Annotated in this window: 200 protein-coding genes, 3 tRNA genes, 1 other RNA gene, 1 pseudogene and 1 riboswitch (2 of these 206 only partly in view); of the genes and pseudogenes, 139 read left to right on the top strand and 66 right to left on the bottom strand. The window is 70.4% G+C overall.

Annotated features, from left to right (window positions below; genetic code table 11):
* From yicI to HNR14_RS04025, 6 genes are all read left to right on the top strand, one after another.
* Positions 1-1,067: the end of an alpha-xylosidase gene (gene yicI, locus HNR14_RS04050; RefSeq protein WP_179699991.1), read on the top strand. Its footprint begins 1,177 nt before the window's first position; only the last 1,067 of its 2,244 coding nucleotides appear in the window; its start codon lies beyond the left edge, outside the window; its stop codon occupies positions 1,065-1,067.
* A 16-nt stretch (positions 1,068-1,083) separates the two neighbouring features.
* Positions 1,084-2,298, top strand: coding sequence for an ROK family transcriptional regulator (locus HNR14_RS04045; RefSeq protein WP_179699990.1), 1,215 nt, complete (start codon positions 1,084-1,086; stop codon positions 2,296-2,298).
* A 284-nt stretch (positions 2,299-2,582) separates the two neighbouring features.
* A complete protein-coding gene (locus HNR14_RS04040; RefSeq protein WP_179699989.1) occupies positions 2,583-3,812 on the top strand; it encodes a Bcr/CflA family efflux MFS transporter in 1,230 nt (409 codons plus the stop codon).
* 99 nt (positions 3,813-3,911) lie between these two features.
* Complete coding sequence (locus HNR14_RS04035) at positions 3,912-4,649, top strand: phosphatase PAP2 family protein (RefSeq protein WP_179699988.1); 738 nt, start codon at positions 3,912-3,914, stop codon at positions 4,647-4,649.
* A 99-nt stretch (positions 4,650-4,748) separates the two neighbouring features.
* Positions 4,749-6,020, top strand: a complete 1,272-nt coding sequence (locus HNR14_RS04030) for a saccharopine dehydrogenase family protein (protein ID WP_179699987.1) — start codon at positions 4,749-4,751, stop codon at positions 6,018-6,020.
* A gap of 33 nt (positions 6,021-6,053) precedes the next feature.
* Positions 6,054-7,862 (top strand): helicase HerA-like domain-containing protein, encoded by a 1,809-nt coding sequence (locus HNR14_RS04025; RefSeq protein ID WP_179699986.1) that lies wholly within the window; start codon positions 6,054-6,056, stop codon positions 7,860-7,862.
* Positions 7,863-7,896: 34 nt separating this feature from the next.
* Here the strand turns inward: HNR14_RS04025 and HNR14_RS04020 are convergent, their stop codons facing one another.
* Entirely contained in the window at positions 7,897-8,682 is a 786-nt protein-coding gene (locus HNR14_RS04020) for a DeoR/GlpR family DNA-binding transcription regulator (RefSeq protein WP_179702525.1), read from the bottom strand.
* A gap of 376 nt (positions 8,683-9,058) precedes the next feature.
* Here HNR14_RS04020 and HNR14_RS04015 point away from each other — a divergent pair, with 376 nt between their 5' ends.
* The 3 genes from HNR14_RS04015 to HNR14_RS04005 are packed head-to-tail and all read left to right on the top strand — an operon-like array spanning position 9,059 to position 12,153.
* Positions 9,059-10,300 carry an extracellular solute-binding protein gene (locus tag HNR14_RS04015; RefSeq protein ID WP_179699985.1) on the top strand — a complete coding sequence of 414 codons (1,242 nt, stop codon included), beginning with the start codon at positions 9,059-9,061 and terminating at the stop codon, positions 10,298-10,300.
* 6 nt (positions 10,301-10,306) lie between these two features.
* Positions 10,307-11,260, top strand: a complete 954-nt coding sequence (locus tag HNR14_RS04010) for a carbohydrate ABC transporter permease (RefSeq protein WP_179699984.1) — start codon at positions 10,307-10,309, stop codon at positions 11,258-11,260.
* The gene (locus HNR14_RS04005) at positions 11,257-12,153 is read left to right on the top strand and encodes a carbohydrate ABC transporter permease (RefSeq protein WP_179699983.1); all 897 of its coding nucleotides are present in this window, start codon (positions 11,257-11,259) and stop codon (positions 12,151-12,153) included. The genes HNR14_RS04010 and HNR14_RS04005 overlap by 4 nt, the downstream gene beginning before the upstream one ends.
* Here the strand turns inward: HNR14_RS04005 and HNR14_RS04000 are convergent.
* Both HNR14_RS04000 and HNR14_RS03995 read right to left on the bottom strand, forming a co-directional pair.
* Positions 12,146-12,991 (bottom strand): aminoglycoside phosphotransferase family protein, encoded by an 846-nt coding sequence (locus HNR14_RS04000; RefSeq protein WP_179699982.1) that lies wholly within the window; start codon positions 12,989-12,991, stop codon positions 12,146-12,148. The genes HNR14_RS04005 and HNR14_RS04000 overlap by 8 nt on opposite strands.
* The gene (locus HNR14_RS03995; protein ID WP_179699981.1) at positions 12,988-13,803 is read right to left on the bottom strand and encodes a helix-turn-helix domain-containing protein; all 816 of its coding nucleotides are present in this window, start codon (positions 13,801-13,803) and stop codon (positions 12,988-12,990) included. Before HNR14_RS03995 ends, HNR14_RS04000 begins: the two co-directional genes overlap by 4 nt.
* Positions 13,804-13,820: 17 nt before the next feature.
* Here HNR14_RS03995 and HNR14_RS21285 point away from each other — a divergent pair, with 17 nt between their 5' ends.
* Positions 13,821-14,429 (top strand): GNAT family N-acetyltransferase, encoded by a 609-nt coding sequence (locus HNR14_RS21285; RefSeq protein WP_179699980.1) that lies wholly within the window; start codon positions 13,821-13,823, stop codon positions 14,427-14,429.
* 9 nt (positions 14,430-14,438) lie between these two features.
* Here HNR14_RS21285 and HNR14_RS03985 read toward each other — a convergent pair whose 3' ends face one another.
* Together HNR14_RS03985 and HNR14_RS03980 are read right to left on the bottom strand one after the other, a co-directional pair.
* A complete protein-coding gene (locus HNR14_RS03985; RefSeq protein WP_343064409.1) occupies positions 14,439-14,975 on the bottom strand; it encodes a hypothetical protein in 537 nt (178 codons plus the stop codon).
* 51 nt (positions 14,976-15,026) lie between these two features.
* Entirely contained in the window at positions 15,027-15,254 is a 228-nt protein-coding gene (locus tag HNR14_RS03980; protein ID WP_179699978.1) for a hypothetical protein, read from the bottom strand.
* 84 nt (positions 15,255-15,338) lie between these two features.
* Between HNR14_RS03980 and HNR14_RS03975 the strand changes: the two genes are divergently transcribed.
* The 6 genes from HNR14_RS03975 to arfA all read left to right on the top strand — a co-directional run bounded on the left by HNR14_RS03975 (position 15,339) and on the right by arfA (position 22,495).
* Positions 15,339-16,391 carry a substrate-binding domain-containing protein gene (locus HNR14_RS03975; protein WP_179699977.1) on the top strand — a complete coding sequence of 351 codons (1,053 nt, stop codon included), beginning with the start codon at positions 15,339-15,341 and terminating at the stop codon, positions 16,389-16,391.
* Positions 16,392-16,516: 125 nt separating this feature from the next.
* On the top strand, positions 16,517-17,776 hold the full coding sequence (locus HNR14_RS03970) for an ABC transporter substrate-binding protein (RefSeq protein WP_179699976.1): 1,260 nt from the start codon (positions 16,517-16,519) through the stop codon (positions 17,774-17,776).
* A 63-nt stretch (positions 17,777-17,839) separates the two neighbouring features.
* Positions 17,840-18,787 carry a carbohydrate ABC transporter permease gene (locus HNR14_RS03965; RefSeq protein ID WP_179699975.1) on the top strand — a complete coding sequence of 316 codons (948 nt, stop codon included), beginning with the start codon at positions 17,840-17,842 and terminating at the stop codon, positions 18,785-18,787.
* On the top strand, positions 18,787-19,674 hold the full coding sequence (locus HNR14_RS03960) for a carbohydrate ABC transporter permease (protein ID WP_179699974.1): 888 nt from the start codon (positions 18,787-18,789) through the stop codon (positions 19,672-19,674). Before HNR14_RS03965 ends, HNR14_RS03960 begins: the two co-directional genes overlap by 1 nt.
* Positions 19,674-20,984, top strand: a complete 1,311-nt coding sequence (locus HNR14_RS03955; protein ID WP_179699973.1) for a family 1 glycosylhydrolase — start codon at positions 19,674-19,676, stop codon at positions 20,982-20,984. The genes HNR14_RS03960 and HNR14_RS03955 overlap by 1 nt, the downstream gene beginning before the upstream one ends.
* Complete coding sequence (gene arfA / locus HNR14_RS03950; protein ID WP_179699972.1) at positions 20,981-22,495, top strand: arabinosylfuranosidase ArfA; 1,515 nt, start codon at positions 20,981-20,983, stop codon at positions 22,493-22,495. Before HNR14_RS03955 ends, arfA begins: the two co-directional genes overlap by 4 nt.
* 147 nt (positions 22,496-22,642) lie before the next feature.
* Here the strand turns inward: arfA and HNR14_RS03945 are convergent, their stop codons facing one another.
* Both HNR14_RS03945 and HNR14_RS03940 read right to left on the bottom strand, forming a co-directional pair.
* A complete protein-coding gene (locus tag HNR14_RS03945; protein WP_179699971.1) occupies positions 22,643-24,745 on the bottom strand; it encodes a carboxypeptidase regulatory-like domain-containing protein in 2,103 nt (700 codons plus the stop codon).
* 93 nt (positions 24,746-24,838) lie between these two features.
* On the bottom strand, positions 24,839-25,330 hold the full coding sequence (locus HNR14_RS03940; RefSeq protein WP_179699970.1) for a hypothetical protein: 492 nt from the start codon (positions 25,328-25,330) through the stop codon (positions 24,839-24,841).
* Between the two features lie 149 nt (positions 25,331-25,479).
* Between HNR14_RS03940 and HNR14_RS03935 the strand changes: the two genes are divergently transcribed.
* Positions 25,480-26,439: a GNAT family N-acetyltransferase gene (locus HNR14_RS03935; RefSeq protein WP_179699969.1), complete on the top strand. Its 960-nt coding sequence runs from the start codon at positions 25,480-25,482 to the stop codon at positions 26,437-26,439.
* 119 nt (positions 26,440-26,558) lie between these two features.
* Here the strand turns inward: HNR14_RS03935 and HNR14_RS03930 are convergent.
* A tRNA-Ser gene (locus tag HNR14_RS03930) sits at positions 26,559-26,646 on the bottom strand.
* 100 nt (positions 26,647-26,746) lie between these two features.
* Between HNR14_RS03930 and ffs the strand changes: the two genes are divergently transcribed.
* The 10 genes from ffs to HNR14_RS03880 all read left to right on the top strand — a co-directional run bounded on the left by ffs (position 26,747) and on the right by HNR14_RS03880 (position 39,981).
* An RNA gene (gene ffs / locus HNR14_RS03925) (signal recognition particle sRNA small type) lies at positions 26,747-26,843 on the top strand.
* A gap of 99 nt (positions 26,844-26,942) precedes the next feature.
* Entirely contained in the window at positions 26,943-28,289 is a 1,347-nt protein-coding gene (locus HNR14_RS03920) for a DUF1254 domain-containing protein (RefSeq protein ID WP_343064408.1), read from the top strand.
* 3 nt (positions 28,290-28,292) lie between these two features.
* Positions 28,293-30,416, top strand: coding sequence for a phosphate acetyltransferase (gene pta / locus HNR14_RS03915; protein ID WP_179699968.1), 2,124 nt, complete (start codon positions 28,293-28,295; stop codon positions 30,414-30,416).
* A complete protein-coding gene (locus tag HNR14_RS03910; protein WP_179699967.1) occupies positions 30,413-31,609 on the top strand; it encodes an acetate/propionate family kinase in 1,197 nt (398 codons plus the stop codon). Before pta ends, HNR14_RS03910 begins: the two co-directional genes overlap by 4 nt.
* Positions 31,610-31,712: 103 nt before the next feature.
* Positions 31,713-33,014 carry an acyl-CoA thioesterase/bile acid-CoA:amino acid N-acyltransferase family protein gene (locus HNR14_RS03905; RefSeq protein WP_343064407.1) on the top strand — a complete coding sequence of 434 codons (1,302 nt, stop codon included), beginning with the start codon at positions 31,713-31,715 and terminating at the stop codon, positions 33,012-33,014.
* Entirely contained in the window at positions 33,011-34,255 is a 1,245-nt protein-coding gene (locus tag HNR14_RS03900; protein WP_343064406.1) for an acyl-CoA thioesterase/BAAT N-terminal domain-containing protein, read from the top strand. The genes HNR14_RS03905 and HNR14_RS03900 overlap by 4 nt, the downstream gene beginning before the upstream one ends.
* A 46-nt stretch (positions 34,256-34,301) precedes the next feature.
* The gene (locus tag HNR14_RS03895) at positions 34,302-36,821 is read left to right on the top strand and encodes a DNA polymerase III subunit gamma and tau (RefSeq protein ID WP_179699965.1); all 2,520 of its coding nucleotides are present in this window, start codon (positions 34,302-34,304) and stop codon (positions 36,819-36,821) included.
* A gap of 3 nt (positions 36,822-36,824) precedes the next feature.
* Positions 36,825-37,421: a recombination mediator RecR gene (recR, locus tag HNR14_RS03890; protein ID WP_021759103.1), complete on the top strand. Its 597-nt coding sequence runs from the start codon at positions 36,825-36,827 to the stop codon at positions 37,419-37,421.
* A gap of 106 nt (positions 37,422-37,527) precedes the next feature.
* A complete protein-coding gene (locus HNR14_RS03885; RefSeq protein WP_179699964.1) occupies positions 37,528-38,814 on the top strand; it encodes an aspartate kinase in 1,287 nt (428 codons plus the stop codon).
* A gap of 96 nt (positions 38,815-38,910) precedes the next feature.
* Complete coding sequence (locus tag HNR14_RS03880) at positions 38,911-39,981, top strand: aspartate-semialdehyde dehydrogenase (RefSeq protein WP_179699963.1); 1,071 nt, start codon at positions 38,911-38,913, stop codon at positions 39,979-39,981.
* A 73-nt stretch (positions 39,982-40,054) separates the two neighbouring features.
* Here the strand turns inward: HNR14_RS03880 and HNR14_RS03875 are convergent, their stop codons facing one another.
* A complete protein-coding gene (locus HNR14_RS03875) occupies positions 40,055-40,696 on the bottom strand; it encodes a MerR family transcriptional regulator (RefSeq protein WP_179699962.1) in 642 nt (213 codons plus the stop codon).
* Between the two features lie 86 nt (positions 40,697-40,782).
* On the opposite strand from HNR14_RS03875, the gene HNR14_RS03870 reads away from it, so the two are divergent.
* The 15 genes and pseudogenes from HNR14_RS03870 (at position 40,783) to msuE (ending at position 55,914) form a co-directional block, all read left to right on the top strand.
* Positions 40,783-41,205 (top strand): hypothetical protein, encoded by a 423-nt coding sequence (locus HNR14_RS03870; RefSeq protein WP_179699961.1) that lies wholly within the window; start codon positions 40,783-40,785, stop codon positions 41,203-41,205.
* A gap of 64 nt (positions 41,206-41,269) precedes the next feature.
* Entirely contained in the window at positions 41,270-41,713 is a 444-nt protein-coding gene (locus HNR14_RS03865) for a DUF1801 domain-containing protein (protein ID WP_179699960.1), read from the top strand.
* An 86-nt stretch (positions 41,714-41,799) separates the two neighbouring features.
* Positions 41,800-43,275, top strand: a complete 1,476-nt coding sequence (locus tag HNR14_RS03860; protein WP_021759090.1) for a malate:quinone oxidoreductase — start codon at positions 41,800-41,802, stop codon at positions 43,273-43,275.
* A gap of 300 nt (positions 43,276-43,575) precedes the next feature.
* Positions 43,576-44,052, top strand: a pseudogene (locus HNR14_RS21470) (ATP-binding cassette domain-containing protein); the annotation flags it as partial.
* Between the two features lie 72 nt (positions 44,053-44,124).
* Complete coding sequence (locus HNR14_RS21465) at positions 44,125-45,114, top strand: ATP-binding cassette domain-containing protein (protein ID WP_425485047.1); 990 nt, start codon at positions 44,125-44,127, stop codon at positions 45,112-45,114.
* A gap of 31 nt (positions 45,115-45,145) precedes the next feature.
* The gene (locus HNR14_RS03850) at positions 45,146-46,321 is read left to right on the top strand and encodes an Rv2578c family radical SAM protein (protein WP_179699958.1); all 1,176 of its coding nucleotides are present in this window, start codon (positions 45,146-45,148) and stop codon (positions 46,319-46,321) included.
* 167 nt (positions 46,322-46,488) lie between these two features.
* Positions 46,489-47,700: a sensor histidine kinase gene (locus HNR14_RS03845; RefSeq protein ID WP_246311515.1), complete on the top strand. Its 1,212-nt coding sequence runs from the start codon at positions 46,489-46,491 to the stop codon at positions 47,698-47,700.
* Entirely contained in the window at positions 47,697-48,914 is a 1,218-nt protein-coding gene (locus tag HNR14_RS03840) for a hypothetical protein (RefSeq protein WP_179699957.1), read from the top strand. The genes HNR14_RS03845 and HNR14_RS03840 overlap by 4 nt, the downstream gene beginning before the upstream one ends.
* The gene (locus tag HNR14_RS03835; RefSeq protein ID WP_021765335.1) at positions 48,911-49,585 is read left to right on the top strand and encodes a response regulator transcription factor; all 675 of its coding nucleotides are present in this window, start codon (positions 48,911-48,913) and stop codon (positions 49,583-49,585) included. Before HNR14_RS03840 ends, HNR14_RS03835 begins: the two co-directional genes overlap by 4 nt.
* Positions 49,586-49,614: 29 nt before the next feature.
* Positions 49,615-50,292 carry a thymidine kinase gene (locus HNR14_RS03830; RefSeq protein ID WP_179699956.1) on the top strand — a complete coding sequence of 226 codons (678 nt, stop codon included), beginning with the start codon at positions 49,615-49,617 and terminating at the stop codon, positions 50,290-50,292.
* Positions 50,293-50,320: 28 nt separating this feature from the next.
* The gene (locus tag HNR14_RS03825) at positions 50,321-51,628 is read left to right on the top strand and encodes a UDP-glucose dehydrogenase family protein (protein WP_179699955.1); all 1,308 of its coding nucleotides are present in this window, start codon (positions 50,321-50,323) and stop codon (positions 51,626-51,628) included.
* A gap of 67 nt (positions 51,629-51,695) precedes the next feature.
* On the top strand, positions 51,696-53,552 hold the full coding sequence (locus HNR14_RS03820) for a DUF4012 domain-containing protein (RefSeq protein WP_179699954.1): 1,857 nt from the start codon (positions 51,696-51,698) through the stop codon (positions 53,550-53,552).
* A gap of 49 nt (positions 53,553-53,601) precedes the next feature.
* On the top strand, positions 53,602-54,159 hold the full coding sequence (locus tag HNR14_RS03815; RefSeq protein WP_021765339.1) for an LPXTG cell wall anchor domain-containing protein: 558 nt from the start codon (positions 53,602-53,604) through the stop codon (positions 54,157-54,159).
* A 54-nt stretch (positions 54,160-54,213) separates the two neighbouring features.
* Positions 54,214-55,230 (top strand): LLM class flavin-dependent oxidoreductase, encoded by a 1,017-nt coding sequence (locus tag HNR14_RS03810; RefSeq protein WP_021765340.1) that lies wholly within the window; start codon positions 54,214-54,216, stop codon positions 55,228-55,230.
* 90 nt (positions 55,231-55,320) lie between these two features.
* Positions 55,321-55,914, top strand: a complete 594-nt coding sequence (gene msuE, locus HNR14_RS03805) for an FMN reductase (protein ID WP_179699953.1) — start codon at positions 55,321-55,323, stop codon at positions 55,912-55,914.
* A 10-nt stretch (positions 55,915-55,924) separates the two neighbouring features.
* On the opposite strand, the gene HNR14_RS03800 is transcribed toward msuE, so the two are convergent.
* The 5 genes from HNR14_RS03800 to HNR14_RS03780 form a co-directional block, all read right to left on the bottom strand.
* Positions 55,925-56,176: a hypothetical protein gene (locus HNR14_RS03800; protein WP_179699952.1), complete on the bottom strand. Its 252-nt coding sequence runs from the start codon at positions 56,174-56,176 to the stop codon at positions 55,925-55,927.
* A gap of 9 nt (positions 56,177-56,185) precedes the next feature.
* The gene (locus HNR14_RS03795; protein WP_179699951.1) at positions 56,186-57,835 is read right to left on the bottom strand and encodes an MFS transporter; all 1,650 of its coding nucleotides are present in this window, start codon (positions 57,833-57,835) and stop codon (positions 56,186-56,188) included.
* 371 nt (positions 57,836-58,206) lie between these two features.
* Positions 58,207-58,283: transfer RNA gene (locus HNR14_RS03790), tRNA-Pro, on the bottom strand.
* A gap of 63 nt (positions 58,284-58,346) precedes the next feature.
* Entirely contained in the window at positions 58,347-59,330 is a 984-nt protein-coding gene (locus HNR14_RS03785; RefSeq protein WP_179699950.1) for a metallophosphoesterase, read from the bottom strand.
* On the bottom strand, positions 59,330-61,822 hold the full coding sequence (locus HNR14_RS03780; protein ID WP_246311514.1) for a transglycosylase domain-containing protein: 2,493 nt from the start codon (positions 61,820-61,822) through the stop codon (positions 59,330-59,332). The genes HNR14_RS03785 and HNR14_RS03780 overlap by 1 nt, the downstream gene beginning before the upstream one ends.
* A 112-nt stretch (positions 61,823-61,934) precedes the next feature.
* On the opposite strand from HNR14_RS03780, the gene sp36 reads away from it, so the two are divergent.
* Both sp36 and HNR14_RS03770 read left to right on the top strand, forming a co-directional pair.
* Positions 61,935-62,102, top strand: coding sequence for a Sp36 family protein (gene sp36 / locus HNR14_RS03775; RefSeq protein ID WP_021765346.1), 168 nt, complete (start codon positions 61,935-61,937; stop codon positions 62,100-62,102).
* Positions 62,102-62,572 carry a RidA family protein gene (locus HNR14_RS03770; RefSeq protein ID WP_179699948.1) on the top strand — a complete coding sequence of 157 codons (471 nt, stop codon included), beginning with the start codon at positions 62,102-62,104 and terminating at the stop codon, positions 62,570-62,572. Before sp36 ends, HNR14_RS03770 begins: the two co-directional genes overlap by 1 nt.
* 59 nt (positions 62,573-62,631) lie before the next feature.
* Here HNR14_RS03770 and acs read toward each other — a convergent pair whose 3' ends face one another.
* Positions 62,632-64,581 (bottom strand): acetate--CoA ligase, encoded by a 1,950-nt coding sequence (acs, locus tag HNR14_RS03765; protein WP_179699947.1) that lies wholly within the window; start codon positions 64,579-64,581, stop codon positions 62,632-62,634.
* A 337-nt stretch (positions 64,582-64,918) separates the two neighbouring features.
* On the opposite strand from acs, the gene HNR14_RS03760 reads away from it, so the two are divergent.
* The 5 genes from HNR14_RS03760 (at position 64,919) to HNR14_RS03745 (ending at position 67,893) form a co-directional block, all read left to right on the top strand.
* Complete coding sequence (locus HNR14_RS03760) at positions 64,919-65,923, top strand: TadA family conjugal transfer-associated ATPase (protein WP_179699946.1); 1,005 nt, start codon at positions 64,919-64,921, stop codon at positions 65,921-65,923.
* Positions 65,920-66,840 carry a type II secretion system F family protein gene (locus HNR14_RS03755; protein ID WP_179699945.1) on the top strand — a complete coding sequence of 307 codons (921 nt, stop codon included), beginning with the start codon at positions 65,920-65,922 and terminating at the stop codon, positions 66,838-66,840. Before HNR14_RS03760 ends, HNR14_RS03755 begins: the two co-directional genes overlap by 4 nt.
* Positions 66,841-66,954: 114 nt before the next feature.
* The gene (locus HNR14_RS03750; RefSeq protein WP_051336898.1) at positions 66,955-67,146 is read left to right on the top strand and encodes a DUF4244 domain-containing protein; all 192 of its coding nucleotides are present in this window, start codon (positions 66,955-66,957) and stop codon (positions 67,144-67,146) included.
* Positions 67,088-67,504 (top strand): TadE family type IV pilus minor pilin, encoded by a 417-nt coding sequence (locus HNR14_RS21125; protein ID WP_281371269.1) that lies wholly within the window; start codon positions 67,088-67,090, stop codon positions 67,502-67,504. The genes HNR14_RS03750 and HNR14_RS21125 overlap by 59 nt, the downstream gene beginning before the upstream one ends.
* On the top strand, positions 67,504-67,893 hold the full coding sequence (locus HNR14_RS03745) for an Rv3654c family TadE-like protein (protein WP_179699944.1): 390 nt from the start codon (positions 67,504-67,506) through the stop codon (positions 67,891-67,893). The genes HNR14_RS21125 and HNR14_RS03745 overlap by 1 nt, the downstream gene beginning before the upstream one ends.
* Here HNR14_RS03745 and HNR14_RS03740 read toward each other — a convergent pair.
* A complete protein-coding gene (locus HNR14_RS03740; RefSeq protein ID WP_021758055.1) occupies positions 67,869-68,120 on the bottom strand; it encodes a hypothetical protein in 252 nt (83 codons plus the stop codon). The genes HNR14_RS03745 and HNR14_RS03740 overlap by 25 nt on opposite strands.
* A gap of 246 nt (positions 68,121-68,366) precedes the next feature.
* Between HNR14_RS03740 and topA the strand changes: the two genes are divergently transcribed.
* The 6 genes from topA to HNR14_RS03710 all read left to right on the top strand — a co-directional run bounded on the left by topA (position 68,367) and on the right by HNR14_RS03710 (position 75,477).
* Entirely contained in the window at positions 68,367-71,171 is a 2,805-nt protein-coding gene (gene topA, locus HNR14_RS03735; RefSeq protein ID WP_179699943.1) for a type I DNA topoisomerase, read from the top strand.
* On the top strand, positions 71,168-71,785 hold the full coding sequence (gene tmk, locus HNR14_RS03730; RefSeq protein WP_021758053.1) for a dTMP kinase: 618 nt from the start codon (positions 71,168-71,170) through the stop codon (positions 71,783-71,785). Before topA ends, tmk begins: the two co-directional genes overlap by 4 nt.
* Before the next feature lie 38 nt (positions 71,786-71,823).
* Positions 71,824-72,990 (top strand): DNA polymerase III subunit delta', encoded by a 1,167-nt coding sequence (locus HNR14_RS03725; RefSeq protein WP_179699942.1) that lies wholly within the window; start codon positions 71,824-71,826, stop codon positions 72,988-72,990.
* Entirely contained in the window at positions 72,987-74,546 is a 1,560-nt protein-coding gene (locus tag HNR14_RS03720; protein ID WP_179699941.1) for an alpha/beta fold hydrolase, read from the top strand. The genes HNR14_RS03725 and HNR14_RS03720 overlap by 4 nt, the downstream gene beginning before the upstream one ends.
* Positions 74,547-74,639: 93 nt before the next feature.
* Positions 74,640-75,311 (top strand): TetR family transcriptional regulator, encoded by a 672-nt coding sequence (locus HNR14_RS03715; protein ID WP_343064405.1) that lies wholly within the window; start codon positions 74,640-74,642, stop codon positions 75,309-75,311.
* A 90-nt stretch (positions 75,312-75,401) separates the two neighbouring features.
* Positions 75,402-75,477, top strand: a tRNA-Thr gene (locus HNR14_RS03710).
* 66 nt (positions 75,478-75,543) lie between these two features.
* On the opposite strand, the gene HNR14_RS21280 is transcribed toward HNR14_RS03710, so the two are convergent.
* Complete coding sequence (locus HNR14_RS21280; protein WP_179699940.1) at positions 75,544-76,596, bottom strand: oligopeptide/dipeptide ABC transporter ATP-binding protein; 1,053 nt, start codon at positions 76,594-76,596, stop codon at positions 75,544-75,546.
* Complete coding sequence (locus HNR14_RS03700) at positions 76,583-77,587, bottom strand: oligopeptide/dipeptide ABC transporter ATP-binding protein (RefSeq protein WP_179699939.1); 1,005 nt, start codon at positions 77,585-77,587, stop codon at positions 76,583-76,585. The genes HNR14_RS21280 and HNR14_RS03700 overlap by 14 nt, the downstream gene beginning before the upstream one ends.
* A gap of 167 nt (positions 77,588-77,754) precedes the next feature.
* Here HNR14_RS03700 and HNR14_RS03695 point away from each other — a divergent pair, with 167 nt between their 5' ends.
* From HNR14_RS03695 to HNR14_RS03665, 7 genes are read left to right on the top strand one after another with little or no spacing between them, the layout of a single operon-like run.
* Positions 77,755-78,963 (top strand): dipeptidase, encoded by a 1,209-nt coding sequence (locus HNR14_RS03695; protein ID WP_021759304.1) that lies wholly within the window; start codon positions 77,755-77,757, stop codon positions 78,961-78,963.
* A complete protein-coding gene (locus HNR14_RS03690) occupies positions 78,963-80,579 on the top strand; it encodes an ABC transporter substrate-binding protein (RefSeq protein WP_021759302.1) in 1,617 nt (538 codons plus the stop codon). Before HNR14_RS03695 ends, HNR14_RS03690 begins: the two co-directional genes overlap by 1 nt.
* Positions 80,580-80,599: 20 nt before the next feature.
* Positions 80,600-81,562, top strand: coding sequence for an ABC transporter permease (locus HNR14_RS03685; protein ID WP_021759300.1), 963 nt, complete (start codon positions 80,600-80,602; stop codon positions 81,560-81,562).
* Complete coding sequence (locus tag HNR14_RS03680; protein ID WP_179699938.1) at positions 81,559-82,476, top strand: ABC transporter permease; 918 nt, start codon at positions 81,559-81,561, stop codon at positions 82,474-82,476. Before HNR14_RS03685 ends, HNR14_RS03680 begins: the two co-directional genes overlap by 4 nt.
* Before the next feature lie 35 nt (positions 82,477-82,511).
* Entirely contained in the window at positions 82,512-83,684 is a 1,173-nt protein-coding gene (locus tag HNR14_RS03675; protein WP_179699937.1) for a M24 family metallopeptidase, read from the top strand.
* A gap of 14 nt (positions 83,685-83,698) precedes the next feature.
* Positions 83,699-84,610, top strand: a complete 912-nt coding sequence (locus tag HNR14_RS03670; RefSeq protein WP_343064404.1) for an alpha/beta fold hydrolase — start codon at positions 83,699-83,701, stop codon at positions 84,608-84,610.
* Positions 84,544-85,626, top strand: coding sequence for an Lrp/AsnC family transcriptional regulator (locus HNR14_RS03665; protein ID WP_218874964.1), 1,083 nt, complete (start codon positions 84,544-84,546; stop codon positions 85,624-85,626). The genes HNR14_RS03670 and HNR14_RS03665 overlap by 67 nt, the downstream gene beginning before the upstream one ends.
* Positions 85,627-85,710: 84 nt before the next feature.
* Here HNR14_RS03665 and HNR14_RS03660 read toward each other — a convergent pair whose 3' ends face one another.
* From HNR14_RS03660 to HNR14_RS03650, 3 genes are all read right to left on the bottom strand, one after another.
* Positions 85,711-87,321: a hypothetical protein gene (locus HNR14_RS03660; protein WP_179699936.1), complete on the bottom strand. Its 1,611-nt coding sequence runs from the start codon at positions 87,319-87,321 to the stop codon at positions 85,711-85,713.
* Positions 87,318-87,911: an RNA polymerase sigma factor gene (locus HNR14_RS03655; protein ID WP_021759288.1), complete on the bottom strand. Its 594-nt coding sequence runs from the start codon at positions 87,909-87,911 to the stop codon at positions 87,318-87,320. Before HNR14_RS03655 ends, HNR14_RS03660 begins: the two co-directional genes overlap by 4 nt.
* A 61-nt stretch (positions 87,912-87,972) precedes the next feature.
* The gene (locus tag HNR14_RS03650) at positions 87,973-89,028 is read right to left on the bottom strand and encodes a substrate-binding domain-containing protein (RefSeq protein ID WP_179699935.1); all 1,056 of its coding nucleotides are present in this window, start codon (positions 89,026-89,028) and stop codon (positions 87,973-87,975) included.
* 107 nt (positions 89,029-89,135) lie between these two features.
* Between HNR14_RS03650 and HNR14_RS03645 the strand changes: the two genes are divergently transcribed.
* Entirely contained in the window at positions 89,136-90,308 is a 1,173-nt protein-coding gene (locus HNR14_RS03645; protein WP_179699934.1) for a serine hydrolase domain-containing protein, read from the top strand.
* Positions 90,309-90,373: 65 nt separating this feature from the next.
* On the opposite strand, the gene HNR14_RS03640 is transcribed toward HNR14_RS03645, so the two are convergent.
* Positions 90,374-93,568 (bottom strand): GH92 family glycosyl hydrolase, encoded by a 3,195-nt coding sequence (locus tag HNR14_RS03640; RefSeq protein ID WP_179699933.1) that lies wholly within the window; start codon positions 93,566-93,568, stop codon positions 90,374-90,376.
* Between the two features lie 176 nt (positions 93,569-93,744).
* Here HNR14_RS03640 and HNR14_RS03635 point away from each other — a divergent pair, with 176 nt between their 5' ends.
* The 16 genes from HNR14_RS03635 (at position 93,745) to HNR14_RS03560 (ending at position 112,674) form a co-directional block, all read left to right on the top strand.
* Positions 93,745-95,106 carry an extracellular solute-binding protein gene (locus tag HNR14_RS03635; protein WP_179699932.1) on the top strand — a complete coding sequence of 454 codons (1,362 nt, stop codon included), beginning with the start codon at positions 93,745-93,747 and terminating at the stop codon, positions 95,104-95,106.
* A gap of 94 nt (positions 95,107-95,200) precedes the next feature.
* Positions 95,201-96,175, top strand: coding sequence for a carbohydrate ABC transporter permease (locus tag HNR14_RS03630; protein WP_179699931.1), 975 nt, complete (start codon positions 95,201-95,203; stop codon positions 96,173-96,175).
* On the top strand, positions 96,175-97,104 hold the full coding sequence (locus HNR14_RS03625) for a carbohydrate ABC transporter permease (RefSeq protein ID WP_179699930.1): 930 nt from the start codon (positions 96,175-96,177) through the stop codon (positions 97,102-97,104). The genes HNR14_RS03630 and HNR14_RS03625 overlap by 1 nt, the downstream gene beginning before the upstream one ends.
* 92 nt (positions 97,105-97,196) lie before the next feature.
* On the top strand, positions 97,197-99,215 hold the full coding sequence (locus HNR14_RS03620; protein ID WP_179699929.1) for a right-handed parallel beta-helix repeat-containing protein: 2,019 nt from the start codon (positions 97,197-97,199) through the stop codon (positions 99,213-99,215).
* A gap of 69 nt (positions 99,216-99,284) precedes the next feature.
* Complete coding sequence (locus tag HNR14_RS03615; RefSeq protein WP_179699928.1) at positions 99,285-100,493, top strand: GDSL-type esterase/lipase family protein; 1,209 nt, start codon at positions 99,285-99,287, stop codon at positions 100,491-100,493.
* Positions 100,494-100,501: 8 nt separating this feature from the next.
* A complete protein-coding gene (locus tag HNR14_RS03610; protein ID WP_179699927.1) occupies positions 100,502-101,242 on the top strand; it encodes a TIM barrel protein in 741 nt (246 codons plus the stop codon).
* Positions 101,239-102,348, top strand: a complete 1,110-nt coding sequence (locus HNR14_RS03605) for a Gfo/Idh/MocA family protein (RefSeq protein WP_179699926.1) — start codon at positions 101,239-101,241, stop codon at positions 102,346-102,348. Before HNR14_RS03610 ends, HNR14_RS03605 begins: the two co-directional genes overlap by 4 nt.
* Positions 102,349-102,448: 100 nt before the next feature.
* Entirely contained in the window at positions 102,449-104,134 is a 1,686-nt protein-coding gene (locus HNR14_RS03600) for a D-alanyl-D-alanine carboxypeptidase/D-alanyl-D-alanine-endopeptidase (RefSeq protein ID WP_179699925.1), read from the top strand.
* Positions 104,135-104,173: 39 nt separating this feature from the next.
* Positions 104,174-104,755: an isochorismatase family protein gene (locus tag HNR14_RS03595; RefSeq protein ID WP_179699924.1), complete on the top strand. Its 582-nt coding sequence runs from the start codon at positions 104,174-104,176 to the stop codon at positions 104,753-104,755.
* 101 nt (positions 104,756-104,856) lie between these two features.
* Positions 104,857-107,058 (top strand): MMPL family transporter, encoded by a 2,202-nt coding sequence (locus tag HNR14_RS03590; protein ID WP_343064403.1) that lies wholly within the window; start codon positions 104,857-104,859, stop codon positions 107,056-107,058.
* A gap of 68 nt (positions 107,059-107,126) precedes the next feature.
* Complete coding sequence (locus HNR14_RS03585; RefSeq protein ID WP_179699923.1) at positions 107,127-107,900, top strand: thiamine pyrophosphate-dependent enzyme; 774 nt, start codon at positions 107,127-107,129, stop codon at positions 107,898-107,900.
* 34 nt (positions 107,901-107,934) lie between these two features.
* On the top strand, positions 107,935-108,687 hold the full coding sequence (locus tag HNR14_RS03580) for an alpha/beta fold hydrolase (protein ID WP_179699922.1): 753 nt from the start codon (positions 107,935-107,937) through the stop codon (positions 108,685-108,687).
* 48 nt (positions 108,688-108,735) lie between these two features.
* The gene (locus HNR14_RS03575) at positions 108,736-109,230 is read left to right on the top strand and encodes an Lrp/AsnC family transcriptional regulator (protein ID WP_179699921.1); all 495 of its coding nucleotides are present in this window, start codon (positions 108,736-108,738) and stop codon (positions 109,228-109,230) included.
* Positions 109,223-110,686, top strand: coding sequence for an NAD-dependent succinate-semialdehyde dehydrogenase (locus tag HNR14_RS03570; protein ID WP_179699920.1), 1,464 nt, complete (start codon positions 109,223-109,225; stop codon positions 110,684-110,686). The genes HNR14_RS03575 and HNR14_RS03570 overlap by 8 nt, the downstream gene beginning before the upstream one ends.
* 1 nt (position 110,687) lies before the next feature.
* Entirely contained in the window at positions 110,688-111,878 is a 1,191-nt protein-coding gene (locus HNR14_RS03565; protein ID WP_179699919.1) for a thiolase family protein, read from the top strand.
* Between the two features lie 22 nt (positions 111,879-111,900).
* Complete coding sequence (locus tag HNR14_RS03560) at positions 111,901-112,674, top strand: 3-hydroxyacyl-CoA dehydrogenase (protein ID WP_179699918.1); 774 nt, start codon at positions 111,901-111,903, stop codon at positions 112,672-112,674.
* A 115-nt stretch (positions 112,675-112,789) separates the two neighbouring features.
* Here the strand turns inward: HNR14_RS03560 and HNR14_RS03555 are convergent, their stop codons facing one another.
* Complete coding sequence (locus tag HNR14_RS03555; protein WP_179699917.1) at positions 112,790-113,581, bottom strand: LysM peptidoglycan-binding domain-containing protein; 792 nt, start codon at positions 113,579-113,581, stop codon at positions 112,790-112,792.
* A gap of 72 nt (positions 113,582-113,653) precedes the next feature.
* Entirely contained in the window at positions 113,654-115,108 is a 1,455-nt protein-coding gene (locus tag HNR14_RS03550) for a helix-turn-helix transcriptional regulator (protein ID WP_179699916.1), read from the bottom strand.
* 116 nt (positions 115,109-115,224) lie between these two features.
* On the opposite strand from HNR14_RS03550, the gene HNR14_RS03545 reads away from it, so the two are divergent.
* Positions 115,225-117,102 carry a phosphoenolpyruvate carboxykinase (GTP) gene (locus HNR14_RS03545; protein ID WP_179699915.1) on the top strand — a complete coding sequence of 626 codons (1,878 nt, stop codon included), beginning with the start codon at positions 115,225-115,227 and terminating at the stop codon, positions 117,100-117,102.
* Between the two features lie 116 nt (positions 117,103-117,218).
* Here the strand turns inward: HNR14_RS03545 and HNR14_RS03540 are convergent, their stop codons facing one another.
* Positions 117,219-119,195: an ABC transporter ATP-binding protein gene (locus HNR14_RS03540; protein WP_179699914.1), complete on the bottom strand. Its 1,977-nt coding sequence runs from the start codon at positions 119,193-119,195 to the stop codon at positions 117,219-117,221.
* Between the two features lie 56 nt (positions 119,196-119,251).
* Entirely contained in the window at positions 119,252-119,467 is a 216-nt protein-coding gene (locus HNR14_RS03535) for a hypothetical protein (protein WP_039923107.1), read from the bottom strand.
* Positions 119,468-119,561: 94 nt separating this feature from the next.
* Between HNR14_RS03535 and HNR14_RS03530 the strand changes: the two genes are divergently transcribed.
* Genes HNR14_RS03530 through HNR14_RS03520 form a run of 3 tightly spaced genes read left to right on the top strand, consistent with a single transcriptional unit; the run spans position 119,562 to position 122,163 of the window.
* Positions 119,562-120,488 (top strand): ABC transporter ATP-binding protein, encoded by a 927-nt coding sequence (locus tag HNR14_RS03530; RefSeq protein ID WP_179699913.1) that lies wholly within the window; start codon positions 119,562-119,564, stop codon positions 120,486-120,488.
* Positions 120,485-121,336, top strand: coding sequence for an ABC transporter permease (locus tag HNR14_RS03525; protein WP_179699912.1), 852 nt, complete (start codon positions 120,485-120,487; stop codon positions 121,334-121,336). Before HNR14_RS03530 ends, HNR14_RS03525 begins: the two co-directional genes overlap by 4 nt.
* A 17-nt stretch (positions 121,337-121,353) precedes the next feature.
* Positions 121,354-122,163 (top strand): ABC transporter permease, encoded by an 810-nt coding sequence (locus HNR14_RS03520; protein ID WP_039923114.1) that lies wholly within the window; start codon positions 121,354-121,356, stop codon positions 122,161-122,163.
* Between the two features lie 28 nt (positions 122,164-122,191).
* Here the strand turns inward: HNR14_RS03520 and HNR14_RS03515 are convergent, their stop codons facing one another.
* The 4 genes from HNR14_RS03515 to HNR14_RS03500 form a co-directional block, all read right to left on the bottom strand.
* Positions 122,192-122,494, bottom strand: coding sequence for a hypothetical protein (locus tag HNR14_RS03515; protein WP_179699911.1), 303 nt, complete (start codon positions 122,492-122,494; stop codon positions 122,192-122,194).
* 9 nt (positions 122,495-122,503) lie between these two features.
* Entirely contained in the window at positions 122,504-122,932 is a 429-nt protein-coding gene (locus tag HNR14_RS03510; RefSeq protein ID WP_179699910.1) for a hypothetical protein, read from the bottom strand.
* Between the two features lie 135 nt (positions 122,933-123,067).
* Positions 123,068-123,499, bottom strand: a complete 432-nt coding sequence (locus HNR14_RS03505) for a hypothetical protein (protein ID WP_179699909.1) — start codon at positions 123,497-123,499, stop codon at positions 123,068-123,070.
* Positions 123,500-123,597: 98 nt separating this feature from the next.
* A complete protein-coding gene (locus HNR14_RS03500; protein ID WP_179699908.1) occupies positions 123,598-125,079 on the bottom strand; it encodes a hypothetical protein in 1,482 nt (493 codons plus the stop codon).
* Positions 125,080-125,417: 338 nt separating this feature from the next.
* On the opposite strand from HNR14_RS03500, the gene HNR14_RS03495 reads away from it, so the two are divergent.
* The 13 genes from HNR14_RS03495 (at position 125,418) to HNR14_RS03435 (ending at position 149,842) form a co-directional block, all read left to right on the top strand.
* On the top strand, positions 125,418-126,668 hold the full coding sequence (locus tag HNR14_RS03495) for a S8 family peptidase (RefSeq protein ID WP_179699907.1): 1,251 nt from the start codon (positions 125,418-125,420) through the stop codon (positions 126,666-126,668).
* A gap of 215 nt (positions 126,669-126,883) precedes the next feature.
* Positions 126,884-127,999, top strand: coding sequence for a hypothetical protein (locus tag HNR14_RS03490; RefSeq protein WP_179699906.1), 1,116 nt, complete (start codon positions 126,884-126,886; stop codon positions 127,997-127,999).
* A 75-nt stretch (positions 128,000-128,074) separates the two neighbouring features.
* Positions 128,075-129,451, top strand: coding sequence for a hypothetical protein (locus tag HNR14_RS03485; RefSeq protein WP_179699905.1), 1,377 nt, complete (start codon positions 128,075-128,077; stop codon positions 129,449-129,451).
* Entirely contained in the window at positions 129,451-130,737 is a 1,287-nt protein-coding gene (locus tag HNR14_RS03480) for an RDD family protein (protein ID WP_179699904.1), read from the top strand. Before HNR14_RS03485 ends, HNR14_RS03480 begins: the two co-directional genes overlap by 1 nt.
* Positions 130,734-134,702, top strand: a complete 3,969-nt coding sequence (gene eccCa, locus HNR14_RS03475; RefSeq protein WP_179699903.1) for a type VII secretion protein EccCa — start codon at positions 130,734-130,736, stop codon at positions 134,700-134,702. The genes HNR14_RS03480 and eccCa overlap by 4 nt, the downstream gene beginning before the upstream one ends.
* Before the next feature lie 136 nt (positions 134,703-134,838).
* On the top strand, positions 134,839-135,975 hold the full coding sequence (locus tag HNR14_RS03470; RefSeq protein WP_179699902.1) for a protein kinase domain-containing protein: 1,137 nt from the start codon (positions 134,839-134,841) through the stop codon (positions 135,973-135,975).
* Complete coding sequence (locus tag HNR14_RS03465; RefSeq protein WP_179699901.1) at positions 135,972-142,007, top strand: Ig-like domain-containing protein; 6,036 nt, start codon at positions 135,972-135,974, stop codon at positions 142,005-142,007. The genes HNR14_RS03470 and HNR14_RS03465 overlap by 4 nt, the downstream gene beginning before the upstream one ends.
* Positions 142,008-142,062: 55 nt before the next feature.
* On the top strand, positions 142,063-143,028 hold the full coding sequence (locus HNR14_RS03460) for an AAA family ATPase (protein ID WP_021764679.1): 966 nt from the start codon (positions 142,063-142,065) through the stop codon (positions 143,026-143,028).
* A 5-nt stretch (positions 143,029-143,033) separates the two neighbouring features.
* Positions 143,034-144,407 carry a DUF58 domain-containing protein gene (locus tag HNR14_RS03455; protein WP_179699900.1) on the top strand — a complete coding sequence of 458 codons (1,374 nt, stop codon included), beginning with the start codon at positions 143,034-143,036 and terminating at the stop codon, positions 144,405-144,407.
* Positions 144,404-146,947: a transglutaminase domain-containing protein gene (locus tag HNR14_RS21275; RefSeq protein WP_179699899.1), complete on the top strand. Its 2,544-nt coding sequence runs from the start codon at positions 144,404-144,406 to the stop codon at positions 146,945-146,947. The genes HNR14_RS03455 and HNR14_RS21275 overlap by 4 nt, the downstream gene beginning before the upstream one ends.
* Positions 146,944-148,056: a DUF5684 domain-containing protein gene (locus HNR14_RS03445; protein ID WP_179699898.1), complete on the top strand. Its 1,113-nt coding sequence runs from the start codon at positions 146,944-146,946 to the stop codon at positions 148,054-148,056. The genes HNR14_RS21275 and HNR14_RS03445 overlap by 4 nt, the downstream gene beginning before the upstream one ends.
* Complete coding sequence (locus HNR14_RS03440; RefSeq protein ID WP_179699897.1) at positions 148,053-148,868, top strand: PP2C family protein-serine/threonine phosphatase; 816 nt, start codon at positions 148,053-148,055, stop codon at positions 148,866-148,868. Before HNR14_RS03445 ends, HNR14_RS03440 begins: the two co-directional genes overlap by 4 nt.
* Positions 148,865-149,842 carry a hypothetical protein gene (locus tag HNR14_RS03435; protein ID WP_179699896.1) on the top strand — a complete coding sequence of 326 codons (978 nt, stop codon included), beginning with the start codon at positions 148,865-148,867 and terminating at the stop codon, positions 149,840-149,842. The genes HNR14_RS03440 and HNR14_RS03435 overlap by 4 nt, the downstream gene beginning before the upstream one ends.
* Here the strand turns inward: HNR14_RS03435 and HNR14_RS03430 are convergent.
* From HNR14_RS03430 to eccD, 3 genes are read right to left on the bottom strand one after another with little or no spacing between them, the layout of a single operon-like run.
* On the bottom strand, positions 149,839-151,152 hold the full coding sequence (locus HNR14_RS03430) for a S8 family serine peptidase (RefSeq protein WP_179699895.1): 1,314 nt from the start codon (positions 151,150-151,152) through the stop codon (positions 149,839-149,841). The two genes, HNR14_RS03435 and HNR14_RS03430, sit on opposite strands and share 4 nt — an antisense overlap.
* Positions 151,149-152,495 carry a type VII secretion protein EccB gene (eccB, locus tag HNR14_RS03425; protein WP_179699894.1) on the bottom strand — a complete coding sequence of 449 codons (1,347 nt, stop codon included), beginning with the start codon at positions 152,493-152,495 and terminating at the stop codon, positions 151,149-151,151. Before eccB ends, HNR14_RS03430 begins: the two co-directional genes overlap by 4 nt.
* A gap of 3 nt (positions 152,496-152,498) precedes the next feature.
* Positions 152,499-153,839 (bottom strand): type VII secretion integral membrane protein EccD, encoded by a 1,341-nt coding sequence (gene eccD / locus HNR14_RS03420; protein ID WP_179699893.1) that lies wholly within the window; start codon positions 153,837-153,839, stop codon positions 152,499-152,501.
* A 245-nt stretch (positions 153,840-154,084) separates the two neighbouring features.
* On the opposite strand from eccD, the gene HNR14_RS03415 reads away from it, so the two are divergent.
* From HNR14_RS03415 to HNR14_RS03405, 3 genes are all read left to right on the top strand, one after another.
* A complete protein-coding gene (locus HNR14_RS03415; protein ID WP_021765177.1) occupies positions 154,085-154,402 on the top strand; it encodes a WXG100 family type VII secretion target in 318 nt (105 codons plus the stop codon).
* A gap of 34 nt (positions 154,403-154,436) precedes the next feature.
* A complete protein-coding gene (locus HNR14_RS03410; RefSeq protein ID WP_021765178.1) occupies positions 154,437-154,727 on the top strand; it encodes a WXG100 family type VII secretion target in 291 nt (96 codons plus the stop codon).
* An 88-nt stretch (positions 154,728-154,815) separates the two neighbouring features.
* Positions 154,816-155,283, top strand: a complete 468-nt coding sequence (locus tag HNR14_RS03405) for a hypothetical protein (RefSeq protein WP_179699892.1) — start codon at positions 154,816-154,818, stop codon at positions 155,281-155,283.
* 74 nt (positions 155,284-155,357) lie between these two features.
* Here the strand turns inward: HNR14_RS03405 and HNR14_RS03400 are convergent, their stop codons facing one another.
* A complete protein-coding gene (locus HNR14_RS03400; protein WP_179699891.1) occupies positions 155,358-156,761 on the bottom strand; it encodes an MFS transporter in 1,404 nt (467 codons plus the stop codon).
* A 179-nt stretch (positions 156,762-156,940) separates the two neighbouring features.
* Here HNR14_RS03400 and HNR14_RS03395 point away from each other — a divergent pair, with 179 nt between their 5' ends.
* Positions 156,941-157,369 (top strand): DUF2269 family protein, encoded by a 429-nt coding sequence (locus tag HNR14_RS03395; RefSeq protein ID WP_179699890.1) that lies wholly within the window; start codon positions 156,941-156,943, stop codon positions 157,367-157,369.
* A 2-nt stretch (positions 157,370-157,371) separates the two neighbouring features.
* On the opposite strand, the gene ribH is transcribed toward HNR14_RS03395, so the two are convergent.
* The 5 genes from ribH to HNR14_RS03370 form a co-directional block, all read right to left on the bottom strand.
* Entirely contained in the window at positions 157,372-157,848 is a 477-nt protein-coding gene (ribH, locus tag HNR14_RS03390; protein WP_021755769.1) for a 6,7-dimethyl-8-ribityllumazine synthase, read from the bottom strand.
* Positions 157,845-159,140 (bottom strand): bifunctional 3,4-dihydroxy-2-butanone-4-phosphate synthase/GTP cyclohydrolase II, encoded by a 1,296-nt coding sequence (locus tag HNR14_RS03385; protein ID WP_021755767.1) that lies wholly within the window; start codon positions 159,138-159,140, stop codon positions 157,845-157,847. Before HNR14_RS03385 ends, ribH begins: the two co-directional genes overlap by 4 nt.
* Positions 159,137-159,763 (bottom strand): riboflavin synthase, encoded by a 627-nt coding sequence (locus HNR14_RS03380; protein ID WP_021755765.1) that lies wholly within the window; start codon positions 159,761-159,763, stop codon positions 159,137-159,139. The genes HNR14_RS03385 and HNR14_RS03380 overlap by 4 nt, the downstream gene beginning before the upstream one ends.
* Before the next feature lies 1 nt (position 159,764).
* Positions 159,765-160,802, bottom strand: coding sequence for a bifunctional diaminohydroxyphosphoribosylaminopyrimidine deaminase/5-amino-6-(5-phosphoribosylamino)uracil reductase RibD (gene ribD, locus HNR14_RS03375; RefSeq protein ID WP_179699889.1), 1,038 nt, complete (start codon positions 160,800-160,802; stop codon positions 159,765-159,767).
* Positions 160,803-160,877: 75 nt separating this feature from the next.
* A riboswitch (FMN riboswitch) is annotated at positions 160,878-161,035 on the bottom strand.
* Between the two features lie 39 nt (positions 161,036-161,074).
* Positions 161,075-162,073: a sugar-binding transcriptional regulator gene (locus tag HNR14_RS03370; protein ID WP_179699888.1), complete on the bottom strand. Its 999-nt coding sequence runs from the start codon at positions 162,071-162,073 to the stop codon at positions 161,075-161,077.
* A 124-nt stretch (positions 162,074-162,197) separates the two neighbouring features.
* On the opposite strand from HNR14_RS03370, the gene HNR14_RS03365 reads away from it, so the two are divergent.
* From HNR14_RS03365 to HNR14_RS03350, 4 genes are all read left to right on the top strand, one after another.
* A complete protein-coding gene (locus tag HNR14_RS03365) occupies positions 162,198-163,937 on the top strand; it encodes an FAD-dependent oxidoreductase (RefSeq protein ID WP_179699887.1) in 1,740 nt (579 codons plus the stop codon).
* A 179-nt stretch (positions 163,938-164,116) separates the two neighbouring features.
* A complete protein-coding gene (locus tag HNR14_RS03360) occupies positions 164,117-164,845 on the top strand; it encodes an MIP/aquaporin family protein (RefSeq protein WP_246311665.1) in 729 nt (242 codons plus the stop codon).
* 77 nt (positions 164,846-164,922) lie between these two features.
* Positions 164,923-166,443, top strand: coding sequence for a glycerol kinase GlpK (glpK, locus tag HNR14_RS03355; RefSeq protein WP_179699885.1), 1,521 nt, complete (start codon positions 164,923-164,925; stop codon positions 166,441-166,443).
* A 138-nt stretch (positions 166,444-166,581) separates the two neighbouring features.
* On the top strand, positions 166,582-167,841 hold the full coding sequence (locus HNR14_RS03350; RefSeq protein ID WP_179699884.1) for an LCP family glycopolymer transferase: 1,260 nt from the start codon (positions 166,582-166,584) through the stop codon (positions 167,839-167,841).
* Positions 167,842-167,865: 24 nt separating this feature from the next.
* Here HNR14_RS03350 and HNR14_RS03345 read toward each other — a convergent pair whose 3' ends face one another.
* From HNR14_RS03345 to HNR14_RS03325, 5 genes are read right to left on the bottom strand one after another with little or no spacing between them, the layout of a single operon-like run.
* Positions 167,866-168,600 (bottom strand): HAD-IA family hydrolase, encoded by a 735-nt coding sequence (locus HNR14_RS03345; RefSeq protein ID WP_179699883.1) that lies wholly within the window; start codon positions 168,598-168,600, stop codon positions 167,866-167,868.
* On the bottom strand, positions 168,597-169,190 hold the full coding sequence (locus HNR14_RS03340) for a GNAT family N-acetyltransferase (RefSeq protein WP_179699882.1): 594 nt from the start codon (positions 169,188-169,190) through the stop codon (positions 168,597-168,599). Before HNR14_RS03340 ends, HNR14_RS03345 begins: the two co-directional genes overlap by 4 nt.
* Positions 169,190-170,200 (bottom strand): tryptophan--tRNA ligase, encoded by a 1,011-nt coding sequence (gene trpS / locus HNR14_RS03335; protein ID WP_179699881.1) that lies wholly within the window; start codon positions 170,198-170,200, stop codon positions 169,190-169,192. The genes HNR14_RS03340 and trpS overlap by 1 nt, the downstream gene beginning before the upstream one ends.
* A gap of 33 nt (positions 170,201-170,233) precedes the next feature.
* Positions 170,234-171,070, bottom strand: coding sequence for an exodeoxyribonuclease III (locus HNR14_RS03330; protein ID WP_021760736.1), 837 nt, complete (start codon positions 171,068-171,070; stop codon positions 170,234-170,236).
* Between the two features lie 9 nt (positions 171,071-171,079).
* The gene (locus tag HNR14_RS03325; RefSeq protein ID WP_179699880.1) at positions 171,080-172,318 is read right to left on the bottom strand and encodes a YhjD/YihY/BrkB family envelope integrity protein; all 1,239 of its coding nucleotides are present in this window, start codon (positions 172,316-172,318) and stop codon (positions 171,080-171,082) included.
* Between the two features lie 33 nt (positions 172,319-172,351).
* Between HNR14_RS03325 and HNR14_RS03320 the strand changes: the two genes are divergently transcribed.
* The gene (locus HNR14_RS03320; protein ID WP_179699879.1) at positions 172,352-173,356 is read left to right on the top strand and encodes an NAD-dependent epimerase/dehydratase family protein; all 1,005 of its coding nucleotides are present in this window, start codon (positions 172,352-172,354) and stop codon (positions 173,354-173,356) included.
* An 81-nt stretch (positions 173,357-173,437) separates the two neighbouring features.
* Here HNR14_RS03320 and HNR14_RS03315 read toward each other — a convergent pair whose 3' ends face one another.
* The 6 genes from HNR14_RS03315 to sdhC form a co-directional block, all read right to left on the bottom strand.
* Positions 173,438-173,755, bottom strand: coding sequence for a DUF4190 domain-containing protein (locus HNR14_RS03315; protein ID WP_179699878.1), 318 nt, complete (start codon positions 173,753-173,755; stop codon positions 173,438-173,440).
* 50 nt (positions 173,756-173,805) lie between these two features.
* On the bottom strand, positions 173,806-174,189 hold the full coding sequence (locus tag HNR14_RS03310; RefSeq protein WP_179699877.1) for a hypothetical protein: 384 nt from the start codon (positions 174,187-174,189) through the stop codon (positions 173,806-173,808).
* A 189-nt stretch (positions 174,190-174,378) separates the two neighbouring features.
* A complete protein-coding gene (locus HNR14_RS03305; protein WP_021760723.1) occupies positions 174,379-175,140 on the bottom strand; it encodes a succinate dehydrogenase iron-sulfur subunit in 762 nt (253 codons plus the stop codon).
* Positions 175,140-176,945: a succinate dehydrogenase flavoprotein subunit gene (gene sdhA, locus HNR14_RS03300; protein WP_179699876.1), complete on the bottom strand. Its 1,806-nt coding sequence runs from the start codon at positions 176,943-176,945 to the stop codon at positions 175,140-175,142. Before sdhA ends, HNR14_RS03305 begins: the two co-directional genes overlap by 1 nt.
* 15 nt (positions 176,946-176,960) lie before the next feature.
* The gene (locus tag HNR14_RS03295; protein WP_179699875.1) at positions 176,961-177,404 is read right to left on the bottom strand and encodes a succinate dehydrogenase hydrophobic membrane anchor subunit; all 444 of its coding nucleotides are present in this window, start codon (positions 177,402-177,404) and stop codon (positions 176,961-176,963) included.
* Position 177,405: 1 nt separating this feature from the next.
* A complete protein-coding gene (sdhC, locus tag HNR14_RS03290) occupies positions 177,406-177,804 on the bottom strand; it encodes a succinate dehydrogenase, cytochrome b556 subunit (RefSeq protein WP_276325275.1) in 399 nt (132 codons plus the stop codon).
* A 180-nt stretch (positions 177,805-177,984) separates the two neighbouring features.
* Between sdhC and HNR14_RS03285 the strand changes: the two genes are divergently transcribed.
* Positions 177,985-178,209 carry a hypothetical protein gene (locus HNR14_RS03285; RefSeq protein WP_021760715.1) on the top strand — a complete coding sequence of 75 codons (225 nt, stop codon included), beginning with the start codon at positions 177,985-177,987 and terminating at the stop codon, positions 178,207-178,209.
* Between the two features lie 18 nt (positions 178,210-178,227).
* On the opposite strand, the gene HNR14_RS03280 is transcribed toward HNR14_RS03285, so the two are convergent.
* Positions 178,228-179,352, bottom strand: coding sequence for a mannose-1-phosphate guanylyltransferase (locus HNR14_RS03280; RefSeq protein ID WP_021760713.1), 1,125 nt, complete (start codon positions 179,350-179,352; stop codon positions 178,228-178,230).
* 86 nt (positions 179,353-179,438) lie between these two features.
* Here HNR14_RS03280 and HNR14_RS03275 point away from each other — a divergent pair, with 86 nt between their 5' ends.
* The 11 genes from HNR14_RS03275 (at position 179,439) to HNR14_RS03225 (ending at position 191,453) form a co-directional block, all read left to right on the top strand.
* Positions 179,439-180,608, top strand: a complete 1,170-nt coding sequence (locus tag HNR14_RS03275) for a glycosyltransferase family 4 protein (protein ID WP_179699874.1) — start codon at positions 179,439-179,441, stop codon at positions 180,606-180,608.
* Positions 180,609-180,660: 52 nt separating this feature from the next.
* Positions 180,661-181,797, top strand: a complete 1,137-nt coding sequence (locus HNR14_RS03270; protein WP_179699873.1) for a magnesium and cobalt transport protein CorA — start codon at positions 180,661-180,663, stop codon at positions 181,795-181,797.
* A gap of 634 nt (positions 181,798-182,431) precedes the next feature.
* A complete protein-coding gene (locus HNR14_RS03265) occupies positions 182,432-183,514 on the top strand; it encodes a BMP family lipoprotein (protein WP_179699872.1) in 1,083 nt (360 codons plus the stop codon).
* A 211-nt stretch (positions 183,515-183,725) separates the two neighbouring features.
* Positions 183,726-185,246, top strand: a complete 1,521-nt coding sequence (locus HNR14_RS03260; protein ID WP_179699871.1) for an ABC transporter ATP-binding protein — start codon at positions 183,726-183,728, stop codon at positions 185,244-185,246.
* Positions 185,243-186,535 (top strand): ABC transporter permease, encoded by a 1,293-nt coding sequence (locus HNR14_RS03255; protein ID WP_179699870.1) that lies wholly within the window; start codon positions 185,243-185,245, stop codon positions 186,533-186,535. The genes HNR14_RS03260 and HNR14_RS03255 overlap by 4 nt, the downstream gene beginning before the upstream one ends.
* Positions 186,532-187,821 (top strand): ABC transporter permease subunit, encoded by a 1,290-nt coding sequence (locus tag HNR14_RS03250; RefSeq protein WP_179699869.1) that lies wholly within the window; start codon positions 186,532-186,534, stop codon positions 187,819-187,821. The genes HNR14_RS03255 and HNR14_RS03250 overlap by 4 nt, the downstream gene beginning before the upstream one ends.
* Positions 187,818-188,231, top strand: a complete 414-nt coding sequence (locus tag HNR14_RS03245; RefSeq protein ID WP_021758352.1) for a cytidine deaminase — start codon at positions 187,818-187,820, stop codon at positions 188,229-188,231. The genes HNR14_RS03250 and HNR14_RS03245 overlap by 4 nt, the downstream gene beginning before the upstream one ends.
* A gap of 12 nt (positions 188,232-188,243) precedes the next feature.
* Positions 188,244-189,551, top strand: a complete 1,308-nt coding sequence (locus HNR14_RS03240; protein ID WP_021758351.1) for a thymidine phosphorylase — start codon at positions 188,244-188,246, stop codon at positions 189,549-189,551.
* Between the two features lie 31 nt (positions 189,552-189,582).
* Positions 189,583-190,701, top strand: a complete 1,119-nt coding sequence (locus tag HNR14_RS03235; protein ID WP_179699868.1) for an adenosine deaminase — start codon at positions 189,583-189,585, stop codon at positions 190,699-190,701.
* Positions 190,702-190,725: 24 nt separating this feature from the next.
* On the top strand, positions 190,726-191,184 hold the full coding sequence (locus tag HNR14_RS03230; protein WP_021758349.1) for a PTS sugar transporter subunit IIA: 459 nt from the start codon (positions 190,726-190,728) through the stop codon (positions 191,182-191,184).
* On the top strand, positions 191,181-191,453 hold the full coding sequence (locus HNR14_RS03225; RefSeq protein ID WP_021758348.1) for a PTS sugar transporter subunit IIB: 273 nt from the start codon (positions 191,181-191,183) through the stop codon (positions 191,451-191,453). Before HNR14_RS03230 ends, HNR14_RS03225 begins: the two co-directional genes overlap by 4 nt.
* 7 nt (positions 191,454-191,460) lie before the next feature.
* On the opposite strand, the gene HNR14_RS03220 is transcribed toward HNR14_RS03225, so the two are convergent.
* Positions 191,461-191,763 (bottom strand): ArsR/SmtB family transcription factor, encoded by a 303-nt coding sequence (locus tag HNR14_RS03220; RefSeq protein ID WP_021758347.1) that lies wholly within the window; start codon positions 191,761-191,763, stop codon positions 191,461-191,463.
* Positions 191,764-191,814: 51 nt separating this feature from the next.
* Between HNR14_RS03220 and HNR14_RS03215 the strand changes: the two genes are divergently transcribed.
* Complete coding sequence (locus tag HNR14_RS03215) at positions 191,815-193,014, top strand: MFS transporter (protein ID WP_179699867.1); 1,200 nt, start codon at positions 191,815-191,817, stop codon at positions 193,012-193,014.
* Here HNR14_RS03215 and HNR14_RS03210 read toward each other — a convergent pair.
* Both HNR14_RS03210 and HNR14_RS03205 read right to left on the bottom strand, forming a co-directional pair.
* Entirely contained in the window at positions 193,004-194,707 is a 1,704-nt protein-coding gene (locus tag HNR14_RS03210; RefSeq protein WP_179699866.1) for a phosphohexomutase domain-containing protein, read from the bottom strand. The genes HNR14_RS03215 and HNR14_RS03210 overlap by 11 nt on opposite strands.
* Positions 194,704-195,537, bottom strand: a complete 834-nt coding sequence (locus HNR14_RS03205) for a purine-nucleoside phosphorylase (protein WP_179699865.1) — start codon at positions 195,535-195,537, stop codon at positions 194,704-194,706. The genes HNR14_RS03210 and HNR14_RS03205 overlap by 4 nt, the downstream gene beginning before the upstream one ends.
* An 84-nt stretch (positions 195,538-195,621) precedes the next feature.
* Between HNR14_RS03205 and HNR14_RS03200 the strand changes: the two genes are divergently transcribed.
* The 3 genes from HNR14_RS03200 to HNR14_RS03190 all read left to right on the top strand — a co-directional run bounded on the left by HNR14_RS03200 (position 195,622) and on the right by HNR14_RS03190 (position 199,777).
* Complete coding sequence (locus HNR14_RS03200) at positions 195,622-197,058, top strand: NAD(P)H-quinone dehydrogenase (RefSeq protein ID WP_179699864.1); 1,437 nt, start codon at positions 195,622-195,624, stop codon at positions 197,056-197,058.
* 15 nt (positions 197,059-197,073) lie between these two features.
* Positions 197,074-198,741 carry a cation:proton antiporter gene (locus HNR14_RS03195; RefSeq protein ID WP_179699863.1) on the top strand — a complete coding sequence of 556 codons (1,668 nt, stop codon included), beginning with the start codon at positions 197,074-197,076 and terminating at the stop codon, positions 198,739-198,741.
* A 184-nt stretch (positions 198,742-198,925) separates the two neighbouring features.
* A complete protein-coding gene (locus tag HNR14_RS03190) occupies positions 198,926-199,777 on the top strand; it encodes a type IV toxin-antitoxin system AbiEi family antitoxin domain-containing protein (protein WP_179699862.1) in 852 nt (283 codons plus the stop codon).
* A 69-nt stretch (positions 199,778-199,846) separates the two neighbouring features.
* On the opposite strand, the gene HNR14_RS03185 is transcribed toward HNR14_RS03190, so the two are convergent.
* Together HNR14_RS03185 and HNR14_RS03180 are read right to left on the bottom strand one after the other, a co-directional pair.
* On the bottom strand, positions 199,847-201,613 hold the full coding sequence (locus tag HNR14_RS03185) for an acetyl/propionyl/methylcrotonyl-CoA carboxylase subunit alpha (RefSeq protein WP_021765146.1): 1,767 nt from the start codon (positions 201,611-201,613) through the stop codon (positions 199,847-199,849).
* A gap of 79 nt (positions 201,614-201,692) precedes the next feature.
* The gene (locus tag HNR14_RS03180; RefSeq protein ID WP_179699861.1) at positions 201,693-202,328 is read right to left on the bottom strand and encodes a Maf family protein; all 636 of its coding nucleotides are present in this window, start codon (positions 202,326-202,328) and stop codon (positions 201,693-201,695) included.
* 28 nt (positions 202,329-202,356) lie between these two features.
* On the opposite strand from HNR14_RS03180, the gene HNR14_RS03175 reads away from it, so the two are divergent.
* The 4 genes from HNR14_RS03175 to HNR14_RS03160 are packed head-to-tail and all read left to right on the top strand — an operon-like array spanning position 202,357 to position 206,615.
* Positions 202,357-203,649 carry a class I SAM-dependent RNA methyltransferase gene (locus tag HNR14_RS03175; protein WP_179699860.1) on the top strand — a complete coding sequence of 431 codons (1,293 nt, stop codon included), beginning with the start codon at positions 202,357-202,359 and terminating at the stop codon, positions 203,647-203,649.
* Positions 203,650-203,687: 38 nt separating this feature from the next.
* A complete protein-coding gene (locus HNR14_RS03170; protein ID WP_179699859.1) occupies positions 203,688-204,347 on the top strand; it encodes a response regulator transcription factor in 660 nt (219 codons plus the stop codon).
* Complete coding sequence (locus HNR14_RS03165; RefSeq protein WP_179699858.1) at positions 204,334-205,596, top strand: ATP-binding protein; 1,263 nt, start codon at positions 204,334-204,336, stop codon at positions 205,594-205,596. Before HNR14_RS03170 ends, HNR14_RS03165 begins: the two co-directional genes overlap by 14 nt.
* The gene (locus HNR14_RS03160; RefSeq protein WP_021763520.1) at positions 205,593-206,615 is read left to right on the top strand and encodes a hypothetical protein; all 1,023 of its coding nucleotides are present in this window, start codon (positions 205,593-205,595) and stop codon (positions 206,613-206,615) included. The genes HNR14_RS03165 and HNR14_RS03160 overlap by 4 nt, the downstream gene beginning before the upstream one ends.
* Before the next feature lie 372 nt (positions 206,616-206,987).
* Here the strand turns inward: HNR14_RS03160 and HNR14_RS03155 are convergent, their stop codons facing one another.
* Together HNR14_RS03155 and HNR14_RS03150 are read right to left on the bottom strand one after the other, a co-directional pair.
* Entirely contained in the window at positions 206,988-207,215 is a 228-nt protein-coding gene (locus tag HNR14_RS03155; protein WP_179699857.1) for an acyl-CoA carboxylase epsilon subunit, read from the bottom strand.
* Positions 207,212-208,825 (bottom strand): acyl-CoA carboxylase subunit beta, encoded by a 1,614-nt coding sequence (locus tag HNR14_RS03150; protein WP_051336944.1) that lies wholly within the window; start codon positions 208,823-208,825, stop codon positions 207,212-207,214. Before HNR14_RS03150 ends, HNR14_RS03155 begins: the two co-directional genes overlap by 4 nt.
* A gap of 76 nt (positions 208,826-208,901) precedes the next feature.
* On the opposite strand from HNR14_RS03150, the gene HNR14_RS03145 reads away from it, so the two are divergent.
* Both HNR14_RS03145 and HNR14_RS03140 read left to right on the top strand, forming a co-directional pair.
* Positions 208,902-209,681, top strand: a complete 780-nt coding sequence (locus tag HNR14_RS03145) for a biotin--[acetyl-CoA-carboxylase] ligase (RefSeq protein WP_218874962.1) — start codon at positions 208,902-208,904, stop codon at positions 209,679-209,681.
* Positions 209,682-209,689: 8 nt separating this feature from the next.
* Entirely contained in the window at positions 209,690-210,238 is a 549-nt protein-coding gene (locus HNR14_RS03140; protein ID WP_218874961.1) for a PH domain-containing protein, read from the top strand.
* Here HNR14_RS03140 and HNR14_RS03135 read toward each other — a convergent pair.
* Entirely contained in the window at positions 210,200-210,760 is a 561-nt protein-coding gene (locus tag HNR14_RS03135; protein WP_179699856.1) for a GtrA family protein, read from the bottom strand. The genes HNR14_RS03140 and HNR14_RS03135 overlap by 39 nt on opposite strands.
* Before the next feature lie 87 nt (positions 210,761-210,847).
* Between HNR14_RS03135 and HNR14_RS03130 the strand changes: the two genes are divergently transcribed.
* From HNR14_RS03130 to HNR14_RS03115, 4 genes are all read left to right on the top strand, one after another.
* Complete coding sequence (locus HNR14_RS03130; RefSeq protein ID WP_343064402.1) at positions 210,848-212,017, top strand: 5-(carboxyamino)imidazole ribonucleotide synthase; 1,170 nt, start codon at positions 210,848-210,850, stop codon at positions 212,015-212,017.
* A 68-nt stretch (positions 212,018-212,085) separates the two neighbouring features.
* Entirely contained in the window at positions 212,086-212,589 is a 504-nt protein-coding gene (gene purE / locus HNR14_RS03125) for a 5-(carboxyamino)imidazole ribonucleotide mutase (RefSeq protein WP_179699854.1), read from the top strand.
* Positions 212,586-213,944 carry an LCP family protein gene (locus HNR14_RS03120; RefSeq protein ID WP_179699853.1) on the top strand — a complete coding sequence of 453 codons (1,359 nt, stop codon included), beginning with the start codon at positions 212,586-212,588 and terminating at the stop codon, positions 213,942-213,944. Before purE ends, HNR14_RS03120 begins: the two co-directional genes overlap by 4 nt.
* A 94-nt stretch (positions 213,945-214,038) precedes the next feature.
* Positions 214,039-215,280: an acyltransferase family protein gene (locus tag HNR14_RS03115; protein ID WP_343064401.1), complete on the top strand. Its 1,242-nt coding sequence runs from the start codon at positions 214,039-214,041 to the stop codon at positions 215,278-215,280.
* 12 nt (positions 215,281-215,292) lie between these two features.
* Here HNR14_RS03115 and HNR14_RS03110 read toward each other — a convergent pair whose 3' ends face one another.
* Genes HNR14_RS03110 through rfbB form a run of 3 tightly spaced genes read right to left on the bottom strand, consistent with a single transcriptional unit; the run spans position 215,293 to position 218,295 of the window.
* Complete coding sequence (locus HNR14_RS03110) at positions 215,293-216,444, bottom strand: glycosyltransferase family 4 protein (RefSeq protein ID WP_179699852.1); 1,152 nt, start codon at positions 216,442-216,444, stop codon at positions 215,293-215,295.
* A complete protein-coding gene (rfbD, locus tag HNR14_RS03105; RefSeq protein WP_021762650.1) occupies positions 216,416-217,294 on the bottom strand; it encodes a dTDP-4-dehydrorhamnose reductase in 879 nt (292 codons plus the stop codon). The genes HNR14_RS03110 and rfbD overlap by 29 nt, the downstream gene beginning before the upstream one ends.
* A gap of 11 nt (positions 217,295-217,305) precedes the next feature.
* Positions 217,306-218,295, bottom strand: coding sequence for a dTDP-glucose 4,6-dehydratase (rfbB, locus tag HNR14_RS03100; protein WP_179699851.1), 990 nt, complete (start codon positions 218,293-218,295; stop codon positions 217,306-217,308).
* Positions 218,296-218,369: 74 nt separating this feature from the next.
* Between rfbB and HNR14_RS03095 the strand changes: the two genes are divergently transcribed.
* Positions 218,370-218,975: a dTDP-4-dehydrorhamnose 3,5-epimerase family protein gene (locus HNR14_RS03095; protein ID WP_021762648.1), complete on the top strand. Its 606-nt coding sequence runs from the start codon at positions 218,370-218,372 to the stop codon at positions 218,973-218,975.
* A gap of 15 nt (positions 218,976-218,990) precedes the next feature.
* The gene (gene rfbA, locus HNR14_RS03090) at positions 218,991-219,857 is read left to right on the top strand and encodes a glucose-1-phosphate thymidylyltransferase RfbA (RefSeq protein ID WP_179699850.1); all 867 of its coding nucleotides are present in this window, start codon (positions 218,991-218,993) and stop codon (positions 219,855-219,857) included.
* A 7-nt stretch (positions 219,858-219,864) separates the two neighbouring features.
* Here rfbA and HNR14_RS03085 read toward each other — a convergent pair whose 3' ends face one another.
* Positions 219,865-220,719 (bottom strand): glycosyltransferase, encoded by an 855-nt coding sequence (locus HNR14_RS03085; protein WP_179699849.1) that lies wholly within the window; start codon positions 220,717-220,719, stop codon positions 219,865-219,867.
* 117 nt (positions 220,720-220,836) lie between these two features.
* Between HNR14_RS03085 and HNR14_RS03080 the strand changes: the two genes are divergently transcribed.
* Genes HNR14_RS03080 through HNR14_RS03070 form a run of 3 tightly spaced genes read left to right on the top strand, consistent with a single transcriptional unit; the run spans position 220,837 to position 224,043 of the window.
* The gene (locus HNR14_RS03080) at positions 220,837-222,120 is read left to right on the top strand and encodes a rhamnosyltransferase WsaF family glycosyltransferase (RefSeq protein ID WP_248616247.1); all 1,284 of its coding nucleotides are present in this window, start codon (positions 220,837-220,839) and stop codon (positions 222,118-222,120) included.
* Positions 222,113-223,030: an NAD-dependent epimerase/dehydratase family protein gene (locus tag HNR14_RS03075; RefSeq protein ID WP_021762644.1), complete on the top strand. Its 918-nt coding sequence runs from the start codon at positions 222,113-222,115 to the stop codon at positions 223,028-223,030. The genes HNR14_RS03080 and HNR14_RS03075 overlap by 8 nt, the downstream gene beginning before the upstream one ends.
* Before the next feature lie 2 nt (positions 223,031-223,032).
* The gene (locus tag HNR14_RS03070; RefSeq protein ID WP_039921925.1) at positions 223,033-224,043 is read left to right on the top strand and encodes a glycosyltransferase family 2 protein; all 1,011 of its coding nucleotides are present in this window, start codon (positions 223,033-223,035) and stop codon (positions 224,041-224,043) included.
* A 55-nt stretch (positions 224,044-224,098) separates the two neighbouring features.
* Here HNR14_RS03070 and HNR14_RS03065 read toward each other — a convergent pair whose 3' ends face one another.
* Positions 224,099-225,307 carry an ABC transporter ATP-binding protein gene (locus tag HNR14_RS03065; protein ID WP_051336943.1) on the bottom strand — a complete coding sequence of 403 codons (1,209 nt, stop codon included), beginning with the start codon at positions 225,305-225,307 and terminating at the stop codon, positions 224,099-224,101.
* Between the two features lie 4 nt (positions 225,308-225,311).
* The gene (locus HNR14_RS03060; protein WP_039921921.1) at positions 225,312-226,244 is read right to left on the bottom strand and encodes an ABC transporter permease; all 933 of its coding nucleotides are present in this window, start codon (positions 226,242-226,244) and stop codon (positions 225,312-225,314) included.
* A gap of 157 nt (positions 226,245-226,401) precedes the next feature.
* Here HNR14_RS03060 and HNR14_RS03055 point away from each other — a divergent pair, with 157 nt between their 5' ends.
* The 3 genes from HNR14_RS03055 to HNR14_RS03045 all read left to right on the top strand — a co-directional run bounded on the left by HNR14_RS03055 (position 226,402) and on the right by HNR14_RS03045 (position 230,534).
* A complete protein-coding gene (locus HNR14_RS03055; protein WP_179699848.1) occupies positions 226,402-226,863 on the top strand; it encodes a hypothetical protein in 462 nt (153 codons plus the stop codon).
* The gene (locus HNR14_RS03050) at positions 226,860-229,151 is read left to right on the top strand and encodes a hypothetical protein (protein WP_179699847.1); all 2,292 of its coding nucleotides are present in this window, start codon (positions 226,860-226,862) and stop codon (positions 229,149-229,151) included. The genes HNR14_RS03055 and HNR14_RS03050 overlap by 4 nt, the downstream gene beginning before the upstream one ends.
* Positions 229,152-229,244: 93 nt before the next feature.
* A complete protein-coding gene (locus HNR14_RS03045; RefSeq protein ID WP_179699846.1) occupies positions 229,245-230,534 on the top strand; it encodes a nucleotide sugar dehydrogenase in 1,290 nt (429 codons plus the stop codon).
* Positions 230,535-230,584: 50 nt separating this feature from the next.
* Here the strand turns inward: HNR14_RS03045 and HNR14_RS03040 are convergent, their stop codons facing one another.
* A protein-coding gene (locus HNR14_RS03040) for a hypothetical protein (protein WP_179699844.1) crosses the window boundary here: on the bottom strand, positions 230,585-230,686 show its 3' portion. Its footprint extends 1,296 nt past the window's final position; the window shows 102 of its 1,398 coding nt (coding positions 1,297-1,398); its start codon lies beyond the right edge, outside the window; it ends in the stop codon at positions 230,585-230,587.

The raw sequence follows: 230,686 nt of genomic DNA, 5'->3' as shown, positions 1-230,686 counted from the left end.
GCTGGTACCAGGACCACTTGCGTCGCCTGGTCGCGCAGGGCGTCGACTGCTTCAAGACCGACTTCGGGGAGCGCATCCCGGTCGACGTGGCGTACTTCGACGGCTCGTCGCCCGAGCGGATGCACAACCTCTACACCCAGCTGTACAACGAGGCGGTCTTCGAGGTGCTGCAGGAGGCGCGTGGTGCCGGCGACGCCGTGCTGTTCGCGCGCTCGGCGACCGCGGGTGGCCAGGCCATGCCGGTGCACTGGGGCGGCGACAACACCTCGTCGTACGAGTCGATGGCGGAGACCCTCCGCGGCGGCCTCTCCCTCGCGTTCAGCGGGTTCGGCTTCTGGAGCCACGACATCGGGGGCTTCGAGGGGACCCCCGATCCCGGCGTCTTCAAGCGCTGGACCGCGTTCGGGCTGCTGTCGAGCCATTCGCGCCTGCACGGGAGCAACTCGGTGCGCGTCCCGTGGGCGTTCGACGAGGAGGCGGTCGAGGTGACGCGCCGGTTCACGACGCTCAAGCTGCGGCTCATGCCGTACTTGTTCGCCGCGGGCCAGGAGGCCGCGCTGCGAGGCACGCCCGTCATGCGACCGCTCCAGCTCGAGTTCCCCGGCGACCCGGCCGTCGACCACCTCGACCGGCAGTACCTGCTCGGCGGTGACCTCCTCGTCGCCCCGGTGTTCTCACCGGCCGACGTCGAGTTCTACCTGCCGGCCGGGACATGGACCGAGTTCTTCTCGGGCGAGCAGGTGGAGGGCGGCCGCTGGAGGCGTGAGACGCACGGCTTCGACACCCTCCCGCTCTACGTGCGCGAGGGTGCCGTGCTCCCGCTCGGCGCGCGCGACGACCGCCCCGACTACGACTACCGCGAGGGGCTGACGCTGGCCGTCTATCCGGGGCCGGACACGACGCGCATCGTCACGGTGACGACGCCGGAGGGCGAGGTCGCCGAGTACGCGGTCATGCGATCGGGCGACGCGCTGCGGGCATCCGGTCCGGAGGCGCATCCCTTCACGCTGCGGGATGTCGCGACCGGTCGCACCGTCGCGTCCAGCGGAGGTCGCGCCGAGCTGTAATACAGTACTCGGGACCATGAACGGCAACACGACGGCGGGGACGAACCTCGACACGGTGCGACGGCACAACCTCTCCACCGTGCTCGGGATGGTGCACCGCGGCGGTCCCCTGGCGCGCTCGGCGCTCACCCAGGCGACCGGGCTGAACCGGTCGACGACGGGTGCGCTCGTCGCCGAGCTGGTGGAGTACGGCCTCGTGCGGGAGCGCGATCCGGAGACCAGCAACCGCGTCGGGCGCCCGTCGCCGGTCGTCGCCGCGGACGGACGCGTGGTCGCGCTCGCCGTGAATCCCGAGATCGACGCGGTCACCGTCGGCGTCGTCGGGCTGGACGCCACGGTCCACCGCCGGGTGCGGTTCCCCACCGGTGACGTGCCGACCGCGCAGGAGGCCGCCGCCATCGCCGCCGCGGTGATCGACGGGCTGCGGCCCGACCTGGCCGCAGCCCGTCGCGTCGTCGGCATCGGCGTCGCCGTCCCCGGGCTCGTGCGGGAGGAGGACGGCGTCGTGCGCCTCGCCCCGCACCTGGAGTGGGCGGAGGAGCCGTTCGCCGCCGAGCTCGCGGCCGCCACAGGCTACCCGGTGCTCGCGGCGAACGACGCGAGCCTCGGCGCGAACGCCGAACGGCTCTTCGGGGCCGGGCGCGGCGCATCCGACGTGGTCTACCTCAACGGCGGCGCGTCCGGCATCGGCGCGGGCGTCATCGTCCGCGGCGAGCCCCTGACCGGCATCAGCGGGTACGCGGGGGAGCTGGGGCACACCCTTGTGAACTCGGCGGGCATCCGCTGCCACTGCGGCGCGATCGGGTGCCTCGAGACGGAGGTCAGCCAGCGCGCCCTGCTCGGCGTGCTCGGGATGCGTGCCGCCGACGGCGAGGAGCTCTCGCGCGCGCTGACCGCGGCGGTCGCGGCAGGCGACACCGCGGTCACGGCCGAGGTCGACCGGCAGCTCGGCTTCCTCGCCACGGCGCTGCGGAACGCCACGAACGTCTTCGCGCCCGAGCTGATCGTGCTCGGCGGGTTCCTCGGCGCGCTCCACGCGCTGGCGCCCGAGCGCCTGCCGCAGCTCGTCTCGGATCAGGCGCTCGCGGCCAGCGCCGAGCGCCTGCGGATCGTGCGCGCCGAGCTCGGCGGCGACATCCTCATGATCGGCGCGGCGGAGCTGGCCTTCGGCCCCCTCCTCGCCGCCCCTGCGCCTGCCCCCGCCCCAGTTCCCGCCCCTCCCGCCCCCTGAGCCTCGCCGCCATCCGTTCCGGACTTCTGTACGCAACACGCCGTCCGCTAGCGTGCAGAACTCCGGAAACGATGGCCGCCTCCACCCCCGGAATGCGGGGGATGCGCACGGTAACATCGGGCACCCGCCTGCGATAGGATGAATGGTGTCGCCGAGTCGAATCGATTCGATTCCCGGCTTCGACCGACACCGGCACCGCGTGAACGCAGCGCGGTGCTTCTTCGTGCGTCCGCCGCCCGTGCGCCACCTCACCCCGCACCTCCGACCCAGCAAGGACCTTCTTCGTGACCACCGTCGTGCATCCCGGCGACTCCCTCTCCGGCCGTCAGCGCCTGGCGTACATCCTGATCCTCGGCGCACTCACCGCGCTCGGGCCGTTCACGATCGACACCTACCTGCCGGCACTGCCGACGCTGCAGTCCGACTTCGACGTGTCGACCGCGGCGATCCAGCTGACGCTCACCGCGACGACCATCGGGTTCGGTCTCGGGCAGCTCCTGGTCGGTCCCTGGTCCGACAAGATCGGCCGGCGCACCCCGCTGATCGCGTCGACGGCCGTCCACATCCTGGCCTGCCTCGGCGCCGCGGTGGCGCCGAACGTCGAGCTGCTCGGCGTCGCCCGCGCAATGCAGGGGATCGGCGCGGCGGCGGGCGGTGTCGTCGCCATGGCGATGGTCCGCGACCTGTTCGGCGGCCGTCCGCTCGTGCGCATGCTCAGCCGCCTGGCGCTCGTCAACGGGCTCGCCCCGGTGCTCGCCCCCGTCATCGGCTCGTGGCTGCTACTCGTGATGCCGTGGCGCGGCATCTTCGTCGTACTCGCGTTCTACGGGCTCTTCGTCATCGTGTGCGTCTCGCTCTGGATCGTCGAGACCCTCCCGAAGGCGCGTCGCCACGACGCCGGGCACTCGACCGTCCGCCAGCGGTACAAGGCGGTGCTCTCCGACCGGGTCTTCGTCGGCATCGCGATCGTCGGCGCCGCGAACTTCACCGGACTGTTCGCGTACCTGTCGTCGAGCTCGTTCATCTTCCAGGAGATCTACAAGTTCAACGCCCAGGAGTACGGCCTCCTCTTCGCGGTCAACTCCATCGGCATCATCATCGGCGTGCAGTCGTCGGCGCGGCTCACGAAGTACGTCGGCCCGCAGTGGATCCTCGCCGTCTCGACCGTCGTCATGTTCGTCGCGTCCGTCGTGATCGTGGTGCTCGACCAGGCGCACGTCGGCCTCTGGGGCACGGCCATCCCGCTGTGGTTCTTCATCGCGGCCTGCGGATTCGGATTCCCGTGCGTGCAGGTGCTGGCGCTCAACAACCACGGCCACGAAGCCGGCACCGCGGCCAGCCTCCTGGGCGCGCTCAACTTCGGCATCGCGGGCATCGTCTCGCCGATCGTGGGCATCCTGGGCGTCGGCAGCGCCGCGCCGATGGGGTACGTGATGGCGGCCTGCGCCCTGGTGTCCATCGGCGCCCTCTGGCTGATCGTGCGCCCGCGCACGGTCCCCGCCCTCGCGCACTAGCCTCCCCGTTCCGCGAGACGTGAGTGGTTGCGGGTGCGGGGGCGCCCGCACCCGCAACCACTCACCTCTCGTGTCAGGTTTCGCGGGTACGGTGGGGCGATGGATGCGGACGACCAGCCAGACGCCCCGGCCACCCAGCACGAGCAGTTGCGGCAGGCCGCTCGGATCAGTCGCCTCTGGCCCGTGATCTCGGCCTCCGTCGCCGTGCTCCTCGTGCTCGGTCTCGGCGCGATCATCGCATTCCGCCCCACCGAGCCGTTCTCCCTCGACCTCGAGTGGATGCAGGAGATCGTCGAGCACCGCTCGCCCTTCTGGCTCGGGCCGGCTCTCTTCTTCAACTACGCCGGGGGAGGGATCGTCGGCTCGGCGGTGATCCCTGTAGTGATCGTGCTGCTGCTGCTCGCGTTCCGACGGCCGTGGGGAGCGCTGTTCTTCGCGTCGGCCAGCATCCTGTCGGTCGTCCTCGTCCAAGTGCTGAAGCACACGGTCGGGCGAGCGCGGCCGACGGAGATCCTGGTGAACGCCGACGCGGGTTCATTCCCGTCGGGGCATACGGCGAACGCGGCGACGATGGTGGTCGTGCTCGCCATCCTCTTCCCGCGCGTCTGGGTCTGGTGCTTGGGCGTCGCGTGGGCGCTGCTCATGGCGGTCAGCCGCACGTATCTCGGCGCCCACTGGATGAGCGACACGGTCGGCGGGCTGCTGCTCGGTGCCGCCGTCGCCGTCATCGTGTGGGCGCCGCTCGCGTACCGCCTCGCCCGTGAGCGCACCCTTCCGCACCCCTTCCTGCGCTCGCGCGCGCCCGGCACCCCCTCCTCCACCTCCCCGACCCCATAGGCCGAGGTTCACGACGTGGCGCCCATTCGCGCCCGAATGGGCGCCACGTCGTGAACTTCACAGACCCGAGGAGGCGCAGCGGGCAGTACTGTGGCGGCCATGAGGATTCTGCTGGTCGGCGCGGGCGGCGTCGGCGACGCCATCGCCAAGATCGCCGCGCGCCGCACGTTCTACGACACCATCACCGTGAGCGACTACGACGTCGCGCGCGCCGAGCGGACGGTCGGGTGGATCCGCGCCCGGCACGGTGAGGAGGTGGCGTCCCGCTTCCGCACCGCCGCGATCGACGCCTCCGACCCCGACTCGGTGGAGGCCGTGGCGCGCGAGCACCGCGCGACCCACGTCATGAACGCGGTCGAGCCGAAGTTCGTGCCGACCATCTTCGCCGGCGCGTTCGCGGCGGGAGCCGACTACCTCGACATGGCGATGAGCCTGTCGGAGCCGCATCCCACCGACCCCTACGAGAAGACGGGCGTGAAGCTCGGCGACGACCAGTTCGCCCTGCGCGGCGACTGGGAGGCAGCCGGCCGGCTCGCCCTGGTCGGCATGGGGGTCGAGCCCGGCCTTTCGGACGTCTTCGCCCGCTACGCCGCCGACGAGCTGTTCTCATCCATCGGCGAGCTCGGCACCCGCGACGGCGCGAATCTCGTGGTGCGCGACGAGGCCGGCAACGAGATCTTCGCGCCGTCGTTCTCGATCTGGACCACCATCGAGGAGTGCCTGAACCCGCCCGTGGTCTTCGAGAAGGACACGGGATGGTTCACCACCCCGCCCTTCAGCGAGCCGGAGGTCTTCGACTTCCCCGAGGGCATCGGACCGGTGGAGTGCGTGAACGTCGAGCACGAGGAGGTGCTGCTCATGCCGCGCTGGCTCGACGCGAAGCGCGTGACGTTCAAGTACGGGCTGGGGGAGGAGTTCATCGGCGTGCTGAAGACCCTCCACTTGCTGGGCCTCGACTCCACGACGCCGGTCCGCGTGCGCAGCGCCGGCGGCCCGGCGGAGGTCGCGCCGCGTGATGTCGTCGCCGCTGCCCTGCCCGACCCGGCGACGATCGGTCCGCTGATGACGGGGAAGACCTGTGCCGGTGTGAACGTGACCGGCATCGGCGTGGACGGCGCCCCGCGCGAGGTCTATCTGTACCACGTCAGCGACAACGAATGGACGATGCGCGAGTACGACTGCCAGTGCGTCGTCTGGCAGACCGCGCTCAACCCCGTCATCGCGCTCGAGCTGCTGGCGAAGGGGGCCTGGCGCGGAACGGGCGTGCTCGGGCCGGAGGCGTTCCCCGCGCGGCCGTTCCTCGAGCTCATGGAACGGCCCGAGCACGACGGCGGCTACGGGCAGGCGTGGGGGATGCGCGAAGCACGCTAGGCGGCGCACCGGCCCGTCAGTAGGCTGAGCCGCATGAGCGACGCTGAAGCGCTGGCGGAGACCGCCGCGAAGCTGCAGGCCGAGGCGGAGGAAGCGCTGCGCAAGGCGCAGGAGGCGGCGGCTGCGGCCGCTGCCGCGCAGGAGGCGGCGCAGGCGGCACCGGCGGCACCGCCCGCATCCACTGCCTCTGCCGAACCCGCGGCCGGCCCGCTCTCGGCCGACGCCGTCGCCGCGGTCCGTGCCGAGTACGCCTTCGACGCACCCGCGCTCGAGATCGGTGCGCTCGTCAACGGCGACCCGATCGCCGACGTCCCCGTGCGCATCCCGCTCGCCATGACCAACCGGCACGGGCTGGTCGCGGGCGCGACCGGGACAGGCAAGACCAAGACGCTGCAGGTGCTCGCCGAGCAGCTGGCCGCGGCGGGCGTGCCGGTCTTCGCCGCCGACATCAAGGGCGACCTCTCGGGCATCGCGGTCGCCGGCGAGTCCAACGACAAGCTGCTGGAGCGCACCCGCGGCATCGGCCAGGACTGGACCCCGCGCGCGGCCACGACCGAGTTCTTCTCGCTCGGCGGCGTCGGCCGCGGCGTGCCCATCCGGGCGACCGTCGCCGGGTTTGGCCCGCTGCTGCTCTCGAAGGTGCTCGGGCTGAACGACACCCAGGAGTCGAGCCTGGGCCTCGTCTTCCACTACGCCGACCAGGCCGGCCTCCCGCTGCTCGACCTCGCCGACCTCCGCGCCGTGCTCACCTACCTGACGAGCGACGACGGCAAGGCCGAGCTCGCCGGGCTGGGCGGCCTGTCGAGCGCGACCGTGGGCGTCATCCTGCGCGAGCTGATCGCGTTCGCCGACCAGGGCGCCGAGGCGTTCTTCGGCGAGCCCGAGATCGACACCGCCGAGTTCCTGCGGGTCGCGCCGGACGGGACGGGCGTGGTCAGCCTCCTGGAGGTGCCCGGCGTGCAGGACAAGCCCGCCGTGTTCTCGACGTTCCTGATGTGGCTCCTCGCCGACCTGTTCAACGACCTGCCGGAGGTCGGGGATCTGGACAAGCCGAAGCTGGTCTTCTTCTTCGACGAGGCGCACCTGCTGTTCAAGGGAGCCTCCAAGGACTTCATCGCCTCGATCACCCAAACCGTGCGCCTCATCCGGTCGAAGGGCGTCGGCATCTTCTTCGTCACGCAGACGCCGAAGGATGTGCCGAGCGACGTGCTCGCGCAGCTCGGCTCGCGCGTGCAGCACCAGCTGCGCGCCTTCACGCCCGACGACGCGAAGGCGCTCAAGGCGACGGTGTCGACCTACCCGAAGTCGGGCTACGACCTGGCCGAGGTGCTGCAGTCCCTCGGCACGGGGGAGGCCATCGTCACCGTCATGAACGAGAAGGGCGCGCCCAGCCCGGTCGCCTGGACCCGGCTGCGCGCACCGCAGGGATCCATGTCGCCGGCCCCGGAGGCGCAGTTGGAGGCCACGGTCGCCGCCTCCCCGCTGCAGGCGAAATACGGCACTCCCGTCGATCGCGACTCGGCGCGAGAGCAGCTCGCCCGCAAGCTCGACGCCGCCGCGGCCGCCGCCGACGCGGCAGCGCAGGCCCAGGCCCAGGCGGAAGCCGCCGCAGCCGCGGAGAAGGCGGCAGCAGCACAGGCGAAGGCCGACGCGAAGGCACAGGCCGCCGCGCAGAAGGAGTACGAGCGCATCCTCAAGAGCACCTCGCCCACCCGGACCACCCGCCGCACGACCTCCAAGCCGGCCCCCAACGTGCTGGAGCAGGTCCTCGGTTCGAAGGCGACCCGCGACATCCTCACGGGCGTGGTGGAGGGGATCTTCGGTACGCGCAAGCGACGCTAGCCGCGCCGCTCCTCGCAGCCCCCGGGACCTCGTCTCAGACGACGATGATCTCGTACCCGCGTTCGATGAACGCGGCGCGTTGCTCGTCGGTGATGCCGGTGTCGGTGATGAGTGTGGTGAGACTCGTGGGTCCGGTCACAGTGGCGAAGGCTGTCCGGCCCATCTTCGACGAGTCGGCGACGAACACGGCCCGCGTCGCGCGTCGGGCCATGAGGGAGTTGACGCTCGCCTCGCCCTCGTCGTGCACCGTCGGCCCGATGACGGGGTCGATGGCGTCCACGGCGATGAACGCGACGTCCATGGTGATCTTCTCCAGGACCGCGTCGGTGTAAGGGCCGACCAGCTCGTACGAACGCGAGTGGACGACGCCCCCGGTGACGACGATCTTGATCTGCGGGCGGATGACGAGTTGCGCGGCGATGTTGATCGCGTTGGTGACGACGGTGAGGTTCGGGTAGGGCGACGGCTCCAGGAGGTCGGAGCGGGAGGCCAGTGCGGTCGCGATCGCCGTGCTCGTGGTGCCGCCGGAGAGACCGACGACGGCGCCGCGGGGGACGAGGGCGCTCGCCGCCTGCGCGATGCGCATCTTCTGCTCGGCGTGCTGATCGTGCTTGTAGCGGAGTGGGAGGTCGTAGGCCACGGACTGGCCGATCGCCCCACCGCGGGTGCGCGTCAGCATCTGCTGCGAGGCGAGCGCGTCCAGGTCGCGGCGGGCGGTCGCCGCCGAGACGTTGAGCGTCGTGACGATGTCCTCCACCTCGACCTGGCCGGTCTCGGCCAAGAGGTCGAGGACGGCGCCGAGTCGCTGGGCTCTGCTCATCGCCGTGCGTTCGCGGCTCCGCTCGCCCGGCCGCGCCGGGCCGGACAGCGCGAGCGCGCCGTCGTCCTCGTGCGCCCCGGCGGTGGATGAGCGTGTCACGGGCCGCTCCTGTCCTGCGCCGTCGGGCGGTTGCGCGAATGTCTCTGGCAATGATTCCGCATGATCGAAGCCGTTGTCTAGTGATCACATTCGATCATCTCCATTTCGGGCTCGATGCTTGACGTCCTGCCCCCGAAAGGGGCATGATCGCCAGCATCCATTGAGTGAAAGTGCTTGTTTCCCACGGGAACACGTCAATAAACATCAACGGCTCCGCATTGACGCGCAGGCACCTCAGCAGTATCGGCACGTGTTTCTTCGAGAAGTGGGGAAGTCAATGAAGAAGTCACTCCGGTGGGGAGCGGCGGTCGCGACCGTCGCCGTCACCACCATGACACTCGCCTCCTGCGGCTTCAGCGGCGGGTCGGGAGGCTCGTCCGGCGGCGCGCAGACGCTCGACCTGATGGTGGCGAGCTATTCGGACAATACGAAGGCCGAATGGCAGCAGATCATCACGGACTTCGAGGCCAAGAACAGCGACATCAAGGTCAATCTCGACGTGGAGTCCTGGACGGACATCAACAACGTCATCAAGACGCGCATCCAGGCGCAGAAGCAGCCCGACATCCTGAACATCGACGCGTTCGCGGGATTCGCGGCGGACGACCTGCTCTATCCCGCCAAGGACATCGTCTCGGCCTCGACGTTCGACGACTTCCAGGACGCGTTCAAGAAGAACGCGAGCATCGACGGCACGCAGTACGGCCTCCCGTTCATCGCCTCCGCCCGCGCCCTGTTCTACAACAAGGACGACTTCGCGAAGGCCGGCATCTCGGCCCCGCCGAAGACGTGGGCCGAGTTCGAGGAGGACGCGGGCAAGCTCAAGGCCGCCGGGGTCACGGCATACGGGATGCCGCTCGGAAGCGAGGAGGCGCAGGCGGAGACGGCGATCTGGTTCTACGGAGCAGGCGGCGGCTACGGCGACGCCAAGAAGCTCACGATCGACAGCTCGCAGAACGTCGAGGGCGCCACCGAGATGAAGAAGATCATCGACCAGGGCTACACCGAGCCGAACCCGGGCTCGACCAACCGCACGCCGCTGCTCAACGTCTTCATCCAGGGGCAGCTGGGCATGCAGGTCGGCCTCCCGCCGACGGTCGGGCAGATCAAGGACAAGAACCCGTCGCTCAACTACGGTGTCGCGCCCATCCCGACCAAGGACGGCTCCTCCTTCACCCTGGGCGTCGCCGACCACCTGATGGCCTTCAAGAACAAGACCGACAAGAAGGCGGCGATCACGAAGTTCCTCGACTACTTCTACTCGCCCGCCGTCTACACCAAGTGGGTGGGCGCGGAGGGCTTCCTGCCGACGACCAAGTCGGGTGCGAAGGAGATGGCCTCGGACGAGACCATCAAGCCGTTCCTCGACCTGCTGCCGGACGCGAAGTTCTACCCGTCCACCAACCCGGACTGGTCGGCCGCGCAGGGCGCGATCCAGAGCCAGATCGGACAGCTCGGCCAGGGCGCGGTCCCGGCGGATCTGCTGAAGTCCATCCAGGCCAAGGCCGACGGCCAGTAATCCCGGATGACCAGCACCGCTGAGTCGACGCGCGCGGGGGCGGCTTCCGGCCGCCCCCGTCGCGGGTCCCCACCGAGGCGCTCCGGCGCGTCCGACCTGCTCCACGCCGTGCCGTGGACGCTGCCCGCACTCCTCCTGATCTTCGGGATCGTGCTGTTCCCGGCCGGCTACATGATCTTCAACTCGACGCGGAAGATCTCCATCGCCGGCGTCGACCACGGTTCCGTGGGGCTGCAGAACTACCTGACGGTGCTCTCCCGCCCGGAGCTTCCCGGCATCCTGCTGAACACTCTCGTGTGGGTCGTCGCCGTCGTCGCGATCACCGTGGTGATCGGGCTCGCGCTCGCCCAGTTCCTCGACAAGAACTTCCCGGGCCGCCGCTGGGTGCGGATGGCGATCATCGTCCCGTGGGCGGCGAGCGTCGTGATGACGACGACCGTGTTCGTGTACGGTCTCGACCCCTTCTACGGGATCATCAACAAGTTCCTCGTCGACATCCACCTGCTCGCGGAGCCGTTCGGCTTCACGAAGGAGCCGGTGCCGGCGTTCATCTCCTCGATCGGCATCGCGGTGTTCGTGTCGCTGCCGTTCACGACCTACACGATCCTGGCGGGGCTCGCCGGCATCCCGGGCGACATGCTGGAGGCGGCGAAGGTGGATGGGGCGAGCGCCGCCCGCTCCTATTTCGGCGTGACCCTCCCGAACCTGCGGAACGCGATCGCCCTGGCGGCGCTCATCAACATCATCAACGTGTTCAACTCGCTCCCGATCCTCAAGCTGATGACGGGCTCGATCCCCGGCTACAAGGCCGACACGACGACGACCTACGTCTTCAAGCTGCTGCAGAACGAGCAGCGCATCGACCTGTCGAGCGCGCTCAGCGTGATCAACTTCCTGATCGTCCTGGTCGTCGTCGCGCTGTACCTGTGGATCGTGAAGCCGATGAGGGAGGTCGCATGACCGCGCCGGCCCCGACTCTGGTGGCGGGGGCTCCGCCGGTGCGCCGCCGTCGTTCCCGCCTCTCGGGCTCCCCGGGGCGCGTCGTCGGCAAGACGCTCGCCGGGGTGGTCATCGCCCTCGTCTTCATCGCGCCGTACCTGATCATGCTGGTCGGCTCGTTCAAGTCGCGGAACAACATCCTCCAGGTGCCGCCGACCTATCTGCCCGACCAGTGGCATCCCGAGAACTACCTCACGATGTGGTCGACGCCGGAGACGCCGCTCCCGCTCAACCTCATCTCGACCATCGTGATCTCGGTGTTCGCGACACTGCTGGTGCTCGTGGTCTGCGTGCCCGCCGCGTACTACACGGCGCGGTTCCGGTTCCCGGGTCGCGGAGTGTTCCTCTTCCTGGTGATCGTGACGCAGATGCTGCAGCCCACGGTGCTCGCGACGGGCCTGTTCAAGGAGATGGTCGCGCTCGGGATCAACGACACCTGGCTGGCCATGATCCTCATCAACGCGGCGTTCAACCTCGCGTTCGCCATCTGGATCATGCACACCTTCTTCGCCGGAGTGCCCAAGGAGGTGGACGAGGCCGCGCAGCTCGACGGGGCCGGCAAGTGGACGGTGCTCTTCCGCGTCCAGCTCCCGCTGGTGTGGCCCGGCATCGTGACGGCGATCATCTACACCTTCGTCGCCTCGTGGAACGAGTTCGCCGCGAGCCTGGTGATCCTGTCCACGGACGCGAACCAGCCGTTGTCGGTGGCCTTGACCAAGTTCGTCGGTCAGTACGACGCCGCGTGGCAGTACGTGTTCGCGGTCTCGGTCGTGGCCGTGATCCCCGTCGTGGTGCTCTTCGCGCTGATCGAGAAGCGCCTGGTCGGCGGCCTCACCGCCGGCAGCGTCAAGTGAGGGGTCGGACTCCGAGGAGGGTGCGGACGCGCTGACCGACGCCGATCGCGATCGGCGCCTCCTCCCCGCCCCGCTCGCTCCAGGCCGCGGAGAGTCCGGTCCAGGCGAGCGCCCAGCGCAGGAGGGTGGGCTCGTCGAGGCCAGACTCCGCCGCGATCACCCCGGCCGTGCGCTCCAGGCGGCCGGGGCGGAGAGCGATCGCGGCGTCGGGGTTGCACAGGATGTTGAGCAGGTCGAACGCGGGGTCGCCGTGCAGCGGCTTCGGGTCGATCGCGAGCCAGCCGCGCTCGCCGAAGTCGAGCACGTTGCCGTGGTGCAGGTCGCCGTGGAGGACGACGTCGGCGGTGGGATGAGCGAGCAGCGCCCGCGCCTCGGCGGCGGCCGCTGGGTAGAGCCCGTCGTGGTCGTCCGGCCGGTCGGCGGCCTGCTCGAACAGCTCACGGAACCACTCGTCGAGCGGATGCAGCCCCGCCGGCGGGCCGTCGGCACGCGCGGTGTGAAGGCGACGGCCGGCGCGGCACAGGATGCGCGTGGCGTCGTCGTCGCCCGCCGGACCCGAACGCGCCAACTCGATCAGCGACCGCGGTCCCTCCGCGCGCTCCAGCAGCACGGCTCGCCCGTCGTCCCCGAACTCCAGCACCTCCGCCGCGCCCTCACCGGACCACCAGCGCAGCACGTGCGCGCCGGCGGCCTCCTCGTCGACGAGGGCGCACTTGAGGAACGCCGGCCGGCCATCCCGGCGCACCGGCTGCAGGGCGCTCGACGGGGTGACGAACGGGTCGCCGTCCGGGGTCAGCGCCCAGCGCTCGCGCCAGCCGGCGAGCAGCGCGTCGCTCATCGCTCTCCTTCGCGCGCGGCGTACGCGCCCGGCGGTGCACCGATCACGGCCCGGAACTCCCGGCTGAAATGCGCCTGGTCCGCGTATCCGAGGTCGAGCGCGAGTGTGGCGAGCGCGGGAGGTTCGGTCGAGCGCAGAGCGGCCGCGGCCTCCTGCAGCCGGTAGCGCTGGATGAGCCATTTGGGGCCGAAGCCGATGTGCCCGGCGACCAGGCGCTGGAGGTGCCGGACGCCGAGGCCGAAACGCGCGGCGAGGTCCTCCACGCGGCGAAGCTCGCGGTCGTCCTCCACGGTTGCGACGACCTCGTCGACGAGCCGGGCTTCCTCGCCCGGCACCGGGAGGCCGCCCAGCCAGCTCTCGACGGCGGTGACCGCGCTCGCGTCGTCGCCGTCGGCCATCGCGTCGCGGACCACGGGCAGCAGGTCATCCAGCCCGTCGAGGGCGAGTTCTCCCGCGGGCACCGCGGCGGGCAGCGAGCGGAGGGAGGCGCCGGTCCAGCCGCGCGCGACACCCGGGCGCAGCAGCATCCCGAACGCCCATCCCGACCCGCGCAGGGTGCGACCGCTCGCGCCCCGGCTCGCCCGGTGGAGCAGCGCAGAGTCGGGCTCGATCACGAGGTTCGCCGTCGGGTACTCGAGCACCTGCGGGCGCAGGATCCGTCCCTCCGGCAGCGTCCAGCGCGGCAGCCAGTAGTGTCGGACGAACGCGCTCGCCGCGTCGCCGGGGAACACCCGGCCGATCCGCACGGGCTCGTCGCCGGTGCGCGTGAGCAGGCCGTTGCTGCGTGGCACGGCGGCGGTGTGCGGACTCACGCTGCCATACTTTCACGGTGAGCTCGATCCGTCCCTTCCAGCCGGCCGACCGCGACGATGTCTACGCGATCTGCGTCCGGACCGGGGCGAGCGGGCAGGACGCGACCGGTGCGTACTCCAGCGACGACCTGCTGCCCGATGTCTTCGCCGGCCCGTACGTCGCCTACCAGCCCGATCTCGCCTTCGTCGTCGACGCGGGCGACCACGTGGCCGGGTATGTGATCGCCGTCGCCGACAGCCTCGCCTTCGCCGACTGGTACGAGGCCGAGTGGCTCCCGGCGTTCCGCGCGAAGTACCCATTGGAGCGGGCCAGGGACGACGCCGAACGCCAGGCGATCGGCTTCGGACTCGACGTGCGCGAGGCGATCGTGCCCGAGGTCGACCGGTTCCCGGCGCACCTCCACATCGACCTGCTCCCCGAACTGCAGGGCCAGGGCTTCGGGCGCGCGCTCATCCGCACCCTGCTCGCGGCTTTGCGGGAACGCGGCGTGCCCGGGGTCTACCTCACGATGTCGCCCTCGAACCACGGCGCCCGGGCGTTCTACGAGCGGCTCGGCTTCACCGAGCTGCCGTCGAGCACACCGGACGCTCCGGCCCTCGCGATCGCGACCGACGCGACGCTCTGACGCCCGGGGTCAGCGTCCGACGAGCGCCGGGACCCGCTCGAACCAGTAGAGCAGTTCGGGGGAGGTTCGCCGCAGCTGGGCCAGCGTCATCGAGTCCTGCGGGCGCGTCACGGGGATGTCGAGCTCCTCGGCCACGCGCTCCATGTCCTCGAGGGACCAGAACTGCCCGCGCATCCGGATCAGGAGGCGGCCGTCCAGCCCGGTGATGAAGAGCTGGGGCAGGGTGTCGAGCGTGCTGCTCTCGTAGAGCTGCACCAGGAGGACCGACCCGACCTCCGAGGGACGCACGGCGACCACGCGGCCGAAGAAGCCGCGCTCCCGCACCCCGTCGGTGCCGACGGTGATCGTGACGCTCAGGAACGAGTAGACGCAGAGGACGGTGGCCGCCACGACCAGCAGGTGCGCGATCAGCACGAGCGGCCAGCCGCCGGTGGGGATCGACAGCCAGTAGAGCACGGCGAACACGGGGGTCGTCAGCGCCAGGATGGCGATCACGCCGCGCGTGAACAGGTACCGGAAGGGGCGCAGCACTGTTTCGCGCGTCACGCCTGTCTCCCGTCCGAGTTCCCGTTGCTCTGTCATCGAACCGAGCCTGACTTATCGGTCGGTGTCTCCGGTAGCGGCATTTTGGGGGACACGGGCCGCTTTCGCGGCGAGTTCGCGGGCGCGGATGCTGCGCACGCGGAACGCGCTCAGGATGGTCGCGAGCACCCCGACGGCGAAGAGGACGACGGTGCCGACGTCGTGCATCGAGCGCCCGATGAGCAGCGTGATCACCGCGATGACCGCGGTGGCGCACAGCTGGGAGAACATCTTCTTGCTCATCGTCCCCATCTAACAGGAACCGGGTTCGCGGTGCCGACCCGTGAGGTGTGAATAGGATGTCTCCAGATCGAGGAGGGGTGAGAGGTGGCGACGCTCCGGGATGTCGCGGCCTTGGCGGGGGTTTCCGTCAAGACCGTTTCTAACGTTGTGAACGATTTCGAGTTCGTGCGCCCGTCGACCCGTGCGAAGGTCCAGGCCGCGATCGCCGAGCTCGGGTACCAGCCGAACCTCGCCGCCCGCCAGCTGCGCGCCGGCCGCACGGGTGTGATCGGCCTTGCCGTCCCCGAACTCCGCTTCAGCTACTTCGCTGAGCTGGCCGATGCCGTGCTGGAGGCGGCACGCGCCCGCGACTACGTGGTGCTCATCGAGCAGACCGGAGGGGTGCGGGAGGCTGAGATCGCCCTGCTCACCGGCTCGCGGACGGCCATGATGGACGGTCTCCTGTTCTCGCCCCTCGGCCTCTCCATCGATGACGCGGATGTGCTCGACGTCTCCTACCCGCTGGTGCTGCTCGGAGAGCGGATCTTCGACGGCCCCACCGACCACGTCGTCATCCAGAACGTGGAGGGCGCCGCCCTGGCCACCCGCCATCTGCTCGACGGCGGCCGGCGGCGCATCGCGGTGCTCGGCGCGCACGAGGGGGAGCGGGTCGGGTCGGCTGCGCTGCGCCTCCGCGGCCACCGCAACGCCCTCGATCAGGCCGGGATCGCGTTCGACCCGGCGCTCGTGGTCGCGCGGGAGGGGTGGCACCGCCGGGACGGTGCGGAGGCGATGCAGGAGCTGCTGGACAGGGGAGTCCCGTTCGACGCGGTCTTCGCGCTCAACGATGAGCTCGCCCTCGGTGCCCTGCGCACCCTGGCCCAGCACCACGCGGCCGTTCCGGAGGAGGTCGCCGTCATCGGCTACGACAACGTGACGGAGTCGCAGTTCGCGATGCCGAGCCTGTCGACCGTCGACCCGAATCGCGGCCGCGTCGCCGAGATCGCGGTGGAGGCACTGGTCGAGCGGATCGCCGGCCGCGTGCCGGCCGGGACGGGCCCCCGGCTGTTCGACGTGCCCGCGACCCTGGTGAAGCGGGAGTCCGCTCCCGCGCTCGCTGAAGCCGGCGCCGGGACGCCGGTCTCCGCTTCGGTCTGAGGCGTCGGGAAACCGACGTTGACGGAGCCCGGCGACGTTTGTAGAATCGCTTCTACAACGTTGGAATTGCATCGTTGTAAACCCGACCCGATCCACGACGCGATCGGGCACACGAGAGGCATTCAATGAAGAAACTGCTTGCGACGCTCGCCGCCGCGGCCGGCGTCTCCCTGGCGCTCGCGGGCTGCTCCGGCTCGTCGGGCACGGACTCGTCCGGCCCCGTCACGCTCACCTTCTGGCACGGCTACACGGAGGCCGACGGCAAGGTGCTCGACCAGATCGTCGACGACTTCAACAAGTCGCAGGACGAGATCACCATCAAGACGACCACCAAGACCTGGGCCGTCATCGGCGACACCCTCCTCCCGGCGCTGTCGGCCAAGAAGGGGCCGGACATCGTCGCCATGCCGGCGGAGAACCTCCCGGTCTACGCCTCCAAGGGCGCCTTCGCGAAGCTCGACGACTTCTACTCGAGCGACGCGACGAAGAAGGCCTCGCTGAACCCGAGCGCCGTCGAGATGGAGAAGGTCGACGGGTCGTACTACGGCGTCCCGACCGGCTTCGTCCCCCTCTCGGTCATCTACAACAAGACTCTCTTCGACAAGGCCGGGATCAGCAGCTTCCCGACCACGTGGGACGAGTGGGTCGCCGATGCCAAGAAGCTCACGGTCGACGAGGACGGCGACGGCACCCCCGAGCAGTACGGGCTCGCGCTGCCCGACCACGCCACCGTCGGCAACGGCGTGTGGGCGAGCCTCTTCTACGGCAACGGCGGCGAGATCGTCGACGGCTCGACGTCCGCGCTCGACTCGAAGGCCAACACCGAGACGCTGACCTACTGGGCCGACGCCGTGCGCAACGGCAAGATCTCGCCCACCGGCCTCGACGGCGTCGCCTCCGACAAGCTCTTCTCCTCGGGCAAGGCCGCGATGGAGATCGGCGGCCCGTGGATGGCGTCGGTCGCCACCGAGAACAAGATCGACTACGGCATCGCCGGCATCCCCGCCGGGCCGAAGAGCTCCGCCGCCTCGACGATCGGCATCTCGGCCGCGGTGACGGCGCAGGCCGACTCGACCAAGAAGGCCGCCGCCGAGAAGTTCTTCGACTACTTCTTCACCAAGGAGGTCGCCACGAAGTGGTCGCTGGGTTCCGGCTGGCCGCCGCTGCGCACCGACATCCCCTCGTCCGCGGTGGCGTCGAACCCCGTCGTCGCCTCCCTCACCGACCTCGTCGGCGACGCCCGGCCGCTGCTGCCCGGTGTGGCCAACAGCACGGACGTGCTGTCGGCGGTCGATGAGGCCACCCAGAAGGCGCTCACCGGCGGCGACCCCGCCGACCTGCTGAAGTCCGCCTCCTCCCAGGTGCAGCAGGCCCTCGGGAACTGACACACCCGTGATCCACCCGGGCGGCCGTCGCAGTCACGGCGGCCGCCCACCACGAAAGCGACCATGACCTCACTCACCCGCTCCCGTGAGCGCAAGCGCGCGTACCGGCCGCCGGCCCCGCTCGGCGGGCGACCGCGCTCGGGACGCCAGGCGCCGATCGCACTCCTGTTCCTCCTGCCCGCCCTCGTCATCCTGATCGCGTTCGTCGGCTGGCCGATGCTGTCGGCGCTCAGACTCTCCTTCACCAACGCCAGCGGCTTCGGGATCGAGGAGTGGGTCGGTCTCGACAACTACGTGCGCGTCTTCACCGACCCGCGCATCCTGTCGACCCTCGGCAACACCGCGGTCTACACGGTGCTGTTCACCCCGACTGCCCTGATCGCGGCCCTGCTGCTCGCCCTGCTCCTCGGCAACCGCAGGCTCATCGCCCGCGGGTTCTTCCGCACGGCGCTCTTCCTCCCGTTCATCGTCTCCCTCGCCGTCGCCGCGTTCGCCTGGACCTACCTGCTCGACCCGCAGGTCGGCCTCCTCAACTACTGGCTCCGCTCCATCGGCATCCAGCTCGGCAACGTCCTGCAGGATCCCGCGCTCGCGATGCCGACCGTCGTGCTGGTGGCGATCTGGAAGAACTTCGGCTTCTACATGGTGATCTTCATCGCGGGCCTGCAGGAGATCCCGGAATCGCTCTACGAGGCGGCGAAGATCGACGGAGCGGGGGCCTGGCGCCGGTTCATCAGCGTCACGCTGCCCCAGCTGAGCAACACGCTCGCCTTCGTGATCGTGTTCGCGATGATCGCGGCCCTGCAGGCGTTCGACCAGATCTACGTCATGACCGGCGGCGGCCCGTACCGCTCGACCCAGACCGTCGTGATGGAGATCTATCAGGAAGGCTTCAAGAAGCTCGACCTCGGCGTCGCCACCGCGCTCTCCTACGTGCTGCTGGCCGCCACCCTCATCCTCAGCCTGGTGCAGTTCCGGTTCTTCGGACGACGCGAGAAGGACAACGCCTGATGACCGCCGCAACCGCAACCACCCCGGCGCCGGTCCGGACCGGAGCCTCGCGCGGGCGCCGCCGGATCGGCCGCACCACCGAGCGCTGGCTGCTCTTCGCCGCCGTGCTGGCGCTCACCGCGATCGTGCTCCTGCCCGTCGCGATCATCGTGTTCACCGCCTTCAAGCCCGCGGTCGAGGTCAACGCGTTCCCGCCGACCCTCGTGCCGGGCACCTGGACGCTGGACAACTTCACGAAGATCTTCAGCGACCTCCCGTTCGCGCGGCTGTTCCTCAACAGTCTCGTCTTCGCGGGAGGCGTCACGGTCTTCGCGCTGTTCTTCGACTCGCTCGCGGCCTACGCGCTGGCACGGCTCGACTTCCGCGGCAACCGGGTGCTCCTCGTCGTGATCGTCGCCAGCCTGATGATCCCGTTCCAGGCGACGCTCATCCCCGTCTACCAGCTGGTGGCGCAGCTCGGCTGGGTGAACAGCTTCGCCGGGCTGATCATCCCGCGCGCCGCCGACGCGTTCGGCATCTTCTTCCTGCGGCAGTTCTTCCTGTCGCTGCCCCGCGACCTCGACAACGCGGCGCGCATCGACGGGGCGGGGGAGTTCCGCGTCTTCCGGAGCATCGTGCTGCCGAACGCGGTGCCCGCCATGCTGACGCTCGCCATCTTCACGTTCGTGAACAACTGGAACGATCTGCTCTGGCCGCTCGTCTTCACGACGTCGCCTGAGATGGGGACGATCACGTCGGGCCTCACCCTGCTGACCGGCCCGAGCGGCATCATCCCCTACGGCACGATGATGGCCGGCTCCCTGATCGCGGTGCTCCCGCTCGCGGTCATGTTCCTGATCATGCAACGGCGCTTCATCGAGAGCGTCGCGACCACGGGGATCAAGTGATGACGACGACGGACCGCTGGTACCGCGACGGCCGGCTGCACCTCGGGCTCGGCATCGAGGACACCTTCGTGCCCCAGGCGCGGTCCGGCGAGCGCCCGATCGACGAGTACGAGCTGACCGAGCACTACGAGCGGTTCGGCGCCGACTTCGCCCTCGCGGCCGGTGTCGGCGCCGAGCTCCTGCGCTGGGGCGTGCCCTGGTACCGTGTCGCCCCCGAGCCGGGCGTCTGGGATTGGGAGTGGACCGACCGCGCGATCCAGTCGATGCTCGGGCACGGGATCCGGCCGATCGTCGACCTGCTGCACTACGGCACGCCGCTCTGGCTGGACGGGCAGTTCGCGCATGCCGACTACCCGCGCCATGTCGAGGAGTACGCCCGCCGCTTCGCCGAGCGGTACGGCGATCGGGTGACGGACTACACGCCGGTCAACGAGCCCGTCATCCACGCCCTCTTCTCGGGAGAGTACGGCTACTGGCCGCCGTACCTGGAGGGAGCGGACGGCTTCGCCCGCATCGCGGCGAACCTCGCCCGCGGATTCGTGCGCAGCCAGAGGGCGATCGCGTCGGTGATCGGCGACCGTGCGGTGTTCGTGCACGTGGACGCGGCGATGAGCTTCATCGGCGACGACACCGCGCCCGAGCACCGTGAGGAGGCCGAACGGCTGCGCCACCAGGTCCACCTCGTGGAAGACCTCGTCACCGGCCGCGTGGATGCCGCCCACCCGTTGCGCGACCGCCTGGCCTCGGCCGTGCCGGACGACGAGCTGGAGTGGTTCCGCGCCAACGCGGTGCATCCGGACATCATGGGCGTCAACTACTACCCGCGTCATTCCACCGAGCTCTTCGAACCCGGCGTGCGCCACGGGGGCGGCTTCGCCGACCCGCGACCGAGCGTCGACCGCGGCGCGGAGGGACTCCGGGATTCCCTGCTGTCGTTCGCGCGCCGCTACGGCGCTCCCGTGATGGTCACCGAGACCTGCGTGACGGGCACGGTCGACGAGCGACTCGCCTGGCTCGACGACTCGCTCGCCCTCGTCGAGGGGATGCGCGCCGACGGCGCCGACATCGTGGGCTACGTCTGGTGGCCGCTCTTCGACATGTACGAGTGGACCTGGCGGCACACGGATGCGCCCCGGGCGGACCACCTCCTCACGATGGGGCTCCACGACCTGGTCGAGTCGCCCGACGGATTGCTGCGTGTGGCGAACCCCGTCGCCGACCGCTACCGCGAGCACGCACGCCGCCTGGCGGACGCCGCCTCGACCACGACCTCCTCACCGACCGCAGACCACCGACGGAAGAACGAATGAACACTGCACACCTCTCCCTCCGCCCCTCCGCCGTCATCGGTGCGATCAGCCCGAGGATCTACGGCTCGTTCCTCGAGCACCTCGGGCGGGCCGTGTACGACGGCATCTACGAGCCCGGCCACCCGAGCGCGGACGCCGACGGCTTCCGCACCGACGTGATCGAGCTCGTCAAGGAGCTCGGCGTCTCGACCGTGCGCTACCCGGGCGGCAACTTCGTCTCGGGGTTCAAGTGGGAGGACTCCGTCGGCCCGCGCGAGGAGCGGCCCACCCGGCTCGATCTCGCCTGGCACTCGACGGAGAGCAACGAGATCGGCCTGCACGAGTTCCAGGACTGGCTCGACAAGGTCGGCAGCGAGCTCATGCTCGCGGTCAACCTGGGTACCCGCGGCGTCGCAGAGGCGCTCGACCTGCTCGAGTACGCCAACCACCGCGGCGGGACCGCCCTGTCGGAGCAGCGGATCGCCAACGGCCGCACCGACCCGTTCGGCGTCAAGATGTGGTGCCTCGGGAACGAGATGGATGGGCCCTGGCAGGTGGGTCACAGCACCGCCGAGTACTACGGCACGCTCGCGGCGAAGACCGCGCAGGCGATGAAGATGGTCGACCCGGACCTCGAACTCGTCGTCTGCGGCTCCTCGAGCTCGTCGATGCCGACCTTCGGCGAGTGGGAGCGGGTCACGCTCACGCACGCCTACGAGGACGTCGAGTACATCTCCTGCCACGCCTACTACGAGAACACGGGCGACCTCGAAGCCTTCCTCGCCTCGGGCGTCGACATGGACTACTTCATCAACAGCGTCGTCGCGACCGCCGATCACGTGAAGGCCGTCCGCGGCAGCACGAAGACCGTCGACATCTCCTTCGACGAGTGGAACATCTGGTACAACACCCGCTTCGAGACCGTCGACCGCATTGCGGGCGTCGACAACTGGCCGACCGCGCCCCGCCTCCTCGAGGACACCTACACGGTCTCGGACGCTGTCGTCTTCGGCAGCCTCCTGATCACCCTGCTCAAGCACGCCGACCGTGTGACCAGCGCCTCCCTCGCCCAGCTCGTCAACGTGATCGCCCCGATCATGACCGAGCCCGGCGGGCCGGCCTGGCGCCAGACGACGTTCTTCCCGTTCGCCGCCACGTCGGCGAACGGGCGGGGAGTGGCCCTCGACGTCCACGTGACCAGCGGCACGTACCCGACCGAGCGCTTCGGCGAGGTTCCGCTCGTGGATGCCGTCGCCACCCACGACGCCGAGTCCGGCCGGTACGCGATCTACGCGGTCAGCCGCGCGGTCGACGCGCCCACCGAGCTGGTCATCGACCTCGCCGAGCTCGGCGCCGACGCGGCCGGCCTCACCGTGAGCGCCCGTACCCTGAGCGACCCGGACCTCGACGCCGCCAACACGCTCGAGAACCCCGACCGCGTCTCCCTCGCCGAGGCCCCGTTCACGCGCGACGGCTCGACCCTCCGGATCGAGCTCCCCGCCGTCTCGTGGACGGAGATCCTGCTCGGCTGAGCGCTCGGCCCGACCTCGCCCTGAATAGTCACGACACGCCCTTCTCCGCGACGAGACGTCACGGGGGAGGGCGTGTCGTGCCGTCTCGGTGAGCTCCATTTCCGCAAAGCGCTCATCGCCGGTGGCCCCGACGGCTGACCTCCCGGTTCAACCGACCCAGGAGAAGATGTTCCAGCCGACGCCGATCCGCACCGGGGCTCCCCACCGTCCGGGCGTATAGGGATAGACCCACAGCTGACCGGACGCGTCACGACCGACGACGTCCGGTGCACCGTCCCCGGTGTCGTCGCCGGCGATGAGGATCCGGTTCATCACATTCCATCCGGTGCCGATGACGTTGGGTGCTTTCCACCCGGCCGGCGTGTGCGGGTAGACGAGCAGGCGTCCGCTGCTGTCGCGGGCGACGATGTCGGCGAATCCGTCACCCGTGAGATCGGAACCGCCGATGATCGTCGTCATGCCGCTCCACCCGACTCCTACGACCTGCCCACTCGTGGCGAGATCGCCGAAGCCGTTGCTCTCGAAGAGGAGGAGACGGCCGGCAGCGTCACGCGCGAGGAGGTCCGGGCGGCCGTCGCCCACGAAATCGCCCGCCGCCACGACCGCCGTCATGCCGCCCCATCCGGATCCGATGCGCTTCGCGGAGAGCCAGCCGTCGTGCCCGTTGCCCCGATAGAGCATGAGGTCCCCTGCGGCGTTCACGCCGATGACATCCGGGTAGCCGTCGAGGTCCCAATCTCCGGCGGAGACGACGAGTCGCATGGCGCCCCATCCCGAGCCGACCTGCTTCGACGTCGGCGTGCTCCAGCCGAGCCGCCCGTTCGTGCGGTAGCTCAGGAGACGTCCCGTGCCGTCGATGGCAAGCAGGTCGACGGGTCCGTCTCCGGAGTAGTCGTGCAGGGGAACCGGCCGCGGGGCATCGGCGAGGACCGCGTCGATGCCGCTGACGGTCTGGCCCCGCATGAGATCGATCGGCGTCGCCCGTGCAGCCGTGGGCGAGTCGCGCCAGTACTCCGAGACGGCGGGATACAGGAGATCGACACTGACGTTCGGGCTCGACGTGAATTCCACCAGGACCTTCGTGGCAGGCAGCCCCCTCATCCGGTATCGGCCGAGACTGTCCGGCGTGGCCGCACCGACGGTCGCCCGCTGGCCGTCAGCGGTGACAGCGTACGCGAGCACCCCGACGGGCTTCTGACTGAGACCGTGGTACACATAGCTCGTCGTGCCCGTGATCACCGCCTCGTCCGACAGCGTCCCGTCGATCCCCGTGACCTGCTGGTCGGCCGACACATGGACGAGAGCGGCTTGGGTCGGGAAGACGGTGCCGCCGTAGTAGACCGAGTCGAAGCCCGGGCCGGAGAAGTGAACGCGGTAGTCGCCTGGTGGCACCTGGCTGACGGAGTAGCGCCCGGTACTGTCCGCGGTCGCATACAGCGCGACGTCACCGGCCGGCGACTGGAGGAGGATCCGCGTATCCACCAAGCGGTGGGTGGGGTCGCTGCCGTTGTAGTGGACCGTCCCCGACACGCGTGCGCCGGAGGTCGCCTTCATATCGATACCCGTCACCGCCTGTTGCGCAGTGACGGTGATCGGCGTCGCGGTCGCGAGGGAGCCTTTGCCGCTCCAGAATTGGGCGGCGATGCCGTACGCGGGGGAGAACTGCACTCGGTACGTCCCCGGCCACAGGCCGCCGATCGTGTACCGGCCGTCAGCGTCGGTGGTGATCGCGACGATCGGCAATGCGGATCCGGTGCTGTCGTACGGGATCACGGAGGTCGCCTCCACCGGTGCTCCATCGTGGGTCACCCTTCCCGAGATCGTCGCCCCCGCCGGGATGAGGACGGTCGGGACCGTGGCACTCGCGCCGTCCGCGACGACGATGGGCGTCTCCGTCGAGAGCGACGGGGCGCCGCGCCAGTACGGGGTGAGGAGGTTGCCAGGTCTGTTCCATGACTCGAAGCCGAGCCGGTAGGAGCCGGCAGGCAGGTTGTCGAAGACGAAGTGGCCGTCGGCCAGCCCGGCGGCGGTGCTTCTCACGCCGCCGGCATCGTAGAGCGTTACGGACACGGCGCTCAGCGGCGTTCCTGGTGCGGCGGCAGCGGCAACCGTCCCGCTGATGCTCCCGGTGCTCGCCGGTACGGCGGCCTGGGCCGGCGGCGTCACCAGAGCGGCAAGGATCATGGACGCAGCGGCGATGCTGGCCGCACGCGCGAGGCGGGCGCGGAGGATGGGGCGGGGCACGGTCATCGGAGCCTCTTCGGGTCGGGCCAGCAGCGCGCACCGCGCTCGCGAAAAGCTATCACGCGGTATGACCAGATGCCCCGAGACGTTACACGCTGCTTACATTCGTGAGAGGTCGCCCGCAGCCCGATCGTCCGACGCCGGCGGCGGCTTCTGGAAGTACAGCGGCGCCAGCCCCAGGGTGACCCCGCACGCCAGCGCGTTCATCGCGGTCAACATTCCGGAGGCGCCGACGATGAAGCCGAGGAACGCGACCAGCAGGATCGCCAGGACCGCGAACGGCGCGATCTGCTGCGTGCGGTAACGCAGATCGCGCGGGCCTCGCCGATGCCTCTGGTTGCTCTCCGCCCCGAACCTCCTGCTGGCCCAGCCCATCGCCGAGATCGCCACGATGACGATGAGGGCGACCCACGACCAGTGCGCCCCCAGCGGGTCGCTGAGCTGGAGCGAGAGCGCCCACAAGTACACGGCGATGACGGCCACCGGGACCGCGAGGTTCAGATACCCCCACGGCCCGAAGATGATCTGTCCGGTCGCGGTGGGCCGATCGGCCCCCATGGTCGCCCCGCCGACTTCGCGATTCTGCAACATCCACCGACCCTACGCCCCTGCTGAGAGAGCGGTACCGCGAGCGGGCCACGCACATTCGTGCCGAATGTCGACTTACGCGCCGCCAGAGTGCACATTCGGCACGAATGTCGGCGCCGTCGTCGGCCTCTCCTCGGCGCTAGGGTTGCGGCGTGACCGACCTCTCGTGGCGTCCGCTGACCGTCTCCGACAGTGCGGCGATGGCCGACCTCCTGAACGCGATCGACGCGGAGGACCACGTGTGGGGGCAGTACACCGTGGAGGATGCGGCCGAGGAGTTGGAGTCTCCGGTCGACGACCTCCCGACCTCCACCCTGGCCGTGTTCGACGGCGCGACGATGGTCGGCTTCTCGGCGGTGCACTACAAGCCGGCGGCCGAGATCGTCCACCGGGTGCAGGCGGCCGGTGCCGTGCGCCCCACCCATCGCCGCCGGGGACTCGGAACGCGGCTCATGCGCCACGGTGTGGAGACCGCTCAGGAGCTGCACGCACTGCATCACCCCACGCTCCGGCTGGTCGTCGAATCCGTCTACGGCGAGCATGTCGACGGCGCCGTCGCCTTGTACCGTGCGGCGGGCATGACGGCGACGAAATGGAGCCGGCACCTGCGGCATCCACTCGGCGCCGCCATCCCGGACGCCCCGATCCCCGACGGCCTGCGGATCGAGGGCTACACGGTCGAGACCGACGAGGAGTTCCGCGCGGTCCGCAACGAGGTCGCCCTGGCCGAGGGGAGGTCGCAGCTCAGCGCCGAGGAGTGGAACGTCTGGGCGGTGAACTCCAGCTTCCGGCCCGAGTCGAGCTTCCTGCTCCGCGATGTCGAGAGCGGGGCGGCGGCCGGGGTGGTGCTGGTGGTCTCGTGGGAGGCGGAGACTGTGGCGACCGGTGTCCGCGACGCCTACTTCCGGGTCATCGCCTCGCGGCCCGCGTACGAGGATCGCGGCGTCGCGGAGGCCCTGATCTCGCACGCCCTGCGGGACGTGCAGGCCAAGGGCTACGGACGCGCCAGCCTCCGGGCCGATGCCGACCCGTCGAGCGCGGAGCTGCGGCTCTACGAGAGCGCCGGGTTCGTCACCCACGACACCCAGGTGCACTACAGCATCGAGCTCTGAAGCGCCCCAGCGTGCGTGGCCGCGCCGACACATTCGTGCCGAATGTCGGCTTGCGCGGCTCCAAAGTCGACATTCGGCACGAATGTCGCGACCGGCGCGCGGCGAGAGAGAGGGACTACTGGCGGAGAATGGGGGATTCGAACCCCCGAGGGCTTGCACCCAACACGCTTTCCAAGCGTGCGCCATAGGCCACTAGGCGAATTCTCCTTGGGTTGCCACCGCCTTGCGGGCGACGGCTCACAATATCCTAGCGGACGCGAGGAGGGGGTCCGTGCACGAGCCCCCAGATCGACCCGCTAGACTGTTCGACGGCTCCCCACGTGGCGCCATCCAGGCCAACTCCCCCAGGGCGGAAACGCAGCAAGGGTAACCGGGCTCTGGCGGGTGCGTGGGGGGTCTTTTTCATTCCATCGCCGCGGGGCGCCCGCGTAGAGTGAGGGCAGCATCGCCCGCTCTTCTACGTTCTGTAGAATGGGCATCCCGCCGAAGAATGGAATGGTGGAGTGACCGAGCAGATGGCCGAGCTGGCCTCCGAAGCGTATGTCGTGGGCTTCCCCCTGGTGTTCGACCTGGAGCAGGTCGAACGTTTCGTGAGCGCCGGGATCGGCGCCGTCCCTCCCACCCCGTACAACGTGTTCGGCCACGGGCGCACGCTGGCCGGACCGGCCGACACGTTCGTGTCGATCAACAACGACACCGTCTACTCGATGGCCCAGGTCGACCTCAGCGTCGGGCCGGTGCTGCTGAGCGTCCCGGAGGCGGGGGAACGCTACTACGTGCTGCAGTTCGTCTCGGCGTGGACCGAGAACTTCGCCTACATCGGCACCCGCGCGACGGGAGGCGGAGCGGGGGACTTCCTGCTGCTCCCGCCCGACTGGGAGGGACCGGAGGCCGACCCGGACGATCCCGCCGGCGGCCCGACGCGCATCCATTTCCCGACCCGCATCGCCTCCATCGTCGGCCGCTGGGCCGTGGACGGCGAGGAGGACCTCCCTGCCGTGCACGCCCTCCAGGACGCCCTGACGCTGACCCCGCTGCGCCGGTCGCTGACGCCTCCCGACGGCGTGCCCCCGGTGGCGCCCGCGGCGACCGAGGCGCTGACCTTCTTCGAGCGGATGCGGGTGTGGTCGCAGGCGTTCCCGCCGGCCGAGCGCGATCGCGCCGCGCTCGCGACGTACGCCGAGCTCGGCCTCACCGGGGACGTCCCCGTCGAGGCGCTCCCGGCGGAGGTCCAGGCCGCACTCGAGACCGGCTACGCGGTGGGCAAGGAGGCGCTCGAGGCCTCCCTGCGCACCGGAGCGCCGGTCGTCGACCACTGGCAGCTCACCCTGCACTCGTTCGACTACAACCTCGACTTCTTCGAGGTCGGGACGCTCGACGACCCGGCCTGGAAGCTCGACGACCCGCGCACCCGGTACGCCGTCCGCGCCGGCGCGGCCCTCGGCGGGCTGTGGGGCAACCACGGCTACGAGGCCGTGTACTCCGCGACGTACGAGGATGCGGACGGCAACGCGCTCACGGGTGAGCACGTGTACCGCCTGCGCCTCGCGCCGACCCCGCCGGTCGGCGCCTTCTGGTCCCTCACGATGTACGACCTCCCGGGGTACTTCCTCGTCGCGAACGCGGCGGACCGGTACTCCCTGGGCGAACGCACGAGGGGGATCGTGTACGACGACGACGGAGGACTGACGATCACGATGAGCACCACCCGACCGACCGATCCCACCGCGGCCGCCAACTGGCTGCCGACGCCGGAGGGGGAGTTCCGCCCGCTGATGCGCATGTACGCGCCGGGAGCCGCCGTGCTCTCGGGCGAGTACCGTCTGCCGGCCATCGAGCGGATCGGCTGAGACGTGGTCCGTTCGCTGTACATCACCTCCGCCGAGGGCCACACCGGCAAGTCGACGGTCGCGCTCGGCGTCATCGAGGCGCTGCGGCACTCCGTGGGCCGGGTCGGCGTGTTCCGCCCGATCGCCCGCTCGACGGTCGAGCGCGACTACGTGCTCGAGCTGCTGCTGGAACGCGTCACGGCCGACCTCTCGTATGAAGAGGCCATCGGCGTCACCTACGAGGACGTCCACGTCGACGCGGATGCGGCGCTCGCCGAGATCGTGCACCGGTTCCGAGCCGTGGAGTCCCGGTTCGACACGGTGGTCATCCTCGGCTCCGACTACACCGACGTCGGCAGCCCGACGGAGCTCGGCTACAACGCGCGCATCGCCGCGAACCTGGGCGCGCCCGTGCTGCTCGTGCTGGGCGGCCGCGTCGGGCAGGGCTTCGGGGAGCGTCTCGGCCAGGCCGAACCGCGCTCGCCCGAAGATCTGCAGCACCTCGCCGAGCTCGCTCTCGTCGAGATGCGCGCGGAGCATGCCGGTCTGCTCGCCGTGGTCGCCAACCGCGCCGACGGCTCCCGCCTCGACGAGATCGTCGAGGCGATCACCGAGATCGTCCCGGCCGAGCGCGGCGGCGACCGGCCGCCGGTCTGGGCCATCCCGGAGGACGAGTTCCTGGTCGCGCCGAGCATCCGGTCCATCGTCGAGGCGACGGGCGCGACGCTCATCGCGGGCGACGAGACCCTCCTCGGCCGGGAGGCGCTCGACGTCGTCGTCGCCGGCATGTCGATGGACAACGTCCTCCCGCGGCTCGTGGAGGGCGCGGTCGTCGTGGTCCCCGGCGACCGCACCGAGGTGCTGCTTGCCGTCCTGATGGCGAACGCGTCGGGGACCTTCCCGTCGATCGCGGGAATCGTCCTGAACGGAGGGTTCGACCTCCCGGAGCCGATCGAGCGGCTGCTCGCCGGCCTGCGTTCGCCGCTGCCGATCGTCCGCACCGGGCTCGACACCTACGACACCGTGGTGCGGATCACGCACGCGCGCGGCCGCCTGGCCGCCGACTCGCAGCGCAAGTACGACACGGCCCTCGCGCTCTTCGAGCGGCACGTCGACGCGGACGCCCTGCTGGGCCGCCTCGACGTGACGCGGCACGACGTCGTCACGCCGCTGATGTTCGAGTACGACCTGATCGAGCGGGCGCGCGCCGCGAACAAGCACATCGTGCTCCCGGAGGGGGAGGACGACCGCATCCTGCGCGCGGCCGGCACGCTGCTCGCACGTGGCGTCGCCCGTCTCACGATCCTGGGGGAGCCGTTCGAGGTGCGCTCACGCGCCATCGAGCTGGGCCTCGACCTCTCGCGGGCCGAGGTCATCAGCCCGTTCGACGACGTGCTGCGGTTCCGCTTCGCCACGGAGTACGCCAAGCTGCGCGCCCACAAGGGGATCACGGTCGACCAGGCGTCGGACACGGTCACCGACTCCTCGTACTTCGGAACGATGATGGTGCACCTCGGCCTGGCCGACGGGATGGTGTCCGGGGCGGCTCACACGACCGCGCACACCATCCGCCCGGCCTTCGAGATCATCAAGACCACGCCGGGGGTGTTCGTCGTCTCCAGCGTGTTCCTGATGGCGCTCGCCGACCGCGTGCTCGTCTACGGCGACTGCGCGGTCATCCCGGACCCGACCGCCGAGCAGCTGGCCGACATCGCCGTGTCGTCCGCGCGCACGGCCGACCAGTTCGGTATCGCACCGCGTGTGGCCATGCTCTCCTACTCGACCGGCGACTCCGGAGCCGGGGCGGACGTCGACAAGGTGCGCGCCGCGACGGCCCTGGTGCGGGAGCGGGCGCCGCAGCTGGCGGTGGCCGGCCCCATCCAGTACGACGCCGCTGCGGACGCCGCGGTCGGCGCCGCGAAGATGCCGGGCTCCGACGTCGCCGGACGCGCGACCGTCTTCGTGTTCCCCGACCTCAACACCGGCAACAACACCTACAAGGCGGTGCAGCGCAGTGCAGGCGCCGTCGCGATCGGGCCGGTGCTTCAGGGCCTGCGCAAGCCGATCAACGACCTGTCGCGCGGAGCGACCGTGGAGGACATCGTGAACACCGTCGCCATCACCGCGATCCAGGCGGCCCTGGCATGAGCGCCGTCCTCGTGGTGAACAGCGGCTCCTCCTCGCTCAAGTACCAGCTGATCGACGCCGGCACCGAGGAGGCGCTCGCGAGCGGCCTCATCGAGCGGATCGGCGAGGAGTCCGGGCACATCCGCCACCGTGGGCCGGGCGGGACGACCGAGCGCTCGCTCCCCATCCCGGACCACACCGCCGGGTTCCGCGCGATGCTCGACCTCTTCGCGAGCGAGGGGCCGAGTCTCGACGAGAACCCTCTCGTCGCGGTCGGCCACCGGGTCGTCCACGGCGGCAAGCGGTTCTTCGAGCCGACCATCGTGACCCCGCTGGTCGAGATCAACATCGAGGACCTCGCCGACCTCGCGCCGCTGCACAACCCCGCCAACCTGCAGGGCATCCGGGCGGCCGAGAAGGCGTTCCCGGACGTGCCGCACGTGGCCGTCTTCGACACCGCGTTCCACCAGACCCTCCCGCCTGCCGCGTACACGTACGCGATCGACGCGGAGCTGGCCGACAAGTACCGTGTCCGCCGCTACGGATTCCACGGGACGTCGCACAAGTACGTCTCGGAGACCGCCGCGGAGTTCCTCGGGCGCCCGCTCGCGGAGTTGAAGCAGATCGTGCTGCACCTCGGCAACGGCGCCTCGGCCTGTGCGGTCGACGCAGGACGCTCGGTGGAGACGTCGATGGGGCTGACGCCGTTGGAGGGTCTCGTCATGGGCACCCGCTCGGGCGACCTCGACCCGGCGGTGCTGCTCCACCTGGCGCGGCGCGCCCACCTCGACACGGATGCTCTCGACGAGCTGCTCAACCGGCGCAGCGGCCTCTTGGGCCTGGCCGGACGCGGCGACATGCGCGACGTGCGCCACGCGGCCGAAGCCGGCGATGCGTCCGCACGGCTGGCCATCGACACGGTGGTGCACCGGCTGCGGCACTACATCGGCGCGTACACCGCCCTGCTCGGCGGCCTCGACGTGCTCACCTTCACCGCGGGCGTCGGCGAGAACGACGTGCAGCTGCGCGCGGAGACGCTGGCGGGCCTCGAGGTGCTCGGGATCCGGCTGGACCCCGAGCGGAACGCGTCCACGTCGCGCGACGCCCGCGTGATCTCCGCCGACGACTCACCGGTGACCGTGCTGGTCGTGCCGACGAACGAGGAGCTGGAGATCGCCCGGCAATCCCTCCAGGCGGTCTCGGGCGAGGGCTGATCGGACAGGATCCACGATGCGGCGACGGGGCGGCGAGGGAGACGGACGGCGGAAGCCCCCCGCCCGATCCCCGCGGCGCCGCCCCGCCACCATCCTCGGCGGAGTGGTCGCGGCCATCGCCGCGGTCACCCTCGCCCTGGGCGGGTGCGCGACGACGTCCGACGGGGTGACCGGACCGCGCTTCGTCACGCCTCCGCTCATCCACTACACGTCGGTGCTCTGGCCGGTTCCCCTGCAGCTCGTCGGCGCGGAGCCGGGCAGCAGGCTGAGGATCGTCGCCACCCTCGCCAACGACCGGGGCACCTGGCGGTCGTCCGCGACCTACACCGTGCCCGCCGGGGGGATGCTCGACCTCGCCACCTCCCGCCCCCAGCTCGCCCCGTTCGCCGAACCCGATTCGGTCGGCCTGTTCTGGTCGCTCGACGGGCCGGACCTCTCCGGAGCGGCGCTCGCGACGCAGTGGATGCACGACACCCTCCCGGTGACGCTCTCGGCCTTCGACGCGGACCGGCTGGTCGCGTCGCGGACGTTCGAGTTGCAGGGCCTCGCCGACGGGCTGCGGCCGCACACGCTGTACACGCGCGACCTGCAAGGCGCGATCCCGTCGCGGTTCCCTCGGGAGACCCACGAGGACCAGCCCGTCGCGCAGTTCTGGAGTGCGACCACGCAGGAGCGCCCGATCACCCCCGGCGTCCTGATGTTCGACGACCCGGCGCCCGGCGCCTCCTCGGGATTCGCGGCGCCGCTCCTCGCCCGGTTCGGGGCATCCGTGCTGGTGCTCCCGGTGTCGTCGGCACCCGACGGCGTGCACGCCTCCAGCGTCGTCGACAGCACGACCGTCGAGCGCGCCCTCGCGTGGCTCGGTGAGCAGAAGGGCATCGACACCCGCAACCTCTACGTCTACGGCACCGGTGTCTCCGAGCCGCTCGCCCTCTGGGCGGCGACGCGGTTCCCGACGCGAGTGCACGGGGTCTTCGCCGCGGGAGGGGCGCCACAGCTGCTCTGCCTGCCGTCCGGATCGACGGCGCCCGCGTTCGAGGACGGCGCGGGACTGCCGTGCCGCGTCGATCCCGGCCCCGTCTCCGCCGCCTCGGTGATCGCGCTCGGCCGCGTGGACGGCCCGGTGGTCCTCGCCTGCGGCGCCCGGGATACGGTGCTGCCGTCGGCGTGCTCCGGCCAGGCCGCGCTCGCCGTGGCGCGCGGGGTGCGCGCCGGCGACAGCATCCAGAGTGCGCCGCGGGCCGGACACGCCGTGACCGTGCCGCCGGGACTGCCGGTGTCGCTCCCCGAGGGCGGCTCGGAGGCCCCGGCCGGCTCGGGCGCGGACGCGCAGGCGACGGAGCAGGCGCGTGTCGCCTTCTGGAACGCCGTGGCCCAGATCGTCCTGAGAGCGACGCGCTCGTGAGGGTCTCCCGGATCCTCGCGGCCCTCGCGGTCGCCGCCCTCGGCCTCGCGTCGCTGGCCGGCTGCACGACCGCGCGTGCGGGCGGACCGCGCTTCGTCGTCGAGGCGAACCCGACGGGGGTGTGGGAGCCGGCGCGGATCAGCCTCCACGGGCTCCCGCCCGGCGGACGGGTGACGATCACCGCCGTCGCGCAGACGGGCGGCACCTGGTCGTCCCACGCCGTGTACGCCGTGCCTCCGGACGGCGAGGTGGATCTGGCGCGGCAGGCGCCCGTGGAGGCGCCGTTCTCGGGGGCGGATCCGATGGGCCTCTTCTGGACGATGCGGCGCGCGGACGGCGGCGCCGCGACCTCCGATCAGACCTGGGGCGGCGCGACGGTTTCGGTCGGCCTGAGCGCGACCATCGGCGGCCTGCGCGTGGCGTCGACGCACGTGCAGCGGGTGGGACTGACCGCCGCAGCGCCCGCGGCAGCGGTCTTCGACGACGGGCTGAGCGCCGACTACTTCGCGCCCGTGCTGCGCCCGGAGGGCCTCCGCCCCGGGGTACTCGTCCTCGACGGGACCGACCCCGGTACGCCGACCGGGGTGCTCGCCGCCGCGACCCTGTCGGCGATGGGATACCCCGCCCTCGACCTCTCGACGTTCGGCAGCGCCGGGCAGCTCGAGCCGCGCCGCACCGTCCCCGCCGAGCGGCTGCTCGCGGCCGTCGACTGGCTGAAGTCGCAGCCGGGCGTGGACGACGAGCGCATCTTCGTCATGGGCACCTCGCGCGGCGCGCAGCTCGCGCTCTGGCTCGCGGTCGCGCATCCCGGGCTGGTCTACGGCGCGATCGCCCCGGGAGGCACGACCGGTCTGGTGTGCCCGTCCCCGGTCCCGAACCCGGCGATCACCGTGGGCGGCGCGTGGGTCCCCTGCACGACCGGCACGACCGACGTGCGGGCGTCGTCCGTGCTCGATCTCGGACGCATCCGCGGACCGGTCGTCCTCGGCTGCGCGGGGAGCGACGAGCAGCTGACGAACGGATGCACGTGGATGGATGAGGCGGCGCGCCTGTGGCCGGCGCGACCGGGCGACACCTACGTCAGGGCCGCCGGTGCGGAGCACCTCTTCTACACCCCGCCATACACTCCGCTGAACCTCCCGGACGGCGCTGCGGCGCAGGCGACGGAGCGGGGGCGGGAGGCCGTGTGGCGGGCGATCGCGGCGGCCCTGACGGCGCCCTCCACCGTCCCCGGTCACTGACCCGCCCGCCCGCCCGATTGTCAGCGGCGGCAAGTAGCATGTGGGAGTGGTAACCGCTCTCTATCGCCGATATCGGCCCGACACCTTCGCCGACATGATCGGCCAATCGCAGGTGACGGAGCCGCTGATGACGGCGCTGCGCACCAATCGCGTGAACCACGCCTACCTCTTCTCCGGTCCGCGCGGCTGCGGTAAGACGACGTCGGCCCGCATCCTGGCCCGCTGCCTCAACTGTGCGGAGGGTCCCACCGACACCCCATGCGGAAAGTGCGCGAGCTGCGTCGAGCTCAGCCGTGACGGCAGCGGATCCCTCGACGTGGTCGAGATCGACGCCGCCAGCCACAACGGCGTCGACGACGCGCGCGACATCCGCGAGCGCGCGATCTTCGCCCCGGCGCGCGACCGCTACAAGATCTTCATCCTCGACGAGGCGCACATGGTGACGCCGCAGGGCTTCAACGCACTGCTCAAGATCGTCGAGGAGCCGCCGGAGCACGTGAAGTTCATCTTCGCGACGACGGAGCCCGAGAAGGTCATCGGCACCATCCGCTCCCGCACCCACCACTACCCGTTCCGGCTCGTGCCGCCCGCGCAGATGCTCGAGTACGTGCAGAGCCTGTGCGACAGCGAGGGCATGACGGTCGCGCCCGGTGTGCTGCCGCTGGTGGTGCGCGCAGGCGGCGGTTCGCCGCGTGACACGCTCTCGCTGCTCGACCAGCTGATGGCCGGCTCCGAGGGCGAGGCCATCGAGTACGAACGGGCCGTCGCCCTGCTCGGCTACACCCACGCCGCCCTGCTCGACGAGGTCATCGACGCCATCGCGGCGCGGGATGCGGCCGGCGCGTTCGCCGCCGTCGACCGCGTCATCCAGACCGGACAGGACCCGCGCCGGTTCGTCGAGGACCTGCTGGAGCGCCTGCGCGACCTCATCGTCGTCGCCGCGACCAGCGTCGACGGCGCCGCGGCCGTGCTCCGCGGCGTGCCGCAGGACGAGCTGGACCGCATGGGAATGCAGGCCATGAAGTTCGGCGCTGCCGAACTCAGCCGCGCCGCCGACATCGTCAACGCCGCCCTCACCGAGATGACGGGCGCGACCTCGCCCCGACTCCACCTCGAGCTCCTGCTCGCCCGCGTGCTGGTCCCGTCGAGCGACGCCTCCGAGCGCGGTGCGCTCGCCCGCGTCGAGCGCCTGGAACGCCGTGTCGGTGTCAGCGACGGCGACGGGGGAGCGGCTGCGGCAGCCTCCCGGGCCGCCGCGCCCGAGGCTCCGGTGCGCCCGGCCGCCACCCCTGCTGCTCCCGTGCGCGCGTCTGCGGCTCCGCAGCCGGTCGCGGCGTCGGCGCCGGTCTCGAGTCCGAGCGCCGAGGCGGTTCCCGCTGAACCGGCTCCGGCCGCTCCCGCCGTTTCGACTCCGGCCGAGACGGCTCCCGCTGCGGAGAAGCCCGCGCCCACGGCCGAGAAGGCGGCTCCGGCCGCGGAGAAGGCTGCGCCCGCACCCGCTGCGCCCGCGCCCGCATCCGCTGTGACCCCCGCCCCGGTCGGGCCCGTCACCACGCAGCAGGTCAAGGACTCCTGGACGCAGATCCTGGATGCCGTCCAGCGCGCCAAGCGCAGCGCCTGGATGGTCGTCTTCACGGCCCAGGTCCGCGCGCTCGACGGCGACGTGCTCACGCTGTCGTTCCCGAGCGACAACGACGTCCAGAGCTTCCGGCAGTCGCAGGCTCCCGGCACCCCCGGCGTCAGCGAGTACCTCCGGCAGGCGATCGTCGACATCCTCGGCATCCGCGTGAAGTTCATCGCGCGCGCCGACGGTGGTCCCGGCGGCGGTCAGCGCCCCGGTGCCGGCGCCCCCACCGCTCCGGTCGCCGACACGTGGCCGGGCGATGCCAACGCCGCCGGTCAGTCGGCTCCCGCGGCGTCCGCCTCCTCCCCTGCCCCCGCGCCAGCGAATGCTGCCCCTGCCGTTTCCGCTCCGCGGACGGAGCAGGCCGCAGCCCCGAAGGCGCCCGAGGCGTCCGCGCCGACGGGTCCGGTCACCGACTGGGCGATCGTGAGCATCCCCGGTGCCGGTGCGGCTCCCGCCGCCACGGCTGTCGCGACGATGGAGCGCCCCGCGGCTCCGGCCGCCGCCCCCGCGCCGACGCGCCCGGCCGCGACCCCGGCCACCCCGAAGGGGCCCGCGCCGACCGCTCCCGCGGCGGACGAGCCGCCCTTCGACGACGTGCCGCCGGACGAGACCGAGCCGCCCTTCGAGCCGCCCACGCCCGACGAGCCCGCCGGTGACTGGTCGGTCGCCCCTGCCTCCACGGACGGCCCGGCTCCTGCCTCGCCCCCTTCGGCGCCGCCCGCGCGCGCGGCGTCCGTCCCCGCATCCGCGCCCGCCGCTTCCACCACCTCTCCTTCCGCCGCCCCGGCTCCCGCCGCGCAGCGCTCGGCGGCCGCGACCGGTGCCCGCACGCCCACCTTCCAGGAGCCGCAGCGCTACGGCGAGGCCGTCGTGCGCGAGCTGCTCGGCGCGACGTTCATCGAAGAGATCGACGCCCCGCCCACGATGGGGATGAGGTAACCGGTGTACGAAGGCATCGTCCAGGAGCTGATCGACGAGCTCGGCCGCCTGCCGGGCATCGGCCCGAAGTCGGCGCAGCGCATCGCGTTCCACATCCTCCAGACCGAGACGTTCGACGTCACCCGGCTGGCGGAGGTGCTGCTCGAGGTGCGCGACAAGGTCCGGTTCTGCGCGATCTGCGGCAACGTCTCCGAACAGGAGACCTGCACCATCTGCCGCGACCCGCGCCGCTCGCCCGAGCTCATCTGCGTCGTCGAAGAGGCGAAGGACGTCGTCGCGATCGAGCGCACCCGCGAGTTCCGCGGGCTCTACCACGTGCTCGGCGGTGCGATCAGCCCGATCGACGGCATCGGCCCCGATGACCTGCGCATCCGGCAGCTGATGCAGCGCTTGGCCGACGGCACCGTGCAGGAGGTCATCATCGCCACCGACCCCAACCTCGAGGGCGAGGCGACGGCCACCTACCTCAGCCGCCTGCTGACCACACTCGAGATCCGGGTCACCCGGCTGGCCTCCGGCCTCCCCGTCGGCGGCGACCTCGAGTACGCCGACGAGGTCACGCTCGGTCGCGCTTTCGAAGGCCGCCGCCAGGTCTCCTGACCCGCAGCAAGCGGCGCCGAGTCCCTCCCCACGCCGTGTCGTCATATGGGGATCGGGGCATGCACCCGGACGGTAGGATGGGAAACCCGTCAGTCCAGGAGTGTCCGTGGCCCTTATCGTGCAGAAATTCGGCGGTTCGTCCGTCTCCGACGCCGAGAGCATCAAGCGCGTCGCGAAGCGCATCGTCGAGACCCGCAAGGCCGGCAACGAGGTCGTCGTCGCCGTGTCCGCCATGGGCGACACGACGGACGAGCTGGTCGATCTGGCGCACGAGGTCACCCCGATCCCCGCCCCGCGCGAGCTGGACATGCTCCTCACCGCGGGCGAGCGCATTTCGATGGCGCTCCTTGCCATGGCGATCAAGAGCATGGGCTACGACGCCCGCTCCTTCACCGGCAGCCAGGCGGGCATGATCACCGACGCGCAGCACGGCGCCGCGCGCATCGTCGACGTCACGCCCGGCCGCATCCAGGACGCCCTCTCGGAGGGCGCGATCGCGATCGTCGCCGGCTTCCAGGGCTTCAACCGCGACACCCGCGACATCACGACCCTCGGCCGCGGCGGTTCCGACACCACCGCCGTCGCCCTCGCCGCCGCGCTCGGCGCCGAGGTGTGCGAGATCTACACCGACGTGGACGGCGTCTTCACCTCCGACCCCCGTCAGGTGCCCCTGGCGCGCAAGATCGACCGCATCACCAGCGAGGAGATGCTGGAGCTCGCCGCCGCCGGCGCGAAGGTCCTGCACATCCGCGCGGTCGAGTACGCCCGCCGCCACAACGTGACCCTGCACGTGCGCTCCTCGTTCTCGAACAAGGAGGGCACGTACGTCCTCAACGAAGCAGCTGCGGCCGAGGCCGCGAAGAAGGATGGAACCGTGGAAGAGCCGATCATCTCCGGAGTCGCCACCGATCTGAGCGAGGCGAAGATCACCGTCGTCGGGGTTCCCGACGTGCCCGGCAAGGCGGCGCAGATCTTCAAGATCGTCGCGAAGGCCAACGCCAACGTCGACATGATCGTGCAGAACGTGTCCGCCGCCGCGACCAGCCTGACCGACATCTCGTTCACCCTCCCGAAGTCCGAGGGCCAGCGCGTGCTCACCGCCCTCACGGCGGAGCGCGACGAGGTCGGCTACCAGTCGCTGCAGTACGACGACCAGATCGGCAAGCTGGCGCTCGTGGGCGCAGGGATGCGCACCAACACCGGCGTCTCCGCCCGCCTGTTCGAGGCGCTCTACGACGCGGGCATCAACATCGAGATGATCTCCACCAGCGAGATCCGCATCTCGGTCGTCACCCGCGCCGACACGGTCGCCGACGCCGCCCGCGTCATCCACACCGCGTTCGGCCTCGACGGCGACGAGAAGGCCGTCGTCTACGCCGGCACCGGCCGCTAGGGGATCCCGGCCCGCCGCCGGCCGCCCGCGAGGGAATGGCCGCGGCGGACATCACGTTCGACCCTCCAAGACCATCGACCCGAAGGGGCCACCACCATGAGCGAGACCACTGGACTCAACATCGCCGTCGTCGGCGCGACCGGCCAGGTCGGCAGCGTGATGCGCCGGCTGCTGGAGGAGCGCGCCTTCCCGGCCGCGTCCGTCCGCTTCTTCGCATCGTCGCGTTCGGCGGGCACGACGCTCCCCTTCCGCGGCGAGCAGATCACGGTGGAGGACGTCGCCACCGCCGACGTCTCCGGCGTCGACATCGCGCTCTTCTCCGCCGGCGCCACCGGCTCGAAGGCCCACGCGCCGCGCTTCGCCGAGGCCGGTGCCATCGTCATCGACAACTCCAGCGGCTGGCGCATGGACCCGGACGTCCCGCTCGTCGTCTCCGAGGTGAACCCCGAGGCGATCGCCGACGCGCGCAAGGGCATCATCGCCAACCCGAACTGCACCACGATGGCGGCCATGCCGGTGCTGAAGGTCCTGCACGACGAGGCCGGCCTCCAGCGCCTCACCGTGAGCACCTACCAGGCCGTCTCCGGCTCCGGACTCGCCGGTGCCGAGGAGCTCGCGACCCAGGTCCGCACCGCGGTCGCCGACGAGAATCTTCTCCAGCTCGTCCACGACGGCTCGTCCGTCGCCCTGCCCGCGCCGGTCAAGTACGTGCGCCCGATCGCCTTCGACGTCATCCCGCTCGCGGGCTCGATCGTCGACGACGGCCTGAACGAGACCGACGAGGAGAAGAAGCTCCGCAACGAGAGCCGCAAGATCCTCGGCCTGCCCGAGCTGCTCGTCAGCGGCACGTGCGTGCGCGTCCCGGTCTTCACCGGCCACTCGCTGTCGATCAACGCCGAGTTCGCCGAGCCGATCACCCCGGCCCGTGCGGAGGAGCTGCTCGCGTCGGCTCCCGGCGTGGTCCTCACCGACGTCCCGACCCCGCTCGAGGCCGCAGGCAAGGACCCGAGCTTCGTCGGTCGCATCCGTCAGGACGAGGGCGCGCCGGCCGGTCGCGGCCTCGCGCTCTTCATCAGCAACGACAACCTCCGCAAGGGTGCCGCGCTGAACGCGGTGCAGATCGCCGAGCTGGTCGCCGAGCGGCTCTCCACTCCGGTTCAGGCCTGAGCACGCGGCACATTCGTCACGAATGTCGGGAAAGCGCAGCGCTTTCCCGACATTCGTGACGAATGTCGCTGCGTCAGGCGGGGCCCTCGGAGAGCTGACGTGCCGCGATGTCCTGGTGGGCGAGTCGACGTAGGGCGGCGATGACGGGCTCGTAGAGCGCGGTGCCCAGCACGGCGTACCCGAGCTGCTCCTCCCGGCCGCCCTCGGGCATCCGCGCGAGGTCGAACTCCGCCATGGCGCGCACGTGTGCCCCGTAGACGTCGAGACGGTCGGCCGTCATCGGGATGCCCGCGGTCTCGACGGCCGCCAGCGCCCGCTCCAGCTGCGCGACGGCCGCGAAGCGCGGGTCGTACACCTGCCCGAGGGCCGTGATCGCGGCGTGGGCCCGCGGATACTCGGGAGCCGTCGGCTCCTGCTCGCCGTCCGCGACGTCGTCGGCGTATGGGGGCAGGGCCGCGACGGCACTGCCGAGGGACTCGAAGAGCGAGCCGGCGGGGGAGTCGATGAGCCCCAGCACGGTCTTCACCCGCTGCAGCGGCAAGCCGGCGACGTCGGACAGCGCCCGGATCAGCGCAACCCGGCGCACATGCTCCTCGCCGTACTCGGAGCGCGTGGCTGTGAGCGCCGCGCCCGGCATCAGCATCCCCTCGCGCAGGTAGAACTTGAGCGTAGCGAGCGGAACACCCGTCCGCTCGACCAGTTCGGAGATCCGCACGCCGTCGCCGTTCTTTCAGAGACCCTTGACATGGATAGTAGCACTATCTAATCTTTGGATACTTCAACTATCCAAGGAGGCGGATCATGCTGCTCCAACCAGCCAGCGCCATCACCGCGGGCGTCGTCCTGCTCACCGTCATCGGGATCGCCTACGGCGGCGCCTTCATGCTGCGCGTCGTCACGGGCAAGCAGGGGGCGAATGACCTGCAGAAGAGCTTCTTCCGCGCCGGCCATGCCCACGCAGGCGTGCTCGTCATCCTCGGCCTCGTCGTCCTCGTGCTGCTGGACGCGGCCGGAGTCACGGGATGGATGCACCTCGCAGCGATCGGCGTGCTGGCGACGGCCATCCTCATCCCGGGCGGCTTCTTCCTCTCGGTCCTGGGGCGCGACCCGCAGCGGCCCAGCGGCGTGATCGCCCTCGTCTGGGTCGGGTTCGCCGTGCTGACGATCAGCCTGATCGTCGCGGGCGTCGCGCTCATCGTGGCCGGAGCTGGCGCGGTGGGCTGACCGTCCCGCGCGGCAGGGTGACGCACCCCTCCACGGGGCGATCGCCGACGGCTACCCTGATCGCATGCGCGCCGAACCACTGCCCGCCGAGGTCGCCGAGTACCTCGAAGCGCTGCCCCCGAAACGGCGCGAGGTCTTCCAGCCCGTGTTCGACACCGTCGCCGCGGCCATGCCCGACGGCTACCGGCTCGGGGTCCAGTGGCGGATGCCCGGCTGGGTGGTCCCGCTGGAGACGTTCCCCGACACCTACAACCGGCAGCCGCTGGCGTACGTGAGTCTCGCCGCCCAGAAGCACTACACGTCGCTGTACCTGATGGCGCTCTACAGCGACTCGGCCGAGGAGCGCAGCTTCCGAAAGGAGTGGACGCGTGGCGGGAGGAGGCTCGACATGGGCAAGAGCTGCGTGCGGTTCCGCTCGCTCGCCGACGTCGACCTCCCGCTCGTCGCGAAGACCGTGGCCGCCTTCCCGGTCTCCCGGTTCGTCTCGATCTACGAGCGGGTGAACTGAGTCAACCGCCTCCGAATTGTCTCGACATCGAGATACTTTCCCGGGAGAAATCAGGGGATGCGCCGAGGGCACCGTAAGATCGTACGGTGAGCAACTCTCCCATCGACGTGGTCCTCATCGGCGGCGGCATCATGAGCGCGACGCTCGGAGCGCTCCTGCAGCGCGTGCAGCCCGACTGGAGCATCCGCATCTACGAGAACCTGGGCGAAGTCGCCCAGGAGAGCTCGAACCCCTGGAACAACGCCGGCACCGGTCACGCCGCTCTCTGCGAGCTGAACTACATGCCCGAGGCGGCGGACGGTTCCGTGGACCCCGCGAAGGCCATCAGCATCAACGAGCAGTTCCAGCTCAGCCGCCAGTTCTGGGCGAGCCTGGTCGAGGCCGGCGACCTCCCGGCGCCCGAGACGTTCATCAACCCGACCCCGCACATGACCTTCGTGCGCGGCCGTGACAACGTGCGCTACCTGCGCCGCCGCTACGAGTCGCTCAAGGAGCAGCCGCTCTTCTCCGACATGGAGTACTCGGAGGACCCGGCCGTGATCGGCGAGTGGACCCCGCTGCTCACCAAGAAGCGCAGCGCGAAGCAGCGCATCGCGGCGACGCGCTCCACCTCCGGAACCGATGTGGACTTCGGCGCGCTGACCCGCGCCCTCGTGGACAACCTCGTCGCCAACGGCGCCGAGATCGCGCTCAACAACCGCGTGCGCAGCATCAAGCGCACCAAGGACGGCCTCTGGCGCATCAAGGTGCGCCACGAGGTCGGCCACACCCCGCACGAGGTCGAGGCACGGTTCGTGTTCGTCGGCGCGGGCGGTGGAGCGCTGCACCTGCTCCAGAAGTCCGGCATCCCCGAGATCAAGGGCTTCGGCGGATTCCCGATCTCCGGACAGTTCCTGCGTACGAGCGACCCGAAGATCGTCGCCCAGCACCAGGCGAAGGTCTACGGCAAGGCCGCCGTCGGCGCCCCGCCGATGTCGGTGCCCCACCTCGACACCCGCGTCGTCGACGGCCAGGCCTCGCTGCTCTTCGGCCCGTACGCCGGGTTCAGCCCCAAGTTCCTGAAGACCGGCTCGTGGTTCGATCTCCCGGGCTCCGTGCGCGCCGGCAACCTCGGCCCGATGCTCGCGGTCGCCCGCGACAATTTCGACCTGATGAAGTACCTGGCGGGCGAGCTGCTCGCCAACCGCGCCAAGAAGCTGAAGGCGCTGCAGGAGTTCATGCCGACCGCGAAGAGCGAGGACTGGGAGCTCATCACCGCCGGCCAGCGCGTCCAGGTCATGAAGAAGGATGCGAAGAAGGGCGGCGTGCTGCAGTTCGGCACCGAGGTCGTCGCGGCCGAGGACGGGTCGATCGCCGGCCTCCTCGGTGCATCGCCGGGCGCCTCCACGGCTGTGCCGATCATGGTCGACCTCCTGAAGCGCTGCTTCCCGGACCGCTACGACGGCTGGCTGCCGACGATCGAGAAGCTGATCCCGACGGTCGGGACCACGCTCAACGACCGTCCGGACGAGGCCGCGCGCGTGCTGGCGCAGACGGCGGCGACGCTGAATCTCGTCCGGTAGTCCATCCCGGAGGGTGGACAGCGGCGCGGGCGGCCTGTTATGGTCGTCAACGCTATGAAGTGATCACCTCCTCTCGTCCCGCGCCCGAGGCGCCGTCGACCGAGTGGGGTGACCCTTCGATACAGGTCATCGCGTTCATAGCGCTCGCGCGCCGCTCACGACGGACCACGCCCGGCGGGAATCCGGTACACCGGAGCGCTCGGAAGGCGGTCATCCATGCCTGCATCCACCACACTCACTCCGCTTCGCGCGGACGGCGTCTCGCTCAGCTACGGCGCGCGCCGCATCCTCTCCGACGTCTCCCTCACCGTCGGCCCGGGCTCGCGCCTAGGTCTCATCGGTGAGAACGGCGCCGGCAAATCCACCCTGTTGCGCCTGCTCGCGGGCGTCGAGGCTCCCGACGGCGGCACCATCCGTCGCCCGGAGCGTGTCGGCTTCCTCTGGCAGGAGGTCCGGTTCCGGCCCGACGACACGCTCGAGATGCTCATCGAGGACGCCCTCACCGGCGTGCGGGCGATCGAGCGCGAGCTGGAGGCGGCGGCCGCGGCGCTCACCGACGGCGACGCCCGAGCATCCGAACGCTACGACCGGGCGCTGGAGGCCGCCGAGCGGGCCGAGATCTGGACGATCGACGCGCGCCGCGACGAGCTCCTCGCCGGGCTCGGCGTGGGCGGGATCCCGCTGGGCCGGCGCCTCGGGGAGGTCTCGGGGGGCCAGCGGAGCCGGTTCGCCCTCGCGGCGCTCCTGCTCGGCAAGCCGGACGCGCTGCTGCTCGACGAGCCGACGAACCACCTCGACGACGCGGCCGCCGCGTTCCTCGAGCGCCGTCTGCGCGAGTGGCACGGTCCGGTGCTGTTCGCCAGCCACGACCGGGCGTTCCTCGACGGCGTCGCCACCGGCCTGCTCGACATCGATCCGGCGCGCGGCGGCCCCGTCGCGTTCGGCGGGGGCTACAGCGACTACCTCGCCGCGAAGGCGGCGGAGCGGGAACGGTGGGAGAAGCAGTTCGCCGACGAGCAGGACGAGCTGGCTGCGCTGCGTTTCGCCGCCGACGTCACGGCCCGGTCGATCGCGTGGTCGGGCAAGGTGCGCGACAACGACAAGTTCGCCAAGTCGTTCAAGGGCGGCGCGCTGGACAAGCAGATCAGCCGCCGGATCAAGAACGCGACGGGTCGCCGGGAGGATCTCGAACGCACCCAGGTGCGCAAGCCGCCGCCCGTGCTGCGGTTCAGCGGGATCCCGACCGGGTTCCAGCCGCTCGCGGAGGACGGCGGGCTGCTCGTGCACGCGCGCGGTCTCCGCATCCCGGGCCGGCTCGAGGTGCCGTCCTTCGACGTGGCGCCGCAGTCGCGGGTGCTGGTCACCGGCGCGAACGGGGCGGGCAAGTCGACCCTCCTCGCCGCGGTGGCGGGCCGCCTGGAGCCGGCGTCCGGCACCGTCGGGCGCCGACGCGGGTTGCGCGTCGGTCTGCTGGAGCAGGACGTGCGGTTCCCGGACCCCGCTGCCTCGCCGCGCGCCGTCTACGAGGCGGCGCTGGGGGAGCGGCGGGCCGAGAGCGTCCCGCTCGTCGGCCTCGGGCTGATCGCCCCGCGCGATCTGGACCGGCCCGTCGGGGCCCTCTCGGTCGGCCAGCAGCGTCGGCTCGCGCTCGCGCTCATCCTCGCCCGGCCACCGCACCTCTTCCTGCTCGACGAGCCCACGAACCACCTCTCGCTGGCGCTCGCGACGGAGCTGGAGGAGGCGCTCGGCGGGTATCCCGGAGCGGTCGTGGTCGCCAGCCACGACCGCTGGCTCCGCGCGCGGTGGGACGGGGAGGAGATCGCCCTGCGCGCCGCTTGACGATCGTTCGAACATATGTTCGAATGAAGTCATGAGATGGAGCGGGCAGGAACTCACGGCGGAAGCGCCGTCGACGCTGCCCGGGCTCGCGCGGCTCAACAACCTCGTGCGCTCGGTGCGAACGCCCGACTTCGCGGGCATCACCTTCCACGAGGTGCTCGCGAAGTCGGCGCTCAACAAGATCCCGGGCGGCGGCGGTCCGATGCCGTTCGGCTGGACGATCAACCCGTATCGCGGGTGCTCGCACGCGTGCGTCTACTGCTTCGCGCGTCCGACGCACAGCTATCTGGAACTCGATCAGGGCAAAGACTTCGATCAGGAGATCATCGTCAAGGTCAACGTGGCCGAGGTGTTGCGCAAGGAGCTGTCGCGGCCGAGCTGGGGGCGGCATCCCGTCGCGCTCGGCACGAACACCGACCCGTACCAGCGCGCCGAGGGCCGGTACTCGCTCATGCCCGGAATCATCGACGCGCTCGCCGACACGGGTACGCCGTTCAGCATCCTCACCAAGGGATCGCTGATGCGTCGCGACCTCGACCACCTGGCGGCGGCGGCGAAGCGCGTCCCCGTCGACCTCGCGATGTCCATCGCCGTGTACGACGACGAGCTGCAGCAGTCGGTCGAGCCGGGCACGCCCAGCACGAAGGCGCGGCTGGCGACCGTGACCGCGGTGCGCGAGCACGGGCTCGACTGCGCGGTCTTCCTGATGCCGATCCTGCCGTACCTGACCGACACACGGGCCCACCTCGACGAGGCCCTCCGTCAGGCGAAGGAGGCGGGGGCGACCTCCGTCCTGTACACCGCTCTGCACCTCAAGCCGGGAGTGAAGGAGTGGTACTACCTCTGGCTCTCACGCGAGCATCCCGAACTCCTCCCGCGCTATCGGAGCATGTACGGCCGCGGCACGTACGCGCCCGCCGAGTACCGCAAGTGGCTGGCGGCGCGGATCAAGCCGCTCATCCGGGCGCACGGGCTCGAACGCGGCGAGGAGGATCCCATGACGGGCGGGGTGCGGTCGTCCGCCCTCGGGATGCTGCGCGACACCGAGGGCGAACGGCGCGTCGTGAGCGCCGGCACGGGTGCGGGCGCGGGCGGCGCTGGCGCGCGCGCCGGTGAGGGGCCCTCGTCGCACGGTGGGGCGCCGGATGCCGAGTCGCTCGTGGGAGCCTCGCTGCTCGCCGCAGGACTGCAGCCGACGCTGTTCTGAGCGCGAGTCTGAGCGCGACGGCGGGGCGGGCACCGTAATGGGGTACAAGAACGGGGGAGGTGCGGGGTACACGCGGTGCCCGGCGGGTGCCATAATTCCCGAGGGAGCCGGGACGATCCGATCCCTCCGGCTCGTGCCGGATCGCCCGCTCTCGCGAAAGGGGTCGCGTGTCCCTCGGCCTACCCACCCACCTCTCGCGGGCGGCCAACTCGCGAGCTCTCGCGACGGCGGCCCGCTGGGCCGGGCTCGTCTGCCTGGTGGCGGCGCTCGTCAACGCCCTCTTCTCGGGCTTCGGCCAAGGGGTGAACGGCGCTTCGTGGCTGACGCTCGCGATGCTGCTGCCGATGGTCGCGCTGCTGGCCGTGCTGGCGCTGCTCGCTCGCGGGCGCACCGTCGCTCTCACGATCGCGTACCTGGCCGTCGGAACCGTCTGCACCTACTTCTACGTGGTGGCGATCTTCCTCGGCACCCCGGCCTACCGGGACACGAACCTGTTCGTGGTCGCGCTGCCGGTCGTCGCGATGACGCTGGTCGGGGGCACCGGTACGGGCGCCCTCGCCGGGATCCTCTGGGCGTCGCTCGGGTTCGCGCTCGCCGAGGCGGCCGTCCTGCTCGCCGCCGTCACGACGGACCGGGTGTTCACGACCGACGCCATCTCGCTCGGAGCGTACCTGCTCTTGGTGGGGGTGCTGGCCTTCGACGGGCTCACCCGGGGGTCGCGGGGGCGCACGCAATCCGCCATCCACCGTGCCGTCCGAGACGTCCGGCTGGTCGAGCTGCGACGTTCGCTCGTCGCCGACCTCGCCGCCGACACGCACGACACGGTGCTCAGCGAGCTCCTCGCGGTCTCGCGGTCCGAGCCCGGACCGCTGCCCGAGCGCCTTCGGGAGCGCATCGACGCCGACCTGCTGGCCCTCGGGCGCGGCCTCCCCTCGCTGACGCAGGCCCTGGCGGCCGAGGGCATCGACGACGACCCCTGGTACCGCAGCGATCTGCACCGCGCCATCGAGGATGCTCGCGACGAGGGGCTGGCGGTCGACGTCTCCGGCGACCGGGCCTCGATCGCGCGGCTCGACGAGACGACCCTCCGCGCGATCGGACTGGCCGTCCGGCAGTGCCTGGTCAATGTCATCCGACACTCCGGCAGTGCGACGGCGGAGGTCGCGCTCAGCATCTGCGACGACTCCCTCTCGGTGATGGTCGTCGACGGGGGCCGCGGTTTCGCACCCGACTCCACCGCCGGCGACCGGCTCGGCCTGCGACAGTCGGTGCACGACCGCATCTCCCGCGTCGGAGGGACGGTCACCGTCTACTCCAGCGCGGACGTCGGCACCACGGTCATCATGGTCGTCCCGTGCGCTCCGGAGGTCGTCGCATGAGCGCCCCGCGCGGGGTCGCGTCCGCCACGATCGTGCGCCTGCGGTCCGTACCGGTCGAGCGGACGCCGCAGCGGCTCGACCCCCTGGGCGTGCAGTCGGCATGGCTCCTCGTCCCGCTGATCGGCGCGACCGCGATCGGCTACGCCGTCACGTCGACGATCTGGCACCGCGACCAGCTCCGCTCGCCGGCGCTGGCCATCGCCGCGATCGTCGTGCTGGTGCTGGCCGTCGCCGTGGCCGCGGTGCGCACGCACCCCGGTCTGGCCCCGTTCGGCCGCTGGTCGCACGTGGCCGTGATCGGCCTGGCGATCGCCGCAGCCTGTCTCTTCGACGCGTCGGTGTGGGGGCACAACCTCCGAATCCAGGACGACTGGGGGCAGATCGCGATCGCGCTCCTCCTGATCGCGATGCCGCTCTACCGGCCGGTGCTCGAGGTGCTCGCCGCCGCCCTGGCAGGGGCCGTCGTCGTCGGTGCCTTCGCCGCGCTGCAGTCGGGCACCCTCGCGATCCACACGGGCCCGATCGTGTACGCCACCGTCGCCGCGACCCCCGTGCTCGCGCTCGCTCTCGGCGGGGCGGGGTACGCCTGGACGATGACCGGCGAGACGCTCCGCTGGCGGGAGGTCGCCCGCGCGGGCCAGGAGCGCCTCGAAGGCGAGCTGCGCGACACGGCGCAGCGCCAGGTCGCGCAGGAGAGCGCGGCGGCGTTCGAGGAGATCGTCCCCTTCCTCGACGGTGTGCGCGCGCGCGGCGAGATCACCGCGGCCGACCGCGACAGAGCCGGTGAGCTCGCGTCCGGCCTCCGTGCGCTGGCCGTGTCGTCGGTCGAGCGGACCTGGCTCGACGAGACCGTCGAGCTCGCCCTCGCCGGGCGCGCGCCCACGGACGGCACGGCCGCTCCCAGCCGCGTCCACGACCCCGACCGGCTGGACCGCGTCCTCACCGACGAGCAGCGCGCGATCGTGTCCGCGCTCGTCGCCACCGTCTCGGAGCTTCCCGGTCTCGATCCGGCGAGCCTCCGGATCGACGTCGCCGAGCCGGAGCACCCCTCCTTCGAGCTCACCGCGCGCATCGCGCAGCAGCGGCGAGGGGTCCGGCGCGAGCTCGTCCCGTATCTCAGCGCCCTCCGATCCGTCTCGATGGAGACGGGCCTGCGCGTGCGCGCGGGCGAACTGACGCTCCGATTCGCCTATCCTGGAAGCCGCAGACCATGAGCACCACCCCCGCATCCCCCGTCCCCGCGCCAGCACGGCTGGCGATCCTCGACGACCACGAGATCCTCCTCGACAGCCTCGCCACCTGGATCGAGAAGAACGCACCGGAGTTCGATCTCGTTCTGCGTGCCGGCAGCTGGATCGAACTCGTGCACAGCGACGCGTTCCCCACGGACCTGGTGATCATGGACCTCCAGCTGCGGGAGTCCGTGTCGATCGGGGCGCGGGTGCGGACCTGCCGGGCGGCCGGCGCCAAGGTCATCGTCCTCAGCGCGGTCGACACGCAGGAGGACCGCGATGCCGCCCTCGCCGCCGGCGCCCTCGCCTACGTGACCAAGTCCCAGCCGATGAGTGAACTCCTCGACGCTGCGCTCGCGGCGGTCGGTCGCAGCGGCGACCGGGGGAGCCCCGCCCCCGAACTGGTCTGGCGCCCGCGCCCGATCATCCCGGAGGCTGCACGGCCCCGCCTGAGCGATGGCGAGCGGCAGGCCCTCGTGCTCTACGCCGACGGCCGCACGACCTCGGAAGTCGCCAAGGCGATGAACGTGCAGTACGAGACCGCCAAGACCTACCTGCGCCGCGTGCGCGAGAAGTACGGAAAGGCGGGGAGACCCACCAGCTCGCGCGCGGACCTCATCCGCCGCGCCGCCGAAGACGGCTACCTCACCTGACACCCATCGTCGCCGTCTAGGATCGTTGCGTGGCAAAACTGTATTTCCGCTACGGCGCGATGAACAGCGGCAAGAGCACGGCGATGCTGCAGGCGGCCTACAACTACGAGGAACGTGGTCACCGCGTGCTGCTCGCGAAGCCCGCGATCGACACGAAGGGCGACATGGGCATCCTGTCGCGCCTCGGAGTCACCCGCGACGTCGACTTCCTGATCGCTCCCGAGACCGACGCGTACGGCAAGTTCCAGCAGCTCCGCGAGCGCACGATCAAGCGCTACGACACGGATGTGAGCGCGCTCCTCGTCGACGAGGCGCAGTTCCTGACCGAGTCGCAGGTCGACGACTTCCTGCGGATCGCCCTGCTCGAAGGCATCCCGGTGCTCGCCTACGGCATCCGGACCGACTTCCAGACCGTCGCCTTCCCGGGCAGCAGGCGCCTCCTCGAGGTGGCGCACAGCCTGGAGGAGCTGAAGACGATCTGCCGGTGCGGGCGCAAGGCGATCTTCAACGCGCGCACGGTCGACGGCGTCTTCGTCTTCGACGGCGCTCAGGTGGCGATCGACGGGGTGGATGTGGGGTACGAGTCCCTCTGCGGCAACTGTTATCTGCAGGAGAGCCGTGGGGTGCTCAACAACGGTCGGCGGCATTGGCCGGTCGGGGCCGCAGCGACGGCGTACGACAGCGAACCCGACTCCGATTTCACCTGAGCATCGCGGGCGCGCGAGAAGGGGCGACATGCGTATTTCCGTGATCGGTTGCGGCTATCTGGGTGCGGTGCATGCGGCGTCGATGGCCGACCTCGGGCACGAGGTCGTCGGCATCGACGTCGATGAGGTGAGGATCGCCGAGCTGTCGGCCGGGCGCGCGCCCTTCTTCGAGCCGGGGCTGCCCGAGGTGCTCGCCTCGGCGACGGCGAGCGGGCGGCTGCGCTTCACCACGGACCTGGCTGCGGCCGAAGAGGCCGACGTGCACTTCGTCGCCGTCGGGACGCCGCAGAGCGCGGACGGCGACGCCGCCGACCTCCGCTTCGTCGACGCGGCCTTCACCGCGCTGCTCGACCACGTGAAGCCCGGGGATGTGCTCGTCGGCAAGAGCACCGTCCCGGTCGGGACGGCGACGCGGCTCGCGCAGCTCGTCTCCGAACGCGCACCCGAGGTCACCCTGACCTGGAATCCGGAGTTCCTCCGTGAAGGCTTCGCCGTCCAGGACACGGTGAGTCCCGATCGCCTGGTCTACGGCGTCCCGTCCGGGCCGGCCGGCGAGCGGGCTGCCGGCATCCTCGACGAGGTGTACGCGAAGGCCGTCGCAGCGGGAACGCCCGTCATCGTGACGGACTACGCGACCGCCGAGCTCGTGAAGGTCGCGGCCAACGCCTTCCTCGCGACGAAGATCTCGTTCATCAACGCGATGGCGGAGATCGCCGAGGTCACCGGGGCCGACGTCACGCAGCTGGCCGACGCCATCGGACACGACGCGCGCATCGGCCGGCGCTTCCTCAACGCCGGTGTGGGCTTCGGCGGCGGGTGCCTGCCGAAGGACATCCGCGCCTTCACCGCTCGCGCCCGCGAGCTGGGCCGCGGCGACGCGGTGGAGTTCCTCGCCGAGGTCGACAAGATCAACCTCCGACGTCGTGACCGCGTGGTGGAGCTGGTGCGCGAGGAGGCCGGCGAGCTCGCCGGGCTGCGTGTCGCCGTACTGGGACTCGCGTTCAAGCCCCACTCCGACGACATCCGCGACTCGCCGGCACTCGACGTCGCGGAGCGGCTGGCGGATGCGGGAGCGATCGTGACGGCGACGGATCCCGAGGCGATCCCCAATTCGCGTCGCCGCGCGCCGCAGCTCGCCTACGCGGCGACCGCCGAGGAGGCGGCAGCGGGCGCGGACATCGTGGTGCTCATCACCGAGTGGCCGGAGTTCCGGGCGCTCGACCCGGTGGCCTTCGGCGCCATCGTCGCGGAGAAGCGCGTCATCGACGGCCGCAATGTGCTGGACCCGTCGTCGTGGCGTGCGGCGGGCTGGTCCTACCGCGGCCTGGGTCGCTAGCGCGGGCGGGCTCACGGCCCTCGTTTCGGGGGATGCTAAAACATGAGGATTTGTTACATTTGACCTCATGGTGACCGGACTCTCCCATGAGGAGGCGCCGCCCCTCCCGGCGGAGCCGCCTCACCCCGCACGCCGCCGTCGCCGTCGGGTCGCGACCTGGATCGTCGCCGCCGTTCTGCTCGTGATCGTGGGCGTGGCCGCCTGGATCGGGATCCGCGGCTTCCTCGCACGGCAGGAGCTGAACGCGGCCCTGCCGGCGGCACGCAGCATCCAGCACGCCGTCGTGGCCGGGGACCTCGCGGGCGCCCGATCGGCGGCGACCACTCTGGAGAAGCGCGCCTCGTCCGCTGCGTCGCTGACGGGCGACCCGATCTGGCGGACCGTGGAGTTCATCCCGTGGGTCGGACCGAACCTCGTCGCGGTGCGCACGGCCGCCGCCGCCACCGACACGGTCGCGTCGCAGGTCATCCAGCCGCTCGTCGGTGTCGCTGCCTCGGCCGACCCGCGCGCACTCGCGGTCACGCACGGTCGAGTCGACCTCGCGCCTCTCATCGCCGCCCAGCCGGTCGTGGCCAAGGCGCAGGCCGCGTTCCACGGCGCGGAAAAGACCATGGCGGCGGTGGACGCCTCCGCCACCATCCCGCCCGTCGGTTCGGCCGTCGAGCGCCTGCGCACGCTCTTCGCCGAGGCGACGCCCGCGGTGGACGCCGTGGGCAATGGTGCGAAGCTGCTTCCCGCCATGCTCGGCGCGAACGGTCCCCGCAGCTACCTCCTGGTCGCCCAGAATCCGGCTGAGCTGCGCGCAACTGGCGGTCTCATCGGATCCGTCGCGCTCATCCAGGCCGACCATGGAGCGATCTCCTTGACCGCCCAGCAGGCGGGAACATCCATCGGGCCGTGGGACGAACCGGTCGCCTCGATCCCGGAAGGCCCCACCGGGCTCTACGGTCCGCTCGTCGGACGGTTCATCCAGGACGTGAACTTCACCCCGGACTTCCCGCTCGCTGCCTCCACCGCATCCCGGATGTGGACGCTGAAGAACGGTGGGACCGTCGACGGTGTCGTCACGATGGACCCGGTGGTCCTCGCGGCCGTGCTGCGCGCCACCGGGCCGGTCGCCCTCCCGAGCGGTGACACGTTGACATCGGCCAACGCCGTCCACCTCCTGCTGAGCGAGGTGTACCAGCGGTACGTGGACCCGCACCAGCAGGACGCATTCTTCGCTTCGGCGGCCGCGGCGGTGTTCCAGCGCGTCGCCGCAGGCGGCATCGACGGTTCCACCCTGGTCTCGTCGCTCGCCGCCGCCGGCTCGTCGCATCGACTGCTGATCTGGAGTGCGCATCCCGGGGAGCAGGCGGTCCTCGCCTCGACGAGCCTCGCGGGTGGGCTTCCCACATCGACCCCGTCGACCGCGGGCGTCGGCGTGTACTTCAACGACGCGACCGGCTCCAAGATGGACTACTACCTCGACACCTCCATCGCGGCAGGGGCCGCTGTCTGCCGTGCCGACGGCAAGCCGACCACGCGCGTCGCGGTCACGCTGGCCAATCGCGCGCCGGCCGATGCCGCGACGTCGCTACCCGCTTACGTCACCGGCGGCGGGATGTCCGGCGTCGCCCCGGGGCTGATCCAGACGCGGGTGGCCGTGTATGGTCCGTCGGGTGGTCTGCTCGCGGGCACCGCGAACGCTGATGCCACGGTGACGGGGACGGACCGCGGAAGGCCGGTCGCCGTCCTCACGGTCACGCTGGCGCCGGGGGAGCAGAAGACGGTTCAGGTCGACTTCCTCGGGGTGAAGCAGACGGGGACGGGAGTCGCGGTGACCACGACTCCGACGCTCCCGGGCAACGGGACGACCCCCGATGTGGGGACAGAATCCACCATCGGTTCGATTGCCGTCGACTGTGCATCCAGCGTAAAGTGAGGATTAATCAAATTCCCGACGTCGAAGCCGGGCGGCGAAAGGCGTGGTCATGCTCAAGAAGATCCTCGCGGCGGCAGCCGTGACCGTGGCGGTGCTGCTCGCAGCGCCCACTGCGGCGAACGCCGTCGACTACACCCAGGGCTCGCCCTGCCGGTTCGACACCGCCGTCGCACACGCGGGCGACACCGTGCACCTGGTCTGCCAGCCCGGCACCTGGGCCTCCAAGGAGTTCATCGACTGGACGGGCTCCGGGTCGGACGGCGCCAGCATCACCCTCGCCGTGTTCAAAGCCGCCACCAGCAGCGTCCACTTCGCGAAGCAGTCGAACGCCGACGGCAGCGATCTCCTCGCGGTGACCCTTCCGGCCGACGCGACCGGCGTCTACTCGTTCGTCGGCGTGGGGCGCACGAGCAACCACGAGTGCCCGGCCTCCATCACCGTGCTTCCTGCGGACTCCGCCGTCACCGTGTCCGATCCCGGTTCCGGGCTCGCCGACACCGGCTCGACCATGGCGATCTGGGCCATCTGGATCGGGGGTGGCCTCCTGGCCGCCGGGCTCGTGACCGTCTCGGTCGTCTTCTGGGCGCGCAAGGTCCGAGAATCCTGAGCGATCGGGCGTGCGGGATGGAATGACATCCCGCGTCGTCCCGTTGGCCTCAGTGTGACCAATCGCAGCATCCCCCTCTCCGTCCTCGACCTCGCCTCCCGCCCCGCCGACGGTACCAACGCCGACGCGGTCGCCGGCACCGTCCGTCTCGCGCAGGCCGCGGAGGCGCTCGGCTACGACCGGTTCTGGGTGGCCGAGCACCACGGGATGCCGGCCATCGCCTCCAGCGCCCCCGCCGTGCTGATCGCGGGAGTTGCCGCCGCCACCGAGCGCATCCGCGTCGGGTCCGGTGGAGTCATGCTCCCCAATCACGCGCCGCTGGTCGTCGCCGAGCAGTTCGGCACGCTGCGCGCCCTCTACGGGGACCGCATCGACCTCGGGATCGGCCGGGCTCCGGGGACAGACGGGGCGACCGCGATGGCGCTGCGCCGGAGCGAGCAGGGCCTCGGTGTCGACGACTTCCCGCAGCAGCTGCTCGACCTGTTCGGCTTCTTCTACGGCGGCATGAGCGACGCCAACCCGCTCCACACGATCACCGCCGTGCCCGGCCTCGGCGACGCGCCGCAGGTCTGGCTGCTCGGGTCCAGCGGGTTCAGCGCCCAGGTCGCCGCCGCCCTCGGCCTCCCCTTCGCGTTCGCCCATCACTTCGCCGGCGAGAACACCGAGGCGGCGCTCGACCTCTACCGGTCGAAGTTCGAGCCGAGCGACCTGCTCGACGCGCCGCACACGATGATCGCGGTGAACGTCGTGTCGGACGAGGACCCGCAGACGGTCCGTGCGCTGTCGCTGCCGGGTCAGCTGTCGTTCCTCCGCATGCGCCAGGGGCAGAAGCCGCAGCCGGTGAGCGTGGAGGAGGCGCTGGCGTACGACTTCAGCCCGCTCGAGGAGGAGTTCATCGCCGCGCGCAACGCCCGTCAGGCGATCGGCACGCCCGACGAGGTGCGCGGCCGTCTCGACGCGCTCCTGGCCTCCACCGGGGCCGACGAGCTGATGGTGTCGTCGGGGGCTGCGACGGTGGAGGGGCGGATCCGCTCGATCGAGATCGTCTCGGAGCTGTACCCGGCTGCATGACGGTGGATGACGCTCCGGGAGGAGACCGGCGCAGCACGCGAGTAGCGTGAGGGCGTTCCCGAGCCGAAGACACACGAAGGCGGTCCCCGCATGGCACACGTCCCCACGGTCGTCGGAGTGAGCGGCAGCCCCACTCATCCCTCCCGCACCACCGTCCTGGTGGACGAGGTCGCGCGGTCGTTCGCCGAGGCGATCGGCGGCACGCACCGCACGATCGAGCTCGCGCCGCTCCTGGGCCAGCTCGGGGCCGGCCCGTTCCGGTCGCACCTCGGGCCGGAGGTCGTGGAGGCGTTGGAGGCCGTCGAGGCCGCGGACGTCATCGTCGTCGGGTCGCCGGCGTATCGCGCCACCTACACGGGCCTCTTCAAGCTCTTCTTCGACCACATCGGGCAGTACGCCCTCGTCGACAAGCCGATCGTGCTCACGGCGACGGGCGGCAGCGATCGTCACGCGCTCCTCGTCGAGCACCAGATGCGTCCGCTCTTCGGGTTCTTCCAGTCGTTGACGCTGCCTCTCGGTATCTACGCCGCTGAGAGCGACTTCGCGGACTACGCGATCACCTCGGACGATCTCCGGGGTCGCATCGACACCGCGGTCAACCGGACCGTGCCGCTGGTGCGCGCCCACATCGACCCGGACTCCCGCTACGCGAACGCGGAGTTCGCGCGGCCGGACGCTTTCTGACCGGTCCTGTCTACCGGGCCGGGTGCGCCGTCTCGAGGAGGCGGGCGAACGCGTCCAGGCGTTCGGCGTTCTCCCGGTCGTAGAAGAAACTCAGCTTCGGGCCGTGCTCCGGCGTGATCGTCACCAGCTTCGCGCTGCGCCGGAGAACCGGCCGGAAGGCGAGGTGGAAGCGCTGCGCATCGGCGAAGCCGAAGACCTCGAGCACGCGTCCGTCCAGGGTCAGCAGGGTGGTCGGGCTCGCCCAGACCTCGTGCGGTTCCATGGAGGCAGCCTAGCGAGGGCCGGTGTCCACTCGTCGCTCGTCCGCGCGCCCGTTCCGGCGGGTGCGGGCTGTCCGCTCCGGTGGATCGGAGGGGAGCCCGCGCGAGAACACCAGCGAGATCAGCGTGATCGCGGTCAGGCCGAAGAAGGCGATGCGCAACGATGAGACCTGGGCGTCCCGGTAGATGCCGGTGAGGGTCTGAGCGTCCTCGGACGACAACCCGGCCTCCGTCGCGATCTCATCCACGCTCGACGCCGGCACGATCGCGACGCCGCCCTCGGTCCGCTGCTGGATCTCGGACTGCACGGATTGCGGCAGGGAGCTGGCCGCGACGCCGGAGGCGAAGGAGGTGGCGAGGGCGCCGATGAGCACGGAGCCGATCAGGGCGGTCCCGAGGGAGGAACCGAGGTTCTGGAACACACCCTGAAGGCCGCCGACCTCGCTCGTCCGCGTTTCGTCGACGCTCGACATGTTGACGTTCCCGAGCTGGGAGGCGAGCAGTCCGAGCGCGGCCCCGGTGAGGAACATCCCTGCGGCGAAGAGCCCGCTGCGCAGATCCGTCGTCACCGAGCCCAGGAGCAGGAGGGCGCTTCCGACCAGCACCACCTGACCGACGAGCACGATGCGCCGCGGCGACCAGCGGCGGGACAGCGTCGTGCCGACGATCGAGAACAGGATCAGAGCGATCGATAGCGGGAAGACCTTGATCCCCGTCTGCAGAGCATCCAGGCCGAGCGTCATCTGCAGGTAGACGGGCACCATGAAGAACAGGCCGGCGGTCACCGCGTACTGCGCACCGAGCACGGTGAGCCCACTGCGCAGCCGCCGGATCGAGAACACCTCCACGTGGACCAGCGGCGGCCTCCCGGACCGCACCAGCTGCGACTGGCGGCGGACGAAGCCCCAGAGCAGCACCGCGCCCAACAGGATCAGCCAGGCGGTGGGCGAGATCCCCAGGGGAGCGATCGTGACGCCGCCGATCTCCGGAGGCTGCAGCGGGATGATCCATCCCCAGATCTTGCTCTGCAGCATCCCGTACACGACGGAGACGAGTCCCGCTGCGGAGAGCACCACGCTCCAGATGTCGATGCGCGCCGGTTGCCGCCCGATCGGATCCGGGATGGCGCGGGTGAAGACGACGACGACCGCCATGATCACGACTTCTGCCACGAACACGTAGCGCCAGTCGAAGTAGGTGGTCACGAATCCGCCGATCAGCGGACCCGCCGCGACCGCCGCTCCGGAGACCGCGCCGATCACGGCGTAGGCGGTGATGCGATCGCGCCCCCGGTAGCTGCCGGCGATGAGGGCGGCGATCGCCGGGATGACCAGCACCGCACCGAGCCCCTCGACGACGGACCAGCCGAGGAACAGGACCCCGATGTTCGGAGCCAGCGCGGTGGTGAGCGAACCGACGGCATAGACGATCGACCCGATGACGAACGCTCGCCGGCGCCCCCACACATCGCCGAGCTTGGCGCCGACCAGCATGAACGCGGCCATCGTGAGCGTGTAGAACGTGATGGCCGCCTGCATCGCGGTCACCGTCGTGTGCAGGTCCGCCACGACCGTCGAGATGGAGACGTTCATCACGGTGCCGTCGAGAACCATGACGAACTGCGCGCTGCCGAGGATGAGGACGACGGACCACTTGCGCATACCGCCACCGGCTTCCTCACTCAGAGCATCGTGCGGCCAGTATTCACCATCGCGCGCGTGGGATGGCAGAGGGAACGACGAATCGCCCTCGCGGCTTCGCGTTCAACGGCGCCCGGGGCCCCTCGCGGCAGGGGCCGGGAAGACACCAGCGACAGACAGCAAAAGGGAGAAGCCAGTTCGCTGCGCGAACCGACTTCTCCCTTTTGCTGTCTGGTCGGGGTGCACCCTCCCGCTACCCCGAACGCCGCCTCACGCTTCGCGTTCAACGGCGCCCGGGGCCCCTCGCGGCAGGGGCCGGGAAGACACCAGCGACAGACAGCAAAAGGGAGAAGCCAGTTCGCTGCGCGAACCGACTTCTCCCTTTTGCTGTCTGGTCGGGGTGACAGGATTTGAACCTGCGGCCTCTTCGTCCCGAACGAAGCGCGCTACCAAGCTGCGCCACACCCCGATGGCCTTGAAGGCCTCAACTAGGATACACGAGCGCGAGGGGTGCTGATGACCACTCGGGCCCTCAGGCTGCCGCCGTCAGCGTCACCAGCGTCGCCTCAGGACGGCACGCGAAGCGCACCGGCGCATAGATCGACGTGCCGAGGCCGGCCGAGACATTGAGGAAGGCGGAGCGGAAGGCATGACGCCAGATGCTCAGGCCCTTGACCTGCTTGCGCGGAATGTCGCAGTTCGTGACGAGGGCGCCGTAGCCGGGTACGCAGACCTGGCCGCCGTGCGTGTGCCCGGCGAAGATCATCGCCGCACCGTAGGTGACGAACGCGTCCAGCACCCGACGATAAGGCGCGTGCACGACCCCGAGCGTGACCGTCGGTCGCGCCACTGCGGGCGCGTCTTCCGGCCAGGTCGCATCGTCGCTGTACGGATCGTCCTCGCGGAGCTCGTCCAGCGCGCCGGGGATGGCCTCCACGCGGTCATAGCGGATGTGCGGGTCGTTGACGCCGAACAGCTCCAGGTGGGTGCCCCGGATGTCGAGCGCGCCGACGGCGTTGTTGAGGTCGAGCCAGCCGAGGTCGCGCATGTATGCCGTCAACGCTGCGTTGTCGAGCCGCGGCGCGGTCGAGCCGTTCTTCTTCGATGGGCCGGAGAAATACTTGAGCGGGTTCTTCAGCTGGGGACCGAAGTAGTCGTTCGAGCCGTGCACGAACACGCCGGGCGTCCCGCGGAAGGCGTCGAGCGCGGCGCGAACGCCGACCAGGCCGTCCTCGTGGCTCAGATTGTCTCCCGTGTCGACGACGAGATCCGGCTTCAGCGCGGCGAGCGAACGCACCCACTCCTGCTTGTCGCGCTGCCACGGCGCCATGTGCAGATCGGAGAGGTGCAGCACCCGGATCGGCTCCGAGCCGGCCGGCAGCACCGGCACCGAGACCTCACGGAGCGTAAAGGCGCGGCGTTCGATGAGCGAGCCGTAGGCGAACGCGGCCGCTCCCGCCGCACCGAGCACCGCGAGCGCGGTACCCAGCGGGCGGAGGGCGGAGCCGCGTCCCACTAGCCGTTGCCCGGTGTCGGCGCTGTGGCAGGTGCAGCCGCCACGGTCAGGGTGATCTGGGTGCCCTGCTTCGCAGCGGTGTTCGCAGCGGGATCCTGGGACTGCACGATCGCATCCCCTCCGCCGCTGCCGGAGATCTTGACGCTGAAGCCCGCTCCCGTCAACGCCTTCTGAGCGTCGGACGCTTTCTGGCCGACCACGTTCGGGACGATGGCGAGAGAGCCGTTACTGGTGAAGATCGTCACGACGGTGCCCTTGCCGACCGAGCTGCCTCCGGCGGGATCCGTGGCCGAGACGGTGCCGGCAGGCTGTGCGGAGTCCTGGGGGCCGCCGTCCGCACTCTCGAGGCCGAGCCCCTTGAGAACGTTCTTCGCCTCGTCCGGCGACTTGCCCGCGAGGTCGGGCACGGTGATCTGGACACCGCGGACGAGCTTGTCCGGCGCGGCCGGGAAGTCGTCCCCGCCGTATTTTCCGACGGCAGCCGACATCATCGCGCGCTGCACAGCGGTACGGGCGAGCGCAGGAGTGGTCCCGTGCGTCGGGTAGATGCGTCGCATGTCCTGGTGACCGGTGATGTTGCCGACCCAGTACGCACCCGCGACCTTCGTCGTGGCGGCGACGAGCCAGAGCTGCTCGTTGCCGTCGGTCGTACCGGTCTTGCCGAGCATGTCCTTGCCGGTGGTGTTCATCCCGGCAGCGGTTCCGCTTTGGACCGGCCCCTGCAGGGCTTTGGCCATGGTGTTCGCCACGGTCGGGTCGATGGACTGCGTGCACTTGGTCGCGGGAGGCGCGACCTCCTTGCCGCTGCCGTCGATGATCTTGTCGATGGCGACGGGGGTGCACGTGAGGCCGTTGTTTGCGATTCCGGCGAACGCGGTGGCCATGGTCAGCGGTGCGATGTTGTTCGTACCGAGCACCGACGCCGGGTCGGAGTTCAGCTCGGCGTTGGTGGCGGTGTGGACGCCGAACGCCTCGGCGTCGTTCTTGATCTCGCACAGGTCCAGCTGCGACGCCATCGAGACGAATGCTGTGTTGATGGAGTTGGTGGTGGCGTTCTGCGCGCTGCGCTGACCTTCTTCGCCGCCCGAGTCGTTCGTCGGCCGGTAGGTGCCGCTCCAGTCGCCCGTGCACGAGTTCTTGAACTTCGTGTACGTGCGGACGTTCGCGTTCACGGTCTCGTTCAGCGAGTGACCTTGCTTGAGCCACTCGGCCAGCGTGAACACCTTGTACGTCGATCCGACCTGGAAGCCTCCGGAGCCGCCGTAGGCGTAGTCCGTCGCGTAGTTGATCGCGCTGAACCTGGCGTCGCTCGCAGCCTCTTCCCCGTCCTGCGTATAGTCCTTGTTCTGCGCCATGTAGAGCACGCGTCCGGTGCCCGGCTGCACACCCACGAGCACGCCGCCGAGGTCGACCTTGTAGGTCTTCGGGACGTAGGAGTTCAAGGTCTCCTCGGCGACCTGCTGCAGGTCGAGGTCGAGTGAGGTGTAGATCTTGTAGCCGCCGCGGTTGAAGTTCGCCGAGCGGGTGTCGTCGTCCTTGCCGAAGGTCGGGTCGTTGAGGATGATCTTCTGCACGTAGTCGCAGAAGTACGCCGAACCGCCTGCCGTCTGGCAACCGCGGACTGACGGGGTGATGACCGGCTGGATGGGCGTCTTGACCGCTTCGTCATACTGCGCCTTGGTCAGCTTCTTGTACTGGTACATCTTCTGCAGGATGTAGTCGCGGCGCTCTTTGTTCTTGGCGTAGCCGTTGGCGGCGCCGTTCGTCTCGGAGTCCGGATTGTCCAGCTTGAGCGAGGTGGGCTCGTTCACGATGGCGAGGAGGCTGGCCGACTGCGCCGGCGTCAGGGCGGCCGCTGTGGTGTTGAAGTAGTAGCGCGCCGCGGCCTCGATGCCGTACACCGAGCCGCCGAAGCCGGCGATGTTGAGGTACCCGACGAGGATCTGGTCCTTTGTGTACTTCTTCTCGAGCCCGATGGCGTACTTCATCTCCTTGACCTTGCGGTCGGGGGTGACGCCCGTCGAGTCGTCGACGCAGTTCTGGTACGCCTTCTTCTGCTCGTCGGTCTTGACGGGCATCGCCTCGCACTTCTGCAGCAGCACGTTCTTGACGTACTGCTGGGTGATGGACGACCCGCCCTGCACCCCGCCGCCGGACACGGTCGACAGGACGCCGCGCATGGTGCCCTGGATGTCGACGCCGCCGTGGCTGTAGAAGCGGGGGTCCTCACCGGCGATCGCCGCATCCTTGGCGGCCTGGGAGATCTGGCCGAAGGTGACGGGGAGGCGGTTCTGGGAGTAGAAAGTCGCGAGAGCGCGGTCGGAGCCGTCGGAATTCTTCGCGTAGATGGTGGTCGGCTGGGCGAGCGTGCCGATCTCGAGGTACTCGGGAAGGCCCTCGAACACGCCGATGCCGTTGTTGGCGGCCATACCGGTCACGGCGATCGCCGGCGTGACAGCGGCAGTGACCAAGAGCCCAGCGACGGCGCTCATACCGAGGAATCCCCCGAGTGCGCCGAGCATAACTCTAGCCCGTGGTTTTTTCGCAGACATAGGATCAGAGTAGGTGATCAACCTGATAAACGCCCCGAACGCAAGGAGCACGATGCCGCGCTGGGAATACCTCACGACGCCCCTGATGATCCACAACACCGCCGCCATCCTCAACAACTGGGGCTCGGAGGGGTGGGAGTTGGTCCAGGTGGTGACCGGTCCGGAGGGCGGTCTGGTGGCCTACCTCAAGCGTCCGGTGACCGACGGGGCGGACGCCTGATGGGCGCCGTCGAGGCGCGCCTGGTAGAGCTCGGGATCGACATCCCGAGCGTCGTGCCGCCCGTCGCCGCGTACACGCCCGCCGTGATCGACGGCCACCACGTCTACACGTCCGGCCAGCTGCCGATGGTGTCGGGCGCGTTGCCCGCGACCGGCAAGGTCGGTGAGGGGCACGGTCTGATCCCGGCCGCCGATGCCAAGGAGTACGCCCGCACGAGCGCCCTCAACGCCCTCGCAGCGGTCAAGAGCGTCCTCGGCTCCCTCGACCGGGTGACCCGCGTCGTCAAGGTCGTCGGCTTCGTCGCGTCCGACCCGGCGTTCACCGGTCAGCCCGGTGTCATCAACGGCGCCTCCGAGGTGCTCGGCGAGATCTTCGGCGATGCGGGTGTGCACGCCCGGTCGGCGGTCGGCGTCGCGGTGCTCCCACTCGACTCGCCCGTCGAGGTCGAGATCGTCGTCGCGTTCGAGTAGAGCGTCGACAACGCGAAGGGGCGGTGCCGCACGGCACCGCCCCTTCGTCGTCTCTTCGGCTAGGAGAGCTTGCTCTGGATGGAGCTCATCACCGCGGTGTCGGCGAGGGTCGTCGTGTCGCCGACCTCCCGGCCCTCGGCGACGTCCTTGAGCAGGCGGCGCATGATCTTCCCGGAACGCGTCTTGGGCAGCTCGGTGACGACGAAGATGTCGCGCGGGCGGGCGATCGCCCCGATCTGCTCGGCCACGTGCTTGCGAAGCTCGGCCGCCACATCGATCGACTGCGCGGTCTCGAGCTGGTTCTCCTTGATGATGACGAAGGCGACGACGGCCTGGCCGGTCGTCTCGTCCTCCGCTCCGACCACCGCGGCCTCGGCGGTGAGGGGATGGGCGACGAGCGCCGACTCGATCTCCGCCGTGGAGAGACGGTGACCGGAGACGTTCATGACGTCATCGACCCGACCCAGGAGCCAGATCTCGCCGTCCTTGTCGTAGCGCGCACCGTCCCCGGCGAAGTACTTGTCACCGAACTTCGACCAATAGGTCTCGACGAAGCGGTCGGGATCGCCCCAGATGCCGCGCAGCATGCTCGGCCACGGCTCGGTGACCACGAGGAGGCCGCCCTGATCCTTGCCGACCTCGACGCCGGCCTCGTCGAGGATGGCGATCGAGACACCCGGCAGCGGGACCTGCGCGCTTCCCGGCTTGAGGGTGGTGACGCCGGGCAGAGCGGAGATCATGATGGCGCCCGTCTCCGTCTGCCACCAGGTGTCGACGATGGGAGTCCCGCCGCCGCCGATGACATCCCGGTACCACATCCACGCCTCGGGGTTGATGGGCTCGCCCACCGAGCCGAGTACGCGGAGGCTGGACAGGTCGAACCGCTGCGGGTGCTGGCGACCGAGCTTCATGAACGAGCGGATCGCGGTCGGGGCGGTGTAGAAGATCGAGACCTTGTACTTCTCGATGATCTCCCACCAGCGGCCGGGATGCGGGGTCTCCGGGGTGCCCTCGTACAGCACCTGGGTGGCGCCGTTGGCGAGGGGACCGTAGACGACGTAGCTGTGGCCGGTGATCCAGCCGACATCGGCCGAGCACCAGTACACGTCGCTCTCGGCGTGCAGGTCGAAGACGTTCTTGTGGGTGAACGAGGCCTGCGTCAGGTAGCCGCCGGAGGTGTGCAGGATGCCCTTCGGCTTGCCGGTGGTGCCGGAGGTGTAGAGGATGAACAGCGGCTGCTCGGCAGGGAACGCCTTGGCCACGTGATCGGCGTCGACCTGGGCGATCTCGTCCTGCCACCAGAGGTCGCGGCCGTCGGTCCACGCCACCTCGTTGCCGCCGCGCTTGACGACGAGCACGTGCTCCACGCTGCTCTCGGCACCGGTCAGCGCGGCATCCACCGCGTCCTTCAGCGGGAACACGCGGCCCTTGCGCCAACCGCCGTCGGCGGTGATGACGAGCTTCGCCTCGGCATCGTCGATGCGCGAGCGCAGGCTCTCGGCGCTGAAGCCGCCGAAGACGACGGAGTGCACCGCGCCGATGCGCGCCACGGCGAGCATCGCGATGACGGCCTCGGGGATCATCGGCAGGTAGATGGCCACGCGGTCGCCCGCCTGGATGCCGAGGCTGGTCAGCAGGTTGGCGGCCTTCTTCACCTCGGCGGTGAGCTCGGCATAGGTCAGCGAGACCGAGTCGCCCGGCTCGCCCTCCCAGTGGATCGCGACGCGGTCGCCGTTGCCGGCGAGCACGTGACGGTCGAGGCAGTTGTACGCGACATTGAGCTCGCCGTCGTCGAACCACTTCGCGAACGGCGGGTTGGTCCAGTCGAGCGTCCGCGTGAACGGCTTGTGCCAGTGGAGGAGCTCGCGGGACTGGTCGGCCCAGAATCCGAGGCGGTCCTCGGACGCGCGTTCGTAGAGATCGGCGGTCGCCACGGCATTCGCGGCGAACTCCTCGCTCGGCGAGAACCGTCGGGCTTCATGGAGCAGGTTGTCGATTGTGTTGCTCATGGGGAGTCTGTTCGCTCCTTTGCGATGCTGATTGTTCTGTCGTGGCGCGACAATGCCTGACTCTACAACCTCACGAAGACCTCCCTCGCGGAGACTTGCGTTTGCATTGATTCTGCGTAAACTTGGACCCGGCCGAATGTAAATTCGTGCGTGCGGCGCAAACGATTCCCCCCAATCCTGCGCCGCAGTGGCCGCACCTGTTCCCCCCAATAGGTGCGGCCCCCCTTTTTTAACGACCTGTTACATCGCTCGCCTACAACGCTGTGGGGAAACGGGCTTTTCCACAGATCGGCCGATCGAGCGGCCCGGCCCTCTCGGTATCGGATTGTCTCGGGGGATGTTCACCGAATCACGCCGGCCTCCGCCCGCCGAGCCGGGGCTCTGGGAGACCTTCGGCGTCCTCACGCCGTACCTCCTGCGTCCCGGCATCACCGACCTGTTCATCGCCGCGACCGGCGAGCTGTGGAGCGACGGCGGGCCGGGCGGTCTGGAGCGCATCGGCGACTGGCAGGCGGACGAACCGGAGGTGCGGCGCCTCGCGGTGCAGCTCATCGCCCGGGGCGGGCGGCACATCGACGAGGCGACGCCGTTCGTCGACGTGCGTCTCCGCGGCGGAGTGCGCGTCCACGCCGTGCTGCCGCCCGTGTCGACCGGAGGGACGCTGCTCTCCATCCGCATCCCGAGCCCCGAAGTACTGACGCTTCCCGATCTCGTGGCGGCGGGATCGCTCAGCCCGCCTCAGCGCGCGGTGCTCGATCGTGCGGTCGCCGCCCGCACCAACCTCCTCGTGACGGGCGCCGGCGGCGCGGGCAAGACGACGCTCCTGGCGGCCGTTCTCGCCCATGCACCGCCCTCCGAGCGCATCGTGGTGATCGAGGATGTCGCGGAGCTGCGCATTCCGCATCCGCATGTCGTCGGACTCCAGGCGCGGCAGCCGAACCTGGAAGGCGCGGGCGGCGTCGATCTGCGCCGTCTCGTGCGGGAGGCGCTCCGCATGCGCCCGGATCGTCTGGTCCTGGGGGAGTGCAGGGGAGAGGAGATTCGAGATCTCCTGGCTGCGCTCAACACGGGGCACGACGGCGGTGCGGGCACCCTCCACGCGAACTCGCTGCTCGACGTGCCGGCACGCTTGGAGGCGCTCGGTGCGCTCGCAGGTCTGAGCGAGCACGCTCTGGCCCGGCAGGCGGTCAGCGCGATCGGCCTGGTCGTCCACGTCGAGCGCAGCGGGACCAGTCGGCGCGTCGCCGGCTTCGCGCGACTGGCCGTCGGAGCGGACGGACGGCTCGGGGTCCGTGCGCTGACGGTCGCCGAAGACGATGCCCCCGCGGGGAGCGGGGGATGAGCCGGCTGCGCGACAGGGAGGACGAGGCCGACCGGATCGCGTCCGCCGCCGAGGGGCTGGCCGTCCTGCTCGACGCCGGCATCGCGCCGTCGTCGGCGTGGCGACATGTCGGGCGAGCGAGCCCGCACCCGGTCGTCCGGCAGGTGGCGGCCCGCATCGAGGGCGGCTCGACCGTCGAGGATGCACTCGCGGCTGAGGCCGGTGTGTCAGGGAGCGACGGCGGCGTGGCGGCCCTGTCGGCCGTGTGGAGGGTCGCCGTCGCGGCGGGGTCGCCGCTGAGCCCGGCACTCCGTGGAGCAGCGGCGGCCCTTCGCGACAGAGCAGAGGTCGCCCGCGAGGTGGAGGTCGCGCTCAGCGGACCTCGCTCGACGGCCCGGCTGGTGGGGTGGCTCCCCCTCGTCGGCCTCGGGTTCTCCCTCCTCCTGGGCGTCGACGTACTGGGCGTGCTGACCGGCTCGCCCGTCGGGCTGGGGCTGCTCGGGGCGGGAGGGGCGCTGGGCGTCGTGGGCCGGATATGGACGGCGGCCCTCGTGCGGCGAGCGACGCCGCGAGGCGGGGTCCCCGGCCTGGAGGAGGAGCTCATCGTGATCGCGCTGAGCTCGGGGCTCTCGATCGAGCGGTCCCGGCGGCTGGCCGCCGAGGCGTTCGGCATGGCCGAGCTCGGGACGGCCGAGAGCTCCGCGGTCGACGGCGTGCTCGAGCTCGCCGAGCGCGCCGGTGCCCCCGCCGCCGAGCTGCTCGCGTCCGCAGCGGAGCAGCACCGGCGCTCCGCTCGGGCCTCGGGCCGCCGTGCAGCCGCCGACCTCGGCGTCCGGCTCCTTCTACCGCTCGCGCTGTGCGTTCTCCCCTCGTTCCTTCTCCTGGGCGTCGCGCCGATGGTGCTCGGTCTCATCTCCTCCACCGTCGAGGGCTTCTGACATGTTCTCCACCGATTCAGGTTTCCCGGACCACCGGGTCCGCCAGCGTCGAAAGATGGAAACACGCACCGCGACCAACGGAGCGGGCGTCCGAACAGAGGGGGAGCGATCGACATGGACGGATGGGGACGAGGACGAGTGCGGGACGCGCTGCAGGATGAGAAGGGAGCTGCGACGGCGGAGTACGCGATCATCACCGTGGCCGCGGTGGGTATCGCCGGGCTCCTCGCGCTCGTGCTCCGCAGCGATGAGGTGCGCGGACTCCTCACGGACCTGGTGCACCGTGCGCTCACCATCGCCGGCTGAGGGCGACCGCGGGAGTGTGACGGCGGAGTTCGCCGCTGCCCTCCCCGCGGCGCTCGTCTGCCTGGCCGTGGGTGTCGGAGCTGTGCAGGCGGGCGGGCAGCAGCTCCGGTTGATCGATGCGGCCGCCGTCGATGCGCGCATGCTCGGACGCGGAGACGAGCCGAGGGGGCCCGGCGCGGACGCGGTGCCGGGGGCGGAGCGGGTCACGGAGCGGGAGCAGGGGATGGTGTGCGTGACGCTGTCCGCGCCGAGCACGATCCTTGGGCTCGGCGGCGCGGGCCTCCGGGTCAGAGGCCGCGCATGCGCACTGGATGAGTCCGCTCAGGAAGCGGGAGCGCCGCTTGGAGGCGACGAGTGATGGCGGTATCGAACCGACGGTGGCGCCCCACCGGAGAAGAGGGAGGGGCGAGTGTGCTGGTTCTCGCGATCGTCGGGGCGCTCGCCGCGGTGCTCGCGGCGGCCCTCGTCGTGAGCGGCGTCCATGTCGGGCAACGACGGGCGGCCGCGGCTGCCGACCTGGCCGCCCTCGCCGCGGCGGATGCGGCCGTCGGCAGAGTGAGCGGGGAGCCGTGCGTGATCGGGGCCCAGGTGGCGTCAGCGAACGGCGCGGCCCTCGATCAGTGCGTCGCGGACGGCGTCCGCGTGCTCGTCGGCGTCGGTGTCGCGCTGCCCGGGGGCCTGCGCGTCACCGGTCGGGCTCGTGCCGGACCGCCTGGAGCGGATCAGTCGAACAGCGTCTCCCGGTAGCGGTAACCGACCGCGCTCGGCCGGTCGGCGTTCGCATCGGCTGATGCGTACTCGGTGTCCGTACCGGAGACCCGGATATAGAGGTAGCGCTTTCCGCCGCCGGCGGCGGTGATCTCCAGGCGGGGGCGCGGGTCGCCGGAGGGGAGGAACTCGGTGGTGATCGTCTTGCCCTCGAGGGGGCCGTCCGTCAGCTTGGCGGTGTACGTCGTCAGTGATGTCGTTGCCATACTTCCATTGTCCTCAGCCCACCCTCCGCCGCAAGAGATCATCGGCTCCCACGGCCTGCGCCCGGAGCGAACGTCGAGGGCCGGATTAGGCACACCGTCGGGCAAGGTGTGTATGGTTTGCCTGTTGGGCCGTCCGGCCCACGCTCGTCCGGCTTTGCGCCGAGGACCGGGCTCCGCGGGTGAACCGCGGGAGCGTGCTACCGACATCGGTCGGGGCGACATCGTCGTACATATAAGAGGAGTCAGGTGCCTGACACGAAGAAACTCGTCATCGTCGAGTCTCCGAACAAGGTGAAGTCGATCGCCCAGTATCTGGGCGACGGATACGAGGTGATGGCCTCCGTCGGCCACATCCGCGACCTGATCGAGCCCAAGAACCTGCCGCCGGAGCTCAAGAAGGGGTCGCTCGGGAAGTTCTCGGTCGACGTCGAGAAGGACTTCGAGCCGTACTACGTGGTCTCCGACCAGAAGAAGAAGACCGTCGCCGACCTCAAACGCGCGCTCAAGAACGCGGACGAGCTCCTGCTCGCCACTGATGAGGACCGCGAAGGAGAGGCCATCGCCTGGCACCTCATCGAGGTGCTCAAGCCGAAGGTCCCCGTCAAGCGCATGGTCTTCCACGAGATCACCCGCGAGGCCATCGAGAAGGCGCGCGACAACACCCGAGAGATCGACACGGCGCTCGTCGACGCCCAGGAGACCCGCCGCATCCTCGACCGTCTGTACGGCTACGAGGTGTCGCCGGTGCTCTGGCGCAAGGTCGGACCGGGCCTGTCCGCCGGCCGCGTCCAGTCCGCCGCAACGCGTCTCGTCGTGGACCGCGAGCGCGAGCGCCTCGCGTTCGTCCCCGCCTCCTACTGGGGCCTGACCGCTCAGCTCGCGCCGGAAGACGCCTCCTCCTTCCAGGCCCGGCTCGCCCGGGTCGACGGATCCCGCGTGGCGACCGGCCGTGACTTCGACGACCACGGCCGCCTCACCTCCGACGCCCGCACACTCGACGAGGACGCCGCGCAGGCGCTCGCCGCGGCGATCCGCCAGCCGAGCACGGTCGTGGCCGTCTCGAAGGTGGACTCCAAGCCGTACTCGCGCCGACCGGCCGCGCCGTTCACGACCTCGACGATGCAGCAGGAGGCCGCCCGCAAGCTCCGCTTCTCGGCCCGCCAGACGATGAGCGTCGCGCAGACGCTGTACGAGAACGGCTACATCACCTATATGCGCACCGACTCAGCGTCGCTGTCGCAGCAGGCGACGACCGCCGCGCGCAACCAGGCAGCCAAGCTCTACGGCCCGGAGACCGTGCCGGAGAAGCCGCGCACCTATGCGTCGAAGAGCAAGAACGCCCAGGAGGCCCACGAGGCCATCCGCCCCTCCGGCGAGGTGTTCCGCACTCCGGCCGAGCTCGAGAAGGTGCTGCGGGGCAACGAGTTCCGCCTCTACGACCTGATCTGGAAGCGCACAGTCGCCTCGCAGATGGCCGACGCCAAGGGGCAGACGGCCTCCGTCACCGTCGAGGCGAAGATCGCCGAGGGAACGCTCGACGGAACCGTCGCAGAATTCACTGCCAGCGGCACCGTGATCACCTTCCGCGGCTTCCTCAACGCGTACGAGGAGGGCAAGGACGAGGAGCGCAACTCCTCCGACGCGGCGGACGCCAAGCTCCCGCCGCTCGAACCGAAGCAGACGCTCGCCGTCGCCGAGGTGGAGGCCGACGGCCACGAGACCACGCCGCCGCCGCGCTACACCGAGGCGAGCCTGGTCAAGACGCTGGAGGAGCTCGGCATCGGCCGCCCGTCCACGTTCGCCAGCATCATCTCCACCATCATCGACCGCGGCTACGTCACCCAGCGCGGCCAGGCGCTCGTCCCCAGCTGGGTCGCGTTCTCGGTCGTCCGGCTGCTGGAGGAGTACTTCGGCGACCTGGTGCAGTACGACTTCACCGCCGAGATGGAGGACGACCTCGACCGGATCGCCGACGGCGCCGCCGAGCGGGTCGACTGGCTGAACAGCTTCTACTTCGGCAGCGACAAGCACAAGGGCCTGCGTCGGGTGATCGACAACCTCGGCGAGATCGACGCGCGCAGCATCAACTCCATCGCCATCGACGACGGCGTGACGCTGCGCATCGGCAAGTACGGTCCTTACCTCGAGGTGGCGGAGCCCGACGCGGCCGAGGATGCGACTCCCCGGCGCGTGAATCTCCCGCCGGAACTCGCCCCGGACGAGCTCACCCCGGCCAAGGCCCACGAGCTGATCGACGCCCCGGTGCAGACCGACCGTGTGCTCGGCTCCAACCCCGAGACCGGCAAGATCGTGCTCGCGAAGGACGGCCGATTCGGTCCCTACGTGACCGAGGCCGATCCCGAAGAGGACCCGCAGGCCGACGCGACGACCGGTGAGGTCGTCGAGAAGAAGAAGCCGGCGAAGAAAGCATCGGCTCCCAAGCCGCGCACGGCCTCCCTCTTCAAGTCGATGGACATCGCGACCCTCGACCTCGAGACGGCGCTCAAGCTGCTCGACCTCCCGCGGGTGGTCGGGATCGACCCCGACAGCGGCGACGAGATCCAGGCGGCCAACGGCCGCTACGGCCCGTACCTGAAGAAGGGCACCGACACCCGTTCGCTCACCAGCGAGGACGACATCTTCACGATCGACCTCGCCGGCGCTCAGGAGCTCTTCGCACAGCCCAAGTACGGCAACCGCCGGGCGTCCAGCGCTCTCAAGGAGTTCGACGCCGACCCGGTCAGCGGCAAGCCGATCAAGGTCAAGGACGGCCGGTTCGGCCCGTACGTGACGGACGGCGAGACGAACGCGACCATCCCGCGCGGCGAGACGGTCGAGGAAGTCGACTTCGAGCGCGCCGTGCAGCTGCTCGCCGACAAGCGCGCCAAGGGTCCCGCCAAGAAGGCCCCCGCGAAGAAGGCGACGACGCGCAAGGCGCCGGCGAAGACGACAGCAGCGAAGACCACGGCAGCCAAGAAGGCCACGACCACGGCGAAGAAGACCACCACGGCGGCCAAGAAGGCCCCCGCGGCGAAGCCGGCGGCCGAGTGAGCGGGCTCTTCATCACGCTGGAAGGCGGGGACGGGGTCGGCAAGTCCACGCAGGCCGCGCTCCTGACGGAGTGGCTGCAATCGGAGGGGCGAACGGTCGTGCGCACCCGAGAGCCCGGCGGCACGGACGCCGGGGTCGAGATCCGCGAGATCGTGCTCCACCACCGCGGCGACATCGCTCCGCGCGCCGAGGCTCTGCTCTACGCGGCCGACCGCGCGCACCACGTGGCCACGCTGGTCCGTCCCGCCCTCGAGCGGGGCGACGTGGTCGTCCAGGACCGCTACATCGACTCGTCCGTCGCCTACCAGGGCGCGGGGCGCGTCCTCGGCGGCGACGAGGTGCGCGACCTCTCCCTCTGGGCGACCGAAGGTCTGCTGCCGGATCTCACGATCCTGCTCGACCTCGACGAGACGACGGCGCGTGCCCGCCTCGACACCTCCCGCACCCGGTACGACCGGCTGGAGGCCGAACGCTCCGAGTTCCACGCCCGCGTGCGTGCCGCCTTCCTCGAGCTCGCAGCGGCGGAACCGGAGCGGTTCCTCGTCGTGGACGCGTCGCGACCCGTCGACGAGATCGCGGCCGACATCCGTCAGCGTCTCGCCGGCCGGGTCTGACCGGGCGGGTGTCCGCCGTGGACGCTAGCCTGGAACGCATGGCGGTGTGGGATGACCTGACGGGACAGGACGACGCCATCGCGGTCGTCCGCGCCGCGTCCGATGGGGCCGACGCCCGCAGCATGACCCACTCCTGGCTGATCACCGGCCCGCCGGGATCGGGGCGCTCCAATCTGGCCTACGCGTTCGCCACCGCCCTGCTCAGCCCGGGCACGCCCGATGGGGATCTCGCGACGCGGCGCCAGGTCGAAGCGCGGACGCATCCCGACCTCGCAGTGCTCAGCACCGAGCGCGTCATCATCTCCATCGACGAGGTGCGCACGCTGGTGTCGAGCTCCCAGTTCGCACCATCGGTGGGCCGCTACCGGGTGATGGTCATCGAGGACGCCGACCGCATGAGCGAGCGCACCTCCAACGTCCTGCTGAAGGCGCTGGAGGAGCCGCCGGAGCGGACGGTCTGGATCCTCTGCGCGCCGAGCGACGCCGACCTGCTCCCGACCATTCGCTCGCGGGTCCGCACCGTGCGGCTCAAGGTGCCCAGCGTGGCCGACGTCGCCACGCTCATCGAACGCCGTGACGGCGTCGACGCCACGACCGCCGAGCGCGCGGCTCGCCACGCGCAGAGCCACATCGGCATGGCGCACCGCCTCGCGACGAACGAGGAAGCGCGCCGTCGGCGCTCCGAGACGCTCACGCTCGCCCTCGGCATCCGCTCCGTCTCCGGCGCCGTCCTCGCGGCGGCTTCGCTGCTCGAGATCGCCGGCGCCGACGCGAAGGCGATCACCGAGGAGCGCGACGCGGAGGAGCGCGAGCATGCCCTGCGCTCGCTCGGCGTCGAGCCCGGCGGGACGGTGCCGCCCGCCCTCCGCGGCCAGCTGCGTCAGCTGGAGGAGGACCAGAAGCGGCGGGCGACGCGCAGCCTGCGCGACGGGATCGACCGCATCCTCGTCGACCTGCAGTCCCTCTACCGCGACGTGATGATGCTCCAGCTCGGCAGTGCCAGCGAACTCGTGAACCTCGAGCTGCTGGATCGCCTGGAGGCTCTCAGCGCTCATTCGACTCCCGCCGCTACGCTCGCGGCGATGGACGCGGTCCAGACGGCCCGCGAACGGATCGACGGAAACGTCGCACCGGCGCTGGCGCTGGAGGCGATGCTCACCACCATCCTTCGCGGCACCGCCGCGCGAAAGGGGACCGACCTGTGACCACCCGATCGGCCCGTCCCGGCGCCCGGCGACGCACTCTGCGACTGGCGTCCGTCGCGATCGCCGCGATCGCGGCCCTCACGCTGTCCGGCTGCGTGACCTGGTTCATCCCACCGAAGACGGCGGCGACCTCCACCCCGGTCCAGGAGGACGTCTCCGCCGCCCTCAAGCCCTTCTACGGTCAGGTGCTGAAATGGAGCAGCTGCTCCGGCGGCATGCAGTGCACGACCGCGAAGGCGCCGCTGAAGTGGGATGACCCGTCGGCGGGCGAGATCGAGCTCGCCCTCATCCGGCAGAAGGCCAAGGGCACCAAGCAGGGCTCCCTGCTGGTCAACCCCGGCGGCCCCGGTGCCTCCGGCTATGACTTCGTCAAGGACAGCGTCGGCTACGCGACCGACAGCACCCTGCAGGACCACTTCGACGTGGTGGGCTTCGACCCCCGCGGCGTCGGGCACTCGACCGCGGTGAAGTGCTACGACGCGAAGCAGATGGACGGCTACCTCTACGACATCACGCCCGGGGTGCGCGGTTCCGACGAATGGATCGCGGCCAACACGACATCCTCGACCGAGTTCGGCGCGGCGTGCTCCAAGAACACCGGGTCATTGCTCGACGAGGTGGACACAGTGAGCGCCGCCCGCGACCTCGACCTCCTGCGCGCCGTGCTCGGCGACACGAAGCTGAACTACCTGGGCTACTCCTACGGCACCTACCTCGGTGCGGTCTACGCCGACCTGTACCCGGGCAAGACCGGACGGCTGGTGCTCGATGGCGCTCTCGATCCCGCGGCCAGCAACTTCGATGTGACGAAGGTGCAGGCGCAGGGCTTCGAGAGCGCGCTGCGGGCGTACCTGACCGACTGCCTCACCCAGAAGGACTGCCCGTTCGACGGGACCGTGGATCAGGGGATGAAGACCATCGCCGCGCTCCTGGCCTCCGTCGAGAAGAGCCCCATCCGCAACGCGGACGGTCGTGAGCTCGGCGCGAACACGCTCGTGACGGCGATCATCTACCCGCTGTACGACGCGACGGCGTGGTCGTACCTCAGCCAGATGTTCGAGTCGGTCATGCGGGGGAGCGCTTCCGTCGCCTTCACCCTGGCCGACGCGTACAACAGCCGGGACAGCGACGGCACCTATTCGGACAACTCCACCGAGGCCTTCATGGCGATCAACTGCCTGGATTACTCGTACGACGCCGACCCGGCCACGATGCGTGCGCAGGCGGCGGAGCTCGCCAAGGATGCGCCCGTGATCGGCCCGTACATGGCGTACGGCGACATCGGCTGCGCGACCTGGCCGTACAAGACGACCGTGAAGCGCGGCCCGATCGCCGCGGCGGGGTCCGCGCCCATTCTGGTCGTGGGCACCACCAACGACCCCGCGACCCCGTACGTGTGGGCGAAGAACCTCGCGGGCGAGCTGGAGAACGGCCACCTCCTCACCTACAAGGGCGAAGGCCACACGGCGTACAACAAGTCGAACTCGTGCGTGAACTCCACCGTCGACGACTTCCTCGTGAAGGGGACGCTGCCCGCCGACGGCAAGACGTGTTGACCGGTCGGCGCGACGTCACACTCGCTCGGTCGAGTGGTGCAATTTTGCAGAGGATGAAATAATCTGCGTGTGACTGTGGCACCTGATTCAGCGGTGGATACCGAACTCGGCCTGCGCGAGCGAAAGCGGATCGCGACGCGGCGCGCCATCCAGCTCGCCGCGCTCACCCTGACCAGCGAGCGCGGTTTCGACCGGGTCACCATCGATGAGATCAGCCACGCCGCGAACGTCTCGCCGCGCACGTTCTTCAACTACTTCCCCTCCAAGGAGACGGCGATCATCGGGGAGCTTCCCGAGCTCCCGGACGAGGACGACATCGAGCGGTTCATCGCCGCCGGCCCGGAGGAGTCCATCCTGCACGGGATGAGCCTCCTCCTGATCGCGGCGATCGACGGCGGCGACCTCGGTGAGCCCGCCCTCTCCGCTCCCGGCGAGACGGCGGCGAGCCTGCAGGAGATGCACACCCTCCGCCGGGCCCTCCTCAAGGACAACCCCGAACTCTTCGCGCAGCGGATGGCGAGCATGCACAAGTTCGAGGATGCGCTGAGCGCGGTCGTGCAGCGCCGCCTCGCTCACGACGACCCGGCTCTCGCGGAAGACGCGGAGGCGCTGCACCAGCGCGCCCGCCTCGTCACCTACGTCGCGTTCGCCGGCATGCGCCACGCCTGGTCGTGCTGGGCCGACCACGGCGGCGTCGAGCCGCTCGCCGACCGCCTCCGCAGCTCCTTCGACCAGCTGCAGGCACTCGGCTCGCAGGTGCACTGACTCGTCCGTCCGAGCCTCCCGGGTGGTCGTGAACACCCCGCCGCATCGGGTAAGCTATCTGACTGTGCGCCGAGCGGAAGCCCGGCCCACGCCGCCCTAGCTCAGTCGGCAGAGCATCTCACTCGTAATGAGAAGGTCAAGGGTTCGATTCCCTTGGGCGGCTCCACAGAAACACGAACGGCCCGCGGAGATCCGCGGGCCGTTCGGCTTTTTCCTGGTGAGGGATCGAGGGCTACCCCGCCAGCACCGCCTCCTCGGCGTGGTGGCATGCCACGTCGCGCAGGGGGATGCCGGGGCCGGCGAGAGCGTGCAGCGGCGGGACGATCTCGCGGCACTCGTCGGTGGCCATCCAGCAGCGCGGGTTGAAGCGGCAGCCGGCGGGCGGGTCGACCGGTGACGGGGGCTCGCCGCCGAGGATGCGCCGCTGCGACAGGCGGCCGCGCCCCTCCCGCGTCGCCGTCGGGGTCGCCGACAGCAGGGCCTGCGTGTACGGGTGGGAGGGGTGGTCGTAGATCGCGTCGGTGTCGCCGATCTCGGCGATGCGGCCGAGGTACATGACGGCGACGCGGTCGGCGATGTGGCGGACGACCGAGAGGTCGTGGGCGATGAAGACGATCGAGACGCCGAGGCGGCGGCGGATGTCGCCGAGGAGGTTGATGACCTGGGCCTGCACTGAGACGTCGAGGGCGGAGACGGGCTCGTCGCAGACGAGCACATCCGGGTCGAGCGCGAGCGCCCGCGCGATGCCGATGCGCTGCCGCTGGCCGCCGGAGAACTGGTGGGCGAATCGGCCGAGCATGTCCTCGCCCAGGCCGACGAGCTCCAGGAGCTCGACAGCGCGGGCGCGCCGATCGGACCGGTTCATGGCGTGGGCGGCGGCGATGGGCTCGGTGACGATATCGAGCACGGTCATGCGCGGGTCGAGGGAGGCGTACGGGTCCTGGAAGATCATCTGCACGCCCTGACGCAGGTGCTTGCGGTCGCTCAGCCGGCCGCGACCGACGTCGCGACCACGGTAGGTGAGCGTCCCGTCGTCGGGGCGTTCCAGTCCGACGAGCATGCGCGCCAGGGTGGACTTGCCGCACCCGGACTCGCCCACGATGCCGAGCACCTCGCCGGCGTGCAGCTCGAGGCTGACGCCGTCCACGGCGGAGACCGTGGCGGGGCGGAGGCGCGAGCCGGTGGGGAAGCGGCGGGCGAGGCCGGAGGCCCCGAGCACGATCTCGCGGGTGTCGCCCTCCGGGCGGGGGAGCACGGCGGCGGGGCGGGGGTCAGACGAGTTCACCGATGAGCTCCTCGGATCGGAGGCAGGCGGCGCGCCGGCCGATGGCGACCTCGACGAGCGGAGGCCGGGTGGTCGCGCACGCGTCCACCGCGAGGTGGCAGCGCGGGTGGAACGAGCAGCCGCGGGGAACACGCGCGGGGCTGGGCGGGGACCCGGGGATGGTGAGCAGATCGGAGCCGCGCTGGGCGGCCTGCGGCACGGATCGCAGCAGCGCCTCGGTGTAGGGATGGGCGGGGTGTGCGAAGACGGTGTCGGCGCTGCCGCTCTCGACGATCCGCCCCGCGTACATCACGGAGACGTGATCGGCGACCTCCATGACGACACCGAGGTCGTGGGTGATGAGCAGGATGCCCATCCCGAGCTGGTCGCGCAGTGAACCGAGCAGGTCGAGGATCTGCGCCTGCACCGTCACGTCGAGTGCGGTGGTCGGCTCGTCGGCGATCAGAAGCTCGGGGTCGAGCGCGATCGCCATGGCGATCAGGATGCGCTGCCGCATGCCGCCGGAGAACTGGTGCGGGTAGTCGTCGACGCGACGGGAGGGCGCGGGGATGCCGACGAGGCCGAGCAGATCGATCGCGCGGGCGCGAGCCTGCCGGCGACCGGCCCGTCGGTGCACGCGGAACAGCTCGCCGATCTGGTCCCCGATGGTCATCACGGGGTTCAGGGCCGAGAGGGCGTCCTGCAGCACGAGGGCGATGCGCTCGCCGCGGAGCCGCCGCCGGCCCTCCTCGTTCAGGGTGAGGAGGTCGACGTCGCCGAGACGCAGCTCGTCGGCGCTGACGCGGGAGTACTCGTCGCCGAGGCCCATGATCGCGCGGGCGGTCACGGACTTGCCGGAGCCGGACTCGCCGAGCAGCGCGACGAACTCGCCGCGGCCGACGCTGATGTCCACCTCGCGCACGGCCGGGATGTCCGGCCCGGAGCCGGTGAACGCGACGGAGAGGTTGCGTACCCGCAACACCTCGTCGCCGGAGGGATTCGTAGTGTCCACGCTGACATCCTTGCATGTGAGTGATTTCCGGAATGTTTCAATTGGGAAACAGATTTGCCGAATTTTCAAACTCATGTTGACACAGATGCCGGATATCGGCGAGATTGTGTCCTACTGCGCCAGGTGCGCACCGCGACCAACACCTCACCAGGAACGAAGGAGAAAGCGTGCTCGACCCCTCCCCGCGCTACACCGGCTACACGGCCTACGACTACCTCGAGGCCGGCAAGGACTACCGGGAGTTCCGCTACGCCCAGCAGATCGGCCGCGTGCCCGCCTACGCCGGACTCGGCCTCAGCGACGCCCAGGCGGAGCGCACCACGCGCCTGCTGACCGAGTCCACCGTGATCTCGCTGCACGACCACGTACAGGTCTTCCCCGAGGACATGACCCAGCTCCGCGACCACATCCGCCAGGGCCGCGAACCAACCGGCTATGAGGGCCTCAGCCGCTCGGGCATCACGGCCGTCTTCGACAACGGGATGGACGGCACCTGCTGCATCTCGAGCGACGCCGGCTGGAAGTACCAGGACGTGCTGTTCGACCTCGGCGTGCGCATGGCCGACCTCGCGCACCAGGACTTCGTCATCAAGGGCGAGACGATCAAGGACATCGAGTACGCGGCCGCGACCGGCCGCATCGCGCACGTCTTCGCGCTCGAGGCCTCCACGATGATCGAGAACGAGGTCGACCGGCTCGACGTGCTCTACGGCTTCGGCGTGCGCCAGATGGGCATCGCCTACTCGGAGGCCAACACCCTCGGCTCCGGCCTCAAGGAGCGCGGCGACGGCGGCCTCACCTACTTCGGCGAGCGCGCGGTCGAGCGGATGAACAAGCTCGGCATCGCGATCGACGTCTCGCACTCGGGCGACCGCACGGCCGTGGACGCGATCAAGGCCTCCACGAAGCCGACCTTCATCACCCACGCCGGCGCCCGCGGACTCTGGCCGACGAACCGCATGAAGACGGACGAGACGATCATCGAGTGCGCGAAGCGCGGCGGCGTGATCGGCATCGAGGCGGCGCCGCACACCACGCTGTCCCCGTCGCACCCGCGGCACTCGCTGGAGTCGGTGATGGACCACTTCCAGTACTGCGTCGACCTGGTCGGCCTCGAGCACGTCAGCTTCGGCCCCGACACGCTCTTCGGCGACCACGTCGGCCTGCACGACGCCTTCTCGTCCAACCTGTCCCTCGGGCAGGCGCACGGGACGGTCGACTACGAGAAGGTCGAGTACGTCGACGGCCTCGAGAACCCGGCCGAGGAGTTCTACAACATCATCGGCTGGCTGGTGAAGCACGACTACTCCGACGACGAGATCCGCGCCGTCGTGGGTGGCAACACTCTGCGGGTCCTGAAGGAGGTGTGGGTCTGATGCGCCCACGGAAGATCGCACTCGCCGCTGCGGTGCTCGCCGCGTCGGCGCTCGCCCTGAGCGCCTGCGCCCCGAGCGCCCCGCCCGCCGCCTCCACGGCGACGGCCGGATCGCAGACGCTCTCGGTGGCCACCACCACCGACGTCGTGAACTACAACCCGCTCGTCGGCAACAGCCGCAGCGACTACTGGATCACGAACCTCATGTACCCGCACCTCCTGAGCATCGCGAACGACGGCTCGAAGGAGCCGCAGGTCGCGACCAAGTGGGGCTACGTGGACGACACCACCGGCTTCTACGAGATCCGCGACGACCTGAAGTGGAGCGACGGCGAGCCGCTGACCGCCGAGGACGTGGCCTGGACGATGAACGCGGTCAAGAAGGACAAGCCCTCCGGCACCTTCTACGGCCAGCTCACCAACCTCGACACGGCGAAGGCCGTCTCGAAGACGCGGGTCGAGTTCACCCTCACCAAGCCGGACTCGTCGATCGTCGAGGAGATCGGCTTCTGGGGCAACATCGTCCCGAAGCACGTCTTCGAGAAAGCGGAGTCGGTGGCGACGTTCCCGAACGACGGCAGCGACGGCGGCTGGGTCAGCGCCGGACCGTACAAGCTGACCAAGGTGCAGATCGGGCAGAGCTACACGCTGGAGCGCGTGGAGGACTACCCGCTGGTCGAGGGCGGCACCCCGCTCTCCGCCTCGGTCGTCTACCGCGTGTTCCCGGACATCAACACCGAGATCCTCGCGCTGCAGAGCGGCGAGGTCGACGTGATCGCCAACGCCCTCCCGCCGGCGCAGGTCGCCAAGCTGAAGGCGACGAGCGGCATCGCCGTCGAGGAGGCCGTCGGCCTCGGCTACGCGCACATGACCTACAACATGAACAACCCGGACCTGGCCAAGGTCGAGGTGCGGCAGGCGCTCGCGCACGCCGTCGACTACGACGCCATCCGCAAGGTCGTGCTGCAGGGTCAGGCCGTCTCGACCGGCTCCAGCCCGCTGATGCCGGTGCTGAAGGACTACTACGACAAGTCGATCAAGGAGTACGCGTTCGACACCGACGAGTCGCGGAAGCTGATGGAGAAGGCGGGCTACACCGCCGGCTCCGACGGCATGTTCCCGCTGAAGTTCCGTCTCATCTACTCGCTGCAGGACAGCGTCACCAGCCAGTGGGCGACCCTGGTGAAGGACAGCGCGGCGAAGGCGGGCATCGCGATCGAACTGCAGGGCACCGAGCGCAACACGTACCTCGCGATGACCAACAAGGGCGACTTCGACATCTACGCCGGCAACTTCGCCATCATGGACGACCCGGTGACGAACATGACGCTGGCGTACCTGCCCGGCGGCGCCATCAACTACACCTACGTCGACGACGCGAAGCTCAACGACCTGATCGCCCAGGGCACCGCGACGACCGACAAGGACGACAAGGTGAAGCTGATGCGCGAGGCCGCGAAGATCGTGCGGGACAACGTGTACGACAACATCATGTACACGCAGAACCTGTACTTCGCCCACAGCTCGAAGTGGACCGGGTTCGTCTCGAAGCCCAGCGAGCTGCTCTCCATCGTCAACCCGGTGTCGCTGGCCAGCGCGCACCCGGCCGGCAAGTAACCGAAAGCAGGGAGACCCGCGTGTCCCGGTTCCTGTTCCTCCTCCCACGGCTCGGCCGGGGTCTGCTCACGATCTGGTTCGCCGTGACCGTGACGTTCCTCCTGCTGCGCCTGCTGCCCGGAGACCCGGCGCTGGCCGTCGCCAGCCCGAACATGACCGAGGATGCGCGGGCCGCCCTGCTTCAGCAGTACGGCCTCGATCAGCCGATGATCGTGCAGTACGGCATCTACCTGTGGCAGCTCGTCCAGGGCAACCTCGGGGTGTCGTTCACGCAGTCCATCCCGGTGCTGGACGTGCTGATGCAGCGCCTCCCCTGGACGCTGCTGCTCACCGGCACGGCGCTCGTGGCCACGGTGGTGGTCGGCATCCCGCTCGGGGTGCTGGCCGCCTCCCACCGCGGGCGGTTCCTGGACCGGCTCGTGCAGATCGTCGGCGTGACCGGCCAGTCCATCTTCGTCCCGAGTATCGGCGTGCTGCTGCTCTTCGTCTTCGGGCTGATGCTCGGCTGGCTGCCGATCGGCGGGGCGTACGACCAGGACGCCTACGGGCTCGCCTGGTACGGGAGCGTCGCGACGCACCTGATCCTGCCGGCGCTCTCGCTCATGCTCGTGCAGCTCGGCTCGTACGTGCTCACGATGCGCTCGACGCTCATCGACGCACTGGGGGAGGACTACACGACGCTGGCTCGGGCGAACGGCCTGCCTTACCGCCGGGTGCTGTGGAAGCACGCGCTGCGCAACGCGCTGCTGCCGACCACCACGCTCATCGGCCTCCAGCTCGGCTTCCTCGTCGGCGGGGCGGTGCTCACCGAGACCGTGTTCGCCTACCCCGGCATCGGCCGTGGCATCTACGAGGCCGTCACCCAGCTCGACTTCCCCGTCCTCCAGGGCGCGTTCCTGATGCTCGCGATCACGGTCGTGGTCGCGAACATGATCACGGACACCGTCTACGGTTTCCTCGACCCGAGAGTGAAGAAGGCATGACGACCGACGCGACCGTCCAGAACGCGGCGACCGTCACCGAGGAGGCGGTCGGGCTCGAACCCGTCGCCCTCGGCAACGGCCGCGCGAGCGCCCAGACCTGGAAGGCCTTCCGCCGGGAGCCGCTCGGGATGCTGGCCCTCGGCGTGCTCATCCTGCTCACCATCGTCGCGATCGGCGCCCCGCTGATCGCCCCCTACCCGCCGAGCTACGGCGACCCCGTGCTCGCGGCCCCGAGCCTCGCGCACTGGTTCGGCACCGACAGCCTCGGCCGCGACGTGTTCGGCGAGGTGGTCTGGGGCTCGCAGCAGAGCATCCTGGTGGCCGTCGCCGCCTCCGCCATCGCCATCGTGGTCGGCACGCTGATCGCCGTGGTCGGCGCCTACTTCCAGCGGCTGGACGGAATCATCAGCGTGCTGGTCGACCTCACCCTGTCGCTCCCGGTGCTGCCGCTGATGATCCTCATCGCCGCCCTCGTCGGCCCGAGCACGGGCACCATCATCCTCGTGGTCGCCGCCTTCTCGTGGCCCGAGGTCACCCGCCTCGTGCGCTCGCAGGCCCTCACCGTGGTGCGCCTGCCCTACGTCGACGCCGCCCGGCTGATGACGACGTCGCCGCTGTGGATCATCGTCCGGCACGTCGTCCCGGCCGTCACGCCCGTCATCGTCGTCTCGGTCGTGGTCACGGCCTCCCGTGCCGTCCTGTCGGCCGCCGGCCTCGCCTTCCTCGGCCTCGGCGACCCGAACGTGTGGTCGTGGGGCCGCATCCTCTACGAGGCCCAGCAGTCGGGCGCCATGTCGAGCGCCTGGTGGCTGACCCTGTTCCCGTCCATCGCCATCCTGCTCCTGGTGCTCTCCGCGACGCTGCTGTCGATCGCGTACAACGACGCCCGCAACCCGCGGTCGCGTCGCCGCTGACCCGCCGCACCGACCCGACGATCCGAAGGAGGACCGTGTTCACCACCCGCCTGAGCGCCGACGCGCTCGACCGGCTGCAGGAGCGCGTGCGCGAGCGCATGCGCTCCGCCGGACTCGACGCGCTGCTGACCGACGCGCCCGAGGACGTCGCCTACCTCACCGGCTTCTTCCACCACCCCTGCGAGCGGCCCGTGGCCGTGTGGCTCGGCGCCGACGGCGGCGCCGTGCTGCTGGTGCCCGAACTGGAGCGCGAGAACGCCGAGCGGCAGGAGGCCCGCGCCGAGATCGTCTCGTACGCCGAGTTCCCGGGCGTCGTGTCTCCGTTCCGCGCCCTCGCCTCCCGGGTGGGCCGCGCCGGCCGCGTCGGCTATTCGACGGGGATGACCTGGGAGCGCCGGCACGCCGCCTTCGCCGAACTGAGCGTGGGCGAGGCCGTCCCCACCCCGATCGTGACCGTCGCCCGCTACATCAAGCTTCCTGAGGAGGTCGCGCTGCATGCGGAGGCAGCGCGGATCACCGACCTCATGCTCGAAGCGGGCGTCGCCCTGGTGCGCGAGAGCATCACGGCGGGCGCGGCCCTGCCGACGGAGGCCGAACTGGCCTCGCACGTCGGCGGGGTCGGCGTCTCCACGATGTACGCCGAGCACGACGATGTGATCGTCGTCTCGCCGCTTGCGGGCGGTCTGGTCTACGCGGGCGCCAACTCCGCCTACCCGCACGGCCTCCCCTCCGGGTACCGGCTGCAGCGGGGCGACACGTTCATGCTCTCCCTCGGCTGCGCCGTCGGCGGACGCTTCGTGGAAGGCGAGCGCACGTTCGTGCTCGGCGAGCCGAGCGCGGAGCAGCGCCGGTATCACGACGCCGTGCGGCTCGCGCAGGAGGTCGGCGGCCGCGCCATCCGCCCGGGCCGCGAGTGCCGCAACGCCAACCGCAACTGCCTCGACGTGATCCGCGACGCGGGCCTCGGGGAGTACCTGCGGCACCGCCAGGGCCACGGCATCGGCCTCGGGATGCACGAGCCGCCGTGGCTCGAGGACGGCGACGAGACCCCGCTCGAGGCAGGCATGATCGTCTCGAACGAGCCGGGGATCTACATCCCGGGCCACGCCGGCTACCGCATCTCGGACAGCATGCTGGTGACGGCGGACGGCTCGCGCCCGCTCACCGCCTTCCCCCGCGATCTCGATTCCTGCACCATCGCACTCTGAAGAAAGGACCCACCGTGACCGGAAACCAGGACGTCTCCCCGGAGTTCGCCGCCGCGACCACCACCGCCGAGTTCGTGGAGATCAACGGCAACCGCCTCGCCGTGGAGGTGCTCGGCCCGGAGGGCGCGCCGGTGATCATCACGCACCACGGGGCGCCCGGACTCGGCTCGCGGGCCGAGCCGCGCGCCAGCTTCGGCCGCCTCGCCGACGAGTACCGCGTGGTCGTCTTCGACGCACGCGGGTCGGGCGAGAGCGAAGGCGCGGGGGAGTTCAGCCACGAGCAGTGGGCGGCCGACATCGACGGCCTCCGCGAGTGGATCGGCGCCGAGCAGATCATCATGGCCGGCGGCTCCTACGGCGGCTTCATGTCGATGGAGTACGCCATCCGGTACCCGGACCGCGTGCGGGCGCTCGTCCTGCGCGACACCGCGCCGGACAACACCCACTCGGAGCTGTCCCGCGCCAACGCGCTCGCCTCCGACCGCGTCACCGTCGACATGGAGAAGTTCGACCGCATCGACGAGGGCCGGGTGCGCGACGACGCCGACCTGCGCGACTGCTGGCGCGAGATCCTCCCGCTCTACGACTTCGTCTACGACCCTGCGGCGGTCGAGCGCAAGGTCGAGGCGACCCCGTACCGCTACGAGGCGCACAACTACGCGTTCTCCCACAACCTGCCGAACTATGATCTGAAGGGGGCTCTCCCCGGGATCAGCGCTCCGACCCTGGTCACGGTGGGCCGCACGGACTGGATCACCCCGGTCTCGTGCAGCGAGACGATCGTCTCGCTCATCCCGGACGCGCGGCTGGCGATCTTCGAGAAATCGGGGCATTCGCCGCAGATCGAGGAGGCGGAGGAATGGACGGCCACCGTACGCGGCTTCCTGCACCAGGCCGCGCCGCCCCGGTCGGGCACGGACGCGTGAAGGCGCTCGACACCCTCGACGAACTCGACCGCAAGATCATCGTCGCCCTGCAGCACGACGGGCGCGCCAGCTGGACCGCGATCGCCGACATGGTCGGCAGCTCGACCGCGACGGTCGCGCGCCGAGGTCAGCAGCTGGTCGCCGACGGCGTCGTGCGCATCGCGATCGTCCCCGCGCTCGGCAGCTCGGGGCAGGTGGACTCCTTCCTCGTGCGCCTGAACTGCCGGCCGGGCACGCAGCTGGAGGTGGCGGCCGCGCTCGTGGCGCACGAGGACGTCCGCTTCCTCACCCTCGTGACCGGTCAGTACGACATCATGGCCGAGGTCGTCGTGACGGGAGGAGCTGCGCACTATCCGAAGCTCATCCAGTCGCTGCAGTCGATCGCGGGCATCAAGCGCTGGCGCAGCGACATCATCATGCACGTCTACAAGGTGCGGCACGACTGGAGCCGGCAGCTCTACGCCGAGACCATGAAGCTGCCCGCCGAGTCGGAGAAGACGTCCCTCGTCGACCCGGAGTACTGCGAGCCCGCCCACTTCGACGACGCCGACCGCCGCATCCTGACCGAGTTGCGCGAGGACGGCCGGGTGACGTTCCAGTCGATCGGCGACAAGACCGGCATGAACGAATCGAGCGTGCGCCGACGCTTCGACCGCCTGCGCGCGAAGGGCTGCGTCGACATCCTGACCCTCGTCCCGGCCGCCGCGCTCGGGATGGGGGCGGAGACGCTGCTGCTGGTCCGTGTCGCCCCGGCGCGCCTGGAGGCGGTGGCGAACGCGCTCTCGGAGTACCCGGCCGTGCGGTACCTCGCGGCGATCCTGGACGACAACTCGCTCTTCTGCGAGCTGATCACGCCATCGGTCGCCGAGCTGAACGACTTCATCTCGCACACCCTGTCGGCGCTGGAGGGCGTCGAAGGCTGGACGGGAGCGATGGAGCTGCTCTACCTCAAGCGCGGTTTCGTGGAGACCCCGTGGTGGCGCACCCAGGTCGGAGTCGGCGCTCTCGAGGGCTAGCGCGACTGCGGCTCCCCGGGACGTTTGCGTGCCGTCGCGCGGCCGCATTCGTACCGGGGAGCCGCAGTCGCAGCCCGAGCCCGCTCAGCCGATCGACTCCACATGGTTCCCGAACGACCGGACCAGGTACCCTCCTGCGAAGTTCCAGCGCTCGCCCTTCTGCAGCGGGAGCGTCCAGAGGGTCGCGCCGGTCGCTCCGTCGTAGGCCGTGCCGGTGGCGGAGTCGAACGGGTTCACGTAGACGTTCCGCTCCCCGAAGGCGGCGAAATAGTCGTACGGGATGCCCACTGCCGGGAGGAGCTCTCCGGTCTCACGATCGAACGAGCACGAACGATCCTGTGGGAAACGCACGGTGATCGCGTCCCGAGAGGCGTCCTCGTAGGCGCTCGGGACGCCGAGGAAGTCGACCGGGTCGCATCCCGTCAGCGACGTCTCCCACACCGTGTCGCCCGTCAGCTGATCGGTCAGCCGGACGGACGAACGATCGACGATCACGAGCTTGTCCGTCTGCGGAAGGGTGAAGTACTGGTCCCCGGGCCGGGCGCCCGGCGTCGTGACGGGGACCAGGTACGAGCCGGCGGTCGCTGGGAGCGACCATAGCCGGTTGCCCTTGTCGTCCAGCGCGACCGTGCTCGACGAGCCGTCCGGCGCCTGCGCGCGCCAGAGCGTCACCACATCCAGATTCCGGTCGAAGTCGCTCACCCCGGTCACCTTCGTCGGCGTGCCCGTCTCGAGGTCGACCATCGCGACCGATCGGATGGCGGGATCTCCGACCGTGTAGAGGACCGGGAGCGCATTGGGATCGCGCGTCCCCGAGGCGACGGACAGCTCGTCCGCGTCGACCTTGGTGCTCCACCGTGGATGGTCGGGGTCGCGCGGGTCGATGCGTGAGATGGTCCCTGCGTGCTCTGCTCGCGCCCGCATCGGGTCGGTGGCGACGATCAGGTCTCCGGACGGACCGGGGACGGGCACACCGTACGTGAGCGAAGGATCGAACGTCGCGACCGTCTCGCCGGTGGTCAGGTCGATCACGTCGTGCGCGCCGTTCACATCGTCGGCCGTCGTGAGGAGAGCGCGCCCAGACGTTCCGAGCATGCGGAACTGCGTGCCCTGAGAGGCGTTAGCCGGGTCGGAGACGTACTCCCATGTCCGCTGCCAGATGACCTCGCCGTCCGTCGTGTCGACCAGCGTGAGTCCGATCTTCTCGTCACGGCTGCCATCGGCGCAGGGGCCGCCCTCATACTCCTTCGGACGCATCCCGGAGAGGAAGACCGCGAGCCCGTCGTTCAGGTCGTAGGCCTGCGGAGACATCCGGCATCCGTCGTCGAGCCCCGGGAGGTCGAGTGCCCACCGGGTGGCCGGGGCGAGGGTGTCCACGTCGTGCGGGACGACGACGCCCGACTTCACCTCGATGCGCGGAGCCGTCGGCGTCGGGGTCGGCGTGGGTGTCGGCGTGATGCTCGGGGTGGGCGTCGTCGGCACCGGGACGGGCTCCGGTGAACCGAAGTGCAGTGCGCCCGTGAGGGCGAGAGCGGCCGTGCCTCCGGCGAGGAGCACGGCGGCGCCGACGAGTCCGCCGACGAGGGCGAACCGTGTGCGCGAGGGACGCGCGGGAGCGGAGGCGACGGTCTCGTGGAGGATGTCGCGGAGGGCGGCGCTGCGCGCCGGGTCGAAGACGGGGCCGGTGGTGGTCATTCTGCACCTCCTTCGAAGGCGGGGTGGACCGTGTCGGGGATGAGCGCGAGGTCGCCGAGGCGGCGCTTGGCGCGGGAGAGCCGGGACTTGACCGTTCCGACCGGGACGCCGAGCGTCCGTGCGGCTTCGGCGAGCGGCAGCTCTTCCAGCACGCAGAGCGTGATCACGTTCTGGTCGGCCGTGGAGAGGCTGCTGAACGCGTCCCGGACGCGACGGTCGCGCTCCTGATTGTCGAGACCGTCGGCGACGTCGTCGGCGTGGTCGGGCTGGTGCGCTGGTTCGGGCATGCGGGCGAGCGCCTCGCGGTGGCGGCGCTTGCTGCGTTCGAGGTTGTGGACCGTGTTGTTCGCCGTGACCAGCAGCCACGCGATGATCGACCCGTCCACGACGCGCACGGCGTCGCGTCGGCGCCAGGCCTCCAGGAAGACCATGGCGGTGACGTCCTCGGCGTCGTGCGGCTGCCGCACGAGGCGCAGCGCGTGGCCGAAGACGCGGTCGCGATGCGCGTCGAAGAGCGACGTGAACGCGTCCGGATCCCCGTCCCGCGCCCGGGACCAGGCGTCGGCCTCGTCCGTTCCAGCGTTGTTCATATCCCCTAGTGTCCGATCGGCGGAAAAGGTTCCATCCGAGTGTCCGGACCCCGGGATCAGGCTAGGCCAGCAGCTGCTCCAGCACGAGCGAGCGCGGTGTCGGGAGGCCGCCGACGGTCGACCGGCCGGTCACGAGGGTGCACTCGACCGAGGGGACGACGCTGGGGGCGTCCTGGTCGTCGTCGAGCTGCGCGACCAGCCACTCCACGGCGCGCGAGCCGACGGCGGCGAGCTGGGGGTCGATGGAGGTGAGGAAGAGTTCGCGCTCGCCCGCCTGCCCAGCGGTGTTGTCGAAGCCGACGATGGCGACGTCGTCGGGGACGCGCCTCCCGGACGCCTGCAGCTCGGCGGCCAGGCCGACCGCGATGGCGTCGTTGCCGGCGAAGATGCCGTCGAACTCCGCACCGGAGTCGATGAGGCGACGGGCCGAGTAGAAACCGGATTCCCGGGAGAAGGTCCCGTGGATCGGCTCGTGCGCGGGCTGCAGGCCGTGCGCTGCGAGTGCGGACGCGAATCCGCGCGCGCGACCGGCAACGGTGGCGAGCTCGGCTTCGGCGCTGACGTGGACCAGGCGCGTGCGGCCGAGGCCGATGAGGTGCTCGGCGGCGAGCCTGCCCGCCTGTTCGTCGTCGGGCAGGAAGACCGTGTCAGCGGGGTCGCTCGACTTGCCGAAGGCGTACGCGACCGGGCCGGCGAACTCCTGCGAGATCGATTGGCTGACGCCGTCGGCGCCGTCGCCGATCACGACGATGCCGTCGACCTGACGCGCCTGGAGCTCGCGGAAGTGGGAGTGCCGCAGGTCGATGCTGTGCGCGGCGTCGTACAGCACGCTCGCGAGGTTGAAGCGGCTGAGTGTGCGGTTCGTGCCGACGAGGACCGGCATACAGAAGGCGCCGGACGCGTTCTCGGCCAGGATGCCGATGGTGCGGCTGCGCCCGGACGCGGTGGCGCGGGCGAGGGCGTTGGGGCGGTAGTCCAGGCGTTCGGCGGCGGCGAGCACACGCTGACGGGTGGCGTCGGCGATCCGGCCGGAGTTGTTCATCACCTGGGACGCGGTCGCCAGCGAGACGCCGGCCGCCTGGGCGATGTCGACCAGTCTGACCGGTTTGGACTCCACGGATCGGCCCCCTTTCCTGCACTGGATCTCAGCGCATCCTATCCAGGCGCGGGTCGCGCCACCACTCGATGATAAAGCGCTTTGGCGATTTCTTGTAGAGTGACCGCATGGTCGATGGATTCGTGGCGCCCGGGTGGCGCGAAGTGCGGGATGCGTTCGCCGAGGCGATCGGGAGCGAGCCGGATGAGGGCGGGAGCCTGAGCATCCGCCATCACGGCGAGGTCGTCGTCGACCTCTGGGGCGGGGCCGACCCGCTGTCGGGAGCCCCCTGGCAGCGCGACACCGTCACGCTCGGCTTCTCCATCACCAAGGGTGCGGCGACCGTGTGCCTCCTGCAGCTGGTCGACCGCGGGCTCGTGGGCCTCGACGACCGCGTCGCCCAGCATTGGCTGGAGTTCGGCGCAGCCGGTAAGGAGGCGCTGACGGTCCGGGATGTGCTCACCCACCGCGTCGGCCTCCCGTACATCGATCTCGACCCGATCACGCGCGCGACCGACTGGGATGCCGTCACCGCCGCCCTCGCTGCGCAGCCGAGTCAGTACGCGCCGCGCGAGTGGGTGGTCTACCACGCGCTCAGCTTCGGCTTCCTCGTGGGGGAGATCGTCCGCCGGGTTTCCGGCATGCCGGTCGGGGAATACTTCGCGAAGCATGTCGCGGATCCGCTCGGTGTCGACTTCTGGATCGGCCAGCCCGCGTCGGCCGACGAGCACTACCTGCCGAGTCTCACGCGTCTGGTGGAGGCGCCGCCGCGGCCGCCGGAGCCCGTCAGCGACGTGTGCGAGGCCGCGTGGCGGTCCGCCGCCCAGCTGCCGCCGATCTTCGCCCGTGTCGACGACCGGATGGGCACAGAACCGTTCAACCAGCCCGAGTTCCGTCGAGCCGTCATCCCGGCGGGGAACGGCGTCACGAACGGGCGCGGCCTCGCGTCCATGTACGCCGCGTGCATCGGAGAGGTGGAGGGTGTGCGCCTGCTGTCGGACGGCATCGTGCGCGAGGCGTCCGAGAACCAGGCCGCCGACGCGTTGCTGCCCGACTGCACGGGAGGGACGCCCCTCCCCGCGGCCTGGGGCCTCGGTTTCGAGATCAGCAACCCGCTCAACCCGATGATCGGGCCGGGCTCGTTCGGGCACTCGGGCATGGGAGGCCGCCTCGGCTTCGCGCATCCCGATACCGGAGTCGCGTTCGGGTTCGTGAGCCAGCGGATGCTCTACCCCGAGGGCGGCCTCGACCCGCGCTGGATCCCGATCCTCGCCGCCGTCAAGGACGTCGTCGGCCTCTGAGCCGCCACGACATTCGGCACGAATGTCGCGAAAGCCGCCGTCATTCACGACATTCGGCACGAATGTCAGGCGGGGGCGAGGAGCTCCACCTGCTCGAGGGGGAGTGGCGTGAGTGCCGTCAGCCGCCACCAGCGGGCAGGAACGGCCGCCGCGGGCCGCCCGGCGAGGGTGAAGACGCGCAGCTGGTGCTCCCAGACGAACTCCTCGGCGCGCTCGTCGGCGGTGCTCCAGTCCGTGCCCTCGGTGGAACGCTCGAGCCGCCAGGCGTAGCGCCCCGGCTCCGCGAGCGTGAGCGTCGCGAGCTCGGGGACGGCGGCCTCCCGCAGCTCCCAGGTCACGGAGGAACCGGTCTCCAGCACGACGGTCGTCGCTCCGAGGTCGTCGGTGAGGGCGGCGGCATCCGGAGCCGCGCCGGGCGCGAGCCGCGCGCCCCGCAGCGCGTCGTCCAGCAGCGGGAGGTCGAGGTCGCTCAGCGACGCCGGCCGCGCCTCCGGCGACGCACCCCAGGTCGAGGGCTCCGGGCCCATCGTGAAGACCAGGCGCGCATCCCGAGCGATCCGCGAGTGCGGGATCGCCAGCGACTCCCACGGCTCGCCGTCGAGGGTCAGGGACTGCACGTAGACGTTCTCGGGGGACTGGTTCTCCGCAACGATCTCGAGCGTGCCGGCACCCGGGATGTCGACGGTCAGCCGCGGGAACAGCGGCGACCCGACGACGTACTCGCCGGAGCCGGGGGCGAGGGGATAGAGGCCCATCGCCGAGAAGAGCCACCAGGCCGACATCTCGCCGTTGTCCTCGTCGCCCGGGTAGCCCTGGCCGATCTCCGAGCCGGTGAAGAGCCGGGCGAGCGACTCCCTGACGACGGACTGCAGCCGGTGCGGTGCCTCCGCGAAGGCGTACATGTACGGGATGTGGTGGGCCGGCTGGTTCGACAGGCCGAACATCCCCATGCGGATGTCCCGCGCCTCGGTCATCTCGTGGATGACCGACGGGTAGGTGCCGCGCAGCTCCTCCCGTGCCGTCTCGGGGGTCGAGAAGTAGGCGTCGAGCAGGCGGGCGAGACCCTGCGGCCCGCCGTGCAGGCGCGCGAGTCCGGCGCCGTCGTGCGGGGCGCTCACCGCCATGCCCCAGGCGTTCGTCTCGGTGTATCCGCCGCCCCACACCGCGGGGTCGAACGGCTCCTCCCAGCCGCCCTCGGGAGTGCGCGAGCGGAGGAAGCCGGTCGCCGGGTCGAAGAGCCTGCGGTAGGCGAGCGCCCGGGAATGGAAGTAGCGGGCCTCCGCGTCGAGCCGAGCGCGGCGCTCGCCGCCCGCGGGGGCCAGGCGGGCGAGCGTCATGGCCTGCACGTACAGCCCGAAGTCGTTGATCGCCCCCTCGACGGTCCAGGACAGTCCTTCGTCGAGATCGTTCGCGACATAGCCGCGGTACAGCGTGGAACGGAGGCCCTTGCGGCCGGTGAACCGGGTCGGCGGGTGCACGGTCGCGTTGCGCAGAGCGGCGTCGTACGCGGTCGCCGCGTCGAAGCCTGCAGCGTGCTTCGTCACGGCGTCCGCCGAGATCACGTCGAAACTGGTGCCGACCATGGCATCGAGATAACCGGGAGCGCTCCACCGCGCGGTCCAGCCACCGTCGCGGTAGTGCTGGAGGAATCCGTCGAGCAGGTCGCCGACGCGGTCGGGTGCGAACAGCAGGTAGCCCGGCCAGGAGGTGCGATAGGTGTCCCAGAACCCGTTGTTGGCGTACATGCGGCCGGGACGCACGGCGGACCGGCTGCGCTCGGGACCGTCCTCGTCGGCGGCGTCGATGAACGGGCTCGCGTAGCGCTCGTCGGCCCCTGACCCCTCCGTGAGTGCGGTCGGGTAGAGGAAGAGCCGGTAGAGGTTGGAGTACAGCGTGACGAGCTGGTCGTCGGTCGCCCCCTCGACGCGCACGCGCGAGAGCAGCGCGTTCCAGGCTCGCTTGGCGGAGGTCGCGACATCGTCGAGGCTGCGCGAGGGCGGCAGCTCGGACTCGCGGGCGGCGCGGGCCTCCTCCGCTCCGATCCACGAGGTGCCGACGCGCACGGTGACGACGCCGTCTGCGTCGGGACGCACGCGCAGCACGGCGCGATCGGGTGCGCCGTCGATGCCCGCCACTACGACGGCCTCCTCGACGCGCCCCTCCACCACCGCGTCGACGTATAACCGCGGCAGCCGCCCGGTGTGCGGACCGTGGCTGTCGACGTAGCCGCGGACGGCCTGTGGTGCGGCGGGGTCGAGCACGTAGGCACCCCCGGCGAGACCGTCGAGCACCAGCCGTGCCTCGCCGGTGCCGGCGCCCAGGTCGAAGCGGAAGATCGCCCCGTGATCGGTCGCGGCCACCTCGGCCGCGGTGCCGTCGGCGAGCCGCACGCCGTAGCGGTGCGGCCGCGCGCTCTCGTCGTCGTGGTCGAACACGGCGCCGGCCGGATCGGGCTCGCCCGGCCCGCGGGACGCAGAGACGAGCAGGACTCCGCGGTCGCCGACCCAGAGGCTCGGCGTGTGCGAGATGGCGAGGCCGCGCAGCCGCGGCCGCCTCCCCTGCGGGGAGTGCTGGTTCCACGTGTAGTTCCAGTGGAGGTTCGCCGTGTCGGTCATCGGCGTCACGAGGGTGAAGCCGTGCGGGAGGCCGGCGAACGGCATGGTGTTGCCGCGGGAGGCCGTCGGCGAGGACTGCGTGCCGCGCGTGGTGACCACGAGGTCGGCGGGGGAGGCGTCCGCGGGCAGCCGCCGGGCGGGCACGATCGCGGTGCCATCGATCCAGGCGCTGAGCTCGTCGGAGGTGGGTCCGGCCGGCGCCGGAGCATCGACCACGACCTCGACCGCGACGACGCGGCGGCCGGCGTGTGCGGCGAGCGGGAGACGGCGGAGGTTCCACTGGTCCGGCGTGAGCGCGGCCCTCTCGAACGATGCCCGCGCGGAGGCCGGGAGGCCGTACTGGTCGGCCGGTGCAGCGTCGAGCAGGCGCGTGCCGTCGTCGAAGAGCAGGTCGACGGCGACGGCCGACGCGCGGAACGCATCGCCGATCTGCGCGGCGTCGTCGAAGGCGGGGAGGACGACGTAGCGCAACTCGTCGTCCGGTCCGATCACCGTGTCCTCGCCGCGCAGCGCTGCCCGCCCCGGCCCGCTCGCCGTGCCGGGCCAGGAGGCGCGTACCGGGGAGTCCATGAGCAGTCCGGCGCCCGCCGCGGCCGCGGGGGCCCGCTCGGGTCCGGGCGACGGGGAGAGGGTCACACGCGTCATCGTCGGCTGCTCCTTCGGGGCTTTCCGATCCGCCACTTGACACGTCGGGTCGAAATCGTCATGCTTCATCTTGTCGATGATAAAGCGCTTTGGCAAACACGATCTCGAAGTACACAGCAAGAGCACACCCGAAACTCGTGGACTGAACCCCCGAAGACCTATGAAAGGTTTCAATGATGAGACTGACCCGGATCGCCGCGACCGTCGCCGGCATCGCCGCCGTCGCGCTCACCGCCTCCCTCGCCGGCTGCTCCGCCAGCCCGAGCGCTGAGGACAGCGCGGTCGAGCTCGTGATCGGCAACCAGCCCGCCGCGTCGCAGACCGCCGAGCTCGCCCTCTTCAAGGAGCAGGTCGCCGCCTTCACGAAGCTGCACCCGAAGTGGAAGATCAGCACGAGCGAGACCGGCTGGGACTCGCAGACCTTCCAGGCCAAGCTCGCCGGCGGCGACCTCCCCACCGTGATCGGCGTGCCGTTCACCGAGATGGCGGGCCTGATCAAGCGCGGCCAGGCCGCCGACATCACCTCCTCGCTCGACAAGGCCGGCGTCAAGGACGAGCTCAACTCCTCGATGGTCGATCTCGCGAGCAAGAGCGGCAAGACCTACGGCATCCCGACCTCGGCCTACGCCCTCGGCCTCGCCTACAACCGCGATCTCTTCACGCAGGCGGGGCTCGACCCCGACAACCCGCCGACGACCTGGGACGAGGTGCGCGCCGCGGCCAAGACCATCACAGAGAAGACCGGGCAGCCCGGGTTCTCGCAGCTGACCAAGGACAACATGGGCGGCTGGATCCTCACGGCCGAGACCTACACGCGTGGCGGCGCAATGGAGAACGCGGAGGGCACCAAGGCGACCTTCGACGCCGCCCCCACCAAGGACGCCCTCGAGTACCTCAAGGACCTCCGCTGGACCGACGACTCGATGGGTGCGAACGCGCTCGTCGGCATCTCCGACATCGCGCAGGACTTCGCGGCCGGCCACGTCGGCATGTTCGTCATCCAGTCCGACGCGTTCGGCACGCTCACGCAGCAGCTGAAGATGGCCCCCGAGGCCTTCGGCTTCGCGTCGCTTCCCACCGAGAAGGCCTCGGACGACCCGATCACCCTCTCCGGCGGCAACATCGAGATCGTGAACCCGAAGGCGTCCGACGCCCAGAAGGAGGCCGCGGTCGACTGGATCAAGTACGTCTACCTCGACAAATACACCGACAAGGACAACGCGGTGAAGGCCGCCGAGGCCGCCGCCGCGCAGGGCGCGCCCGTCGCCATCCCCGGCCTCTCCGCCGTGAGCGACGCGAAGTACACGCAGTACCTCGACTGGGTGTCGGACGTGAACAACGTCCCCGTCGACAACTTCAAGCCCTACCTCGACCGCGCCGCCAAGCAGACGGTCAAGGCGGAGCCGGTGGCGAACGCGCAGGACGTGTACGCCGCGCTCGACCCGGTCGTCCAGGCCGTGCTCACCGACAAGAACGCCGACATCGACGCCCTCCTGAAGAGCGCCGCGGCCACGGTCCAGGGCAAGCTGGGCCGCTGAGAGACGGGCTCCGGCGGCGGCGCGACCGGGTTCGCCGCCGGAGCCTCCACATCCCCACCCGCCGCGCCGGCGCGGCACGAGAGACGAAGACGACATGGCACGCACGATCGAAGAGCGCCCGCCGCGACAGCGGCCGGTCGCGCCCCCACCCGCCCCGGCGACGGCCGCGCGCGGCGCACGGGCGGGCCGGTTCCGCCGGTGGCGCACCCGCGGTGGACTGAGCACCCTCCTCCTGGCGCTGCCGGTCATCCTGATCTTCTTCTACTTCTCCTGGCTTCCGATCGTGCGCGGCGTGGTCATGAGCTTCCAGCGCAACAACTACGTGGCCGCGCCCGACTGGGTCGGGATCGACAACTTCACCTACGTGCTCCACGACCCGCTGCTGGGCACCGCCATCCTGAACACGCTGTACTTCGCGCTGCTGGCCATCCTGTTCGGGTTCCCGCTCCCGCTGCTGATGGCCGTGATCTTCTCGACCGTGACCATGCGCAGGCGCTGGCTGTACTCGCTGCTGGCCTATGTCCCGGTGATCGTGCCCCCGGTGGTCGCGATCCTGCTCTGGAAGGTCTTCTACGATCCGTCGAGCGGCGGGTTGTTCAACAGCATCCTCGGGATGGTGGGCATCCCGCCTCAGCCCTGGCTCAACGCGGTCTCGTCGGCCATGCCGTCGATCGTGGTGGAGGCCACCTGGGCCGGTGCGGGCACGTCCGTGCTCATCTACCTCGCGGCGATCGCGTCCGTGCGGCCCGAGCTCTACGAGGCGGCGGAGCTCGACGGCGCCGGGATCGGCTCCCGGATCTGGCACATCACCATCCCGTCCATCCGCGGCATCGTCATGATCATGCTGCTGCTGCAGATCATCGGAGCGGCGCAGATCTTCACCGAGCCGTTCCTCTTCACCGGCGGCGGCCCGCAGAACGCGACCACCACGATCCTGCTGCTGCTCTACAAGTACGCGTTCCTCGACGGCGACTACGGAGCCGCGACCGCCCTGAGCGTGATGCTCGCGGTCGTGCTCGGCCTGCTCTCCGTGGGGTACTTCCGACTGACCAGGAGGTGGGCGGACTGATGGCCGTCGTCGAAACCGCACCCGGCACCCGCCGTCGCCGCCGCGAGGCCGTGGCCGAGGGGTCCTTCGTCTCCCGCCACGACATGGGCCGGGCGCGCACGCGCGTCACCGTCCGCGTCGTGCAGGTGCTCGTCTTCGCCGGCGTGCTCGTCGCCGGGGCCGGGCCCCTGCTCTGGCTGCTCTTCGCCTCCCTCAACTCCACCCAGGATGTGCTGCGCGACCCGCTCGGCGTGTGGCTGCACGCCGGCCAGTGGGGCAACTACCTCCAGGCGTGGAACCAGGTGGATGTGAGCCGCTACCTCGGCAACACGGTCGTCGTCGCCGTCGGCGCCTGGATCGCCAACCTGGCGGTCTCGGTGCTCGGCGGGTACGTCATCGCGGTGCTGCGCCCGAAGTGGGGCAGCCTCCTGAGCGGCGCCATCCTCGCCACGCTGTTCCTACCGAGCGTCGTCTCACTCGTCCCGCTCTATCTGACGGTGATCGACCTTCCGCCGTTCGGCATCAGCCTCCAGAACACCTACTGGGCGGTCTGGCTGCCTGCCGCCGCCAACGCGTTCGGCGTCCTGGTCGTCAGCCAGTTCTTCCGCGCTCTGCCGCGCGACCTGATGGAGGCCGCCCAGCTCGACGGCGCCGGGACGCTCCGCGTGCTCTGGTACGTCGTCCTCCCGCTCTCGAAGCCGATCCTCGGCGTCGTCTCGCTGCTCGCGATCGTCGCCGCGTGGAAGGACTACCTCTGGCCCTCCCTGGTCCTGACGGACACGTCGCTCCAGCCGATCTCGGTGGCCCTGCCGATCGTGCAGAAGACCTCGGAGCTCTCCGTCTTCCTGGCGGCGCTCTTCCTCGCCACGATCGTGCCGGTCGTGCTGTTCCTGATCTTCCAGCGCCAGTTCCTCGCCAGCGTGAGCCTCTCCTCCGGAATGAAGGACTGAGGCCGCCACGCTCCACCAGCCCGGTCGCACCACGGTGCACGGCGACGCTGCCGTGCGCTGACGCAGACAAGAAGGGAATCACCATGTTCCGAATGAGAGCCCTCGCGATCGCCGCGGCGGTCGGGATCGGCGCGGCCGCGGCCGTCGTCGCGATCCCGGCGCCCGCGCTGGCGGCGGGGACCACGTACTACGTGGATGCCGCGGCCGGTTCCGACACCGCTGCCGGCACGACCCAGGCGACCGCGTGGAAGTCCCTGGCCAAGGTGGACGCCACGACGTTCGCCGCAGGCGACAGCATCCTGTTCAAGCGGGGGCAGAGCTGGGCCGGGCAACTGCACCCGCTCGGGTCCGGGACGGCCGCCAGCCCGATCACGATCGATGCGTACGGCACCGGTGCGGCACCGAAGATCGATGGCGGATCGCTGACCGGCGGAGGCGCCGTGCTGCTGAAGAATCAGCACGACTGGACCATCCGCTCGCTCGAGGTGGTCAACGACTCGGGCGCGGCCAACTTCGGCACCCTCGCCGCACCGGGACTCACCCGCAGCGGCATCCTGATCGACAACGCGGGCGGCGGGACCCTGAACGGGATCACCATCCAGGGCGCGAACGTGCACGACGTGAACGGCTGCTTCAACTGCTCCGACGTCGACGCCCACCTGAACGGCGGCATCGTCGTCTACGCCGAGGGCGCGTCGGACAGCTTCAGCAACGTCCACATCGTCGGCAACACCGTCCACGACCTCGGCCGCACCGGCATCGTGCTGTGGGACGCCAGCTACTACACGACCACCCCGTACGCCCTGTCCCAGTCGGCGCTCAGCACCGGCGTCGTGGTCGAGCAGAACACCGTACAGAACGTCGACAGCGACGGCATCCTGACCTTCGGCACCGACGGGGCGCTGCTCCAGAACAACGTCGTGGGCAACCCCGGGCAGAAGACGATCGTCGGCTCGACGGAGGCGGCCTCGGCCGGGCTCTGGCCGACCCGCTCGATGAACACCACGGTGCAGTACAACGAGGTCTACGGCACCCTGACCCACGACACCGACGGCCAGGGCTTCGACTCCGACCTGCTCAACGTCAACACGGTGTTCCAGTACAACTACAGCCACGACAACCAGGGCGGGTTCCTGCTCATGATGGGCGGCTACTCGTCGACCCTCGTCGTCCGGTACAACCTCAGCGTCAACGACGGCTGGGGCGGCGTGAAGGGCGTCTTCACCTTCTCGTACGGGGTGCCGACCGGCACCGACATCTACAACAACACCGTGTACATCCCGTCGGGCGCCACCTCGAAGCCGATCTTCTGCGACGGCTGCGACGGCACCACCACCGGCGCGTGGAGCTTCCGCGACAACGTCGTGGAGAACCACGGCAGCGGCGACTACCTGTACCCGAACGTCGCGGGAGCGGTCATCGACAGCAACGTGTTCTACGGCAGCCACCCCGCGGGGGAGCCGGCCGACGCGCACAAGCTGACGACCGATCCGAAGCTCGTCTCGCCGTCGGGGACGGCACCCACCGGCCTCTCCTCGGTGACGGGATACCAGCTCCAGTCGACATCGCCCGCGATCGGCAACGGGGCGGTCATCGCCGCGAACGGCGGTCACGACTACTTCGGCCGAACGGTCTCCGCCAGCGCGGCGCCGAGTCGGGGCTTCCACGAGGCGCAGAACATCACCGCGGCGCCGACGCTCGTCGACGACGCCAGCGGCTGGCTGGTCAGCGCGTCGCACACGTCGAACATGATCCTCGACACCTCGACCCCGCTGAGCAACATGAACGGCGACGCGTCGCGGTTCTCGCGCTCGAACGGCTCGGCCGGCTCGGTGACCTGGCTCTTCGACGGGATGAAGACCTTCTCGGCGACGGCGTACGAGTTCAGCGCCGACCTGACGAAGCTCACGTTCGCGAGCTCGCCCGACGGCACGACGTGGACGAACGTCGCCACCGCGCACACCACCCCTGCGGCGACCACCAACGGGTGGGCGTCGACGACCTTCACGCCGACCGCGACGCTGCCCAGCGGCACGAAGTACCTGAAGGCGACCATCAGCGCCACCACGGCGTGGTCCATCGAGCTCGGATCGATCACGATCTCGAAGTGACCAGTAGCGTCGTGGCCGCCGCATCCCGGCGGCCACGACGCTCCACCACCAGACCACCGAGAGGACCACGTGAGCATCACCGAGACGACGGACGCGCTCCTGCCCGCCGGGCTGGACGCGCTCGCCGCGAGCGTGCGCGGTGCCATCGAGCTGGTCGAGCGCGACGGCGGCTTCGCCCCGCGCCGGCTGCCGGGGTGGACCCGCGCGCACCAGGCCGGCCCCGCCATCCACCTCATGGCCGACCAGACACTCGGTGTGCGGCTGGCCCTCGTCACGGCCGCGACCCGCCTGGAGGTGGAGGTCGCCGTCGCCCGGATCGCCGCCCCCGCCGGCTACGAGCAGCGCCCCGCCTCCTTCGAGCTCGACCACGACGGCGCGACCGACCGCATCGATCTGACCGAGGGGACGCTCATCCACGGCGACCCGGCGGGCGAGGTCCGCCGCGAGGAGGGCGGCGTCTCCACACTGCGCTGGACGCTCGACGGCGACGGCCGCACCGAGCGCCCGGTCACCCTCTGGCTGCCGCACACGGCGGAGGTCGTCGTCCGCTCCGCGCGCGCGGACGCCCCGCTCCGGCCGGCCCCCGCCTCGACCGCACCGCTGTGGCTGCACCACGGCAGCTCGATCAGCCACGGCGGGGAGGCCGACGGACCGCGCGGGCCGTGGGCGCAGCGCGCCGCGACCGACCTGGGCCTCGACCTGACCGATCTCGGGTTCTCCGGCAACGCCCTGCTCGACCCCTTCGTGGCGCGCACCATCGCCGCCCAGCCGGCCGACGTCATCACCCTCAAGCTCGGCATCAACATCGTCAACGTGGACGGGATGCGCCGCCGCATCCTGCTGCCTGCCCTCCACAACTACCTCGACCTCATCCGCGAGGGGCATCCGGCGACGCCCATCCTCGTCATCACGCCCATCACATCGCCCTCGCACGAGGACCTCCCGGGCCCCACCCGCGAGGTCGCACCCGGCAAGGTCGCGGGCACCCCGCGCGTGTGGACGCCGGAGGACGGCACGCTCACCGTCGCCCGCATCCGCGACCTGATCGCCGCCGGCGTCTCCTCGCGGCAGCCGGAGGACCCGCACCTCCACCTCCTCGACGGCCGTCTGCTCCTCGGTCCGGACGACGCCGTCCGGCTGCCCGACGACCTCCACCCCGACGACGCCGGGCACCGGCTCATGGCCGACCGGTTCGCCCGCCTCGCCCGTGACCGCGCGACCCCCGTCGGCGCCGCGTTCGCGGCCATCACGACCCCCGCAACCGACACCCCGAACTGAGGAGAACCGTGTCACCATCACCCCTGTCCGTCCAGCTGTACTCGATCCGGGAGGCGCTGGCCGAGGACCTGCCCGGCGCGCTCGCCCGCGTGCGCGCCATCGGCTTCGAGCTGGTCGAGGCCTACGACTTCGCCACCTGGCCGGGGCTCGGCGACGCGATCGCCGCCGCCGGGCTGGCGGTCCCGACCGCGCACAACCTCGTGCTGGGCCGCGACCAGGAGCAGATCTTCCGCACCGCGGCCGAGATCGGCGTCGCCACCGTGATCGACCCGTACGTGCCGGAGGACCGCTGGACCACGGAGGAGGAGGTCGCCGCCGTCGCCGCCGAGTTCCGCGCCGCCGCCGCCGTCGCCCGCGAGCACGGCGTCGCCCTGGCGTACCACAACCACGCCCACGAGATCCGTGCCCGCATCGGCGGCCGCACGGCCCTCGAGGTGTTCGCGGACCACGTCGGCGACGAGGTCGCGATCGAGCTCGACACCTACTGGGTCGCGGTCGGCGGCATCGACCCCGTGGCACTGCTGAACACGCTCGGCGACCACGTCACCGCCATCCACGTCAAGGACGGCCCGGCCACCGATGCTGAGATCGACCAGGTCGCGGTCGGCTCCGGCTCGCTGCCGATCGCCGAGATCCTGGCGGCGGCGCCGAACGCCCTGCACGTCGTGGAGGTCGACGACTCCCGCTCGGACCGCTTCCAGGTGATCGCGGACAGCTACGCCTTCCTCACCGAGAAGGTCTCCGCATGAGCGCGCACCGTCCCGTCGGCGTCGGCCTGATCGGCGCCGGCGTCATCAGCGCCGAGTACCTCGGCAACCTCACCCGCTTCCCGGGCGTCGACGTGCGCTTCGTCGCCGACCTCGACGAGAGCCGGGCTGCTGCTCAGGCCGCCGCCTTCGGCATCCCGGACTCGGGATCGGTCGAGCGCCTCCTCGCCGACGACGACATCGAGATCGTCGTCAACCTCACGCTGCCGAAGGTGCACGTGGAGGTCGGACTGCAGGCCCTCGCCGCCGGCAAGCACGTGTGGAGCGAGAAGCCCCTCGGACTCGACCGCGCCAGCGCCCGGCTCCTCCTCGACACGGCCGCCGCTGCCGGGCTGCGGGTCGCCGCCGCGCCCGACACGTTCCTGGGCGCGGGCGTGCAGACCGCGCGCCGCCTCATCGAGTCGGGTGCGATCGGCGTGCCGCAGTCCGCCCTCACCCTGCTGCAGTCGCCGGGCCCGGAGAGCTGGCATCCGAACCCCGACTTCCTGTTCCAGGACGGCGCGGGCCCGCTCTTCGACGTCGGCCCGTACTATCTGACGGCCCTCGTGCAGCTGCTCGGCCCGTTCGCCTCGGTCGACGCTGCTCTCGGGACCGCCCACGCCAACCGCACCATCGGATCGGGGCCGCGCGCGGGCGAGAGCTTCCCTGTCACCGTCCCGACGTACGTCGGCGCCGGGTACCGCTTCGTGAACGGCACCAGCGCGCAGAGCGTGTTCAGCTTCGACTCGAAGCTGCAGCGCACCCGCTTCGAGATCGCCGGCAGCGAGGGGACGCTGGTCGTCCCCGACGTCAACGGCTTCGACGGCGACCTGCTGCTCTACACCGACGGCGACGAACCGCGCACGATCGCGGCCGAGGGCTCGACGACCACCCGCGGCACGGGCGTCGCCGAGCTGGCGGAGGCGCTGCGGGAGGGTCGTCCCGAGCGTGCGACCGGCGAGCTCGCCTACCACGTGCTCGACGCCATGGTCTCCACGATCGAGGCGGGGGAGGCCGAACGCTCCGTCGTGATCGAGAGCCGCCCCGAGGTGCAGCCGGCCCTCTCCCCGGAGTGGTCCGCGCTCGCCGCGGAGCCTGTCGCGAGCTGAGGCGCACCGGGCGGGAGGGAGCACACCCCTCCCGCCCGACGGCCGCACTCGTGACCCCCCGACGGGTGACGCTCCCAGAAAAGGCAGGTAGCATACCCGGATGCACGAATCGGACCAGCCCGACTCCGGTCTGCCGAACGGCACCGAGTCAGACCCGTCGATCCCGTCGACCACCCCCGTTCCCTCGCTCGATCAGGATGCCGCAGCGCCCGACGCCGGCGTCCCCGCTGCCGCGCCCGCGACCCGTTCGGAGCGGCTCTCGGCCGAGCGCGAGGCCGCAGCGACGACGGGGTCGACCCCCGCGAGCAGCCCGCGTCGTGTAGCGGCGGCCGGCCTCGCCGGCATGACGGCCGGCATCATGACCGCCATCCGCAAGCACCCCCGCGCCTGGATGATCGCAGGCGGAGCCGCCGCGCTGGTCGTCCTCGGCACCGGGAGCGTCGCCCTCGGAGCGACGGTCGGCTCGCCCGCTTCGGCGGCCGGTGTGCCGAGCCCGACGGCGAGCGCGTCCGCCACGAAGACGCCCACCCCCACCCCGACGCCCACCGTCGACCCCGCGCGCCCGGTCCCCGCCGCCGCGCCGGCCGCGAGCCGCATCCGCACCTGCTCGGTCGCCGGTCTGGCTCAGGATGGCCGCCTCGGCAACCTCGAGGCCCAGGTCGTCAACGCCAAGACGGGCGAGGTGCTGTTCGACCGCAACGGCGGCACGCCCGGTCCCACGGCCTCCGTCATGAAGACCGTCACCTCTGCCGCGGCGCTCGCGACCCTCGGTCCCGACTACCGCGTCTCGACGACGGTCGTGGCCGGCAGCACTCCCGGCCAGATCGTGCTGGTCGGCGGCGGCGACGTCACGCTGTCGCGTCTGCCCGGAGGCCAGGGCGCGTTCTACACCGGCGCCCCGTCCATCCAGGACCTGGCGGACCAGGCCAAGCAGGCGATGGGCGGACAGCCGATCACCTCCATCGTCGTCGACGCCTCCCTCTTCGGCGGCCCGGTCTGGCAGCCCAGCTGGGACGAGAACGAGGAGCGCGTCGTCGAGGGATCGACCCCGTACATGACCGCCCTGATGGTCGACGGCGACCGCGACGACCCCGGCGCGGTCGAGTCCCCGCGCAGCACCGACCCGGTCGGCCGTGCGGTTCAGTACTTCCAGCAGTACCTCGGCACGAGCGTCCCGGTCTCCGAGGGCACTGCACCCGCCGGCGCCCGCCAGCTCGCGGCCGTGCAGTCGCAGCCGGTGACGACACTCATCCAGCAGGCGATGAAGTACTCCGACAACACGATCATGGAGGAGCTCGCCCGCCTCGTCTCGATCAAGAACGGTGCCGGCAACACCTTCGATGCCGAGAACGCGGGTGTGCTCGCGGGCCTCACCGGCTACGGGATCGACACCGCCGGCCTCCACATCGCCGACGGCTCGGGGCTGAGCGCGAACAACGCTGTGCCTCCGTCGTACATGACCCGGCTCTTCATCAAGGTGCTGAACCGCGAGAACGGCCTCGGCGTGATCTACGACGGCCTGCCGGTCTCCGGTCAGTCCGGCACGCTCGGCCCGGGCTACAACCGCTTCACGGGAGCCAACTCCGCCGCCCGCGGCGCGGTGCATGCCAAGACCGGCTGGATCGACAACGGCTACACGCTCTCCGGCATCGTCGACTCCGCCGACGGCACCCCGCTCACGTTCGCCGTGTACGCTCTCGGCAACGTGGGCGACAACGCCAAGCAGGCGATCGACACGCTCGTCACCGGCATCTACAAGTGCGGCGACAACCTGTCGAACACCTGACCGGCCTGTTCGCACCCTGACCAGTCGAGGGAGGCCCGCATGGGCAAGGCGCTGTTCATCATCGACGTGCAGAACGACTTCACCGAGGGCGGTGCGCTCGGCGTCGCCGGGGGAGCGGCCGTCGCCGAACGCCTGACCCGCTACCTGGCCGAGCACCGCGACGACTACGCGGTCGTGATCGCCAGCCGCGACTGGCACGACGGCGACTCCGACAATGGCGGCCATTTCGCCACGGCGGCGGAGCCCGACTTCGTCGACACCTGGCCCGCGCACTGCGTCGCCGGCACGGCGGGCGCCGAATATCACCCGGCCCTCGACACCTCCCGCGTCGACTACCACGTGCTCAAGGGGCAGGGCGTCCCGGCCTACTCGATCTTCGAGGGTCGGACGGACGCCGGATCGACCGTCCACAATCTGCTCGACGAGCACGGCATCGACACCATCGACGTGGCGGGCATCGCGACCGACTACTGCGTGCGGGCCTCGGCGCTCGACGCCCTCGCGCACGGCCAGCACGTGCGCGTGCTCACCGGTCTGGTGGCGGGAGTCGCCGCCGACTCGTCCGAGGCCGCCCTCGCGGAGCTGGCCCACGCCGGTGCGGAGCTCGTCCCCGCCTCCTGAGTGGCACCCGCTCGCCCCGGATCGTCGATCCGGGTAGTCTGGCGTCGGCAGCAACTCGGCGCTAAGCTGATTACTATCCTGGCTAGCTAATTGGAGATGACGTGACCGAGCCGACGAAGACCCAGGCGCGACCCCCGATCTGGCTGCGCATCGTGCTGCCCACGGTCCTCATCCTGGTGTGGCTCGTCCTGGCCGGTCTGGGCGGCCCGACGTTCGGCAAGCTCTCCGGCGTCTCGAGCAACGATCAGGCCGCCTTCCTTCCGGCCAGCGCCGAGTCGACCGAGGTACAGGACTGGCAGCAGAAGTTCACCGACTCCAATGCGATTCCCGCGATCGTGGTCGTGCGCTCGGACTCCGCGATCCCGTCGTCCGCCCTGGCCGACTACGCGAAGCTGGGCGCGAAGCTCGGCGAGGTGAAGGGCGTGCAGGCCCCCGAAGGCGACCAGACGACGAGCGTCGCCGGACCCATCCCCTCGGAGGACGGCCTCGCCGTCGAGTTCATCGTGCCCATCGCCGACTCGGATTCGGTCAAGACCGTGGTCGCCGACCTGCGCACGACGCTGCACGACAACCTCCCGAGCGGCACCCAGGGCTGGGTCACCGGCCCCGCGGGGCTGACCGCCGACCTGGTGAACGCCTTCGGCGGGATCGACGGCATCCTGCTGCTCGTCGCCGTCGCGGCCGTCTTCGTCATCCTGCTGCTGGTCTACCGGGCGCTGCTCCTGCCGTTCCTGGTGCTCCTGACCTCGATCTTCGCGCTCTGCGCCGCCATCCTCGTCGTCTATCTCTTCGCGCTCTGGGGATGGATCAAGCTGAGCGGGCAGAGTCAGGGCATCCTGTCGATCCTGGTCATCGGAGCGGCGACGGATTACTCGCTGCTGATGGTCGCCCGCTACCGGGAGGCGCTGGAGCAGGTCGACTCCCGCTGGGTCGCGATCATCCGGGCGTGGAAGGCGGCGCTGGAGCCGATCGCCGCCTCCGGTGCGACCGTCATCCTGGCGCTGCTGTGCCTGCTCTTCTCGGACCTCAACTCGAACAAGAGCCTCGGCCCGATCGCCGCGATCGGCATCGTGTTCTCGCTGCTCGCCGCGCTCACCCTGCTGCCCACCCTGCTCGCCGTGTTCGGCCGCGCGTCGTTCTGGCCGTTCCGGCCGAAGGTCATCGGCGAGCACGACCACCGGCACGAGCACGAGGCCGGCCCCCGCATCGCGGGCCTCGAGGGCATCCGCGGCATCTGGCTGCGCGTCGGCCGCCTGATCGCCGGACGGCCCCGCGTCACGTGGCTGGTGTCGTTCGTCCTGCTCGCCGCGTGCGCGCTCGGCCTCACGCAGCTCAAGGCCAACGGTGTGGAGCAGACCGACCTCGTGCTCTCGCAGTCCGACGCCGCGGACGGCCAGAAGGTGCTCGCCGAGCACTTCGACGCCGGGTCCGGCTCGCCGGTCCTCATCGTGACCCGGGAGGCGGACGCCGACGCCGTGCTCACCGCGACGAAGAAGACGGACGGCATCAGCACCGCGACCCTCTACGCCGGCAACGTGCGCCCGTCGCAGTCCGGCGCACCCGCCGACCCCATCGTCAAGGACGGTCGCGTGCTGGTGCAGGCCACTCTCTCCGCCGAGCCGGACTCGGCCGCCGCCGAGGACGTCGTCCGCACGCTGCGGTCGACGCTCCCCGCGGAGGACTCCGACGTGCTCGTCGGCGGCGTCACCGCGATCGCCCTCGACACGAACGACACCGCCCAGAGCGACCTCGCCAAGATCATCCCGATCGTGCTCGGCGTGATCCTCCTCATCCTGATGCTCCTGCTGCGGTCGATCCTCGCGCCGGTGCTGCTCATCGGCAGCGTGGTGCTCTCGTACGGCGCCGCGCTCGGCGTCTCCGCGCTCGTGTTCAACCATGTGTTCGGCTTCCCCGGGGCGGATGCGACGGTGCCGTTGTTCGGCTTCGTCTTCCTGGTCGCGCTGGGGGTGGATTACAACATCTTCCTCATGACGCGCGTGCGGGAGGAGTCGCTGCGCATCGGCACCCGGCCAGGGATCCTGCGCGGGCTCGGCCTCACCGGCAGCGTCATCACCTCGGCCGGCATCGTGCTCGCGGCGACCTTCGCGGCGCTCGCCGTCATCCCCATCCTGTTCCTGGTGCAGATCGCCTTCATCGTCGCCTTCGGGGTGCTGCTCGACACCGTGGTCGTGCGCACCCTGCTCGTCCCGGCGCTGTCGTACGACATCGGCCGCGCGATCTGGTGGCCGTCGCGGCTCGCGAAGAGCACATTGCACAACGACAGGGCCGGAGTCTCCGACTAGCTGGACAACCTGCTGGGCGGATCGGGCCCGCGTTGCCCGGTCCGCGCCGGTGGGCGAGAGTGGTGGCCATGCCCTTGACCACCCTCGAGACGGTGACCGTCGCGCCCGTGGGCCTCCCGGCACTGCTGCGCCGCCTCTACCGCACCCTGGCGACCGTCCGCCGTATCGACGGCGGAGCGCGGGCCATGGAGCACCGGGGCGAGCTCCAGGGTTACCGTCCCGTCTCCGGCCGCGAGGCCGTCCAGGTCGGCAGCGCCGCCGCCCTGGACCCCGCCCGCGACCTGGCCTTCCCCGCCGCCCGCGACCTCGGCGTCGCTGTCGCGACCGGTGCCGATGCCTCGCTGGCCCTGCAGGCCCGTGACCGCCGGGCGGCCGACGGCTCCCCGGTCACCCACGCCGTCGCCTGGGCGCTCGGCGCGAAGCTCGACCGCACGGGTGGGGTCGCCCTGGTGCTGCTCGGCCCGGGCAGCACGGCGCGAGAAGTGGACGAGGCGATGACGACCGCCGCCGTCTCCCGGCTGCCCGTCGTCTTCGTCGGCGCCGCCGGACCGTCCCGGGTGCAGGGGATGCCCGTGCAACTCGTGGACGGAGTGGACGCCCTCGCGGTCCACGACGCCACCTCCCGCGCCCTCGACCGCGCCCGCGCCGGAGCGGGACCGAGCGTCGTCGAGCCGGTCCTCCCGGAACCCGGGGCGTGGGCCGGCCGCGACCCGCTGCTGGTCTGCGAGCAGATCCTGCGCGAGACGGCCACCGTCCACGACGACTTCTTCGCCGACGTGGCCGACACGGTCGACGTGCTCGCGGAGGCCGTGCTCACCCGGGTGCGCACCACCCGGCCGTGACTCCGGCCGACCGGGGGAGGGGGAGGATGGGGGCATGACCGGTCCCCTCCGCCTCCTCGTCACGCGTCATCCCGGACCCGATCCCGTGCTACTCGTGCACGGCTTCGCCACTACCGGCGCTCTGACCTGGGAGTCGACGGGTTGGGTGGACGCGCTCGCCGCCGCGGGCCGGGGCGCCCTGGTCCCCGATCTGCGCGGCCACGGCGGGAGCGAGGCCCCGCACGACCCCGCCGCCTACTCGCCCGCGATCCTTGCGGCCGATCTGCGCGCCGTGCTCGATGCGGAGGGGCTGGGGGAGGTCGACGTGATCGGCTACTCGATGGGCAGCTGGGTCTCGCTCGCGCTCGCCGGGCTGGTGCCCGAGATCCCCGCCGGCCGCGTGCGCCGGCTGGTCGTGGGCGGGATCGGCACCGTCGAGCAGTTCGGGCACTGGGGCATCCCGGCAGTCCAGGCCGCGATCCGTCACGGCGCGGAGGTCTCCGCGCCCGACTTCGCCCTCGGGCCGCTCCTGGTCTCCCTCCGCCGCGCGCCGGGCGTCGACCTGGACGCGCTGGCCGCCTGCGTGGAGGGGATGGGCACCCATCCGCTCCCGCTCGGCCCGACCGGGCTGCCGACCCTCCTCGTCGCAGGCGAGGTCGACCCTGTCGCGGAGGACGCCGAGGCTGCGGCGGAGATCCTCGGAGCCCGGCTCGTGCGAGTGCCGCGCCGCGACCACATCACCACGCTGAGCGCCCGCGCCTTCAAGCAGGCTGCTCTCCCGTTCCTGGGGATTCCCGCCAGCGTGTAGGAAGCCGCCCGCGAGGGTCGTACGATGTGCGAGGACCGAAGGAGGCCGATGATCGACAAGCTGGACGCCGACCTGATCGCGCTCCTGACCGAGGAGCCGCGGCTGGGCGTCTTCGAGGCCTCCCGCCGCCTGGGCGTCGCCCGCGGCACGGTGCAGGCCCGGCTCGACCGGCTCCAGCGCTCCGGTGTGGTGAAGGACTTCGCGCCCACCATCGACAGCGAGCGGCTCGGCTACCCGGTGACGGCGTTCGTCACCGCCGAGGTGGCGCAGGGCGACTGGCGCGTGACCGTCGTCGACCACCTGAGCGGCATCCCGGAGGTGCTCGAGGTGCACACGATCACGGGGTCCGGCGACCTCCTGATCCGCGCGGTCGCCCGCTCCAACGCCGACCTGCAGCGGGTGATCGACCGCATCGTCGGCGGCCCCGGCATCACCCGCACATCCACCGTCATCGCGCTGGCCACCACGATCGACCACCGCTCGGTGCCGCTCGTGCAGTCGGCGGCGACGGACGACAACGGAGAGGAACGACGCTATGGATGAGAAGGCCCTGCTCGACCGGGTCCCCGACGGACTGTTCATCGGAGGGGAGTGGACCTCCGGCTCGGCCGGCACCCTGTCGGTCTACGACCCCGCGACCGGCGACCTGATCAAGACGATCGCCGATGCGTCCCCGGAGGACGGTGCACGCGCTCTCGACGCCGCCGTCGCCGCGGCGGACGACTGGGCCGCCACGCCGCCCCGCGCACGCGGCGAGATCCTGCGCCGTGCGTTCGATCTGCTGCAGGAGCGACGTGACGAGTTCGCCCTGCTGATGACGCTCGAGATGGGCAAGCCCCTGGCCGAGGCGAGCGGCGAGGTCACGTACGGCGGCGAGTTCCTCCGCTGGTTCTCGGAGGAGGCCGTGCGCATCGCCGGCCGCTACGGCACCAACCCCGAGGGGACGGGGCGGATGATCGTCTCGCAGCACCCCGTCGGACCCTGCTTCCTGATCACGCCGTGGAACTTCCCGCTCGCGATGGCGACCCGCAAAATCGCGCCGGCGCTCGCGGCGGGTTGCACCGTGGTCGTCAAGCCGGCCGCGCTGACACCCCTCACCACACTGTACTTCGCCCGGTTGCTGGAGGATGCGGGCCTGCCGGCCGGCGTGCTGAACGTGATCACGACCTCCACTTCCGGCAAGGTCTCGGGGCCGATCATCGCCGACCCGCGCCTGCGCAAGCTGTCGTTCACCGGTTCGACCGAGGTCGGCCGGTCTCTGCTCAAGCAGGCGTCGGAGAACGTCCTCCGCACGTCGATGGAGCTGGGCGGCAACGCCCCGTTCGTCGTCTTCGAGGACGCCGATCTCGACAAGGCCGTCGACGGCGCGATGCTGGCCAAGTTCCGCAACATCGGCGAGGCCTGCACCGCGGCCAACCGGTTCATCGTGCACGAGGACGTCGCCGACGAGTTCGCCCGCCGCGTCACCGAGCGCGTGAACGGGATGCGCGTCGGCCGGGGCACCGAGGAGGGCGTGACGATCGGCCCGCTGATCGACTCCGACGCCGTCGACAAGGCCGCGGCGCTCGTCGCGGACGCCGTCGCCCGGGGCGCCTCCGTCCTCACCGGGGGCTCGCGGGTGGAGGGGCAGGGCACGTTCTACCAGCCGACCGTCGTCACCGACGTGAAGGCGGGCAGTGACATCCTGCGCCAGGAGATCTTCGGCCCGGTGCTCTCGATCGTGCGGTTCTCGACCGAGGACGACGCCGTGCGCATGGCGAACGACACGGAGTTCGGGCTCGTCTCCTACGTGTTCACGAAGGACCTCGCGCGCGGGCAGCGCATGATCGAGCGTCTGCAGACCGGGATGATGGGCCTGAACGTGGGCGTCCTCTCCAACGCAGCCGCGCCGTTCGGTGGCGTGAAGCAGTCGGGCCTTGGACGCGAGGGCGGGCTCGAGGGCATCCACGAGTACCTCAGCACGAAGTACACGCTCACCCCGGACCCGTTCGGAGCCTGACATGCCGCGCAGCGAAGCCGTCATCGTCGACGTCGTCCGCACCCCGTCCGGCCGCGGCAAGCCGGATGGGGAGCTGTCGGACATCCATCCCGCCGACCTCCTCGCCGGAGTGCTGATGGAGCTCGTCGCCCGCACGGGGATCGACCCCGAGAGCGTGGACGACGTCATCGGCGGCTGCGTCACGCAGTCGGGCGAGCAGGCCGCGAACATCACGCGCACGGCGGTGCTGAGCGCGGGATTCCCCGAGAGCGTGGCCGCGGTCACGATCGACCGGCAGTGCGGATCGAGCCAGCAGGCCGCAGCCTTCGCCGCCCAGGGTGTGATCTCCGGCGCCTACGACGTGGTCATCGCGTGCGGCGTGGAGTCGATGAGCCGGGCGCCGCTCGGCTCGAACGTCGGCAACGCCTCCCGGGGCGGCGCGCTGATGCACGCCCGCTATCCGGAGGGGCTCGTCGGGCAGGGCGTCTCGGCCGAGCTGATCGCCGAGCGCTGGGACATCTCCCGGGCCGAGCTGGACGCGTTCGCGGCGACCTCGCACCAGCGTGCGGCGGAGGCCGCGGCGAGCGGGGCGTTCGAGGGCGAGCTCGTCCCCGTCCCTACGCCCGACAGCGGCAGCGTCGTGGCCGACGAGACCATCCGGCCCGGCACGACCGCCGAGAAGCTCGCGGGCCTCTCGCCGGCGTTCCGCACGGAGGAGCTCGCCGCGCGCTTCCCCCAGCTCGACTGGCGGATCACGCCGGGCAACTCGTCCCCGCTCACCGACGGCGCCTCCGCCGCGCTGATCATGTCCCAGGAGGCCGCGGCCCGGCTCGGCCTGCGCCCGCGCGCCCGGTTCCACTCGTTCGCCGTCGCCGGCAGCGACCCGCTCTTCATGCTGACGGGCATCCTGCCCGCCACCCGCAAGCTGCTCGACCGCAGCGGCGTGCGCTTCGACGAGATCGACGCCTACGAGGTCAACGAGGCGTTCGCCTCCGTGCCGCTGTTCTGGCAGCGCGAGTTCGACGCCGACCCCGCCCGGCTCAACCCCCGCGGCGGCGCCATCGCCCTCGGGCACGCCCTCGGATCCTCCGGAACGCGCCTGCTCGGGACGCTGCTGAACGAGCTGGAGGCGACGGGCGGTCGGTACGGCCTGCAGACCATGTGCGAGGGCGGAGGGACCGCCAACGCGACCCTGATCGAGGTGCTGCGCTGAGGCGCGCACCGGAAGGAGAACCATGCTGATCGACGGATGCTCGGCCCTCGTCACCGGAGGCGCGAGCGGCCTCGGCAACGCCACGGCGCGCGCGCTCACCGACGCGGGCGCCCGTGTCGTGCTGTTCGACCTCCCCAGCTCGCAGGGCGAGAAGGCCGCGACCGCCCTCGGCCCGACTGCGCGGTTCGTGCCCGGCGACGTCACCGACGGCGACCAGGTGCAGGCGGCCGTCGACGCGGCCTCGGAGCTCGCGCCGCTCCGCATCGTCGTCAACTGCGCCGGCATCGCGACCGCCGCCCGCATGCTCGGCCGCGACGGCGTCCTCCCGCTGGAGGACTTCGAGCGCGTCGTGCGCGTGAACCTGATCGGCACCTTCAACGTCACGCGCCTCGCCGCCGCGGCCATGGTGACCACCGAGCCGCTCGAGGGCGAGTTCGGCCCCGAGCGCGGCGTCATCGTCAACACGGCCTCCGTCGCCGCGTTCGACGGGCAGATCGGCCAGCCCGCCTACGCCGCGTCCAAGGGCGGGGTCGCGGCCATGACCCTCCCGATCGCCCGGGAGCTCGCCCGCAGCCTCGTGCGCGTCGTCACCATCGCCCCGGGCATCTTCGAGACGCCGATGATGGCGGGCCTGCCGCAGGCCGCCCAGGACTCGCTCGCCGCCCAGGTCCCGCACCCCTCCCGTCTCGGCAAGCCCGCCGAGTACGCCGCGCTCGTGCGCCACATCGTCGAGAACGCCATGCTCAACGGCGAGACCATCCGCCTCGACGGCGCGATCCGCATGCAGCCGAAGTAGCCCGCGGCCGGCTTCCCGCCACGCGACTGCGGTGCCGCGGTACGACTGCACCCGCTCGCCGGCGCGCAAACGTACCGGGGCATCGCAGTCGGACTGGTGGACAGATCCGGGATGGTCAGCCGGCGTCGACCGGTTGCCCGCGTCGCGCCGGATCCAGGTTGATCGGCATGCCGGCCTGGAGCAAGGCGCGCATCGGATTCAGCCATTCCAGGTCGGCCAGAGTGATCCCGAGGCGACGTGCGACGCCGATCGGCGTGTCGCCCCTGGCCGGCGTGTAGGCGACGGCGGACCCGCCGGCCGTGGTGACCGTGCCGCGCGCGAACTCGGCAGGTCCGGAATCCTCGACGGTGGTCGACAGGCCGCGCGGGGCGATCTTCCATTCGATCGTGCCGCTCGCCACGGTCGTGAAGAGGCAGGTGCTCGGCGCCTCGTTCAACGTGGTCAGCTGCACCGAACGGAAGAAGGTCGGGTCACCATCGGGCACGATGCTGGCCGGGTTCAACGTGACCGCGATCCCGTGGTCAGGCGAATCCTGCGCGAACGATAGCGCGGAGTCGGAGCACTCGTCCGCGGCAGCGGTGGTCAGGCGGAGGGAGTCGGCGTGGACCGACGAGGCGGGGAACGCCAGGGCCACCTGACCGCCGGAGACGGTGATCGTGAGGGTGCCCGCGTCGGCCCCTTCCGGCGTCGAGACGGTCGCCGTCGCGATCACACCGTCCGGGAGGGGCGCCGGAGTGGGAGTCGCGCTCGACTTCGTCACCGGCTCGGTCGTGTGTGTGCTCGATCGATGGACCGGCGCCCCCGGCGTGCACGCGGTCAGCGCGAGCACGAGGAGGGCGCTGAGTGCGCCCAGACCCGTGGTCCGTGCCCTCGGTCGGCCGGTCTTCGTCAGCGGCGTCAGCCTCACGTGATCCCCCTCGAACGTCGGCGCGCCTTCCCCGGGCGCCCCGCCAGCCTACGGCTCGATCGCGTCTGAGTCCTACGCCCCGGAGTGCTGCTGCAGGAACCGGTACACGTCCGAGTCGTCGACTCCGGGGAACGAGCCCGACGGCAGGGGCGACAGGATGTGCGCGTGCAGGCGGGCGCTGGGCCACGCCTTGCCCGACCAGCGGCCGGACAGCTCCGACGGCGCCCGCTTGCAGCAGGACTCGTCGGGACAGCGGGATTCGGCCCGCACGGTCGTCTCGCGGCCGCGGAACCACTTGGCCTGGTCGAAGGGCGCGCCGACGCTGATCGAGTAGCCGCCCTCGGCGGTCGAGCCGACCTGCGTGGCACACCAGTAGGTCCCGACCGGGGTGTCGGTGTACTGATATAGCTCGGTGGTCCGGTTGGTGTGCGTGAACGCCCCGCGCGCGCCCCACTTGCGGCAGACGACCTGACCCTCGATGGAGCCGGTCACGTCGGTCGGCAGGGGCAGTCCGTCGTTCTCGTAGCCCTTGTAGAGGGCGCCGTCGTCGCCGACCCGCAGGAAGTGCAGGGTCATGTCGAGGTGGGCCGTGGCGAGGTTCGTCAGGCGCAGGGCCGCGGCCTCGTGGGTGACGCCGAACGCGTCGCGGAAGTCCTCGACGGCCAGATCCTTCTCCTTCTTTGCCTCCGCGAGGAACGCGACAGCGGCATCCCGGGGCATGAGGCAGCAGGCGGCGAAGTAGTTGATCTCGAGCCGCTGCAGCAGGAAGTCCGCGTAGCTGTCGGGCCGCTCGTGACCGAGGAGGCGGTGCGCCATCGCTTGCAGCGCCATCGACCGCAGGCCGTGACCGCCCGGGATGGAGGCCGGCGGCAGGTAGATGCGGCCGTTCTCCAGATCGGTGATGGAGCGGGTGGAGCGGGGGAGGTCGCTGGCGTAGATCAACTCGAAGCCCAGCTGCTCAGCCATCACGCTCACCTCGCGGTGCGTGAGGGCGCCGCGGGTGTGCCCGGAGGCGCGCACGCGCTCCTCGGCGAGCTCCTCGATGGCGGGGATGTAGTTGTTCTGGGCGCGCATCCGCTCTCGCAGCTCGGTGTTGGCCCGGCGCGCCTCCTCCGGGGTGGCGATCGCCTCGGACGCGCGGCGCGAAAGCTCGCGGTGCAGGCCGACCAGAGCCTCCAGCGTCTCGGTCGGCGTGCCCTTCGTCGGCTTCACCGCGGGCAGCCCGAGCGAGCCGTAGAGGGTACCGCGCTGCGCGCGGGCGAGCTCGATCTCGAGGGCGGCGCGCTCGTCCGGCGGCTCGGCCGACAGCAGATCGGCGAGCTGGACGCCCAGCGCGTTCGCGAGCGTGACGAGCAACGTGACACGCGGCTCGCGCTTGCCGTTCTCGATGAGGGAGAGCTGGCTCGGAGCGACGCCGACCTCCACTCCCAGCTCATCGAGTGTGAGCCCGCGGTTCGTGCGGAAGTGGCGGATGCGGTGGCCGAGCGTGGCGATGTCGGCGCCCGATTCGGCGGTGAACGGCTCCATGCGTTCACGATAGCGAAAGAATCGCGATTCTTTCCACCTTTTAGGCTCGTCCGAACCGCAGAAGGTCGCTGAAGCTGGATCTACAGCACTTCTTTCCGACCGAGAGGACGACGGGAATGACCATCGCCGAGCTTCCGCTGACCGAGACCGGCCGCACCGACGCGGACCGCGACGACCTCCGCGAGGACGCCACGTATGCCGCCGCCGGCCTCACCGCCCTGCACGCCTGGGTGGCCGACATCGCGGCGCTCACGCAGCCCGACGACATCGTGTGGTGCGACGGCTCGCTGGGCGAGGCCGACCGCCTCACCAAGCAGCTCGTCGCCGAGGGCAAGCTGATCCGGCTCAACCCGGAATGGCGCCCGAACAGCTTCCTCGCGCGCACCGACCCCGGTGACGTCGCCCGGGTCGAGGACCGCACGTTCATCTGCTCCGTCGACGAGGCCGATGCTGGGCCGACGAACAACTGGCGCGAGCCCGCGGGGATGCGCGCGGAGCTGCGCGAGGTCTTCGCCGGCAGCATGCGCGGCCGCACGATGTACGTCGTCCCGTTCTCGATGGGTCCGGTCGGCGGCCCGATCTCGCAGGTCGGCATCCAGCTCACCGACTCGGCCTACGTCGCGGTGAGCATGGGGATGATGACCCGCGTCACGAACACCGTCCTCGACCTCATCGCGGCCGGCCAGCCGTGGGTGCCGACCGTGCACAGCGTCGGCGCACCGCTCGTCGACGAGACCGGCCACCGCCACGACGACGTCGCCTGGCCCTGCAACGAGACCAAGTACATCGTGCAGTTCCCCGAGACGCGCGAGGTCTGGTCGTACGGTTCCGGTTACGGCGGCAACGCCATCCTGGCTAAGAAGTGCTTCGCGCTGCGGATCGCCTCGGTCATGGCGCGCGACGAGGGCTGGCTCGCCGAGCACATGCTCATCGTCAAGGTCACCTCTCCCGAGGGGCGCGCGTTCCACTTCGCCGCGGCCTTCCCGTCCGCGTGCGGCAAGACGAACCTCGCCATGCTCAAGCCGAGCATCCCGGGCTGGACGGTCGAGACCGTCGGCGACGACATCGCCTGGCTGCGTCAGGGTCCCGACGGCCGCCTCCGCGCCATCAACCCCGAAGCGGGCTTCTTCGGCGTCGCGCCCGGCACCGGCGAGCTCACCAACGCGACAGCGGTCGAGACGCTGTGGGGCAACACGATCTTCACGAACGTGGCGCTCCGCGACGACGGCGACGTGTGGTGGGAGGGCCTGACCGAGGAGCCGCCCGCGCACCTGATCGACTGGGAGGGCAACGAGTGGACGCCCGAGTCCGGACGCCCCGCGGCGCACCCGAACTCGCGCTTCACGGTCTCCGCCGCCCAGTGCCCTGCGATCGCGGACGACTGGGACGCCTTCGACGGCGTGCCGATCGACGCCATCCTCTTCGGCGGCCGCCGCGCGACCAACGTGCCGCTGGTGGCGCAGGCCCGCGACTGGACGCACGGTGTCTTCATCGGCGCGACGATCTCGTCCGAGCAGACCGCCGCCGCGGAGGGCACGGTCGGCGAGCTGCGCCGCGACCCGTTCGCGATGCTCCCGTTCTGCGGCTACAACATGGCCGACTACTGGGGTCACTGGCTCGAGATCGGTGAGAAGCTCGGCGCCGACGCGCCGGCCGTGTTCCAGGTCAACTGGTTCCGCAAGGGCGACGACGGCGGCTTCCTCTGGCCCGGGTTCAGCGAGAACGCCCGCGTGATCGAGTGGATCGCGCGCCGTGTCGAGGGCAGCGCCGGGGCCGTGGAGGCGCCCATCGGCCGCCTCCCGCTCATCGACGAGCTCGACCTCGACGGACTCGACCTGCCGGCGAAGGATGTCGAGGCTCTGTTCGAGGTCGACCGCGACAGCTGGCTGGCCGAGTGCGACCTGACCGAGGAGTTCTTCGACCGCTTCGGCAGCCGCGTCCCGGCCGCGCTGCACGCTGAGCTCGCCTCCCTGCGCTACCACCTGCGCGCCTAGCCCCCGCGGCGCCCGCGCCCCCGCAAGCCGCCGAGCACAGGAAAAGGGTCCGTTTCCATCGTCGAAACGGACCCCTTTCCTGTGCTCGGCGGCTGCGGGCCGCGGCGTGAGTCAGGTCAGACCAGGAGCTGGTGCTTGGCGAGGTCGCGGTAGAGCGGCGTGCTGGCGACCAGCTCGGAGTGCGTGCCGACGCCGACGACCCGGCCGTGGTCGAGCACCACGATCTGGTCGGAGTCGACGACCGTGGAGAGCCGGTGCGCGATCACGAGCAGCGTGCGGTCCTCCGCGACGGCGTCGATGGCCTCCCGCATGAGCTGCTCGTTGCGGCCGTCGAGGCTGGAGGTCGACTCGTCGAGCAGCAGCACGGGCGGAGCAGCGAGCAGGGCCCGGGCGATCGCCAGACGCTGGCGCTCGCCACCCGAGAGCATGATGCCGTCCTCGCCGACCGGGGCGGCCAGCCCGAGCTCGCTGCGCTCGAGCACCTCAGTGAGGTTGACCGCGTGCAGGACGTCGATGCAGGCCTGATCGGTCGCGTACGGCGCCGACAGCGTGAGGTTGTCGCGCAGGGAGCCGGCGAGCACCGGGGCGTCCTGCTCCACGTAGCCGATCTGCTCGCGCAGCGGCGTGCGCTCCAGGCTCCGCACGTCGAGACCGCCGAAGCGCACCTCGCCCGCGTCGACGTCGTAGAAGCGCTCGATCAGCGCCAGGATGGTCGACTTGCCCGCACCGGACGGGCCGACGAGCGCGGTGCGCTTGCCGCGCGGCACGGTGAAGCTCACGCCGTGCAGTACTCCGCCGTGCGGGGCGGCGGACTCGCCATCGGCCCCGGCGCCCGCGGCGACCTCCGCCTCGGCGACGACGTCCACGCCGCCGAACGCCTCCACGGCGACACGCTCGACCGACTTCGGTGCGGAGGCGGGCGACGATCCGGCGTCACCCGTCGCCGGTTCGTCGTGCTCGGGATACGCGAAGTGCACGTCGGCGAACTCGATGGCCGGGGCCTCCGGAGCGAGTCCTTCGTTCGCGGCGCCGACGGTCCAGGCCAGCGGCGCGATCTCGCGGTCGCGCTGGTCCTCGGTCGGCAGGTCGAGGATCTCCTGGATGCGACCCAGCGCGCCGAGGGCGGAGTTGACGGCGGCGATGGCGCCGAACGCCTGGCCGAGCGGCAGGATCATCATGAAGAGGAAGAGGATGAACGCCACCAGGTTCGCGACCGTGATCGCACCGCTGGCGACGCGGAACCCGCCGACGCCGAGTACGACCAGGAACGACACCTGCATGGCGATGCCCGCGACGGGCACGACCAGCGCCGAGATCTTCGCGACCTGGATGCCCATCCTGTAGGCGCCGGTGGCGTTCTCGTCGACGGCGGCGATCTCCCGGTCGGTCGCGTTGGCCGCGCGGATGGTCCGCACCGAGCTGATGGCGCGCTCGACCGCGGCCGCCAGGTCCCCGACCTTGTTCTGCGCCTTCTGGCTGGCGACGCGGATGCGGCCGGAGAGCAGGGTGACGACCAGGATCGACACCGCGACGACGAGCACCGTGAGCCCGAGGAGCACCGGATCGATGATCAGCATCGCGATGAGCGCGCCGACGAACGTGAGCGCCCCGCCGATCGCCTCCACCAGTCCCTGCGTCAGGACGGCGCGCAGCAACGTGGTGTCGGAGCCGACGCGGGAGACGAGGTCGCCGGTGCGGCGGGTGTCGAACTCGCTGATCGGCAGGCGCAGCATCCGCCCGACGAGCTTGCGCCGGGAGGAGAGCACGACGCCCTCGCCGGTGCGCTGGAGGAGGTAGTGCTGGTAGCCGGAGATCAGGCCCGAGACCACCACGAGCGCGACCAGGCCCCACACGATGCCGCCGAGGGCCTCGCCCTTGCCGACGATGGCGATCACCTGGCTGACGAGCAGCGGCTGGGCCAGGCTGGCCGCCGCGCCGAGCACGCTCAGCACGACGACGAAGGCGAGCACCTTCTTGTGCTCGAGCAGGTAGGGGAGGAGCTGGCTGAAACGGGCGCGGGGGCCGGCGTCGTCGGGGCGCCGGGAGAAGGGGGAGCGGCGTCGGGGGGACGCGGTGGGCTGCTCGGTGGTCATGGTCTTCCGTTCGGGGTGCTTCGGTTGCGACGAGGGGAGGGCAGACGGGTGGCGGTCTACATCCGACCGTACTTCTTGTGGACTGCCTGTTTGCTGACACCGAGGGCCAGGGCGATGAGCTGCCAGGTGGCGTTGGCGTTGCGCGCGCGGCGCACGGCGACCGCCTCGATCTGGTCGAGTTCGCGGTGCATCCGGGAGATGGCGCGCAGGGCGACGATCGGGTCGTCGGACCCGGCGTCGCCGGCGAGGGTGCGGAGGGTGCTACTGTCCATGCGGTCAACCATAGTTGACGCCCGAGATGTCGTCAACCTGCATTGACGCATCGGGGCGCCGAGATGTCGGCACCCGGGGCTACAGTGCTGAACTATGCCGACGCCCGTCATCACCGCCACCGACCTCGTCAAGACGTACAAGGACTTCCCCGCGGTCGACGGCATCAGCTTCCAGGTTGAGGCGGGGGAGTCGTTCGGGCTGCTCGGCCCCAACGGTGCGGGCAAGTCGACGACGATGCGGATGGTGGGCGCGGTCTCGACCCGGACGGGCGGCGACCTCAGCATCCTGGGTCTCGACCCCGACCGCTACGGCCCCGAGATCCGCTCGCAGCTCGGCGTCGTGCCGCAGGCGGACAACCTCGACGCGGAGCTGCGCGTGCGCGACAACCTCATCGTCTACGGCCGCTACTTCGGTCTGCCCTCCGCCCGCGTGCGCCGCCGCGCCGACGAGCTCCTCGAGTTCGCCCAGCTGGAGGACAAGGCGAAGGCGAAGGTCGACGATCTGTCCGGCGGCATGAAGCGGAGGCTGACGATCGCGCGGGCGCTCATCAACGACCCGCGCATCCTGCTGCTCGACGAGCCGACGACCGGCCTCGACCCGCAGGCGCGGCACATCCTCTGGGACCGCCTCTTCCGGCTGAAGGAGCAGGGCACGACCCTCGTGCTCACGACGCACTACATGGACGAGGCCGAGCAGCTCTGCGACCGGCTGGTCGTCGTGGACAAGGGCCGCATCATGGCCGAGGGCTCGCCGGCCTCCCTGATCCGCGAGTACTCGACCCGCGAGGTGCTGGAGGTGCGGTTCGGCTCGGAGCGCAACGCCGAGGTCGCCGGGCAGCTCGACGGCGTGGGCGAGCGGGTGGAGGTGCTGCCCGACCGCATCCTCGTCTACAGCGACGACGGCGAGGCCGAGCTGGCGCGGATCACCGAGCGCGGCCTCCACCCCCTCACCAGCCTCGTCCGCCGGTCGAGCCTCGAGGACGTGTTCCTGCGGCTCACCGGCCGGAGCCTGATCGAATGAGCGCCGAGACCGGCCTCGACACGTCCGGGGACGCGCGGGCGGCGCTCGCCGCGGCCGTGCGTCCGCGGCGGTTCGGCGCCTGGTACGTGGCCGAGCACCGCTTCCGGGTCATGCGGTCGTACCTGCAGACGCTGCTCGTCACCGGCTTCGGCAATCCGCTCCTGTACCTCTTCGCGATGGGCGTCGGCCTCGGGAGCCTGATCAGCGCCAACACCGGCCCGGACGCCATCGACGGCGTCAGCTACCTCGCGTTCGTCGCGCCCGCGCTGCTCTGCACTGCGGCAGTCACCGTCGCGAGCGAGGAGTTCACCTACCCGGTGATGCTGGGCTTCAAGTGGAATCCCACCTTCTTCGGAATGAACGCCGCGCCCATCGCCCCCGGCCAGATCATCGACGGCATCGTCATCTCGGTGATCGCGCGCCTGCTCGGCACGAGCATCGTCTACTACGCGTTCATGCTGCTCTTCGGCGCCGTCCCGGGCCCGTGGGGCTGGGTGACGGTCTTCGTGGCGACGCTCGCCGGCCTCGCCTTCGGCGCCCCGGTCATGGCCTACGTCGCGACCCTCGAGCAGGACACCGGGCAGATCGCGATGCTGATGCGCTTCGTGCTGCTGCCGATGACCCTCTTCTCCGGCACCTTCTTCCCGCTGACCAACATGCCCGAGTACCTCCAGTGGATCGGCTGGATCTCGCCGCTCTGGCACGCGACCGAGCTCTCCCGCGTCTTCGCCTACGGGTCGCCCGAGCCGCTCTGGCTCACGATCGTGCACGTCGTCTACCTGGCCGCCCTCGCCGTCGTGTTCTGGCTGTGGGCGCGCCGCATCACCGGGCGGAGGCTGAACAAGTGACCGCGACCGACGACCGGATGACAGCAAGCGTCTCCCGTTCGCGTCCGTTGCGCGCGCTGTACGCGGGCAACGCGACCGCGGTGATGCAGCGCGGCTGGCGCGCGACCCGCAGCACCAACTGGCTCGTCATCGTGTCCGGCTTCTTCGAGCCGATCTTCTACCTCCTCTCGCTCGGCATCGGCCTCGGCAAGCTCGTCGGCGACGTGCACACCTCGACGGGCCAGCCGGTCTCGTATGCCGCCTTCATCGCCCCGGCCCTCCTGGCGACCGCCGCCATGAACGGCGCCGTGTACGACTCCACCTGGAACGTCTTCTTCAAGATGCATTTCGCCAAGCTGTACGAGGGGATGCTCTCCACCTCCCTCGGGCCGCTCGACGTCGCGCTCGGCGAGATCCTGCTCGCCCTCGCCCGTGGCGCGCTCTACGCGCTCGGCTTCATGCTCGTCATGCAGGTGCTCGGCCTCAACCTGTCGTGGTGGGCGCTGCTCGCGCTGCCGGCCGTCCTCCTCATCGCCTTCGGCTTCGCCAGCTTCGGGATGGGCGTCACCAGCTACATGAAGACTTTCCAGCAGATGGACTGGATCAACTTCGTCCTGCTGCCGATGTTCCTGCTGTCGGCGACCTTCTACCCGATCACCGTCTACCCGGAGGCGATCCAGTGGGTCATCCGCTGCCTCCCGCTCTGGCACGGCGTCGAACTCGTCCGCGGCCTCACGACCGGCGCCGTCGACGTCGGGATGCTGTGGCACGTCCTCTACTTCGCCGTGATGGTCGTCCTCGGCCTCATCCTGACCACGCGCCGCCTCCGCGCGCTCTTCCTCGACTGAGGAGCACGCGGCCTCTGCCGGTCCTCCGTCAGAAGGCGCTGCTGATCGCGCGCAGGTCCGTCGCGCTCTGCTGGTCGGCTCCGAGCAGATCGTCCGCGGTCGCGACGATGGCGTCGGATGTTCCTTTCATCAGCGACGCGACCGTCGGCAGCGTATCCGCGAGTGCGCTCGTCGCATCGTTGAACGCGGCGTCGAACTCCTCGGTGCCGTCGACCCCGGCGGCGATTCCGCCCGGGAACCGCGTCGCCATCTCCCGCACGGCGGGGAGGGCGTCCGCGATGCCGCCCGCCGCCTCCGCCGCCGTCCGACGAACGGCTGTGATCCGCATCATGCCTGCACCTCAGAACGTGTCCAGCGCCGACATGCCCTCGGGCAGGAGGAAGCAGGGGGACCCGGCGTAGATACTCACGCCGGTCTGGCCTTTCGGGCCGGGCGCGACGAGATAGTTCGCACCGTCCTCGCCCGTGAGTGAGACGCGACGGAGACCGTTCGGGTTCTTGTCGATCGTCACCGCGAGCGAGGAGTTCGCATACGCCGATGCGACGGCCGTGACGAGTTCGTCGGTGTCTTGCGTGCCGTTCAACGTCAGGCCGGTGAACCCCGACCACGAGTACAGGCCGTCCGCCGCGCAACGACGCAGGTGAGCGGTCTGCTCGGTGCGACGCTCAGCGATCCACGCGGCGGGGACGAGTGCCACGAGCTCGTCCTGCATACGCAGCGACTCGGACTTCGCCTGCTCGGGAGTGAGACTCCCAGCGGAACTCTGCATGGTGTTCAGGCCTTTCGAGGGGTGAGATGGTGCACACGCGCTGAGCGTCGAGAGCACGAGGAGGGCTGCCGCTAGGGGAATGACAAGACGTCGCGTCAGGGGCCGGCGATCAGCTGTGATCCGCTTCATGCCCGCTCAGAACGTGTCCAGCGGCGACATGCCGTCGGGGAGGAGGAAGCACGGGGACCAGGCATCCATCGTGATGTCGGTGTGGTCCTTCGCTTCCGGTGTGATGAGGTATCCGGCGCCGTCGCCGCTCGAGAGGTCGACGCGCTTGTCGCCCCACTTGTCCGTCTTTATGACAACGACGAACCGACCGTCGGTTTCGAATTCCTTGCCGATCGCTTCGATAACAGTGTCCGTATCGATCGGCTGGTTGAAAGTGAGCTTCGTGAATCCGGCCCAGAGGTAGACGCCGTCCGCGTCGCATCGCCGCAGGTGCGCAGTCTGCTCGGTCTGGCGAGTGGCGATCGACTCCGCGGGAAAGAATCCGACCAGTCGATCCTGCATCGCGAGTGATTCGGCCTTTGCCTTCTCGAGGGTCATCGACGGGTCGACGGTCGACATGCTGTGCGTTCCTTTGATCGGATTGGGCTGGGGAGCACATCCCGCCAGTGTTCCGACGAGAAGGACGGGGGCGATGAGGTGCAACATGCGACGGGAGATCAATGGAGCTGCCTCCTCACATCGGCTATGAGGTCGCGATTGGCCTGATCGTCGGTCACGATCAGATTGTGATTGTCGACCAAGTCCCATGCTGACGGGGCTTGGTAGTACCCATCCCACGAGAATCCGCTGTCGGACCGCCGAGGCACGTTGTTGTCGCCGACCACCGCAAGTTCCTGCCCGACCTGCAGGATGTCCGGATAGGAGTAGTCGACGTAGCTTGTCGTCGGGTCGGGAGACCAGGTGGGAGGCATCCACGCGCCAGACAGGGAGACCACCTGGTCATAGTGTGCGCCGGCGACTTCAGACGCGGTGACGTTCGCGAGGCCCCAACTGTGACCGATCGCATCCTGTTGGGCGGCGGCGAAGGCAGGAGTCGCATCGAGGCCCGCTTGCAGCGAGGCCAGACGCCGTGCGGTCACGTCGGTCGAGGACATGGCGTTCGCTTCCATAATGCGACTGAAGTCCGGGCCGCCGAGAGTGCTGTCGTTCTCTCCAGGGAAGACGCCGTCTTTGTTGACGAAGACCATGGCGCCCGGATGGCCCTGGATGAGAGCGTTCGCCATCTCCTGCACCCCGCCCTTCCAGAAGTCCGGCATCCCCGTGAACGTCCCGGGGTTGTAGTAGATCACGTTGGTGGGAGTCTGTGAGAGGTCGCCGACCACCTCCACCACGCGGGACGCGTCGCGGTCGTAGAGATACAACTGCACGGAGCCGTCGACCGCGCGCTTCAGGTAGCCGTTCTCGGTCTCCAGCAGGGCGATCTTGTTCGCGTTCTCCGGGTTTCCGGGAAGCGCGCGCAGCCGAGCGAGTTCCGCTTCGTTGGCCGCCAGGTCGGTCGCGGCATTCGTCCGGTTGGCCGCGACGCGCACCACCGGCGGCAGTCCGTCGAGCCGGCCGAGGAACGGGGAGAGGTGCGTCAGGAGCGTCGCGCGCTGGGCGTCGCTCAGCGTGGTCCACCACCCCCAGACCTTCTCCGGATTTTTCGACAGCATCGCAGCGAGCTGGATCTGCTGCGCCGTCGACAGCGCTGCCAGCTGAGCGGGCGTGAGCTGGCTGAGCGCGCGCAGGCCCCCGGGTGCGTTCGCCTGGCCCGGTTGGGTCGTGCCCGGGAACGAACCCGACGACAGGTCCGCGACCAGCGGTTTCATCTCCGCCGCCAGGGCGCGCAGCTCCTTCACGACCGCCGTGTACGCGCGCTTGGCATCCTGCTCGTTGGACTGCGCGAGCGCGGCCTTCGCCGCAGCCGCAGCTTCGGCGCGCATCGGCGGCGCCGTCCGTGCGCCGATCTCGTTCGAGACACGGCGTGCGTGGTCGAGTTGGTCGTTCGCCCGGGTGATCAGGGCAGGGACCTTCGACGCCCCGTCGGCGATCGTGATGAGTGCCCTCCGGCGACTCTCGAGCAGCGTCTCCGCCGCACGACCCGCCTCTCCGCTGAACCCGACATCCCGAACGAGCGCGTTGTGCGGCGTGAGCGACATCCCCCAGCGCCTCGCCGGCCTTCGTGAACGCGGCCGCCATCCCGTATCGCGGAGCGCCCGCGAGCGCCGCGAGCTTCGCAACGTATTCCCCCATACGCCCCGACGATACCGACGACCACGACGCTCTCACCACCGTGTCCGCACCCTATTCCGGCCGAGTTCCACGCTGATGGATCGCCCACGGGTGTTCTTGTGCGCCGAGATTGGCGACGCGAGCGCGATCCGTGATACTTGTGGGTGGGGTCTCGGGGCATGCCGCCGGCGCTGACGCTGCGGGCCCCGAAAGGCAGTGACCGCACGGATGCGCGGTGCGCGCGACGGTTGCAGGATGGGGTGCGATGAAGTCGAGGGGAGCCCTCCGGGGCATGTTCGCGGGCGCGCTCGCCCTGGCTTTGGCGACTGTTCCCGCAGTCTCCGCGACGGCCGACACGACCGACGGCAACTGGTGGTACGACTACTACAACGTCGGCCAGGCGCACGCTGATGGCTGGACCGGCAAGGGCGTGAAGATCACGGTGATCGACGAGCAGATCAACCCGGACCTGCCGGTATTCTCGGGAACGAGCCTGAAGGTCGATCCGACCGCTTACTGCGGTGGTTCGCCGACGAGTGCAAAGGCAGACGAGGGATCGGTGCACGGCACGACGATCACCGCCCTTTTGATCGGCAACGGGACAGGGGGCGGCGCTGTGCGCGGCATCGCTCCTGACGCGTCCGTGACCTTCGAAGGGTATGGATCGAGCACGTGCGGCGCCAGCGCGAAGAACGCGAGCAGCATCGGGCGCGCGCTTCAAGCGGCGATCGACTCAGGAAGTGACATCATCACCACGTCTGTGGGATTCGACCTCATGTCGGAGCCGGACATGGCGATCCTCGCCGACGCCGCTTCCAAGGGCATCATCGTCCTCGCCTCCGTTCCGAACAGGAACGACGAGATCACCGGCCTGCCATCGCGGGCGAACGGAGTCGTCGCGGTCAACGCCGTCGACCAGGACGGGAAGATCCAGGCTTACGACGGAGTCGTGACGATCAACCCGGAGGTGACCGTCGTTGCCGCGGGTGTCGGGATCGCGACCGTCGGCGATGAGCAGTCGGCCAGCTGGGACGACTCGTATCGTGCCCAGGGCTCCTCAGAGGCGACACCACTCGTCGCCGGGATGCTGGCCGCGGCGAAGCAGAAGTATCCGCAGGCGACGGGCAACCAGCTGATCCAGTCGCTGATCCACAACACGACGCCGGACGATCACGGGCTCATTCGCGATACGACCACTGGCTACGGCTACGGCCCCGCCTCGCTCACTCATCTGCTCGCGGTGGATCCGACGACGTACCCGGACACGAACCCGCTCGTCGACAAGTCCTACGGCAAGCCGACGCCCGAGCAGATCGCCGGGGCGTCGACCTCGAGCCCCGAACCATCGAACGCCTCGGGATCGGGAGCATCAGGTGGGGGCGGCTCTGACGCCGCGCCGGTCGGACTCTTCATCGGAATCGGAATAGCGGTCGTGGTGGTCCTCGCTATCGTCGCCGTTCTGATCGTCGTACTATCGCGCCGGAGAGCTCCGCGCGGGAATGGGGGAAACGCATGAACATGGGGCCGTGGGAGACCCGACTGGCTAAGCTGGCGTCCGCAAAAGCGGACGTGAGCCTCCCGAACGCAGACCAGCTCGTAACTCAGCTGGAAGCCCTCAACCGCATAACGACCACGGCGAAGGATGATGTCGGGTTGAACGGGACGGCGGGCGAAGCCGCCACCGCCGCGCTGGGGTCGGTTGCTTCGAGGGCGGATGCTCTGTCCCAGAGCGTGGCATCCATTCAGACGCAAGTCGACTCCGCCAACGCAACCCGGCGCAACCTCGCCAACAACGAGCTGGACCGACTCGACAAAGATGCTCCGGCTGGGCTGAACAGCACGCAGGCGAATATCCTGCAGTCCGCGGTAACGGGTGCCACCTTCTTTCTCGGCCCGCTGTCGATCGTCGCGGGCCCGGGTGCTGTCGCTGCCGTCAACAACTTCATGGCAGCCAACCGCGAGTCGACCGCCCGAGCGGCGGTGCAGAAGGTGAGCGATGCGATGGACGCGTACGAGTTGTCCACCGGGTCCCAGACCGCTACCGGCGCCCGCCTCCCCGAATCAGCCCCATCCGGTCCTAGCTCCTCGACGCCTGGCGGCACGGGCGGCGGCACTCCCGGGGGCGGCAGGCTCCCCGCCGGCGGCTCGTTCGGCGGATACCCTGGCGCACACGTCGAGCCGCTCTCGCAGGTCGACACGGGCGGCGTCATCAGCCTCCCGCACACCGGCGGCACGATCGGCGGCGGCCACACCGGCACGGGCGTGACGCCCGGTACCGGCATCGACGGTTCCATCACGCCGGACGGCCCGATCTCGGGCGGTTCGACGACGCCCGGGTGGGGTTCGGGCGGCAGCAACGGCGGGCTCGGCGGCGGCAACGGCGGCGGCTTCGGCTCGACCCCGGGTCTGGCCGCAGGTGCGGGCGGGGCGCTCGCCCTCGGCGGTGCGAAGCTCGTCGCCGCGCGCGGTGGATCGATGCTCGGCTCTGGCCTCAACGCCAAGGTGGGCTCGCTCGGCGCCGGTGGTGCCGGCGGCAAGCTCGGCGGTCTGAGCGGCGCGGCGGAGACCGCTGCGGCGCGCTCCGGCTCGCTCGCGGGCGCAGGTCGCGCGGGGACCGGCGGACTGCTCGGATCCGGTTCGGGTTCGGGTGCCGCGGGAGCAGCAGGCGAAGGCGCTGCCGCGCGCGGCGGTGCCGGCGCGGGCATGATGGGCGGAGCCGGCGGCGCGGGCCGATCGGACGAGAAGCGGCAGGGCCGCGGACTCGGCGGTCCCATCGCACCCAAGATCGACGAGGACCAGGAGCGCGGACCCCGGTCGGCGTCGGCCGGTCCCGGCGGCCGCGGCTGAGCCGCGGACGTCGACTCACTAGGTGCTGAAGGATGCGGGCGTGAACACGATCTCGACTGAACCGTGCCGACGGGCGTGACCGAGCGGCGTCGCCTCGCGATCGTCGACGGTGCACGCGTGCACGAGATCGTCGTCCCCGCGGGCACGCTGCTCGAGACCGCTCTCGACGGGATCGGCCTCCGCCTGCAGGCCGGACAGCAGGTCCTCGTGGAGCGCACGGGACGCGAGGTCGCGATCGACCAACCCGCGTGGCGGCTCGACGACGGCGCCCTCCTGTCGGTCGTCGACCTCCGCGACCGCCCGCAGCCGAGCAAACGCAACGCCACCGCATCCGGTGCAGCACTCACCACCGAGACCGTCGCGTGGTGGATCCTCGGAGCCGTCGGCGTTCTCATCAGCGCGCTCGTGCTCGGGGGCACGGACGCCCTCCCGGCCGACCTCCGGATCGGCGGCGCGCTCGGGCTCGGACTCGCCGCGCTGATCGTCGGGATCACCTGGTCGGTGCGCACACGCGACGGTGCGGCAGACCCGGCAGCGACCGCGGCGTCGACCCCCGCCGCAGCCCTCGGACCGCTCGCCCTCGCCTTCGCGGCGGGAGCGGCGGCTATCCCGTCGTCCGCCCACAGCGTCCCCCTCGTCGTCCTCACCGGCCTCGCCGCCGCTGCGGTGCTCGCCGCCGTCATCGCCCTCGTGGCCTCCTCCGAGCAGGTGCGGGACTCCGCGGGTGCCGCCGCCGTCGTGCTCCTCATCCTCGGGGCGATCTGGGCCCTCGCCCTGCTGCTCGGGATGCCCGCGCAGGGCGCTGCGGCGATCACGCTCGGCGCCGCGCCGGTAGCGTTGCGCGCCCTCCCGACGATGCTCCTCGACGTGCCGCCCGGGATGTTCATCGACTACCAGCGCTACCAGTCGACCCGGTGGGCCGTGCGCGAGCGCGTGCCCGAGCCGGGGGAGCCCGTCACGCTGACGGGTGCGCGGCGCATCGCGGGCCAGTCGACGGCGCGGCTGCGGACGGCGACGGTCATGCTCGCCGGGATCGCGGCGATCTCCGCCCCCCTGGCATTGGTCCCACTTCAGTCGGCCGACCCGTTGCGGTTCTGGGGCCAGCTCGTCCTCGCAGCGACCGCCTCCCTCGCTCTCCTCCTCGGCGCCCGACGGTCGTCGGTGCGGCTGCTGCGCTGGGTGCCCCGCGCCGCCGCGATCGTGGTCGTGCTCTCCGTCGTCGTGGCGGCGATCCTGGCCTCCGGTGCCCTCGGCCTGAGCGTCGCCGCCGCCGGGCTGCTCGTGATCGGGATCGCGACCTCCGCCGTGCTCGTCGCCGTCGGCCGCGGAGCGAGCTCGCTGTTCTGGTCCCGCCTCGCCGACCGCGTCGAGGCGCTGTGCGTGGTCTTCGCGCTCCCGGCCGGCCTCGTCGCCGCCGGCGTCATCGACCTGATGAGAGGGGTGATGGCGTGATGAGCGCTGTCTCGTGCTGGAACTGCGGGCAGACGCTGCCCGACGGGACGGCCCGTTGCCCGTCCTGCGGCGTCCCGCAGGATCGCCGCCCCGCTGCGCCCGCCACGGGAGGCACGCCCGTCACCGGAGGCGCGCCTGCCGTCGGCGCGCTGCCCGGGGCGACTCGCGCCGTCGCTCGTGACGCCTCCCCGCTCGGCCCGGAGTTCGCCGGGAACCCGGCCGCCGTCGGCGCGCGCCTCGCGGCCTTCACGATCGACGTCGTCGCAGTCGCCGTCGTCGGCGTCGCCGTCGCGCTCCTGACGCGTTCCGCCGTCCTGACCGCCCTCGCCGTCGTCGAGCTGGCCGTCGGGCTGCTCGTCCTGCAGGCGCGCACCGGCCTCGGCCTCGGGAACGCCCTCCTGCGCCTGCGCGTCTCGCGCAGCGACGCGCCCTTCTCGCCGGGGCTCGGTCGCGCCTTCGTGCGCTCGTTCCTGACGGGCGCTGGCTCGCTCGTCCTGGGGGTCGGCGCGTGGGTCGTCGAAGCCTCGTCGGCGTGGGACCGCGGCGCGAGGCGCCGCTCCTGGGCCGACCGAGCCGCGGGGACCGTCGTGGTCGCCGTGCCGCGACGCGTCACGACGGAATCCGCAGCCCCGGCCGCGCCGTCGATCGTCGCGCCTCCGCTGCCGGGCGGCGTCTCCTTCGACCTCTCCGAGCAGGTGACGGTGCTGCCCGGAGCCGCACCCGCCATCGCTCCCGCGCCGTCGGCCGCCCCCGCGGCGCCCTCCGCACCGGTCCTCGCCCCGCCCCAGGTCATCCCGTCCCGCGACGTTCGCGGGGTCGTCGGCGACACCGGGCGATCCTCCGACACGGGAACCGGGACGGGAACGGGGACCGGCACCCCCGGCGCTCCCGGACCCGTTCCCGTCGAAGCAGCGGGAGGCGTCGTCGGCGGCGAGACCGGCGGCGAGCTCCTCCTGATCTTCGACACGGGACAGCGCGAGCAGCTTCCCGTCCCCGTCGCGGTCAACCTCGGTCGCGCTCCCGCAGGAAGCGAGCCCGGCGACCGGCTCGTCGTGGTCCGCGACCCCGAGCACACCGTGTCGAAGACGCACGCGCGCCTCGAGCATTCGTTCTCGGGCACGTGGATCACGGACGGTGGCTCGACCAACGGCACCGAGCTCCTCGACGAGACCGGGGCCTCCCGGCGCCTCGAGCCCGGCGTCCGGACCCTCGTCGAAGACGGCGTCCGCGTGCAGCTGGGCAACCGCGTCTTCACCATCAGCAGACTTCTCGGAGGTGCGTCATGAGCGCTGGTCCCCGGCTCGCACCCCCGCGCGTCCCCGGCGGCAAGATCGTCGTGCAGGCGCCGCCGGAGCTCGTTCCGAGCGAGAGCGGCGGCCTCATCACGTCGCTGCTGCCCATGCTCGGCAGCATCGGCGCGATCGTCATGGTCACGATCTCGAACGCCGGGCCGACCGGCTTCATCACCGGCGGCATGTTCCTGCTGTCCTCCCTCGGCTTCGTGGCCGTGAACGGCTGGCGGCAGCGATCGCAGCGCACGTCGCAGGTGCTCGGGAGTCGGCGGGAGTACCTGGCGTACCTCTCCGAGCTGCGCGACACCGTCCGCACGGCGGCCCGTCAGCAGCGCCGGTACGGCAACTGGGTGAACCCGGCGCCGTCGGCGCTCCCGTTCATCACCGAGGACCGCACGCGCGTGTGGGAGCGGATCTCCTCCGACGAGGACTTCCTGCTCGCCCGCATCGGCGTCTCGGACCAGCCGCTGTGCGTGACGCTCGAGGCCCCCGAGCTGCCGCCGCTCGCGCAGCTCGACCCGGTCGCGGCCTCCGCCGCCCACCGCTTCATGCTGACGCACGAGGTGCAGCCGCGCCTGCCGCTGGCCGTGCCGCTCACCGACTACTCGCGGGTGGAGATCACCGGCGGCGACGAGAACGCCGTCCGGTCCCTCGCCCGCTCGATCCTGCTCGGGATCGCCACGATGCAGTCGCCGGACGACGTGCGCATCGCGGTGCTCGCGGGCGACGGCCAGCTCTCGCAGTGGGAGTGGGCCAAGTGGCTCCCGCACGTGCAGTCCGTCCGCGTGGAGGACCGGCTCGGCCCGGCCCGCGCGATCTCTTCCTCGATCGAGGAGCTCGCCCGGATGCTGCCCGCCGAACTGCGCGAGCGCCCGCGGTTCTCGCCGGGGGCGAAGGCCGCTCCGCACGTCATCCTCGTCGTCGACGGCGCACGGGTGCCGGCGGGCGATCCGCTCGTGGGCGGCGACGGCGTCGCCGGGGTGACCGTCATCGAGCTGCCGACCCGCTGGGGCGCCCTGGAGGACGCGGACGTGCTCCGGCTCGCGCTTCCCGGTGATCCCTCAGCGCCCGCCGACCGGGCCGAGGCCATCGACCTCCAGTCCGACACGCGCGTGTTCACCCCGGACACCGTCTCGGTGGTCGAGGCGGAGGCCACCGCACGCCGGTTGCTGCCCCTCTACGCCGGGCCGGTCGCCGCCACCGACGGCGGCACCACCCGGGCGCAGCTGGAGCTCGTCGAGCTGCTCGGCCTCCCGGATGTGCGCGAGGTCGACCTCGACCGCGCCTGGGCGGGGCGCCTGGAGCGCGACCGCCTGCGCGTCCCGATCGGACAGGACACCGACGGCGCCACCCTGGTGCTCGACCTCAAGGAGGCCGCGCAGCAGGGCATGGGACCGCACGGCGTGCTCATCGGCGCCACCGGTTCCGGCAAGTCGGAGGTGCTCCGCACGCTGGTGCTCGCCCTCGCGCTGACGCACTCGCCCGAGCAGCTCAACTTCGTGCTCGTCGACTTCAAGGGCGGCGCGACCTTCGCCGGCATGGCGGGGATGCCCCACGTGTCCGCCATCATCACGAACCTCGGCAGCGAGCTCGCCCTCGTGGACCGCTTCCAGGACGCTCTGCAGGGCGAGGTGGTGCGGCGGCAGGAGCTGCTGCGCGCGGCAGGCAACTTCGCGAACGTGTCCGACTACGAGAAGGCGCGCCGCAACGGCCGCACCGACCTCGAGCCCCTCCCGGCGCTGCTGATCGTCGCCGACGAGTTCTCCGAACTGCTCGCGGCGAAGCCGGAGTTCGTCGAGAGCTTCGTGAGCATCGGCCGCGTCGGCCGCTCGCTGCAGATCCACCTCCTGCTCGCCTCGCAGCGGCTGGAGGAGGGCAAGCTCCGCGGCCTCGACACCTACCTCTCGTACCGCATCGGTCTGCGCACGTTCTCCGCGGCCGAGTCGCGCACGGTCCTCGGCGTCCCGGACGCGTACACGCTGCCGCAGGAGCCGGGCGTCGGCTACCTCAAGGCCGACACCGAGTCGATGACGCAGTTCCGCGCCGCCTATGTCTCCGGTCCGCCGAAGACCCGCCGTCGTGCGGGCGGCGGCGACGGCCCCGTGACGGCGACCGCCGCGGACGTCGCCCTGTTCACGGCGGCCGCGCAACCGCTCGAACTCCCCGAGTCCGCCGAGGCTCCGGTCGTGACGACGTCCGTCGAACCGGTGGAGGAGCGCAGCACGTTCCAGATCGCGGTCGAGCGGATGAGCGGCCGCGGTCCTGCGGCGCACCAGGTCTGGCTGCCGCCGCTGCGCGATCCCGAGCCCCTCGACCGGCTCATGCCCGACCTCGCGGTCGACCCGGCCCTCGGGCTCGTGTCGCCGTCGTGGCGCGCGGCGGGTTCGCTCACCGTCCCGCTGGGCGTCGTCGACGTGCCGCTCGAGCAGCGGCGCGAGCAGCTCGTCGTCTCCCTCGGCGGCGCGGGCGGTCACGTGGCGATCGTCGGCGGACCGCTCAGCGGCAAGTCCACGCTCGTCAGGACCCTGGTGGCGTCCCTCGCCCTCACCGGAACGCCGCTCGAGCTGCAGTTCTACGTGCTCGACTTCGGCGGCGGCAGCTTCGTCGGCATGCAGCGGCTGCCGCACGTCGCCGGCGTCGCGACCCGCACCGAGGAGGAGTCGGTGCGCCGCACGGTCGCCGAGGTGGAGTCGATCCTGGATGCCCGCGAGCTGTACTTCCGCCAGCACGGCATCGACTCGATCGACACCTACCGGCAGCGCCGCGCCGAGGGATTGGTCGACGACGGCTGGGGCGACGTGTTCCTCGTCGTGGACAGCTGGTCGACGCTGCGGACCGAGTACGAGGCGCTCGAACCGCGCATCCAGGCCATCGCGGCGCGCGGACTCAGCTTCGGCGTGCACCTCGTCGTCACGACGAACCGGTGGCTCGAGATCCGCTCCAGCCTGAAGGACCTGTTGCAGACCCGCGTGGAGCTGCGCCAGGGCGACGCGAGCGACTCCGAGATCGACCGGAAGGCCGCCGCCAACGTGCCGGCCGACGCCCCCGGCCGCGGTCTCGCGCCGAGCAAGCTGCACATGCTCGGCGCCCTGCCGCGCATCGACGGCTCGGGCGACGCGTCCCGGCTGGTCGACGGCGTCGACGACCTCGTCGACCGCGTCTCGAACGCCTGGCGCGGGCCGGCCGGCCCGAAGCTGCGGCTCCTGCCGGAGGACATCTCGCTCGACGAGGTGCGCGCCCAGGCGCCCGCGGGCGACCGCCGGCTGCTCCTCGGCGTCGACGAGGCCCAGCTCGCCCCCTTCGGCATCGACCTGGCCGCCGAGTCGCACCTCTACCTCTACGGCGACTCCGGGATGGGCAAGTCCTCGTTCCTGCGCGGCATCGTGCAGGAGATCGGCCGGCTCTACACCCCGGAGCAGGCCAAGATCTTCGCGATCGACTACCGGCGCGCACTGCTCGGCGAGATCCCGAGCGAGTACCTCGGTGCGTACATCACCTCCCACGACCAGGCGATGTCGGGCGTGGGCGAGCTCGCCCAGTTCTTCTCCGGCCGCCTCCCGGGCCAGGACGTGACGACCGAGCAGCTGCGGGACCGTTCGTGGTGGAAGGGCGCGGAGGGCTTCGTGATCGTCGACGACTACGACCTCGTCGCGACCAGCCAGGGCAACCCGGTGGCCGCTCTGCGCCCGCTGCTCGCCCAGGCGGCGGATGTCGGCCTCCACGTCATCATCACGCGCCGCACCGGCGGTGCGAGCCGCCAGGCGTACGACCCGATCATCCAGGGCTTCACCGACCTCGGCGTCACCGGCATCATTCTCGGCGGCAACCCCGAGGAGGGCGCCCTGATCGACCGGGTGAAGCCGATCCCGTCGGTGCCGGGACGCGCCCAGGTCGTGAGCCGCGAGCGCGGTCTGTTCTCTGCCCAGCTCGCCCTCCCTGCGACCCGAACGGGGCGATGATCCGGCGGATGGAATCGAATAGGCTGGTGAGGACGCCGGGGTTCCGGCGGCCCTGTGACCAGACCGGGGCCGCACGATCCGGTTCGTCGGGGGAGAGGACCGTGATGCCCGGTCGTAACGAGCGGAGGGCCGAGGCGTGAGCAGACGAGCCATCGCCTCCCCGCCCGTGCTGCCCGGGTACGCCGTCATCCGCCCGCTCGGATCCGGCGGCTTCGCCGACGTCTTCCTGTACGAGCAGGACCTCCCGCGCCGCGTGGTCGCGGTCAAGGTGCTCGCCGCGGAGGCCGTCAACGACGAGACCCTGCGTGCGTTCAACGCGGAGGCGGACATCCTCGCCCGGCTGAGCGCGCATCCCGCGATCGTCACCGTGCACCTCGCGAGCATCTCGTCGGACGGCCGTCCGTTCTTCGTGATGGAGTACTGCCCCGACACGATGAGCGCACGGCTCCGGCGCGACTCCCTCGCCTTGACGACGGTGCTCGAGACCGGTGTGCGGATCGCGGGCGCCGTCGAGACCGTGCATCGTGCGGGCCTGCTGCACCGTGACATCAAGCCCTCCAACATCCTGATCACGGCGCTCGGCTCGGCCGTGCTCGCCGACTTCGGCATCGCGGCGGCGGACGACGAGGACGGCGACGTCGCGATGTCGGTCCCGTGGTCGGCGCCGGAAGTCCTGCAGGAGACCACCAACGGCACGATCGCCAGCGAGGTCTGGAGCCTGGCGGCCACCGTCTACACCCTGCTCACCGGGCGCAGCCCCTTCGAGTCGGACCGCCGCCAGGCGAACACGCGCGACCTGATGACGGGCCGCATCCTGAAGGCCGTGTACACGCCGACCGGCCGCGACGACGTCCCGCCGCGCCTGGAGGAGGCGCTGCGGACCGCGCTGTCGAAGGATCCGTCGCGCCGGTTCGCGTCCGCGCAGGCGTTCGCCGAGGAGCTCCGCTGGGTGCAGTACGAGCTGGGCATCCCGCCGACCGCGATCGAGGTCGCCTCGCCCGAGTGGGCGCGCGCCGCGGGACTCATCGACCTCGACGACCGCGATCGCCGCGGCCCCGTCGTCTCCACCGTCAACCCCGACTCCCGCCGCGCGCAGCGCGAGGCCAAGCAGGCCGAGGCCGCGGCGGAGGCCAAGCGCGACCGCGACGGCCTCGTCGTGCGCGAGCGCCGCTGGGCGGGCAACCCGATCGTCCCCGCGCTCATCGGCGCCGGGGTGGCGGTCGTCGCCGTCGTCGGCGTGGGCGTCGCCCTGATCGCGGGTGGAGTGCTGTGAAGCAGCGGGCACCCCAGCGGCGCTTCGGCCGCGTCGCCGCCGTGACCGCGGTCGTCGCGGCCATCGCGCTCGTCGTGACCGGCGCCGTGATCGCGCAGGGGTACGACACCCAGAAGTCGGAGGCCGTCGAGAGCTCCGTGTGGGTGACCAAGGCGTCCGGCCAGTACGCGCGCGTCGACACCGACCTGAAGCAGCTCAGCACGGTGCGGGATGCGGAGGATCCGAGCGGCGTCGTGCAGCACGGCTCGCAGGGCATCGTCTTCACGCAGGGCTTCCGCCAGGCGTGGGACGTCGATCCGGCCGATCCGAAGGCCCTGGTGGAGGGGTCGTCGGCGGCGGCCGCATCCACGTCCTCGTCCGGATCGTCGGGCGGCTCGACCGGCGCCTCCACCCCGAGCGGCACCCGGCAGGTGCTCTCGAACGGCGACTGGGCCGCGTACCTCACCGACGCGGGCACGGTGTACGTGCAGCAGCTCTCGGCGCAGGGGTCGGCGGGCAAGCCCGTCCCGATCGACCCGCTGCAGCAGGAGCAGACCTCGAAGGGGGCCGAAGGCTACGTCGCGACGGCCGTCGCCGTGGGCGCCGACGGCACCGTCGCCCTCTACTCGGCGAAGGAGCGCGCGGTGCGCGTCTACGACGCCGCCCGCGGCACCTGGACGGGCGACGCCGCGAAGCTCGCCTCTCCGCCGCCGGCCTCGGCCAAGGTCGCGCTCGCCCTCGCGGGCGGCACCTGGGTGCTCGCCGCCCCCGCGCAGAGCAAGGCGTGGATCGCCGGCCGCGATGCCGCGGTCGACGTCCGCCTCGGCAGCGACGCGATCGCCGGGAGCACCTCCGACGACGGCACCGCCTACTTCGCCGACGGCTCCGGCCTCGTGTCGGTCCAGGTGCGCAGCGGCCAGTCCGGTCGCACGCTCGACGCGTCCGGCACGCCCGCCGCGCCGACCGAGGTGGCGGGCACGGTGTACGGCGCGTGGCTCTCCACGACGGCCGGTCGCCTCTGGTCGTCCCGCGACGGCGCGAAGGCGCTGGACGTGCCCCAGGGCACGCTCGAAGACGCCCGGTCGCTCGCCCCGCAGATCCTGAGCAACGGCCAGCGCGCCGTCCTCGACGAGACCGAGTCGGGAACCCTCTGGACGATCCCCGACGGCACGCTCATCCCGCCGTCGCAGTGGAACGCGGACGACGAGAAGAAGACGCAGGAGACCGAGACCACGACGCAGGTCGAGGAGGTCACGCAGGAGATGCCGCCGGTGGCGCAGCCGTCGAGCTTCGGCGTGCGCGCGGGCGCGACCGCCATCCTCCCCGTGCTCCTCAACGCGCACTCGCCGGTCAAGCGCGCCGTGCTGACGATCGTGCCCGACTCGCTCGGCGGTGGCCTGAGCGACCCGGGCTTCGGCGACCTCTCGCTGACGGCCGACGATCAGCAGCTCGCCGTCCACGTGCGCGCACAGAGCGGCACCGCGACGTTCAGCTACGTCGTGACCGACGGCCTCATGCAGTCGCAGCCGGCGACCGTGACCCTGCACGTCGTGGCGGACGCCGACAACGGCGCCCCGGCCTGGTGCGGCATCGAGAACTGCATGCAGACCTGGCCGACCGTGTCGCTGGCGCCGGGCGGCACCGTCTCCGTCCCCGTCCTCTCCGCGTGGGTGGACCCCGACGGCGACCCGATCGCCCTGGCCGACGCCCGCAAGACGGACGCCGCCGCACCGATCCGCGTCGTCGCGACCGCCGACGGGCACGTGGCCGTGCGCCACACCGACCCGAACGCCGGCGCCGGCACGTACGCGGTGACGGTGACGGTGGTGGATGCGCGCGGTGCGCAGACGACGAAGGAGCTCGTCGTCTCCGTCGCGGCCGATCCCGCCCTGACGACGGTGCCCGCCGCGGTGGTCACCGGTGTCGGCGAGCCGCGCACCGAGGCGATCGCCGACCACGTGGAGGGCGGCTCCGGCTCGTACCGGCTCACCGACGCCGTCATCACGACGGGCGACAAGGACAACGCGACGGTGACGCCGAACGGCGCGGCCGGCACCATCCAGCTCACGGCGAAGGCCGCCGGCGAGTACTTCGTCGGCTACACCGTGCAGGACGCCCAGACCAAGGCGGAGCAGACCGGCGTGCTCCGGTTCAGCGTGGTCGCGGGAGGCCGCGCCCTCACCATCCCCCCGCTCGTCGCGTTCGCCCGGGCGCAGGAGGACACGACCCTCGACGTGCTCCCGGCGGTCCAGAACACCTCCGGACGCGTCCTCGCCGTGCAGTCGGTGACGGCGGACGACGACCGGCTCTCGGCGAGCGTCGTCGACAACGCCCAGGTGCGCGTCAGCGGCACCACGGCGGACGGACGGCCCGGACGCATCGGCACCGCCACGGTCACGATCGGCGACGGCGCCGGGCAGACCGTGCAAGGCGAGATCACGGTCTTCCTCGTCGACCCCGCGACCGGCATCGGGCCGATCGCGCGTCCCGACGCCGTGACGGTGCGCGCGGGCACCCAGGTGGACATCCCGGTCACCGCCAACGACATCGCACCGCGGGGCGAGCGCCTCGTCCTCGCCTCCCAGATCGAAGGGTCGGGCGCCTCCGGCGAGCTCGTCTTCGCCGCGGGGGACACCGTGCGCTATCTCGCGCCCACGAAGGCCGGGGTCTACACCGTCCACTACTCGGACTATGTGGAGTCGGATCCCAGCCGCCTCGACTCGACGGAGATCACCGTCACGGTCGTGGCCGACGGAGCGAACCGCGCCCCGGAGCCGTCGACGCTCACTGCTCGCGTGCGCGCCGGCGGGACCGTCACCCTCGCCATCCCCTCCGCCGGACAGGACCCGGACGGCGACGCCACCGTGCTCTCCTCGCTCTCCCAGCCCAAGGCCGGCTCCGGCGCCGCGACCATCGGCGCCGACGGCCGATCGGTGGTCTACACCGCGCCGGGCGGCGGCGTGAGCGGCGGCCAGGTGTCGTTCGGCTACACGTTGCGCGACCGGGCCGGCGCCACCGGCGACGGCGTCATCCGCATCGCCGTGCTCGGCAGCGCCGATGCCGACGTCGCGCCGATCACCTACAGCGACGCCGTGCGCACGGTCAAGGGATCGAACACGCCGCTCACGGTCCAGCCCCTCCTGAACGACCGCGACCCCGCCGGAGGGACGCTGAGCCTCGTCTCCGTCGTCCCGAACGCCCCCGAGCTCCCCGGCTCGAGCGAGTACAACCGGCTGAAGGGCTTGATCGCGTCCGGCACCGACCTGAAGTCGGGAACGGTCCGACTGCTCCCGGGCAGCGTGGAGGGCGTGCAGTCGTACATCTACACGGTGAAGTCCTCGGCGACCTCCAGCACCGCGCAGGGTCTCATCGTGGTGACCGTGACGGCGGAGGCCGCGACCGACGTCCCGGTCGTGACCGACACCGTGGTCGGCACCCGCGACCGCGGGGAGCTCGCCACCGGCATCGACGTCGTCGCGGGCAAGACCGTGTGGAGCTCCGGCAGCATCTCCGACCTCACGCTGGCCGTGTGGGGTCCCGCGGCCTCGTCGTACACGGTGAAGGGCCACCGGATCAGCGGGCCGGTCCCGCGCGACGGCGCCCTCGTGCCGTTCTCGCTGACCGGCACCGACCAGACCGGGCGGAAGTCCGTCGGCTACGGCTTCCTGCGCATCCCGGCGTTCGACGACATGCGCCTGCAGCTCGCCGGCGGCCTCCCCGCCTACAAGGTCGGCGAGGAGCAGTCCGTGTCCATCCCGCTCAAGGAGGCCGTCGACCTCGCCTCCGGCGACGCCCTGCAGGTGCGCGACGACAGCACCTTCGCCGTGCAGCGCGCGAACGCCCGGTGCACACCCGCCGGCGGCTCGACCGCGTCGTACGCGGCGGGCCGGGAGGCGCCGTGGACCGACACCTGCACGGTGCAGGTGCGCCTCGCCGGGCAGAGCACCTGGACGGCGCTGCCGGTCCCGGTCGTCATCCAGCCCAAGAGCCCGCAGGCGCAGCTCAACTCCGTCAGCCGCACGGTCGCGCCCGGCGCTTCGCAGACCATCGACCTGTACGCCGACCTGACCAGCTGGGAGGGCGGCCGCGTCGGCGACCAGGGCGCCCTGGATTACTCCATCGTCTACTCGGGGACCAACTTCGCCGTCACCCAGTCCGGTCGCACGTTGACCGCGACGGCGCGGGCGGACGCGCATCCCGGAGCCCGCGAGACGGTGACCGTGAAGGTCACGTCGTTCGGCGGGCTCACCGCCAACGTGACGCTCGTCGTGGGGGCCGCACCGCCGGACGCGCCGCGCGCCGCGACCTTCACCCAGTCGTGCTCCGTGAGCAGCGGCCCCTCGTGCGCCGTCACCGTCATCGGCGTTGCGGGGGAGTACGACCCGTTCCAGGGCAAGCAGGGCTCGGGCCTCAAGCTCGTCGGCCTCGGCCAGACCAGCTGCGCGGTCGCCGCGATCTCCGCCACCGGCACCACCGCGATCACCGCCACCTGGCCCGGCGGACCGAAGCCGGCCGGCGGCAGCTGCATCGTCCCGTACACCGTCGCCGACGCGCAGGGCCGCACCGGCGGCGGCACCCTCACGCTCGACGTCCAGGGCTATCCGGCGCAGCCCAGCTCGGTGACGACGACCGGCTTCACGGGATCGAGCGTCACACTGCTCGTCACCCTCGGCGAGGCGGCCCTCGCGCACCCCGGGCTCCGCGGTGTGGCGATCTACGAGAACGGCCAGCAGGTGCCGTCGAGCTGCGCGGCCGGCGCGGCGGGCACGTACTCGTGCACCGTCGGCGGCCTCGTGAACGGGCAGCGCCACACCTTCACCGCCCGGGCGGTCAACGCGGTGGGCGAGTCGCTCGACACGACGCCCGTGCTCACCTGGGCGTACCAGCCTCCGGTCATCAGCGGCGGCAGCAGCAGCACCGTCTACGACCCGGCGCGCACGAACGCGACGCAGGGCGTCATCTCGCTGGCGATCCAGTCGAGCGACGACACCAGCGGGTTCCAGATCAGCATCGACGGCAACCCCGTCGCTCAGATCCCGCGCAGCGGAGCGACGACCACCTGGACGGGGACGGCCTCCCCGGGATCGCGGAACGTCTCGGTCACGCCGGTCAGCCAGTTCCAGCCGCCGCTCGGATCGGGCAACACCGGCTCGGTCTGGGCGCAGTCGGTGCAGGTCTCCGGGTCGCCGATCGTCACGTCCAACGGGTCCCTCGTCGCGTCGTCGAACACCGCGCTGCAGCTGAAGGACGTCGGGGTGGACGCGAACCACAGCGCCAAGGGCGTCAGCGTCCTCTACGCCGTGTGGCGGGAGGGGTCGCCGCAGCCGTCCTGCTCCATGGACGGCAACGGCATTCCGGTGATGCCGGGCGGTCAGGCGTCGAACAACTTCGGCGGGCTGCAGGAGTACACCAAGTACTTCGGGCAGGCGTGCGCCGCGAACGGGTTCGGCGCCGTCTCGACCGGCGTGCAGCAGGCGTACACCTTCACCGTCTCGCCCGGCGGCCAGGGCGTCACGTACACGGTCGGCGTCGACCCGTCGCGCACGATCACCTCCGGCGCCTTCACCAGCGGCTACGAGTTCCTGAACGTGACCGCCCCGAACGTGCCGCAGCGCAACCTCTTCGGTGTCTTCTACCGCATCAACGGCGATCTGACCTCGACCTTCTCGCTCTCCCGCGACGTCGACCCCGGTCACATCACGTACAGCTACTGCTTCCTGAGCAGCACCAGCGCGTGCGGAGCGGAGGCCGACGTGACGTCGACGACCATCCCGACGACCGTCACCGTGAACGTGCCGACCGACTGCACGGCTGCTCCGACGAAGGACGACATCGTGTTCTCGGGCGCGGTGAAGTCGGCCAATGCGTACACGATCACCATCACGAACGACACCGCGACGCTGACCGTGAGCTACAAGATCACTTTCACCGGCGCCTACGCGGCGCTCGGCGAACGGACCCTGACCCGGTGCGGCGTCGCTGCCCCGACGAACCCGAACCCCGACCCGGGGACCGGCGGCGGAGGCGGCTCCGGCGGCGGGGCCGGCGGATGAGCGACGCCATGACACCGAGACCGACACGACCGCGAACGACGACCGAGGAAGACGCATGACCATCACCCCCGAACAGACCGCCTGGTTCCAGTCGACCTTCGCCCAGCTCGTGGAGAACGTCGAGCAGGCGGTGCTCGGCAAGCGGCACATCGTCGAGCTCGTGTTCGCGACCCTCCTGAGCGAGGGCCACATCCTGCTCGAGGACGTCCCCGGCACGGGCAAGACGGCGCTCGCCCGCGCCCTCGGCCAGACCATCCGCGGCACGTCGACGCGAATCCAGTTCACCCCCGACCTCCTGCCGGGCGACGTCACCGGCATCACGGTCTACGACCAGAAGCGCGGCGAGTTCGAGTTCCACACGGGCCCGATTTTCGCCAACGTGGTGCTGGCCGACGAGATCAACCGTGCCAGCCCGAAGACCCAGTCGGCGCTGCTGGAGGTCATGGAGGAGGGCCGCGTCACGGTCGACGGCGTCACCCGCCCCGTCGGTGTGCCGTTCGTCGTGATCGCGACGCAGAACCCGGTGGAGCAGGCCGGCACCTACCGGTTGCCCGAGGCGCAGCTCGACCGGTTCATGATCCGCGCCTCCATCGGCTACCCCGACGACGCGTCGACACTGCGGATCCTGCAGGGCGCGATGCACCCGCGCCGCGAGGTTCCGGAGATCGTCGACGCCCAGCTGATCGTGACCATGTCCGACCTCGTCGCCGGTGTCTACAGCAGCCCGCTCGTGCTCGACTACATCATGCGGCTCATCGCGGCCACCCGCCGTGCGAGCGAGGTCAAGCTCGGCGTCAGCGTGCGCGGCGGCCTCGCCCTCGCGCGCCTCGCCGCGACCTGGGCCGTCGCGCACGGGCGCAGCTTCGTCACCCCCGACGACGTGCGCGACCTCGCCCTCCCGGTGCTCGCGCACCGCCTCGTGCTCAACCCGGACGCGGAGTTCGACGGCGTGACCGCCGACGCCGTGATCGGGCAGATCCTGCTGGACGTCGAGGCGCCCGTGGAGAACGGAGCGGCCTGAGGCGGATGGCAGAGTACGACGACACCTCCTCGCGGCTGACGCGCACCGTCACCGGCACGCGCACGCGTGCCTCGACGGTCACGAGCGTCACGAGGAGCAGCACCGGCATCGTCGAGGACGGCGTCTTCTGGGGCCGTGCGGCCGCGGCGGCCGTCGGCTCGGCGCTGCGCGCCTCAGCGCGCTGGCTGGCGGAGACCGTCACCGCGCCCGGGTGGCTCGTCGTGTGCGTGCTCGTCGCCGGTGCCGTCGCCGGCTGGGTCGCCGGCTGGAGCCTCGGCTGGATCGTCGCCGCGGCCGCCGCGGCGCTGATCGTCGTCTGCGTCCCCTTCCTCCTCGGCTCGCACGACTACCGGGTGCAGCTCGCCCTCGACCGGGAGCGAGTGGTCGCGGGGGACGACGTCACCGGCAGCCTCGTGGTCCGCAACGCGGGCAGCAGGGCGTCGCTGCCCGGGCGGGTGGACGTGCCCATCGGCACCGGCCTCGCGGAGGCCTACGTGCCGCTGCTCGCCGCCGGCGCCGAGCACACCGAGCGTCTGTCGATCGCGGCTGCTCGTCGCGGTGTCATCGACGTCGGCCCGGTCTCCGTGTCCCGCGGCGATCCGATCGGGCTGCTGCGGCGGGAGGCGCTCTGGCCCGAGGTCCACACGCTCCACGTCCACCCCGTGACCGCCCTCATCCCCGGTACCAGCGCCGGTCTCATCCGCGACCTCGAGGGCCTCCCCACCAGCACGATCGTCGACGCCGATCTCGCGTTCCACGCCATCCGCGACTACGTCCCCGGCGACTCCCGCCGCCACGTCCACTGGAAGTCGACGGCGAAGACCGGACGCCTGATGGTGCGGCAGTACGAGGAGGCGCGGCATTCGCGCATCGCCGTGACCATCGGCATCACCGCCGAGGAGGAGTACGAGTCGGACGACGAGTTCGAGCTCGCCGTCAGCGTCGCCGCGTCGCTCAGCCTCCAGGCCGTGCGCGACGGCCGTGATCTGGTCGTGACGACGAGCGCCGAGCGTCCGGAACTGGTGCGCGGCGAGGTCGTGACCATCCGCACGCTGCCGACCCGCAACGCCGCCGCCATGCTCGACGGCTTCTCGGAGATCGAGCTGGCCGAGCGCGCCAGCCGCCTCGAGGACGTCGCGAAGCTCACCGCCCAGTCGAACCCGAACCTCTCGGTCGTGTTCCTGGTCACGGGCGCGCACACCCCGCTCGGCCGGTTGCGCGGCGCCTCGATCGCGTTCGGGCCGGACACGCAGTGCGTCGCGGTCCGCTGCGAGCTCGGCGCGGACCCGGCGTTCCGCCGCTTCGGTCCGATGAGCGTCCTGACCGTCGGCGCTCTCGACGACCTCGGCAAGCTGATCGCCCGCGGAGCCCTGCAGTGAGCGCCCCGGTGGGAGGCGACGGAGCGCGGGCGGCAGCGCGCCGGGCCCGCAGACAGCGCGCGGCCGCACTCCGGCCGGACGTGCCGCAGACGATCCTCGCCGTCGCTTACGTGCTGATCGGCCTCGCGCTCGCCTGCGCCCTCGCGTGGCCGCTGTACGAGACGCCGCGGCTCATCGCGGTCGCCGCCTACGCCGGTGTCGTCGGCGTCGGCACGGGCGTCGTGGCACGTCTGCGACGCTGGCCCGCGTGGCTCCACATCCTCGTCGTCGCCGCCCTCTATCTCGTCGGGGTGGTGCCCCTCGCCGTGCCGTCGGCGCTGTCGTCGCCCCTCGGCGTGCTGCGCGGCCTCCTCGACGGGGTGACCGGCATCGTCCTGGGGTGGAAGCAGCTGCTCACCCTCGACCTGCCGGTCGGTCAGTACCAGGCGGTGCTGGTTCCGGTCTACGCGCTGTTCCTGATCGGCTCCGCGATCGCCGCGGCGCTGGCACTCTCGCCCGAGCGCCGGGCGGCTGCAGCCGTCCCGGTCGTCCTCGGGATGGGCGTCTTCGGCATCGCGTTCGGGGCCACGGACCCCGGCGCCCCGTTCCTGCTGCTGGGCATCCGCATCGATGCGCCCCGGGAGGTGCTGCTCGGCCTGCTCCTGGTCGCGGCCTCCCTCGTCTGGCTGACACTGCGCGCCCAGCTGCGCCGTCGCGCCGCCCTCGCCGCCGCGCGCGGAACGGTCGGCGTGGTGCGCCAGGGCTCCGCGTCGACGGGTGCCGCCGTCCGACGACGCCTGCTGGGCGCCGGACTCCTGATCGTCGCCCTGGCCGCGGGTCTGACCGCCGGGCCCGCACTCGCCGGCACGAGCACGCGCGAGACGCTGCGCACCTCGACGGAGCCGCTGCTGGTGGTCCAGCAGCAGACCACGCCGCTCGGCCGCTACCGCGCGTCGTTCGAGAAGGACGCGTTCGACCGTGAGCTCTTCTCGGTCACGGGTGCGGGATCCGGCGTCGACCGGCTGCGGCTGGCCACCCTGGACGACTGGGACGGCGAGCACTTCCTCGTCTCGGGCGACACCCGCTTCTCGCGCCTGCCCGGCGGTTCCCCCGCGCCCGGCGCGCGGACCCTGACCGTCACCATCGGCGACGGGTACTCGGGGATCTGGCTGCCCATGCCGGCCGACACCCGCACGTCGCCCACGTTCAGCGGCCCGCGCGCCGCGGCGCTGACCGACGCCTTCTACCTCGACAAGCAGACCGGCGCCGGCATCGACACCACACCGGGCACCGACGGGGCGCGCGGCGTGCGCAGCGGTGACAGCTACGAGGTGCACGGGACCGGCACCCCGGCCGTCCCGCTGGCGGACCCCGGCACCAGCAGCCTCGTCGACCTGAAGGCGCACCCCGAGCTCGCGGCGTGGCTGGAGGCCCAGGGCCAGCCCCGGACGGCCGGCGGCTTCGAGGAGCTCATCTCCCGATTGCGCGACCGCGGCTACCTCAGCCACTCGCTCGCGGAGGACGACCAGGCGGCCAGCTGGATCGCCGCGCTGCGCAGCCAGTCCGCCTACCCGTTCGAGTCGAGCTTCGCCGGCCACTCCACCGCCCGGATCGAGGCCCTCTTCAGCCAGCTGCTCGAGCAGCAGAACCGGGTCGGGAGCGCGTCGAGCGCGGACCTGCTGGTGTCGGGAGTCGGCGACGACGAACAGTTCGCGGCAGCGGGCGCTCTGCTCGCGCGGGCGGTGGGCTACGAGTCCCGCGTCGTCGTCGGGGTGCGCATGGGCACGGGCGAGACGGGCGGCGTCCCGAACTGCTCGGGCACGTGCACGGGAGCCAACCTGGCCGCGTGGATCGAGGTGCGTGCTCCCGGGTCGGGGGAGTGGACGACCGTCGACGTCGAGCCGCAGTTCAAGAAGGCTCCGACGCTCATCTCCCTCGACCACCAGCTGCCCAAGAACCCGACCGTCCCCGAGCAGCCGCAGGTCGGCACGGTGCTGCCGCCGGCCGCTCAGCACGACGACCGCGACGCGACCCGCGCCGTGGTGCAGGAGCAGCCCGAGTGGGTGACCGTGCTCCTGCGGGTGCTGACGATCATCGGCCTCGCCGTGGCGACGCTCCTGCTGCTGACGCTGCCGTTCCTGGTGCTCCTCATCGCGAAGCGGATGCGGCGTGGCCGCCGCCGTCATGCTTCGGTGCCCGAGGTCGCCGTCGTGGGCGCCTGGGCCGAGCTGATCGATGCCCGGACCGACGGCGGGGATCCGGCGCTGCCGGGCACGCGCCGCGATGTCGCGGCCGCGATCGGTTCTCCCGCCGCCATCGAACTCGCTGCGCTCACGGACATCGCCGTGTTCGCCGAGCATCCACCCACCCGGGAGGCGGCGGAGCGCGCCTGGGAGTTCCTCGACACCGAGCGCGCGCGTCTGCGCGCCGAGCGCGGACCGGTCCGGTCGCTGCTCGCCGCGATCAATCCCGCCTCCTTCGTGCGTGCACTCGGACGCCCGCGTCTGCGACTCTCCTGGCGACTGCTCGCGGCGCCCCGAACCCGGAAGGCGAGCGCATGACCGACAGCACCGCCACCCTCGTCGCCCTCTCGCTCATCGCGGGGCTCGTCGGCCTGATCATCGGGCTCGCGATCTTCCTCTGGTACGCCGCCGCGCTCTCCCGGGTGTTCGCCCGGCGCGGCGTGGAGCCGTGGCGCGCCTGGGTGCCCGTGCTCAACGAGGCCGAGATCCTGCGACTGGGAGGGCGCCCCGCGTGGACGGTCGTGTACTTCTTCATCCCCGTCGTCTGCGTCTACGCGATCGTCCTGCGCGCCCTGGCCGCCGACCGGATCGGTCGCACCTTCGGCCGCGGCGCGGGCTCCACGGTGCTCGCCGTCCTGCTGCCGCCGGTCTGGGCGACCGTGCTGGCGTCGACCCGGGAGCCGGCCGCGACCGAGGAGCGTGCGCCCGCCCGGATCACGGAGCCGGAGCCGGAGCCGGTGGTGGATTTCGTCGCCGTGGCGACGATCGCGGAGCCTCCCGTCGCCGTCGTCCCGCCGGTCCCCATCGCGCCGCCGGTCCCCATCGCGCCGCCGGTCCCTATCGCGTCGCCGGTTGCCGCGGAGCCGCTGGACGCCATCGTGCTGCCTGCGGAACCCGTCGCCGACCTCCCGTCGATCCGCACCCCGTTCATGGACGCGCCAGCCGGGCCCCCGGTGCCGGAATCGCCCGAGCCCGAGCCCGAGCCGGAGCCGGAGCCGGCGCTCGAGCCTGCGCCAGTGCCCGAGCCCGTCTCCGTCGAGGAGAGCATCGACATCGACGACGACGCGGCGGAGACGATCGTGGTCGAGCGCCCGGCCGTCGTCAGCTGGACCCTCGTCACCGACGACGGAGGTCGCCACCCGCTGGAGGCCGACGTGGTCGTCCTGGGCCGCCGTCCGGCGGGGGAAGAGCCCGGCGTGCAGTACCTCGCCGTCCCCGACACCTCGCGCACCCTGTCGAAGCAGCACGCGTGTCTGACCCGGGAGGGCGACGGCTGGATCGTCACCGACCTCCAGTCCACGAACGGCGTGTTCCTCGACCTCGGCGGCGTCGAACGGCAGCTCGCGCCGGGCGACTCCGCCCCCGTCTCCGGACGGCTCCTGCTGGGGACCGTTGGTCTGCGCATCGAACGAGAGGATCGCCGATGACAGCCGTCGTCTCCGGCGTGCAGCTGAGCGCCGACGCCCGCAGCGATGTGGGGCGCCGCCGGGCGGCCAACGAGGACTCCTGCCTCGCGGTTGCGCCGGTGTTCGCGGTGGCCGACGGGATGGGCGGCCACGAGGCGGGCGCGCAGGCCAGTGCCGAGGTGGTCGGTGCCCTCCGCGACACACTGTGCATCGGCGGCCCCGTCGATCTGATGCAGGTCTCGACGGCGATCGACGAGGCCTCCCGTCGCACGGCCGCGCTGGCGGCGACGACCGCGCGGGGCGCCGGGAGCACACTCAGCGGCGTCATCCTGGTCGTGCACGAGGGGCGACCGCACTGGCTCATCGTCAACGTCGGCGACTCCCGGGTGTACCGCCTCATCGGCGGCTTCCTGGAGCAGTTGACCGTCGACCACTCGCTGGTGCAGGAGCGGATCGATGCGGGTGTGCTGCGCGACGACGAACGGGCGACGGCGCCCGACAAGAACGTGATCACGCGGGCCCTCGGTTCTGTGGATGCACGCGCGGACAGCTGGCTCATGCCCGTGACCACGGGCGAGCGCCTGTTGGTCTGCTCCGACGGTCTGCACGGCGAGCTCAGCGACGAGCAATTGCGCGAGATCCTCGTCGCGGGAGGCCGTCCCTCGGCCACGACGGCGGCACTGATCCAGGCGGCGAACCGAGCCGGAGGGCGCGACAACGTCACCGCGGTCGTCGTGGACGTGCTCGCGGGCGGCGACCCGGGTACCGCCGGACCGGCCGACACCCGCGAGCCCTCGGGGTGGACCGACGATGGGGACACGGTGCCGGTATGAGTCGCGACGACGAGCAGCAGGTGGACGAGTTCGGCGAACTGGACGAGCTCGACGAGCTCGACGAGACCATCATCGTCCGACGCGCGGACCCCGAGCCGGAGCCGGTGGACGAGACCGTCGTGGTGCACCGGCCGGAGCCGATCGACGAGACGGTCGTGGTCCAGCGCGCCGTCCCGGCACCGGAGCCCGAGGCCGAACCCGAACCCGAACCCCTGGACGAGACCGTCGTCGTGCGCCGGGTCTCGCCTCCCACCGAATCCGCTCCCGAGCAGGGCGCAACGGTCGCGCCGGTCGACCCGCCCGTCGTTCCCCGGCTCGCCGTCGCGCCGGCGCCATCAGCACCCGTGCCGGAACCAGAGCCCGAGCCCCAGCCCGAGCTCCAGCCCGCGCCCGAGCCCGAGCCGCAGCCCGACCCGGAACTCGACGACACGATCGTCACCCCGCGACCGCTGACCGACCCGGAGCTCGACGCGACTCGCGTGGTGCATCGCGAGGAGGGCGACGAGGTCGAGGCGACCCGTGTCGTCCACCGTCCCGACGACGACGCGGAGACACCGGCCGACGACTCCGACGACACGGTCATCGCCCGCCGTGCCGCCGGCACGGCCGCAGCTGGATCGGAGGCGCCGGTCGTCCCGCCACGGACGCCCGTCCCGCGCACCCGGCGCTCGCTCCGGGCCCAGCGCACGCCGATCGTGCTTCCCACCAGCGTGTCGCCCTCCACCCGTGCCGCCGAAGCAGTCGGGGCGAACGCGGTCGACACCTACGAGCCGCGTCCCATCCCTGCGCCGCCGACTCTCGGCCCCGACCTCGGCTCAGGGCCGGACGCCACCCGCGCCGAAGCGCCGTCGATGAGCTCGGTGCGCCGTTCCAGCCGGAAGGCCGGGTGGATCACCGTCGCGGGGATCGCCGGCGCCTGCGTCGTCTCGATCGGCGGACTGGTCGGGATCGCGGCCGTCGTCTTCGGCGGCTAAGACTCCGTCGTCGCTGCGGCCCGTCTCCGGCGCGCGAAGAGGATGCTCAGCGCGGCGATGGCGGCCAGCAGGCTGCCACCGACGACCGAGATCGCCACCGCGATGGCCGACTGCCGAGCCTGGCTGTCGTCGTTCGCCCGTACGCTGACCGTCCCGGCCGCCGCCGTGTCGTCCGCGGGCGTTGGGCCCGACGTGAAGGGATTGGGCGGTCCGGCCGTCTCAGCGCCGGGGACGAGCACCATCGCCTCGTACGGCTGCACAACGCCCCACCCGGACTCGTCGTCGCGCGATCCCGGATGCGGGCGGATGGCGCTCGCGGTGAGACGGTACGCCCACTGAGCCGGCGTCTCGTCGGGATGCGCGGAGGCGACCAGCGCCGCGGCCGCCGCGACGTACGCGGTGGCGAAGCTGGTCGCCGGTGCGCTGGACGCGTACACGCAGTCCCCGCCGGTGTTCGCCGCCGTCAGGACGTTCTGGCCGGGAGCGCTCAGGGCGACGTGCGCACCGTGGATGCTGTCGTCGGTCACGACGCCGCTCGCCCCGGCCGCGGCGACGCCGAGGACGCCCGGGTAGCCGGCGGGATAGCGCGCGCCGTCCTGCTGGTCCTTCTCCACTGCGAGGGAGGAGTCGCGGTTCCCTGCGCTGGCGACGACGAGACTGCCGTGCGCGGTCGCGTACGCCACCGCGTCGCGGAGGGCGGGATCGTCGACCGCGGTCGAGAGGGAGACGTTGATCACCTGGGCGTGGGCGTCCGCCGCGAAGCGGATGCCCGCAGCGAGACGGGAGATGCTGGGACCGGTGCCGGCAGCGACGGCCTGGTCGTCGGTGCCGGCGAAGACGCGCACGGACAGGATGCGCGCGTCGGGGGCGAGACCCTCCACCCCGGAGCCGTCCACGGTCTGCGCCGCGATCTCACCCGCGATGGCCGTGCCGTGGCCGTAGCCGTCCGCGTAGCCGGCCGAGCCGACCCCGTCGCCGACCAGATCGGTGCCTCCCGCGAGGACCCCGGACAGGTGCGGGTTCGCCGCATCCACTCCCGAGTCGACCACGGCGACAACGACGCCGGTGCCCCGCGTGACATCCCACGCGGAGGGCGCCTGGAGCTGGTTCAGCGCCGGAGGGCGCTGGGGGATGAGCGTCGCGGTGTCGGTGCAGCCGGTGTCGGCCGCGACGGCGACCGAGGGGACGGAGGCGCCGCGCGCGACCGTGGCGCCGGGAGCGACCAGCGCGGAAGCCGGGGCCGCGCTGAGCAGCACAGCGACCGCCCCCGCGAGTCCCGCGACCGCGAACCGACCGCGAGGGCGGGTCATCCGGCCGACGCGGTCGAGGTCGCCCCCGCGGCGGACGTGCTCAGTTCGGGGCCGCTCTTCAGCAGTGCCACCCAGCTCTGCTCGATCGTGCCGACGTCGTCGGGAGCGTAGCCGAGTCGTTTGACGGTCTCGTCGTCGGCTCCCGGCAGGGCGAAGGCCGTGCCCGTCGCGTCGACCAGGGTGAGCATCCCGGCGCTTCCGCTGCCGCGTCCCGCCGCATCCACGAGGGCGCCGTGGCCGGCCTGCACCGTGACGCCGGCTGTGGCCTTTCGCGACGACGGCGCCGTCGCGAGCACCGTGCGGGTTTCGCCGGAGTCCGCGGACAGCAGCGCGCAGGCGCGATCGCCCGAGGTGATCGAGGTGAAGCCGTCGGCGGGCCAGTCCGCACCGCCGGCGGGGGCCTTGGCGGTGTGCAGGCTCGCGACCGCCGAGGCGGAGACGTCGCGCACGGCCGTCATCGTCCGGCCGGAGCCGAGCTGGTAGAGCTGCCAGGCCAACGGGCTGAGCGTGGCGAGCGCACCGTCCGGCTGCACGACGAAGCGCTGCTCGGCCGGGCTGCCCGAGGTGTGGACGACCTCCCCGACCAGCAGGGGCCCGTCGTCGAGCGCGCCGCCGGCGACCGGTGTCCCCGCGTCCGTGATGACGAGCGGCTCCAACGGGGCACCGGGGGAGAAGAGGTTGAGCCAGTCCGACGAGACGCGGACCGGCGCGAGGGAGTCGATGCCGGCGGCGCGCAGCACGGCGTCGGCGTTCTCCCCGTCCACCCGGTAGCGGAGCCCGTCGGCGACGACCCAGCGGTCGCCGCCGTTCTCGACGACGACGGCGCGGGAGGTCGCGGTGGCGGCGGGGCGCGTGGCGATGGTCGTGGCGATGCCCGCGTCGTCGGTGACGCAGGCCGTCCAGCCGGTGTTCACGAGGGCGTCCGCGGCGGGGAGGGCGTCCGGAGCCCCGACGATCCCGACCGGGTCGGACACCCTGATGCCGGAGAGGGCGTGCGAGTCGGTCGTGATGACGGCGAAGCTGGACGACGGGATGAGGAGCCGGGCACTCGCCGTGTTGATCACCGGATGCAGCACGCCTTTGACGGAGACGTAGCGCGCGCCCGTGTCCTTGGCGATGACCATGCGGCCGTTCTGCCAGCCCTGCGGCAGACCTGGCTGGATCAGCCCGTAGAACGCGCCGGCGAGGAGCACGGCCGCCGTCAGCACTATGGCGATGACGACCGCACGCAGCGGGCGGGCGGGCTCGAGCTCCTTGCCGCCCGGCGCACCGCTGACGAAGGCCGTGAGCAGCCGTCGGCGCGAGAAGTTCTGGGCCTCGATGAGGTCGGTCTTGCTCGCCACGGATCAGGCCAGTCCGGCCGCGATGACGCCGATCGGGAGCAGCAGGGCCAGGACGACCACCTCGGCGGTGTCCGCCAGCCGGCCGAGCCGGATGCGCACGCGCGGGTCGAGCAGCGTGACGACGATCGTGATGACCGTCACACCGCCGAGGACCGCGAGCAGGGCGGGGATGAGCGCGGGCTGGGCGACCGCCACCGTGAGCCCGGTGGCGGCGATCCCGGCCGTCCCGAGCGCCATGAGGGTCAGCACGTTGCTGCGCGAGTAGCTCTGCCTGGCGGGGAACATCAGGCCGAGGAACGCCAGCGCGCAGAGGACGGCTCCGAGCGGTGTCGCCCCCGCGACGACCGGCGTCGAGGCCAGCACCGAGAGGCCGAGCGCGAGGCGGAGCGCGACGAGGGCGCGGTGACCGGCCGCGGCGCGGCGGCGCACGTCCTCCGCGTCGATCGGCGCGGGAGTCGCGAACACCTCGCTGTCGCTCTGCGGGCTGATCACCCGGAGCCGGGTGGAGCTGAGCGCGAGCCAGGGGAGAGCGTTGGCCAGCGTGGCGACGATGGCGACCGTGAGCGAGTACGCGGCGGTCTGAGCGTCCGGGATCAGGCCGGTGATCACGGCCGGGATGCCGACGGCAGCTCCTGCGGCGACGGGGACGAGCTGCAGTTCGGGACGATAGGGGGTCAGCGCGAGCGCAGCACCGCCGACGACCACGGCGCCGAGACCGGCGGCGGCGAGGGGCCAGCCCCAGAGGGACTCTCCGCCCGGGACGGCGAGGTAGCCGCTGACGGCGCCGAACGAGGCCGCGGCGAGCCCGAGGCCGCAGCCCGCCTCCGGCTGCCCGACGCGCGACAGGACGGCGGAGGTGGTGAGGAGGAGCACGGCGCCGCAGATCGCGACGATCAGGCCGATCGCGAGCGAGTGCCCCGCGGCGACCAGCAGCACGGCGCACACAGCGAGCATCGTGAGGCTCACGGCGAGGGCGGTACGGGTATTGTCCGCGGCCGTCCACGGACGGTGCTGCTCGGCGGTCGCGTCGAGCACCGCCTCCACGATGTCGTCGTAGACGAGCGGTTCGGCGAGCAGAGCTCCTCGGGCCAGCGTCAGCAGCTCGCCTTCCTGGATGCCCTGGTCGAGCGCGCCACGACTCGGATCGACCGTGCTGCCGTCGGCGCGCTGCAGGGTGTACCCGACGTGCGTCATTGTCGGGTCGAGCACCCCGAGGCTGCGGGCGAAGCCCGGCATCAGCTCGATGAGCGGGAGGTGCGCGGGGACGCCGACGTCGAGTCGTCTGCCTTCGCTCTGGACCGAGATGCGCAGGAGCGCCCGAAGTGTGCTGACGGATTGACTCACCCGGTCCGTGCCTCCCCCTGTAATCGGCGTGGCGGTGCCGACCGCCACGCCGTCTTATCCTAGCCAAGCCGACACGCCGTCGGCCCGCATGGGTGCTAGCACTGATATCCCCCTGAAGAGGTTGCACTCCCGCGGTAACGCCAATAGCGTGGCGGGTGTCGACATGACCTCATGTGCACTTGCATGTCGGTGAGCTTGGGGGGTCTTGCCGTGCGTACCAGTGATGGAATCAGGAATGGAGTGTCATGGTTGATGGAGTGATCTCAGCAGAAGAGGGCGCGCTCAAGCGCGGAGCCCAAGCGGTCGGGACGGCCAAGTCCGGAATCGACCAGCAGGTCAAGTTCGTCCGGGGCGAGATCGAGCAGCTCCGCGGCTTCTGGACCGGCGAGGCGGCGGGCGCGTTCTCGCAGCTGATGGCCCGCTGGGACGACGAGACGCGCAAGCTGAACGACGTGCTCATCACGCTCGAGGACGCCCTGAGCGGCACCGAGCGCGACCAGGTCAGCACGGAGGAGTCGCACCAGCAGACGATCTCCGGTCTCTCGTCGATGATGGGCTCCTGAGCCGGTACGGCTCAGGCATAAGGAAGGTTTGAACATGCAGTCGATGTCAGTCGACCCCGGACAGCTCACCGCTCTCTCGGGCCAGATCCGCACCGGTGCCAACGGCATCAAGTCCCAGCTCGAGCAGCTCGAGTCCGAGGTCGGCAAGCTCCGCGCCTCCTGGGACGGCCAGGCGCAGACGGCGTACGACGACGCCCAGCGCAAGTGGACCCAGTCCCTCACCGCTCTGAACACGCTGCTCGAGCAGATCTCGAACAAGACCGACGAGATCTCTCAGCACTACGTGTCGTCCGACAAGTCGTCCGCCGGGCGCTTCTCGCTCTGAACGACGTCGCTCGCGGATCGGCACCGGACTCCTCCGGCGCCGGTCCGCGAACGCGTTTCCGCGTAGTCCCGAGGAGGGGAGGGAACAGATGACCAGTTCTGCGAAGAAGGTCGGAGTCGACGGCGAGACCGTCCTCGACCACGCCAAGCGGATCGATGCGGCGACCGTCGCCGATGCTCCGAAGCTCGTCACCGAGTACCAGGTCGGCGGCAGCTCGGGCGGCTCGGCCGAGCCCGCTCTCGCGGGGTTCGTCGCCCAGCTCGGCAACACGCTCGACACGATCGCGGCCAACGCCACGCTGCTCAACAAGACGGTCGCCTCGAACACCGATGCCCTGCGTGACGCGGTGAAGACGCTGAACGCGGCCGACGACCAGGCGAAGGCGGACGCGCAGACGCTCCAGGCCGTGATCGACGATCAGCCGAAGCCGAAGGCCAAGGCGGCCGCACCGGCGACGCCGGCGGCCCCGGCTGCGCCCGCCGCGCCGGCGACGAGCGCCGACGGACAGAGCGCTGCCGAGTTCTTCCAGTCGAAGCAAGGCGGCCAGCACGGCTGACGCCCGTCGCGTCCCGACACGACGAGAGCCCCGCGGATCCAGGATCCGCGGGGCTCTCGTGGTTCAGCGGAGCGTCAGCTGACGTTGTCGGAGAAGTCGATGTCCTTCGTCTCCTTGGAGAGGAGGAGGGCGATCAGCGTGAGCACACCCGCCAGCGACAGGTACACCCCGACCCAGACGGTGGATCCGCCGCCGACCGTCCACAGCCACACCGCGATCGTCGGCGCGACGGCCGCACCGAGAACGCTCGACAGGTTGTAGGCGATGGCCGAGCCCGTGTAGCGCACGTTCGTCGGGAAGAGTTCGGGCAGCTCGGCTCCCATCGGGCCGAACGTGAGGCCCATGAGCGTGAAGCCGACGATGAGCAGCGCCATCGTGCCGACGGTCCCGCCCGCGAAGAGCGGGACGAACAGGAGGCCGAAGACGATGATCCCGAGCGTGACCCAGATCAGCGTCTTGCGACGTCCGAAGCGTTCGGCGAGCGGCCCCGCGACCAGCGTGAAGATGCCGAAGAACACCACGCCGATGATGAGCATGATGAGGAAGTCGTTACGCGTGTAGCCGAGGCCGGGCACGAACGTCGACGGGTCGAACGCCTTGCCGGCCTTCTCGGCTGCGGCACGAGCGGCGTCGGCCGATCCCGCCGTGGTGCCGTAGGTGAGCGTGAACGCGGTCATCAGATAGAAGAGCACGTAGGTCGCCAGCATGATGAACGTGCCGAGGACGATCTGCCACCAGCTGGTCTTGAAGACGCGGGCGAGGGGGAGCTTCGCCACCTCGCCGTCGTCGACGACCTTCTGGAAGGCGGGCGTCTCCACCAGCTTGAGCCGCACGTAGAGGCCGACGATGACGAGCACCGCGCTGAGCAGGAACGGCACACGCCATCCCCAGGCCGCGAACGCGTCGGCGCTCATCGAGAGGTTCAGGATGAGGAACAGCACGTTGGCGACGATGAAGCCGATCGGGGCGCCCAACTGCGGGAACGTGCCGTAGATGGCGCGCTTGCCGGCGGGGGCGTTCTCCGTCGCGAGCAGGGCCGCGCCGCTCCACTCGCCGCCGAGCCCGAGGCCCTGGCAGAAGCGCATCACGACGAGCAGGAACGGGGCCCAGAACTCCCAGCCGGGGGTCTGCGCGGTGGGGAGGCAGCCGATCAGCACCGTCGCGACACCCATCGTCAGCAGCGAGCCGACGAGGGTGCCCTTGCGCCCGATCCGGTCGCCGAAGTGACCGAAGAGGATGGAGCCGACGGGGCGCGCGATGAACGCGACGCCGAAGACGGCGAACGACGACAGCAGGGCGGCGGTCGGGTCCTCGCTAGTGAAGAACAGCGAGGGGAAGACCAGGACGGCCGCGGTCGCGTAGACGTAGAAGTCGTAGAACTCGATCGACGTGCCGATGAGACTGGCGAGGATCACGCGGCCGCGGGTGTTCACGGGCTGCGGGGAAGGCGTTGGATTGACGGAGGCCGTCGTAGACATGCGTGGAATCTTCCGGGACGGGAGGCGAGACCGCGGTGCGTACGGGCGTCGATCGGGCGTCCGGAGCTGGTGAGGCGGGGAAAAGTGGAGGTGGAAGCGCTTGTGGCGCACCTTCCAGCTTATGCGCGGACCGCGGGACGCACGAATCCGCGCACCGCCCCGATCGCTAGGCTGGCCGCATGGATACTCTGTTCAACGTCCTCCACGTGGTCGCAGCCGTCTTCATCGTCGGACCGATGGCCATCCTCCCGATGACCGCCATGCGCGCCGTGCGCGCGGGCAACGCGGGACAGGTCCAGGTGCTCGCCAAGTCGACGAACCTCATGTCCCTGCTGTCGCTGCTCGTGGTCGTCTTCGGGTTCGGCGCGATGAGCCTGGCCGACAAGAAGTACGACCTCAGCATCGTGACGCCGTGGATCCTGTGGTCGATCATCCTCTACGTCGTCGCACTCGGCCTGACGCTCTTCCTCGTGGTGCCGACGATGCGTCGTGCCGGCGAGGCGATCGAGGGCGGGACCGTGGCGAAGTACCCGGCCATCGCGGCCGGATCGGGCGTCGCGTCCCTGCTCCTCGTCGCCGTCGTCGTGCTGATGGTCTGGAAGCCGTAGCCTCAGCCGCGCAGCTCGCGGAGGGTGATCGCGGTGGCGAGTGCGGCGTGGGCCGCCTCCTCGCCCTTGTCTTCCTTCGAGCCAGGGAGGCCCGCCCGGTCGATGCCCTGCGCCTCGTCGTCCAGCGTGAGCACGCCGAAGCCGACGGGCTTGCCGGTGTCGAGGGCGACCCGCGTGAGGCCGTCGGTCGCCGCCGCCGAGACGTACTCGAAGTGCGGGGTGCCGCCGCGGATGATGACGCCGAGCGCCACGACCGCGTCGGCGCCGGACTCCAGAGCCGTCTTGCTGACGACCGGGAGCTCGAAGCTGCCCGGCACGCGCACCAGCGACCAGGTGGCGCCCGACGCCTCGAGCGTGCGCTGCGCGCCCGCGATCAGGCCGTCCGTGATCTCCTCGTGCCAGGTGCCGGCGACGATCACGACATTCAGGCCGCTCCCGTCGATCGCCGCTGCCGCGTTGGGGGCTCCCGCTCCGCTCATCGTGTGGTCCTCTCCGCTGCGATCGCAGCCGTGTCGTCCATCGGGGTCTGGTCGATGCTCCCGATCGCGTGACCCATCCGGTCGCGCTTGGTCTCCAGGTAGCCCTCGTTGAAGGCGCCGACGCCGACCACGAGCGGCACCCGCTCGTCCACGTCGATGCCGTGCTCCTCGAGCTGGCGCACCTTCTCCGGGTTGTTGGTCAGCAGGCGTACGGACTCGATGCCGAGGTCCTGCAGGATGGCCGTGGCCGCGCCGTAGTCGCGGGCGTCGATCGGCAGGCCGAGCGCCAGGTTGGCGTCGAGCGTGTCGAGGCCGTCCTCCTGGAGCTTGTACGCGCGCAGCTTGTTGATGAGGCCGATGCCCCGGCCCTCGTGTCCGCGCAGGTAGACGACGACGCCGCCGTCGCGCTGGATCGTGTCGAGCGCCGCGTCGAGCTGCGGACCGCACTCGCACTTGAGCGAGCCGAACGCCTCCCCGGTGAGGCACTCCGAGTGCACGCGCACCAGGGTGCCGTTGGCTCCGGGCTCGCCCGCGACGATCGCGACGTGGTCGGCGCCCGTCATGCGATCGCGGTAGGCGCGCATCCGGAACGGCCCGTGCGTGGTCGGGACGGTCGTCTCGACCTCGAAGATCACGCGGGAGGACTCGGGGATGGGGGTCACCGGCGCCAGCGGCTGGTCGCAGTGGAACTCCTGCAGGTAGGCGATCAGCGCCTCGATGGTGACGACGAGCACGCCCTCGCGCTCGCCCAGCTCGATGAGTCCGGGCAGGCGCATCATCTCGCCGTCGTCCGCGACGATCTCCGAGATCGCGCCCACCGGCGTCAGCCCCGCGAGGGTGAGGAGGTCGACGGCGGCCTCGGTGTGGCCGTCGCGCTCGCGCACGCCGCCCTCCACCGCGCGCAGCGGCATGATGTGACCGGGGCGGTGCAGGCTGGCCGGCGTGGAGTCCAGGTCGGCGAGCACGCGCAGCGTGTGCGCGCGGTCGGCGGCGCTGATGCCGGTCGAGAGGCGGTTCGCGGCGTCGACGCTGACCGTGTAGTTGGTTCCGCGGTCGTCCTCGTTGTTGGCGACCATCACCGGCAGGTCGAGGCGGTCGGCGATCTCGTTGGTCATCGGAGCGCAGATGAAGCCGGAGGAGTTCTTCACCGTCCAGGCGATCCACTCCTGGCTGGCCAGCTCCGCGGCGATCACGACGTCGCCCTCGTTCTCGCGGCTCTCGTTGTCGACCACGATGACGGGCCGGCCGAGGCGCAGCTCGGCGAGGGCCTCCGGGATGGTGGCGAGACTCATGACTCACTCCGTTCGTTCCGCTCGCCGAGTGCGAGCATGCGTTCCACGTGGCGGGCGAGGATGTCCGTCTCGATGTTGACGCGATCCCCGGGCGCGCGGTCGCCCAGCGTGGTCGCGGCGAGGGTCTCCGGGATGAGGGAGACCTCGAACCAGCCGTCCTCGCGTCCGCCGCCGACCTCGCTGACCGTGAGCGAGACGCCGTCGATCGCGATCGAGCCCTTGCGCACGACCAAGGCCGCGTGCTCCGGGTCGAGGCTGAGGCGCACCACGCGCCATGCGCTCCCGTCGGTGACGGAGAGCACGGTCGCGGTGCCGTCGATGTGGCCCTGCACGATGTGGCCGCCGAGCCGGTCGCCGACCTGCGCGGCGCGCTCGAGGTTGACGCGACGTCCGGGGGCGACGTCGTCCAGGGTGCTCATCGCGAGCGTCTCGGCCATCACGTCGGCCGTGAACGTCTGTGCATCCTGCCCGATCACGGTGAGGCAGACGCCGCTGACGGAGATGGAGTCGCCGTGCTTCGCATCGCTGACCGCGAGCGGTCCGCGTACGGTGATCCTGGCGGCGTCGGCCACGCGGTCGACGGCCGTGATCTCGCCGAGCTCTTCGATGATTCCGGTGAACATGTCAGCCTTCCTGGGCGGAGTCGGGGGAGGGGGTGGTGGCGGGCACGGCGCGCACGTAGAGGTCGCCGCCGAGCTGCTCGACGCCGAGGATGCGCAACCGCCGCTGCTCGCCGATCGTGCCGACGCCGATCTCGCCGAGCGCGAGACGGGGGCCGCCGATCAGGGTCGGCGCGAGGTAGATCGCGTACTCGTCGACGAGGCCGGCGGCGACGAAAGCGCTTGCCAGGGTGGGGCCGCCCTCGACGTAGACGCGGCGGAACCCGCGCTGGTGGAGGTCGGCGACCACGGCCTCGAGGTCGTGGGTGCCCTCGAAGACGACGGGGCGCGGGTGGCGGAACACGGCCGCGTCGTTCGGGACGGCGCGGGTGCCGACGACGACGGGCGTCGGCTGCGTGGCGAGCAGCTCGCCGGCGTCTCCGCGGGCGGTGAGGCTCGGGTCGTCGGCGAGCACGGTGCCCGTGCCGACGACGATCGCGTCAGACGCTTCGCGCTGTTCGTGCACGCGCTGCCGGGCGGCCGCGCCGGTGATCCACTTGCTCGTGCCGTCGACGGCGGCCGCGCGCCCGTCCAGGCTGCTCGCCCACTTGACGGTGATGTGCGGGCGGCCGAGCCGGGCGGCCGTCAGCCAGTCGCCCAGGAACTCCTCGATCTCGGCGGCGAGCACCCCGCCGGTCACCACGACGCCGGCCTGGCGCAGGCGCTCGGCGCCGCCGCCGGAGTGGCGGCCCGGGTCGTCGACGCCATAGACGACCTCGGCGACGCCGGCGGCGATCAGCGCCTCGGAGCACGGGCCGGTCAGCCCCCAGTGGTTGCAGGGCTCCAGCGTGACGACCGCCGTCGCTCCCTGCGCGCCGTCCTCGGGCAGCTGGGAGAGCGCATCCACCTCGGCGTGCGGGGTGCCGGCGCCGCGGTGCCAGCCTTCGGCCAGGACGCGGCCGTCGGCGGCGAGGATCACGCAGCCCACCCGCGGGTTCACGCCGGTGGCCGGGCCGTTCGCGGCCAGCTCGAGCGCGGTGCGCATCGCTGCTTCCCGGGTCATGGGATCGTCGTCCTGTCTGTCGAAGAGCGGACGTGTCCCGGGGTCGCGCGGGCGGCGGCCGTCACCGACCACCGCTTCGTGCTGCCTCCCATCCGGACTGAGCGCACGGGCCTGAGCCTGCACGCATTACCGTCGGTACCGGAATTCCACCGGTTCAGCAGGAGGCGTTCGCACGCCGCCCGCTCGCGGACTATGACCGCCGGTTCGGACTCTCACCGACCCCGGAGCACGTTGTTCTGTTGTCGAGTGTAGTCAACGCCCCCGTGGCGGGACTATTCCCGCGGCAACCCGGCGTCATCGTCGCGGGCCACGAGCGCGCGCGCCGTGCCCTCGTCGACGATGAGGTCGGTGATGAGGTCCGCCGCCAGCGCGCCGCGGAGGCTGTGCACCTTGGAGGGGCCGGAGACGATGCAGACGCGTCGCGGCACGCGCTTGATCAGGTCGATGTCGGGGCCGCTGGCGCGCTGGTTCAGCGGGATGTCGTGGTGGCTGCCGTCCTCGCGGAAGAACACGGTCGCGACGTCGCCGACGACGCCCGACTCGTCGAGCGACGCGTAGTCCTCCTGGCCCAGGTAGCCTCCCGCGTACACGTGCGACCGCACCTCGGAGAAGGGGGAGCCGAGGCCGAACAGCGCGACGTCCATCCGCTCCTGGATGTCGAGGATGCGCCGGGTGCTGCGCTCCCGCCACATCGCGACCTTGGTCTGCGGGTCGTCGAACAGGGCGGGCACGGGGAACTCCTGGATCGTGCCCGAGAACGTGTCGCCGAAGCGGCGCAGGATCTCGGAGGCGTAGAGCACGCCGGTCGTATAGGTGTTGCCGGCGCCGTTGAGCTGCACGAACTCGATGTTGTGCAGTTCCTTCGGGATGAGGTGGCGGCTGAGGGCGCTCATGGTGGAGCCCCACGCCACCCCGACGGTCTGGTTCGAGTCGATGAAGCGGTCGAGAATCCGTGCAGCGGAGATGGCGACGCGCTCGAGCCGGTCGACGTCGCTGATGGCGCTCGGCATCGGGACGATGTGCGCCGCGATGCCGTAGCGGTCGTGGATCTCCTGCTGGATCCGGGTGGCCCGCTCGTGCGGCTGGGCGATCTGGATCGTGACCAGTCCGGAGGCGCGCGCGTAGCTGAGCAGCCGCGAGACGCTGGATCGCGACGTGTGCATCTCGTGCGCGATGGCCTCCATCGTGAGGTCCTGCATGTAATAGAGGTGGCCGGCCTTGAGGGCATCGCGCACCTTGTCCGTGAGGGTGTCGGGTTCGGGGGAGGGCATCGGGGTCGTCTTCTCGGATCGGGGAGCGCTGCACGTATGTGCATCGAGCTTGATCGAAGTTGTGCAGGCAACCAAGACTATAGCTGCACGTTTCACCCGATCGACAGAAATACAGGAGTCTCCCGTGACAGCGACGTCGAGCGTCCGCAGCGAGGTCAAGCGCCTCCAGGACCGTCCCACCGCCCAGGTCCTCATCATCGGCGGTGGCATCAACGGCCTCGGCACCTTCCGCGACCTGGCGCTCCAGGGCGTCGACGTGGTGCTCGTGGAGCGCAACGACTTCGTGTCAGGCGCGTCCGCCGCCTCCAGCCACATGATCCACGGCGGCATCCGCTACCTCGAGAACGGCGAGTTCCGTCTCGTGAAGGAGTCGGTGACCGAGCGCAACGGCCTGCTCAAGATCGCGCCCCACTACGTGAAGCCGCTCCAGACGACCATCCCGATCTACTCCACCTTCTCCGGCATCCTCGCCGCGCCGCTGCGCTTCCTCACGCACAAGCAGGGCAAGCCGAAGGAGCGCGGCGCGTTCCTCATCAAGACCGGCCTCACCATCTACGACGCGTTCTCGCGCGACGGCGGCAGTGTGCCCCGTCACAAGTTCCACGGCCGCAAGAAGTCCCTCGAGACGCTCCCCGAGCTGAACCCCGGCCTGAAGTACACCGCCACTTACTTCGACGCCTCCGTGCACGACCCGGAGCGGCTCGCGCTCGACGTGCTCGCGGACGGCCTCGCCGCCGGTCCGCACGCCCGCGCCGTCAACTACGTGGAGGCCGTCGGCACCAAGGACGGCGGCGTGCTGGTGCGCGACCGCGAGTCCGGCGAGGAGTTCGCGATCTCCGCCGAGGTCGTCGTCAACGCCTCCGGCCCCTGGACCGACCTCACCAACGAGGCGCTGGGCCAGGACACGAGCTTCATGGGCGGCACCAAGGGGTCGCACATCGTCCTCGACAACGAGCGTCTGCTCGAGGCCTGCCAGGGACGCGAGATGTTCTTCGAGAACAACGACGGCCGCATCGTCCTCATCTACCCGCTCAAGGGCCGGGTCATGGTCGGCACGACCGACATCGACGCGGACCTGAACGTGCCCGCGGTCTGCACCGAGGACGAGATCGACTACTTCATCGAGCTGGTCTCGCACGTATTCCCATCGATCCCCGTCACCCGCGAGCAGATCGTCTACAGCTTCTCGGGCGTGCGGCCCCTCCCGCACCACGACGACACGGCGCCGGGATTCGTCTCCCGCGACTACCGCATCGTCCCCGGCACCCTCACGGGCCTGGGTGACACCACGGTCCTCAGCCTCGTCGGCGGCAAGTGGACGACGTTCCGCGCTCTCTCCGAGCACCTCGCGAACGAGACCCTCGCCGCGCTCAAGACCGAGCGCCGACTCTCCACCCTCGGCCTCGCGATCGGCGGCGGCGCGGGCTTCCCGACCACGGCGCAGGCCGAGCGCGACTGGATCGCCCGGTACGGCGCCGACGTCGGCGCCGAGCGCGCCGCGCAGCTCCTGCACCGCTACGGCACGAAGGCGACGTTCGTCATCGACGCGATCGCCGGCGCCGACGGGGACGACGCACCGCTCGCCGCGGCCCCCGACTACTCCCGCGCCGAGGTCGACTACCTGGTGCGCACGGAGCACGTCGCGCACCTCTCCGACGTCTTCCTGCGCCGCACCAGCCTCGCCTTCACCGGCGCGGTCAGTGGCCCGCTGGTCCACGAGATCGGCGAAATCACGGCAAACGCGCTCGGATGGTCGCCAAACCGGCGCTCCGAGGAGGAAGATGCGTTCATAGCGGAACTGGCAGCCGCCCACCGGGTGCACCTCGTGTCCGGAGACGGGAGCGAAGCCGCGGCGCTCCGATAATGCACGAACGTGCATAGCACGGTCCTTGTCCGGGTCGGCACGGCCCAATAGCGTTCAAGTGCCCACCCTGACTTGGATCACACCTCATCGCACAACAGGGTGCGGGTCAACCGAACAACTGGAAGGTCAACGTGGACAATATCGGTGTAGATTTCCTGTCTGAGTTGGTGGGCACGGCATTGCTGGTCCTCCTCGGTACCGGTGTCGTGGCGAACGTCGCACTCATCAAGAACAAGGGCTTCAACGGCGGGTTCCTGATGGTGAACATCGGCTGGGGCATCGCGGTGTTCTCGGGCGTCGTCGTCGCTTACAACTCCGGCGCCCACCTCAACCCGGCGGTGACGCTCGGCCTGGTCGCCAATAACGCCCCGGCCTTCGGCAACGCAGCGGCCCACACACTGGTGCCGGTGAACTTCGTCACCGTCATCCTGTACATCCTCGCTCAGCTGATCGGCGCGATCATCGGCGCCGTCTTCACCTGGCTGGCGTACAAGAAGCACTTCGATGAAGAGCCGGACCCGGCCAACAAGCTCGGCGTCTTCTCGACCGGACCTGCGATCCGCAGCTACGGCTGGAACCTCGTCACCGAGATCATCGGCACCTTCGTGCTGGTGTTCGTGGTGATCGCGTTCGGCCACCAGCCCGGAACCGCAGCCGGACTCGCCGCCCTCGGCGCCCTGCCCGTCGCCCTTCTCGTGATCGGCATCGGCGCGAGCCTCGGTGGTCCGACGGGGTACGCCATCAACCCGGCCCGTGACCTCGGCCCGCGCATCGCCCACGCCATCCTCCCGATCAAGGGCAAGGGCGGCAGCGACTGGTCGTACGCGTGGGTCCCGGTGGTCGGGCCGATCATCGGCGGTCTCCTCGCCGGCTGGCTCGCACTCCTGCTCCTCCCGATCCTCAAGTAGCACTCCCGGGGCCGGTCCGGGTTCCGGACCGGCCCTTACCTTCACAGCACCACCCCCAAAGAACAAAGGAGTTACCTATGGCCGACTACGTCGTCGCTATCGACCAGGGCACGACCAGCACCCGCGCCATCATCTTCGACAAGTCCGGGTCGATCGTCGCGACCGGCCAGCTCGAGCACGAGCAGATCTTCCCGAAAGCGGGCTGGGTCGAGCACAACCCCGTCGAGATCTGGAACAACACCCGTGAGGTCATCGGCCAGGCGCTCTCGAAGGCCGACCTGACCCGTCACGACATCGCCGCGGTCGGCATCACCAACCAGCGCGAGACCGCGGTGGTCTGGGACAAGAACACCGGCGAGCCCGTCTACAACGCCATCGTCTGGCAGGACACCCGCACCCAGCCCATCGTCGACCGTCTCGCCGCTGACGGCGGTGTCGAGCGCTTCAAGCCGATCGTCGGCCTCCCGCTCGCCACCTACTTCTCCGGCACGAAGATCGTCTGGATCCTGGAGAACGTCGAGGGCGCCCGCGAGCGCGCCGAGCGCGGGGACCTGCTCTTCGGCACCACCGACAGCTGGGTCCTCTGGAACCTGACCGGCGGCGTCGACGGCGGCGTGCACGCGACCGACGTCACCAACGCCTCCCGCACCCTCTTCATGGATCTCGAGACGCTGAGCTGGCGCGACGACATCCTGGAGGCGTTCAACGTCCCGAAGTCGATGCTCCCGGAGATCAAGAGCTCCTCCGAGGTCTACGGCACCGTCGAGGCGTCGAGCCTGCTGCGCGAGGTGCCCGTCGCGGGCATCCTCGGCGACCAGCAGGCCGCCACCTTCGGCCAGGCGGCGTTCGACACGGGCGAGTCCAAGAACACCTACGGCACCGGTAACTTCCTCATCTTCAACACGGGTGAGGAGATCGTCCACTCCAAGAACGGTCTGCTGACGACGCTCGGCTACAAGCTGGGCGACGAGAAGCCGCACTACGCCCTGGAGGGCTCGATCGCCGTCACCGGCTCGCTTGTGCAGTGGCTGCGCGACAACCTGGGCCTCATCTCCAGCGCACCGGAGATCGAGGAGCTGGCCAAGACGGTCGAGGACAACGGCGGCGCGTACTTCGTGCCGGCGTTCTCCGGCCTGTTCGCGCCGTACTGGCGGTCGGACGCGCGCGGCGCGCTCGTCGGCCTCACGCGGTACGTCAACAAGGGGCACATCGCCCGCGCGGCGCTGGAGGCCACGGCCTTCCAGACGCGCGAGGTGCTCGACGCGGTCAACGCCGACTCCGGTGTCGACCTCACGGAGCTGAAGGTGGACGGCGGCATGATCGCCAACAACACCCTCATGCAGTTCCAGGCCGACATCCTCGGCGTCCCCGTCATCCGCCCGGTCGTCGCCGAGACGACCGCGCTGGGTGCCGCGTACGCCGCCGGTCTCGCGGTGGGCTTCTGGGAGAACCTGGACGACCTCCGCAAGAACTGGCAGGAGGACAGCCGCTGGGAGCCGAAGATGGAGGACGCCGAGCGCGACCGCCAGCTGCGCCTCTGGAAGAAGGCCGTCACGAAGACCTTCGACTGGGTCGACGACGACGTCGAGAACGCCTGATCGCCTCTCGCACGACGAGCGCCGCCCGGTCCGCCGGGCGGCGCTTCGCGTTTCCGCCGCGCCTGCTCTCAGGATCACCTCTCGGTTTCCTCATGGCTCCGAAAGCCCGTGCGCAGGTGAGGCGGCTAGCGTCCCCGTGTGAGACATTCCTCGACCGCGGTCGCCGTCCGCCACGGACGCCTCGCCGCCCGCTCGGCGCGCGGACCGCTCGCGCGCCTGATCGCGGCGGTGGTCGCGGTCGCGGTCGTGTCGGCGGGCGCCGTCACCGCATACGCGGTCGGGGACACGCTGCACTCGCTCAAGCCGTCGATCCACCTCGTCTCCGCGTCCGGCAAGACGGTCACGCCCCCGACGGTCGGCGCCGAGAGCGGGGCCGTGAACATCCTGCTCGCGGGGACGGACACCCGCACCGACCAGGGCGGCCAGTTCTCGACCTCCGACGAGCTCGCCGGGAGTTCGGGTGCGGGCAACAACGACGTGACGATGGTCCTCCACCTCTCCGCCGACCACCAGCACGCGACGGTGATCAGCATCCCGCGCGACCTCATGGCGCCCATCCCGTCGTGCCCGACCTCGAACGGGCCGAGTTCGGCAGTCTCGAGCGGCCAGTTCAACACCACGCTCTCCGTCGGCGGCCTGTCGTGCGTCGTGCTGGCGGCGGAGCAGCTCACCGGCTTGACCATCCCCTACGCCGCGGAGATCTCCTTCGACGGCGTGATCGCCATGTCCAACGCCGTAGGGGGAGTGACGGTGTGCCTGGCGTCCGCGGTGACGGACCCGTATGTCGGCCTCGACCTGGCGGCGGGGGAGCAGACCCTGGTCGGCGCTCAGGCGCTGGCGTTCGTCCGCAGCAGGCACGGAGTCGGCGACGGCAGCGACCTCGGCCGGATCAGCAACCAGCAGCTGTTCCTGTCCGCGCTGCTGCGCAAGGCGACCAGCGCCGGCGTGCTGAGCAACCCGCTCACCCTCTACGGCCTCGCCAAGTCGGCGACCTCCAACATCCAGCTCTCCGACACCCTCGACTCGCCGACGACCCTGGTGTCGATCGCGCTGGCGTTGAAGAGCGTGCCGCTCACCGATTTCGTCTTCGTGCAGTACCCGTCGATGACCGATCCGGACGACGTCAACCGGGTCGTCCCCGAGCCGACCGGGGTCGCGGCGTTGCAGCAGGCGCTCACGTCCGACACCCCGATCCAGCTGACCGGTACGACCGGCGCCGCTACCGAGGCCGCGCCCAGCACTCCGGCAGCGACGCCCACCCCGACGGCGACGGCCCCCGCATCCACCGCGACCCCGACCGCGACTGCGACACCGGCCCCGACCACCACCTCCGTCGCGCTGCCGTCGACCGTCACCGGCCAGACCGCCGCCGAACAGACCTGCACCAAGGGCAACTGACGTCGCTCAGTGCTTGGCGGCGGATCAGGAGGCGAGGACGTCCGTGAGTTCGTCGAGGCCGCGGATGTGGAGTACTCCGAGAGCGTCAGCGTCCATCGCGTCCGTCGCCGCTGGAGCCGCGTCGCGCCGATCGAGCCACACCCCGGTCAGCCCGGCCTGCGCGGCGCCGATCGCGTCGGTGCGCAGGCGGTCGCCGACGTAGACGGCCTCAGCCGGGGACACGTCGAACACGGTGCACGCGTGGTGGAAGATCGCTGCGTCGGGCTTCGCGACGCCGACCTCCCCGGAGGCGACGAGCACCGGGATGCGTCGATCCAGCCCGACGGACTCGACCTTGCGCCGCTGGAAGGCGAGGTCGCCGTTGGTGATGAGGCCGAAACGCACTCCCGGGATCGCCGCCTTCAGGGCATCGAGGCAGGGGAGGGCGTCGTCGTGGAGGGACCAGGCGGCGACGTAGTGCTCGAAGTAGGAGGCGAACCAGGCGCTCGCCTCGTCGGGTGAGAGGGTCACGCCGTGGCGGGCGGCGAAGTCGCGGGCGCGCGACTGCCGCTGGCCCTCGAAGTCCAGCCGGCCGGCGAGGTACTCGTGGTAGTGCTCCTCTTCGAGGTCGTGCCAGAGAGCCCCGAGCTCCGCCTCCTCGAGCATCCCGTAGGGCTCGCCGAGGGACGCGGTGTAGCGCCGGATCCCGAGCTGCACCGCCGCCCGATGGGCGAAGAGCGTGTCGTCGAGGTCGAAGAGCACCACGGACGGCCGGCTCACGCCACGGTCTCCGCGGGCCAGCCGTCGTTCGGGACGCGTGGATCGGTGGCGAGCAGACCGGCCTGCCAGTCGTCGCGGCGCCGGCCGCGGTGAACGGCGCCCAGCCGGCTCACGCCCTCGAACGTGAAGCCGGCGCGGCGCGCGACGGCGGCGCTCGCGACGTTGCCCGCGAAGGCGTGCCAGACGATGCGCTGCAGGCCCAGACCGTCGGGCGCCGGGGCGAAGCCGTAATCCAGCGCGAGTGCGGTGGCCTCCGACATCAGACCGAGTCCGCGTGCTTCGGGGGCCAGCCAGAAGCCGATCTCGGCGGCGGAGTCCTCGATGCCGTGCAGCCCCATCATCCCGACCAAGTCGCTCCTGACGCGGATGCCCCACGTGTGGATGCGCCCGCTGGCCCATCCATCCGCGACGAACCCGTTCACGAACCCGACCGCGTCGTCCCGCGTGTACGGCGCGGGGACGGTCGTCCACTCGGCGATGGCAGGATCGACGCACAGCTCGGCGATGCGGTCGACATCCGCATCCGTGGGCACGGAGAGCACCACCCGCTCGCCCGTGAGCACCACGGGCGAGGCGGATGGCGTCGCCATCAGCGGACCCGCCGCAGGAAGCCGACCTTGTCGTACACCTTGGCGAGCGTCGCCTCGGCGATCTCGTCGGCGCGGGCGGCGTTGTGGGCGAGGATGCGATCGAGCTCCGCCGGGTCGGCGAGCAGCTCGAGCGCGCGCTCGCGCACCGGGCCGAGCGCACCGACGACGACCTCCACGAGCCCCTTCTTGAAGTCGCCGTACCCCTTGCCCTCGTACTCCAGCTCGATCGACTGGATCGACCGGCCGCTGAGGGCGCCGTAGATGCTGAGCAGGTTCGAGATGCCGGGCTTGCCCTCGCGGTCGAACGACACGACGCCGTCGGTGTCGGTCACGGCACGCATGATCTTCTTGCGCGTCGCGTCCGGCTCGTCCAGCAGCCAGACGATGCCCGAGCCGGAGTCGGCGGACTTCGACATCTTCGACGATGGGTTTTGCAGGTCGTAGATGCGGGCGCTCTCCTTGAGGGTGAGCGTCTGCGGCACGACGAAGGTCTCGCCGAACCGGCTGTTGAACCGCTCGGCGAGGTCGCGCGTCAGCTCGACGTGCTGACGCTGGTCGTCGCCGACCGGCACCACCTCGGCGTCGTAGAGCAGGATGTCTGCAGCCATCAGCACCGGGTAGGTGAAGAGGCCCACCGAGGTCGCGTCCGCACCCTGCTTGGCCGACTTGTCCTTGAACTGCGTCATGCGTGCCGCCTCGCCGTAGCCGGTGATGGTGGCGAGCACCCACTGCAGCTGGGCGTGGGCGGCGACGTGCGACTGCACGTAGAGGGTGGAGGCCGAGGGGTCGATACCGGCGGCGATGTACTGCGCCGCGGTGCGGCGGGTCTTCTCGCGGAGCTCGGCAGGGTCTTGCGCGACGGTGATCGCGTGCATGTCGACGACGGAGAAGAACGCGTCGTGGGTGCTCTGCAGGTCTTTCCACTGCAGGAGCGCGCCGATGTAGTTGCCGAGGTGCAGCGAGTCGGCCGAGGGCTGCATGCCCGAGTAGAGGCGGGGGAGAGAGGTCATGTCCGTGCTTTCGAATCGATGGATGCGGATGCTTCAGATGGCGTAGTCGACGACCACAGGGGTGTGGTCCGACCATCGCTCGTCATAGGCGGCCGCACGGTCCACCGCGTAATCCTTCACCCGCGCCGCGAGGGCGGGGCTGGCCAGCTGGTAGTCGATCCGCCAGCCGGTGTCGTTGTCGAACGCCTGTCCGCGCCACGACCACCACGTGTAGGGGCCGTCGACGTCGCCCGCGTGCTTGCGGCCCACGTCGACCCAGCCGAGGCCGGCGCCGTCGTTGTAGCCGGGCTCGCCCTCCGCGCCGACGAAGCGGTCGAAGTACGCGCGCTCCTCGGGGAGGAACCCGGCGCGCTTGACGTTGCCCTTCCAGTTCTTGATGTCGAGGGTGCGGTGGCCCACGTTGAGGTCGCCCATCACGACGGCGAGCTCGTTGTGCTTCTGCAGCTCGGGCAGGCGCTTCTCCATCGCGTCGAGGAACTTGTACTTCTCGACCTGCTTCTCGGTGCCGGCCTCGCCCGAATGGACGTACGCGCTCACGACCGTGACCACGGTGCCGTTCACCTCGTAGTCGGCCTCGAGCCAGCGGCCGGCGCTGTCGAACTCCGACGGTCCGAGCTCCACCCGGTGGATCGCGGCACGGTGCCGGCTGGCGATGGCGACGCCGGCGCGCCCCTTCGCCGTCGCGGGGTCGTGCACGATGTCCCAGTCGGGGCCGAGGAGCTGTTCGAGGTCCTCGGTGGAGGCGCGCACCTCCTGGATGGCGAGGATGTCGACGTCGCGCCCGTCGAGCCAGCCGCCCATGCCCTTGCGGAACGCGGCGCGCACGCCGTTGGTGTTGATCGTCGCGATTCGCAGCGGTTTCGTGGGCATGGATCAAGCCTACCGGTGGCCGCCGACGCTCCCCAGATCGAGCAGATCGTTGAGGCGGTGCTCCGCCTTCTCGACTTTGCGCTGGGCCGACAGCTGGCCGAACCAGTGCGCCTCGGCGAGCTCGGTGCGGGCGTCCGCGAGCTCCGCCCGCGCCACCACGACGCGCGCCTCGTGCTCGGCGGCGGCGCGTTCGGCGGCGGCCTGCTCGGGTGTCACCATCCGCGGCGAGAGTCCCCGGTCGAGCATCCCGACCGCGATCCACGAGGCCGAGAGCAGGATGACGCGCGAGACGAGGTTGAACCACACCAGCAGACCGATGAACACGGCGAAGGTGGCGAGCAGCGGGTTCTTCGTCGCCCCGCCGAGCAGCACGCCGCCGAGCACGCTCAGGCCGGCGAGGACCGCTGCGCCGAGAAGAACGCCGAAGAAGAGGTTGCGCCACGGGATGGCGACCCTCGCCATGACGCGGAACATCGCCCCGAGCGTGACGATGTTGAGGGCGACGGACACCACGAGACTGGAGATCCGGGTGATGACACTGGTCACGGCGGAGTCGGAGGGCAGGCCGACCAGATCGAGGAAGAACGTCAGGGCCTGCGTGCTGACGATCGTCAGGGTCGCCGAGAAGATGAACACCAGGCCGAATCCGAGGGCGAGGAACAGGTCCCGGATCTTCTGCAGGACGTAGTTGGTGGTGTCCCTGCTCAGGCCGAACACCGCGCGGACGGCCTGGCGGGTGTAGTACAGCCAGCCGATGGCCGTCCAGAGGAGGCCGATCGCGGCGATGGCGCCGGCCCAGCCGAACGAGGTCGCCTGCTCGAGCTGCGTGGTGTCGATCACGCCCTGCGAGGTCGGGGTGGAGATGAGGCCGGGCACCGCACGGTTGATCAGCTCCACCAGCGCCTTGTAGATCTCGGGATTGCCGGTCAGCCACAGGCCCGCCACCGAGAAGCCGAGCCACACGGCGGCGAAGACGGCGAACAGCGACTGGAAGCCCATCCCGGCCGCCCGCAGGTTGCCGTCCGAGTGGGAGTAATTGATGTACACCCGGTACGGCCGGAGCGCCTGCACCCACTTGGCGACGTGGGAGACCCGCGCGACCGGCTTCTCCAGCCGCTCCCTGATCGGCTCCGCGGCGTCGCGGAACCGGTCCTTCAGGGTCTCCTCGGGCTCGACCGTCCCCTCGGCGCGCTGCAGAGCGGGGTCGGGGCTCACCGCCTCCGGTGCTGGTCGGGTCTTCTTGGCCACCGGTTCAGGATATCGACCGCATAGGCTGGCGGGATGCCTTCTGCGATCATCCTCGGCGGCACGGGGCTCCTGGGCCGGGCGACGGCCCTCCGGCTGGCCGCCTCCGGGTGGGACGTCTCGGTCACCGGCCGCGATCCCGAGCGGATGCCGGCGGCGCTCGCCGCGGCCGGCGTCCGGCACCTGCGTTCCGATCGCCGAGACCCGGCCGCTCTGGCCGAGACGCTCCGGGAAGGGGCCGAGCTGCTGGTCGACGCGCTCTGCTTCACCGCGGACGACGGGCGACTGCTGCTCCCGCACCTGGACAGCGTCGGAACGACTGTGATGTTCTCCAGCAAGGCGGTCTACGTCGATGCGGACGGACGCCACATCAACTCGGACGAGCGCCCGCGGTTCGGCGGTCCGGTGCGGGAGGACACCGACACGCTCGAACCCGCCTGGGACGGCCGCTACCAGAGCAGGGAGGGCTACGGCCGCAACAAGGTCGCTGCAGAGCGCGTGCTTCTGGAGAGCGGCCATCCCGTCACCGTATTGCGCGCGTCGAAGGTGCACGGTGCGGGGGCGGCACTCCCCCGGGAGTGGCACTTCGTGCGGCGGGTGCTGGACGGCCGGGCCGTCGTCCTGCTCGCCCATGGCGGCCGGGGCTACGACCACCCGACGGCAGCGGTGAACGCCGCTGCTCTCGTCGAGACGGTCGCAGACCATCCCGGTGCCCGCATCCTGAACGCGGCGGATCCGGATGTGCCGACCGGGCGCGACATCGCGCGCATCGTGGCCGAGACGCTCGGGCACCAGTGGGACGAGGTGCTGGTGGAGGGTGACGAGCAGGGCCGGCACCCGTGGGATGTCGTCCCCGGAATCGAACTCGATCTGTCGGCCGCCACCGCGCTCGGCTACCGCCCCGTCGGCGCCTACGCGGACACCGTGCGTCCGGCGATCGAGTGGGCGGCGTCGTTCGGTCGAACGCCACCGTGGGCGACGGAGGTCGACGAGGGCGACTTCGACTACGCCGGTGAGGACGCGTTCCTGCTGCGCCGTTGATCGCACCGCCTCGGGCCGGCGGAACGACAGAGCCCCGGCCGTCCGCGCGAGGGCGCGGCGACCGGGGCTCCGTGCGTCGGCTCAGTACGAGTAGCTCGAGTAGCCCGAGGACGCGGCGATCACGCCGCCGACGATCGCGAAGATCACGGCGAGGACGATGAATGCGATGTAGACGTAGCCGATGATCAGGCCGGCGAGGGCCAGGCCGCGGCCGCTCTCGCCGGTGCGCTTGATCTGGCTGAGGGCGATGTGGCCGCAGATCACGCCGGCGAGCGGGAAGACGAACCCGCCGACGAGGGCGATGATCGCGAGGACGTTGGTGCCGCTCTTCTGCGTCGGGTACGGGGTGTAGCCGGCCGGGGGAGCGGGCGGGTAGGCATTCGGGGTCTGGTCGGTCATGGTGAGGTGGCTCCGATTCGGGATGCGGGGTCGGTGGTGTTGGTGAGGTGTTACTTCTGCGAGATGCTGTCGGCCAGGATGCCCGCGGGGTGCAGGGCGGCCGCGATGGCGTTGGCGGTCTCTTGGAACGCCGTGTCGGTCTTGGCGGCGCCGATCGCGCCGCCCTTCAGTGCGCCTCCGGCCATGTTGCGGTTGAGGCGGGCCACCAGCCGGCCCTGCTGGTCGACCATGAAGTCGACGAGGAAGGTCAGCTGGAAGTTCTTGCCGGCGAAGGCGCCGAGCCAGAAGGTCGAGGCGGCGCTGCCACGCTTGGCGAGCAGGCCACCGGTCGGGGTGGACGTGACGACGAAGCCCTCGGAGGCGAGGGCGGAGACGACGAGCTGCTTGGCAGCCTCGTGGTCGCCGAGCAGGAAGAAGTCGTGTGCGGACGCCATGGCGATTCCTTGTGTGTGAGTCGGGAAGTGCGGGCTCCAGGGCGGGCCCGGCATGTCACTCTACCGGGGGACATGGCTTCCCCGCATCCCGCTGGCCCAGTGAATTCTTTGGCCGTGCACCGCGGGGACAAGTTAAGTAGAAAGCGCCCCTCCGCCAGTGGCGGAGGGGCGCTTCTTACGAAGTCCGGACTACGGCTTGCCGCGCATGATGGCCTGCTTGACCTCGGCGATCGCCTGCGTCACCTGGATGCCACGGGGGCAGGCGTCGGTGCAGTTGAAGGTCGTGCGGCAGCGCCAGACGCCCTCCTTGTCGTTGAGGATGTCGAGGCGCACCTGCGCGTTGTCGTCGCGGGAGTCGAAGATGAACCGGTGCGCGTTCACGATGGCCGCCGGCCCGAAGTACTGCCCGTCGGTCCAGAACACGGGGCACGACGACGTGCACGCGGCGCAGAGGATGCACTTGGTGGTGTCGTCGAAGCGCGCGCGGTCGGCGACGGACTGGACGCGCTCCTTGCCCTTCTCCGGCTTGCTGTTCGCGACGAGGAACGGCTGCACCTCGCGGTAGCTCGCGAAGAACGGCTCCATGTCGACGATGAGGTCCTTCTCCAGCGGCAGGCCCTTGATCGCCTCGACGTAGATCGGCTTGGAGATGTCCAGGTCCTTGATCAGCGTCTTGCAGGCGAGGCGGTTGCGGCCGTTGATGCGCATCGCGTCGGAGCCGCAGATGCCGTGCGCGCAGGAGCGGCGGAAGGTCAGCGACCCGTCCTGCTCCCACTTGATCTTGTGCAGCGCGTCCAGGATGCGGTCCGTCGGGAACATCTCGACGTCGAAGTCCTGCCAGCGCGGCTCCGTGTCCACGTCCGGGTCGAAGCGACGGATGATCAGCGTCACCGTGAACGACTGGACGGGGGCTTCGGGAGCAGGGGGAGTCTCCAGTACGGCGGTCGACATCAGTACTTCCTCTCCATGGGCTCGTAACGCGTCACGACGACCGGCTTCCAGTCGAGGGTGATGTGGTCCGCCGCGTCGGCGGAGTGGGGGTCACCGGTCAGGTAGGCCATCGTGTGCTGCATGTAGTTCTCGTCGTCGCGCTTCGGGTAGTCGTCGCGCATGTGTCCGCCGCGCGATTCCTTGCGGTTGCGGGCCGAGTAGACGACGACCTCGGCGAGGTCGAGCAGGAAGCCGAGTTCGACGGCTTCGAGCAGGTCGGTGTTGAACCGCTTGCCCTTGTCCTGCACGACGACGTTCTTGTAGCGCTCGCGGAGGCGGTGGATGGTCCCCGTGACCTGCTCGAGCGACTCGTCGGTGCGGAACACCTGGGCGTTCTTGTCCATCTCGTCCTGCAGCTCCTTGCGGATCGCGGCGATCCGCTCGGTGCCGGTGCCGGTGCGCAGGTCGTCGATGAGTCCGCGGACGAACGCGGCCGGGTCCTCCGGGAGGGGGACGGCGGTCGCGGTCTTGACGTACTCGACGGCGTTGTTGCCGGCGCGCTTGCCGAAGACGTTGATGTCGAGGAGCGAGTTGGTGCCCAGACGGTTCGAGCCGTGGACCGAGACGCAGGCGCACTCGCCCGCGGCGTAGAGGCCGGGGACGACCGTGGTGTTGTCGCGCAGCACCTCGGCGTTGTTGTTGGTCGGGATGCCGCCCATCGCGTAGTGCGCGGTCGGCATGACCGGCACGGGCTCGACGACGGGATCGACGCCGAGGTAGGTGCGGGCGAACTCGGTGATGTCCGGCAGCTTGGTCTCGAGGACCTCGGCGCCGAGGTGCGTGCAGTCGAGCAGCACGTAGTCCTTGTGCGGGCCGGCGCCGCGGCCCTCCGCGACCTCCTGGACCATGCAGCGCGCGACGATGTCACGCGGGGCGAGGTCCTTGATGGTCGGGGCGTAGCGCTCCATGAACCGCTCGCCGCTGGCGTTGCGGAGGATCGCGCCCTCGCCGCGCGCGCCCTCGGTGAGGAGGATGCCGAGGCCGGCCAGGCCGGTCGGGTGGAACTGGAAGAACTCCATGTCCTCCAGCGGGAGCTTCTTGCGCCAGATGATCCCGACGCCGTCGCCCGTGAGGGTGTGCGCGTTGGAGGTCGTCTTGAAGATCTTGCCGAAGCCGCCGGTGGCGAAGATGATCGCCTTCGAGTGGAAGACGTGCAGCTCGCCGGTCGCCAGCTCATAGGCGACGACGCCCGCGGGCTGGTCGACGCCGTCGACCTCGTTCATGATCACGTCGAGCACGTAGAACTCGTTGAAGAAGTTGATGCCGAGCTTCACGCAGTTCTGGAACAGCGTCTGCAGGATCATGTGGCCGGTGCGGTCGGCCGCGTAGCAGGCGCGGCGGACCGGGGCCTTGCCGTGGTCGCGGGTGTGACCGCCGAAGCGGCGCTGGTCGATCTTGCCCTCGGGCGTGCGGTTGAACGGCAGGCCCATGTTCTCGAGGTCGATGACCGCGTCGATCGCCTCTTTGGCGAGGATCTCGGCGGCGTCCTGGTCGACGAGGTAGTCGCCGCCCTTGACGGTGTCGAAGGTGTGCCACTCCCAGCTGTCCTCCTCCACGTTGGCGAGCGCCGCGGCCATGCCGCCCTGCGCCGCGCCGGTGTGGGAGCGGGTGGGGTAGAGCTTCGAGATCACGGCCGTCCTGGCGTGCGGTCCGGCCTCGATGGCCGCACGCATCCCGGCGCCGCCGGCGCCGACGATGACGATGTCGAACTCGTGGTAGTGGACGCCGTCGATGACGGTCGATTCAGAGGATTCAGTCGTAGTCACAGGTGCGGTTTTCCGTTACTTGACCGGGCAGAAGGACGGCAGCTGGTCGGCCGCGGCGCCCACCGGGCAGGGGTCGAAGGTGAAGATCACGAGGGTGCCGAGCACGACCATCACGACCACCGCGGCGAGGATCGCCCAACGGAGGATGCGGTTCACCATCTTGTTGTGCGCGTAGTCGTTGACGAGGGTGCGCATGCCGTTGCCGCCGTGGATCATGGCGAGCCAGAGCATGAGGAGGTCCCAGATCTGCCAGAACGGGGTCGCGTACTTGCCGGCGACGAAGGCGAAGTCGATCTGCTTGACGCCGTCGCCGAGCACGATGTTCACCAGGAGGTGGCCGAAGATCAGGACGATCAGCACGAGGCCGGAGAGCCGCATGTAGATCCAGCCCCACTTCTCCCAGTTGACGCCCTTGCGTGCCGGGCGCGCAGGGGAGCGGGGCGCTTCGATGGTCGTCATGTCAGTGCCCCTCCGCGAAGATGTGCACGAGCTGCACGGGGATGAATCCGGCCATCAGGATCACCCAGAGGGCGATGACGATCCAGAACATGGCGCGCTGGTACTTGACGCCCTTGCTCCAGAAGTCGATCAGGATGATCCGGATGCCGTTGAAGGCGTGGAACACGATGGCCGCCACGAGGGCGATCTCGCCGAGCCCCATGATGGGGTTCTTGTACGTCCCGATCACCGCGTTGTACGCCTCCGGGCTGACCCGGATGAGCGAGGTGTCGAGGATGTGCACGAGCAGGAAGAAGAAGATGGCTACGCCGGTGATGCGGTGAAGCACCCACGACCACATACCCTCGCGGCCGCGGTACAGCGTGCCGCCCGGCCGGTTCTTCGTCGGCTGCAGAGTCACTGCCGCTTGGTCTGGCACGAACAACCCTCCCTGGTTGCATGTCGCTTCATGAGGCGCGCTGAGCGCGTTGCCCAGTCTATGCCGCGGGTCATCCGGGCGCTGCTTAGGGTGACCTCAGTTATCTCGACGTCGAGATAAACATCCCTTGCGTCGACGGCGCGGAGGCGTACGTTCCGACGCATGACCCAAGACGAACCCGTCATGAACGGAAGCAACGATGCCGGAACCGGTGCCAAGGTCGCCGGCATCGTCGAACAGATGCGCGCAGACATGCAGCGGCTGCCGCGCGAAGACAGCGAGAAGGTCCTGCGTCAGCGCCTCGACGACGCCGGCATCCAGCTCGACGACGCCGAGATCTCCCGGATCGCCGCCGATGTGCAGAGCGGACCCTCGGTCGTCGACTGAGGCTCCGCCCCTTCTGCGCTAGAGGACGTCGGTCGAGCCGGTGACCTTCAGCGCGTCCACGACGGCCTTCACGCGCTGCGCGTTCTCGCTCGTCGTCACCAGGAGGGCGTCCGGGGTGTCCACGACGACGATGTCCTTCACGCCGATCAGGCTGATCACCCGGTTGCTCTGGCTCACGACGATGCCGCTGGACGAGTCGGAGAGCACGCGGGCGTTCTCGCCGAGGATCGCCAGGTCGGACTTGCGGCCGCCGGAGTTCAGCTTGGCCAGCGACGCGAAGTCTCCGACGTCGTCCCAGTCGAAGTAGCCGGGCACGACGGCGAGGCGTCCGGCTGCCGCAGCGGGTTCGGCGACGGTGTAGTCGATGGCGATCTTCTCGAGGCCGGGCCAGATGCGGTCGACGGCCGGCCCGCGCGTCGCCGGGTCGTCCCACGCGGCGGCGAGCTCGAGCAGCCCGGCGTGGAGGTCGGGCTTGTTGCGACCGATCTCCTCGAGGAGGAGGTCGGCGCGGGAGATGAACATGCCCGCGTTCCAGAGATAGGAGCCATCCGCGACGTACGCCTCCGCGGTGGCGAGGTCGGGCTTCTCGACGAAGGAGTCGACGAGGCGGGCGGTCGGTGCACCCGCGATCTCGGCGGTCTCGCCCGCGGTGTGGATGTAGCCGAAGCCCACCGCGGGTTCCGTCGGCTGGATGCCGATGGTGGTGATGTAGCCGGCGGCGGCGGCGTGCACGGCCTCCCGCACCGCGTGGCGGAAGCGGGCCTGATCGCGGATGACGTGGTCGGCGGCGAACGAGCCGATGATGACGCCCGGCTCGCGACGCTCGAGGATCGCGGCGGCCAGACCGATCGCCGCGGTGGAGTCGCGTCCCTCGCTCTCGAGCACGACGTTCGGGTCGGCGAGGTCGGGGAGCTGGGCCTCGACCGCGGCGCGGTGCGCACGGCCGGTGACGACCATGATCCGCTGGTCGCCGGAGAGCGGTGTCAGGCGGTCCCAGGTGTCGCGTAGCAGTGTCTGCCCCGATCCCGTCAGATCGTGCAGGAACTTGGGCGCGTCTGCGCGCGACAACGGCCATAGCCGGGATCCGACGCCACCGGCGGGGATCACGCTGTAGAAGTGGTCGAGCGGGGTGCTGCGGCTCATGCTGGACAGGATACCGATCGGCGCTGGACATGCACCGTTCATCGCGGGGCAACGGCCGGGCAACCCCGGCTGCTTAGCGTGGCGGCATGCGGGTTGCGGTGGTCAGCGAGAGCTTCCTCCCCACGGTCAACGGGGTCACGAACAGCGTGCTGCGCGTGCTGGACCATCTGGCGGAGGCCGGGCACGAGGCGATCGTGATCTGCCCGGAGGCGGGGGCGCCGGCGGAGTACGCCGGCTTCCGCATCCACCAGGTCCCGTCCATCGCCTACCGGCAGTTCCCGGTCGGGCTGCCGAGCCCGCAGGTGCAGCGCATCCTCGCCCGTTTCGCCCCGGACGTGCTCCACGCCGCCTCTCCCTTCTTCCTGGGTGCGCAGGCCATCGCCGCGGCGAACCGGCTGGGCGTGCCGTCGGTCGCCATCTACCAGACCGACGTCGCCGGCTTCGCCCGCCGCAACGGGCTCGGGCTCACCTCCGCCATCGCCTGGAAGTATGTGCGCTGGGTGCACGAGGGCGCCGATCTCACGCTCGCCCCCTCCGCCGCCTCCGAGTACGACCTCCGCGACGCCGGCGTCTCCCGGATCGGCCGCTGGGGCCGTGGCGTCGACCTCGAGCGCTATCACCCCAACAAGCGGCGCACGAAGGCGGCGGTCGCGCTCCGCGACCGGCTCTCGCCCGACGGCGAGGTCGTCGTCGGGTACGTGGGTCGCATCGCGCCGGAGAAGCAAGTGGAGCGGCTGCGGGCGTTGCGCGGCCTGCCCGGCGTCTCGGTCGCCATCGTCGGCGACGGTCCCGCGCGCGACGCCGTCGAGCGCGAGCTGCGCGGAGTGCCTGTCACCTGGCTGGGGCGGCTGGGCGGGGACGACCTCGCCGCGGCGTACGCTTCCTTCGACCTCTTCGTCCACACCGGGTCGGAGGAGACCTTCGGCCAGACCGTGCAGGAGGCGCATGCCTCGGGCCTGCCCGTCGTCGCTCCGCGCGCCGGCGGCCCGGTCGACCTCGTCGAGCACGGTGTCGACGGGCTGCTCTTCCCGCCGTCCGACGAGCGGGCGCTGCGTGCCGCCGTCGCGATGATCGTCAGCGACACGGGGCTCCGGCTCCGGATGGGCGAGGCCGGGAGGCGGGCCGTCCTCGGCCGCGGCTGGGACGTCCTCTGCGGAGAGCTCGTCGGGCACTACGAGCGCGTGATCCTGAACGCATGCGCAGAGGCGGAGGAGAGCGGCGTCCAGCCGGTCGGCAGGCAGCGCGCGTACAGTTAGGTGGCCGCTCAGGCGGCCGTCCACCCTTCCGCACGCTCCCTGGAGGTGAACGATGGCGAACATCAACCGACGCGGCATTCCCATGCCCTTCGTTTCCCGGTCGCGGAGGGTCGACCCTCCCAGTTCGATCGTCGCCCCGGAGCCCGCGCCCGGTTCGGCCCCGTCGCGCTCGAGCATGGTGGACAGTGCCGTGTACCGCGGCGGCGTCCGCGTCGCGTCGCCGACCACGCTGGCCGAGACCTATCGTGCTCTCGACGCGACGCCCGACGGCGTCGCCTGGATCGGCCTCTACCGGCCGAGCGAGCGCGAGCTGATGTCGCTGGCCGAGGAGTTCAACCTCCACCCGCTCGCCATCGAGGACGCGATCGTCGCCCACCAGCGGCCCAAGCTGGAACGCTACGACACGGTGCTCTTCGTCGTGCTCAAGGCGGCGAACTACCTGGACGTGCCCGAGGAGGTCGACTTCGGCGAGCTGCACCTCTTCGTCGGACCGAACTTCGTGATCACGGTGCGCCACAGCGAGTCGCCCGACCTCTCCACCGTGCGGCATCGCATGGAGGCGGAGCCCGAGCTGCTCGCGCTCGGCCCGCAGGCCGTGCTCTACGCGATCATCGACGCCGTCGTGGATGCGTACAGCCCGGTCGTCGCCGGTCTCGCCAACGACATCGACGAGATCGAGACCCAGGTGTTCGGCGGGGATGCCCTCGTCTCCCGACGCATCTACGAGCTGTCCCGCGAGGTCATCGACTTCCAGCGCGCGACCCATCCGCTCTCCGCGGTGATGATCGCGCTCGAACGCGGCACGGCCAAGTACGGCGTCACCCAGGAGCTCGAACGCCGTCTGCGCGACGTCGCCGACCACCTCACACAGGTGAACGAGCGCGTGGACGGCTTCCGCTACCTTTTGCGCGACATCCTGACGGTGAACTCGACCCTGGTCTCCGAACGTCAGAACGAGGAGATGACCCGCCTCGCGCTCTCGACCCACGAGCAGGGCGAACAGGTCAAGAAGATCTCCTCCTGGGCGGCGATCCTCTTCGCCCCGTCCCTCATCGCGGGCGTCTACGGCATGAACTTCGAGCACATGCCCGAACTGGCATGGCAGTTCGGCTACCCCCTCGCGATCGTCGCGATGCTGGGGCTGAGCACGCTGCTCTATGTGCTGTTCAAGAAGCGCGGGTGGATGTAACGAGTCGGGTGCGAACGCTCTGGTTAAAATGACGCAACCTTCCTAAGTTGATCACAGGCGTTACATTTCAGGCGTTGGATTCCTGATCGCGTGGCGCCTTCGACGAAGGAGTTGAAAATGCGCAAATGGATAACTCGAATCGGGATAGCGTCGAGTGCGGCATTGGTGGGGGCGCTGTTGTTCGCGGCGCCTGCATCTGCGGCGAACTTTCCCTCATGCACGACGGCGAAGTCCGGAAAGACCGGCACAGCGACGTGCGCCCCAAACGGCCAGTCCTATCTTTTCCAGGTCGCAATCCGGTGCAACGGGTGGACGCTTCTTAACGGCTCCTGGAGTACCCAGAAGTACGGCCCCCTCAAACCGCCGGGTGGTCAGTCGAGCGCTTCATGCGCAAGCAATGAGTCGCTTGACTGGGTCGGAGTCATCGTCAGCAATTAGCCGACCAAGGGGTCGCCTCTCTGGGGCGGCCCCTTCTGATTTCGCTCAAATGAGCAGTCGCCAACGGTGCGCGCGTTTGTAACGCTTGCATGAAGAAGCCGGATTTTCGAACGGAGCGGTTCGTCACATTCGGTAACGTCAGTGCATACCCTGGCCGGCGGGCACCTGCGCCGGCCACGCATCTTGGAGGACAACCTTGACAATCACAGCCCGTAAGGCCGGCCTCGTCGGTCTTGCAGCGACCGGCGTCATCGCGCTGCTCGCCGCATGTTCCGCTGCACCGTCCGACAGCTCGTCGACCGGCGCCGCGAAGAGCGACTTCCTGCCCTGCATGGTCTCCGACTCGGGCGGATTCGACGACCACTCGTTCAACCAGCTCGGCTACGAGGGCCTGACCGAAGCGGCTAAGACATTGCAGGTCGAGCCGAAGAAGGCGGAGTCCAAGAGCGAGAACGACTTCGCTCCGAACATCCAGAACATGGTGGACCAGAACTGCAACCTGGTCGTCACCGTCGGCTTCCTGCTCGCCGACGCGACGAAGAAGGCCGCCGCGTCGAACCCCGACGTCAATTTCGCCATCATCGACGACAACTCGATCCAGGCCAAGAACGTCAAGCCGATCATCTTCGACACCGCCCAGGCGGCGTTCCTCGCCGGCTACGCGGCCGCGAGCTACTCGAAGACCGGCATCGTCGGCACCTTCGGCGGCATGCAGATCCCGACCGTCACCATCTTCATGGACGGCTTCGCGGACGGCGTGAAGTACTTCAACGACCAGAAGAGCAAGTCGGTCAAGGTCGTCGGCTGGGACGTCGACGCGCAGAACGGCTCCTTCACCGGTGGCTTCGACGCCAACGAGACCGCGAAGAACACGGCTCAGGGCATCATCGACCAGAACGCCGATGTCATCATGCCGGTCGGCGGCCCGATCTACCAGTCGGCCGCGCAGGCCATCAAGGACTCCGGCAAGTCGATCGCCATGGTCGGCGTCGACGCCGATGTCTACGAGTCGGACCCGAGCGTCAAGGACTTGCTCCTCACCTCGGTCATGAAGGGCATGAAGCCCGCTACGAACGACGTCGTGATCGAGTCGTCGAAGGGCAAGTTCGACAGCACGCCGTACGTCGGCACGCTGAAGAACGACGGTGTCGGCCTCGCGCCGTTCCACGACTTCGCCTCGAAGGTCGACTCCGGCCTGCAGGGCGAGCTCGACAAGATCAAGGCAGGCATCATCGACGGCTCGATCAAGGTCACGTCGCCCTCGTCGCCCAAGCAGTAACTCGGCAACGACGGCAACACACTCGACGGGGAGGTCAGCGCCGCTGGCCTCCCCGTTGTCGTGCCCTTGTCCAGATGCTCATCTGAGCACAGACTGACATATGCGCAGACGGTAGATTGAACAGGCGCAACGAGGCCACCGCCGTTGTCGCGTGCCACCGCTCACTGTCTCTGTGCTCACCACGGGCGAGTAGAGAAGGAACCCCACCCGAATGAAGCTCGAACTTCGCGGCATCACCAAACGGTTCGGTGCCCTGGTCGCCAACGACCACATCGACCTCACGGTCGAACCTGGCGAGATCCACTGCCTGCTCGGCGAGAACGGCGCAGGCAAGTCGACCCTGATGAACGTCCTCTACGGCCTCTACCAGGCCGAGGAGGGCGACATCCTGCTGGACGACGCCGTCCAGCACTTCGCCGGCCCCGGCGACGCCATGAAGGCCGGCATCGGCATGGTGCACCAGCACTTCATGCTCATACCCGTCTTCACCGTCGCCGAGAACGTCATGCTCGGCCACGAGCAGACGAAGTTCGGCGGTCGTCTCGACCTGGCCGCGGCCCGCGCGAAGGTGCGCGAGATCTCCGCCCGGTTCGGCTTCGATGTCGACCCGGACGCGCTGGTCGAAGACCTCCCCATCGGTGTGCAGCAGCGCGTCGAGATCATCAAGGCGCTCTCCCAGAACGCGAAGGTGCTCGTCTTCGACGAGCCCACCGCCGTACTGACCCCGCAGGAGACCGATGAGCTGATGGGCATCATGCGCCAGCTCAAGGAGCAGGGCACGGCGATCATCTTCATCACCCACAAGCTGCGCGAGGTGCGCGAGGTGGCCGACCGCATCACGGTCATCCGCCTCGGCAAGGTCGTCGGCGAGGCCGAGCCCACCGCCACGAACGCCGAGATGGCGTCGATGATGGTCGGTCGCGCGGTCTCGCTCACGGTGCACAAGGAGCCGGCGGCACCCGGCGACGCGGCGCTCGTGGTCACGGATCTCTCGGTGATCGACCCGATCGGCCAGCTCGTGGTCAACCGGGTCAGCTTCGAGGTCCGTGCAGGCGAGATCCTTGCCATCGCCGGCGTGCAGGGCAACGGTCAGACCGAGCTCACCGAGGCGATCCTCGGGCTGCAGCCCCGCGTCGAGGGCACGATCGTGCTCGACGGCAACGAGATCCAGGGGCAGAGCCCGCGCAAGGTGCTCGACGCCGGTGTCGGGTTCGTGCCGGAGGACCGCAATGAGGACGGCCTCGTCGGCGAGTTCAGCATCCAGGAGAACCTGATGCTGGACCGCTCGACCGGGGAGCCCTTCGTCAAGGCGGGCAACATCCAGTTCTCGTATCTCAAGCAGTTCGCCGAGGAGAAGGTGCGCGAGTTCGACGTGCGCACCCAGTCGATCGACACCGCCGTCGGCCGCCTCTCGGGCGGCAACGCACAGAAGGTCGTGCTCGCCCGCGAGCTGAGCCGCGAGTTGCGGCTGTTCGTGGCGGCGCAGCCGACCCGCGGTCTGGACGTCGGCTCGATCGAGTTCGTCCACAAGCGCATCGTCGAGACCCGCGACTCCGGCGTGCCGGTGATCGTCGTCTCGACCGAGCTCGACGAGGTCGCGGCGCTGGCCGACCGCATCGCCGTCATGTACCGCGGGGGAATCGTTGGAATCGTGCCGGGGGACACGTCGCGAGACGTCCTCGGCCTCATGATGGCCGGCGAGTCGCCGGAGCAGGCAGGAGCAGCAGCATGACCGGGACCCCCACTCCCAGCCAGCCCGTGGCGCCGGCGCAACCGGCACCGTCCGGTCAGCCGGCCGGCAAGCCGGAGAACGACGACCGCTGGAACAAGGCGGTCCGCGACATCATGGGCGGACCGGTGATCATCTCGATCCTCGCCGTGGTGCTCGCGCTCGTCGTCGGCGCGATCCTGATCGCCGCCACCGACCCCGAGGTGCAGAAGGCGGCGGGATACTTCTTCGCCCGCCCCGGCGACACGTTCAAGGCCATCTGGGACTCGGTCTCCAGCGCCTACGTGTCGATGTTCCAGGGAGCCATCTACAACTTCCGCCGCCCGACGTTCGCCGCCGGTATCCGCCCCCTGACGGAGACACTGACGTTCGCCACACCGCTGATCGTCAGCGGTCTCGGCGTGGCCCTCGCCTTCCGCGTCGGCCTGTTCAACATCGGCGGCCAGGGACAGATCCTCATCGCCGCGGCCGCCTCGGCCTGGGTCGGCTTCTCGTGGAACCTGCCCCCGGTCATCCACCTCGTGCTCGCCGTCGTGGCGGGCATCGCGGGCGGTGCGATCTGGGCCGGCATCGTCGGCGTCCTGAAGGCGAGGACCGGCGCGCACGAGGTGATCGTGACGATCATGCTCAACTACATCGCCTTCTACCTGGTCGCGTACATGCTGCGCACCCAGGGCCTCCTGCAGGCGCCGGGCTCGAACAACCCGAAGGCGCCGGCGATCCACGCCAACGCGGTCTTCCCGCCCCTCTTCGGCGAGCAGTACAACCTCACCTGGGCGTTCATCGTCGTGATCGCCGCGACGGTCTTCGTGTGGTGGCTGATCAACCGCTCGAGCCTCGGCTTCCGCTTCCGCGCGGTCGGCGAGAACCCGAACGCGGCCCGCGTCGCCGGCATCAACGTCAAGAACATCTACCTCTACGCGATGCTCATCGCGGGTGGCCTCGTCGGCATCGCCGGCGCGAGCCAGGCGCTCGGCGTCTTCCCGCAGGGCATCAGCTCGGGCGTGGACGCGGGCATCGGCTTCGACGCCATCACCGTGGCCCTGCTCGGCCGGTCCAAGCCGTGGGGCGTCTTCATCGCCGGTCTGCTCTTCGGGGCGCTCAAGGCCGGCGGCTTCACGATCCAGGCCGCGAACGACATCCCGATCGACATCGTCCTGGTGATGCAGTCGCTCATCGTCCTCTTCGTCGCCGCGCCGCCGCTGGTGCGCGCGATCTTCCGCCTGCCGACGCCCGGGAGCACTCCCCGGAGACAGCGTCCCATCGTCACGAAGGAGGTGGCGGCCAAGTGACCACCACGGCCCCCGTCATCCCGGACTCCGCGCCCATCGCGCTGGAGAAGGCAGAGATCCGCTCCTGGAAGGCCCCGATCGCCTTCGCGGTGTTCGTGGTCATCAGCCTCGTCCTGTTCCTCGGCTTCTCGCGCCACGGCCAGAGCACCTTCCGGTTCTCCGAGTCGTCCGACGCGGTCAAGCTCCCGAACCTCGTCGTCGACACGTTCTCGACCACGATCGTCGTGACCGTGATCCTCGCGATCATCACCGCCTACAGCGCCTACCTCTCCTGGAACGCGCGCAAGACGCCGATCTGGCTCGTCGTCGTGTTCGCCCTGGCGTTCATGTTCGGCTTCCTCGCCTGGGCGGGCTCGGGCGAGCTGCCCGTCCCGGTCACCGGCCTCCTGCTCGGCACGATCAGCCTCTCTGTCCCGCTCGTGTTCGGCGCCCTGGGCGGCGTGATCTCGGAGCGCGGCGGCGTCGTCAACGTCGCCATCGAGGGCCAGCTGCTCGCCGGAGCGTTCGTGTCTGCCATGACCGCGACGCTCACCGGCAGCTGGGTCGTCGGCCTGCTGGCCGCGATGGTCGCCGGCGTGCTGGTCTCGTTCGTGCTCGCCGCCTTCGCCATCAAGTACCTGGTCGACCAGGTCATCGTCGGCGTCGTGCTCAACGTGCTCGTCACCGGCCTCACCAGCTTCTTCTACTCGCAGGTGCTCGCGGCCGACCCGTCGGCCCTCAACCACCCGCCGCGCCTGCCGGACTGGCCCATCCCGTTCCTCAGCGAGATCCCGATCATCGGCAAGGTGCTCTTCAACCAGACGATCATCGAGTACCTCATGTACATCGCGATCTTCGTGGTGTGGTTCGGTCTGTTCAAGACCCGCTGGGGCCTGCGCCTCCGCTCGGTCGGCGAGCACCCGGAGGCCGCGGACACCGTCGGCATCAAGGTCAACAGCACGCGGTTCTGGAACGTCTCCCTCGCCGGAGCGATCGCCGGACTCGGCGGCGCGTACTTCACGCTCGGCTCGGTCGGCGCCTTCTCCAAGGAGATGACCGCCGGACAGGGCTTCATCGCCCTGGCGGCCGTCATCTTCGGTCGCTGGGACCCGATCCGCGCCACCCTCGCGGCCCTGCTCTTCGGCTTCGCGTCGAACCTGCAGAACGTGCTCGGCATCATCGGCTCGCCCGTCCCGAGCGAGTTCATGCTCATGCTCCCGTACGTCGTGACGATCTTCGCGGTCGCCGGCCTCGTCGGGATGTCGCGGGCACCCGCCGCCGACGGCAAGCCCTACATCAAGTCATGACCGCGCCGCAGATCGACTGGGAGGCGCTGCGCGTCTCCGCGACCGAGGCCATGTCGCACGCCTACGTCCCGTACTCGCAGTTCCCCGTGGGAGCGGCGGCGCTGGTCGACGACGGGCGCATCGTCAGCGGCTGCAACGTGGAGAACGCCAGCTACGGCGTGACGCTCTGCGCCGAGTGCGGACTGGTGTCCTCGCTCGCGATGACCGGCGGAGGGCGCCTCGTCGCCTTCACCTGCGTGAACGGCGGGGGCGACATCCTCATGCCGTGCGGGCGCTGCCGGCAGCTGCTCTACGAGCACTCCGCCGAGGGGATGCTGCTGCAGACCGTCTCCGGCATCCGCACGATCGACGAGGTGCTGCCCGACGCGTTCGGCCCGCGCCAGCTCGACGAGTACCGCAACAACGACTAGGAAACAGATCCCGTGACCCAGACTGCAGGAGCGGTCGAGGCGTTCGACGCCGTCGACCTGATCAGGACCAAGCGCGACCGCGGAGAGCTCGGCACTGCCGAGATCGACTGGCTGGTCGACGCCTACACCCGCGGCTACGTCGGCGACGAGCAGATGTCCGCGATGATCATGGCGATCTTCCTCAACGGGATGACGCGCCGCGAGATCAAGGACCTCACGATGGCGATGATCGCCTCGGGCGAGCGCATGGACTTCTCGGGGCTCGGCAAGCCGACCACGGACAAGCACTCGACCGGCGGCGTCGGCGACAAGATCACGCTCCCGCTCATGCCGCTCGTCGCGACGTTCGGAGTGGCCGTCCCGCAGCTGTCGGGCCGCGGGCTCGGCCACACCGGCGGCACGCTCGACAAGCTCGAGAGCATCCCGGGCTGGCGCGCGAACCTCAGCAACGAGGAGATGTTCGCCCAGCTGCAGAACGAGGGCGGCGTCATCTGCGCCGCCGGGTCGGGGCTCGCTCCGGCCGACGGCAAGCTCTACGCGCTGCGCGACATCACCGGAACGGTCGAGGCCATCCCGCTGATCGCGTCCTCGATCATGTCGAAGAAGATCGCGGAGGGCACCAGCGCGCTGGTCCTCGACGTGAAGTTCGGCTCGGGCGCATTCCTCAAGGACATCGAGAAGTCGCGCGAGCTCGCCCGCACCATGGTCGAGCTCGGCAAGGACGCGGGCGTCGCGACGTCCGCCCTTCTCACCGACATGAACGTCCCGCTCGGCCTCGCCATCGGCAACGCCAACGAGGTGCGGGAGTCCGTCGAGGTGCTCGAGGGCGGCGGCCCCGCCGACATCGTCGAGCTGACCGTGGCCCTGGCCCGCGAGATGCTCGCCCTCGCCGGACGCCCGGACGAAGACGTGGAGGCGGCGCTGAAGGACGGCCGCGCGATGGACAAGTGGCGCGAGGTCATCCGCGCCCAGGGCGGCGACCCGGACGCCCCGCTGCCCGTCGCGAAGGAGACGCACACGGTCGTCGCCGAGTCCGACGGCATCCTGGTCGAGCAGCAGGCGCTGCCGTTCGGCATCGGCGCCTGGCGTCTCGGGGCCGGACGCGCGCGCAAGCAGGACCCGGTGCAGCACGCCGCGGGCATCGACCTGCACGCGAAGCCCGGCGATACGGTCCGCAAGGGCGACCCGCTGTTCACGCTCTCGGCCGACGAGCCCGCGCGCTTCGAGCGCGCGCTCGAGGCCATCGAGGGCGCGTACCGCATCGCGCCGGCCGGCACGCCGTTCACCCGCGGTCCGCTCATCGCCGACCGCATCTCCTGAACCGCCCCGGCGAACCGATAGATTGAAGGACATGAGCGAACAGAACGCCGGGTACGCACTCGCCGACGGGACCGACATCCGCGCACTGCCGAAGGTGTCGCTGCACGACCACCTCGACGGCGGCCTCCGCCCCGCGACGGTGATCGAGCTGGGCGACGCCATCGGCCTCGAGCTGCCGACGACCGACCCGGTTGAGCTGGCCCGCTGGTTCGGCGAGAAGTCGAACTCTGGCTCGCTCGTCGAGTACCTCAAGACGTTCGACCTCACGACCGCCGTGATGCAGACCCGCGAGGGTCTCACGCGCGTCGCCCGCGAGTTCGTGCAGGACCTCGGCGCCGACGGCGTCGTGTACGGCGAGATCCGCTGGGCGCCCGAGCAGCACCTGACCCGCGGCCTCAGCCTGGACGAGACCGTCGAGGCGGTGCAGGAGGGCATCGAGGCCGGCATCCAGGATGTGCGCGCCACCGGCAAGCGCATCCGCGTCGGCCAGCTCGTCAGCGCCATGCGTCACCTCGACCGCGGACTCGAGATCGCGCAGCTCGCCGTCCGCCACCGCGACAACGGCGTGGTCGGCTTCGACATCGCCGGTCCCGAGGCGGGCTTCCCGCCCGCGAACCAGCGGGCCGCGTTCGACTATCTGGCCGAGAACTTCTTCCCGGCGACCGTGCACGCGGGGGAGGCGGACGGCCTCGACAGCATCCGCAGCGCCCTCCTCGACGGCCGCGCCCTGCGCCTCGGCCACGGCGTGCGCATCGCGGAGGACATCTCCATCGAGCGCCAGGACGACGAGAACACGTACGTGACGCTCGGCACCCTCTCGCAGTGGGTCAAGGACCGCGAGATCGCGCTGGAGACCAGCCCGACCTCGAACCTGCAGACCGGCGCCATCGCCGCCTGGGGCACCGACATCCTCGACCACCCGTTCGACCTGCTCTACCAGCTCGGCTTCCGCGTGACGGTGAACACCGACAACCGACTGATGAGCGGCACGACGCTGACTCGCGAGCTGAGCATCCTGGCCGACGCCTTCGCCTACGACCGCACCGACCTGGAGATCTTCCAGCTCAACGCGGCCGCCGGCGCGTTCCTCCCGCTGGAGGAACGTGAGGAGCTGGCGGACATCATCACAGCAGGTTTCGAGGGTTCCTGACACGGCGACGGCTACGCTGGGATCATGCCGCTGCCACCGCTGCCCGAATCCGCCGTCACCGTCGGGGCGCACGCCTCCGACTGGCGTGATGCGGTGCGGCTCGCGGGCGAGGCGCTGACCCGTTCTGGTGCGACCGAGCAGGGCTACGGCGACCGGATGATCCAGGTGATCGAGGAGTTCGGCGCGTACATCGTGATCGCTCCTGGCCTGGCCCTCGCGCACGCGCGCCCCGGCCCGGACGTGAACCACGACGGTCTCGCCGTCGTCACGCTCGACGAGCCGGTGGTGTTCGGCCACCCGCACAACGACCCGGTCTCGGTGGTGCTCGGCCTGGCCGTCTCCACCCCGGAGGCGCACGTGACGAGCGTCGCCGAGCTGGCGAACGTCTTCAACGACCCCGAGTCCATCCCCGCACTGGCGGCGGCGAAGGACGTGGCCGACGTGCAGCGTGTGCTCGCCCGCTCCGAGGAGAACGCCCGATGAAGATCGTCGCGATCTGCGGCGTCGGGCTCGGCACCTCCGGCATCCTCAAGGTCAACGCGGAACGGGTGCTGGACCGGCTGGGCATCGACGCCGACGTGACCGCGACCGACGTCGGCAGTCTGTCGGCCGCCGCCGCGGACGCCCAGGTCATCCTGTCGTCGCCGGAGCTCGTGGAGCGCATCGGCCCGACGAACGCCGACGTGATCGTCGTCGAGAACTACTTCGACCTCGACGAGCTGGAGCGCAAGCTCGACGAGGCGCTCGGCTAGCAGGCGGTCAGTCCGTCAGCAGCGCCTCGATCAGTCCGGGGAACCGGGCGTCGAGCTCGGCACGACGCAACTGGATGTCGTGCGTGCGTCCGTTGACGATCGTGTTCGTGAGGCCCGCCTCGCGCAGCGTCTTGAAGTGGTGCGCCATGGTCGACTTCTGCACGTCGCATCCCCACTCGGTGAGGGTCTTGGGATGGGGTTCGCCGTCGGCGAGGACGCGCACCATCTGCAGCCGTACCGGGTCGGCCACGGCGCGGAGCAGATCCACCAGCTCGACCGCGTCCATCGGCGGCGAGGGGTATTCGGTCATGCGGCGTCCAATTGTTTGACAATCATCGAACAGTCGCCCTACGCTGACCGTATGACGACCATCGAACAATCGTACCGCAGGACCACCCCGGCCCTCGTGGTCCTCGCGCTCGGCCTCTTCGTCGTGGGGACGAACGCGTTCGTCATCGCCGGACTGCTGCCGCAGATCGCGAGCACGCTCGGCACCACCCCCTCGGCCGTCAGCGTGTCGATCACCACGTACTCCCTCGTCGTCGCGGTCGCGGCACCGGCCGTCTCGATCCTGCTGCCGCGCGTGCCGCGCTCGACGCTGATGGGTGCCGGGTTGGCGCTGTTCGCCGTCGGGACCGCCGTTGCGGCACTCGCGCCCGATCTCGGCTGGTTCATCGCCGGGCGCACGTTCTCGGGCATCGGCGGTGCCGCACTCGTCCCGACGGCCACCGCGGCGGCGGCGGCCCTCTCCGCCCCGGAGAAGCGGGGGCGGGCGCTCGCGCTGGTGGGTGCCGGCTTCACGCTCGCCACCGCGGTCGGCTCGCCGCTCGGCACGGCCCTCGGCGGCGTCGCCGGCTGGCGGTTCGCCCTCTGGTGCGTGGTGGCCCTCGGCGCGGTGCTCGCCGTCCTCATCCCGCTGCTGGTGCGGCGCGTGCCCCTGGCTCCACCCGCGACGCTGCGTCGGCGGCTCGCGACCCTCGCCGACCTGCGCGTGCTCGCGCTGCTCGCGACCACGGTGTTCATGATCGCGGGGTTCAACATCGTCTACATCTTCTCCGCAGCGGTGACCCGCCCCTCCACCGGCGGCTCCGGCTCACTGCTGGCCGTCCTGCTGCTGGCCTACGGAGCGGCGGGCATCGTCGGCAACATCGTCGCCGGGCCGCTGACCGACCGGTTCGGCAGCCGAGCCGTCGCCGCCATCGCCCTCATCGGCCAGGTCGTCGCGCTCGCGGTGCTGCCGTTCGTCGAGGCGTCGTTCGCGGCCTCCCTGGTCGTGTTCGCCCTTTGGGGGATCGCGGCGTTCGCGATCGCGATCCCCGTGCAGCACCGGCTGGTGCATGTGGACCCCGAAACCTCGGCGCTCGCGCTCTCGTGGTACTCGACCGCGATGTACGTCGGGATCGCGATCGCACCTCCCATCGGCTCCCTCGCGCTCGGCGCGGGAGGGGCGGGGGCCGTCCCGGTCGCGGGCGCCGTCGTGACCGTGGTGGCGCTGGCGGCGTTCCTGCTCAGCTACGCCGCCCGCGCCACCTCCCGGTCGCGATCGGTCCCTACGCTGTGAGGGCGCGCATGGCGTCGCCGAGCGCGGCGACCCGTGCGGTCGCCGTGGCGCGGCGCTCGTCGACGGTGCCCTCGTCGCTCGAGGCGTCGATGTAGATCTTCAGCTTCGGCTCGGTCCCGCTCGGGCGGACCATCACGCGCGAACCATCGGCGAGGTGGATGCGCAGCACATCGCTCGGGGGGAGGCCCTCGAAGCCGTCGCGCAGATCGTCGATCTGCTCCACGCGGACATCGCCGAGCCGGCTCGGCGGCGTCGCACGCAGTGAGGCCATGATCTCGCCGATGCGCGAGAGGTCGGTCACGCGCAGCGAGATCTGGTCGCTGGCGAAGTACCCGAACTTCTCGGCGAACGCGTCCAGGCGGTCGGCGATGCTCTGCCCCTGCGCGGCGAGCGTCGCCGCCAGGTCGAGCAGTGCGGTCGCCGCGGAGATGCCGTCCTTGTCGCGCACGGTCTCCGGGTTCACCAGGTAGCCCAGGGCCTCCTCGAACCCGAAGATGAGCCCGGGCGCGCGCGAGACCCACTTGAACCCGGTGAGGGTGTCGGCGAAGTCGAGGTGGTACGCGGCCGCCACCGCGGCGAGTGCGGGGGACGAGACGATCGAGCAGGCCAGCACGCCGTCGGGCGCGCCGTCTCCCGCGGACGCCTCGGCGAGTTCGGCGGCCCGCCAGCCGAGCAGAGCGCCGACCTCGTTGCCGCTCAGCCGGCGGTAACCCTGCTCCGACGCGTCCGGGATGGCGACGGCCAGCCGGTCGGCGTCCGGGTCGTTCGCGATGACGAGGTCGACGCCGGCGGCCCGGGCGGTCTCGAACGCGAGGTCCATCGCGCCCGGCTCCTCCGGGTTGGGGAACGACACGGTGGGGAAGGCTGGGTCGGGGTCGATCTGCGCCACGACGACCTCGGGCTCGGCGAATCCTGCCGCCGCGAACACCTCGCGGGCCGTGCGCCAGCCCACGCCGTGCATGGCGGTGTAGGCGAACGAGACCGCGTCGCGCGGCGCATCGGTCGTCGCCAGCGCGGCGGTGGCCTCGATGTAGGCGCGCTCGACGTCGTCGGACGCGATCTCGTACTGCTCCGAGCGCGGGAGGTCGAGCACGCTGCCCGAGGCGACGTCCAGGATCTGCGCGGCGATCTCCGCATCCGTCGGCGAGACGATCTGCGAGCCGTGATCCAGGCCGCCGAGGTAGACCTTGTAGCCGTTGTCGTTCGGCGGGTTGTGGCTGGCGGTGACCATCACACCGGCGCTCACGTCGAGGTGGCGTACCGCGAACGCGAGGACGGGCGTCGGCAGCAGACGGGGGAGCAGCACGGCGCGCACGCCGGCGCCCGCCATCAGCTCCGCGGTGTCCCGCGCGAAGACGTCCGAGTTCTTGCGGCCGTCGTAGCCGATGACGACGGACGGCGTTCCGTCCTCCGCGTGCTCCAGCAGCCAGCGGGCGAAGCCGGCGGCGGCCTGCGAGACCAGCACGCGGTTCATCCGGTTGGGGCCGGCCGCGATCTCCCCGCGGAGGCCGGCCGTGCCGAAGGCGAGCCGGGTGTCGAAGCGCGAGTGGAGGTCGGCCACGGCGTCCGCGTCGCCCTCGGCGGCGGAGGCGACCAGCGCCTCCAGCTCGGCACGGGTCTCCGGATCCGGGTCCTGCTCCTGCCAGGCACGCGCCGCGGCGAGCAGGCCGTCGGTGTCGAGCGCGGTGCTCACAGCGCCGCCACGATCCGGGCGAGGAGCGCGCTGATCACCGGCTCGGCCTCCTGGCCCGCCTCGATGACCTCGGCGTGGCTCAGCGGGGTCTTCTGGATGCCCGCGGCCAGGTTGGTGATGAGCGACATGCCCAGGATCTCCATCCCGGCCTGGCGGGCGGCGATCGCCTCCAGGGCGGTCGACATGCCGACGATGTGGCCGCCGATGGTCTTCGCCATCTGCACCTCGGCCGGGGTCTCGTAGTGCGGGCCGCGGAACTGCGTGTACACGCCCTCGTCGAGCGAGCCGTCGATCGACTTCGCGAGTTCGCGGAGGCGGCTCGAGTACAGGTCGGTCAGGTCGATGAAGGTCGCGCCCTCCAGCGGGGAGTCCGCGGTGAGGTTGATGTGGTCGCTGATCAGCACGGGCGTTCCGGGCTTCCAGTGCTCCTTGATGCCTCCTGCGCCGTTGGTGAGGATCATCGTGGTCGCACCCGTGGCGGCCGCCGTGCGCACGCTGTGCACGACCCGGCGCACGCCGTGCCCTTCGTAGTAGTGCGTGCGGGCGCCGATGACGAGGGCGCGCTTGCCGCTCGGCAGGAGCACCGAGCGCAGCGTGCCGACGTGGCCGGCCAGCGCGGGCTTGCCGAAGCCGACGATCTCGGTGGCGGGGATGGTCGCGGTGGTCTCGCCGATGAGGTCCGCCGCCTTGCCCCAGCCGCTGCCGAGGGTGAGTGCGATGTCGTGCTTCTCGACGCTGGTCTTCTCGGCCAGCTGCTCCGCCGCCTGGCGGGCGATCGCGAAGGGATCTGCCTGGGGGTCGTCGAGGGGATTCGTGTTCGTTTCGAGCATGAGCCAACTCTACTGAGCGCGCTGCGGGCGTCCAGGAGCGACGGGATGCGCATCGGCGCGTGCGCATGCGGAAGAATGGTGTGCATGGCCTTTGAATTCGAGCGCAAGCAGCGCATCGCCGTGCTCGGCGGCGGACCGGGCGGCTACGAGGCGGCGATCGCGGGTGCACAGCTCGGAGCCGACGTGACCCTGGTCGAGCGGTCGGGCGTCGGCGGCTCCGCCGTCATCACCGACGTCGTCCCCTCGAAGAGCCTCATCGCGACGGCGGAGGCCACCAACTCCATCGCCGAGGCGGCCGACCTCGGCGTGCAGTTCTACAGCCGCGGCGACCACGGCAAGCCCGTCCGTCCCGAGATCGCCGTCAACCTCGCCGCGGTCAACAAGCGCTTGATGGGCCTCGCCCGGCAGCAGTCCGAGGACATGCGCGCCGAGCTCGTCCGCGCCGGCGTGAACATCGTCAACGGCGAAGGACGGCTCGACGGCGACGGGGCGATCATCGTCTCGACCGCCCGCGGCGGCTCCGGCACCGACTTCGATCGGGTCGAGGCCGACACGATCGTCATCGCCGTCGGCGCGCGCCCCCGCGTCCTGCCCAGCGCGGTCCCGGACGGGGAGCGCATCCTCACCTGGACGCAGCTCTACGACCTCGACGCCGTGCCCGAGCACCTCATCGTGGTGGGATCCGGTGTCACCGGCGCCGAGTTCGCCTCCGCCTACACGGCGCTCGGCTCGAAGGTCACGCTCATCTCCTCCCGCGACCAGGTGCTCCCGGGCGAGGACGCCGACGCGGCACGCGTCATCGAGAACGTCTTCAAGCGCAACGGCATGCAGGTGCTCTCGAAGTCCCGCGCGGAGTCCGTCGTGCGCACCGAGAACGGCGTCGTCGCGACCCTCTCGGACGGCCGCACCGTCGAGGGCACCCACTGCCTCATGGCCGTCGGCTCCATCCCGAACACCACGGGCATCGGGCTCGAGGAGGCCGGCATCCAGCAGACGCCGTCCGGCCACATCCGGGTCAACCGCGTCGCGCGCACCTCCATCCCGAACATCTACGCGGCGGGCGACTGCTCCGACCTGCTGCCGCTGGCCTCCGTCGCCTCCATGCAGGGACGCACGGCCGTCTTCCACGCCATGGGCGACGCGGTCAACCCGATCGAGCTGCGCAACGTGACCTCCAACATCTTCACGCAGCCCGAGATCGCGACCGTCGGCTGGAATCAGAAGCAGATCGAGGACGGCATCGCCCAGGGCGACATCTACAAGCTGCCGCTGAAGTCGAACCCGCGCGCCAAGATGCTCGGCCTGCGGGACGGCTTCGTGAAGCTGTTCGCCCGCACGGGCTCCGGCACCGTGATCGGCGGCGTCATCGTCGCTCCCCGCGCCTCGGAGCTGATATTCCCACTCGCGCTCGCGGTGGAGCACCGCCTCACGGTCGACCAGGTCGCCCGTGCGTTCACCGTCTATCCCTCGCTCTCGGGCTCGATCTCGGACGCCGCGCGCGCCATGCACATCGTCCTCTGAGGTAGGGTCCGGGGCATGGAGATCGGACTCGTCGTCGGCGTCCTCGCCGTCCTGGCCATCGCGGCCGCGACCACCATCGGCCCGAAGTTCGGCGTCGCGTCCCCGCTGATCCTGGTCGTCGCGGGCATCCTCGTCAGCCTGCTGCCGTTCGTGGCCGCGGTGGACATCGAGCCGCAGTGGATCCTCGCCGGCATCCTCCCGCCTCTCCTGTACTCGGCGTCGGTGTCGATGCCGTCGATGAACTTCCGGCGGGAGTTCACGGCGATCGGCGGCCTCTCCGTGCTGCTCGTCGTGCTCAGCTCGGTGATCCTGGGCTTCTTCTTCTCCTGGGCGATCCCGGGGCTCGACCTCGCCTGGGGCATCGCGCTCGGCGCCATCGTCAGCCCGACCGACGCGGTCGCGACCTCCATCGTCAAGAAGAGCGGGGTCTCGCCCCGCGTGGTCGCCATCCTGGAGGGCGAGAGCCTGCTGAACGACGCGACCGCGCTGGTGCTGCTGCGGGCCGCGATCGCCGCGGCCGCCGCCTCCTTCGCCATCGGGACCGTCATCTGGACCTTCACCTACTCGGTCGCGATCGCCGTCGCCTTCGGCTGGGTCGTGGGCCGGGTCAACCTGTTCGTGCGGGCGCGGGTGACGGATGCGACGGTCAACACGGTCATCTCGTTCACCGTCCCCTTCATCGCGTCGCTGCCCGCCGAAGCGCTCGGCGCCTCCGGCCTCGTCGCCGCCGTGGTGGCCGGGCTCGTGACCGGCAGACGCGCCCCGCGGGTGCTCTCGCCGCAGCACCGGCTCTCGGATGCCCAGAACTGGCGGACCGTGGAACTCGTGCTGGAGGGCATGGTCTTTCTCACCATGGGCCTGCAGCTGTTCGGCATCGTGCAGAAGGTCGAGAAGGTGCACGAGGGCGTCCTCCCGGCTGCCCTCGTGGCGTCGGGCGCCCTGCTGCTGACCATCCTCGTGCGGGCGGCCTATGTCGCACCGCTGCTGCGATCCCTCGGCAGCCGCGCGCGCCGGAGCGAGAAACTCAGACCGCGAATCGAGACCATGCAGCAACGGATCGCGGACGCCGACAACGATCCGAAGGCACTCGTGCGGACCGGGGGCCCCGGCAACGGGCGCGTTCCCTCCGAGAAGGACGTCGGGCGCTTCACGACCCGTCTGCGCCGCACGCTCGCCGACATCGACTACTTCACCGGCGCGCCTCTCGGGTGGCGGGAGGGCACCATCGTGGTCTGGGCCGGGATGCGCGGTGCGGTCACCGTCGCCGCTGCCCAGACGCTGCCGGTCGACGGAACCCCGTCTCGCCCCGTGCTCATCCTCATCGCGTTCCTCGTGGCCGCTGGATCGCTGCTCATCCAGGGCGGGACGATCGGCTGGTTGCTGAAACTGGTGAAGCCCGCCCAGGTGGATCGAGCGGCCCAGAACGAAGAGCGCCAGCGGGTGATGTCGATGCTGCAGGACGCGGCGAAGCACATCCCGCTGCCCGAGTCGCGCGACCGCACCCCCGAGAACATGGAGGTCATGAAGAAGTTCGCGCTCGACCGCCTGCACGCCCAGCGCACGGCCCTGCTCGACGCGCGCGACGACGGCACTTTCGACGCCGACGTGCTCGCCTCCGCCCTCACCAACCTCGATGCCGACGAGATCAGCATCTCCCTGAAGGGCTCACCCCCCGAGGACTGAGCTGCGGCGCCTGCTGCCCCGGTGTCGCCACCGGAGGAGATTCCGGCTGCGCCTCCCCAGATCCCCTCCGCTACCTGCCCGGGCTCGGTGTGTCGCGCGAATCCTCCTCCGTTCCCAACGATGCGTTATCCACAGTTTCGGAGATCTGCCACCAACCGATCCCCAGCGTGGGGAGCATGGCCCCATGCACTGGATGACCCTTCTCGACCAACTCGGCGGCGCTGCGACGACCAGACGGCTACGAGCGGCGGGTGCGTCCGAGCGCGCCCTCGCCCTCGCGATGGCCGATGGTCTGCTGATTCGGCCGCGCCGCGGCGTTTACGGCCGACCCGATCTTTCGCCTCAGGCCCTCTCGGCGCTCCGCATCGGCGGTCGACTCTCGTGCGTCTCGGCTGCGCGTTCCTACGGGCTGTGGGGAGGGACGGACGGCCGGCTCCACGTCAGGCTGCCATCCCACGCCGGACGCGCCGGAGAGGCCGACGTGCGCCATTGGGAGATGAGCGAGCCGCATCCTGAGCTCTGGCGGGTCTCATTCGAGGACTGCCTGCGCTCCGCGGTCAGGTGCGCCGACGAGGAGACTGCAGTCGCGGTCCTCGACACCGCGCTCTCGAGTGGCCGCGTGGTGCCGGCGCGCCTCACGAGGATCTTCGCCGAGGAACCTTTTCGCGTACGCACGATCGCGGCCAGGGCGAGGCCGGGTTCGGATTCGGGAGTCGAGTCGATTCTGCGTCAGCGTCTCCAGGCACGCGGCCATCTGATCGAGCAGCAGATCGCGGTGCCCGGAGTCGGCCGTGTCGATCTTCGGGTGGGTGGTTTCCTCCACGTCGAAGTCGACGGCTACGCGTACCACTCCGATCCCGCAGCGTTCGAACGCGACAGGCTGCGCGACACGGCTCTCGAGCTTCAGGGCAGACGTCGCCTCCGGTTCACGGCGCGGCAGGTGCTGGAGAATGCGGATGCCGTTGTGGCGACCATCGAAAACATCGTTGCGGTAACGGAGGAGACTTCGTCCGGCTCCACCCCGAAACGCAGGTAACGGAGGAGATCTGACTCGAAATGAGTCGGATCTCCTCCGTTAGCGGCGTGGGGCGTGGGGCGTGGGGGGCTAGACGATGTTGAGGAGGAGGTGGCCGGAGGAGACGGTCTCGCCGACGGCGGCGTTGATGCCGGCGATGGTGCCGTCCTTGTGGGCGGTCAGGGGCTGCTCCATTTTCATCGCCTCCAGGACGAGCACGAGGTCGCCCTTGACGACCTCGTCGCCGTCCGCGACGGCGACCTTGACGATCGTCGCCTGCATCGGGGCGGTGAGGGAGTCGCCGGTGGCGGTGTCGACCGCGCCCGAGCCGCCGCGACGGCGCGGGGCCGGAGCGGTGGAGGCCGACGCGGATCCGCCTCCGGTCAGGAGTTTCGCGGGGAGCGAGACCTCGATGCGCTTGCCCTCGACCTCGACGACGACGCTGCTGCGGCGCTCAGCCGGGGTCTGGTCGCCCAGCTCGCCCGACCACGGCGCGATCTCGTTGTTCCACTCGGTCTCGATCCAGCGCGTGTAGATGGAGAACGGCTCGCCGTCCTGCGGGGCGAAGGCGGGGTCGCGGACGATGGCGCGGTGGAACGGGATGACGGTCGGCAGCCCGGCGACCTCGAACTCGTCGAGGGCGCGGCGCGAACGCTCGAGCGCCTCCTCGCGGTTGGCCCCGGTGACGATGAGCTTCGCGAGCATGGAGTCGAACGATCCGCTGATCTCGTCGCCCGCCTGGATGCCGCTGTCGACGCGCACGCCGGGGCCGCCCGCGGGCTTGAAGACGTGCACGGGGCCGGGGGAGGGGATGAACCCGCGGCCGGCGTCCTCGCCGTTGATGCGGAATTCGAACGAGTGGCCGCGGGGCGCCGGGTCGTCGTAGTCGAGGGTGCCGCCTTCGGCGAGGCGGAACTGCTCGCGCACGAGGTCGATGCCGGTGACCTCCTCCGAGACGGGGTGCTCGACCTGGAGACGCGTGTTCACCTCGAGGAAGGACACCGTGCCGTCCTTGCCGATGAGGAACTCGCAGGTGCCGGCACCCTGGTAGCCGACCTCCTTGAGGATGGCCTTTGAGGCGCTGTAGAGCTGCTCGGTCTGCTCGGTCGTGAGGAAGGGCGCGGGGGCCTCCTCGACGAGCTTCTGGTGGCGGCGCTGCAGCGAGCAGTCGCGGGTGGAGACGACGACCACGTTGCCGTAGGCGTCGGCGAGGCACTGGGTCTCCACGTGGCGCGGCTGGTCGAGGTACTTCTCGACGAAGCACTCGCCGCGGCCGAAGGCGGCGATGGCCTCGCGGGTGGCGGACTCGAACAGCTCCGCGACCTCGTCGCGCTCGCGGGCGACCTTGAGTCCGCGTCCGCCGCCGCCGAACGCCGCCTTGATGGCGACGGGCAGACCGTACTGGTCGACGAACTCGAGCACCTCGGCGGCGTCGGCCACCGGGTTGAGGGTGCCGGGCGCGAGCGGGGCGCCGACCTTCTCGGCGACGTGGCGCGCGGAGACCTTGTCGCCGAGACGCTCGATCGCCTCGGGCGACGGCCCGATCCAGGTCAGCCCCGCGGCGATGACGGCGCGGGCGAAGTCGGCGTTCTCGGCGAGGAAGCCGTAGCCGGGGTGCACGGCGTCGGCGCCGGACCTCCGGGCGATCGAGAGCAGCTTGTCGATGACCAGGTACGTCTCTGCACTGGTCGTGCCTTCGAGGGCGTACGCCTCGTCGGCGAGCTTCACGTGGAGGGCGTCGCGGTCCTGGTCGGCGTAGACGGCGACGGAGCCGATCCCGCTGTCCTGAGCGGCGCGGATGACGCGGACGGCGATCTCGCCCCGGTTTGCGATGAGGACCTTGCTGATGGCTGGCACAGTTCTCTAGCCTATGCCGCCGAGCACCCCTGCTTTTGGACGATCCTCACAAAAATGGAACATCCGACGATTGGAGGGTCTACAAACGGTTCCAGAGAGAGGTCCACTCGACGTCGAGCTCGCGCACCAGCGTGCGCAGGGTGGAGAGCGAGAGCCCCACCACGGTGCTCGGGTCGCCCTCGACACTCGTGATGAACGGTCCGCCCAGGCTGTCGATCGTGAACGCGCCCGCCACCTCGAGCGGCTCACCGCTGGCGACGTACGCGTCGATCTCGGCGTCGGTGACGTCGGCGAAGGTCACGGAGGCGACCGCCGTCGCCCCGACCGAGCGGTTCTCCCGGCCGTCGCGGTGGTCGATCAGCCAGTGCCCGGAGTGCAGCACGCCGGTGCGGCCGCGCTGGGCGAGCCATCGCTGGCGCGCGATCTCGGGGCGGTGCGGCTTGCCGTGGATGAGCCCGTCGATCGCGAAGGCGGAGTCGCCGCCCAGGATCAGTCCGTCGATCGGCTCCCCGTCGAGCGTGCCACGCACGGCTTCGGCCTTCAGCCGTGCCAGGAGCTGCACCATCGCGGACGGGCCCAGCGGGCCGTGCTCCGCCTCGGCGGCGGCGACGGCGGCGGGCTCGTCGACGTGCGAGGGCACGACGACCGGCTCGACTCCCGCCGCGCGCAGCAGGGCGAGGCGGGCGGGGGATGTGGACGCGAGATAGAGGCGCATGGTCACCTGTGTGTGGGATGCTCGAAGGATGCCCCAGAACGATGAGGTCGACCTCGACATTACCAACGTCGCCCACGGCGGCGTGTTCGTCGCACGCCACGAAGGGCGGGTCGTCTTCGTGCCCGACACCCTGCCGGGCGAGCGGATCCGCGCGCGCATCTCCGACCGCACCCACGACCGCTTCTGGCGGGGCGAGGCCGTCGAGGTGATCGATGCCGCCCCCGAGCGCCAGGAGCACGTCTGGGACGCCGCATCGATCGATCGCGAGCCGGGCCAGCGCGCCGGCGGCGCCGAGTTCGGGCACATCCGCCTCACGCACCAGCGCGAGCTCAAGCGACGCGTGATCGAGGACGCCCTCCAGCGCACGGGCCGCCTCGACGCGGACACGATCGCGCAGGTGAGCCCGACCGGAGGCCGCGTCGAGGTCGAGCCGATCGAGGGCGAGTCGCCCGACGGCACGGGATGGCGCACACGCGTGCGCCTGCAGGTGGGCGACGACGGCCGGGTCGGCCCCTACGCGGCGCGCACGCACACCATCATCCCGGTGCGCAGCCTCCCGCTCGCCACGGACGCGGTCCAGGAGGCGGCCCCCTTCGGTCAGACCTTCCCCGGCGCCGAGTCGATCGACGTCGTGGCCACCGCGGGAGGTGCGGCCCACGTGCTCGTCAACGACGCCCCGATCCGCACGGGCAAGCGGCTCGCCCGCCCGCGCCGGCGCCCCGTCCCCATCCGCGAGCGCGTCGGCGACCGCGAGTTCCGGCTCGACGCGCGCGGCTTCTGGCAGGTCCACCGGGGTGCGGCATCGACCCTCACAGCGGCCGTGCAGGACGCGGTCGACGAAGCGCTGTTCGACCCGCGCGCCGCCAACCTCGACCTCTACGGCGGGGTCGGCCTGCTCGCTGCCGCGCTCGGCGACAAGTTCGGCTCCACGCTGCGGATCACCTCCGTGGAGAGCGACGAGGCGGCCACCGACGATGCAGCGGAGAACCTCGCGGACTGGGTCGGCGCCTCCGCGGTGACGGCCCGCGTCGAGCATTTCGCCGCCGACCTCGCCGCGAACGCCAGCGCGACCGACCGCGGCCGCCTCCGCGCCGCGACCGTCGTGCTCGACCCGCCCCGATCGGGTGCCGGACGTGCCGTGGTCGAGTCCATCGCGTCGCTCCGCCCCGCCCAGATCGTCTACGTCGCCTGCGATCCCGTCGCGCTCGCCCGCGATCTCGCGTTCTTCGCCGAGCGCGGGTATCCGCTGCGCTCGCTGCGCGCATTCGACCTGTTCCCGAACACCCACCACGTGGAAGCGGTCGCCACGCTGACGCCCTGACGGGGGACACCGGCCTCCGCACCACTACGATGAACCACATGGTGCGGGTTTCTATCGTCGACGATCACGAATCGGTTCGTCTGGGGCTGAAAGCGGCCTGCCAGGACGCCGGCTACGAGGTCGTCATCACCGCCGCGACGGTCGACGAATTCGTCGCCGAGATCGGCGGCCAGGAGTGCGACGTCGTCGTGCTCGATCTCTCGCTGGGCGACGGGTCGAAGGTGACCGACAACGTCAAGCGCGCGCAGGCGACCGGGGCGGCCGTGCTGGTGCACAGCATCGCCGACCGGGTGGCGAGTGTGCGCGAGGCGCTCGCCGCGGGGGCGGCCGGCGTCATCCCGAAGTCGTCTCCGACGACCACGGTGATGAACGCGATCGCCACCGTCGCGCGCGGCGACGTGCTCAACAACCTGGAGTGGGCGACCGCGATCGACGCGGACAGCGACTTCGCGAAGGCCCAGCTCGGCCGGCGCGAGCGGGATGTCCTGCACCTCTACGCGTCGGGCCTGCCGCTCAAGGCGGTCGCGGCCCAGCTCGGGATCGCGAACTCGACCGCTCGCGAATACCTCGATCGCATCCGGGTCAAGTACGTGGAGGTCGGCCGCCCGGCCCCCACGAAGGTCGATCTGCTCCGGCGCGCGGTGGAAGACGGCATCCTGCCGGGTCTCGATCCCGACACGGGCAATGAGCGCGTCTGACCTGGTGCGTCCCGGGACCGTTCCGGGAGCTCCGCGCGAGACGTCGAAGCCTCGCAACCCGCTGAGCCGGGCGCGCATCGAGCGCATCGCCGACCGCACCGTGGCAGCCTTCGGTGTCGTCTTCGGCCTGCAGACCATCCCCACCGCCATCGCACAGCAGCACGTGCTGGTGCAGCCATGGGGCCTCGTGATGACCGCCGTCATCTTCGGCGGGATCGTCGTGACGGTGCTGCTGGCGATCCTGCAGCGCTGGGTGAAGGGCGCGATGGCCGTCCTCGCGGTGCTGTACCTCGTCGCCATCGTCACGTGGCCGTTCGTCGTCTCGGACCCCGCGGCCTTCGCCGCGGACAAGCCCTGGATCTGGTTCCTCTGCAACGTCTTCACGGCGTTCGCCGCGGTGGCCTACCCTCTCTGGCTCGCCGTGGTCTACACGCTCATCGCGCCGATCGCCTACGGCGTGATCCGCGCGCTCCCGGCGGGCGGCGGCATGGGTGCGGAACTGGCGGGTCTCGACGCCGTGTACGCGATCATCCTCGGCGGTGCGATCCTGGCCATCATCGCGATGATGCGCCAGGCGTCGTCGGGCGTCGACGTCGCGCAGAGCCAGGCGCTCGCGCGGTACGCCACCGCGGTCCGCCAGCACGCCACCGAGGTCGAGCGGGTCCAGGTCGATGCGATCGTGCACGACAGCGTCCTGACGACCCTGCTCTCCGCGGCCAGCGCTCGCAGTCCCGAGCAGAAGGAGCTGGCGGCGACGATGGCCGCCGACGCGATCGGACACCTCCACGCGGCCGAGGCCTCGACGCCCGAGGACCAGTCGCTGGTCGGACTCGACCGGCTGACCGAGCGCCTCGTGACGGCGGCGAACGCGTTCTCGTCGCCCTTCGCGATCGAGGTCCAGGACGTGGAGGTGCACAGCCTGCCGGTCAACGTCGCGGAGGCCGTGTACTCGGCGAGCGTCCAGGCGATGGTGAACAGCATGCAGCACGCCGGCGGACCCGAGGTGGCGCGCAGCATCAGCATCCGCGGCGGCAGCCCGGCGGCGACGGTGCACATCGTCGTACGCGACGAGGGCCGTGGGTTCTCGGCCGATGAGGTGCCGGCGGAACGCCTGGGGCTGCGCGTGAGCATCCGCGACCGTCTCGCGAAGGTCGGCGGCCGTGCCCGCATCGAGTCCGAGCCCGGGAACGGGACGACCGTCGTGATCCTCTGGCCGTCGTCCGACCGGGAGCAGGAGGTGGTCGAGTGATCACCCTCAACCGCGTCCTCTTCCTCGGTCTCGGTGCCCTCTTCTCGGCGTACCACCTCTTCCTCGCACTCTCCTCCCTCTCCATCCCGGCGAACCCCGGTCCGCCGATCGTGGCGATGACCCTGTACGCGGTCGCGACGGTGATGAGCCTGTGGCCGACGAGCCCGACGAAGATGCCGCTGTGGCTGGCAGCCTTCGACCTCGCGGTCTGCGTGGTCATCCCGATCCTGGTCACGAGTCAGCTGGATCCCGCCAAGGACAACGGCTACGGCACGTGGTACGTCGCCGCCGTCGGGACGCTGATGACCATCTGCGCCGTCCGGAGGCAGTCGCTCTTCGCCTGGCTCGGGGTGGGGTTCCTCGCCGTGCAGACGGTGTTCTGGGCCGGGCCGGGAGCCCTGGCGGGGATCGGCGTGATCGGGTCGGTCGTGTGGGTCGGCGTCGCCGTGGTGATCGCCGGGTCGCTGGCCAAGGCCGGACGCGACTCCCTGCAGTTCGCGCGAGCCGAGCGGGAGGCCACCGAGTGGCAGGCCGCGCAGGAGGCGCACGTCATGGAGCGGCAGCTCCGGCTCCGCCAGACCTATCGGGTCGCGGCGCCCATGCTCGCCGAGATCGTGCGGCGCGGCGGCGACCTCACCGAGGCGGAGCGACGCGAGTGCCGCTATCTGGAGGGCGCGATCCGCGACGAGATCCGCGGCCGGCGCCTCCTCAACGACGATGTGCGGCGGGAGGTCATGGACGCGCGCCGCCGCGGCGTCGTGGTCAGCCTCCTGGACGAGGGCGGGATCGACGATCTCGACCAGCGGGGCCTCGAGGCCGTCCTGCGGCGTCTCGCCGAGGCGATCCGCGGGACGACGACGGACAAGCTGATCGTGCGGACCGTGCCCCGTTCGTCGCAGACCGCCGTGACGGTGGTCGGACTGCGGATGTCCGACGACGGCGCCGCGAATGCGCTCGGCGCCGACTCGGACGACGACGAGGTCGATCTGTGGCTGGAGATCCCGCGCCCCGTGGCCTGAACGCCACGCGCACTGCTCGCGCGTCCCGCGTCATGGGTTAAAAGGAGAAAGGGGCCGACACCCGAATTGTCGGCCCCTTTTCAAACCCCGAGTCAGGGCGACAACCCGAATATCGCCCTGACTCGCCCCCAAAGCACTCGCCTGCTTACCCTAGTCGACGAGTGATTCGGCGGTGTGACTCACGAGGAGAGACACCTAGCAATAACTATATTGACGCCAATCCCAGGGATTACATAGTCGTCATTTTGGAGGACACCGGGGGACACCCTGTGTCCTCGTTGCCGGACGGAAGCCGAGATCGAGGCTGTCCCGCATGTGGGGGACGCCGACATCGGGGTACAAAGCGGGGGACGTACGCACCGATCGCGCGGCTCAGCCCGAGAACGACCGCCAGGCGCCGGGTCCCGGGTCGAGGGGGGAGCGCAGCTGGCGCTGGCTGCGCGCCCAGGCGTCCGGTCCGGCCGTCGGGCGCGCGTCGCTCGCGGCGGCGGCCTGCTCGGCCGCGGCAGCCGTCAGCACGGCGGTGACCGCCGCGATCTCCTCCGGCGTCACGCCGCGCGTGACGAACCGGATCTGCGACGGGTCGAGCTCGCCGGTCACAGCGGGATGTTCCCGTGCTTCTTGGGCGGCATCGTCGCGCGCTTGGTGCGCAGCGCCCGCAGGGCCTTGATGACCGAGACGCGGGTGGCGGACGGCTCGATCACGCCGTCGAGCTCGCCGCGCTCCGCCGCGAGGAACGGGCTGGCCACGTTGTACGTGTACTCGTTGGCGAGCTTGGTGCGCACGGCGGCGACGTCCTCGCCGGCCTCCTCGGCCCGCTTGATCTCGCCGCGGTACAGGATGTTGACCGCGCCCTGGCCGCCCATGACCGCGATCTCGGCGGTCGGCCACGCCAGGTTGATGTCGGCGCCGAGCTGCTTGGAGCCCATGACGATGTACGCGCCGCCGTATGCCTTGCGGGTGATGATCGTGACGAGGGGGACGGTGGCCTCGGCGTACGCGTAGAGCAGCTTGGCTCCTCGGCGGATGACGCCCGTCCACTCCTGGTCGGTGCCGGGCAGGTACCCGGGCACGTCCACCAGCGTCAGGATCGGGATTCCGAACGCGTCGCAGAAGCGCACGAACCGCGACGCCTTCTCGCCGGCGTCGATGTTGAGGGTGCCGGCCATGGCGCTCGGCTGGTTGGCCACGATGCCGACGGAGCGGCCCTCGACGCGGGCGAAGCCGATCACGATGTTCGGCGCGAAGAGCGGCTGCACCTCGAGGAACTCGCCGTCGTCGACGATGCCCTCGATGATCGTCTTGACGTCGTACGGCTGGTTGGGGGAGTCCGGGATGACGGTGTTGAGGCGCAGGTCGGCGTCCGTCGTCTCGAGCTCGGGCTCCGACTCGTACTGCGGGAGCTCGGCGAGGTTGTTCTGCGGGAGATAGCTGAGCAGGTTGCGTGCGTAGTCGAGCGCGTCCTCCTCGTCGCTCGCCAGGTAGTGGGAGACGCCCGAGATCTTGTTGTGGGTGAGCGCGCCGCCGAGCTCCTCGAACCCGACGTCCTCGCCGGTGACGGTCTTGATCACGTCCGGGCCGGTGACGAACATGTGGCTCGACTTGTCGACCATGATGACGAAGTCGGTGAGGGCGGGGGAGTACACCGCACCGCCGGCCGCCGGGCCCATGACGATGGAGATCTGCGGGATGACGCCGGAGGCGGCCGTGTTGCGGCGGAAGATCTCGCCGTACTTGCCGAGCGCGACCACACCCTCCTGGATGCGCGCGCCGCCCGAGTCGAGGATGCCGATCATCGGCACGCCGGTCTTGAGGGCGTGGTCCATCACCTTGATGATCTTCTCGCCGGCCACCTCGCCGAGCGATCCGCCGAAGATCGTGAAGTCCTGGCTGAAGACCGCGACGTTGCGGCCGTGGATGGTGCCGACGCCCGTGACGACCGCGTCGCCGTACGGCCGCTTGGCCTCCATTCCGAAGGCGTGGGTGCGGTGGCGGACGAACTCGTCGAACTCGACGAACGAGCCCTGGTCGAGCAGCAGGTCGATGCGCTCGCGAGCGGTGAGCTTGCCCTTGGCGTGCTGCTTCTCGATCGCGGCCTGCCCGCTGGCGGTGACGGCCTCGTGGAACCGCTCCTTGAGGTCCGCGAGCTTGCCTGCGGTGGTGGAGAGATCGGCGGTCTGGCGTGCTTCGGTGTCGGTCACGCCGTTCACTCTACCTGCCAGTGCAGAGGCCATGCCGTTGACGGGATCCTACAAAATCGGGGCTGTGCACTGGCAGACTGGGCCAATGCAGCAGAGCGATCACGTGGACTTCCGCCGGAGCCGAGCCGTCGTCCCCGGGCTGGAGGTGCTGCCGGAGGCCGGGTCGACGAACGACGTCCTGAGCGCGCGCGCCGCGGGGCTGCCCGACCTGTCGGTCGTGGTGACGACGAACCAGACCGGAGGGCGGGGGCGGCTGGGCCGGGTGTGGGTGTCGCCGCCCGGGCGCACGCTGGCGATTTCCGTGCTGCTGAAGCCGAAGGGCCTCGCCCCGGATGCGTTCGGCTGGTTCCCGCTGCTGGCGGGTCTCGCCATGAGCCGTGCGATCGCTCCGTTCGTGCCGGGGACCGTGTCGGTCAAGTGGCCCAACGACGTCCTCATCGACGGGGCGAAGGTGAGCGGGACGCTCTCCGAGCTGCTGCCCGACCTCTCGGGCCTGGTGATCGGCGTCGGGGTGAACCTCTACCAGGAGCCGGACGAGCTGCCGACCGCGACCTCGACCTCCCTCGTCGTCGCCGGGGCGGAGGCGCCGGATGCGGATGCCGTGCTCGCGTCGTATCTCGCCCACCTGATCACCCTCTATCGCGAGTACCTGACCGCCGGAGGCGATCCGGTGCGCAGCGCGCTGCGCGACGAGGTCGTCGAAGCCTGCCACACCATCGGGCGCGCCGTCCGCGTCGAACTGCCCGGCGGCGACGATCTGCTCGGCACGGCGGTGGGCATCGACGTCGACGGACGACTGATCGTGGAGTCGGATACGGGGCGCACGGCTGTCGCAGCGGGCGACGTGACGCACCTGCGGTATTAATGGGAAGCATGAGCAACACGACGGACGGGGTGCCCGGCCAGCCCCCGGAGCGGGTCGTGGCGCGTCTGCGCCGGAACGCGCGTGTGCTGTTCTGGCCGAGCCTCGCCCTGATCGCCGCCAGCGGCGCCGTCGGCTTCTTCGCCGGCCGGCTCGACGAGGTGTGGGAGATCGTGCTGCTGTGGTCGTCGGCGGCCGCGGTCCTGCTCCTCCTCTTCCTCCTGCCCCTGGCCGCGTGGCTCAGCCGCCGCTACACGATCACCACGCGGCGCATCGTCATCCGGCACGGCTTCTTCGTGCGCGTCCGCCAGGAGCTGCTCCACAGCCGCGGCTACGACGTGAGCGTCAAGCGCAACTGGCTGCAGAGCGCATTCCGGTCCGGCGACGTGCGGATCAACGCGGGACTCGATCACCCGGTCGTCCTCAAGGACGTGCCGAAGGCCGATCAGGTGCAGCGCGCGCTGAGCGAGCTGATGGAGCACGCGCAGAACGTCGTCGCGCTCCGTCGGCAGCAGTCCGAGTCAGTCTCCGACGAGACGACCGTCTGGGGATCCCGCTAGCGTCGAGCCGGTGAGGACCGCCGGTTCCGGGGTCTGGGCGGCGGGAACGGCGCGGCGCTTGGTGCGGCGCTCGGCGCGGTCGGGGGAGAACACCCACCAGCGGTAGAAGCCGAAGCGGAACACCATCCCGAGCGCGAGGCCGACGACGTTGTTCGCGATGTTGTCGGCCAGCAGCGACGTGAAGCCCAGCAGGTAGTGCGAGACCCAGACGCACAGCAGCGGGATGGCCATCCCGGCCAGGCTGACGATGAAGAACTCGGCGCCCTCGCGTGCCGTGTTCGCCTGGCGGTTCTGCGAGAAGGCCCAGTAGCGGTTGCCGACCCAATTGGTGCCGATGGCCACGAGGGTGGCGATCGCGGTGGCGATCAGCGTCTTGTGCGGCACGCCCGCGAGCACGGTCAGCATGAGTCCGTTGAACACCGCGAGGTTGACGACGAAGCCCACCGCTCCCACCGCGCCGAACTTGATCAGCTGGGGGAGGAGCCGCGCCTTGTGCGCCGCAGGGGGATTCTCGTTCGTCATGCTCCGGCCGTCGTCATGCGGGAAGATGGGTAGTGCGCTCGCCACACTACGCGAGCCCGGTAGCCCGTTGCTGAGAGTTGCCACGGGGTGCATGAAGAGTCGAGGAGAGAGCGTTCGATGGTCAGGAACACAGTCGGAGTGATCGGCGGCGGCCAGCTGGCACGGATGATGATCCCCCCGGCGGTGGAGCTGGGCATCGACATCCGCGTGCTCGAGGAGGCCGAAGGCATGAGCGCCGAGATCGCCGCGACGGGCGTCGGCGACTACCGCGACCTCGACACGGTCCTCGCGTTCGCCGAGACGGTCGACGTCATCACCTTCGACCACGAGCACGTCCCGCCGGCCATCCTGCGTGAGTTGGTCTCCCGCGGCGTACCCGTGCATCCGGGGCCCGATGCCCTGCTCTACGCCCAGGACAAGATCCAGATGCGTGCCAAGCTCAGCGAGCTGGGCCTGCCCGTGCCCGATTGGGCGGCGGTGGAGTCGGCCGACGAGCTGGCGGCCTTCCTCGCCGACCACGGCGGCCGTGCCGTGGTCAAGACGGCACGCGGCGGCTACGACGGGAAGGGAGTCCGCGTCGTCTCCGAGGCGAGCGAGGCGGACGACTGGTTCCTCGCTCTGGCGGAGGACGGCCGCGGCGGCGCGCTCCTGGTGGAGGAGCTGGTCTCCTTCCGTCGCGAACTCGCCCAGCTGATCGCGCGTCGGCCCTCCGGCGACTCCGCGGTCTGGCCCGTGGTCGAGACGGTGCAGCGCGACGGCGTGTGCGCGGAGGTGATCGCCCCTGCTCCCGGCGCGGCCGGACGCACGGCGGAGGCAGCCGCGGAGATCGCGACCCGCATCGCCGACGGGCTCGGCGTGACCGGCGTGCTCGCGGTGGAGCTCTTCGAGACCACCGATGGACGCATTCTCGTCAACGAACTCGCCATGCGCCCGCACAACAGCGGCCACTGGTCGATCGAGGGCGCGGTGACCAGCCAGTTCGAGCAGCACCTGCGCGCCGTGCTCGACCTGCCGCTCGGCGAGACGCGCCAGCGCGACGAGTGGTCTGTGATGATCAACATCCTCGGCGGCCCGGCCGAGGGCACCCTCCAGGGCCGGTACCCGGCGGCGCTCGCCGCGCACCCCGAAGCCAAATTCCACGGCTACGGCAAGGAGCCGCGGCCCGGCCGCAAGGTCGGTCACGTGACGGTCGGAGGCGACGACCTCGATGACGTCGTGTACCGGGCCCGCGCCGCAGCCGCGTACTTCGAGGGCTGATTCCGGCCGCCCCGACTCGCGCGCGCCGTAACCCGGACGCGGGGGTGCGCGCCCGTACGATTATTGCCATGCCCGAGAACCCTCAACCCCTGGTGTCCGTCGTGATGGGTTCCGACTCGGACTGGTCCGTCATGCAGGAGACGTCGCGCCTGCTCACCGAGTTCGGAGTCGCGCACGAGGTCGAGGTCGTCTCCGCGCACCGCACGCCCGTCAAGATGATCGACTTCGGTACCGCCGCCGCCGGACGTGGTGTCCGCGTCATCATCGCCGGAGCCGGCGGCGCGGCCCACCTGCCCGGGATGCTGGCCGCCGTGACCACCCTGCCCGTCATCGGCGTCCCCGTCCCGCTCGCCCGGCTCGACGGCCTGGACTCACTGCTCTCGATCGTGCAGATGCCGGCCGGAGTCCCGGTGGCGACCGTCTCGATCGGCGGCGCACGCAACGCCGGCCTCCTGGCCGTCAAGATCCTCGCCACGTCGGACCCGGAGTTGACCGCCGCCCTCGAGCGCTTCGCCGCAGACCTGGAGGCCAGCGTGGAGCAGAAGAACGCGGCCCTGCAAGCGAAGCTATGAACCCGACCAGCCCGCTGCGTCATCCGGACGCCTCATCCGCGCCCGTCATGACCAGGCGCGGCTGGTGGCTCGTCCTGATGAACGTCCTGCTGCCCGGATCGGTGCAGGTGGTGGCCGGCAACCGGCGGCTCGGCCGGGTCGGATTGATCGCGACCGGGCTGCTGTGGCTGCTCGCGATCATCGCCCTCGTCGTATACCTGGTCGCACCGGCGACGATCTACACCTTCGCCACCCAGGCGGGCAGCCTGACTGTGCTGCAGATCGTCCTCGTCCTGTACGCGGTGCTGTGGGTCGTGCTCACGCTCGACACGCTCCGACTGGTGCGTCTGGTCAAGACCACCTCCAGAGCACGCGGCCTGATCGCCGCCTTCGCCGTCGTCGTGCTCGTCGGGTTGACGGGCACCGCTGGGTACGCCTCCGTCGTGGCCGGCTCCGCCCGCGGTGCGCTGGGTGACATCTTCTCGGCCGGGCCGTCGGAGCCCCCGGTCGACGGCCGGTACAACATCATGCTGCTCGGCGGCGATGCGGGTCCGGACCGCGACGGTCTGCGCCCCGACAGCATGTCCGTCGTCAGCATCGACGCCTCGACGGGCAAGGCCGTCACCATCGGCCTGCCCCGCGACCTCAACCCCGTGCCGTTCACCGAGACCTCGCCGCTTCACACGCTCTACCCTGACGGCTACGGCTACGAGGACCGCTGCGACGTGGACGTCTGCCAGCTGAACTCCATCTACACCGAAGTCGAGACCTACAAGAAGGACCTCTACCCGAACGCGACGAAGAACAAGAGCGAGCCCGGGATCGAGGCGATGCGGGATGCGCTCGAAGGCGCGACCGGCCTGACCATCCAGTACTACGTCCTGATCGACATGCAGGGCTTCGCCGACCTCATCGACGCTCTGGGTGGCGTCGACATCACCGTGACGGACCGCATCCCGATCGGCGGTGACGAGAACCTCAACGGCGTCGTCGAGTGGATCGAGCCGGGTCAGCACCACATGGACGGCTACCACGCGCAGTGGTACGCCCGCGCCCGGCACGGCTCGAGCGACTACGACCGGATGGCGCGGCAGCGCCAGCTGCAGGACGCCATCCTCAAGCAGGTCAACCCGGTGAACGTCGTGAGTAAGTTCGAGGGGATCGCCAAGGCCGGATCCCAGGTGATGAAGACGGACATCCCGCAGTCGATGCTCGGGTACTTCGTCGAGCTCGGGATGAAGACGCGCAAGCTCCCCGTCGACCAGCTCGAACTCGTGCCGCCCACGATCGACCCGACGAATCCGGACTACACGCAGATCCACCAGCTCGTGCAGCAGGCGGTCGCCCCGGCGTCGCCGAAACCGACCACGAAGTAGGCGGCGCGCGTCCAGCCGACCCCTTAATAGGTCACAGGGACCGCCCAGCGCAACCCCGTAGCGTCGCCCGCCTATGACGGGTACAGCTGGAAACGTGGCAGAGAAAACGACGCGACCGGCGAGCACCCGGCTGACGGCACTGGACGGACTCCGGGGCCTCGCCGCGGTGATCGTCGTGTTCCACCACGCCCTTTACACCAACCCCGATTTCCCCGGCACGCCGGGCGGCGGCAACGCTCCTGCGGGCTCGGCGATGTGGTGGATCAGCTATACGCCCCTCAAGTTCGCGACCGCCGGCGTGGAGTCGGTCATCGTCTTCTTCGTGCTCTCCGGGCTCGTCGTCACCCTGCCCGTGGTCCGTCACCGCGGGTTCGACTGGGTCGCGTACTTCCCTCGTCGAGTGGTGCGCCTCATGGTGCCGGTGACGGCCTCCGTGCTCCTCGCCGCCGTCTGGGTCGCCGCGATCCCGCAGATCTCGACCCAGCCGAAGGGCACGTGGCTGAGCGACTCGTCGACGCCGAACTTCAGCTGGGAGTACATCGTCAAGGCGATCGACCTCCTCGGCGGCGACGGGCAGATCAACAACCCGCTGTGGTCGCTGCGCTGGGAGCTGCTGTTCTCCCTCGCCCTGCCTGTGTTCGCCGTCCTCGCCATCGCCGTCCGCAAGTGGTGGATCGGCGGGCTGGCCCTGGCCTGCGTGCTCACCTGGCTCGGTGCCCGCACCGGTTCGGGCGAGCTCGAGTACCTCCCCGCCTTCTTCGTCGGCGCGGTGATCGCCGTGCGCCTCGATGCGGTGCGCAACGTCGCCGACCGCATCAACGCCCGCTGGTACCGGCATCCGCTCTGGGCGGGCCTCACCGTGGGCAGCGCGCTGCTGATGATCGCGCCGTGGCTGTTCGGTCCCGGCATCACGCAGCTCCCCGACCTGGAGCACGCACTCAAGGGCCTGGTCCCCCTCGCGGCCGCCGGCCTCGTCGTCGCCGTCCTGGGCTGGAAGCCACTGCGTGCGGTGTTCGAGTCGCGGCCGTTCCAGTTCGCCGGCACGATCTCGTTCAGCCTGTACCTCGTGCACGTGCCGATCCTGATCTTCAGCACCTACCTGTTCGCCACGGAGCCCTGGTATGTCGCCCTGCTGTTCGGCATCCCTGTGGCGGTGGCTGTCTCCATCGCGTTCACCTGGCTGATCGAGAAGCGCAGCCACCTGTGGTCGAAGGCCGTCGGCACGTGGGCCTCCGAGCGATACCACGCCTGGTTCGGCCGCGAGGACTCCGAGGCGGAAGCGCCCCGGACCGCCGTGGATCGCGCACGCGAGCCGGAGACCGCGAACCGTCGCTGAGCGTCGCGCCGGCTAGAGGTCGGCGTGCAGCTGCCAGACCCGCTCCGCGGAGTCGCGCCAGCTGAACGCGCGGGCACGGTCCGACGCGAGCACGCTCAAGCGTTCGCGCAGGGCGCCGTCGTCGAGCACACGGCCGATCGCTGCGGCGAGTCTCTCCGTGTAACCGCTCTCGTCCGTGTCGGTGGGGGAGGGGCGTTCCACGACGAGGCTCGCGCCGCCCGCGACCTCCACGAGGGCCGGGTCGTCGGAGTGGATGACCGGGAGGCCGAACTTGAACGCCTCGACGATCGGCAGCCCGAACCCCTCGGCGAGGCTGGGGTAGACGAAGAGCGTCGCCCGGTCGAGCACCACGGCGAGGTCGGCGTCCTCGAGCTGTCCGAGCGCGCGGACGCGATCCTCCGGAAGACCTGCGGCGGCCGCGACGCCGGTCGCCGAGCCGTCGCCGAAGCGATCGGGACCGGCGATGAGCAAGGGGATGCCGTGGGCCTCCGTGCGCGCGACGGCGCGGATGAGGGGAGCCACGCCCTTGCGCGGCATGATCGAGCCGAGCGTGAGAGCGTAGGTCTCCGGCAGGTTCAGGCGGGCGGCGCGCGCGTCGGCGTCGGGCGGGAGGCGCAGGGCGGTCGCCGGGGCGCCTCCGATGACCCGGATGCGGTCGCCGAAGTCCAACTCGTCGGCGAGGCGGGCGGCCACCGCGTGCGTCGGGACGACCACCGCGTCGGCGTGCTTGCGCGCGCGTTTCGCCATCGCCTTCGTCCACATCGCCGTACCGGCTCCGAGCGATTCGGGATGCGTCCACGCGAGCGTGTCGTGGATGGTCACGGCGACCTGGTCGCCTTCCTGGAGCGAGCGTCGCCGGCGGAGTGGAGCGAGCAGGGTCGGCGCGTGCACCATGCCGTGGATGCCGCCGAGACGCACACCGGACTGCCACGCGACGGTGAGCTCGCGGTGGGCGAGCGGGAGCCGGGTGATGTCCGCGAGACCAGGGAGGCGGAGTCGCAGGTCGTCGAGCTGCTGGTCGGAGACCGCGGAGACGATGCCCACGACGTCGCAGCCCTTCGGGGCGGTCGTGAGCAGCTGTCGGGTGAGCTCCTCGGTGTAGCGGCGTGCACCGCCGGGAGCGTCGCCGATCAGCTCATCGATCACCACCCTGAGGGTTGTCATTCTGCTCCAGGACTCCGTGACGCGCTGCGTCGGCCAATGCTGCCTCCCACGCCCGCATGGGATCGAGGCCGGCTGCGCGCCAGGCCTCGTGACCGAGCACCGAGAAAGCTGGTCGTGCTGCGGGCCGCACGAAGGTCGAGCTGTCGGTCGGTGTGACCCTATCAGGGTTCAATCCGGCTGCGCTGAAGACCGCTTTCGCGAAGTCGAACCACGACGCGCGGCCCGAGTTCGTGCCGTGGTAGACACCCGCGGGGGCGTCCGCGTCGAGCAGGGCGACGATCTGCGCGGCGAGGTCACCGGTCCACGTCGGCTGGCCGACCTGGTCGGTGATGACGCTGACCGTCTCGTGACTCGCGGCGAGCTTCACCATCGTCTTCGCGAAGTTCGCGCCGCCCGCGCCGTACAGCCACGCCGTCCGCACGATGTACGTCCCATCGGGGTGTGCAGCCAGTGCGAGCTCCTCGCCGGCGGCCTTCGTGCGGCCGTACGCGTTCAGCGGGTCGCGGGGGGTGTCCTCCGCGTACGGCTCGGTCGCCTGACCGTCGAACACGTAGTCGGTCGACACGGTGACGAACTTCGCACCGTGGTGCTCTGCGGCGACGGCGAGATTCTCGGTTCCCGTCGCGTTGATCGCGTAGGCCTCGTCCTCGTGCGTCTCGGCGTCGTCGACCTTCGTGTAGGCGGAGGCGTTGATGACCACGTCGTGCCCGGCCACGGCCGCGAGAACGGCGTCTCGGTCGGTCACGTCTAAGTCGGCGCGACCGAGGGCCGTCACGTCGCGACCCTCCAGCGCGCGCTGGAGGTCCTGGCCCAGCATGCCGCGGGCGCCGGCGATGAGATAGCGGGTCATGGTGCCGGCGCTCAGGCGTCCAGTGCGGCGCGGGCCTTGAGCGGCTCCCACCACGCGCGGTTGTCCCGGTACCACTGCACGACGTCGGCGAGCCCCTGCTCGAACGGCACCTGCGGCTCGTAGCCGAGCTCGCTGCGGATCTTGGAGATGTCGACCGAGTAGCGGAGGTCGTGGCCGAGGCGGTCGGCGACGCGGTCCACGTACGACCAGTCCTTGCCGGTCGCGTCGAGCAGCAGCTGGGTGAGCTCCTTGTTGGTGAGCTCGGTGCCGCCGCCGATGTTGTAGATCTCGCCGGCGCGGCCGTTCACGAGCACCATCGCGATGCCGCGGGTGTGGTCGTCGACGTGCAGCCAGTCGCGGATGTTGTTGCCCTCGCCGTAGAGCGGGACGTGCTTGTCGTCGATGAGGTTCGTGACGAACAGCGGGATGACCTTCTCGGGGAAGTGGTACGGGCCGTAGTTGTTCGAGCAGCGCGTGATCGACAGGTTCAGGCCGTGGGTGCGGAAGTAGCTGCGGGCGAGGAGGTCGCTGCCGGCCTTCGACGCGGAGTAGGGGGAGTTCGGCTCGAGCGGGCGGTCCTCCGCCCAGGAGCCCTCGGCGATCGAGCCGTAGACCTCGTCGGTCGAGACGTGAACGAAGCGCTTCAGGTCATGGCGCAGGGCCGCGTCGAGCAGCTGCTGTGTGCCGAGGACGTTCGTCTCGACGAAGATCGACGCGTCGCGCACCGAGCGGTCGACGTGCGACTCGGCGGCGAAGTGGACGACCGCGTCCACGGTCGGGAACAGCTCGTCCAGGAGCGCGCCGTCGCGGATGTCGCCCTTGATGAACGTGTACCGCGGCGAGTCCGCGACCGGGGCGAGATTGGCGAGGTTGCCGGAGTAGGTCAGTGCGTCCAGCACGACGACCTCGGCCCCTTCGAGGCCCGGGTAGGCGTCCTGCAGGGTGCGTCGGACGAAGTTGGAGCCGATGAATCCGGCGCCGCCGGTGACGAGAATCTTCATGGGAGAGATGGGTGCTTTCTGTCGATGAACCGTGCAGGAGTCTACCGCGGGGGCCTGATTGGTAGACTCCCGGGGTGCAGATCCGCGAACTTTCGATCCCCGACGCCTACGAGGTCACCCCCAAGCAGCACTCGGATGACCGCGGGATGTTCACCGAGTGGTACCGCTTCGATCGGCTCGAGGAGGCGGTCGGCCACCCGCTGGACCTGCGCCAGGGCAACCTGTCCGTGTCCAAGCGCGGCTCGGTGCGCGGCATCCACTTCGCCGACATCCCGCCCAGCCAGGCGAAGTACGTGATGGCGCCCCACGGCGCCGTGCTCGACTTCGTCGTCGATATCCGCGTCGGATCGCCGACGTTCGGTCAGTGGGACAGCGTGCTGCTGGACGACGTCGACCGCCGCGCGATCTACGTCGCAGAGGGGCTCGGGCACTGCTTCGTCGCGCTCACGGAGGGGGCGACCGTGAGCTACCTGGTCTCGGACACCTACAACCCGACGCGTGAGCACGGCATCAACCCTCTGGACGCCGACATCGCGCTGGTGTTCCCGCCCGAGGCGGGCGAGCCTCTCCTGTCGCCGAAGGACACCGGCGCACCGGGCCTCCTCGAAGCGCGGGACGCTGGACTCCTGCCGACGTGGGATGCCGCACGGGCCTTCTACGCGTCGCTGAACGACAAGTAAGGAATCACTGAAGACATGCGCGGAATCATTCTGGCCGGCGGCTCCGGCACCCGGCTGTGGCCCATCACCAAGGGCATCTCGAAGCAGCTCATGCCGATCTACGACAAGCCGATGATCTACTACCCCTTGTCGACCCTGATGATGGCCGGGATCAACGAGATCCTCATCATCACGACGCCGGAGTACAACGACCAGTTCCGCGCACTGCTCGGTGACGGCTCGCACCTGGGGATCCGGATCGAGTACGCGGTCCAGCCGTCGCCGGACGGCCTCGCCCAGGCGTTCATCATCGGCGAGGACTTCATCGGCGACGAGTCAGTCGCGCTCGTGCTCGGGGACAACATCTTCCACGGGACGGGCCTCGGCTCGTCGCTTCAGGCGCACAACGACGTCGACGGCGCCGTCATCTTCGCCTACCAGGTGAGCAACCCGACCTCCTACGGCGTGGTCGAGTTCGACGACGACTTCAAGGCTCTCTCGATCGAGGAGAAGCCGGCCCAGCCGAAGAGCAAGTACGCGGTCCCCGGTCTCTACTTCTACGACAACTCCGTGATCGAGATCGCGAAGACCATCGAACCCAGCGCGCGTGGCGAGCTCGAGATCTCCACCGTCAACGAGCGGTATCTCGAGGCGGGGACCCTGCAGGTGCAGGTGCTCGATCGCGGCACCGCCTGGCTCGACACCGGGACATTCGAGTCGATGATGCAGGCGTCCGAGTACGTCCGCGTCATCGAGGACCGCCAGGGATTCAAAGTCGGCTGCATCGAAGAGGTCGCCTGGCGTGCCGGATGGATCGACGACGCCCAGCTCGCCGTTCTGGCGGCTCCGCTGGTGAAGAGCGGGTACGGCGCGTATCTCGAGAGCCTGCCCGCCAACGGCTGACCCGCCCCTAGGAGCGGCGGGTGAGCAGCCATCCGCGGGCGGCGAGGGCCCCCTTCAGCACCAGCCGGAGCGGGGCGAGCAGCGGGCCGCGGTACTTGTTGGCGAGGAAGCGGTAGGCGCTCTCGTGATGGACGAGGATCATCCGGCGGGACTCCGACTGGGTGGAGAGCCCGCCGACGTGGATCACCGAGGCGTCAGGCTCGTAGCGATTGCGGAGTCCCGCGCGGCCGATCCGGTAGCCGAGGTCGACGTCCTCGAAGTACATGAAGTAACCCTCGTCGAAGCCGTTCAGCGCGTCGAACGCCGTGCGCCTCACCAGGACGCAGGCGCCGGACAACCAGCCGACATCGCGCGCATCCGCGTCCTGCTCGGACCGGTAGGCCCGCGTCCACGGGTTCGCGGGCCACACGCGGACGAACAGGGCGTGGCCGATTCCCGTGCGCAACGAGGGGATCCGCCGGGCGGAGGGGTACAGGGAGCCGTCTTCGTTCAGGATCTTCGGCCCGACGGAGCCGATTCCGGGGTCGCCGTCGAGACGTTCGCGCAGGGTGGCGAGGGCGTCCTCGCCGACGAGCACGTCGGGGTTGCACACGAGAACGGCGTCCACGTCGCGGGGAAGGGCGGCGACGGCGCGATTGATCGCACCTCCGTAGCCCAGGTTCTCTCCGAGCGGCAGCACCGTGGCGCCGTGCGTGCGCGCGATCCGCTCGGTCTCGTCGAGGTCGGCCGAGGCGTTGTCCGCGATGACCACATGGACGCCGGCAGCGATCTCGGGCTGCAGCGACGTCAGAAATGGGTCGAGTTGCCCGCTCGAGTTGTAACTGACGGTCACGACGGCCGTCGTAGCAGGGGAGCGAAGCACCCGACGAGCATACTTGATGCCTCTTGAGGGATGCTCTCAACCAGGTGTGGCAAGATTGCCGTCGGCAGTAGGCCCCTGAGCCGGTGTAGAGCGATACGAGGAAGACGAAAAGACGACGTGGCATCTGTAGGCAAGCTGTTCTCCCGGGCCGTCGAACGCGGACCCCGCGTCCTCGTGCGCAAAGCCAGGACGGGGCTGCTCCTGCTCAAGAACCACGGTCCACGAGCGACCTACGGATACCTGCGGTCGAAGCTGGTTCAGGTCGCCGGTCCGCAGAAGCCGCGACTCCTGGTCGACCTGGGCGACGCCGCCGCAGTGGATTGGACCGTGCTCCCCGAGCGCATCACCGACCCGATCTCCGTCGCCGACCGTCCTTCGCGCATCGCCTGGATCATGTCTCCTCCCGGCAAGGAGAGCGGTGGTCACCAGAACCTCTTCCGTTTCATCAAGTTCGCCGAGCAGGCCGGACATCGCTGCGACGTGTACCTCTACCACGCCGGTGAGGTCGCCGTGGATCTCCAGGTCGTCCGCTCGATGCTCGCGGCGTCGGAGGCCTACCCGGACCTGGACGGCGACATCCAGGTGTGGGACCGCGATCGCGGCGTCGCCGACGGCACCGACGCGATCTTCGCCACCGGCTGGGAGACCGCGTATCCTGCGTTCCTCGACAGCAGCCGCGCCCGCCGCTTCTACTTCGTGCAGGACTACGAGCCGCTCTTCTACCCGCTCGGTTCGGAGGCCCTCCTCGCGGAGAACACCTACCGTTTCGGGTACCACGGGATCACCGCCGGCGGATGGCTGGCTCACAAGCTCGGCACCGACTTCGGGATGAAGACCGATCACTTCGACTTCTCCGTCGACCGCTCGCTCTACCGGTACGAGAACGCCGAACGGCGCAACGAGATCTTCTTCTACGCGCGGCCGGTGACCCCGCGGCGGGCCTTCGAGTTCGGCCTCGTCGCGCTCGAGGACTTCGCGCGCGCGCGCCCCGACGTCACCATCAACCTCGCGGGATGGGACGTCTCCAACTGGGAGATCCCGTTCGCGTACAACAATCTGTCGAGCCTCCAGCTCAGCGAGCTCAATGCGGTCTACAACCGCTGTGCCGCCGGTCTCGTCCTCTCGCTCTCCAACATGTCGCTCCTCCCGCTCGAGCTGCTGTCGAGCGGCGTCATCCCCGTCGTGAACGACGGACCGAACAACCGGATGGTCTCCGACAACCCCTACATCGAGTACGTGCCCGCCTCGCCGATCGCGATCGCCCGCAAGCTCGTCGAGGTCGTCGAACGTCCCGACGCCCCCGAGCACGCGCGCCTGGCCTCGGAATCCGTCGGAGGAACCACGTGGGCCGAGTCCGGCAGGACGTTCGTCGACGCGTTCGAGAGGGCCATGCGTGGCTAGGGCCGTCGTCATCGGAGCCAACGGCTTCATCGGCTCCCATCTCGTCGACGGCCTCGCCGCCGCGGGCCACGAGGTGCGCGCCTTCGACCGGTTCAGCTCCCGCGAACCGACGTTCGAGGCGGCCGCCGAGGTGATGGTGGGCGAGTTCCTCAGCCGGGGTGACATCGAGTCGGCCGTGTCCGGACAGGAATACGTGTTCCACTTCCTGTCGACCACGACGCCGGCGACGGCCGAGTCGGATCCGACACTCGACATCCGCACGAACGTGGCGCAGACCATCGAGCTGCTCGAGGCCAGCGTGCAGGCCGGTGTCCGCAGGGTCTATTTCGCCTCGACCGGAGGAGCGATCTACGGCGACCAGGGGATGAGCGTGTACTCCGAGTCGGATCCGACCGCTCCCGCGTCCCCCTACGCGATCGGCAAGCTCGCCATCGAGCAGTATCTTCGCTTCTTCCGCGTCAAGCACGGGCTCGCCTCGACGGCCCTGCGCATCTCGAACCCGTACGGCACCCGTCAGCACCCGAGCAAGAAGCAGGGGCTGATCCCGATCGCGTTGCGACAAATCCTCACCGGCCAGCCCGTCGTGCAGTTCGGCGACGGGACGATGGTCCGCGACTACCTCTACGTCGAGGACCTGGTGCGCCTGATCCTGCCCATGGTCGGCAGCGAGCCAGAGCACGCGGTCTACAACATCGGCAGCGGTGCCGGACACTCGGTCAACGACGTCCTGGATTCGCTCCGCCGGGTGACCGGCATCGACTTCGCGGTCGAGCGCCGCGAGAAGCCTCCGACATTCGTGGATCATGTGGTCCTCGACACGAGTCGGTACGAAGCACAGTACGGCGGATTGGATCTGACCCCTCTCGACGAGGGGATCCGCCGGACCTACAACGAAATGAAAGGGGAGTGACGGTGGCCGACGAGCCCGTCGTCACGGTGACGATCCTCACCTACAACGGTGAGAAGTACATCGAGCGCATTCTGAAGAAACTCCGGAAGCAGGACTTCCCCGAGGCCTTCGAGGTCCTCGTCATCGATTCCGGCTCCACCGACCGGACGCTCGACATCGTCCGCTCCTTCCCCGAAGTGCGCCTGCACGAGATCCCGAACTCGGAGTTCGGCCACGGCAAGACGCGCAACCTGGCGGCTCAGCTCGCACGGGGCGAGTTCATCGCCTATCTGACCCATGACGCGGTGCCCAGCAACAAGCACTGGATGACGGAGATCATCGAACCGTTCCGGCGCTTCCCCGAAGTCGTGGCCGTGCTCGGCAAGCAGGTGGCGCGTCCCCGTGCGTTCCCCCTTCAGAAGTATGAGATCCACGGCATGTTCCGTCATCTCGGTCCCGACTTCGGGACGACGTTGTACTACGCGACTCCCGAGCTCCTCAAGGACAAGGCGAGTATTTCCGTCATGTCGTTCTACTCCGACGTGAATTCGGCGGTCCGCCGCCAGTTTCTGCTCGATGTCATCCCGTACCGGGACGTCCGCTACGCGGAGGATCAGATGTTCGGCAACGACGTCATCATGAACGGGTACGTCAAGGCGTATGCACCGCGCGCCATGGTCGAGCACTCGAACGATCTGACGTTGAGCGAGTACCGCGACCGCATCTTTGACGAGACGGTGGGCCTCCGCCAGATCGGGACCGGGGAGCTCCCGGTCATCAGCCGCAGCGCCGTGGTGTTCTACGCGTTCAAGGGGACCGTCGGAGACAGCATCCGCATCGTCCGCGACCACGCCTACTCCTGGAAGCGCAAGGCCTACTGGCTGGCGATCAACCCCGCCTTCCACCTCTCCAAATGGCAGAGCTACCGACGCTCCGCACTCGTCGACCTCGACGACCACGGCGCCATCAGCGCCGGCTCGCTGGAGCACAAGCGCAAGTTGAAGCACGAGGCGAAGGCGGCTGCCAAGCGCTGATCGGTTCCTGCTGGGACTCAGGGAAGCGGTGCGGCCCCGCGGCCGCACCGCTTCGTCAGCTGAGTTCGACCTGGGTCGTCCGGGAGAGCGCGGTGCTGCCCTCCACCTCGACCTGGGTGCGAAGGGAGAGGATCCCGTTGCCGAAGTCCTCGCCGGGCACCTCGAACGTGCCGGCGGGCGTCGCGAGATCGTAGTTGCGCCCGGCCTTGTCGCCCAGCCCCACGTTGATGAGGTACTGGCCCGGTCCGAGGCGCACGTCGGGAAGGGTGAACACCAACTCGTGCCGTCCGACGCTCGTCGGGAGGGTCATCTCGTCGAACGTGGTCATGTTGTAGAGACGCATGCCGAGCGGGCTCTCGATCGAGAAGCCGACGCCCCAGTCCTTCACGGGCTCGTTGACGTCGACCCCGAGGCGAGCGACGAGACGGACGCCCTGGCTCTCGGGCACCGTCTCGACCTCGAATGAGCCGACCTCCAGCGCCAGACGCCGGCGCGTCCCGTCGGCGTTGACGAGCAGGGCCTTGCGCTCGTCCTCGTAGCCTTCGCGGAGGATGCGGATTCCCTCTCCGGGCGTCCCGTCGTGCTGGATGCGGCCGCCATCGAGCACGACGACGCGGTCGCACAGCGACCCGACCTGCTCCGCCGAATGGCTGACCAGGATGATCGTGCGGCCTTCGTGCTGGAACTGCGCGATCTTCTCCATGCACTTGCGCTGGAACGGCTCGTCGCCGACCGCCAGGACTTCGTCCACCAGCAGGAGATCGGGGTCGACGTGGATCGCGACCGCGAAGGCGAGCCGCACGTACATGCCGGAGCTGTAGAACTTGACCTGGGTGTCGATGAACTCGCCGATCCCGGAGAAGTCGACGATCTCCTCGAAATGCGCGTCGGTCTCGGTGCGGGTGAGCCCGAGGATGGCGGCATTGAGGTAGACGTTCTCGCGACCGGTGAGGTCGGGATGGAAACCTGCGCCGAGTTCGAGCAGCGCCGCCATCCGTCCGCGGCGTCGCACCGTCCCCGTCGTCGGCTGGATGATCCCGCCGATGACCTTCAGGAGCGTGCTCTTTCCCGAGCCGTTGTGCCCGACGAGACCGACGGTGCTCCCCGTCTTGATGTCGAGGGAGATATCGCGAAGGGCCCAGAAGTCGTCGCGGTGCCGCTTCGACTGGCGGAAGTTGACCACCCGCTCCTTGAGGGACTTCTCCTTGTGCATGACGAAGCGCTTGGATACCCCGTCGACGCTTGCGATGGTGGGTGTGGACACGTTCTCAGAGCTCCTGGGCGAAGTTCCCCTGGAGGCGCGCGAACAGGCGCTGCGCGAGCCAGAGGAGGACGATGCTGACGATGAACACGACCAGGATCCGGATACCGAGCGCATCGGGCCAGACCTGGGCCATCGGGCCGGTGGCGGTGTCCCCGGCCGACCACAGCGCTCGCTGCATGCCGAGGATCGTGATGGTCACCGGGTTCGCGAGATAGAGCTGCTCGAGCCAGTTGCCCTGCAGGAGTTTGTGTACGAACGTGTACGAATAGACGATCGGCGACGCCCAGAACAGGATGATCAGGGCGATCTCCAGGATGTGCTGGGCGTCACGTAGATACACGTTGACGGCGGAGAGGAACAGACCGCAGGCGGTCGAGAACACGACGAGCGTGATGACCGACGCCGGGGCGAGGAGGATGTCGGCGTCCCAATCGAAGGGCACGCTCGCGAGGAAGATGATGGCCAGCGTCAGGACGACGGCTTGGACGAGGAAGTTGAAGAGAGCGCTTCCGACGGAGCTGAGCGGGAAGATCTCCCGTGGCAGATAGACCTTCTTCACGAGGCCGGCGTTCGCGAGGATCGACGTCGTGGAGCTCTGCACGATCTCCGATGACAGCCCCCACATCGTCAGGCCGATGAAGACGAAGATGGCGAAGTCGGGCGTGGCGCGGGCGGCGCCGAGCACCTGCCCGATGGCCAGGAAGTAGATCAGGAGCTGCGCGATCGGCCGGAACAGGCTCCAGACCAGCCCGAGCGAGCTGTCCTTGTAGCGGGACTTGATCTCGCGACGGGTCAGCAGCCCGAGCAGTTCGCGATGCGCCCAGATGTCTGCGAGGGAGCTCCACGCGCCACGGAAGAACCCGGAGCTCCGTCCTACTTCGACGAGGGGCTCGTCGGCGATCAGCGCAGCTCGGGTCTGCGCCTCGAGGGAAGTCATGACGTACATGTTAACCCAGCGCACCTGGGCGCCCGCCGGGCCGTGTACCCCGTTAGAGGCGCTGTACTGGGTCCAGGAGACCGGATAGGGTCGAACGGCGACCCGAACGCATTTTTCGAGCGACGTCATCGTCGCATCATCCCCGACCGGAACAGGAATGAGCAGGATCGCCCGCACCCTCTTCGGCGCTGCCCCCGCGGTGCTGCTGGCCGTCGCGTTGCTGACGGCCTGCACGTCCGCCGCGCCCGAGGCCACCGTGAGCGCGTCGTCGCTCCCGTCGAAGACGGCGACGCCCGGAGCGGTCGAGCCGTCGGCGCCGCCGACGATCGAGGCGGTCCTCGTCGTCGCGAGCGTCGATGTCGATGGGAAGAACGTCTCGGCCTCCGGCTACATCCAGGGGGTCGTGGAAGACGGCGCACCCTGCGTCTTCACCTACGAGCGTGACGGCGCGACGGTCACGGCGGACGGAACCGGCGCTGCCGACCGGATGACCACCTCCTGCGGCCTCGTGCAGTCGCCCATCGAGGACTTCACGCGCGGGTCGTGGACCCTCACCCTGTCGTACGAGCACGACGGCACGACATACACGTCCATCCCGACGACCGTGGAGGTCCCGTGAAACGCCGACTCCTTGTCGTCCCTGCTGCCGTGATCGTCTCGCTGGTCGCCGGACTCCTCGGGTCCCTCACCCTGACCGCCGATGAGCCGGCCGCCGCTGCGGTCGCCTCGGACTTCAACGCCGGTGACATCATCAGCGACGCCCTCTTCTTCGACGGTGCCGCACTGACGGCGTCGGAGGTCCAGGCGACTCTGTCCGCGAAGGTGCCCTCCTGCCGGTCCGGATACACGTGCCTGAAGGACTACCGGCAGACCACGACGACGCGCGCCGCGGTGGCCGGACGGTGCGATGCCTACACGGGCGCCTCGAACGAGCTCGCCTCCGTCATCATCGCCAAGGTCGGTGCGGCGTGCGGCATCAGCCAGAAGGCCCTCCTGGTGCTCCTCGAGAAGGAGCAGGGCCTCGTCTCCGACACGTGGCCGGACAGCACGCAGTACCAAAAGGCCACCGGCTACGCCTGCCCGGACACCGCGGCGTGCGATTCCACCTACCTCGGTTTCTTCAACCAGGTCTACAACGCAGCGCTTCAGTTCAAGCGCTACGCGGCGAACCCGACCGGCTGGAACCACGTGGCAGGCAGGGTCAACGCCATCCGCTACAGTCCGAGCGCCAGCTGCGGCTCGTCGAACGTCTTCATCCAGAACCAGGCGACGGCCGGACTCTACAACTACACGCCCTACCAGCCGAACGGGGCGGCGCTGGCCAACCTCTACGGGACGGGGGACGGCTGCAGCGCCTACGGCAACCGGAACTTCTGGCGCATCTACACCGACTGGTTCGGATCGACCACCGCAGGCACCAGCCTCGTCCGCACGACGTCCAATGCGACGGTCTACATCGTCTCCGGCACCAGCAAGTACCCGGTGCTGAACCAGGAGATGCTCACCGCATACGCGCCCCTCGGGCAGGTCGGCTTCGTGTCCCAGAGTTATCTGGATGGTTTCGCCACGATGCAACCCGCTGGACGGGTCATGCGCTCGCCGAACGGGACGATCTACTTCACCGATGCGAGCATCAAGCTCCCGTTCGGTTCGTGCGGCCTCGTGGTCGACTACGGGGGCAAATGCGACGTGAGCGGCTTCGTGCAGCTCAGCGACGACCAACTGTCGGGGTTCGCGACAGGTCCCGCCATGGGACCGATCCTCGGCACGACCGCCGGATCGCGGTACTACGTGACGTCGGGCACCAAGCGGGAGATCCTGGACAACACGTCGCAGAGCGCAGCCGGCCTGCCGAGCGGCTTCAACGTCCTCACGGAGTCCGCTGTCTCGGCCCTGCCGTACGCGGCGCCGATCGTACGTGACGCGGTCTTCGCGACCCAGCGGGGCACGTCGAGCTATTCCTACCTCGGCAACAAATCCGCCTACCCGGTCGACGCGGGCGCCGCCGCAGGTGCCGGCCTGCCGAATGCCTCCGCTGGTTCGCTCAGCCCGAACAGCCTCGCGCTCATCCCCAAGGGAGCGTCGTTCACCGGGATCGTCCAAGTGGCGGGCACGGCCACCAAGTACGTGCTGGCGGACGGGGGCAGCTACGCCTGGAACACCGGATCGACCTCCGCACTTCCGGCGGTCGCCGTTCCCCAGGCATTCCTCGGGGCGTACCCGTCGAAGGGGACGATCGTCGCCGGCTCGATGATCAAGACGCCCTCGTCGGCGACCGTCTACATCGTGATGGCCGACAAACTGCTGCCGGTCGGCGCCTGGGAGTCGCTCGTCGCGCTCGCGGGCGGCAAGACCCCGGTGATCACGACGGTGCCGGATTCGCTCGTCGCCGCGATCCCGAAGGGGCCCGTCGCGCTCACGAGCAACACACTCGTGCTCTCCACCAACAGTGCCACCGTCTACCTGATCAACGGCGTGACCAACAAGATCGCACTGTCCAACTTCGCTTTCGCGAACGAGGCGGGCATCACGGGGTACAGCTTCACGACGCAGGCGAGGCTGGACGCATACCCGACGTCGGCGACCCTCCTCGGATTCGGACTCACCTGCGGTTCGACGGACTACGTCAGCGCGGGTGGGAGCGTGCACAAGGTCGATCCGGGCATCAAGGCGCTGTATCCCTTCGCCTTCGTCGCCCTCGACTCGTACACCTGCCAGCTGCTCAAGGTGACGACGCCGGCGACCGCGTTCATCCGCACTCCCGACGGCTCGATCTTCTGGCTCGACGGCGGCACGAAGCGACCGATCGGGTCGATGCAGCGTTTCGCGGAGCTCAGCAAGGGCGCCGCCTACCTCGACGTCCACCCGCTCTTCGCGTCCGCGATCCCGACCGGCCCCGCAGCCTGAGACGCGGGGCCGGGGGCTCCCGGCAGACCCATAGCGTGTAGCCCTTTAGGATTGACACGCTTTGATTCGCACATCGGCGGGAGTAATGACGAGATGAAGATCGCGGTAGTCGCCCTGGGCAAGATCGGGCTTCCGCTCGCCGTTCAGTTCGCTTCGAAGGGGCACGAGGTCGTCGGCGTCGATGTGAACTCCGCCCTGGTCGACCTCGTGAACGCGAGCACGCCGCCGTTCCCCGGCGAAGCGGGCTTGAGCGATGCCTTGGCGCGTGTCGTGTCCTCCGGGGCGCTCCGCGCGACGACGGACTACGCCGACGCCGTTCCCGGCGCTGATGCCGTGGTCATCGTCGTGCCCCTGTTCGTGGACCAGGATGCCCGGCCCGACTTCGCATGGATGGACGCCGCCACCGAATCCGTGGGGAAGCACCTCACCCGAGGGGCGCTCGTCTCGTACGAGACGACCCTTCCCGTCGGCACCACCCGTGAACGCTGGACTCCTCGTCTGGAGGCGACCTCCGGCCTGGTGGAGGGTGTCGACTTCGACGTCGTCTTTTCGCCGGAACGCGTGCTCTCGGGGCGCATCTTCGCGGACTTGCGCAAGTATCCGAAGCTCATCGGCGGCCTGAGCGAGCGCGGCGCCCGTCGCGCCACCGAGTTCTACGAGGCCGTGCTCGACTTCGACGAGCGCGCAGACCTCGCTCGGCCGAACGGCGTGTGGGATCTGGGAACGGCCGAGGCTGCGGAGTTCGCCAAGCTCGCAGAAACGACCTATCGCGACGTGAACATCGGCCTCGCGAACCAGTTCGCCCGTTACGCGGAGCGCGCGGGCATCGACGTCTACCAGGTGATCGAGGCGTCGAATTCGCAGCCGTACAGCCACATCCACCGTCCCGGCATCGCGGTCGGGGGCCATTGCATCCCGGTGTATCCGCGCCTGTACCTCTGGAACGACCCGGAGGCCACCATCGTCCGCGCGGCGCGGGAAGCGAACGCGGGTATGCCCACGCACGCCGTGACCATGCTCGAGGGGGCCTTCGGCGACCTCACGGGTGCACGCGTCGTCGTCCTCGGCGCTGCCTATCGGGGCGGTGTCAAGGAGACCGCGTTCTCCGGCGTGTTCCCGACGGTGGACGCGCTCCGGGCGCGGGGCGCGGTCCCCCTCGTGCACGATCCGCTGTACTCCGACGACGAACTGCGGTCGCTCGGCTTCGATCCCTACGCGCTTGGTGATCAGGCGGACGCCGCCCTGATCCAGACCGACCACGCCGAGTACCGCGCGCTGGGACCGGGCGACCTGCCCGGTATCGTGGCGATCATCGACGGTCGACGCCTGAGCTCGGCCGAGGCGTGGCCGGGAGTGATCTACCGGGTCATCGGCGTCGCCTGACCACGGTCGCGGCCGTCGGCGACACGTCGCGGACGGCCACCTTCGCGGCGTCAGGCGAAGACGGGGGAGTAGATCAGGACGACTCCCAGAACCACGATCGGATACGCGACGAGCAGGGTCTTCGCGACGCGACTGCGGACGATGAGTGCGGC

This window comes from Leifsonia naganoensis (genome assembly GCF_013410615.1).
GTDB lineage: Bacteria > Actinomycetota > Actinomycetes > Actinomycetales > Microbacteriaceae > Leifsonia > Leifsonia aquatica.
This window is presented reverse-complemented; position numbering and strand designations above follow the sequence as displayed.

Excerpts from the sequence above, each read along its gene's own strand:
- HNR14_RS03415 (WP_021765177.1), top strand. The coding sequence starts at position 154,085 with ATGGTTGATGGAGTGATCTCAGCAGAAGAGGGCGCGCTCAAGCGCGGA.
- glpK (WP_179699885.1), top strand. The coding sequence starts at position 164,923 with ATGGCCGACTACGTCGTCGCTATCGACCAGGGCACGACCAGCACCCGC.
- HNR14_RS03440 (WP_179699897.1), top strand. The coding sequence starts at position 148,053 with ATGACAGCCGTCGTCTCCGGCGTGCAGCTGAGCGCCGACGCCCGCAGC.
- HNR14_RS04005 (WP_179699983.1), top strand. The coding sequence starts at position 11,257 with ATGACCGCGCCGGCCCCGACTCTGGTGGCGGGGGCTCCGCCGGTGCGC.
- HNR14_RS03060 (WP_039921921.1), bottom strand. The coding sequence starts at position 226,244 with ATGACTTCCCTCGAGGCGCAGACCCGAGCTGCGCTGATCGCCGACGAG.
- HNR14_RS03580 (WP_179699922.1), top strand. The coding sequence starts at position 107,935 with ATGACCGGTCCCCTCCGCCTCCTCGTCACGCGTCATCCCGGACCCGAT.
- HNR14_RS03575 (WP_179699921.1), top strand. The coding sequence starts at position 108,736 with ATGATCGACAAGCTGGACGCCGACCTGATCGCGCTCCTGACCGAGGAG.
- HNR14_RS03770 (WP_179699948.1), top strand. The coding sequence starts at position 62,102 with ATGGGCGCCGTCGAGGCGCGCCTGGTAGAGCTCGGGATCGACATCCCG.
- HNR14_RS03960 (WP_179699974.1), top strand. The coding sequence starts at position 18,787 with ATGACCGCCGCAACCGCAACCACCCCGGCGCCGGTCCGGACCGGAGCC.
- HNR14_RS03630 (WP_179699931.1), top strand. The coding sequence starts at position 95,201 with ATGGCACGCACGATCGAAGAGCGCCCGCCGCGACAGCGGCCGGTCGCG.
- ribD (WP_179699889.1), bottom strand. The coding sequence starts at position 160,802 with ATGACCCGGGAAGCAGCGATGCGCACCGCGCTCGAGCTGGCCGCGAAC.
- HNR14_RS03535 (WP_039923107.1), bottom strand. The coding sequence starts at position 119,467 with ATGGACAGTAGCACCCTCCGCACCCTCGCCGGCGACGCCGGGTCCGAC.
- HNR14_RS03280 (WP_021760713.1), bottom strand. The coding sequence starts at position 179,352 with ATGAGCCGCAGCACCCCGCTCGACCACTTCTACAGCGTGATCCCCGCC.
- HNR14_RS03175 (WP_179699860.1), top strand. The coding sequence starts at position 202,357 with ATGCCCCAGAACGATGAGGTCGACCTCGACATTACCAACGTCGCCCAC.
- HNR14_RS04045 (WP_179699990.1), top strand. The coding sequence starts at position 1,084 with ATGAACGGCAACACGACGGCGGGGACGAACCTCGACACGGTGCGACGG.
- HNR14_RS03605 (WP_179699926.1), top strand. The coding sequence starts at position 101,239 with ATGAGCGCGCACCGTCCCGTCGGCGTCGGCCTGATCGGCGCCGGCGTC.
- HNR14_RS03165 (WP_179699858.1), top strand. The coding sequence starts at position 204,334 with ATGAGCGCGTCTGACCTGGTGCGTCCCGGGACCGTTCCGGGAGCTCCG.
- HNR14_RS03405 (WP_179699892.1), top strand. The coding sequence starts at position 154,816 with ATGACCAGTTCTGCGAAGAAGGTCGGAGTCGACGGCGAGACCGTCCTC.
- sp36 (WP_021765346.1), top strand. The coding sequence starts at position 61,935 with ATGCCGCGCTGGGAATACCTCACGACGCCCCTGATGATCCACAACACC.
- HNR14_RS03640 (WP_179699933.1), bottom strand. The coding sequence starts at position 93,568 with ATGACGCGTGTGACCCTCTCCCCGTCGCCCGGACCCGAGCGGGCCCCC.
- HNR14_RS03225 (WP_021758348.1), top strand. The coding sequence starts at position 191,181 with ATGAAGATCGTCGCGATCTGCGGCGTCGGGCTCGGCACCTCCGGCATC.
- HNR14_RS03800 (WP_179699952.1), bottom strand. The coding sequence starts at position 56,176 with ATGGAACCGCACGAGGTCTGGGCGAGCCCGACCACCCTGCTGACCCTG.
- HNR14_RS03740 (WP_021758055.1), bottom strand. The coding sequence starts at position 68,120 with ATGGCAACGACATCACTGACGACGTACACCGCCAAGCTGACGGACGGC.
- HNR14_RS03880 (WP_179699963.1), top strand. The coding sequence starts at position 38,911 with ATGAGCGAGACCACTGGACTCAACATCGCCGTCGTCGGCGCGACCGGC.
- HNR14_RS04025 (WP_179699986.1), top strand. The coding sequence starts at position 6,054 with ATGAGCGACGCTGAAGCGCTGGCGGAGACCGCCGCGAAGCTGCAGGCC.
- ribH (WP_021755769.1), bottom strand. The coding sequence starts at position 157,848 with ATGAGCGGAGCGGGAGCCCCCAACGCGGCAGCGGCGATCGACGGGAGC.
- msuE (WP_179699953.1), top strand. The coding sequence starts at position 55,321 with ATGGCACACGTCCCCACGGTCGTCGGAGTGAGCGGCAGCCCCACTCAT.
- HNR14_RS03495 (WP_179699907.1), top strand. The coding sequence starts at position 125,418 with ATGAAGTCGAGGGGAGCCCTCCGGGGCATGTTCGCGGGCGCGCTCGCC.
- HNR14_RS04010 (WP_179699984.1), top strand. The coding sequence starts at position 10,307 with ATGACCAGCACCGCTGAGTCGACGCGCGCGGGGGCGGCTTCCGGCCGC.
- HNR14_RS03305 (WP_021760723.1), bottom strand. The coding sequence starts at position 175,140 with ATGTCGACCGCCGTACTGGAGACTCCCCCTGCTCCCGAAGCCCCCGTC.
- HNR14_RS03510 (WP_179699910.1), bottom strand. The coding sequence starts at position 122,932 with ATGCAGAGTTCCGCTGGGAGTCTCACTCCCGAGCAGGCGAAGTCCGAG.
- HNR14_RS03870 (WP_179699961.1), top strand. The coding sequence starts at position 40,783 with ATGCTGCTCCAACCAGCCAGCGCCATCACCGCGGGCGTCGTCCTGCTC.
- trpS (WP_179699881.1), bottom strand. The coding sequence starts at position 170,200 with ATGACCTCTCTCCCCCGCCTCTACTCGGGCATGCAGCCCTCGGCCGAC.
- HNR14_RS03370 (WP_179699888.1), bottom strand. The coding sequence starts at position 162,073 with ATGCCCTCCCCCGAACCCGACACCCTCACGGACAAGGTGCGCGATGCC.
- HNR14_RS03910 (WP_179699967.1), top strand. The coding sequence starts at position 30,413 with ATGAGCGCCGTCCTCGTGGTGAACAGCGGCTCCTCCTCGCTCAAGTAC.
- HNR14_RS03310 (WP_179699877.1), bottom strand. The coding sequence starts at position 174,189 with ATGGCGTCCGCACACGACTTCTTCCTGCTCGGCGACCACGAGGCTGCC.
- HNR14_RS03840 (WP_179699957.1), top strand. The coding sequence starts at position 47,697 with ATGAGCGCCCCGCGCGGGGTCGCGTCCGCCACGATCGTGCGCCTGCGG.
- HNR14_RS03505 (WP_179699909.1), bottom strand. The coding sequence starts at position 123,499 with ATGTCGACCGTCGACCCGTCGATGACCCTCGAGAAGGCAAAGGCCGAA.
- HNR14_RS03220 (WP_021758347.1), bottom strand. The coding sequence starts at position 191,763 with ATGACCGAATACCCCTCGCCGCCGATGGACGCGGTCGAGCTGGTGGAT.
- HNR14_RS03285 (WP_021760715.1), top strand. The coding sequence starts at position 177,985 with ATGACCCAAGACGAACCCGTCATGAACGGAAGCAACGATGCCGGAACC.
- HNR14_RS03500 (WP_179699908.1), bottom strand. The coding sequence starts at position 125,079 with ATGTCGCTCACGCCGCACAACGCGCTCGTTCGGGATGTCGGGTTCAGC.
- HNR14_RS03235 (WP_179699868.1), top strand. The coding sequence starts at position 189,583 with ATGAGCGAACAGAACGCCGGGTACGCACTCGCCGACGGGACCGACATC.
- HNR14_RS03690 (WP_021759302.1), top strand. The coding sequence starts at position 78,963 with ATGCGCCCACGGAAGATCGCACTCGCCGCTGCGGTGCTCGCCGCGTCG.
- acs (WP_179699947.1), bottom strand. The coding sequence starts at position 64,581 with ATGAGCAACACAATCGACAACCTGCTCCATGAAGCCCGACGGTTCTCG.
- HNR14_RS03645 (WP_179699934.1), top strand. The coding sequence starts at position 89,136 with ATGGTCGATGGATTCGTGGCGCCCGGGTGGCGCGAAGTGCGGGATGCG.
- HNR14_RS03330 (WP_021760736.1), bottom strand. The coding sequence starts at position 171,070 with ATGCCCACGAAACCGCTGCGAATCGCGACGATCAACACCAACGGCGTG.
- HNR14_RS03725 (WP_179699942.1), top strand. The coding sequence starts at position 71,824 with ATGGCGGTGTGGGATGACCTGACGGGACAGGACGACGCCATCGCGGTC.
- HNR14_RS03275 (WP_179699874.1), top strand. The coding sequence starts at position 179,439 with ATGCGGGTTGCGGTGGTCAGCGAGAGCTTCCTCCCCACGGTCAACGGG.
- HNR14_RS03560 (WP_179699918.1), top strand. The coding sequence starts at position 111,901 with ATGCTGATCGACGGATGCTCGGCCCTCGTCACCGGAGGCGCGAGCGGC.
- HNR14_RS03820 (WP_179699954.1), top strand. The coding sequence starts at position 51,696 with ATGGTGACCGGACTCTCCCATGAGGAGGCGCCGCCCCTCCCGGCGGAG.
- HNR14_RS03270 (WP_179699873.1), top strand. The coding sequence starts at position 180,661 with ATGGCGAACATCAACCGACGCGGCATTCCCATGCCCTTCGTTTCCCGG.
- HNR14_RS04020 (WP_179702525.1), bottom strand. The coding sequence starts at position 8,682 with ATGAGCAGAGCCCAGCGACTCGGCGCCGTCCTCGACCTCTTGGCCGAG.
- HNR14_RS03545 (WP_179699915.1), top strand. The coding sequence starts at position 115,225 with ATGACCATCGCCGAGCTTCCGCTGACCGAGACCGGCCGCACCGACGCG.
- HNR14_RS03145 (WP_218874962.1), top strand. The coding sequence starts at position 208,902 with ATGCAGCAGAGCGATCACGTGGACTTCCGCCGGAGCCGAGCCGTCGTC.
- HNR14_RS03570 (WP_179699920.1), top strand. The coding sequence starts at position 109,223 with ATGGATGAGAAGGCCCTGCTCGACCGGGTCCCCGACGGACTGTTCATC.
- arfA (WP_179699972.1), top strand. The coding sequence starts at position 20,981 with ATGAACACTGCACACCTCTCCCTCCGCCCCTCCGCCGTCATCGGTGCG.
- HNR14_RS04015 (WP_179699985.1), top strand. The coding sequence starts at position 9,059 with ATGAAGAAGTCACTCCGGTGGGGAGCGGCGGTCGCGACCGTCGCCGTC.
- HNR14_RS03295 (WP_179699875.1), bottom strand. The coding sequence starts at position 177,404 with ATGACGACCATCGAAGCGCCCCGCTCCCCTGCGCGCCCGGCACGCAAG.
- HNR14_RS03135 (WP_179699856.1), bottom strand. The coding sequence starts at position 210,760 with ATGACGAACGAGAATCCCCCTGCGGCGCACAAGGCGCGGCTCCTCCCC.
- HNR14_RS03380 (WP_021755765.1), bottom strand. The coding sequence starts at position 159,763 with ATGTTCACCGGAATCATCGAAGAGCTCGGCGAGATCACGGCCGTCGAC.
- HNR14_RS03665 (WP_218874964.1), top strand. The coding sequence starts at position 84,544 with ATGGACGGCCACCGTACGCGGCTTCCTGCACCAGGCCGCGCCGCCCCG.
- HNR14_RS03815 (WP_021765339.1), top strand. The coding sequence starts at position 53,602 with ATGCTCAAGAAGATCCTCGCGGCGGCAGCCGTGACCGTGGCGGTGCTG.
- HNR14_RS03635 (WP_179699932.1), top strand. The coding sequence starts at position 93,745 with ATGAGACTGACCCGGATCGCCGCGACCGTCGCCGGCATCGCCGCCGTC.
- HNR14_RS03255 (WP_179699870.1), top strand. The coding sequence starts at position 185,243 with ATGACCGGGACCCCCACTCCCAGCCAGCCCGTGGCGCCGGCGCAACCG.
- HNR14_RS03140 (WP_218874961.1), top strand. The coding sequence starts at position 209,690 with ATGAGCAACACGACGGACGGGGTGCCCGGCCAGCCCCCGGAGCGGGTC.
- HNR14_RS03825 (WP_179699955.1), top strand. The coding sequence starts at position 50,321 with ATGCGTATTTCCGTGATCGGTTGCGGCTATCTGGGTGCGGTGCATGCG.
- HNR14_RS03980 (WP_179699978.1), bottom strand. The coding sequence starts at position 15,254 with ATGAGCAAGAAGATGTTCTCCCAGCTGTGCGCCACCGCGGTCATCGCG.
- HNR14_RS03260 (WP_179699871.1), top strand. The coding sequence starts at position 183,726 with ATGAAGCTCGAACTTCGCGGCATCACCAAACGGTTCGGTGCCCTGGTC.
- HNR14_RS03660 (WP_179699936.1), bottom strand. The coding sequence starts at position 87,321 with ATGACCACCACCGGCCCCGTCTTCGACCCGGCGCGCAGCGCCGCCCTC.
- HNR14_RS04035 (WP_179699988.1), top strand. The coding sequence starts at position 3,912 with ATGGATGCGGACGACCAGCCAGACGCCCCGGCCACCCAGCACGAGCAG.
- HNR14_RS03195 (WP_179699863.1), top strand. The coding sequence starts at position 197,074 with ATGGAGATCGGACTCGTCGTCGGCGTCCTCGCCGTCCTGGCCATCGCG.
- HNR14_RS03940 (WP_179699970.1), bottom strand. The coding sequence starts at position 25,330 with ATGTTGCAGAATCGCGAAGTCGGCGGGGCGACCATGGGGGCCGATCGG.
- HNR14_RS03865 (WP_179699960.1), top strand. The coding sequence starts at position 41,270 with ATGCGCGCCGAACCACTGCCCGCCGAGGTCGCCGAGTACCTCGAAGCG.
- HNR14_RS03520 (WP_039923114.1), top strand. The coding sequence starts at position 121,354 with ATGACAGCAAGCGTCTCCCGTTCGCGTCCGTTGCGCGCGCTGTACGCG.
- purE (WP_179699854.1), top strand. The coding sequence starts at position 212,086 with ATGCCCGAGAACCCTCAACCCCTGGTGTCCGTCGTGATGGGTTCCGAC.
- HNR14_RS03395 (WP_179699890.1), top strand. The coding sequence starts at position 156,941 with ATGGATACTCTGTTCAACGTCCTCCACGTGGTCGCAGCCGTCTTCATC.
- HNR14_RS03385 (WP_021755767.1), bottom strand. The coding sequence starts at position 159,140 with ATGAGTCTCGCCACCATCCCGGAGGCCCTCGCCGAGCTGCGCCTCGGC.
- HNR14_RS03120 (WP_179699853.1), top strand. The coding sequence starts at position 212,586 with ATGAACCCGACCAGCCCGCTGCGTCATCCGGACGCCTCATCCGCGCCC.
- HNR14_RS03970 (WP_179699976.1), top strand. The coding sequence starts at position 16,517 with ATGAAGAAACTGCTTGCGACGCTCGCCGCCGCGGCCGGCGTCTCCCTG.
- HNR14_RS03190 (WP_179699862.1), top strand. The coding sequence starts at position 198,926 with ATGCACTGGATGACCCTTCTCGACCAACTCGGCGGCGCTGCGACGACC.
- HNR14_RS03410 (WP_021765178.1), top strand. The coding sequence starts at position 154,437 with ATGCAGTCGATGTCAGTCGACCCCGGACAGCTCACCGCTCTCTCGGGC.
- HNR14_RS03480 (WP_179699904.1), top strand. The coding sequence starts at position 129,451 with ATGAGCGCTGTCTCGTGCTGGAACTGCGGGCAGACGCTGCCCGACGGG.
- HNR14_RS03045 (WP_179699846.1), top strand. The coding sequence starts at position 229,245 with ATGAAGATCGCGGTAGTCGCCCTGGGCAAGATCGGGCTTCCGCTCGCC.
- HNR14_RS03540 (WP_179699914.1), bottom strand. The coding sequence starts at position 119,195 with ATGACCACCGAGCAGCCCACCGCGTCCCCCCGACGCCGCTCCCCCTTC.
- rfbB (WP_179699851.1), bottom strand. The coding sequence starts at position 218,295 with ATGAAGATTCTCGTCACCGGCGGCGCCGGATTCATCGGCTCCAACTTC.
- HNR14_RS03795 (WP_179699951.1), bottom strand. The coding sequence starts at position 57,835 with ATGCGCAAGTGGTCCGTCGTCCTCATCCTCGGCAGCGCGCAGTTCGTC.
- HNR14_RS03955 (WP_179699973.1), top strand. The coding sequence starts at position 19,674 with ATGACGACGACGGACCGCTGGTACCGCGACGGCCGGCTGCACCTCGGG.
- eccCa (WP_179699903.1), top strand. The coding sequence starts at position 130,734 with ATGAGCGCTGGTCCCCGGCTCGCACCCCCGCGCGTCCCCGGCGGCAAG.
- HNR14_RS03430 (WP_179699895.1), bottom strand. The coding sequence starts at position 151,152 with ATGACCCGCCCTCGCGGTCGGTTCGCGGTCGCGGGACTCGCGGGGGCG.
- HNR14_RS21125 (WP_281371269.1), top strand. The coding sequence starts at position 67,088 with ATGAGGTGCGCGGACTCCTCACGGACCTGGTGCACCGTGCGCTCACCA.
- HNR14_RS03435 (WP_179699896.1), top strand. The coding sequence starts at position 148,865 with ATGAGTCGCGACGACGAGCAGCAGGTGGACGAGTTCGGCGAACTGGAC.
- HNR14_RS03180 (WP_179699861.1), bottom strand. The coding sequence starts at position 202,328 with ATGCGCCTCTATCTCGCGTCCACATCCCCCGCCCGCCTCGCCCTGCTG.
- HNR14_RS04000 (WP_179699982.1), bottom strand. The coding sequence starts at position 12,991 with ATGAGCGACGCGCTGCTCGCCGGCTGGCGCGAGCGCTGGGCGCTGACC.
- HNR14_RS03945 (WP_179699971.1), bottom strand. The coding sequence starts at position 24,745 with ATGACCGTGCCCCGCCCCATCCTCCGCGCCCGCCTCGCGCGTGCGGCC.
- HNR14_RS03400 (WP_179699891.1), bottom strand. The coding sequence starts at position 156,761 with ATGTCTACGACGGCCTCCGTCAATCCAACGCCTTCCCCGCAGCCCGTG.
- HNR14_RS03750 (WP_051336898.1), top strand. The coding sequence starts at position 66,955 with ATGGACGGATGGGGACGAGGACGAGTGCGGGACGCGCTGCAGGATGAG.
- rfbA (WP_179699850.1), top strand. The coding sequence starts at position 218,991 with ATGCGCGGAATCATTCTGGCCGGCGGCTCCGGCACCCGGCTGTGGCCC.
- HNR14_RS03230 (WP_021758349.1), top strand. The coding sequence starts at position 190,726 with ATGCCGCTGCCACCGCTGCCCGAATCCGCCGTCACCGTCGGGGCGCAC.
- HNR14_RS03530 (WP_179699913.1), top strand. The coding sequence starts at position 119,562 with ATGCCGACGCCCGTCATCACCGCCACCGACCTCGTCAAGACGTACAAG.
- HNR14_RS03655 (WP_021759288.1), bottom strand. The coding sequence starts at position 87,911 with ATGAACAACGCTGGAACGGACGAGGCCGACGCCTGGTCCCGGGCGCGG.
- HNR14_RS03245 (WP_021758352.1), top strand. The coding sequence starts at position 187,818 with ATGACCGCGCCGCAGATCGACTGGGAGGCGCTGCGCGTCTCCGCGACC.
- HNR14_RS03620 (WP_179699929.1), top strand. The coding sequence starts at position 97,197 with ATGAGAGCCCTCGCGATCGCCGCGGCGGTCGGGATCGGCGCGGCCGCG.
- rfbD (WP_021762650.1), bottom strand. The coding sequence starts at position 217,294 with ATGACCCGCTATCTCATCGCCGGCGCCCGCGGCATGCTGGGCCAGGAC.
- HNR14_RS03745 (WP_179699944.1), top strand. The coding sequence starts at position 67,504 with ATGGCGGTATCGAACCGACGGTGGCGCCCCACCGGAGAAGAGGGAGGG.
- HNR14_RS03455 (WP_179699900.1), top strand. The coding sequence starts at position 143,034 with ATGGCAGAGTACGACGACACCTCCTCGCGGCTGACGCGCACCGTCACC.
- HNR14_RS03340 (WP_179699882.1), bottom strand. The coding sequence starts at position 169,190 with ATGGCGACGCCATCCGCCTCGCCCGTGGTGCTCACGGGCGAGCGGGTG.
- HNR14_RS03315 (WP_179699878.1), bottom strand. The coding sequence starts at position 173,755 with ATGACCGACCAGACCCCGAATGCCTACCCGCCCGCTCCCCCGGCCGGC.
- HNR14_RS03600 (WP_179699925.1), top strand. The coding sequence starts at position 102,449 with ATGCACGAATCGGACCAGCCCGACTCCGGTCTGCCGAACGGCACCGAG.
- HNR14_RS03320 (WP_179699879.1), top strand. The coding sequence starts at position 172,352 with ATGCCTTCTGCGATCATCCTCGGCGGCACGGGGCTCCTGGGCCGGGCG.
- HNR14_RS03780 (WP_246311514.1), bottom strand. The coding sequence starts at position 61,822 with ATGAGCGCCGTCGCTGGGCTCTTGGTCACTGCCGCTGTCACGCCGGCG.
- HNR14_RS03445 (WP_179699898.1), top strand. The coding sequence starts at position 146,944 with ATGACCGACAGCACCGCCACCCTCGTCGCCCTCTCGCTCATCGCGGGG.
- HNR14_RS03110 (WP_179699852.1), bottom strand. The coding sequence starts at position 216,444 with ATGACAACCCTCAGGGTGGTGATCGATGAGCTGATCGGCGACGCTCCC.
- HNR14_RS03760 (WP_179699946.1), top strand. The coding sequence starts at position 64,919 with ATGTTCACCGAATCACGCCGGCCTCCGCCCGCCGAGCCGGGGCTCTGG.
- HNR14_RS03515 (WP_179699911.1), bottom strand. The coding sequence starts at position 122,494 with ATGATGCGGATCACAGCCGTTCGTCGGACGGCGGCGGAGGCGGCGGGC.
- HNR14_RS03585 (WP_179699923.1), top strand. The coding sequence starts at position 107,127 with ATGCCCTTGACCACCCTCGAGACGGTGACCGTCGCGCCCGTGGGCCTC.
- HNR14_RS03625 (WP_179699930.1), top strand. The coding sequence starts at position 96,175 with ATGGCCGTCGTCGAAACCGCACCCGGCACCCGCCGTCGCCGCCGCGAG.
- HNR14_RS03170 (WP_179699859.1), top strand. The coding sequence starts at position 203,688 with ATGGTGCGGGTTTCTATCGTCGACGATCACGAATCGGTTCGTCTGGGG.
- HNR14_RS03215 (WP_179699867.1), top strand. The coding sequence starts at position 191,815 with ATGACGACCATCGAACAATCGTACCGCAGGACCACCCCGGCCCTCGTG.
- HNR14_RS03205 (WP_179699865.1), bottom strand. The coding sequence starts at position 195,537 with ATGCTCGAAACGAACACGAATCCCCTCGACGACCCCCAGGCAGATCCC.
- HNR14_RS04030 (WP_179699987.1), top strand. The coding sequence starts at position 4,749 with ATGAGGATTCTGCTGGTCGGCGCGGGCGGCGTCGGCGACGCCATCGCC.
- HNR14_RS03595 (WP_179699924.1), top strand. The coding sequence starts at position 104,174 with ATGGGCAAGGCGCTGTTCATCATCGACGTGCAGAACGACTTCACCGAG.
- HNR14_RS03525 (WP_179699912.1), top strand. The coding sequence starts at position 120,485 with ATGAGCGCCGAGACCGGCCTCGACACGTCCGGGGACGCGCGGGCGGCG.
- HNR14_RS03850 (WP_179699958.1), top strand. The coding sequence starts at position 45,146 with ATGAGATGGAGCGGGCAGGAACTCACGGCGGAAGCGCCGTCGACGCTG.
- HNR14_RS03965 (WP_179699975.1), top strand. The coding sequence starts at position 17,840 with ATGACCTCACTCACCCGCTCCCGTGAGCGCAAGCGCGCGTACCGGCCG.
- HNR14_RS03550 (WP_179699916.1), bottom strand. The coding sequence starts at position 115,108 with ATGGAGCCGTTCACCGCCGAATCGGGCGCCGACATCGCCACGCTCGGC.
- HNR14_RS03680 (WP_179699938.1), top strand. The coding sequence starts at position 81,559 with ATGACGACCGACGCGACCGTCCAGAACGCGGCGACCGTCACCGAGGAG.
- HNR14_RS03460 (WP_021764679.1), top strand. The coding sequence starts at position 142,063 with ATGACCATCACCCCCGAACAGACCGCCTGGTTCCAGTCGACCTTCGCC.
- HNR14_RS03565 (WP_179699919.1), top strand. The coding sequence starts at position 110,688 with ATGCCGCGCAGCGAAGCCGTCATCGTCGACGTCGTCCGCACCCCGTCC.
- HNR14_RS03755 (WP_179699945.1), top strand. The coding sequence starts at position 65,920 with ATGAGCCGGCTGCGCGACAGGGAGGACGAGGCCGACCGGATCGCGTCC.
- HNR14_RS03200 (WP_179699864.1), top strand. The coding sequence starts at position 195,622 with ATGGCCTTTGAATTCGAGCGCAAGCAGCGCATCGCCGTGCTCGGCGGC.
- HNR14_RS03835 (WP_021765335.1), top strand. The coding sequence starts at position 48,911 with ATGAGCACCACCCCCGCATCCCCCGTCCCCGCGCCAGCACGGCTGGCG.
- HNR14_RS03055 (WP_179699848.1), top strand. The coding sequence starts at position 226,402 with ATGAGCAGGATCGCCCGCACCCTCTTCGGCGCTGCCCCCGCGGTGCTG.